Here is a 167,617-nt window from a genome sequence, read left to right as displayed (position 1 = left end):
CGGCGCGCCATGCCCGCCACCAGCCCGAGCCTGGAGGCGTCCGGGTCCACCAGCGCGATCTCGGTCAGCGGCAGCTCGTCGCGCAGCCGCGCGAACCCGTCGATCAGCTCGGGCGTGTACGTGGAGCCGCCCCCGACAACAGCGAGTCTCAAACCTCGGTCCCTTCCATGGGTCACGATCCGGGCAGCGTGGCGCCGAAGACCTCGTCGCGCACGATCTTCAGAGCCAGGTCAAGTCCGCCGGCCAGCACCGGGTTGCCCGCCACCTCCGACAGGCGGACCAGGGGCTGGGGAATCGTCAGCGCGTGCAGCTCCCGCTCGATCAGCGCCCGCAGCGGCTCGCCGCCCGCCAGCACCACGCCGCCCGTCACCACGATCAGGCCGGGGTCAACCACGGACGTGATGGCCGCCAGGCCCACCGCCAGCCGGGCCGCCACCTCGCGCAACCCCGACGCCGCCCGGGCGCTCTGAGAGCCACGGAGAGCGCTCTCCGTGACGGGGGTGACCAATGAGGCCGTCTCCGCCCCGTCCGTGGCCGTAGCGGCCCTCTGAGCGCCGTCCGGGCCTGTGTGCGTCGGATGTCCGGCCCGGAGATCTTCGAGGGCGGCCGTCCCGTCCGCCTCCAGCCGACGGACGGCGTTCGCCACCGCCTCGCGGAAGTCCGCGCCCTCGACGCCGTGGGCGCGCAGCACCCGCAGGACGGCCGCGCCGCCGGTGAGCGCCTGGTAGCCGTGGTCGCCGTACTGCCCCGCCTCGCGGGCCGTCGGCGCGCCCGGCGCGGGCATGTAGCCGACCTCGCCGGCGCCTCCGGTCGCGCCCCGGTGCATGCGGCCGCCGAGCACGATGGCCGACCCGATGCCCTGGTCGGCCCAGAGCAGCACGAAGTCGGGCGTGCCGCGCGCCGCGCCGTGCGCCTGCTCGGCCACGGCCACCAGGTTGACGTTGTTCTCCACCGACACGGGCACGCCCAGCCCGTCGCTCAGCGCCTTCTCCAGGTCGTCGACGTGCCAGCCGGGCATCTCCTCGGCCGTCGCGTACCCCAGGCGGCCCGTGGAGGGGTCCAGTGCCGCCTGCACGCCGATCACCACCCGCCGGGGCGGCTCGGGCGGCCTCGCCCCCGCGAGGGCCGCGCAGAGCCGGTCGACGAGCTCGTCCGGGGTGGCGGGCGCGGGCACCGCGTGCTCGCCGACGACGGTGCCGGTCAGGTCGGCCACGCGCGCCTCGACGCGGGTGAAGGTCACGTCCAGCGCGGCCGCGTACGCCGCCTCGGGGTTGAGCCGGTAGACCTCGGCCGTACGGCCGGGCAGGCCCTCCCTGATGCCGTCGGGCACCACCAGCCCGGCCTCCTGCAGACGGGAGAGCAGCTGGGAGGCCGTAGGCTTCGACAGACCGGTCAGCGTGCCGATCTCGAGGCGGGTGAGTGGGCCGCGTTCGAGAAGCGCGCGCAGGGCGGCGCGATCGTTGATCGCGCGCAGCAGGCTCGGCGTGCCCGGCACGGGACCGCTCACTGTTACCCCTTCCAGTTAGGAAACTTTCCTAACCGGGGTGAACGTAAAGAGCGAAAGGCCATTCGGTCAAGTGTCGAAATCGACCCGTGACCGTACGAGAGGGAGGGAAAAGCGAAGAGTGGCTCAACAGGCGTGCTAATGTCGTCGTTTGTCGTAACAACAAGCAGAATGGCCCGGAGCGTCCCATTAACCACAATAATGGTCTGGCGGCAACTCGTCAAACAGAGCTCGCCAGGGAGCAGGCGTACGTCACCCGCCTCTACGACCGCCTCGACCTGCTGCGCGAGCGTACCCAGCGGCAGCTCAAGGACGTGCTGGCCATGGGAGCCGTCGGCACGATGCAGAACATGTCGGAGCGTGACTCCTTCGCCGAGATGCACGCCACCCGGCTCGCCCGGCTGTGGGCGGTCGAGCGCGGCCTGGTTTTCGGACGGCTCGATCACCACGCCGAAGGCCGCCTCTACATCGGCAAGCTCGGCCTGACCGACGACGAGCAGGAGCGGCTGCTCATCGACTGGCGGGCGCCCGTCGCCCAGCCCTTCTACCGCGCCACCCCGGCCGCGCCGATGGGCGTCACCCGGCGGCGCCACCTGCAGACCAGGGGCCGCGAGGTCATCGGCGTCGACGACGACCTGCTCGACCTCGACGCGCTCACCGAGGACGACCGCGCCACCCTCAACGGCGAGGCCGCGCTGCTGGCCGCGCTCGACGAGCGGCGCACCGGCCGCATGCGCGACATCGTCGCCACCATCCAGGGCGAGCAGGACCGCGTCATCCGCGCCGACCTCAACGGCGTGCTGGTCGTGCAGGGCGGCCCCGGCACCGGCAAGACCGTCGTCGCGCTGCACCGCGCCGCCTACCTCCTCTACACCCACCGCGAGCGGCTCGAGCGCCGCGGCGTGCTCGTCCTCGGCCCCAACCCGACGTTCCTGCGCTACATCGAGCAGGTGCTGCCCTCGCTGGGCGAGACCGACGTGCTGCTGTCCACCGTCGGCGAGCTCTACCCCGGCGTGACCGCCACCGCCCGCGAGCGGCCCGAGGTGGCCGCCGTCAAGGGCGACGCGCGCATGGCCGAGGTGCTGGCCAAGGCCGTGCGCGAACGCCAGCGCGTCCCGCGCCAGCCGATCGAGCTGAACCTCGGCCGCAACACCCTCACCATCGACCGCGGCATGCTGGAGTCGGCCCGCAACAAGGCGATCCGCTCGCGCCGGCCGCACAACCAGGCCCGCGCCGTGTTCGTCAGGTCGCTGCTCAACGCGCTCGCCCGGCAGCTCGCCAGGAAGATCGGCAAGGGCCTCATCGACGACGACGACCTCGCCGACCTGCGCGAGGACCTGCGCACCGAGCCGGTCGTCCGGTCCGCGCTCAACCGCCTGTGGCCCTACCTGACGCCGCAGCGGCTGCTGCTCGGCCTGTACGGCTCGCCGCAGCGGCTCGCCGAGGCCGCCTCGGCGCTGACGCCGAAGGAGCGGGAGCTGCTGCTGCGCGACGCCTCCCGCGCGGGGGAGTGGACCGAGTCCGACGTGCCGCTGCTCGACGAGGCCGCCGACCTGCTCGGCGAGATCGACGAGCAGGTGCTGCGCGCCTCCGCCCTGCAGGCGGAGGAGGAGCTGGCCGCCGCCCGCCGCGCCGAGGAGCACGAGCGCGAGGCCGAGCTCGCCTACGCCCGCGAGGTCCTGGAGCTGACCGGCCTGTCCGACGTCATGGAGGCCGAGCGCCTCGCCGAACGCCAGCGCGGCGGCGGCCCCTACCTGACCACCGCCGAGCGCGCCGCCGCCGACCGCACCTGGGCCTACGGCCACGTCATCGTCGACGAGGCGCAGGAGCTGTCGCCGATGGCCTGGCGCGCCGTCATGCGGCGCGTCCCCAACCGGTCGATGACGATCGTCGGCGACATCGCCCAGACGGGGTCCGCCGCCGGCGCGCGTTCCTGGAAGGACGTGCTCGACCCGTACGTGGCCGGGCGCTGGCGGCAGGAACGCCTGACCGTCAACTACCGCACGCCCGTCGAGCTGATGGAGGTAGCCGCCCGCGTGCTGGCCACCGTCGGCCCGTCGCTGGAGGCGCCCACCTCCGTCCGCGAGGGCGGCACGCCGCCCTGGTCGGCCCCGCTGTCCGCGCTGCCCGACCTGGTCAGGGCGGAGGCGGCCGAAGGCGGCAAGGTCGCCGTGGTGACCCCCGACGCGCTGCTCGGCGAGCTCGGCGACCTGGTGCGCGAGGCGGTCGAGGGCGCCGTGGTCGTCGCCCCCGGAGCCGGCCGGGCCCGCGGCGCGGCGGCGCTCGACGCGCCCGTCGCCGTCATGGGCGTCGCCGACGCCAAGGGGCTGGAGTTCGACGCGGTCATCGTGGCCGAGCCGGGCCTCATCGCGGCCCAGTCGCCGCGCGGCCCGAGCGACCTGTACGTGGCGCTGACCCGCGCCACGCAACGGCTCGGCGTCGTCGCGGAAGGCCCGCTCCCGCAGGCGCTCAGCGGCTTGCCAACCCGTGCGCAGGCAGCCGCGAATGGGCTTTGACCGGCTCCGGCGCGGGCGGCCACCTGCGAAGACTCGATGTTTCTGCTGATCGGGACACGGTTGACATCTGAGGTGGAGTCGGTAGTTTGCTGCGCAGTCCAGCACGGGACTTGGCCGGTTGGCCGTCTCTGACATCGCCGGATCCTGCGTCCGTGACGGAGCGTGACTTCGTCCACACAGCCAGGTGCAGGGCCGTCGGTCCGTCGAGTCGGGGCACCCCAACCGGGCGGGGGGTTGGACCCGGGACGGGCCCGGGAGCCCAGTAGACAACGGAATTCCGCGCTCGCCGCCGACGAGACGGGTCCGGTCCGAAGGGTTTCCGGGCCCTCTTCCCGTTCCCGTGCACCGGGCCGTCTGCGCGCCGGGTGGTCCCGTCGGCCACGGGATCACCCTGCCGCCCCCGCTTTCCGCCGTGCCGTGATGACCTGAGCGCGCCCGTGGGGCGGTAGCGTTTCCGCAAGCAGGCGATCGGCGAGGGAGACGCGCAGTGGTGCAGGAACGAACGGGCCCACCGTCCACGCCCCCCGCCCCCGTGCCCGCCGGCGACGACGCCGACAGCTCGTCCGACACCGTGGACCGCGCCCCCGGTGAGCCGGGCCCGCCCGCGCCGCCCCGCGCCGGACGCGGGCGCTCGCGGCGCGACGCGGCGATGCGCGCCGCGGTCATGTCCGCCGGGAGCCTGCTGCTCTACCTGGCCTTCCCGCCGCTCGGCTGGTGGCCGTGCGCGCCGCTCGGCCTCGCCCTGATCGCCGCCTCCCTGTACGGCGCCGGGCCCCGCCGCGCCGCCTGGCTCGGCTACCTGGGCGGCCTGGTGTTCCTGTTCCCCGCGCTCGCCTGGGTGCGGACGGTCGGCGACGACGTCTGGCTGATGCTCGTCGGCGTCGAGAGCCTGTTCTACGCCGCGCTGGCCGTGGCCGCCGCGCTGGTGCTCCGGCTCAAGTGGTGGCCGCTGTGGTTCGCCGCGCTGTGGGTGGCGATGGAGTGGCTGCGCGGCCTGGTGCCGATCGGCGGCTTCCCGTGGGCGCGGGTGGCCTTCAGCCAGGGCGAGTCCGTGTTCACCCCGTACGCCGCGCTGGGCGGCGCGCCGCTGGTGTCGTTCGCCGCCACCCTGTGCGGCACGCTGCTCGCGTACGCGGTCCTGCGCCGGCCCGCGCCTGGCCCGAAGGCGGCACTGCGGCGGGTCGCGCCGGTGGCGCTCGCGCTGGCCGTGCCGCTGCTCGGCCTGGCCGTGCCCCGCCCCGGCGACGAGGGCCGCACCGTCAACGTCGGCATCGTGCAGGGCAACGTGCCCGGCCGGGGCATGGACATCTTCGGCGACGAGCCCGCGATCGTGATGAAGAACCACGCCGACGGCACCCGGCGCATCGCCCAGGCCGTCCGCGAGGGCAGGCTGCCCAGGCCCGACATCGTGGTCCTGCCGGAGAACTCCACCGACATCGACCCCTTCCGCGACGCCTACGCGTACCGGACCATCGACGAGTCGGTCAAGGACGTCGGCGTGCCCACGCTGATCGGCGCCGTCGTGGCGATCGGCGACGACCGGCGCGCCACCCGCAGCCTGGTGTGGGACCCGGCCACCGGGCCCGGCGCCCACTACGACAAGCAGCGCCTGGTCCCCTTCGGCGAGTACACGCCGTTCAAGGAGCTCGTGCTGGCCCTGTGGGACCGCGCCGCGCTGGTCGGCAGGCAGTCGGTGGCCGGCACCGTGCCCGGCGACCTCAAGCTCGGGCCGGTCACCGTCGGCGCCGTCAACTGCTACGAGGTGGCCTACGACGACACCGTGCGCGGCACCGTGCGCGCCGGCGGCACCCCGCTCGTCGTGCAGACCAACAACGCCACCTACGCGCAGTCCAACCTGCCGGCGCAGCAGCTCGCCATGTCGCAGTTGCGCGCCGTCGAGCACAACAGGGCCGTGGTGACCGCCGCCACCACCGGGATCTCCGCTTTCGTGACACCGGACGGTAAGGTCTCCTGGCAGACTCGCGAGCTCGTGGCCGACCAGACGGTGGTGACCGTGCCGATACGCACCGAACACACCATCGCCACGAGGGTCGGCGCGCTGCCGGAGTGGGCATTGATGGTGATGGGTGCGGCGGCCGTCGGAGTCGCCGTGTGGCGCAGACGGCGGGACGACCGGATGGGGAACGACTGACGATGGAGACTCTCGGGCGGGTGCTGGTCATCGTCCCGACCTACAACGAGCGCGACAACCTGCCGAGGATCGCCGAGCGGCTGCGGGCCGCGGTGCCCGGCGCGCACCTGCTGGTGGCCGACGACAACAGCCCCGACGGCACCGGCAAGATCGCCGACGAGCTCGCCTCCGGCGACGACCACGTGCACGTCCTGCACCGGCCGGCCAAGCAGGGGCTCGGCGCCGCCTACATCGCCGGGTTCCGCTGGGGGCTGGACGAGGGCTTCGACGTGCTGGTCGAGATGGACGCCGACGGCTCACACCAGCCCGAGGAGCTGCACAAGCTGCTGGAGGCGCTGGCCGACGGCGCCGACCTGGCCATCGGCTCCCGCTACGTGCCGGGCGGCCGCGTGATGAACTGGCCGGCCTCCCGCGAGTTCCTGTCCCGGGGCGCCAACGTCTACACACGGCTCATGCTGGGCCTGCCGGTGCGCGACGCCACCGCCGGCTTCCGCGCCTACCGGGCGGCCACCCTGGAGAAGATCGGGCTGGCCGACGTGGAGTCGCAGGGCTACTGCTTCCAGGTCGACCTCACGCTGCGCGCCGCCCGCCACGGGCTGCGGGTGGCAGAGGTGCCGATCACGTTCGTCGAGCGCACGGTCGGCACCAGCAAGATGAGCGGCCGCGTCATGGGCGAGGCGTTCTGGCGCATCGCCCAGTGGGGCGTCACCGGGCTGCCCGCCCGCATGCGCCGCCGGCGCGGCTGAACGGGCATGGCTGGGCGGGCGTGGCTGAGCGGAAGGCGCCACGCGGCGGCGGGCGCGGAACGCATCGGGGCCGCCGCGCGTTGTCCGTGATGTAGACGTGTGCGGAATCGAGGGCGAACGATGCGGCTTGTGCTATTCCTGGCCTTCCTGCTGGTGCCGGTGCTGGAGATCTGGCTGCTCATCCAGGTGGGCTCCGTCATCGGCGGCTGGCAGACGGTCGGCCTGCTGGTCGCGGCGAGCCTGCTGGGCTCGTGGCTGATCCGGCGCGAGGGCCGCAGGGCGTGGCGCAGCCTCCAGGAGGCGCTGCAGTCGGGGCGGATGCCGGAGCGGGAGCTGGCCGACGGCGGGCTCATCCTGGTGGGCGGCACGCTGCTGCTCACGCCGGGCTTCTTCAGCGACGTGGTCGGCCTGCTGTGCATCCTGCCGATGACCCGGCCGCTGATGCGGCGGCTCGGCGCGTACTTCTTCCAGCGGCGGATCAAGAAGATGGCGGCGGCCTCGCCGTACGCGAACCTCTTCACGGCCGCGCCGGGCGCGGTGCCGGACGGCGACCCGTTCGCCGGCCCCGCGCGCAACGGCCAGCACGCGCAGCACGGGCAGCACGGTGGACCGGGCAAGGTCGTGCACGGCGAGGTCATCCGGGAAGACTGAGGCCGGGGACGCAGACAGAGAAAAACCCCCGGGCCGTCAGCCCGGGGGTTTCACCGTGAGAGGTCGTCAGGCGCTCTTGCGACGCTGGGCCCTCAGGACCGCCAGCCGCTCGTTGAGCACCTCTTCCAGGTCTTCGATGGACCGCCGCTCCAGGAGCATGTCCCAGTGTGTCCGCGGGGGCTTCGTCTTCTTCGATTCCGGCTGCTCGCCGTCGACCCGGACCGCGGTGGCGCCGCACATGCGGCACTCCCAGGTCGCGGGGATCTCGGCCTCGGCGGCAAGCGGAACCTCGAAGCGATGGCCCTTCGGGCAGGTGTAGGACACCTCCTGGCGGGGGGCCAGATCCGTGTTACGGTCGTTCTCGTAGCTGGTTGCCCCGAGCCGGGTGCCACGAAGCGCGCGCTCGCCCATGTTTCAATGCCTCCTACAGGGCCCCCATACGTGGGGGGTCTGTCTCCCACGGTGTGTAACGCTTGGTACCGTGATGGGATTCCCACCTGCGGGGTGATCCAATCGCGCATCGGCCCGGCAGTTGGACGCGGCGTCCATGAAGTCCGGCCGGCGGGCACGGGGTCGAGGCTCCTGCCGCGGCTCCCACCAGCGCCGGTGTCCCCCAGCACGGTGAGTCCTGAAAGTGAACTGGCATGGGTTCACTTCGTCAACGCTCCTATGCTGGGCCCGTGAACAGGTTCGGGGACATGCACTGCTCCATCGCCCAGGCCGTCGGCGTCGTCGCCGAGCCGTGGACTCCGCTCATCCTGCGCGACCTCTTCCTCGGCGTGCGGCGGTTCGACGACCTGGCGGAGGACCTGGGCATCTCGCGCAACCTGCTCACCAGACGGCTGGACCACCTCGTGAGCGCGGGCGTGGTGGAGCGGCAGCCCTACCAGGACCGGCCGCCGCGCCACGAGTACGTGCTGACCGAGGCGGGCCGCGACATCGTGCCGGCGCTCATCACGCTCATGTCCTGGGGCGACCGGTGGGCCACGCCGCCCGGAGGGCCGCCCGCGCTGCTCGTGCACTCCTGCGGCCAGCAGTTCACCCCGGTCGTCACCTGCCCGCACTGCGGCGGCGAGGCCAACGCCGAGACCGTGCTGGCCGTGCGGGGCCCCGGCGCCGCCCAGGGCCCCGGCACGATGGTCCTGGCGGCCCCCTAGCCCCCGCTAGATCTTCGAAGGCACCTCGTTGCCCGCGGCGCGGATGGCCCTGGGCAGGTTGACCAGGGCCAGCAGCACGAAGCCGAGCACGAAGAAGACGATCATCGACAGGATGGCGATGCGGTAGCTGTTGGTGAACTGCAGCGCGAGCGTGATCGTGAGCGAGCCGATGAAGGCCGAGCCCTTGTCGCTGATCTGCAGCAGGCTGAAGTACTCGGCCTCCCGGCCCTTCGGGATGACCTGCGAGAACAGCGAGCGCGACAGCGCCTGGCTGCCGCCCAGCACGATCGCGATCGCGAACGCCATCAGGTAGAACTGCAGCGCCTCGCCCTCCCGCACGAACAGCGCGGCGATCACGATGACCGTCCACACCACCAGGCTGGCCAGCACCGTGTTCTTGGTGCCGAACCGCCGGGCCAGCCGGCCGAGCAGCAGCGCGCCGAAGAACGCCACGAACTGCACCATGAGGATGGCGGTGATCTGCACTTCCTGTTCGAGCTTGAGCGCCTCGGAGGCGAAGGCGGCGCTGTTGCCGATGACGGTCTGGATGCCGTCGTTGTAGACCAGGTACGCCACCAGGAACAGCAGCGTCAGCGGGTAGCGGCGCAGTTCCCTGAGCGTGCGGCCGAGCTGGCGGAAGCTGCCGCCCACGGAGGACAGCGCGGTGTGCTCGTGGGCCGGGACGGGCCGGTTGCGCAGCCGCAGCAGCGGCACGATCGTGAACGTCGCCCACCACAGCCCGGCCGACATCATGGCGATGCGCACCGCGTGCCCCTCCTCCAGGCCGAGGCTCGCGTGGTTGAGGAAGAGCACCAGGTTGAGCGCCAGCAGCAGGCCGCCGCCCAGGTAGCCGATGGCCCACCCGCGCGAGGAGACCCGGTCGCGCTCCTCGGCTGTGGAGATCTGCGGCAGGAACGAGTCGTAGACGACGATGGAGGCGCCGTAGGCCAGGTTGGCGACGACGAACAGCACGCCGCCCAGCAGGTAGCGGTCGCCCTCGACGAAGTACAGGCCCATCGCGGCCAGCGCGCCCGCGTAGGCGAAGGCGCCGAGCATCTCCCGCTTGCGGCCGGTGTGGTCGGCGAGCGCGCCCACGATCGGCAGGAAGACGATCTGCAGCAGCACCGCCGCGGTCGTGATCAGCCCGAAGTACGCGGCCGGGCGGATGTCCATGCCGAGCACGTCCACGTAGCCGAGCCCGGGGCTGGCCGCGGCCAGCTCGTCGAAGGTCTCGACGCAGGTGGCGGCGGCGACCTGCGGGAAGTCCTTGGCGCACGCCGCGGTCTTGGCGACCGGGATCAGGTACGGGCCGAGGAAGACCGAGATGACCGTGGTGTAGAAGGCCGAGTTGGCCCAGTCGTAGAAGTACCAGCCGCGCTGCTCGCGCCTGCGGGCGGCGGGGGAGGCACCGGTGGGGTCCGCGGGGGGTGCGGGTACGGACAAGAGTCGCTCCTAGGCGGCCATGCGGCCGGGATGCCACTGTCCGCGCTCTTCCAGCACGGTGCGCAGCCCGGTGATGTTGTCGGTCATGATGCCGTCGACGCCCAGATCGAGCAGGCGCTCCATCCGCGCGGCGTCGTTGATCGTCCACACGTGCACCTGCATGCCGATGGCGTGCGCCGTACGGACCAGGCTGCGCGTGGTGACGGGCAGCCCGCGGAAGCCGATCGGGACCTGCGCGCACGGGATGCCCGCGCGCACCAGCCGGGCCAGCAGCCGGCCGTAGCCGGAGGTGGAGGCGGCGGCGCGCAGCGCGGCGACGCCGCGCGGGCCGAGCGCCGAGCAGACCTCGCGCCCGATCGCGGCCCGGGCCAGCGCCAGCCGCTCGTCGGAGAACGACGTCAGGCAGACGCGGTCGTAGGCGCCGGTGCGGCGGATCGCCTCGGCCAGCGGCGCGATCGCCGCGGCCTCCTTGACGTCGATGTTGAACCGGATCTCCGGCCAGGTGCCGAGCAGGTCCTCCAGCAGCGGGATCTCGTGCTCGCCGCCGATGCGGGCGCGCCGCACGGCGCTGTAGGGCAGCTCGGCGATGCGGCCGCGCCGGTCGGTCACCCGGTCGAGGGTGTGGTCGTGGAAGGCCAGCAGCACCCCGTCGGCGGTCGCGTGCGCGTCGGTCTCCAGATAGGTGTAGCCGAGCCGCACGGCCCGCTCGAAGGCCGCCGCCGAGTTCTCCGCCCCTTCGGCCGCGCCGCCCCGGTGGGCGAACGCCAGGGGCGCCGGGTGGTCGAGGAAAGCGAAGCGACGGCTGAGCACGACCTGAGTATGCCTTCCGCGAATGAACAACGGGGTTACGAATCGGGGAGATTCTGCCATTCCTGGCGTCGCGCCTCGGCGAGCGCGATGGCGGCGGCGACGGCCACGTTGAACGAGCCGACGCGCCCCACCTGCGGGATGTAGCAGACGCCGTCGGCGGCGTCGAGCAGCGCGGGGGAGCAGCCGTGGTCCTCGCTGCCGACCACCAGGCACACGTCGCGGCCGAGGTCGGCCCTGTGCAGGGGGACGGCCTCGGCCGTCAGCTCGATCGCCAGCACGGTGAAGCCGTCGTCCCTGGCCGCCTTGACCGCCTCGGTCGCGGGCATCGCCTCGTGCCAGGTGACCAGCCGGTCGGTGCCGAGCGCGGTCTTGCCGGCCTTGGGGTTGGTCGGCGGGGTGGCGTTGCCGGCCAGCCAGATCTGGTCGACGCCGAACGCGGCCGCGCTGCGGAAGATCGAGCCCACGTTGAACGGGCCGGTGACCGACTCCAGGATCAGCCCCAGGCGGTTGCCGGTGTTGCGGCGCCAGGTGCGGTTGAGCCGCTTGACGTCGGTGGGGCGCAGCTGCCTTCTCATCGTTGCACCTTCAGGATTCGGTAGGCGGCCCGGGAGGCCTCGCGGGAGGCCTGCCAGCCCTGCTCGCCGAGCCAGCGCTGCAGGGAGTCGGAGCCGAGGTGTTTCTGGACGACCAGGTAGGCGGCGCCGCCGGGAGCCAGCCGGGACAGCCACCTGGTGAGCATCTCGTGCAGCGCCGCCTTGCCGATGCGGATGGCGGGGTTGGACCAGATCGCCTGGAACGTCACGTCGTCCGGCATCTCGTCGGCGTGCACGGGCCGTACTTTGTAAAGGCGCGCGGCCTGGGCGTTGCGCTCGGTGAGCTCCAGGCTGCGCCGGTTCACGTCGACGGCCCACACCGTCGCCCCGGGCGCCCGCGAGGCCATCGTCAGCGCGATCGGGCCGTAGCCGCAGCCCAGGTCGAGCAGGTCGCCCTCCTGGGGTGGCGGCGGGACCGTCTCCAGCAGGATGCGCGTGCCGGCGTCGACCCGCTCCGGCGAGAACACGCCCCTGTCGGTCTCCAGCCGCAGGTGCAGGTCGGGCAGCACCAGGTCGACGGAGCCGGGCTTGCTGGCGGTCTCGGGACGCTCGGAGAAGTAGTGGGCCACGTGGGGAAACGTTACGGGATCCGGGTGCCGAACAAGACCGCGGCGCCCGCGACCAGCAGGCCGAGGACGAGCGCGGCGACGATGAACTGCTGGGTGATCTCCTGCTTGACCAGCTTGTAGCCGAGCGAGGTGCCGATCTGCTCGTAGACCTCGCGCAGCTCGCTGCCGGACTCGGCCGTGTAGGCGCGCCCGCCGGTGCCGTCGGAGAGCTGCTGGAGCGTCTGCTTGTTGACGGGCACGTTGACGGGCCTGCCGTCGATGGAGACGGTGCCCTCCTGGGTGCCGTAGGCGATGGTGGAGACCGGGATGTGCGCCTGCGTGGCGGCGTCGGTGGCCTCCTTGACCGAGCGGCCCGAGGTGTTGTCGCCGTCGGACAGCAGCACGATCGCGGCGGGCGGCGGGTCGGTGGCGGCGTCCTGGTCGAAGGAGCGCACCGATTCGAGCGAGTTGAACACCGCCTCGCCGATCGCGGTGCCGGGCCGGGTGGACAGGTTGCCGATCGCGGTCACCACGGCGCCGTGGTCGGTGGTGGGGGAGATCAGCACGTTGGCGGAGCGGGCGAAGGCGACGACGCCGACGTTGAACCGGTCGGGCAGCTCGCGGACGAACGACTGGGCGGCGGACTTGGCGGCGGTGATCCGGTTGGGGTCGACGTCGCCGGCCTCCATGGACAGCGACACGTCCAGGGCGATCATGATGGTGGCCCGGTCGCGCGGCACCCGTACCTCGTCGGCGGGGCGGGCCGCGCCGAGGACGAGCAGCGACATCATGACGAGGAACAGCGCGGGCGGCACGTGCCTGCGCCAGCCGGGGCCGGCGGGGGCGACCAGGTTGAGCAGCGCCAGGTTCGTGAAGCGGACGGTGTAGCGGCGGCGGAAGAACTGCGCGGCCACGTAGCCGGCGGCCAGCAGCAGCACCAGCACCGACAGCCAGAGCCAGGCCGGCGACAGAAAAGTCACGGGGTCACCTTCCGGTGTGCCAGGTGGCGGGTGCGCCGCTGGCGCAGGACGAACTGCGCGACGTCGAACACCCAGTCGCGGTCGGTGCGCAGCACCAGGTGGGCGACGCCGGCGCGGCGCAGGGCGGCGCGGGTGCCCTCCCGTTGCAGCGCCGCGGCCTCGGCGTAGGCGCGGCGTACTTTGGGCGAAAGGTGCACTTCGCGTACGTGCCCGGTCTCGGGGTCGGCGAACGCGACGCGGCCCACGTCGGGGAGTTCGAGCTCGCGCGGGTCGACGATCTCCACAGCCAGCACCTGGTGGCGGGCGGACAGACGGCGGATGGGGCGCTCCCAGGGGCGTTCGGCGTCGGGGTCGAGGGAGGGGCGGGCGTCGAGGAAGTCGGAGACGATCACGCGCATGCCGCGCCGCCGCCGGGTGGCCGCCAGCACGTCGATGCCCTCGGCCAGGTCGGGCGCGTCGGGGACGGCGCGGCCGCGCGGGGCGTCCATGAGCGCGGACAGCAGGCCGTACAGGGCGGGGCGGCCGGTGCGGGCGGGCATGCGGTGGATGAACTCGTCGTGGATGACCAGGGCGCCGAAGCGGTCGCCCATCCGGCTGGACAGGAAGCCGAGCGCGCCGACGGCGGCCACGACCAGGTCGCGCTTGTCGGTGTCGGCGGTGCCGAAGTCCATGCTGGGCGACAGGTCGGCCAGCGCCCACGTCTCCAGCTCGCGGTCGGCGACCAGGTCGCGCACGTGCGGCACGGTCGTGCGGGCGGTGACGGCCCAGTCCATGCGGCGCACGTCGTCCTCGCCCGGCACGTAGACGCGGCTGTCGCCGGCCTCGCTGCCGGTGCCGGGCAGCAGGCCCTGGTGGGCGCCGTGCAGGAGCCCGTCCAGGCGCCGGGTGACGACCAGCTCCAGCTTGCGCAGGGCCTGTTCGGCGGTGCTCACCGGTTCTGGTTCCACACGACGAGGGGCGGCGGGACGGCGTGCAGGATCTGGCGGACGACCTGCTCGGGGTCGACGCCGTCGGCCAGCGCGTCGAAGGTGAGCATCAGCCGGTGCGCCATCACGTCCACGGCCACGTCGCGCACGTCGTCGGGCAGCAGGTAGTCGCGGCCGCGCAGCACGGCCAGGGCGCGGCCGGCGGAGACCAGGCCGAGGGTGGCGCGCGGGCTGACGCCGATCTCGATCGTCTCGGCCAGGTCGGCCAGGCCGTAGTCGGAGGGGGCGCGGGTCGACATGACGAGGCGGACCACGTAGTCGGCGACGAGCTGGTGGACCGAGACGTTCTCGGCGGCCTCCTGGAGCGCCAGCAGCCGCTGCGGGTCGAGGACGCGGTCGGGGGCGGGCGGGGTGACGCTCATCCGGTGCAGGATCTCCAGCTCCTCGTGCGCGGTCGGGTGCGGCACCCGTACGCGGAACAGGAAGCGGTCGCGCTGGACCTCGGGCAGGGGGTAGACGCCCTCGGACTCGATCGGGTTCTGGGTGGCCAGCACGATGAAGGGGCGGGGCAGCGGGTGGGTGACGCCGGCGAGCGTGACCTGGCGTTCGGCCATGACCTCCAGCAGCGCCGACTGCACCTTGGCGGGGGCGCGGTTGATCTCGTCGGCGAGCAGGAAGTTGACGAACACCGGGCCGAGCTCGACGTCGAACTTCTCGTTGGACGGGTGGAAGACGCGGGTGCCGACGATGTCGCTGGGCACCAGGTCGGGGGTGAACTGGATACGGGCGAACGTGCCGCCCACGACGGTGGCCAGGGTGGAGGCGGCGAGGGTCTTGGCGACGCCCGGAACCCCTTCCAGCAGGCAGTGGCCGCGTGCCAGCAGGGCCACGACCAGTCTCTCGACCATGTGCTCCTGGCCGACGATGACCCGCCGGACCTCGTCGAGGGCCTGACGCAGCACCGCCGCGTCCGTTCCGCCTGGCTGCTCTTCGGCGTCGCTCATGACGCTATTCCACCAAAGGCGCCGCAAACGTGCACGACGCCACGTCTGTGCTTTCATGGCAGATGTGGCAAGTCCGCTTCAGTTCGGTGATCCGCCACGGCTCGGGCCGTTCGTGGTGCAGGCCCGCCTGCACGCGGCCCCGGCCGGTTTCGTCTATCTGGGGCAGGGGCCTGACGGGCGCGCGGTCTCCCTGGCCGTGCTGACGCGCGGGGCGGCGTTCGACGCGGCGGCGCGCGAGCGGTTCGTGACCGCCGTGCGCGAGGCCGCGCCCGCCGAGCAGGCGGGCGTGCGCGGCTGGCTCGGGCGCGCCGGCAGGTCGCGGTCCGCGGTGGTCGACGACGCGCCCGCGGTGCTGGGCATGAACACCGGGCGGGCGCCCTGGGTGGCGGTGCCGTACGCGCCGGGCAAGGCGGGGGCCGAGCGGTTCCTGGAGCCGGTCATGGTGGGCGGCACGCTGATCGGGCAGGCGCACGGCCCGGACTTCGTCCCGTACTGGCTGACCGACCGCGCGCCCGCGCTGGCCCCGCCGGTACGCAAGCGGCCGCTGACCGAGACGCGCAAGCGGGTGCTGATGGCGGCGCTGGCGGTGCTCGTGCTGCTTCTGCTGATGACGGTGATCGCGCTGCTCATGCTGGTGCGTTCCGACAACAGCGACCCGATGCCGCGCCAGCTCCCGCCGACGCAGTTCCTGCCGAGCCCGCCGCCGACGCCGGCCACGCCGGAGCCGCAGCGGCCGAGCCCGTCGCCGACGCCGGAGCCGACGCGCAGCGGCGAGACGCCCGGCCGTTCGCCGGGGGAGGGCGATCCGGAGAACCGGCAGCTCTGATCGATTTGAGCCTGACGTCGCGTGAGGCTCTAGCGTCAGCGCCATGAAGTTCATCGTTCACGACACGGTCTCGGCGATGGCCGGGATGCTGAAGGGGCCGCGGGAGAAGCGGCCCGACGCGCTGCGCGAGATGCTGGCGCCGATGTGGGCGGCCTCGCGCGTGCCCGTGCCGGCCGACCTCGTCGACATGCACCACCAGGCCGGCGGGTTCCGGGCGGACGCCGACGATCCGCGCTACCTGGAGGCGCTGGAGAGGCTGGCCCGGCAGGACGTGCTGGGGCAGATCGAGCGGGAGCTGGAGCGGGCCTCCGAGGCGCTGGGACACCTGGAGCAGGAGGAGCGGATCCAGGTGATGTTCGTGCTCGGCGATCCGGACAACGACCATCTGATGAGGGTGGCCGCCGGCTACTACGGGATGGGCGGCATCCCCGGGTGGCTCTACCTGCTGGCGTGGCCCACCGACGAGGTCATCGGGCGGATCGGGCATCTGGCGGTGCACGAGTTCCACCACGCGGTGCGTTTCACCACGGTCGAGTGGCACCCGGTCGAGGTGACGGTCGGCGAGCACGTGATCAGCGAGGGGCTGGCCGAGGCGTTCGTGCGGGAGCTGTCGGGGGCCGAGGCGATGGGGCCGTGGTCGTCGATGGTGACGGGGGAGGAGTACGAGCGCGCGCGGACGAAGATCATGGCCGACTTCGAGCTGGCGGGCATGCAGCACACCTCCGCGTACGTGCTGGGCGACAGCGCCATGCGGCTGTTCGGCCAGGAGCCGCGCGGCATTCCGGATATGGCGGGATATTCGGTGGGGTTGTCGCTGGTGGACGAGATCATCGAGGCCACCGGCATGACCGCCGCCCAGCTCAGCGGCCTGCCTGTCGCCGAGCTCATGCGGCTGCGCGCTCAGCGCGGCGAGACGAAGCCCGACTCGTAGGCGGCGATGACCGCCTGGGTGCGGTCACGGGCGCCCAGCTTGGCGAGCACGTTGCCGACGTGCGTCTTGACCGTCTCCGGGCTGACGGTCAGCTCGGCGGCGATCTCGCCGTTGGACAGGCCCTTGGCCATCAGCCGCAGCACGTCCCCCTCCCGGCCGGTCAGCCTGCCGATCCCGGGCACCTCGGTGACCGGGCGGCGACCGGCCAGCGCGCGGATGGCGGCCGGGAACAGCAGCGTCTCCCCGGCCGCCACCAGCTTGACCGCGCGCACCAGCTCGTCCGGCCTGGTCCGCTTCAGCAGGAACCCGTCCGCGCCCGCCCGCAGCGCGTCGTAGACGTAGTCGTCGTTCTCGAACGTCGTCACCACCAGCACCTTCGGCGGGTCGTCCAGCGCCACCAGCCGCCGCGTGGCCTGGATGCCGTCGACGTCCGGCATCCGCACGTCCATCAGCACCACGTCGGGCCGCTCCCGGCGCACCACCGGCAGCACCGCGGCACCGTCGGCGGCCTCCCCGACCACGCTCAGCTCCGGCTCGGAGTCGAGGATGACGCGCAGCCCCGCGCGGATGAGGTCCTCGTCGTCGGCGATCACGACCCTGATAGTCATGGATGCGACCGTAGCGGCAGCCGCACCCGGACGTGCCAGCCGCCCTCCCGCGGCCCCGCGTCCATCTCGCCGCCGAGCAGCCGCACCCGCTCCCGCATCCCGGTCACCCCCCTGCCGCCGCCTCCGGGCCTGCCCCGGCCCGGCTCGCCGCCGGTCCGGTTGACGACCTCCAGGTGCAGCGCGTGCTCCCGCACGCCGACCGTGACGTCCACGGGCGGGCGGCCGTGCTTGATGGCGTTGGTCAGCGCCTCCTGGACGATCCGGTACGCCTCCCGGGACACCGATCCGGGGACCGCGGCCAGGTCGCCCGCCTCCAGCCGCACCGGCACCCCCGCCCCGGCCACCAGCTCGGGCAGCCGCGCCAACGTGGCCGCGGGCTCCCTGCTCCGGCCGGGGTCGTCGGCGCCCTGGTCGCGGTCGTCGGTGGGCCGGTCGTTCACGGGCCGGTCGCTCGCGGGGTGGTCGTCCTCGCGAAGGAGGCCGAGGACGTGGTCGAGGTCCTCCAGGGCGGAGCGGGCCGACTGCTCGATGGCCGACAGGGCCGTACGCGCCAGGGCGGGGTCGCGGTCGAGGACGCGGCCGGCCGCGGCCGCCTGCAACGTGACCACGCTCAGCGCGTGCCCCACCGAGTCGTGCAGCTCGCGGGCCAGCCGGTTGCGCTGGGCCAGCGTACGGGCGTGCTCCTCGGCGGCGGCCAGCCGTTCGGCGGGGGTCGGGCCGAGCAGCGGGGGCGCCAGGCGGGCCAGCAGCGCCGCCGACCAGTGGACGAGCAGCACGAGCGGCACCAGCAGCGCCACCCCGGCGGCGGCCCAGCCGACCGCCTGCCACCCGCCGTCGACGCGGTAGCCGAGCATGTCCGGGGCGCCGCCGACGAACGGCAGCGCCAGCGAGACCACCGTGAACGGCACGACCGCGAGCGTGAAGCCGCTGGCGAGCCCGCCGACGGCCAGGTGCATCGTGTACCAGGCGGCCGTGCGCCGCCGCTCCTGCCAGGACCGCCGCGCCCCCGGCACCCCCGGCTCGACCCGGACGCCCAGCAGGCCCTCGGCCGCGCTGATCTCCAGCGAGCGCACCGGCAGGAACAGCCCGGTGAGCGCCACGACGGGCAGCACCGCGGCGAAGACGCCGATCTGGGTGGGGAGCAGCACGCTGGCGGTCTGGTCGCCGCGCAGGATGCCGGAGACCAGCACGCCGACCATCATGTACGGCATCAGCAGGGCCCCGCCCAGGATCAGGCACGACCAGCGCCGGGCCAGCGATCGGTTCCATCTCACATCGGCGATTGTATGTCGACCTATATTCGCTCTCGGTGGAATGCGCTTTTAGAGAAATGCGCCGCCAGCGAAAAGATTCCTTAATTCGCGAAGACCGGGTCTAACGTCGTCAATGTAAAACGGCACCACCAGAAAGGGCGAAGCCCATGACGGAGACTCTGCGCGCACAGTGGCCTGACCAGCTCAATCAGCGCCTGCTCAAGGAGCGCATCCTCGTTCTCGGCCAGGAGGTCGACGACGACATTTGCAACCGGCTGTGCGGTGAGCTGCTATTGCTGGCAGCCGAGGATCCGACCCGCGACATTACGCTTTACATCAATTCGCCGGGCGGTTCGGTGAGTGCCGGGATGGCGCTCTACGACATGATGCAGTTCGTGCCGTGCGACGTGGCGACGGTCGCGATGGGGTTCGCCGCGTCCATGGGGCAGCTCCTGCTCTGCGCCGGCGCGCCCGGCAAGCGCTACGCGCTGCCCAACTCACGCGTCGTCATGCACCAGCCGCTCGGCGGCATCGGAGGCTCGGCCGCCGACATCCAGATCCAGGCCGAGAACATGCTCCACACCAAGCGGCGGATGGCCGAGATCATCGCCCACCACACGGGCCAGCCGCTGGAGCGCATCCAGGCCGATTCCGACCGCGACCGCTGGTTCACCGCCCGGGAAGCCCTGGAGTACGGCTTCGTCGACCACATCGCCGAAGGGACCAACTGACATGAGCGGACGCTACGTGCTGCCCTCGTTCACCGAGCGCACCTCCTACGGGGTCAAGGAGCTCAACCCGTACAACAAGCTCTTCGAGGACCGGATCATCTTCATCGGCACGCCGATCGACGACACCTCCGCCAACGACGTGATGGCGCAGCTCCTGACGCTCGAGTCGATCGACCCCGACCGGGACATCAACATGTACATCAACTCGCCGGGCGGGTCGTTCACCGCCATGGCGGCCATCTACGACACCATGCAGTTCGTCCGGCCGGAGATCCAGACGGTCTGCATCGGCGAGGCCGCCTCCGCGGCGGCCGTCCTGCTCGCCGCCGGCGCCCCCGGCAAGCGCGCCGCGCTGCCGCACGCCCGGGTCCTGCTCCACCAGCCCGCCACCGAGGGCGGCCGGGGCCAGGGCAGCGACCTGGAGATCCACGCCCGCGAGATCCTGCGCATGCGTGACCAGCAGGAGGAGATCCTGGCCCGCCACACCGGGCGCGGCCCCCTGGAAATCAGGAAGGACATCGAGCGCGACCGCATCTTCACCGCCGAGCAGGCGCGCACCTACCGGCTCATCGACGACATCTTCGCCTCCCGCAAACGCACCCTCACCCCGGCCCGCTAGCCGGCCTTCCGGGGATCGCCCCCGTCCTGGGCGCGGCCGGGGCGGGGGCCTCTCCGGCCCATCGCGCCCCGCAGGAGGCGGCGCGGCGTTGGGGCAGTGTCCGGTGATTGGCGTGTAACGCCTGCCCTATACCCTTTTGAGGGCCCTTTTTGGGGTTTATCGGGGGAGCGGGGAGTCGGGTGTCGCTGGAACAGGTTCTGCTCCTGCTCGTCGCGGCGGCCGGCGCCGGCTGGGTGGACGCGGTGGTGGGCGGCGGCGGGCTCCTGCAGTTGCCGGCGCTGATGGTGACCGGCATCTCGCCGGTGCAGGCGATGGCCACGAACAAGTTCTCCTCCGTGTTCGGCACCGCCTCGGCCGCCGTCACGTACGCGCTCACCACGAAGTTCGACCGGGAGGTGGCGCTGCCGGGGGCGGCGCTCGCGGTGCTGAGCGCCGGGCTGGGCGCGTCGGCGGCGGCGGCGATCAGCGCGGAGGTGCTGCGGCCGGCGGTGATGGTGATCCTGCTCGGCGTGGCGGCGTTCGTGACGTTGCGGCCGGCGCTCGGCGCCACCGGGCAGCCGCAGTTGCGCACCCGGCGCCGGGTGGTGCTCGCGGTGGGCGTGGCGGGGCTGGGGATCGCGTTCTACGACGGGATCATGGGCCCGGGCACGGGGACGTTCCTGATCATCGCGTTCACCACGATCATCGGGCTGGACTTCGTGTCGGCGTCCGCCTCGGCCAAGATCATCAATACCGGGACGAACCTGGGGGCGCTGCTGGTGTTCGGCTGGCAGGGGCACGTGCTGTGGGGGCTCGGCCTGGGCATGGCGGCGTGCAACATCGCCGGGGCGCAGGTCGGAGCGCGGATGGCCATCCGGCGCGGTGCCGGGTTCGTGCGGATCATCCTGCTGTGCGTGGTGGTCGCGATGGTGGCCAGGCTCGGCTGGCAGCAGTTCGCATAACGGACGCGTCCCTACAATGGCGGCATGCGCGCGAGCCGTCTGTTGTCGCTACTGCTGCTGTTGCAGACGCGCGGCCGCATGACGGCGACCGAACTGTCGGCGGAGCTGGAGGTCTCGGTCCGTACGGTGTACCGCGACGTGGAGGCGCTGTCGGCGGCCGGGGTGCCGGTCTACGCCGACCGCGGCCCGGCGGGCGGCTACCAGCTGCTCGACGGCTACCGCACCCGGCTCAACGGGCTGACCGCGGAGGAGGCGTCGTCGCTGTTCCTGGCAGGGCTGCCGGGGCCCGCGGCCGAGCTGGGGCTGGCCGAGGTGGCGGCGAACGCCGAGCTGAAGCTCCTGGCCGCGCTGCCGCCCGAGCCGCGCTCGCACGCCTCGCGGATGCGCGAGCGGTTCCTGCTGGACGTGCCCGGCTGGTACCGCGGCGCCGACGACGTGCCGCACCTGACCGAGGTGTCGGAGGCGGTGTGGGATCAGCGCCCGCTGCGGATGACCTACCGGCGGTGGGGGCAGCAGGTGGTCGAGCGGCTGGTGCACCCGTACGGGCTGGTGCTCAAGGGCGGCACCTGGTACATGGTCGCGGCGCCGCCCGGCGGCAGCCCGCGCACGTACCGGGTGTCGCGGGTGCTGACGGCCGAGACGGCGCCCGGGCGCTTCGAGCGGCCCGAGGGGTTCGACCTGGCAGAGTTCTGGCAGGCGTACGCGGCCGAGTTCCGGCAGCGCATGTACACCGCCGAGGCGGTGATCAGGCTGGCGCCCGGCATGGAGGACATGCTGGCGTACACGATGGGCGCCGAGGTGGTCACGGCGGCGCTGGAGGCGGGCGGCGAGCCCGACGCCGAAGGGTGGCGCACGCTGACCGTGCCCATCGAGTCGATCAGGCACGCCCGCTGGCTGCTGCTGCGCATGGGCGCGGACGTGGAGGTGCTCGGCCCGCCCGAACTGCGCGTCCTCATGGCGGAGGCGGTCACGGCCCTCGGAAAAATGTACGGATAATCCGGTTTCGTTCTGGCACGATGGCCGCTTATGTATCTACTAGCTTTCATCGGCGCGTGCGTGCTGGTGGCGATGGTGCCCGGGGTGAGCACCGCCGTCATCCTGCGCCAGACGGTCAGATCGGGGCGCGGCTCCGGGCTGTCGGCCACGCTCGGCAACGAGACGGGCATCCTGGCGTGGGGCCTGGCCGCAGCGTTCGGCCTCTCGGCGCTGCTGCTCGCCTCGCAGCTGGCCTACGACGTCATGCGGATCACCGGCGCGGTCGTGCTCGTGGTCATGGGCGCGCAGTCGCTCTGGCAGGCCCGGCGCGGCGCGCCCGAGCCCCGGCCGGCCGACGCGCTCGCGCCGTCCGCCGCCGGTCACCGCAGGTCCTACCTGCTCGGGCTGGGCACCTGCCTGGCCAACCCGAAGGCGGCGGTGTTCGCGATGTCGTTCCTGCCGCAGTTCGTGCCGCAAGGCCGGAACGTCCCGCTCACGCTGGTGACCCTGGCCGTCGTGTGGGTCCTCGTGGACCTGCTCTGGTACACCGCGCTCATCTGGGCCGTCGCGCAGGCCAAGGACATGCTGGGACGCCCGGCGGTGCGGCGATGGCTGGAGCGGATCTCCGGTGTCGTCCTCATCGGACTGGGCATGCGACTGGTCGTGGAGGCCAAATGACGATCTGGTACGAAGAAGCGGGCACCGGCGAGCCGGTCGTGCTCCTCGCGTCGAGCGCCGCCGACGCCGGCATGTGGGACGCCCAGTGGGAGCCGCTGGCCGAGCGGTTCCGCGTGATCAGGCTCGACTACCGCGGCTTCGGCCGCACCCCGTACGCCGCCGACGCGCCCTACAGCGACGCGGGCGACGTGGCCGACGTGCTCGCCACGCTCGGCGTGGAACGCGCCGCGCTCGTCGCCTCCTCCTACGGTTGCCGGGTCGCGCTGCAGCTCGGCGCCATGGCGACCCGGCTCGTGCTCATGAACCCCGGCTCCGACCTGCCCAAGACGCCCGACGTGCTCGCGTTCGGCGAGGAGGAGGACCGGCTGCTGGAGCTCGGCGACGCGCAGGGCGCGGCCGAGCTGAACGCCCGCACCTGGCTCGGCCCCGAGGCCGACGAGGCCACCAGGCAGCGCGTGACCGAGATGCAGCGCCACGCCTTCACGATGCAGCTCGCGGCCGACCCCGAGCCGTCGCAGTTCGAGCCGGACTTCTCGCTCGCCGACGTCAAGGCGCCCGCGCTGATCGTCACCGGCCCGTACGACCTGGAGCACTTCCGCCAGAGCGCCCGCTACCTGGCCACCGAACTGCCGGACGCCCGGCTGCTCGAACTCGACTGGGCCGGCCACCTGCCCGCCCTCGAACGGCCGCAGGAGGTCACCCGGCTCCTGCTGGACTACCTTTAGTGCATGACGAACGATCTGGCGACACTGCTGCGGCAGGCCCAGGACGACGACCCGATCCGGGCACTGGAGGCCACGACCGCGCTGCGCCATGAGATCGAGCGCATCGAAGCGGTCCAGGTCCGGCGCGCCCGCGTGGCGGGCCTGGCGTGGGCCCAGATCGCCCACGCGATCGGCGTCAGCAAGCAGGCCGTGCACAAGAAGTACGGCAAACGCTAGCCGGCCGACCAGCCTCGCCGACGTTCCCCGGCGCAGCCGCGCCCGACCACGCGGCTGCGCCGAGCCCTACTCCCTCTTCTGGCGTCGCACCGCGAACCAGGCGCTGATCATGGCAATGGCCGTGCCGCCGGCTCCGAACATGAAGCCGCGCCCGAACCCGATGCCGATGACGCTGGTGAAGATGCCGACGGCCGTGGCGCACACGGCGATGACGAGCAGGACGACAACGCCTCCTGCCATGATCTGGGCCGCCTTCTTCAGGTCGGGCATGAAAGGATCCTAGGGGGCTCGCCGCAGGGCCGTTCTCGGGTCGGCCGCGGGCGATGACGCTGAACGTTCTGGAGGCACCGGTATGTCCGCGCAGCTCGGCTATTTCACGTTGTCCGTGACGGACCTGGATCGGGCCGCCGCCTTCTACGGGGCGCTGTTCGGGTGGGAGAGCAGGCGGGAGCACGAGGCGTACCTGCATGTCACGAACACGACGGTGCCGATGGGGTTCGTGCCGGGCGGGCCGTCGTCGCAGCCCAACCTCTACTTCCACGTGGCCGACCTCGACGCCGCGATCGAGCGGGTGCGCGAGCTCGGCGGCAGCACCGGCGACGTGATGGACAGCAAGTCGGGCCGGGGCTGCACGTGCACCGACGACCAGGGCACGGTCGTCAGCCTGTGGCAGGCCGCCCCGGGCTTCGGGTGAGCGCGCGGGTTAGCACACGGGTGGTCAGTCGGGCGCCTTGACCGTGGCGATGCCGAGCGTGCTGGTCATCGGCAGCAGCCCGGACCCGAAGACCGGGCCGAGCACCGGCCCGATCAGCTTCGCCAGCCGCATGGCGCCTTCCTCGCCCAGCTCGCGCCACGGCCCGGCGGCCAGCTCGTCGGTCATCCGCTCCACCTGGTCGCGCAGCTCGCGGCCGCGCGCGGTGGCCAGGCCGGCGTCGTCGACGAGCCCGCGCGCGGCCAGCCGGTCGCGGGCCGCGGCCCACTCCTCGGCGCTCCAGCCGCGCCCGGCGAAGTTCTCCACCGGCGCCGCGCCGATCGCCGCGAACGACACCAGCGACTCGCACGGGTCGAGCCCGGCGGCCAGCAGCGCGGCCAGGTGGCCGTCGCCGCGGTGCTCGCGCAGCACGGTGGCGGCGTGCCACAGCGCCAGGTGCGGCTCGTCCGGCCACGGCAGGTCCAGGTTGGCGGCGGCGAGCGGCCGCCCCGCCGCCGTCACGCTCCGGGCGGCGCGACCGGCCAGCTCGGCGGCCTCCGCCAGCTCCGCGCCGTCCAGCGCGTCGCCGAGCAGGGTCCGGTACGTCCGGTCCACCGCCGTCAGCCTGGCCCGCAGCACGTCGGCGGGGGAGGCGGTCTCCCAGGCGGCGGGGACGTGCTCGGCGACCATGCCGGGGCTGAAGCTGTAGCACGCGGAGGCGGCCGAACGGGCGCCCACGGCCCCGAGCGGGGCGAGCCGGTAGGCGAAGTACGCGGGCCAGCGCGACTCGACGTCGTAGCCGAGCGCCGCCGCCTCCTCGAACGCCTCCGGCGAGAAGTACACGATCGCGTGGATGGGCTCAAGCTGGTGCCACATGCTGCGGGCAAGCTTCGACATGCCGAAATCCTCACTGTCTAGTTAAGGTATGACGGTGACGATAGAGGCATGGCGCATCACTGGTCAATCCCAAATAGACAGTTATGTCGGGCGATGGGTGGAGCTGGCGGCCGTCCTGGTGAACACCTTCGTGATCACCCAGGCCCGGGGCCGCCCCGCCGAGCGGCCCGACGACGACGCCGCGCGCCTGGCCGCAGTCGCCGAGGCCGCAGGACCCGGCCACGGGCAGGTCCCCGCCGACGCCGCCGCGCTGGCCGCCGTCGCCGCCGAACTGCACCCGGCGTTCACCGCCGACCCCGGCGCGGTCGCCGGGCTGAACGCGATGCTCGTGCGGCACGGCGCCGTTCCCTGCCTGTACGGGGACCCGCCCATGCTGGGCTTCCACGCCCGCGACGCCGCGCCGGTCGACGCCTGGGCCGCCAGCACGGGCACCGCCCTCGCCATGGTCATCGGCGTCGGCCAGGGCCTGCGGCTGCGCTCGTGCGAGGCGGCCGGCTGCGACCTGGTCTTCTACGACGTCACCCGCAACGCCTCACGCCGGTTCTGCGGCCTGTCATGCCAGAACCGCGCCAAGGCCACCGCCTACCGGGCCCGCCGCCGCGCCTGAGGCCGCCTCGGCGGGAGCGCCCGCCGCCGTACGCCGTCACCCACGCCCCGACATGGCCGGGATCCTGCCGCCGATCGCGGACGGAAGCCTGCCGCGATCCCTCCTAGCGTCGGCGGCGCAACGGAAGGAGAACTCTCATGACCATTCTCGTCTCGGGCGCCACAGGCAACGTCGGCCGCCCGCTGGTCGAGCAGCTGCTGGCCGCCGGGCACCCGGTGCGGGCCCTCACCCGGGACCCGGCGAAGGCCGGGCTGCCGGCGGGCGTGGAGGTGGTGGCCGGGAACCTGGCCGACACCGGCGGTCTCGCCGACGCGTTCGCCGGCGTCACCGCCGTTCACCTGATCAGCTTCGACGCCTCCGACTACCGGCCGCTGGCGAACGGCCCCGAGCTGGTGGACCTGGCGCTCCGCTCGGGCGTGCGCAGGGTGACGGTGCTGAAGGGCGGCGTGGGCAAGAGCCCGCTGGAGGAGGCGATCGAGGCCGGCGGGCTGGAGTGGACGTACCTGGCGCCGGTGGAGTTCATGTCGAACGCGCTGGAGTGGGCCGGGCCGATCGCCGCCGAGGGGGTGGTGCGTGACGGGTTCGCCGAGTCCAGGAGCGCGATGGTGCACGAGGCGGACATCGCGGCCGTGGCCGCCGCCGCGCTGACCGGCGACGGCCACGCGGGCCAGGAGTACTGGCTGACCGGTCCGCAGGCGCTGACGCCGCCGGACAAGGTGCGCGTGATCGGCGAGGTGCTGGGCCGCGAGCTGCGCTTCGTCGAGCTGAGCCGTGACGAGATGGTGGAGCGGTGGCGCGCCGAGGGCTACTCGGACGACGACGTGGACTTCTTCCTCATGGTGCGCACCGACCCGCCCGTGGCCGGCTCCACGGTGCTGCCCACGGTCGAGGAGGTCACGGGCCGCCCGGCCAGGACGTTCGCGCAGTGGGTGGGCGAGCACGCCGCCGCCTTCGCCCCGCAGCGGTAGGCAAACAAGGAGGAGGGGCGCGCACCCGGCCGCGCCCCTCTATACGCCGATATTTCGCCCTTTACAAGTTCTTGTCATGCAATGAAACGAGTGTTACCTCTTGCGGAGGCGCGTGGCACACGCGCCTTCTGGCGTGCAGGAGGACAACGGTGTCAGCAAAACCCTGGTTACGCAGCACTCTTCTGGTCGTCGCCCTGACGGCCTCGGCCCTGCCCCTGGCAGGCGCCGCCCACGGTGAGCCCGGCGGAACCGGTCAGCCCGGCGCGCAGGCCGCCGAGGTCCACGACTTCCAGGGCGAGAGCCACGGCAAGCCCGACCTGGACAACCGGCGGGGCACGGTCCCGCCGCCCGCCGGGGTCGCCCGCAGCGCGGCGGCGGACGGCGTCCGCTGGAACGCGCTCGGCACCCCGGCCGTCGTGACCGGCGCCGAACCGCTGGCCGAAGGGCTCGGCGCGGACCCCGAACAGGCCGCGCGCGCGTACCTGAAGGCCAACGAGGCGCTCTTCGGCCTGTCCGGCGCGTCCGTGGACGCGCTCGAACGCGTCGCGGTCAACCCCATCGGCGAGGGCCACGCCGTGCTGCTGCGGCAGCGGTTCGGCGACCTGCCGGCCGGTGTGGACGGCATGGTGGCCGTGGGCGTCTCCGGCGGGAAGATCCGTCATGTCACCTCGTCGCTGTCGCGCGACACGGCCGCGCCGCCCGCCGCGGCGATCAGCGAGCAGCAGGCGCTGGAGATCGCCGCCCGGGACGGCGGCATCGACCTGGCCAAGGCCACCACCAAGAAGGTCACCAAGGTGGCCGTGCCCGCGGCCGACGGCGTGCACAGCGCCTACCAGGTCGTCCTGATCGGCGGCGACCCGGAGGAGGCCGCCGCGTACACCACGCACGTGGACGCCGTCAGCGGCGCCGTCCTCGTCCGGGAGAACCTGGTCGACCACCACGCCGACCCGGACAACCCGAGCTGGGCGGCGTTCCCGGCGAATCCGCCCGCCGACTACTCCTCCGCCGACACCCGCGACATCTGGTGCCACGCGGCGGGCCCCGGCTGCGACTACGTCGTCGGCGGCGACCCGGCCACCGGCAAGGCGTGGGACGTCGACCACGCCACCGGCACGCCGACCGGCACCAGCAAGGGCAACGCGGCGCACACGTTCGAGAACCGGGCCAGCGGCGACCCGTTCACCGTCGGCACCCGCTCCAACGTGGCCACGCCCGGCCGCGACTACGTCTACCCGTGGCGCAACACCTGGTACGAGGCCAAGTGCGACCCGGCGGTGTTCGACCAGCCGGGAGAGAACGACCTCGAGGCGTCCATCGCCAACCTGCACGCCATGCACAACCGCATGCACGACTGGTCCTACCGGCTCGGCTTCACCGAGACCGCGTGGAACATGCAGGACGACAACGGCGAGCGCGGCGGGCTCGGCGGCGACCCCGAGCTGGGCAACGCCCAGGCCGGGGCCCGGGTGCTGAGCGTGCGCGACAACGCCAACCAGATCACCGGCCCCGACGGGGTCGCGCCGATCACGAACATGTACCTGTGGCAGCCGATCGCCGGCGCCTTCTACGCGCCCTGCGTGGACGGCGACTACGACATGTCGGTCATCGGGCACGAGTACAGCCACGCGATCTCCGGCCGCATGATCGGCGGCCCGAACGCCGGCTGGAGCGGCGCCCAGGCCGGGGCCATGAACGAGAGCACCTCCGACCTGTTCGCCATGGAGTACCTGTTCGAGTACGGGTTCCGTCCGCGCGGCGACACCCCGTACGTCACCGGCGGGTACGTCACCGGCGACGCCACGCGCGGCATCCGCAACTACGACATGTCGAAGTCGCCGCTCAACTACAGCGACGTCGCCTACGACATCGTCGGCCAGCAGGTGCACGCCGACGGCGAGATCTGGACCGCCACCCAGTACGACGTGCGCGCCGCGTTCGTCAAGCGCTACGGCAAGGGCAGCGCCGGGCAGCAGAAGGCGTGCGCCGACGGCCGGACCCCGGTCGAGCGCTGCCCGGGCAACCGGCGCTGGGCGCAGCTGTCGTTCGACGCGCTGCTGCTCATGGCGTCCGGCGCGGTCAGCTACGTCGACCACCGTGACGCGCTGCTGGCCGCCGACACCATCCGGTTCGGCGGCAAGAACCACGACATCATGTGGCGCGCGTTCGCCGAGCACGGCCTGGGCGAGGGCGCGTCCAGCAACGGGCCGAACGACCCCGACCCGGTGCCCAGCTTCGCCGACCCCGAGGGCAAGAACGGCAAGCTGCGGCTCAAGCCGCTCGGCGAGGCGAAGGACGCGGCGTTGCGGCTCTACGTCGGCGACTACGAGGCCCGCGCGGTCCCGGTCGCCGACACCGATCCGGCCACCGAGCTGGGCGACACCGTCACGATGACGCCCGGCGTCTACGACTTCGTGGTCGCCGGTGCCGGGTTCGGGCACCGGCGGCTGAAGTTCGTCGTGGTCGGCGGCGTGACGCTGCCGCTCCCGCTGCCGCTGACCCGCAACCACGCCTCCGCGTCCGCCGGCGCCGCCGCCACCGGCGACGGCGTCAACCACGCCAAGCTGATCGACGAGACCGAGGCGACGAACTGGGCCTCGCTGACCGGCGCCCCGGCGGGCAAAGCGGTCACGGTGGACCTGGCGGGCGACGAGCCCGTCAAGATCCGCCGGGTCCAGGTGAGCGCGATGCTCAGGCCCAACGTCGGCGACCCCGCCGACCCGGGCGGCCAGAACCGGTTCTCCGCGCTGCGCTCCTTCGAGGTGCTCGCCTGCCAGCAGGACTGCGCGGACCCGGCGAACTTCACGAAGATCTACACCAGCCCCGCGGACGCGTTCTGGACCGCGCTGCCGCGGCCCCGGGGCGCCGATCTGCTCATCGAGTCGTTCCGGGTGCCCGCCACGACGGCGACGCACCTGATGCTCCGCACGCTCACCACCCAGTGCACCGGCAACCCGCTCTACGCCGGCGAGCAGGACGCCGATCCCAACTCCGCGACGGACTGCGCCACGGCCAGCCCGCAGCGGGACCAGGTGCGGGCCGCCGAGTTCCAGGCGTACTCGTACTAGAGAACCCAGGGGGTGAGGCCCGCGCGGGCCTCACCCCGTCCGGCTCAGCCCAGTGCGTCAGCCCAGTGCGGACCGGACCGCCTCCTCCGTGCGGGCGATCACCGTGGGGCCGTCCTCGGCCGTGATGATGGGCCGCTGGAGGAGGATCGGGTTCGCCGCCAGCGCCGCGACCCAGCGGTCGCGGCTGCCGGCGTCGCGCGGCCAGTCGTCCAGGCCCAGCTCCGCCGCGCGGGGCTCGCCGGTGCGGGTGATGTCCCACGGTTCGAGGCTCAGCCGGGCCAGCACCTGCCGGATCTCGCCCTCCGTGGGCGGGTCGTCCAGGTAGCGGCGCACGGTGTACGCGGCCCGCTCCGCGTCCAGCACCGACAGCGCGGAACGGCACTTCGAGCAGGCGGGGTTGATCCAGATCTCCATGCCGGAATCATCCCCCGGCCGCGGCCACCGCGGTGAGCAGGACGAGCACCAGCGTGGCGACGGCGAACACGCCGTGCGCGACGACGACGGCCACCGGGATGGCCGCCTCGGGCGCCGCCGTGCCGCGCGCCGGGATCCACCGGGCCAGCAGGACGAAGCCGAGCAGCGCCACTGGGACCAGGATGACGAGCGCCGCCCAGGCCAGCGCCGTCGCGCCGGTCACCAGGTAGGCGATCCAGACGACGAGGCCGGCGGCGGCCAGCAGGAAGTGGCCGGAGACGACGGGGACGGGGAAGCGGCCGGAGGCGCCGCCGCGACGGCGCGAGAGCCAGCGCCCCAGCATGAAGAACCCGCCGAGCGCGGTGACGACCCAGGTGACGAGCGCTGTGGTGCTCATGGTGTCCTACTCCTTCTCACGATTGCTCCTCGTCACGATTGACGGAAGCCTGCGGCCTGCGTGACCTCGTCGGCCACCCGGACGCCGTACCGGTAGGCGAGCCTGCCGCCCAGGGTCCCCGCCGCCGCCAGCCCGGCCAGCCCGGCCGCCGACAGCGCGAGCTGGCCCGCGCCCACCGCGTCACCGGGCAGACGCCACGCCCACGCCGCTCCGAACACGGCGGTGACGGTCAGGGTCAGCCCCATGTGCGCCAGCGCCGTGCGGTAGGCCGCGGTGCCGGGCTCGATGGCCAGGAAGTCGAGGAACCCGAACGCGGCCGCCGCCAGGGCGCCGATCACGCCGATCGCGATCAGCCAGAGCGCTCCCTTCGCCAGGAACCCCGCGTCACCGGTCACGAGCGAGGCCAGGTCGAAGACCAGGCTCGTCACCCATGCGCCGATCGGCACGGTCACCAGCATCGGATGCAGCGGATGCCCGTACGGCCCCGCGAGCGGCGTCGAGGGACGCTTGGCCCGGAACAGCGGACTGGACATGGCCCACCTCCTATTTCACCAACGAGTTTTAGTGAAACTCCGCGCACCCGTCAATAGGCTGGGATTGACGTACAGGAATGGGTGTTATTCTCGGATTGTGAGCCAACCCTCGCTTGACGCCGTCGCGGCGCTCGGCGACGACCTGCGCCGCCGCATGTACGACTTCATCCGCCGCGCCGGGACGCCCGTGACCCGCGACGAGGCCGCCGCCAGCGTCGGCATCTCCCGCAAGCTCGCCGCCTTCCACCTCGACAAGCTCGTCGACGTCGGCCTGCTCACCGCCCGCTACGCGCAGCCGTCCGGCGCCCGCCGCGTCGGCCGCGCCCCCAAGGTCTACGAGCCCGCCGGGCTCGACGTGCGCGTCAGCATCCCGCAGCGCGAGCACGGCCTGCTCGCCGCCATCCTCCTGGAGGCCGTACGGGCCCAGGCCCCCGGCGAGCCGGGCCGCGACGCTGCGCTCCGCGTCGCCGGGCTGCGCGGCCGGGCACTCGGCGAGGCCGAACGCGACCGGCTCAAACCCGGCCGTCTCGGCGCCGAACGGGCGCTCACCTGCGCCGCGCAGACCCTCGAAAGCCACGGCTTCGAGCCCGACCGTGTCACGCCGACGCTCATGCGGCTGCGCAACTGCCCGTTCCACCCGCTGGCCGCCGAGGACCCCGACCTGGTGTGCGCGATCAACCACGCGTTCCTGGCCGCGTTCCTCGACGGGCTCGGCGCCTCCGCCGTCGACGCCGCCCTGCGCCCCCGCGAGGGCGCCTGCTGCGTGGAGCTCGGCGCGGCCCCGCCCGCGGGCTGACGCCCGGGTTGGGTAGGTTGGCCCGTCATGGAGGTACGCCCGAGCCACGCCCCGCCCGCCCTCGTCTCCGCCCTCACGGCGGCCGTCCTCATGGCCGCCGCCGCAGGCTGCGGAGCCGAACCACGCACGGCGCCCCGGGCCGATCCGTCATCGGCCTCCCCGCAGCCGCAGCAGTCGGCCTCGGCATCAGCGTCGGCTTCGGCATCGGCGAGCCCGTCGGGGGATCCGGCCGCGCTCGACCTCCCCGACCCGGACGAGCCCATCCCGGGCGACGCCGCCGAGCTCGCCAAGGCCCTGAAACGGACCAGCGCCGAGCTCGCCGACGCCGTCGACGCCTGGGACGGCGACGGCGAGCCGCCCCGCGACGTCGAACTGCTCGCCCTCCACCAGCAGCGCATCTACCGCCACACCGCCCGCCACCCCAAGCTCGCCGCCCGCGCCTTCGCCCGCCTGCCCGCCCGGCTCGCCGCCGAGGCCAGGGACAACACCGCCGCCATCCGCGAACTGCTCTCCCTCGCCCACCCCGTCAAGGGCACCGGCGTCATCAAGGTCCGCCCCGCCCGGCCCGCGAGCGAGCTGCGCGGCTACTTCAAGAAGGCCGAGCGGCGCTTCGGCGTGGAGTGGGAGGTGCTAGCGGCGGTGATGTTCGCCGAGACGAAGTTCGGCAGGGTCCGCTCCGCCAGCCACGTCGGCGCCCAGGGCCCGATGCAGTTCATGCCCGCGACCTGGAAGGCGTACGGGATGGGCGGCGACATCCAGGACACCCGCGACGCCGTCATGGCGGCGGCCAACTACCTGCGCGCCACCGGCGCGCCCCGCGACTACCAGCGGGCGCTGCACGCCTACAACCCGTCGCAGGCGTACGTGGACGCGATCCTGCTGCACGCCAAGCAGATCAAACGCGACCCGCGCAACTACCTGGTCTACTACAACTGGCAGGTGTACGTGATCACCACCAAGGGCGAACGGCGCATCACCGGCCCCTGACCAGCAGTGCCGCCGGTCAGTGCTCCCGGTCAGTACCCCTGGTCAGTGCCGCCAGTCAGTGCCCGTGGCCGTGGCCCACGAAGGCGCCCGACGGGCGGCCCGGGGGCACGAGCAGGAGCGACACCGCCGCCGCCACCAGCGCGGCCACCGCGACGGCCGTCAGCGCGGTGGCGAACCCCGACACGTCACCGCCCGGAGCGAGCGCCGCGGCAGCCGCCGACGACACCAGCGCGACGCCGATCGACCCGCCCAGCTCGTGGAACGTGTTCACCACCCCGGACGCCACACCGGACTCGGCAGGGGAGACGTTCGCCATCGTCGTGCTCGTCGCCGTCACGAACGCCGGGCCGATCCCGAACGCCGCCACCACGAACCCCGGCAGCAACGTCGTGAACACGTTCCCGTCGGCGGACACCTGCGCCATCAGCCCGGCCCCGGCGGCGGTCAGCGCGAACGCCGCCACGGCGACCGGCCGGCCGCCGATCCGCCCCACCAGCCGGCCCGCCACGTGCGCGCCCGCCGTGATGGCCACCGCCACCGGCAGGAACACCAGCCCCGTCTCCAGCGGGCTGAACCCGCGGACATGCTGCAGGTAGAGCGAGCTGAGGAAGAACAGGCCCAGCATCGACGCCGTGGCCATCAGCATCACGAACATCCCCGACAGCACCGGCCGCCGGGCCAGCGTCTCGGCCCGCATCAGCGGCGCCCGCACCTTCCGCTCCACGACCACGAACGCCGCATACCCGGCCACGGCGGCGAGCAGCACCCATAGCGTCCCCGCCGAGCCCCAGCCCACCTCCCCGGCCCTGGTCAGCCCGTAGATCAGCAGCCCGGTGGCCCCGGTGACCACCAGCCCCCCGACCACGTCCACCCGGCCTCGACCCCCACCGTGCGCCCCATGCGCGGTGTGCCCGCCGTGCGTGCCGTGCCCGTGCCCGTGGGCAGCCCCGGCGTGGGTGCCGGCCGTGCTGTGCGCGGCGTGCGCGGCGTGGTGTGCCGGGGCGGGGGCGCGTACGGGGAGGCGGGAGGGGAGGATCGCGAGGACGGCCAGGCCGATGGGGACGTTCACGTAGAACGCCCAGGTCCAGCCGGGCCCGGCGGTGAGGAGGCCGCCGAGCAGGACGCCGGCGGCGGCGCCGGAGCCGCCGATGGCGGCCCACACGGCGAGGGCGCGGTTGCGCCGGTCGCCGTGGTAGGCGGTGGTGATGATCGACAGGGCGGCGGGGGAGAGCAGGGCGGCCCCGACCCCCTGGAGGGCGCGCCCGGCGATGAGGGCGGGCCCGTTCGGCGCAAGGCCGGCGGCCAGGGAGGCGACGGTGAAGAGCGCCAGCCCGGCGACGAGCAGGCGGCGGGCGCCGAAGGCGTCGGCGAGCCGCCCGCCGAGCACCATGAGCCCGCCGAAGCAGAGCGTGTAGGTGGTGACGACCCAGGTGAGCGCCTCCCGGTCGAGCGCCAGGTCGGCGCCGATGCTCGGCAGGGCGACCTGCACCACGGTGATGTCGACGATCAGCATGAACTGCGCCAGGCAGAGCAGCGCGAGCACGCTCCACCTGACGGGGTTTTGGACATTCATCGCCCGGACTCCTAACCTGAACACGTGTGTACGAGTTGCAGGACACCATACCCCCGTACCCCTTGTCCAGCCGGAGTCGCGTCAGGCGGCGCGGAAGGCCCCCAGCAGGGTCGCGCTCAGCACGGCGGCGGCGTCGGCCCGGTCGAGGCGGCCGGACTCGATCTCCTGGGCGGCCGTGTGCAGCAGGCTGAAGAACGTGCTGACCAGCCACGACACCGGCAGATCGGTGCGGAAGGCGCCCTCGTCGCGGCCCCGGGCGATGAGCCGTTCGACCCGGGCGAGCGGCTGGTCGTGCCACTCGCGGATGCGTTCGGTCGACAGGGCGCGGTCGGCGGCGACGAGCAGCCGCCGGTGCCGGTCGAGCACCTCCCAGGAGGACGCGACGAGCCGCGTGAGCGCCTCGGCCGCCGGGAGGTCGTCGAGCGGCTCGGCCGCCAGCGTGGCCTCGGCCTGGCTCATGGCGTGCGCGAACACGGCGTCAACGAGCGATTCGCGGGAGGGGAAGTGGCCGTAGAGCGTCACCCGTCCCACGCCCGCGGCCTTGGCGATGTCGGCCACGCTGGCCGCCGGGTCGGCGCTCAGCGCGCGGAGCGCGGCGTGCAGGATGGCCGCGATGTTGCGCTCGGCGTCGGCCCGCCGCTGCGGCGCGGGCGCTGTGGTGGTTCGTCGCTGGGTGGTCGCCATGTCATCGAGCTTAGGAGCGTCCCGGCCCCGTAACGGCTGCGGGGAATACCGGCAGGGGGTATGTTGTCATCTACGGGGACGACGGAAAGGAACGGGGCGATGGCCGGATACACGGGCAACAAGGGAGACCACCTGCGGCGGCTGCGCCGGGCCGAGGGCCAGGTGCGCGGGCTGCAGCGGATGGTCGAGGACGACAAGTACTGCATCGACATCCTGACCCAGGTGTCGGCGGCCACCAGCGCGCTGCAGTCCTTCGCGCTCTCGCTGCTGGAGGAGCACCTGGCCCACTGTGTGGCCGAGGCGACGCTCAAGGGCGGCCCCGAGGCCGAGGCCAAGGTGAAGGAGGCCTCCGACGCGATCGCCCGCCTCGTCAGGTCCTGACGCGGCGGCCCGGGGCGGGGAGGAGCTCAGCGGCGGTCGTGCGGCACCACCATCGGGCTGGCCGTGCGCGGGTCGGGCACGATGTCGCACGGCAGCCCGTACACGTCGGCGACCAGCTCGGACGTCAGCACCTCCGCCGGCGGCCCCTGCGTGACCACCCGCCCCTCGCGCATCACGACCAGGTGGGAGGCGAACCGGGCGGCCTGGTTGAGGTCGTGCAGCACGGCCACGATCGTCCGGCCCTCGCCGTGCAGCTCCCGGCACAGCTCCAGCAGCTCATACTGGTGGGCGATGTCGAGGAACGTGGTCGGCTCGTCGAGCAGCAGCAGGTCGGTCTGCTGGGCGAGCACCATGGCCACCCAGGCGCGCTGCCGCTGGCCGCCCGACAGCTCGGTGGCCCGCACGTGGGCGAGGTCGTGCAGCGCGGTGCGCTCCAGCGCGAACTCGATCGCGGCGTCGTCGCCGGGCGACCACTGGCGCAGCAGCGTGTGGTGCGGGTAACGGCCGCGCCGGACCAGGTCGCGCACGGTGATGCCGTCGGGCGCGACCGGGTTCTGCGGCAGCAGTGCGACGTGCCGGGCGGCCTGCCTGCCCCGGTACGACCACAGGTCCCTGCCGTGGAGCAGCACCTGCCCCCGGTCGGGCTTGCGCACCCGGGCCAGCGACTTGAGCAGCGTCGACTTGCCGCAGCCGTTCGGCCCGATGATCACGCTGAGCTCGCCGTCCGGGATGTCCAGGCTGACGTCGCGCACGACGGGGTCGCCGCCGTAGGAGATCGTGACGTCCCGGACGCCCAGCCCCGAAGTGCTCACAGTGTTCCCTTCCGCCATTCACGGGTCAGCAGGTAGCCGAGGTAGAGGCCGCCGACGGCCATCGTGTAGACGCCGACCGGCAGGTTGCCCGGGACGGGCAGCTGCTGGGCGGCCAGGTCGGCGAGCACCAGCAGCAGCGTGCCGACGAGCGCCGACAGCAGCAGGTGGGGGCCGGGGCCGCCGGTCAGGCGGCGGGCGATCTGCGGTGCGGTGAGCGCGATGAACGCGATCGGCCCGGCGACGGCGACGGCGGCGGCCGACAGCACGACCGACAGCGTCACGGCGGCGGTCCTGGTGGGGCCGGGCTCCGCGCCGAGCCCGGCGGCCAGCTCGTCGCCCAGCTCCGTCATGTCCAGGCGGCGGGCCAGCAGCGCCACGAGCGGCGCGCACACCAGCACCACCAGCCAGATCGTGACCGCGTGGTCCCAGGACCGGGCCGACAGGCTGCCGTTGAGGTAGGCCATGAGCACGGTCGCCTTGTCCCGTTCGACGGCGTAGACGACGTACTGGGTGAGGGCCACGGAGATCGCCGAGACGCCGATCCCGGCCACGATGAGGCGGCCCGGGTTCTGGAACCCCGTCCCGGTGGAGACGTACACGACGGCCATGGCGAGCACGGCGCCCGCGAGCGCGCCGAGCGGCACCGGCAGCAGGCCGGGCAGGAACAGCGCGGCGGACGCGGCGCCCGCGCCCGCGCCGGCGGAGACGCCGATCACGTCCGGGCTGCCGAGCGGGTTGCGCGTCACGGTCTGGAACAGCGCGCCCGACAGGCCCAGCGCGGCCCCGGTGCCGATGCCCACGACCAGGCGCGGCCCGCGCAGCCGGCCCAGCACGAACGCCGCCTTGCCCTCGGCCCCGCCGAACAGCGCCTGCGGCAGGTCGGCGACGGGGATGCCGAGCCGTCCCAGTGACAGGGTGGCGACGGCGGCCACGGCGACGAGCGCCACGACCGCGGCGGCGGCGACGGCGCCGGCCCGCCCGACGGGGACGGCGATCACCCGTCCGATCCTGACGACCGTCATGCGTTGCCCTTCATCCTGCGTACGGCCAGCAGCAGCGCGGGGGCGCCGACGAACGCGGTGACGACGCCGACCATCAGCTCCTGCGGGCGCAGCACCAGCCGGCCCGCGACGTCGGCGAGCAGCAGCAGGGCCGGGCCGACGATCGCGGAGAACACGATCTGGGCGCGGAAGCCCACGCCGGCCAGCGCCCGCACGATGTGCGGCACGGCCAGGCCGACGAAGCCGATCGGGCCGACGGCCGCGGTCGCCGCCGCGCACAGCAGCGTCGAGGCCAGCAGCCCGCCGGCCCGCATGGCGGCGGGGCTGGTGCCGAGGGCGGCCGCGGTCTCGTCGCCGAGCGCGAGCGCGTTCAGCCCCGGCGCGATCAGCACCGCGACGAGCAGGCCGAGCCCCGCCAGCGGCAGCACCGACAGCAGCACGTCGAAGTCCCGGCCGCCGAGCGCGCCCACCACCCAGTAGCGGTAGCTGTCGAAGACGCGCGGCAGCCCGAGCGTCACGGCCTGCACGTACGCGGTGAGGACGGCGGTGACGACGGCGCCCGCCAGAACCAGCCGCACCAGCCCGGCCCCCGACCCGGCCGACCCGATGACGTGCACGAGCAGCCCGGCGAGCAGCGCGCCGGGCAGCGCCCACCACACCGCGCCCCACTGCCCCGACACGCCGAGGAACGCGGTGGCGGACACGATGCCCGCCGACGCGCCCGCGGTGATGCCGAGCAGGCTGGGGTCGGCCAGCGGGTTGCGGGTGATGCCCTGCATGAGCGTCCCGGCGACGGCCAGGCAGAGCCCGGCGAGCAGGCCGAGCGCGGTGCGCGGGTAGCGGCTCTCGATCACCGTGGTCGTGTTGGCGTCGGCGGTGCCGTCGAGTACGGCCAGCACGTCGCCGATCGAGGTGGGATGGCTGCCGAACGCGACGCTGGCGAGCACGGCGAACGCCAGCACGGCCAGCGAGGCGAGCAGGAAGAACAGCGGCCGGGCGACGCGGGCGCGGGTGCTCCCCGGGCCCGCGCCGCCCGGCGCGGTGCGTGCTGTGAGCGTCATGTGGGGGTGGTCGTCATGTGGGGGCGGGCGTCCTCAACCGGTACGGGTTACTTGTCCAGCTTGGCGACGGCCTCGTCGATCAGCGGCAGGTAGCGGTCGATCACCCACGGCACGGTCAGCGGGTTGATGATCGACGACGCGGTGACGAACGGGGTGTCGTCGCTGGCCACCACGGCGCCGCGCTTGACCGCCGGGATCGCCGCGTACAGCTTCTGCGCCTCGATCTCCTTGCGGGTCTTCTCGTCGGTGTAGAAGGTGAAGACCAGGTCGCTCTTGGCGAGCTTCTGGGCGTTCTCCAGGCCGATCAGCGCCGAGTCGGTGCCCTCGGTCTCCTTGAAGGTGTCGACCACCGGGTCCACGGTGAGGCCGAGCGAGGAGACCATCTCCACCCGCTGCTCCTCGGGCTTGAACACGCCGAGCGTGCCGGGGCCGGAGGTGTAGATGTAGGAGAAGGTGACGTCCTTGTACTGCGGGCGGGTGGCCGCGGCGTCGGCGAGCTGCTTCTTGACCGAGGCGATCAGCTTGGGGGCCTCGGCGGGCTTGCCCAGCGCCTTGGCGACGATCTCGATCTGCTGGTCCCAGTTGGTGCTCCACGCCAGGTCCGGGTAGGCCACGGTCGGCGCGATGTCCTTGAGGATGTCGTACTGCTCCTGCGTGATGCCGGACCACGGGGCCAGGATGACGTCCGGGTCGAGCTCGACGATCGTGTCGAAGTCGATGTTCTCGCCGCCGGCGAACTGCTTGGGCAGGGTGCCGCCGGCCTTGGTCACGGCCTCGTGGATCCACGGCAGGTAGCCGGTCTTGTCGCTGCCCCACGGGTAGCTCTCGATGCCGACGGGGGTGTGGCCGAGCGCGATCGCGGTCTCCGCCGAGCCCTGGCCGAGGGTGACGACCCGCTGCGGCTGCTCGGTGATCGTCGCCTGGCCGAGCGCGCTGTCGATCGTCACCGGGAAGGCGCCGGCGGTGTCCCCGCCGCCGGCGCTCCCGGTCGGGGCGGGCGCGGCGGACGGCGGCTCGGTGGAGCCGCAGCCGGTGACGACCAGCAGGGCCGCGGACAACAGGAGCGCGGACACGCGCACCCGGGGGAGCCTGAACTGCATGAATGTTCCTTGTTCCGTGGACGCGCGCGGCCACGTCCACATCACGGAGGAAAGGTGGGGCCAGCGCGGGTCACCAACTGACCTTCAACACTTAGGCAAGCCTAACCTACTGTCCGCTTCGTCATCAAACGGGGGTCTTGCGGGTGACGATCTCGTCGATCCGGGCCTGCTGGCTCTCGGCGATCTCCTCGGCGAGCTCGGCCGTCTCCCGGTGCGCCCCCTCGGCCTCCACGGTCTCGGCCATCCGCACGCCGGCCTCCAGATGATCCACGATCACCGGCAGCCACTTGCGGTCGAACGCCTCGCCCGAGGTGCGCGCCAGCTCGGCGACCTGCTCGGGCGGCAGCATGCCGGGCATGGCGTGCGCGGAGCCGTGGTCCTCGGGCACGGCCCGCCCCCACGCGCGCAGCCAGGAGGCCATCAGGTCGATCTCCGCCTGCTCCCCCTCGGCCAGCGACTCGCCGAGCTCGCGCACGTACGTGTCGCGGGTGCGCTCGGCGGCCAGCTTCGCCAGCGCGATCGTCTGCCGGTGATGGGGGATCATCTCCTGGGAGAAGCGCACGTCGGCTTCCGTGTACCCCGCCTGCGGGGCGGGCGCGCCCGCGGCCGGCGAGCAGCCGGCCGCGAGCGCCACGACCGCCGCGACCCGGACGAGAACGGCCTTCAGCATCATGACCTCCAGGGCTTTGCAGGAGGTACGCACGCGGACGCCGCCCGGTTCGGCCCCCTCAGCCGTTCAGCGCGGAGTGGCGGCGGCTGTAGGCGAAGTAGATGACCAGCCCGATCGCGAACCAGACGGCGAAGCGCAGCCAGGTCATCGGGTCCAGGAAGGTGATCAGCCACAGAGAGAAGACGACCCCGATGGCCGGCACCACGGGCATCCCCGGCGTGCGGAACTGGCGGGGCAGGTCCGGCTGCCGGTAGCGCAGCACGATCACCGCCACGCACACCACCACGAACGCCAGCAGGATGCCGATGTTGGTCAGCTCGGCAGCCTCCCGGATCGGCAGGAACCCGGCGATCACCGCCGAGGCGGCGCCCACGATCCAGGTGACCCGCGACGGCACCCGCCGTACCGGGTGCACCTTGGCGAACCACAGCGGCAGCAGCCCGTCGCGGCTCATCGAGAACCAGACCCGCGTCACCCCCAGCATGAAGGTGAACATGACGGTCAGGATGCCGACGATCGCCCCCACCGCGATCACCGTCGCCAGCCCGGACAGCCCGACCGCCGCGAACGCCGAGGAGAAGCCGCTCTCGGGGTCGATGTCGCGGTAGTTCTGCATGCCGGTGAGCACCAGGGTCGCCAGCACGTACAGGATCATGGAGATGACGAGCGAGTAGATGATCGCCTTGGGCATGTGGCGCTGCGCGTCACGCGACTCCTCGGCGGCGGTGCTCATCGCGTCGTAGCCGAACACGGCGAAGAACACCGTGGCCGCGCCGGTGATCGCGCCGCCGATGCCGAACGGGAAGAACGGCGAGTAGTTGGCCGTGTTGATGTGGAAGAACCCGACCGCGATGACCAGCAGCACCACGGCGACCTTGATGACGACCACGATGGTCTCGAACCGGGCGGCGGTGCGGATGCCGAGGTTCAGCATGAAGGCGATGAGCAGGCAGAGCAGCACCGCGAACAGGTCGACGACGTGCCCCTCGCCGGTGCCGGGCGCGCCCAGCATCCAGGCGGGCAGCCCGAACCCCAACTGCTGCACCAAAAACCCGAAATATCCGGATATGCCGATGCCGACGACCGCCACGATCGCCGTGTACTCCAGCAGCAGGTCCCACCCGATCAGCCAGCCCACCAGCTCGCCCAGCACCGCGTAGCCGTAGGTGTAGGCCGACCCGGCCTTCGGGATCATCCCCGCGAACTCCGCGTACGAGAACGCCGCCGCCGCGCTGGCCACCCCCGCGATCAGGAACGACACCAGCACGGCGGGCCCCGCCGTCTGATTGGCGACCGCGCCGGCCAGCGCGAAGATGCCCGCGCCGATGATGCCGCCGATGCCGATCGCGGTGAGCTGCCACAGCCCGAGCGAGCGCGACAGCTCGCCCTCGTGCTCCTCCGCGATCTGCTCCACCGGCTTGCGGCGGAAGATGCCGCGAGAAGAAGCCATGCCAGCCCCCCGACCAGCCAGATGTGTCCTGGATCACTCCATTCCCAGGTAGGGGGGCGCTATGCGGCTACACGTACCCCTTGTCGAGCACCGCCCGCGTGTCGCGGGTGATGCGGGCGGCCAGCTCGGGGGAGAGCGGCGTGCGCGGCGGGCGGCACGGCCCGCCCCTGCGCCCGGCCAGGTCCATCGACAGCTTGATGGACTGCACGAACTCCGTCTTGGAGTCCCAGCGCAGCAGCGGGTGCAGGTCGCGGTAGATCGGCAGCGCCCTGGCCAGGTCCGCCGGGTCGCCGGAGGTGGCCAGCCGGTACAGCTCGACCGTGGCCTTCGGGATCATGTTCGGGTAGCCCGCGATCCAGCCGACCGCCCCGGCGATGCCCACCTCCAGCAGCACGTCGTCGGAGCCGATCAGCACGTCCAGGCCCGGGGCCAGCTCGGCGATCTCGTAGGCGCGGCGCACGTCGCCGGTGAACTCCTTGACCCCGACGATCAGCCCCTCCCGGTACAGCTCGGCCAGCAGCTCCGGGGTCAGGTCGACCTTGGTGTCGATCGGGTTGTTGTACGCGACGACCGGCAGCCCGGCCCTGGCCACCTCCCGGTAGTGGCCGACGACGGCCTCCCGGTCGGCGCGGTAGGCGTTGGGCGGCAGCAGCAGCACCGACGAGGCGCCCGCCTCGGCCGCCTGCTCGGCCCACCGCCTGGCCTCGGCCGCGCCGTAGGCCGCCACGCCGGGCATCACGTGGAAGCCCTCGGGGGCGGCCTCGACGGCGGTGCGCACCACGCGGGCCCGCTCCTCGGGGGTCAGCGTCTGGTACTCGCCCAGCGAGCCGTTCGGGCAGACGCCGTCGCAGCCGCCCTCGGCCAGGAAGCGCACGTGCTCGGCGTATCCGTCGTAGTCGACCGACAGGTCGTCGTGGAAGGGCAGCGCGGTCGCGACGTGCACGCCGTGCCAGACGGGGGTGGTCATGCCTTCTCCTTGTGGTCGCTCATCCAGGTCTCCAGGCCGCCCGCGTCCAGGGGCAGCGCCGAGGAGAGGTTCTCCATGCCGTCGGCCGTGACGAGCAGGTCGTCCTCGATCCGCACGCCGACGCCGCGCAGCTCCGGCGGGACGGTCAGGTCGTGCGCGTGGAAGTACAGGCCGGGCTCGACCGTGAGCACCATGCCGGGCGCCATCGCCGCGCCGTGGTAGGCCTCGGGCCGGGACTTGGCGCAGTCGTGCACGTCCAGGCCCAGGTGGTGGCCGATGCCGCAGACGAGCCAGCGGCGGTGGTGCTGCCCCTGCTCCGACAGGGCCTCGTCGACCGACACCGGCAGCAGCCCCCAGTCGTCCAGCCCGCGCGCGATGACCTCCATGGCGGCGTGGTGGAAGTCGGTGAACCGGCGGCCGGGCGCCACCGCGGCCAGGCCCGCCCGGTGCGCCTTCTCCACCAGGTCGTGCACCCGCCGCTGGGTCTCGGTGAAGCGGCCGGAGGCGGGGAAGGTGCGGGTGACGTCGGCGGTGTAGTGGGCGCGCGTCTCCACGCCCATGTCGAGCAGCAGCAGCTCGTCCGGCAGCACCGGCCCGTCGCAGCGCACCCAGTGCAGCGTGGGGGCGTGCGCGCCGCTGCCGACGATCGTGGCGTAGCCGGGGCCGTTGCCGTGCGTGCGGGCGTAGCGGTCGAAGGTGCCCTGCAGCCAGCGCTCCCCGCCGCCCGCGACCGCCGCCGGGATCTCGCCGACGACGGCGGCGAATCCCTCCACGGTACGGTCCACCGCCTCGCGGAGCCGGTCCACCTCCCACTCGTCCTTGATCATGCGGAGCTCGGCGAGCACCCGCCTGACCTCGTCGGACGGCGGCTGCGGCTCGCCGTCGAGCTCGGCCAGGGGCCGCACCTCGACGCCCAGGGCCGCGGCCCACTCCGCAAGGGACGGCGACGGGCCCACCCACAGCTCGCCGTAGGCGGCGTCGGTGAAGAACTCCGGCTCACCGGGACCCGCCGGGGGCGGCAGGTAGAGCGTGCAGCCGCCGCCGGACACCACGGCCACGGCGTTCTCCACCGCGCACCCGGTCAGCCAGAAGAAGTCGCTGTCCACGCGGAAGTCGTAGAACGTGTCGTTGCTGCGCACCGGCGCCCGCCCGGCGGGCACCGTCACGCTCTGGCCGGGCAGCGCGGCGGCCAGCCGGGCCCGGTGCGCGGCGGCGGCCTCGGCCGCGCCTGCGACCACCGGCGGCGTGCGGCGGGGCGAGTCCCAGCCCTTCGCCATGTGCTCGGTGAACGCCGGGATTTCTGAGAGTCTGGGCAGCTTGCCGTCACCCACCGGTGATTCCTCCTCCTTGTTCGGCGACGAGCTCCGTCAGCCTGACGAACACCCGCTCGTCGCCGATGCCGTCGTGCTCGTACTCGTTGGTGACCCAGGCCCGCGCGTTGCCGACGCGGGAGGCGGTGTCCAGTTGCAGGCCGGAGTCCACGTACATGTCGTCGAAGTAGACGGCGGCGGCCAGCGGCACCTCGTTGGCGGCCAGCCGGTCGAGGTCGTAGAGCGGCGGCCAGTCCGCGCGCCCGGCGAGCAGCTCGACGGCGCCCCGGAACGGGCGCAGGGCGCGGATCTCCTCGAACATCCAGGGGTAGATCATCTCCCCGGTGAACAGCAGCGGCCTGGCCGTCTCCGCGAACTCCGGACGCCGGGCGCGCTCCGCCTCGGCCGCCCACGCGGTCGCGCCGGGGCCGTGCCCGTAGATGCTCTCCTGGAGCGCGGCGAACAGCGGGTTGTCGGCGTAGGACGAGCGGGCCAGCACCTGGTGCAGGAACGTCTCCGGCAGCCCGGCGGCCTCGTCGAGCAGCCAGTGCATGCGCTCGAAGCCGGGCTTCATGCCGAAGTCGAGGCCGAGCGACTGCAGCCGCCGCACGGTGAGCGTGTCGCCGTCGGGCAGCCGCACGTCGCCCTCGGCCAGCCGGTCGGCCAGCCGCGCGGCGGTCTCGGCGTGGTGCGGGTAGCGGCGGTAGAACGCGGCGTTCTTGGCCGCGACCCGGGGATAGGTGCGGCGGTAGACCTCGGCGGCGTCCGGCTCCAGCGCGGGCAGCCCGCCCGCCACGTAGCAGGCGCTCAGCCCCTCGGGGGCGCGCGAGAGGTACGTGAGCGTGAGGAAGCCGCCGTAGCTCTGGCCCAGCGTCGACCAGCGCCGGCCGCCGAAGACGGTCGTGCGCAGGTGCTCGGCGTCGGCCACGATCGAGTCGGCCCGGAAGAGCGCGAGGCGGGCGGCGCCCTCCTCGGCGGTGAGGCCGCTCATCAGCCGGCCGTCGATCCGGGAGCTGCGGCCGGTGCCGCGCTGGTCCAGCAGGATCACCCGGTGGGTCCTCAGCGCGTGGCCGAGCCAGCCGTCGCGGCTGGTCGGGCGCGGGCCCTTGCCGCCCGGCCCGCCCTGGAGGTAGAGCAGGCACGGCAGGTCCTCGCGGTCGCGGACCGGGTCGGCCAGCTCGCGGGCGAACACGGTGATCGTGCCCCGGTCCGGGGCCGACCAGTCGAGCGGCACCGCCACCTCGTGGTCGCGCACCCGCATCCCGGGGATCGTGTAAGTGGCGGTGATCAATCTTCTCCTTCGCGGGGATCGCCGGGGCCAGTAATGTGTGGCATTGCACTGGCACCCTAAATGTCCGGGAAGCCCGTTGCCAAGCGCCGGGACGTATGTGGATAAAGCGTGACACTGCGGGAGGTGCGTTAGCCGGGCGTGATCCGGGGCACCAAGCGGCCATGAGGCTCGTGGTGATCGGCAATCCGGCCGCAGGCGGCGTCGACGGGCGCACCCGCGCGGCCGTGCTCGACACGCTGGGCGAATCCGCCGACGTGCTCGCCCCCGACCTGCCGGAGCCCGGCGGCGTCGGCGCGATCCTGGCCGAGCACGCCGACCGCGTCCCCGTCGTCCTCGGCGGCGACGGCACCGTGCACGCCGTCGTCGCCGCGCTCCTCGAACGCGGCGAGCTCGGCTCCCGGCCCGTCGGGCTGGTGCCGCTCGGCACCGGCAACGACCTGGCCCGCGCCCTGGGCATCCCGCTCGACCCCCGCGAGGCCGCGCGGGCCGTCCTCCGGGGCCGCGAACGGGCCCTCGACCTGCTCGTCGACGACCGGGGCGGCGTCGTCGTCAACGCCGTCCACGTGGGCGTCGGCGCCCGCGCCTCCGAGCAGGCCGCCGCGCTCAAGCCGCTCCTGCACCGCGCCGCGTACGCCGCCGGGGCCCTCCTGGCCGGGCTGCGCACCAAAGGGTGGCGGCTGCGCGTCCGGGTCGACGGCGGGCTGGTCAGCGACGGGCGGCGGCGCGTGCTGATGGTGGGCGTCGGCAACGGCGTCTCCATCGGCGGCGGCACCCCACTCGCCCCGCACGCCCGGCCCGACGACGGCCAGGTGGACGTCGTCGTCTCCTACGCCGTCTCGCCGCTGGCGCGGCTGGCGTTCGGGGCGCTGCTGCGGCGCGGCCGGCACCCCGAGCGCGGCGACGTGCTGACCGTGCGGGGGAGCACGGTGACGGTCGAGGGCGAGCCCGCCCCGGCCAACGCCGACGGCGAGCTCTGCCCACCGGCCCCCCACCGCACCTGGACCCTGCGCCCGGCGGCCTGGCGCGTCATCGTCCCGGCCGCCTGACGGCCACGCCTGGGGTCAGGTGCCGGCGCGGGCCAGCTCCCGGTCGGCCTCCTCCTGTACGGCGTCGAGGTCGTCGGCGATCTCGGCGCCCGCCACCGCGTCCGGCAGGTCGTCCTCCATCCGCCGCAACGGCCGGTACCACAGGCCGAGCGCCCCCCACACGACCAGGAGCGCCCCGGTGACGGCCAGCAGCAGCCCGACGCCCCGGCCCGGCCCGACGCCGACGACGTCGCCGACCACGGTCCCGGCCAGCGCCCCGCCGGGCGCCAGCAGCGGCTCGAACAGCTCCGACAGCGGCGGCGCCGTCAGGAACGCCAGCGGCGTCATCGACACCGCCAGCATCTGGTTGGTGGCCAGCACCCGGCCCTGCAGCTCCAGCCCCACCTTGAGCTGGATGATCGACAGCCAGTGCGTGTTGAGCACGCTCAGGAACAGCCACGACATCAGCCCGCCGAACGCCGCCAGCGCCACCGACGGCCGCAGCCCGATGAGCACGATGCCCAGCCCGAACCCGCTGACGAAGCCCACCATGCCGATGGCCCGCCGCTCGGTGCCGTTCCAGAACACCATCACCAGCGCGCCGAGCACCGCGCCCAGGCCCTGCGCCGCCGTCACCGTCCCGACCGCCGTCACGTCGCCGAACGACAGCAGCACGGGCACGGTGATCGCCAGCGCGAGCATGCCCAGGTAGTTCTCCACGACGAAGAACGCGATCATGATCATCAGCGGCCTGCGCCGGACCAGGAACCGCCACCCGCCGGCCACGGCCTGCGTGAACGTCTCCTCCAGCCGATGGAACATCCGGTCCGGGAACCGCACGAGCAGCAGCGTCGCCAGGCCGATCACGAACGTGACGATGTTGACCGCCACCACCCCGTGCACGCCGATCAGCGTGATCAGCGCCGCCCCGGCCAGCGGGGCCAGCAGCATGCCGAGCCCGGTGCCGAGGTTGGCGACCGCGTTGGCCTGCATGAGGTACGGCTTCGGCACGAGCTGGGCGACGGCCGCCAGGTAGGCGGGCCGGTGGAAGGCGGTCACCAGCGACAGCACGCCGGAGACGATGCCGACCTGCCACACCTCCAGCCGCCCCGCCACCAGCAGCGCCACCAGCGCGGTCGTCGCCACCGCCGACACGGCGTCGCACGTCAGCATCACCAGCCGCCGGTCCACCCGGTCGGCGACGGCGCCGCCCAGCGGCGAGGCCAGCAGCGACGGCAGCGTGGCCAGCATCGTGACGAGCGCGTAGTCCGACACGCGCCCGCTCTCCTGGTAGGCCCACACGCCCAGCGCGAACGAGGTGAGCGCGCTGCCCAGCAGCGACGCCGTCTGCCCGACGGCGACCGTGTAGAAGCGGCGCAGGTCCCTGCGCGCCCGCTCGCCCACCACCTCGACCTCGGCGACCGGCTCGGGCACCCGCCCGGCCTCCCAGTCGGCCAGGTGCGCGTCCATCAGCTCGGCCAGCCGCGTCGCCTGGTGCTTGAGGAAGTAGTGGCCCGCGCGCGGGATCGTGGCCAGCGCCACCCGCTCCGCGAACGCGCCCCACTCGCGGTAACGCTCCTGGTAGAGCTCCGTGGAGCGGTCACGCTCGCCGATCACGCACAGCACCGGCGCGTTCAGCTTGCGGGCGCCGCCCGCGGCCAGCTCGCCGCTGAACCACGCCTGCGCCTCCTCCACGTCGTGCCGCAGCCCGCGCAGCATGATCGTGGTGTCGCCGGTGTCCTCGTCCAGCGCGCCGAGCGTACGCAGGAAGTCGCGTTGCGAGCGGTCCGACGACCAGCGGTTGGCCGGGAACCTGCGGTTCCACCACGCGGACAGCCGCCCCGGCAGCCGGGCGTCGGGGAAGCTGCCGCCGACGAACAGCCCGGCCACCGGCACCCCGGCCTCCTCCAGCCGCAGCGCCAGCTCCGTGGCCGTCGCCGACCCGACGCAGTGCCCGTACAGGGCCACCGGGCCGGTGGTCAGCGGCGCCAGCTCCTCGATCACCCGGCCGACCAGCTCCGGCAGCGTGAGCATGGCCTCGTCGGGCCGCGCCGGGTCGTGGCCGGGCAGCTCGACGGCCAGCACCGCCGTCCCCGGGTGGCGGGCCGCCAGCTCCGTCGCCAGCGGCCCGTACGCGGCGGCCGAACCGCCGCCGTACGGCACGCACAGCACGGTACGGGTCGCCACGGCGGGACCGGCCAGCCGGTGCAGCAGCCCCGGCTCGCCCCCGTCGCCCGAGTCCAGGTGCGCGGCCAGCTCGCGGATCGTCGGCCGGGTGAACAGGTCGATCACCCGCAGCGCCGGGTCGATGTCGCGCACCGCCCGCACCGCCATGAACGAGTCGCCGCCCAGCGCGAAGAAGTCGTCCTCCACGCCCGGGTCCGCCACGCCCAGCACCCGCGCCCACACGGCGGCGATCCGCTCCTCCGTCGGCGTCTCCGGCGCGACCCGCTCACCGGCGGCGGCCGCCTCCGGCATCGGCAGCGCGGCCCGGTTCACCTTGCCGAGCGGGGTGAGCGGCAGCGCGTCCAGCGCCATGATCGCGGGCGGCACCATGTACTCCGGCAGCCGCTCGCGCAGCCCCGCCCGCACCGCGGCCAGGTCCACGTCCGCCGGGGCGATCCAGGCGGCCAGCCGGCGGTTGTGCGCCTCGCCGACCGGCAGCACCGCCGCCTCCAGCACGCCCGGCTGGTCGTGCAGCGCCGCCTTGACCTCGCCCAGCTCCACCCGGAAGCCGCGGATCTTCACCTGGTCGTCCACCCGGCCCAGGAACTCGATCATGCCGTCGGCGTTCAGCCGCACCCGATCGCCCGTCCGGTAGCAGCGCGTCGTCCCCGTCACCGGGTCCGGCACGAACCGCTCGGCCGTCAGGTCCGGCCGGCCCAGGTAGCCGCGGGCCAGGCTCGGCCCGCCGATCCACAGGTCGCCCGGCACCCCGGCGGGCAGCGGCCGGCCCGCCGCGTCGACCACGTGACAGTCGACGTTCGCCAGCGGCCTGCCCAGCGGCACGTTCGCCGACCCGGTCGGCGTCTCGGGCGCGGTGCAGCTCAGCACCGACACCACCGTCTCGGTCGGGCCGCAGTGGATCTGCAGCTCCACGCCCGGCCGGGCCGCCCTGACCCGCTCGGCCAGGTCCCACGAGGTGGCCTCGCCCGCCAGGATGAGCAGGTCCGTCGGCAGCATCGCGGCCAGGTCGCCGTGCGCCGCCAGCAGCTCCAGATGGCTCGGCACCATCTTGATCACCTCGACCGGGTGATCGGCCAGGTAGCCGGCGAACGCCTCCGGGTCCGTCGCCGCGTCCTGGTCCAGCAGGTGCACCGTCGTGCCGCTGAGCAGCGCCCCGAACAGGCACGTCATGACCAGGTCGGAGGCCATCGTGGACACCACGCCCCACGACGCGTACGGGCCGCCCACGCGCTCGGCCACCGCCCGCAGGTAGTGCAGCACCGCCCGGTGCTCGACCGCCGCGCCCTTCGGCCGCCCGGTCGAGCCCGAGGTGAACAGCACGTGCGCCAGGTGCTCCGGCGCCACCTCGACGCCCGGCGGCGTCTCCGGCAGGCCGGCGGCGAGCACGTCCTCCAGCACCAGCGCGCCCGGCAGCCGCCCGGCCAGCGCCCGCTCGGCCAGCACCAGCCGCGCCCCGCACGACACCATGTACGCCAGCCGCTCGTCCGGGTAGGCCGGCTCCAGCGGCATGTACGCGGCGCCCGCCTTGAGCACCCCGAGGATCGCCGGGACCAGCGGCCCGTGCCGCTCGGCCAGGATGCCGACCACGTCGTCGGCGCCGACCCCGGCCGCCACCAGGTGGCGCGCGATCCGGTTCGCCTGCCGCTCCACCTCGCCGTACGTCATCGTGCCCGCCGGGTACGACACCGCGACGGCGTCCGGGGTGCGGGCCGCCCAGTCCTCGAACCACGCGTGCAGCGGCCTGGACAGGTCGAACTCCCGGCGCGGGCCCGCCGCCACCGGCCCGTCCACCGGCTCCAGCGGCACCGCCGCCACCGGGGCGTCCAGGTCCGCGAGCATGCCCTCCAGCAGCGTCACGTACCAGCCCGCCAGCCGGGCCGCCGTGCCCGCGTCGAACAGGTCCGCCCGGTAGGCCAGAGTCCCCCGGTAGCCGCCGTCGCCGGCGTTGGCCAGCGCCAGGTTCAGGTCGTACTTGGCCGTCCGCAGCGGCGGCTCCGACACCTCCACGTCCAGCCCCGGGAAGCGCGGCGGCTCCGGGCGGGAGTCCACCACGTTCAGCACCGCCTGGACGACCGGCGTCGTCGCCAGGTTCCGGTCCGGGTGCAGCTCCTCCACCACGCGCTCGAACTGCGTCTCCCGGTGCGCGAACGCGTCCAGCGCCATGCCGCGCACCCGCGCCAGCAGCTCACGCCCCGTCGGCTCGCCCGACCGGTCGCCCCGCATCACCAGCGTGTTCACGAAGCAGCCCAGCATCCGCTCGGTGTCCGGATGCAGCCTGCCCGCCTCCAGCACGCCCACCGGCACGTCGTCCGTCGCCGACACCCGGCCCAGCAGCTCCTGCCAGGCCGCCAGCAGCACCATGAACGGCGTCGCGCCCGCCTCCCCGGCCGCCGCGCGCACCCGCGCCGCCAGCTCGGGGCCGAGCAGCACCGGCACCTCGCCGCCCGCCCAGTCCGCCACCGTCGGGCGCGGCCGGTCCGTGGGCAGGTCCAGCACCGGCTCCAGGCCCGCCAGCCGCTCCATCCACCAGCTCACGTCCGGCTCGGGCTGCCCGGCGAGCCACTGCGCGTAGTCGCCGTACTGCACCCTCGGCGGCTCCGGCCGCTCGGCCACGCCCAGCGCGGCCGCGTACAGCGCCGCCAGCTCGGCCAGCGCCACGTCCCGCGACCAGGCGTCGAACGCGACGTGGTGCACGGTCAGCAGCAGCACGTGCTCCTCGTCGCCCAGCCGGTACAGCACCGCCCGGGCAGGCGGCTCGGCGTCCAGCGCGAACGGCCGGTACGCCTCCCGCTCCAGCCGCTCCGGCAGCGCCTCCGCCGTCACGTCCTCGGCCGTGACCGGCACCCGGGCGGCGTCCACCACCGTGGTGCGGTCCTGCTCGACCAGCGTGCGCAGCACCTCGTGCCGCTCGGCCAGCTCCCGCACCGCGCCCAGCAGCGCCGCCGGGTCCAGCGGGCCGCGCAGCCGCACGACCGTCGGCACGTTGTACGCGCCCCGGTCGCCCGGCTCGGCGAGCTGCGCCAGGAACCACAGCCGCGCCTGCGCGGGTGACGGCGGCGCCTCCCCGGCGCGCACCGGAATCCCTGGCACCGCCCGCGCCACGGCCCTGCGCGCCGCCGCGAGCCGATCCTCGACCCGCCGCCTCCGCCCCTCGGAGGCGCCACCTCCGGAGGGTCCGCCAACCCCGGAGAGGCCCACACCCCCGGAGGGGTCGCGCGCGTCCGTCGAGGGGCCGGTCAACGGGGTGGTCGCCTGTTCGGTCACGGGGCCACCTCCACGTCCGCGTCCAGCAGCTCCTCGACGCCCGCCGCGAAGTCGCCCAGCACCGGCCGCTCGAACAGCAGCCGCACCGGCACCTCCATGGCCAGCGCCTCCCGGAGGCGTCCGGCGACCAGCATGGCGGCCAGCGAGTGACCGCCGAGGGCGAAGAAGTCGTCGTTCACCCCGGCCGCGGCCACCCCGAGCACCGCCTGCCACACCTCGGCGACGAGCAGCTCGGCCTCGGTGGCGGGCGGGACGACGGTGCGGGCGGCGGCGAGGTCGGGCTTGGGCAGCCCGCCCCGGTCGAGCTTGCCGGAGGAGGTGGTGGGCAGCGCGTCGAGCGTCACCCACTGCCGGGGCACCAGGTAGTCGGGCAGCCGTTCGCGCAGGGCGGCCTCGACGGCGCGGGCGTCGCCGCCGACGAGGTAGCCGACGAGGTGGTCCTCGTGCACGGTGACGACGGCGTCGGCGACGAGCTCGCGCAGCGCCGCCTCGATCTCGCCGAGCTCGATGCGGTGGCCGCGCACCTTCACCTGGTGGTCGCGGCGGCCGAGGAAGGACAGGGTGCCGTCGTCGCGCCATCGGGCCAGGTCGCCGGTGCGGTAGCGCCGTTCGCCGGGGGCGAGCGGGTCGTCGGTGAACGCCTCGGACGGCAGCCCCCGGTAGCCGCGGGCGACTCCGGCGCCGCCGATCCACAGCTCGCCGGGCACGCCGGGCGGCACGAGCCGTCCCGCCTGGTCGAGCACGTACGCCCGCTCGCCGGGCAGCGGCCCGCCGATGGGCACGCTGTCGCCGGTGACCCGGTCGATCCTGGTCATGGTGGAGTAGACGGTGGTCTCGGTGGGCCCGTAGGAGTTCCACAGTTCGCCGACGCGGGCGACGAGCTCCCCGGCGAGGACGGGGTCGAGCACCTCGCCGATGCTCACGACGCGTACGCGGTCGCCGCCGGTCCATCCGGCGGCGACGAGCATGCGCAGCGTGGTCGGGGTCGCGGTGAGGAGCGTCACGCCGCTCTCGCCGATGCGGCGCGCGACGACGTGGCCGTCCACGGCCGACTCCCGGTCGAGCAGTTCGAGCCGGAGCCCGTTGCACAGGCTGACCCACAGGTCGAAGCCGAACACGTCGAAGGAGAACGGCGTCAGCCCGAGCATCACGTCGTCGTCGCGGACGCCGGGCACGGCCCGCATCGCGCGGACGAACGCCGACAGGTTGCCGTGCGTGACCTCGACGCCCTTGGGGCGGCCGGTGGAGCCGGAGGTGTAGAGCACGTACGCGGTCGTCTCCGGCGTGGCGGCGACCTCGGTGAACCCGGCATCGAGCAGGTCGGCATCGGGCAGATCGGCCAGGTCGACGACGACCGCGCCGGTGGACTCGGCCAGGCCGCGCGCCACGGCGACGGTGTCGCCGGCGGCCAGCACCACGCGGGCACCGGAGTCGGCGAGCTGGCGGCGCAGCCGTTCGGCCGGGTGGTCGGGCTCCAGCGGCACGTACGCCGCCCCGGCCCGCGCGACGCCGGCGAGGGCGGCGGGCAGCCACCGGTCGCGCGGCAGGCACACCCCGGCGACGCGCTCGGCCTCGCCGTCGAAGGCGCGGGTGAGTGCCGCGGCGACGCGGGCGGAGGCGTCCGCCAGCTCGGCGTACGTGAGCGAGCCGGTCCCGTCGGCGACCGCCACCCGGGCGGGGTGCAGGCGGGCCTGTTCCAGCAGCTCATGGACGACGGTCGGGTGCTGGGCGGCGGGCAGGGGCGCGCCGGTGCCCCAGTGCAGCAGCGTCGCCCGTTCCTCGGCGGTGACGAGCTCGAACGCCGACAGCGGCTGGTCCGGCCCGGCGACCGCGGCCTCCAGCAGCCGCATCAGCCGGTCGGAGAACGCCTCGGCCTCCTCCCGCTCGAACAGGTCGACGTCGTACTCGATCTGGATCTCGACCCCGTCGGCGGTGGTGTTGACGAACAGCGTGTACGGGGCCTGGGCGCCGCCGCCGCTCAGCTCGCCGAGGAGCTCGACCTGGAGGCCGCCGCCCGTGAGCCGCACCGGGACGGCGGGCGGCTGGTAGGACATGACGACGGGCGTGAGCATGGTGCCGCGCGGCCGTTCGATGCCGGAGACGGCCAGGCGTTCCTCGGGCGCGAGCCCCACGTGGTCGAGCGAGCGGGTGGTGGCGGCGGCCGCCTGCACGACGGCGCGCCGCACGGTCAGCTCGCCGTCGAGGCGCAGCCGTACGGGCAGCACGTCGACGAGCGGGCCGACGAGCCCTTCCAGCTCGGGGTGGGCGCGGTCGGCGACGGCGGCGCCGAGGAGCACGTCGGGCCGGTCGGTCTGGGCGGCGACGAGCAGCCCGAGCACGGTGAAGTAGACGGCGAACGGCGTGGTGCCGGTGGAGGCGGCGAGCTCGCCCACGCGGGCGGCCGTCGCGGGCGGCACCTCGCGCAGCAGGCGCGTGCCGCGGAACCGGCTCGGCCCCGACTGGGCGCGGGCCGACAGGTCGTACGGGGGCGCGGCGCCGGCCAGTTCCTCGGCCCAGAAGGCGCGCAGCCGCCCGATCCGGTCGGGGTCGGCGGCCAGTTCGCGTTCCAGCAGGGCCACGTCGCCCACCTGGACGGGCTGCTCGGCCACGGTGCCGGTCAGCGCGGCCATCAGGGTGGCGTTGGACCAGCCGTCGTAGGCGGTGTGGTCGGTGACGACGATCAGCTCGGCGCTGCGCTCGTCGAGCCAGAGCAGGGCGGCCCGCAGCAGCGGCACGTCGGCGTACAGGTCGAAGCCGTGCACGGCCAGGCGTTCGGCGAGGCCGGGGGAGTAGGGGTGCTCCTCCAGCGGCACCGGCGCGGGCGGCCGCACCTCGGCCATCGGCTCGCCGTTGTCGCCGATGACGGTGACCGAGCGCAGCACCTCGTGCTCGCGGACGAGGGCGTCCAGCGCGGCCCGCACCGGCTCGGCCGACTCCAGCCCGGTCAGGCGCAGCCGGAAGGCGAGCGTGGTGGCGTTGGCCGTCCGGCTCACCTCGCGCAGCAGCCACATGCCGTGCTGGGCGGCGGTGAGCGGGTAGCGGTCGCGGCCGGCGTGGCGGGACAGCCTCGGGCCGGGGGCGCCGTCGCCGATCTGCACGAGCGGGGCCAGCTCGGCGATCGTCGGCCGCCCCAGGAACGTGGTCAGCGCCACCCGGGCGCCCAGCTCGCGCTCGATGACCGCGCAGATCCGGGCCGCCGCCAGCGAGTGGCCGCCGAGGTCGATGAAGTGGTGGTGGATGCCCACCCGGTCGACGCCGAGCACCTCGCCGACGATCGCGGCCAGCCGCCGCTCGACGTCGTCGCGGGGCTCGACGTACGGGCCGAGCTCGGGGGCGAACTCCAGCGCGGGCAGCGCGGCCCGGTCCACCTTGCCGGTGGGGCCGAGCGGGATCCGCTGCATGATCGCGATCCGGGACGGCACCATGTAGTCGGGCAGCCGTTCCCGCATCCACGCGCGCAGCTCCGCCTCGGCGGGCTCCTGGCCGGGGGCGGGCTCGACGTAGGCGACCAGGCGGCGCACGTCTCGCGCGTCGGTCCGGGTGAGCACGACCGCGTGGTTGACGCCGGGGTAGCGGGTCAGCGTGCCCTGCACCTCGCCCAGCTCGACGCGGAAGCCGGCCACCTTGACCTGGTCGTCGTTGCGGCCCGCGTAGTGGCAGACGCCGTTCTCGCGGCGGACCAGGTCGCCGGTGCGGTAGTGCCGTACGCCGTCGTCGTCGGTGACGAACCGCTCGGCGGTGAGCTCGGGCCGGTTCAGGTAGCCGCGGCCGACCAGCGGCCCGGCCACCCACAGCTCGCCGACCTCGCCGTCCGGCAGCGGGCGGCCCTCGGCGTCGCGCACGCTCAGCAGCGAGCCGGCGTAGGCGGTGCCGATGGGCGGCTCGTCCTCGCCGTCGCGGTACACCTCGGAGGACGTGCAGGTCACCGTGCACTCGGTGGGTCCGTATACGTTTACGATCCGGCGAACGCCAGGGTTGGCGTAGATGCGATCGGCCAGCGCCCTGGTGAACGGCTCGCCGCCGGCGATCACCATCCGCACCCCGGCGGGCAGCGGCTCGTTCAGCAGCGCGACCAGCGCCGACGGCGCGCCGTACACGGTCGTCACGTCGTCGCGGGCGGGCAGCGCCGACAGCGCCAGCAGGTTGTCGGCCACGATCACGGTGCCGCCGCAGACCAGCGGCAGGAACATCTGCGTCACCGACGGGTCGAAGCACACCGAGGTGGCGAACAGCATCCCGCCGAGCTCGCCCGCGTAGACGTCCGCCTCGTGGCGCAGCAGCGCCATGGCGTTGCCGTGCTCGATGACCACGCCCTTGGGCCGCCCGGTCGAGCCCGAGGTGTAGATCACGTACGCGGCGTCGGACGGGCCGCCGGCCACCGGCTCGTACGGGAGGTCCCCGGTCAGGGACTCCACGAGCAGCGCCTCGGCCCCCGACGCGCGCAGCACGGCCTCCTGCCGCCGCGCCACCGGCTCGGAGGTGATGAGCTGGGCCATGCCCGCGTCGGCGGCGATGAACTCCAGCCGGTCGGCCGGGTAGGCCGGGTCGAGCGGCACGTAGGCCGCGCCCGCCTTCCACACGCCCAGCAGGGCGGCGATCAGGGACTCGTCCCTGTCGAGGCAGACGCCCACGGAGTCGCCCGGGCCCGCTCCCCGGCCGCGTAACTCCCCGGCTATCCGCTCGGCGCGGGCGTCGAGCTCTTCGTACGTCATGCGAGTCGTGCCCGCCACCACGGCGATGCGATCGGGGGTGCGCCGCACCTGTTCCGCAAAGGCCTCGTGAACGCGGTCGTTGTCGAGGTTGCTGCCAACCACCAAGGTTCTCCCAGTCAGGTCGGATCGTTCGCCGGAAAGAGTCGCATGGCCGACGGCGACGGCGGGAAAATGACAGGCTTCGTTACCATAACGATGATCGTGACGATTTGTGCGCGAAAAGCCCCGGATGGTAACGCCCCTGGCGGCAGCCCGCCCGATGCTTCAGAGTGGGGGACGTGTCCTCGATGGAGCTGCCGCTCTACATGCGGCGCACAGAGCTGGATCCCGCCCCCGAGCTGGGCGCCTTCCGCGACGAGCAGGGGGTGGCCCGCGTCCGGACCCCGTTCGGCGCCGAAGCCTGGCTCGTCACCCGCCACGCCGACGTGCGCGCCGTCCTCGGCGACGCCGAACGGTTCGCCATCGCCCGCCGCGGCATCACCGAGCTGCCCGGCGCGCCCAAACTTACCGCCGAGCAACTGGCCGAGACCCGCGCCGGCAACCTGCTGGCCACCGACCCGCCCGAGCACACGCGGCTGCGCCGCATGCTGACCGGCGAGTTCACGCTGCGCCGGATGCGCCGCCTGGAACCGCGCATCACCCGCATCGTCGAGGACCACCTCGACGCGATGGAGCGCGCCGGCTCGCCCGCCGACCTGGTGCCCGCGTTCGCGCTGCCGATCCCGTCCCTGGTGATCTGCGAGCTGCTCGGCGTCCCGTACGACGACCGCGAGGGCTTCCAGCACCGCACCGGCCGCATGCTCGACATGTCCATCCCCGTCCCCGAGCGCGTCGCCCTGCAGCTGGAGTCGCGCGCCTACATGGCCGAGCTCGTCGCCCGCAACCGGGCCGAGCCGGGCGAGGAACTGCTCGGCATGCTGGTGCGCGAGCACGGCGACGACCTCACCGACCCCGAGCTGATCGGCATCGGCAGCCTGCTCCTGCTGGCCGGGCACGAGACCACCTCCAACATGCTCTCCCTCGGCACGCTCGCCCTGCTGCGCCACCCCGAGCAGCTGGAGCTGCTGCGCAAGGAGCCGGAGCGGATCGACGCCGCCGTGGAGGAGCTGCTGCGCTGGCTCAGCATCGTGCACTCAGGCACGTTCAAGATCACCACCACCGAGGTGGAGCTGGGCGGCCACACGATCGGCCCCGGCGAGATCGTGGCCTGCGCGCTCCCGGCCGCCAACCGCGACCCGGCGCTGCTGCCCGACGCCCACCTGCTCGACATCACCCGGGGCGAGCCCGGCCACGTCGCGTTCGGCCACGGCGTGCACCACTGCCTCGGCGCGCCGCTGGCCCGGATGGAGATGCGCATCGCCTTCCCGGCCCTGCTGCGGCGCTTCCCCGACCTGCGGGTGACCGACCGCGAGCCGCAGTTCCGCTCCTTCCACATCGTGTACGGGCTGACGTCGCTGGAAGTGGCCTGGTAGCCGGGACGCGTCACAGGGACGGCGTCACCAGGACGGCGGGGTTCCCGGACGGCGGGTCAGGACGGACGGCGCGAGCGCGCGGTCGCCAGCCCGGCGAGCCCGGTGGCGGCCAGCCCGATCAGCAGGGCCACGAACGCGCCGCCGAGCCCGTTGCCGGTGCCGATGCCGCCGTCGGAGGTGACCACGACGACCACGGCGACCGCCGTCCCGGCCAGGCCCAGCACCACACCGGCCCGCGCGCCCCGGCCGGTGCGGCGGGCCAGGGCGCGCCCGCCGAGCGCGGCGCCCGCCAGCCCCGCGAGCGCGGCCACGAGGGAGCCGATCCGGCCCGCGCTCAGCGTGTACGCGGTGACGGGGTCGGGCTGGGCGGTCGCGACCAGGTGGGCGGCGTCGAGGAGTGGCATGACTGCTCCTTCGATGAATGGACGTCACCCGATCATGTCGCCGGGCCCGTCCGCCGGTCGTCCGCCCGGCGTCGGCACTTCGCGCTGCCGCCGGCGACGCAGCCGCCTGCCGCGCCTCCGGCAGGAGCCGCGGATCTACCGCGCTCGTGGTAGCCGCCCGCTCGTCCGCGCGCAGGAGTCGCCCGCGCCCCCGTCCGGCTAGGGTGCGCCCATGAGCGCAGCATGGGCCAGGGTCACGGCCTGGGTCAGGGCCAGAACCAGGGCCACGGGCACGGCCGAGATCACGGTCGGGGACTGGGTGATCGCCGTCTGTGTTGCGGCGGCGCTGCTGGTCACGGGCCTGTCCGGACAGCCTGCCGGCACCGGCCCCGCCGTGGCCGGCTACGCGCTGCTGGCGACCGGCGGGCTCGCGCTGGCCGTGCGCCGCCGCGTCCCGGTCGCCGTGCTGGCCGTCACCGGGGCGTGCGCGGCCGGCTACCAGGCGGCCGGGTTCGACGTGCCCGCCGTCGCGTACCTGTTCGCCGTCTACGCCGCCGTGCGGGCGGGGCGCCGCGCCGTCACCGTCGGCGTGAGCGTGCTCGTGCTGGCGGCGATGCCCCTGGCGGCCCTGGCGTCCGGCCTGCACGACACGGGCGAGGCGTTCGCGCAGGCCAGGGGCGCGCTGGAGCTGGCCTGGCTGGTCGCCGCCGGGGCGGCCGGTGAGGCGCTGCGGCAGGCCGAGCGGCGGGCGGAGGAGGCCGAGCGCACCCGCGAGGAGACCGCGCGCCGCCGCGCCGACGAGGAACGGCTGCACATCGCCCGCGAGCTGCACGACTCACTCACCCACCAGATCTCGATCATCAAGGTGCAGGCCGAGGTCGCCGTGCACGTCGCCCGTAAACGCGGCGAGCGGGTGCCCGAGGCGCTGCTGGCGATCCAGGAGGCCGGGCGGGAGGCGAGCCGCGAGCTGCGCGCCACCCTGGAGGCGCTGCGCGACGACGACACGGCCCCGCCACGCGGCCTCGACCACGTCCCCGACCTGGTCGAACGCGCCCGCACCATCGGTCTCGACGCCACGCTGACCATCGAGGGGCGGCGGCAGGACGTGCCCGCCGCGGTGAGCCGCACCGTCTACCGGATCGTGCAGGAGTCGCTCACCAATGTCGCCAGGCACGCCGCCGCCGGCAGCGCGTCCGTCCGCATCGACTGCGGCCCCGACGCCGTCGACGTGCGCGTCGAGGACGACGGCCAGGCCAGGCCCGGCGCCGCCCCGGTGCCCGGCGTCGGGCTGCTCGGGATGCGCGAGCGCGTCACCGCCCTGGGCGGCCGGCTGCGCGCCGAGCCGCGCGGCGAGGGCGGCTTCGCCGTGCAGGCCGTGCTCCCCCTGATCCCCGCGGACCGGGCGTCGTGATCCGCGTCCTGCTGGTCGACGACCAGCCGCTCATCCGCAGCGGGTTCCGCGCGCTGCTCGACCTGGAGGACGACATCGACGTCGTGGCCGAGGCCGGCGACGGCCTGGCGGGCGTGGCGCTGGCCCGCGAGCACCTGCCCGACGTCGCGCTCGTCGACATCCAGATGCCCGTCGCCGACGGCGTCGAGGCGACCCGGCGGATCGCCGCCGACCCGGCGCTGGCCGGGGTGCACGTCGTCATCCTGACCAACTACGGCTTCGACGAGTACGTCTTCGACGCGCTGCGCGCCGGGGCGGCCGGGTTCCTCGTCAAGGACATCGTGCCCGAGGACCTGCTGCACGCCGTCCGCGTCGCGGCCCGCGGCGAGGCGCTGCTCGCGCCGTCGATCACCCGCAAGCTCATCGACCGCTACGTCACCCAGGCGCCGCCCGGCACCGGCACCGGGCTGCAGGAGCTGACCAACCGCGAGCGCGAGGCCGTGGCCCTGGTCGCCCGCGGCCTGTCCAACGACCAGATCGCCCAGCACATGGTGATCAGCCCGATGACCGCCAAGACGCACGTCAACCGGGCCATGACCAAGCTCCGCGCCCGCGACCGCGCCCAGCTCGTCGTCCTCGCCTACGAGTCCGGCCTGGTGACCCCGGGCACGGGATCCACCGGGCAGTTGTAACGTACTGCGCCATGGGGACACGGGAGGGGGAGAGCCCTGATCTCATGACGGGTCAGGGCCCGGCGGGCGCGCCCTGGCAGGCGCCCACCGACGTCGAGCAACGCCTGTACGAGGCCAAGACGCGCGGCGACTGGGCCGCGTACTTCGACGTGCTGGCCGGCGCGCACCTCTACCACGCGATGCCGCGCGCCCGCGCCGACGCGCGGCCCGGCTGGGTCACCTACGCGCCCACGCGCGTGGGCGGCACCAAGTACCTGGTGTTCCTCACCGAGGGGGTGCTGCCCGCGCCCGTGGCCGACCCGGTCTTCTTCCGCGACGACCTGGGCGAGCTCGCCCGCAACTGGCCGCGTGACGACGAGTGGCTGGCGATCGACCCCGGCACCCCCTGCGAGGCGTACTTCCCCGCGACCGCCGCCCACCGGCGGACCTGGCTCCAGCACACCGCCCGGGTGGCCTACCCGCCCCGGGGCGAGCTGCGCACGCTGCGCGCCGGCGGCCCGCTGCACGGCCCGGTCGCCCACGGCCTGGCCTGCGGGGCGCTGCTCTGCGTCGCCAACGCCTCGCTGTGGAACGCGATGGGCTGGCACGGCACCGGCTACGTCCGCGAGCGCAAACGCCTGAAGGAGTGGTGGGGCATCACCAGCCGCGAGGAATGGCTGAGCGCCCAGGAGGACCTGCTCGAAGGCCGGATGAGCAGCTCTTTCTGGCAGCTCGTGCTGCGCGTCCGCAGCGCGCTCGCCCTCGACTACGGCGGCGCGGTCGAGGTGGACCACTGGCGCCAGGTGACCGACCGCTACCTGCGCGAGCACGCCGAGCCGGCGGCCCAGGCGGCCCAGGTGTCCGGGGCGCAACGGCTCATCGGGCGCATCACCCGCTACGAGGCGCGCTTCCGCGCGGACGGCCTGCTCCCCGAGGGCGGGTTCGTCCGCACGGTCGAGGCGTGGGACTACGGGCGCGCCTCGAAGATGGCCCGCTGGGGGCTCGGCGCCCGCTTCTGCGACCTGGCCGAGGCCGAGCGGGCGGTCGTGCGCGCCGGACGGCTCAGCCGGATCACGTACCGGTCCTGGGAGGAGTTCTCCGCCGCCTACATCCTGGGCCGCTGCCTCCACTTCGACGGGGAGGAGTTCGGCGCCTGGTACGCCGACATGCTCCACGCCCACCGCGTCCTGACCACCGACCCGGGCAGCCCCTGGCGCAACATCCCGTTCGCCTAGACGCCGAACGTCCGGCTGTCGACCGTCCACCCGGCGGCCCGGTCGCTCAGCGTCAGGCCGAGGCCGGGCCGGTCGGGCACCAGCATGCGGCCGTCGCGGATCTCCATCCGCTCCTCGAACAGCGGCTCCAGCCACTCGAAGTGCTCCACCCACGGCTCCAGGCCGTACGCGGCGGCCAGGTGCAGGTGGATCTCCATGGCGAAGTGCGGGGCGAGCTGCAGCCGGTGGTGCTCGGCCAGCGCGGCCAGCCGCAGGAACGGGGTGATGCCGCCCACCCGGGGCGCGTCCGGCTGCAGGACGTCCGCGCCGCCCGCCCGGATCAGCTCGGCGTGCTCGGCGACGCTGGTCAGCATCTCGCCGGTGGCGATCGGCGTGTCGAGCGCGGCGGCGAGCGCGGCGTGACCGGCGTGGTCGTGGGCGTCGAGCGGCTCCTCGATCCACACCAGGCCGTACTCCTCCAGCGCGCGGCCCATCCGCGCCGCCGCCGGGCGGTCCCACTGCTGGTTGGCGTCCACCATGAGCGGCACGCCGTCGCCCAGGTGGGCGCGCACCGCCCGGACCCTGGCCAGGTCGGCGCGGGTGTCGGGCTGGCCCACCTTGATCTTGACGCCGCCGATGCCGCGCTCCAGCGCCGCCGAGGCGTTCTCCAGCACCTGCTCGATCGGCGCGTGCAGGAACCCGCCCGAGGTGTTGTAGCAGCGCACCGAGTCGCGGTGCGCGCCCAGCAGCTTGGCCAGCGGCAGGCCCGCCCGCCTGGCCTTCAGGTCCCACAGCGCGATGTCGAACGCGGCGATCGCCTGCACCGCCAGCCCGCCCCGGCCCACCGACGCCCCCGCCCAGGCCAGCTTCTCCCACAGCCGCGCGATGTCGTTGGCGTCCTCGCCCAGCAGCTCGGGAGCCAGCTCGCGGGCGTGCGCGTACTGGCCGGGGCCGCCGGCCCGCTTGGAGTAGCAGAACCCCAGGCCCTCGTGCCCGCCCTCGGTGGTGATCTCCGCGAACAGGAACGCGACCTCGGTCATCGGCCGCTGCCGCCCGGTGAGCACCTTGGCGTCGCTGACCGGGGTGCTCAGCGGCAGAAGGACAGAAGACAGGCGAATGGCGGCGATCTTGTCCAGGGGGTTCGTCATGGGGACATCATGCCCGGGGGGTGATCGGGAAGTTGTGCCGGAACACGTTGCGCGGGTCGTACACCGCCTTGATCCGCCGCAGCCGCTCCAGCGTCTCCGGCGGGAACGCCCTGGCCAGCACCTCCTCACCGGTGCGCGTCTCGAAGCTCAGGTAGACGGCCTGCGCGCCGACGCCCTCCCAGGCGTCGCCCGCGCCCATGACGGCGCTGACCGAGAAGTTCTGCGTGCGGTGCGCGTACGCGGTCGCGCCGGCCGGGGTGTCGTTGACCGCGCCGCCGACCGAGCGCACCTGCAGCATGTGGGCGTCGCCGGTCGCGAACAGCGCCGCCAGCCGCCCCGCGAGCCCGGCGTCCAGGTGGTCGGCCAGCGCCGAGCGGCTGCGCAGGGCCGCCTGGCCGGTGTGCCGGTTGTGGTGCGGCGCGACCAGCGCCGCGTACGGGACGAGCTGCGCCTGCTGCTGCAGCACCGGCCCCGCCCCCAGGAACGGCTCCAGCGCGCCGACCGCCGCGTCGGCGTCGTCGCCCGCCCACACCGCCAGCGTCTGCGCCATCACCGACCCGGCGCCCCCGCCGGGGAAGACCGTCAGGAACGGCGTCAGCTCGCGCGGGCTGTCCTCCACCAGGCGGCCCCACCGCTCCAGGAAGCCCGCCAGGTCCGCCGCGTCGTGCACGAACACGCCGAGGACCACGTCGCCCAGCTCGGCGGCCTCGATGTCGAAGGAGGTGACGACGCCCATGTTGCCGCCCGCGCCGCGCAACGCCCACAGCAGGTCCGGGTGCTCGTCCGGCCCTGCGCGCACGATCCGGCCGTCGGCCAGCACCACCTCGGCGCCCACCACGTGGTCGATCGTCAGCCCGTACGAGCGCGCCAGGAAGCCCTGGCCGCCCGTGGTGGCGAGCCCGCCGACGCCCACGTCGCCGTAGTCGCCCGAGCTGATCGCCAGCCCGTGCGGCGCCAGCGCCCGCGCCACGTCGCCCCAGCGGGCGCCCGCGCCCACCCGCACCAGCCGCCGCCCCCGGTCGAGCACCTCGACGCCGTCCAGCGCGCCCACGTCGACGACGATCCCGCCGTCGTTGGTGGAGCGCCCGCTGATGCCGTGGCCGCCGCTGCGCACCGCGAGCGGCACGTCCTGGCCGATCGCGTACGTGAGCGCCTCGCTCACCTGGCCGGCCGTCGCGGGCCGCAGCACCAGGCCGGGCGAGCCGGCCCACACGTAGGACGAGCGCACGCCCGCGTAGGCGGGGTCGCCCGGCTCCACCGCCGAGCCGGCCAGCGAGGCGGGCACCGCGTCGTAGTCGATCCCGGGCCTGCGCAGCTCGACGGCCCGCCCGCCCCGGCGGGAGCCGCCGCCGCCCGCGCCGCCTCCGCGCTCGGCCGCCACGGCCTCGCGCAGCGCCGGCGCCACCTCCTCGGCGAACGCCCTGATCGCCCGCGGGTCGTCCGAGCCGAGGATGAACGTGCTGACCCCGTCCTCCAGGGCGAGCGGCAGCAGCCGCTCCACCCACGTGCCGGGCGCCTCGTCGCCCATCACGTTGAGCAGGCGGCGGACGGCACGCGGGTCGCGGCCCGCCTCCTCCGCCGCCTCATCGATGATCTTGTTGGCGCCGGCGATCTCCTCCGGCTGGATGTAGCCCAGGCTCGGCAGCCACCCGTCGGCCTTGGCGCCGACCAGCCGGAGCATGCGCGGCTTGTACGCGCCCAGCCAGATCGGCACGTCGTGCGCCGGGGCCGGGCCGCGCTTGGCGCCGTCGAGCGCGTAGTAAGTGCCCTCCAGCCGCAGCAGCCGCCGCTCGCCCGCGTCCCAGATGCCGCGGATCACGTCGATGGCCTCGCTCAGCGCGTCGACCGCCTGGCCGGGCGTCAGGCGGCGGCCGCCCATCGCGCCGATCGCGTCCCAGAACCCGCCCGCGCCCAGCCCCAGCTCGATCCGCCCGCCGGACAGCAGGTCGAGGCTCGCCACCGAGCGGGCCAGCACCGCCGGGGGCCGCAGCGGCAGGTTGAGCACGTTGCCCGACAGGTGCACCCGCTCGGTCCTGGCGGCCGCCCAGCTCAGCAGCGTCCAGGTGTCCAGGAAGGCCGGCTGGTAGGGGTGGTCCTGGAACGTGACCAGGTCGAGCCCGGCCTCCTCGCTCAGCCGGGCCAGGTCGACGGCCGCCTCGGGCCGGTCGTTGCGCGGGGTGATGAACGACCCGAACCGCAGATCGTGGCCGTAGTCGGGCATGTGGTCCTCCAGACCGATTGGTAGACGTGTCAACCATAATCACTTTGGATGACATGTCAACCTTTCGTGGCGTAGGCTGGCGGCATGACCGAGAGCCGGGACGCCGACCCCGCCGCCGCTGAAAGCCTGGCCGCGTGGCGTGCGCACACGGCGGTCCACGCGCAGCTCGCCGCCCACCTCGCCCGCGAGCTGACCCGCGCCACCGGGCTGTCCGAGGCCGACCACCAGGTGCTCGACGTGCTCCTCGACGCGCCCGGCGGCCGGCTGCGGGCCCTGGAGCTGCGCTTCACTCTGCAGTGGGAGAAGAGCCGGCTGTCCCACCAGGTGGCCAGGATGAGCGCGCGCGGCCTGCTGGAGCGCGTCGCCTGCACCGAGGACGCGCGGGGCTGGGACATCACGCTCACCGCCGCCGGCCGCGAGGCCGCCGCCCGCGCCCGGCGGGTCCGGGAGGAGTCCGTGCGCGCCCTGGTCGTCGACACCCTAGGCCCGGGCCGCCTCGCCCAGCTCGCCGAGACCGCCGCCCTCCTCAAGGCCGGCCTCGACCGCGCCGCCGACCGCGACCCCGACTGCCGCGCCGCCCGCGCCGAACTCTACGGCCCGGCCCCCACCGACGCCTGAGCCCTGCCCGGACCGTCCGCCGGCGACCCCACCACCCGGCGACCCCACCACCCCGCGACCCCCCACTTCGGAACCGTTCGCCCCGGGATCGTCCGGTGCGGGACCGAACGGACCCTAACCCTCCGGCGGGGGGTCGTCGTGCCCGGGGGCGTCCGGGGTGGCGTCCGTCGGGGAGGGGTTGACCGGGGAGAGGAGGAGCACGGCGACGTCGTCGGCGCGGTAGCCGACGCCCTCGGCCGGGTCGACGAGCCGGTCCGCCAGCCGCGCCAGCGGCAGGCCGCCGTGCCGGGTCAGCCGCCGCGCCAGCCCGTCGATGGCGTCGCCGAGGTCCACGCCCGGTGCCTCGATGAGGCCGTCGGTGTAGAGGGCCAGCACGCTGCCGGGCGGCAGGTCGAGCTGCGACGTCGGGTACTCGGCCGCCGGGTCGATGCCGAGCAGCAGCCCCGGCGTCGACTCGACGATCTCCGTGGGCCGCCCGGGCCGGCGCAGCAGCGCGGGCAGGTGGCCGGCGCTCGCCACGCACGCGGAGCCGTCGCGCAGGTCGAGGCTGATGTAGAGGCAGCTCGTGAACCGGTTCGGCGACAGGTCGATGAGCAGCCGGTTGGTGTGGCTCAGCACCTCGCCCGCGCTCGCGCCCGAGGTCGCGTGCGCATGGATGGCCGTGCGGACCTGCCCCATGAGCGCGGCGGCGTTCGTGTCGTGTCCCTGGACGTCGCCGATGACGGCGGCGGCCTGGCCGTCGTCGAGGTGGATGAGGTCGTAGAAGTCGCCGCCGATGTCGATGCCCTGGGTCGCGGGCAGGTAGCGGGCCGCCACCTCCAGCCCGGGGATCACCGGGAGGGCGCGTGGCAGCAGGCTGGCCTGGAGGGTCTGGGCCAGGCGGTGCTTGGCGTCGTAGAGCCGGGCCCGTTCCAGCGCCTGCGCCATCAGCCCGGCGAGCGAGGTGAGCGTGGTCCGCTCGTCCTGGGTGAAGCGGTGCGGGCTCCCGTAGGCGAGCACGAGGGTGCCGATCGGCCCGCCGGAGCTGTGCAGCGGCAGCAGCGCCCAGGCGGCCATGCCGTCGTAGCGGCCCGCGTCGGGGTAGACGTCGAGCAGTTCGCGCTCGTTGGCGAAGAACGCGGGTTCGCCGGTGATGAGGGGCAGTTCGGGGGCGTGCGGGGCGCACGGCGCGCGTCTGCGCATCTCGGCGACGCCTTCCGGGCTGTAGCCGCGGGTGGCGGCGACCCGCAGCCGCCCGCCCTCGGCGGTCAGGATGGCCAGCCCCTTGACGTCGAAGACGGGGATGATCTGGTCGGCCACCAGGTCGATCACGTCCTGGACGGTGGCGGCCTGGCTGAGCGACGAGGCGAGTTGCAGCATGTCGTACAAGGCGGCCCCGCTGATCTGCCGGCTGACCACCGGGTCGGGCATCACGTGGGCGGGGTCGCGGGCCATCGTGCTCGGCGTGATGCGGACGCTGAGCCCGGACGGCGTCGGGAAGAGCTGGAACGCCAGCCACTGCCCGTCGGGCCGCTGGGCGGTGAAGAAGGTGATCTGGTGGCCGAGGACGGCCGCCCGGTAGCTGTCCTCGTGCGGCGGGTCGGCCAGCCACGGCAGCACCTCCCACGGCCGCTTGCCGACCATCTCGGCGGCGGTGGTGTCGAGCAGCCCGGAAGCCGGCGCGCTGAGGAACGTCACCCTGCCGTCCACGTCCAGCGCGCAGTAGCCCTCGGGCAGGCCGTTGAGGCATTCCAGCGCGGCCATCGCCGCCTCGGCGCTCACGGCGGGGTCGTCCTGCTGGGAGCGGAACGGGGCCAGGATGCGGGGCCGCGGCCTGGGCCGCACCGGCCGGCCGAGCCGGTCGGCCTGCGCCAGCAGCTCGCCCATGTCCTTGCAGGCGCGTTCCATGACGTCGAGCACGTGCTGGCCCGGCCCGGTGTCGCGGGTGGCGGGCAGGAGCAGCAGCAGCGCGCCGCGCGCCGCCTCGCCGCACAGGATCGGGGCCGTCACGACGGCGAAGTTGTACGGCATCGCCAGCGCGACCCCCGGGAACTGGCGGGCCAGGTCCTCGCGGTCGGCCGTCCACACCGGCCGCCGTTCGCGCAGCGACACGGTCATCGGCATCCGCATCGACATCCGGATGCGGGCCCACGCCTTGGCGACGGCGGCCGGGAAGCCCATCGCCGTGTTCATGCTCAGGACCAGGCCGTCCTGGTCGAGCAGGTAGAGCGCGCCGATGTGCGCGCCGGTCTCGCTGACGGCGCGCACCAGCAGGTCATCGAGTCCCGGCGCGCCCCGCCTGGAACCCGTGATGGAAGCGGACCTGCCTCCCACGCGCTAGCCCGTCCTGCTCCCCGGGCCGAAAGTCGCCATAAATGCAGAATACGCCCATCCGAAATCACCCACGGTAGCGACCCAGGCGCGCACGGTGTTCTACGGCACGTCGAACCTCTGCCTCCGGCGGGCGCCGGCCACCTCGATCCCCGCCGTGCCGAGGACCGCGTCGAGCGGCAGCGACACCGTGTACGGCGCCAGCGCGGGCAGCCCGATGCCCGGCAGCGTGCCCTCGACCTCGATGACCCAGTAGTCCGGCTGGGTGATGTAGACGAGCGGCGCCAGCCGCACCTCCATGTTCGCGTACGGCTTGCTCCCGCTGACGACCAGTACGTACGTGCCGGGAGCGCTGCCCGGGACGACCCTGGCCTCCTCGAAGTCGATCGGCATGCCGTGATCGTAGCCGTCGCCGCGCGACGCGGCAGACAAGCTGACAAAAAGCGTCTAACATGTCAGCACCCGAGACCGTCCAGGAGGACGCATGCTGCCGACCGTCGTCATGAGTTTCTTCGCGGGCCTGTTCGCCGCCAACGCGACCCCGCACTTCGTCAAGGGCATCACCAAGGAGCACTTCCCCTCGGCCTTCGGCTCAGGGCCGCTGCCCAACCTGCTGGCGGGCTGGGCGTCGTACGTCATCGCCGCCCTGCTGGCCTGGGGCGCGGACGTGGGGGAGCGGCCGGTCGCGGCGTTCGCGGCGGCGGCGCTCGGAGCGCTGGCCATCGGCGTGTTCCACGCGACGATCGGCGCCTTCGGCAGGCGGCCCCCGGCCCGGGCCTGACGGGCCGTCATAGAATGTCAGCATGTCAGACGGGGCCGCGGCCAAGCAGGACCACATCGTCGCCGCCGCCCTGGGCGTCTTCGTCCGTCACGGCTACCGGCGCACGTCCATGGACCTGATCGCGCGCGCGGCGCGCATGTCCCGCCCCGCCGTCTACCAGTACTTCGGCGGCAAGGAGGAGCTCTTCCGCGCCGTCGGCGAGAAGCTCGCCGACGGCCTCGTGACCGCCGCGCGGGCCGCGTGGCGCGGCGACGGCTCCGTCGCCGACCGGCTCTACGGGATGCTCGCCGTCAAGCTCGACCTCGTCGCCGGCGGCGTCGAGGCGCGGCTGCGCGCCGAGCTGCTGGCCGAGGCGCGCGAGGTGGCGGGCGACGTGGTGCTCGCCCTGGAGGACGGCTACACCGAGGCGGTCGCGGCGGCGCTGGAAGCGGCCTCCGGCGAGCTCGACCTGCTGGGCCACGCCATCCCGGCGCGCGACGCCGCCGCCGTCCTGGTCGCCTCCCTGACCGGCATCGCCCAGCAGGAGGCGCCCCCGGAGGTCCTGCGCACCCGGCTGCGCCAGCTCGTCGAGCTGACCGTGCGCGGCCTCGCAACGCGAACACCCGCTCCCGCCACGCCGTAGGCGCGGCAGGAGCGGGCGCTCCTGATGTGCTGCCCTGGGCGCGACCTCACGTCCCGCCCAGGGCGCCTGCGTCAGTTCAGGCCGTTCTTCATCGCGGTGATCAGCTCACCGTTGGTGGTGTCGCCGCTGAGCTCCCAGAAGAAGGCGCCGCCGAGGCCCTGGTTCTTCGAGTAGCCCATCTTGCTGCCGATCGTGGCCGGCGTGTCGTAGCTCCACCACTGGTTGCCGCAGTACGCGTACGCGGTGCCCGCGACGGTCCCGGTGGAGGGGCAGCGGGTCTTGAGGATCTTGTAGTCCTCGATGCCCTGCTCGTAGGTGCCCGGCGCGGGGCCGGTCGCCGTGCCGCCCGGCGTGGACTGGGTGACGCCGGTCCAGCCGCGGCCGTAGAAGCCGATGCCGAGCAGCAGCTTGCTCGCCGGGATGTTCTTGCTCCTGAGCTTCTGGATCGCCTGGTCCGAGTGGAACCCGGCGATCGGGATGCCCGAGTAGGAGTTGAGCGGCGAGTGCGGGGCCGTCGGGCCCTGCGCCGCCCAGGCGCCGAAGAAGTCGTACGTCATGACGTTGTACCAGTCGACGTACTGCGCGGCGCCGCCGTAGTCGGCCGCGTCGATCTTGCCGCCGTCGGTGCCGTCGGCGGTGATGGCGGCGGTGACCAGGTTGTTGCTGCCGAAGCGGCTGCGCAGCGCCTGCATCAGGTTCTTGAACGCGGCCGGCCCGCTGGTGTCACAGGTGAGGCCACAGGCGTTCGGGTACTCCCAGTCGATGTCGATGCCGTCGAAGACGTCGGCCCAGCGCGGGTCCTCCACCAGGCGGTAGCAGGACTCGGCGAACGCGGTCGGGTTCTGCGCGGCCTGGGCGAAGCCGCCGGACCAGGTCCAGCCGCCGAAGGAGAACAGCACCTTGAGGTTCGGGTACTTCTTCTTGAGCTTGCGCAGCTGGTTGAAGTTGCCGCGCAGCGCGCCGGCGTCCCACGTGTCGGCGACGCCGTCGACGCTCTCGCCCGCCTGGTAGAAGCGGTCGTAGTCGGCGTAGCTGTCACCGATGGTGCACTGGCCGTTCTGCACGTTGCCGAAGGCGTAGTTGATGTGGGTCAGCTTCGAGGCCGAGCCGCTGGTGTCGATGTTCTTGACGTGGTAGCCGCGCTGGTAGACGCCCCACTGGACGAAGTAGCCGAGCACCTTGTCCCCGCCGGTGCCGCCGCCCTCGCTGGTGCGCGCGCTGACCGAGGAGCTGGCCGCGGAGCGGTTGCCGGCGGCGTCGCGGGCGCGGACGGTGTAGCTGTAGGACGTGTTGGCGCTCAGGCCGGTGTCGGTGAAGGTGGTGCCGGTGACGGTGTCGACCAGGCTGGTGCCGCGGTAGACCTCGTAGCCGGTGACGGCGACGTTGTCGGTGGAGGCGTTCCAGGCGAGCGAGACGCTGCTGGAGGTGACGCCGGTCGAGCGGAGGTTGCCGGGCACGCTGGGCGCCTGGGTGTCGTCGCCCCCGCCCTGGCTGGTGCGCGCGCTGACCGCGGCGGTCGCGGCGGAGCGGTTGCCGGCGGCGTCACGGGCCCGCACCGTGTAGCTGTAGGCGGTGTCGGCCGTCAGCCCGGTGTCGGTGAAGGTGGTGCCGGTGACGGTGCTGACCAGGGTGGTGCCGCGGTAGACCTCGTAGCCGGTGACGGCGACGTTGTCGGTGGAGGCGTTCCAGGCGAGCGAGACGCTGCTGGAGGTGACGCCGGTCGAGCGGAGGTTGCCGGGCACGCTGGGCGCCTCGGTGTCCTCACCCGGGCCGCCGGTCGTGACCTCCCACAGGGCGGGGACGTTCGGCGGCTCCCAGCCGGGCAGGGAGGTGTGGCTCTGACGGCACTTGTAGGAGACGCCGTTGTAGGTGACGACCGTGCCGGCCGTGTACGCCGTGTTCGGCGCCCAGGCGGCGAGCGCGGCGACGGACGCCGACGGCGCCGTCGCGCCGTACGCCCCCGTGGGGGCGGCGACCACCGCGGTGAGCGGCATGAGTAACGCCGCGACGCCGGCCAGGACCTTGCTCTGAACGCTGTGTCTCATGATGCTCCGACATCCGAGTTGGGTGAACTCTGGGGGGTGGGATGGGAGTACGCGCCAACTGTTAGGAAAGTTTCCTTTTAGTTGTACAGGTGACGGTAACCCGTGTTTTACGGAGGCGTCAATAGCGCCGCGTTGACAGAGATGGACAACATGGTTCACTATTTAGACAACCACGTTTCCTATCTGAGGAGCCCGCCATGCCCGTCGTCCGCAGCGCCGAAAGCCGCCGCACCGAGACCCCCAACGCCGTCATGACCACCCTCGCCTCGCCGACCCAGGGCGGCTCGTCCCAGGTGGTGTGGCGGGTCGACATGACCGGAGGGCAGGCGGGACCGGTCCACGCCATCGACGCCGAACAGGTGTGGACCGTGCTCGACGGCGGCGCGACCGTCGAGGTGGACGGCGACACCCTGACCGCCGGCCCCGGCGACACGGTCGTGATCCCCGCCGACGTGCCGCGCCGCATCACCGCCGCCGCGTCCGGCGGGCTGGCCGCCATCGTCGTCGCCCCCGCCGGGATGCGCGCCTACGGCACGACCGCCCCGGTCGACCCGCACTGCGCGCTGCCCGACGCGGGCAAGCTCGTCCCGGCCTGGGTGGTCTGACCGGTCAGCGTCCGGCGGCCTTCACCTCGGCGGCCGACTGCTTGCTGCGCGAGACCCGCACCAGGGCCGCCGACAGCCGGGCCAGCTTCGGGCCGGAGCCCGCCAGGTCGGCGAGCGGGCCCTCGCGGTGCGGCAGGCCGACCGCGCGGGCGCCCTCCAGCACCCGGCCGTCGAGGTGCGGCGCGACCTGAGGCCAGCATCGGCCGGTCGGCCATCCTGATGCCGGCCTCCTCGGCGTAGGTCTGACCGTAGCGGTCGAGCAGCGCCTCCAGCGTCCCCATGACTCACCCCTGGTCCGACTCGTTCTCCGGCGGCCGGGTGTCACCGAGCCCGAACAGGCCGACCAGCGTGCCGTCCGCCCGGGTCACCACCACGTGCTGGACCCCGGCCCGCTCCATCCGCTCGACCAGCGGCTCCAGCGGCTCGCTCGGCCGCACCGTGGTGACGCCCGTGTTCATCGCCTGCTCGGCCGTGCCCCGCGAGCCGCCCGCGGCCAGCTCGTCCGAGCCCACGACGCCCTGCACGACGCCGTCGCCGCCGACCACCACGGCCAGCCCGGCCGGATCGCCGAGCACCCGGTCGCCGAGCTCGTCCAGCGGCTCGTCCAGCCCGGCGACCACCGGGTCGGGGCGCACCTGCCGCACGACCAGCCGGGCCTCGCCCTCGTACGGCAGCGCGGCAGACAGCCAGTCCATCTTGCCCGCCACGTAGTCGCGCACGTCGCCGAAGCCGAGGCGTTCCAGGCGGCGGGCGGCGCGCGGGCTCAGGTCGCACAGCCAGTCGTGGCAGTAGACGACGACCGGCCGCCCCGGGTCCAGTGCGCCGGTCGCCGCCTCGTCGAAGCCCTTGAGCGGCACGTTGACCGCGCCCGGGAGGTGCGCCCAGGCGTACTCGCGGCCGGGCAGCACCTCCACGAGCTGAGCCTGCCGCGCGAGCAGGTCCCGGACGTCCTCACGGTCGGCTGTTGTCACCATGAGGAAGCCGTACCCGCCAGGCGGCGAACATGCTCAGCAGGTCAGATTGCCTCCCGTCGTGGTGCCGAGGATCTGCGTGAAGCGCTGGTAGTTGTTGACGCGGCTCTGGACCTGGGCCGGGTTGCGGCCGCCGCACTCCAGGGCACCGTTGATGCTGCGGATCGTCTCGCCGAAGCCGTGGCCGTTGACCATCGCGTTGTGCGGGGTCATGGTGCCGGGGCCGTTCTGCGTGTTCCAGTACCACAGCGCGGTCTTCCACGCCACGGCCGCGTCGTTCTGCACCAGCCACGGGTTGCGCAGCAGGTCGATGCCGAGCGCGTCACCGGCGGCCTTGTAGTTGAAGTTCCAGCTCAGCTGGATCGGGCCGCGCCCGTAGTAGGCCGCCTGCCCGGCCGGGCAGCCGTAGGGCTGGCTCGAGTCGCAGTAGTGCGGGTAGTTCGCGGTGTTCTGCTCGACGATGTGGACCAGGCCGCCGGTCTCGTGGCTGACGTTGGCGAGGAAGGCCGCCGCCTCCTGCTTGCGCACGGTCTCGCTGCCGGTCTTGGCGAAGCCCGGGTATGCGCTCAGCGCGGCGGTCAGGCCGCTGTAGGTGTAGAACGAGTTCCGGTTCGGGAACATCTGGTTGAACTGCGCCTGGCTGACGACGAATCCGGACGGGTCCGGCGGGTCGGTGGGCGTGGACGTCGGCGTGGGCGTGCTCCCTCCGCAGGTGTACGGCTCCCAGTACCAGGTGGAGACGACCGGGTCGTAGCCCGGGTTGTCGTGCTCGGCGCGGTAGTAGCGGCCGTCGGTGTAGCGCACGATCGAGCCGGCCGCGTAGAAGGTGCCCGCCACCCAGTTCGGGTGGTCGCACGAGCCCGGCGGGGTGGTGCCGCCGCCGTCGCAGGCTCCCTGGTCGGCCCACACCTGGGAGCTGCCGGGGGTCTCGTTCTGCGTCCACCATCGGGCCGACCAGTTGCGGCCGTTGTGGGAGGCGGTCATGCCGCCGGTGTAGACGGCGCCGGAGCTCCACGCGGCGGCGCAGGTCGCGGCGGAGGCGCTGGACAGCGGGAGCACGAAGGCCAGCCCGCCCACGACGGCGGCGGCGCACGCGGACGCGAGGACGCGTTTCACCTGATCACCTTCTCTTGCCGGGGGGTGAAACTTATAGGAAAGTTTCCTAAGAGTTGGCCTGACACTAGCCTTGACATCCACCTGCGGCAAGGCCCAATTCCCGATCGTCTTGTGACCCGCCGGACCCGGTGAAAGACTGGAAGTGACGGAGGGGGGACGTCATGATCGAAGTCAAGAGCATCGACAAGCCGGACGAACGGCGCGACTTCCCGATGGGCCACCTGGAGGTGTGCGAGCTGACCGGCCTGAGCTTCGGCGTGGCCACGTTCGAGCCGGGGTGGCGCTGGTCGGAGTCGGTCAAGCCGATCGCGGGCACCGACCTGTGCGAGGTCCACCACAACGGGTTCGTCGTGCGCGGGCGGCTGCACATCCGGATGCAGGACGGCACGGAGTCCGAAGTGGGCCCCGGTGAGGTGTTCGTCTGCCCGCCGGGGCACGACGCCTGGGTGGTCGGCGACGAGCAGGTCCTGGTCTACGACTTCGCGGGCGGCGCGAGCGACTACGCCAAGGCGAAGAACGGCTGACGGGCGGGACCATGCCGTGCCGGGGACGCCCCGGCACGGCATCTCGGCTCAGGACTTGCGGCCCACCCCCGCGTAGTAGACCGCCTCGCGGTCCGCGTACAGCGTGTCGGGGTCCGGCCGCCACTGCGGCAGCGCGACCACGCCCGGCTCCAGCAGCTCCAGGCCGTCGAAGAAGCTCGTCGCCTCCTCCAGCGTGCGCAGCGTCATCGTGGCGCCGCCGCTCTCGTTCCAGTGCCGCACGCCCTCCTCCAGTTGCTTGCCGACCAGGCCGTGCGAGATGGCCAGATGGCTGCCCGGCGCCATCGGCTCCATCAGCCGCCCGATGATCGACCGCGCCTCGCCGGTGTCCGGCAGGAAGTCCACCACGCCGAGGAGCATCAGCCCGATCGGCTGGTCGAAGTCCAGCAGGTCGCGCGCCGCCTCCAGGATCTTCTCCGGCTCGCGCAGGTCGGCGTCGATGAACGAGGTGTCGCCCTCCGACTCGCCCTGCAGCAGCGCCCGCGCGTGCACCAGCACCACCGGGTCGTTGTCGACGTAGACGACGCGGCAGCCCGGGTCCACCGACTGCGCCACCTGGTGGGTGTTGTTCGCGGTCGGGATGCCGGTGCCGATGTCCAGGAACTGCCGGACCCCGGCCTGGCCCGCCATGTAGCGCACCGCGCGGCCCAGGAACTCCCTGTTGGTCCGGGCGAGCACCGGCAGCTCGGGCACCGCCTGGAGGATCTGCTCGCTGACGATCCGGTCGATCTCGTAGTTGTCCTTGCCGCCCAGCCACAGGTCGTAGATGCGGGCGGGGCTGGGAACCTCGGTGTTGATGCGGCTGAGCGCTTCTTCGGTCATCGGTCGCCTTCCCGGGCGAATGGGGCAGGATGTCCGACGAGCCTACTCGTTGAAGATCCACATGTACGCCCCTTCGTGCGCGAATCCCTTGCTCACCCGCGTTCCCGGTCCTCCAGCGTCGCGTACAGCGCCTCGATGAGCGAGCGGACGCGGAAGTCGCCGCCTTCGAGGAGCTCGGAGCCGCGGTTGGGCACGTAGCCGAACGCGATCCGGCGGTCCGGGTCGGCGAAGCCGAACGAGCCGGTCGCGCCGCCCTGCCCGAACAGGCCCGTCAGGCGCGGCGGCGCGGGCCAGAACGGGCCGCCGGGCACGGCGAAGCCGATCCCCCAGGCGGTGTGCGCGCACAGGGTGCGGTCCATGCCCTCGGCCTGCGGGGTGCGCACCCGGTCGACCAGCCCGGGACCGAGCAGCCGGACGCCGTCGATCTCGCCGATCAGGCCGGCGAAGAAGCGGGCCAGCGAGTGCGCCGAGGCGACGCCGTCCATCGACGGGCTCTCCACCTGGTACGTGCGCGGGTCGTTGGTGGCGTCCCAGCCGATGGCGACGCTGCCGTAGAAGGAGCGGTAGGACAGGCTGCCGGGGTCGGCGAGCGCCGCGACGAACCCGGCGAGCTCCGGCACCTCCATGCCCAGGCGCACGGTGTCGGCGTCGGGCACGACCATCGTCGCCAGGCGCGGCAGCGCGGCGTCGGGCACCCGGACGTAACAGTCGAGGCCCAGCGGACCGGTGATCTCCCTGGCCAGGAACTCGCTCAGCGTCACGCCGGAGACCCGGCGGACGATCTCCCCGGCGAGATGGCCGATGCTCACCCCGTGATAGCCGTGCGCCGTGCCGGGCGGCCACTCGGGGGCCGCGGCGGCGAGCGTGTCGGTGATCGGGGTCCAGTCGCGCAGGTCCTCCCAGGTGATGGGCCGCGCGTGCATGCTGGGCAGGCCGGCGCGGTGCCCGAGCAGGGTGCGCACGGTGATGCCGGCCTTGCCGTTCGCCGCGAACTCCGGCCAGTAGCGGGCCACGGGCGCCTCCAGGTCCACCAGGCCCCGCTCGGCCAGCAGCAGCACCGCGGCCGAGGCGAACACCTTGCAGGTGGAGGCGAGCGGGGCGATGGTGTCGCGCCGCCAGGGCCGGTGCGTGCCCGGGTCGGCCTCGCCGCCCCACAGGTCCACGACCGGCCGCCCGTCCCGGTAGACGGTCAGCCCGGCGCCGACCTCGCCGCGCTCGGCGAAGTTGCGCTCGAACGCCTCCCGCAGCGGCTCGTAGCCCGCCGCCGTCATGCCGTCGGTCCGTGTCATCGTCCACGCCCTTCTCTCTACCTACCGGTCGGTCGGGACGTGACCATACCCTACCGACCGGAAGGTCGGCTAGGCTGGGCGGCACACCTTCGGCTCGATGAGGCGGCGTCAGTGCGTAACGAACCCGGCGACACCAGGCAGCGCATCCTGGAGGCGGCCCGCGACCTGTTCGCCGCCCAGACCTACCGCGCCGCCAGCATGCGCGACGTCGCCGAACGGGTCGGCATCTCCAAGCCCTCGCTCTACCACCACTTCCGCAGCAAGAGCGAGATCCTCGACAGCCTCGTCACGCCGCCGATCGACGAGCTCGAAGCCGCCATCCGGGCCGCCGAGTCCGCCCCCGCCGGGACCGACGTCCGCCGTGACCTGCTCGCCGGGTGCCTCGACGTCATGCTCGCCCACCGCCGGACGATGGCGCTGCTCCTGCGCGACGCCTCCGTCTACGCTGACGAGAGCGCGCAGGTCATCTCGCGCGTGACCGCCTTCACCGGCCGGGCGGTCGACCTGCTCGCCGGGCCCGGCGCAGGGTGGCGCGAGCGCGTACGGGCCGCCCAGGCGTTCGCCGCCGTCGCCGACCCCGTCAGCCAGCTCCCCGACGTGCCCGTGGCGGAGCTCCGCGCCGAGCTGCTGCGCGGCGCGGGCGCGATCCTCGGCCTGGAGCCGTCCGCCTGACGGCGGTCCCCGATGCTCCGGGTCAGCGCGCCGCCCAGTGGACGGTCCAGGCGCCCCCCGTCGCGAACTCGGCTAGCGTGCGCACCGGCTCGCCGGTCAGATCCACCGCCCGCACCGCCGAGGAGGCCGCGGAGTAGACGGCCAGGTGGTCCGTCCCGTACCAGAACCAGAGCACCCCGCCCGCCTGCAGCGGCAGCGTCGTCAGACGGCGGCCGGTGGCGGCGTCGAGCACGCACGCCCTGTCCTCCGTCCCCGGGCAGAGCGTGGCGAGCCTGCCGTCGGCGGAGAACACCGGGACCGTGCCCGCCGGCTGCCGCACCCGGCCCAGCGTGCGCAGCACGGCGCCCGCGGGGGAGTGGACGGTGATCTCGCCGGTCCCCGACGCGCGGGCCAGGGTGTCGCCGGAGGCCCACACGTAGTCCTCCTTGCCCGGCGCCGGGGCGCTGACCACGGACGCGGTGCGGCGGGCCGGGTCGACGACGGCGAACCCCGTGGTGCGGTCGTCCAGCCGGGGGTCCCACACGGTGACCAGCAGCCGGGAGCCGTCCGGCGACCACGACGGGCGGCGCAGCGCCAGCGGCGGCTCGACCACGTCCACCCAGAACGCGCCCGTCAGGTCGCGCGCGGTGAACCGCACCGCCCCCGCGTTCTCGACGGCCAGGTCCGGAGACTCGTGCACGTACGCCACCCGATCCCCGCCGGGGGAGACCATCGGCGCCATCCGCTCCGTGACCGGCAGGAACGTGTCCTCGCCCGGCAGCCGCACACCGGCGGCGAACGCCAGGCCCTCGCTCAGGTCCGTGGACCCGCGCAGGAACGACGTCAGCCGTAACGGGTCCGCCGGGTGCTCGTGCAGCGTCGCGCCCAGCTCCGGCACCACGACCGTACGGGTGCCCGCAGCCGGCGGATCCTGCCGGGCGGCGACGTACAGCAGCGTGAGCGCGACCGCCACCAGCGCCGCGACCGAGGTCACCGCCCCCGCCACCCACCCCCGCGCCTTCCCGCCGGCCTTCCCGCCCGCCTTGATCGGTGCGGCGAGCCGCGCGGTGCCCTCCGGAGCCGGACCCCCGGCCCGGGCGGCGGCGCTGCCCGCCGCCAGCGGGTCCGACACGGCCGACGGCGTGCGCCCCAGCAGGCGCAGCAGCACCTCCCGGGCCGCCGGACGCCGCGCCGGATCCTTGGCCAGGCACGCCGCCACCAGCTCACGCAGATCACCGTCCAGCCCGCCGAGATCCGGCTCGGCCCGCATGATCCGGTGGACGAGCGCGGGCAGCGGCCCCGCCCCGAACGGCGGCGCCCCCGACGCCGCGAACACCATGGTCGCCCCCCACGCGAACACGTCCGCCGCCGCGCCCGCCGCCCCCGGCCTGAACTGCTCCGGAGCCATGTACGGCGGCGTCCCCGCCACCTCGTCACCCGCCCCCGCGTCCCCCACCGGCCGGGCGATGCCGAAATCGATCACCCTCGGCCCCTCCGGGCTCAGCAGCACGTTGCCCGGCTTGAGATCCCGGTGCACCACTCCCGCCCGGTGGATCGCCGCCAGCGCCGTCGCGGTCCCCACCGCCAGCCGGTGCAGCTCGCGCCCCCGCAACGGGCCGCGCGCCGCCACTGCCTGCTGCAACGTCGGCCCCTCGATGAACTCGCTCACCACGTACGGCTCGGCCCCCGCCGCGCCGACCTCCAGGACCTGCGCCGTGCAGAACGCCGCCATCCTGGGCAGCACCTCAGCCTCCCGGCGCAGCAGCGCGGCGGCCTCCTCGTCGGCGGCCCGCAGCACCTTGACCGCCACCGGCCGCCCGCCCGGCGCCTGCGCCAGGTAGACCACGCCCTGCCCGCCCGCGCCCAGCCGCCCGCGCACCACGTACGCGCCGATCCGCGCCGGATCGCCGGGCTGCACCGCGGCGGCCACCGGTCAGCCCCGCGTGTAGCGCACGTCCACCAGCGGCTCACCCGGCGTGCGCAGCTCGGCCAGCACCCGCACCACCTCACCGGCGAAGTCCGTCACCACCACCTCGCTGCGGTCGCCGTCGCCGGGCACGACCTGGATCAGGTGCTCCTCGTCGTACCAGCCCACCATGCCCGCCCCCTTCCGCGTCGGCACCGTGGCCACCCGGGCGCCGCCCGCCGCCGTCCACACGCAGGCGGCGAACCGCTTCGCGCACCCGCTCGTGACGAACCGGCCGCCGCTCGGCGAGAACATGTCCGCCGCCCCCACGACATGCCCCACCCAGTGCATCATCCGCGTCACCCGGCCCGACTCCGCGTCCCGCACGCGCACGCCCTGCCCCCACTCCGCCGTCAGGTAGCGGCTGATCACCGACCTCCCGTCGGGCATCCACCGGTACTCGGCGTAGAAGCTCAGCGGGTTCACCTTCCCGCCTGTCGCCAGCGCCGCCTGCCGCACCTCCGCCCCGTCACCCGTCGGCACGAACCTGGCCGACCGCGCCGCCACGTCGATGATCACGTACCCGGCGCTGAACGGCTGGTTCTCCTCCCCGACCTTCTCGAACCGCTGTACCGACAGCAGCAGCCGGTCACCCCGCCGCGACCAGCTCAGGCCGACGGACTGGTACGGCGGGCGCAGCACCGGCACGCTGAACCGCTCACCGGTCAGATGGTCGGCGAACCACACCGCCAGATGATCCCCGGCGGCCGCGTACAGCGTGTTGAAGCTCGCCGTGTAACGCCCGTCGGGCGACGCCTCCGCCACCACGGTGTGCGGCCCGGCGTCGCCGAACCGGCCCGTCCGCGGGTCCCGCGTGTAGCGGCGGCTCTCGCCCACCCGCACCGACGTCAGCCGCACCCGGTCGCCGGGATGCTCGTACGCCACCCCGAGCCCGCCCGGCAGCGGCACCTCGGCCCCCTCCGCAGGAGGCCCGTCCGCCGGGGCCACCGCTCTCGGCGTCCACGTCCCTCCGGGCCGCGCCTGCTGCGCCACCCGCGCCGCCCCCGCTCCCGGCTCGCCCACGGCCAGCGTCACTCCGGCCGACACACCCCCGGCCACCAGCGCGATCACCACCCCCGCCGCGGCCACGACCCCCCGCCGCCGCTTCCTCCCCGCCCCGGCAGCCTCCACCGCGCTCGCGCCGGCCGACTGCGGGACGGGCCCAGGGACGGGACCAGGGACGGGCCTCGGGACGACCAGGACCGTCTCCTCGATCAGACGCAACAGCGCCTGCTCCGCCGTCGGCCTCACCTCCGGGTCGACGGCCAGGCAGTCGGCCAGCAGCTCACGCAACGGCCCTTGCGGGAGCGCGGCCAGGCTCGCCGCCCCCTCCGCCATCCGGGCGAGCCGCCCGCCGAAACCGTCCCCGCCGAACGGATCCCGCCCGGCGGCGGCGTACGCCACCGTCGCGGCCCACGCCCACACGTCCGTCGCGGGCCCGAGCTCCCCGCCGCGCGTCCGCTCAGGGGCGAACAGGTCACCCGGCTCCAGATCGATCGGCGACGTGTCGTGCCCCCCGCTCAGCACGTCGTGGACCTCCGGCACCGCGCACAGCAGCCGCGGCCCGTCCGGCCCGAGCAGCACCCGGCTCGGCCGGATCCCCACGGGAGCCAGCCCGGCCCGGTGTGCCGCCGCCACGGCCGTCACCGTCCCGATCGCCAGCCGCCGCAACGCCGCCCCCTCAACCGCCCCACTGCCTGCATCACTGTCCGCATCACCTGGCCCGTCGGCGGGGGTGTCCGGCCGGGTACGGGCCGCTCCGCCTCCGCTCTCACCGGGACCGCCGGCGGCGGCGGCCGGGGTGAGGCGGGCCAGGAGGGAGCCGCCCTCGACGTACTCGGTGACCACGTGGTCAGGGCCCGCGTCCAGGACGGCCACGGCGCCGACGGGGGCGGCCTCGCGCAGACGGGCGAGCCGGGCGAGGTCGGGGCGGCGCTCGGCCGGCCTGCCGTAGTGGCGGACGACCACCGTGCGCCCCGAGGGGGAGGTCGCCAGGTGGTGCGAGACGCCGCAGCAGCCCGTGTGGAGGGTGCCGGCGAGGCGGTAGCCGCCCACGGCGCGGGCGTTCACCGGGCCGCCCGGGCCAGGCGCAGGCCGGGGGTGTCGTCGGCCGCCTCCAGGGTGGCCAGCAGCCGCCGGGTGCCCTCACGGAAGTCCAGCGCCACGAACTCGTGCGGCGTCCGGCCCGGGTCCAGGATCATCAGGTGGTCGTCGTCGTACCAGCCCCACATCTCCGCGCCCTTGATCGTGTTCACGTAGGTGGCGACGCGGACGCCGGTGGCGGCGTCCCACGCGCAATGGGATCCGCCGCTGGGGCAGTCGGTCAGCATGAGCCGGCCCGACGGCGAGAACAGGGCGCGGCCGACGCTCGGCCCGGTCCACGGCATCGTGCGCGCCTCCCGGCCGTTCAGGTCGCGGAAGCGCAGGCCGGTGTGGCCGCCGCTGTCGTGCGAGGCGACGACGCCGTCGCCGCCGGGGGTCCAGGCGTACGGTCCCGTGTCGCCTTCCGTGGGGACGGTTCGGGCCTGCCGGGTGGCGGTGTCCAGGACGGCGAATCCGGCCGTCCTCCGCTTCGGGCCGCTCACCGTGAGGAGCAGCCGGGACGAGGCCCGGTCCCACACAGGGGAGGCGGCCCGCTCGGGCACCCGTACGGTGAAGCGCTCGCCGGAGCGGCGGTCGGCGACCGTCACGTCACGGCCCGCCTGGAACGCCACCCGGGTGCCGTCGGGCGAGGCGGCCACGTCGTCCGCCGCCACCCCGGCCTCGATGAACCCGTCCCACTGGGCCGCGCGCAGCCAGGTGCCGCGCTCGTTCCGGTACGCGACGACGCGCTGGGGATCGCCGGGATGCTCGTACAGGGAGAGTGCGATCCCGGCCGCCCGCATCGTGGCCTGCGGGGACGGGAGCGCGCGCGGGCCCGCGGCGGTCACCGACAGGTCGGGCAGCGACAGCGTCGGCGACGGGACGGGCCGGGAGGCCGCGCCCACCCGGTCGGCGATCAGATGGCCCGCCCCGGCGGAGACCACCGCCACGGCCAGCGCCCCCGCCGCCAGCCCCGGCCACCCCCGCCACGCCACCCCGCCCGAGGCTGCGGCGCCGCCTCCCGGGGTACGCCCTGCCGCTCCGGCCTGGGACGGTGCGGCCATCCCAGGGGTGTGGCCTTCCGACGCCGGGCGAGGGACAGCCGGGCGGGCCCCCGCCGGACTCGCCGGGCCGTCCGCCTCCGGGCTCGCCCGGAACTCGTCCGTGGGGGAGTGGGGCGCGGTGTCGGGGATGAGCGTGCGGGTGGAGTGGCCGATGAGGCGGAGCAGGAGGTCGCCCGAGTCGGGCCGCGCCGCCGGGTCCTCGGCCAGGGCGGCGGCGACGGCGGGGCGCAGGTGCTCTTCGAGGGCGGCCAGGCCGGGCTCGTGGCGGAGGCCGCGATCGGCCGAACCGGTGGCGGCGTACAGGATGGTGGCGGCCCAGGCGAACACGTCGTCCGCCGGGCCCATGACCTGCTCGGGAGCGCCGGTGGGGGCCGGGGGGAAGGCCAGGCCGTAGCCGGTGACGCGGACGCCGTCGGGCCCGAGGACGACGGTGCCGGGGCGCAAATCGCCGTGGGTGACGCCGCCCTGGTGCAGCCCCACGAGGGCGGAGGCCGTCGCGATGGCGAGCCGGTGCAGCGTGGTGCCCGTCATCGGGCCGTCGGCGGCGACGGCGTCGGCGAGCGACCGCCCGGGGACGTGCTCGGTCACCGCGTACGCCCGGCCGCCGGCGACCCCGGCGGCCAGGACGCGGGCCAGCGACGGCGCGTCGAGCTCCGTCAGGGCGGTCACGCGGTCCGCCGCGCCGGGCCCGCCGGGCAGCCAGGCGACTTCGACGTGCCGGCCGCCGGCGTCGCGGGCCAGGAACACGGGCCCGCGGTCGTCGTGCCGTAATCGTCCCAGCAGGACGAACCCGCCGAGGTCCGCGGGATCGGATCGCTGTAATGGGGAAATTTCCGTCATTGCCTCAGCAATTCATCGACAGCCGACCGCCTGATTATGGATCAGGCGCTTCCGGTCGTGGAAGACCGGCGCCCGGCCGTCTTACCCTGCCAGGGCCCGGAGGAGGACGTCCCCACGCCGGGCCCGGGACGGGCCGCCACGGCGGTGGTGGGTCAGGAAACGAGCTCCCCGGCCTGGACGACGTGCCGGATGCGGCCGGGGTCGGCCAGGACGCCGAGGTCGGCGAGCGGGTCGCCGTCGAGGACCAGCAGGTCGGCGTGCGCGCCCACGGCCAGGGTGCCGATCTCGCCGGCCATGCCGAGCAGCTCGGCCGCGTTCACCGTGGCGGCGCGGAGCACGTCCAGCGGCTTCTGCACCTCGCCGCGCAGGCGGAACTCCTGGTTCTGGTGCCGGTGCATGCCGCCGAGCAGGTCGCTGCCGTACACCAGCCGCACACCGCCCCTGGCGGCGCGCTCCAGCGCCGCCAGGCCCGCGCCGAGCACCGCGTCGACCTTGCGCCAGCTCGGCTCCGGCAGCCCGTGGGCCACGCCCTCCTCCTTCAGCGCCCAGTACGTGACCAGCGTCGGCACCAGGAACGCGTCACGCTCCAGGAACAGCTCCACGCTCCGGTCGTCCAGCAGGTTGCCGTGCTCGATCGAGCGGATCCCCGCCTCCAGCGCCCGGTTGACCGCGCGTGCGGTGTACGCGTGCGCGGCCACGTAGCGGTTGGCCGCCTCGGTCTCCTCCACGATGGCGCGCAGCTCCTCCATCGAGTACTGGGTGGAGTCGATGCGGTCGGTGGGGGAGGCGACGCCACCGGAGGCCATCACCTTGATGTGGTGGGCGCCCTTGCGCAGCTCGTCGCGGGCGGCGGCGCGCACGGCGTCGACCCCGTCGGCGACCCGGCCGAGCCCGGCGCAGCACGGGTGGTCGTCGTGCACCCGGGTGCCCCGGCCGCGCGAGTCGCCGTGGCCGCCGGTCTGGCTGAGCGCCCGGCCGCAGAACAGCAGCCTCGGCCCCCGGATCAGCCCTTCGGCCTGCGCGTCGGCGAGCCCGTAGTCGGCGCCGGAGGCGTCGCGGACGGTGGTGAAACCGCGCGCCAGCATGCCGCCCATGATGCGGGCGCTGTGCGCGGCCACGTACGAGGGCGACCAGGAGGTCAGCCCGCCCAGGTCGGCGGTGGCGGCGGTGACGTGCACGTGCGCGTCGATCAGGCCGGGGACGACGACCGCGCCGGCCAGGTCGACCACGCGCGTGCCGTCGGGGGCGGTCAGGCCGCGGCCGGTCTCGGCGACGCGCCCGTCCGCGCAGCGCAGGTCGGTCTCGGTGAAGTCGCCGGTGTCGGGGTCGAGCAGCAGGGCGTCGCGCAGCAGCAGGCTCATCGGGCGCCTCGCAGCGCGGGCACGGCCAGCGGCGCGAGCGCCTGGGCGGCGGCCACGGACGTCTCGTCGTAGCTGCCCTCGGCGTCGAGGATGTTGAGCGCGCCGAGCACGGTGCCGCCGTCCACGACGGGCACGTTGACGATGGCGCCGCAGCCGAGGCTCTCGATCAGCTCGTGGTCGGCGAAGATCTCGCGTACGGCGGCCCGGTCGCGGCCCAGGTAGGGCAGCCGCTGCTCGATGCAGCGGCTCAGCCACTCCTGCGCGACCTCCACCGTCTTCTCGCCGCCCACCGGGTACTGCTCGGGGTGGCTGCTGTGCACGCGGCGCAGCGCGCGCCGCTCGGGGATCCAGGCGAGCACGGTGAACAACCGCGCGCCCACCTGCTCGCGTACCTTCTCCTGCAGTTCCGGCAGCCCGGTCACGACGTCATCTCCTTAGCTGCGCCGGCGGGCTCGCCCCGCTCGGTCAGGTCTTCCAGGGAACGCCCGGCGGTCGCCAGGCCGAACACCATCACGCAGATCACGCCGGCCGCGAGCACGGCGGTGGTCATGCCGAACACGCCGCCGAAGCCGAGGCTCGCGTACGACACGCCGATGATGGTGGGAGCGAGGATGCTGCCGACGCGGCCGAACGCGCTCGACAGGCCGGTTCCGGTGGCCCGGATCCAGGTGGGGAACACCTCGGGGGTGTAGGAGTAGACGCCGGCGTAGGTGCCGTTCAGGAAGAACGACAGCACGGCGCCCGCGACCGTGATCGACACGGGCGTGTCCATCTGCGACAGCCAGAAGGCGCTGACGGCCGATCCGGCGAGGTAGATCGCGATGGTGTTCTTGCGGTCGAGCCGCTCCGACAGCCAGGCGGCGGAGAAGTAGCCGGGGATCTGCGCCAGGTAGATGATCAGCGAGAACTCGAAGCTCTTCGTCACCGTGATGCCCCGCTCCACCAGCAGGGTGGGGATCCAGGAGAAGAAGCCGTAGTACGAGAACGTGATCACGAACCAGATCAGCCAGATGACGCCGGTGCGCCTGGCCATCGCCCGGCTCCACAGGAACCGCAGGGCGTTGACCAGCGTGACCTTCGGCGTCTCCTGGACGGGCAGCGCGGTCGCGGTCTCGGGCACCGGCGGCAGGGGCCGGCCGGTGGCGAGCTCGACGCGCCGTTCGATGTCGGCGACCACGGCCTCGGCCTCGGCGGTCCTGCCGTGCTGCAGCAGGAAGCGCGGCGACTCCGGCAGCGAGCGCCGCCACCACAGCAGCATCAGGATGGGCACCGCGGTGATGATCTGCGCGATCCGCCAGCCGTCGTCGAACGTGGGCACCACGAACCGGCCGATGAGCGCGGCCCCGACGAACCCGAAGGAGAAGAACCCGGCCAGCGCGCCGATGAACCAGCCGCGCCGCTTGGCGGGCACGAACTCCGACAGGAACGGCGCGATGATCGCGCTCTCCGCGCCGGCCCCGGCCCCGGCCAGCACCCGCGCGCCGAGGAACACCTCGTAGTTCGGCGCGAACGCGGCCACGACGGAGAACACCGCGTAGAAGGCGAGCGCGTACATCATGACCTTCTTGCGGCCGATGCGGTCGCCGAGCAGGCCCGCCGCGATCGCGCCGAACAGGAAGCCGAACGGCGAGGCGGAGCCGATGATGCCGAGCTGGCCGTTGCTGAGGTTCCACGCCTCCTGGGCGCTCGGCAGCAGGAACGCGACGACGGCTGAGTCCATGCCGTCGAAGGTGTAGCCGAGGCCGCCTATCAGGAGCAGGAGGTAGTGCGGACGGCTCAGGGGGAGCCGGTCCAGCCGGGCCAGCAAGGTCATGGCACAGCCTTCCTAGGGCACGGGGCCCTGCCAGGGAGGGGGAGTTATTGCAACGTATAGTGCAAATCGGGCAAGATGCAATGGTCCTTGCAATATTTGGAAAATGTACGATGTCTCCCGGCGAGGGAGGGGCGCGTGACGGACAGCTTCGAGGAGTGGCTGCGCGACCGCGTGCCGGAACGCGGGCTGCGCCCCAAGGCCGCGGCGGTGCTGGACATCCTCATCACGCAGCCACGCCGGGCGTCGTTCGGTTCGGCGGCCGAGCTCGCCGCGCTCGCGGGCGTCAACGTGGCCACCGTCACCCGCATCGCGCAGGCGCTCGGCTTCGCCGGGTGGCCCGCCCTCCAGCAGGAGCTGCGCGCCCGCTACCTCTCGTCGCTCAGCGCGCCGCAGGTCGCCGCCGAGCACAGCGGCGAGGGCTCGCCCAGCGCCCGCTCGCTCCGGCGCGACCTCGACAGCCTCGCCCTGCTCAACCGCCGCCTGGACGAGGGCGTGATCCGGACCGTCGCCGAGGCCGTCGCCGCCGCCCGCCGCACGGTGATCGTCGCCGACGGCAGCTACGCGGCGGTCGGCATGGCGCTCGCCCACAACGCCCGCATCGCGGGCTACCCCGTCGCGGCCGTCACGGCGGGCGACTCCGAGCTGTCCAACACGGTCGCGGCGATCGGGCCCGGCGACGTGCTGATCGCCATCAGCTTCTGGCGGCTGTACGAGAGCACGGTCCTGGCCGCGCACGAGGCCCGCGCGCGTGGCGCCCGGGTGTTCGCGCTCACCGACGCGGCCAGCCCCGCCCTGGCGGACGCGGCCGAGGAGGTCGTGATGGTCCCGGCGGAAGGGGTCGCGTTCTTCCCGTCGCTGACCGCCGGGCTGGCCGTCGCCCAGGCACTGGTCGCCCAGCTCGCCGCCGTCGACCCGGCGCGCACGGCCGCCGCCATCGAGACGGCCGAGCGGATGTGGACCAAGTTCGGCCTGCTCCACCGGCGCCCCGCGGGCGGCGAGCCCACCGGCCCGTAGAGACGGCCCTGGTGACAGGCCGGAGCGGATGCTTGATCGGGTCCGGCCCCGCCCATAGCCTCGTCGTGCCGGACCTACGACGAGGGGGCCTCGTAGTGACCATCCCGCTGGCGGTGGCCGTGGCAGTGACCGAGCTCGCCGCGACCGCGCTCGTGCCCGCCGCCGCCGGACGGCTGCCCGGCTGCCCGCTGGTGTTCGGGCACGGCGGCTACCCGAAGAACCCCGGAGCCAGCGCCAAGGACCTGATCCGCCAGCCGAACCACCCCACCGGCATCGAGCACATGCGCGCCGAGGGCGCCGACGGCCTGGAGGCCGACGTCCAGCTCACCCGCGACGGGACCCAGGCGGTGATGTGGCACAACACCACCACCAACGGCCTGACCGGGCCCAACCGCGAGATCACCGACCTGTGGTGGGCCGACGACGACGGCGGCCTGCGGTCCCGCCGCGTCTCGCGCGGCCCCTACGCGGGCGAGCGCGTCCACACGCTCGGCTCCTGGCTCGACCACGCCGCGGCCGCCGGGCTGATCGCGCTGCTGGAGATCAAACGCCAGGCCAGACCCGTCCTGCGACGCTCCGAGGAAGCCTGGCAGGAGCTGTCCGGCCCGATCCTCGAACGGCAGGACACCCAGCGCATCCTCCTCTACTCGGCCGACCCGTGGATCCAGCGCGAGCTCGCCACGCGGCACCCCGGCCTGCTGCGGGGCGAGGCCGTCCGCTGGACCGACGGCGTCCCCTGGGACGAGCCGCCGCCCGGCTGGCGCGCCCAGGTGCCCCGCTGGACGAAGATCCTCAAGCGCGGCCCGGCCGGCGTGCTGACCGACTACCCGGCCGACTACCGCCGCTGGCTGGCCGGAAAGTGCACGTGACGGGCCCGTACGAGCCGGACTGGGCGGCGGTGCGGCGGCGGGTCGCGGACGCGCCGTGGGCCGCCCGCGTGCTCGGCGCCCTGGAGGCCGACTTCGGGTACTGGTCGGGCCTGCCGCTGCCCGGCCCGGACCGGCCGTCCGCCTGGACCCACCACTACTTCTGCGACGCCGACGGCGCGCCCCTGCGCCACGACCCCGCCACGCCCGACCGGCACGCGTGCACCGGCTGCGGCAAGGTCTATTCGGGCGAGCCGTGGGACGGCGCCTGGCGCGCCATCACCCACAACGCCGCCGCCGCGCAGGCCCAGCGCGCCGCCCTGCTGCTGCGCCTGACCGGCTCGCGCCCCGCCCGCGACGAGCTCGAACGCGTCGTCGGCGGCTACGCCCGCCGCTACCGCGACTACGCGCCCCACGGCCAGGCCGCCGGGACCGGCCGCGTCCAGCCGCAGGGGCTCGACGAGGCCGTGTGGGCGATCGGGCTGCTGCGCGCCGTGCGCTGGGCGGGCGACGCCCTCACCCCCGCCACCTCGGCCGCCCTCGACGGCCTGGCCCGCGACGTCGCCGCCCTGCTGCGCCCGCAGGCGGGCGCCGTGCACAACATCCCGTGCTGGCTGCTCGCCGCGCTGGCCGAGTGCGCCGTCCGGCTCGGCGACACCGCGCTGCTCGCCTGGTGCCGCGACTCCGAGTTCGGCGTGGAGGCGCAGGTCAGGCGCGGGTTCCACGACGAGGGCCTGTGGTACGAGGTCAACCCGCACTACCACTACTACGCGCTCGCCGCCCTGCTGTCCTACCGCGAGGCGGCGGGCCCGGCCGGGCTGTCGGCGACGGCCGCGCAACGCCTGGCCCGGGCGGTCACCGCGCCGCCGATGCTCGCCTACGACGACGGGCGGCTGCCCGCGTACGGGGACGGCTGGGCCGAGTGCTTCACCGCCGACTTCGCCCCGCACGCCGAGGCCGCCTGGTCGCTCCTGCCCGAACGGCCGCCCAGCCCGGCCCCCTACTACGCGCACCCGCGCCCCGCCCCGGTCCGCCTCTGGTACGGCGCCCAGCTCCCCGACGGGGTCGCGCCGCCGCTGACCGGCCGTTCGTCGGTCGCCGCCCTCGTCTTCGGCCCCGGCGACCTCCCGCCGCCGCCCCCGGACCCGCCGCGCTCGTTCGTGTGGCCGGGGGCCGGGATCGGGCTGCCGAGGTCCGGCCGGGTGCGCGCCGCCCTCCGGTACGGGCCCGACGCCGGCTGGCACGACCACCGCGACAAGCTCGGCGTGGACGTGGCCACCGCGACCGGCTGGTCCAGCCTCGACCTCGGCACCAGCGGCTACGGCTCCGGCTTCACCGCGTGGCTGCGCTCGCCGGTCGCCCACAACACCGTCACCGTCGGCGGACGGCCCCAGCCGCCGCACACCGGCCGCCTCGTCGCCTCGTCGCCCGGCCACCTGGCGGCCGAGTCCGCGTTCGACGGCCACACGCTGCGCCGCGCCCTGACGGTGACCGGCGACGGCTGGACCGACGAGTTCACGGTGACGCCCGCCGCGCCGGACGCGATCGAGTGGACCTTCCACGGCGACGGCCCGTTCACGGCGGACGGCGAGCCCGCCCTCCTCACCGGCGACCTCGGCCACGCCTGGCTGCGCGACGTGCGCCGGCTGCGGGCGCATGCCGGGGTGCTGCGCGGCGCCTGGGACGCCGACGGCGCGCCGTCCCTGGAGCTGACCGTCCCGGACGGGTTCGAGGCGTACGCGGCGCTCGCCGACGGCAACCCGAACGGCCGCCCGCTCGGCATCGTCCTGCTGCGCGGGCACGCGGCACAGGCGCGCGTCCACGCCCGCTTCACGCTCCCGCCGCCCGCGCCCTGAGCACAACCGTTCAAGACCCCGCCCGCCCGCTGCGGCTACAACGAGGGGATGGACATCGGCTTCATCGGCCTGGGCCTCATGGGCGGGCCCATGGCGGTCAACCTGGCCCGCGCGGGCGGCCTCGTCGTCTGGAACCGCACCCCCGCCCGCGCCGAGCCGGTCCGCGCGGCCGGCGCCGACGTGGCGGCGAGCGCCGCCGAGGTGTTCGGCCGCGCCGGCACGATTCTCCTCATGCTCGCCGACGAGGCCGCCGTCGACGACGTGCTGCGCCGGGGCACGCCGGAGTTCGCCGCCCGCGTCGCCGGGCGCACCGTGGTGCACATGGGCACGACCTCGCCCGCCTACTCCGCCGGGCTGGACGCCGACGTGCGCGCCGCCGGAGGCCGGTACGTGGAGGCGCCCGTCTCCGGCTCGCGCGGCCCCGCTGAGGAGGGACGCCTCGTCGCCATGCTCGCCGGGGACCCCGGCGCCGTCGCCGACGTGCGCCCGCTGCTGCGGCCGATGTGCCACAAGAGCGTCGTCTGCGGCCCGGCGCCGTCGGCGCTGCTGATGAAGCTGGCGGTCAACCTGTTCCTCATCACGATGGTCACCGGGCTCGCCGAGGCGACGCACTTCGCCGCCGGGCACGGGCTGGACCTGCGCCGCTTCCAGGAGGTGCTGGCCACCGGCCCGATGGCCAGCGCCGTGTCGCGCGGCAAGGCCGCCAAGCTCGTCGAGGGCGAGCTGTCCCCGCAGGCGGCGGTCGCCGACGTGCTCAAGAACAACCGGCTCATCGCCGAGGCCGCCCGCGCCGCCGGGCTCGCCTCACCGCTCCTCGACGCCTGCCACGAGCTGTTCGCCGAGACGCTCGCGCTCGGGCACGGCGGCCTCGACATGGCCGCCGTCATCCGGGCGATCGAGGCCAGGACCGGCTGAACCGCAGGCGGCCTGCCAGCGCGCGGGCGTGAGGCCGTACGCGCCCTTGAACCTGCGCGTCAGATGGCTCTGGTCGGCGAACCCGGCCGCCTGCGCGGCGACGGCCGGCGGGAGCCCGGCGCGCAACGCCCGCCGCGCCACGTCGAGCTGCCGCATCGTGCGGAACCGGGTCGGGCTGGTGCCGAACACGGCCCGGAACTGCCGGGCGATCGTCCACCGGTCCAGCCCCGACACCCGCTCGAACACCGCCACCGGATGCCGCACCGCCGGGTCGGCCGCGATCAGGTCACGCACCCGGGCCAGCGCCTCCACCGCCGCGGCCGCGCGCCCGGCGCCCCGCCCGGCCTGGCGCGCTCCCGCGTGCGCCGCCAGCGAGCGGGCGATCGCCAGCGCGACCTCCACCCGTTCGAGCTCGCCGAGCGGCTCGTCCAGCCGCCGCAGGCACGCGGCCAGCGCGGGCGGCATCCGCCGCACCACCGGGTCCGGCACGAACGGCAGCGGCCCGCCGCCCAGCGCCTCGCCCACCAGCGCCGGATCCACGTAGAAGATCCGGTAGCCGAACCCCTCCTCGGTGCCCGGCGCGCCGTCGTGCACCTCGTCCGGGTGCAGGATGTGCCACTCGCCCGGCAGGCAGTGCCGCGCCTCGCCCCGGTAGCGGAACGTCTGCACGCCCCGCAGCGTGATCCCGATCGCGTAGCGGTCGTGCCGGTGCGGCGCGAACGCCTCGCCGACCAGCGACGCCGCCATCCGCTCGATCCCCTCGGCGCCGGCCCCGAAGCGCAGCCTCGCGCCGGGCCCCTCCCCGTTCACCAGGCGAAGTCCTCCAGCTCCAGCACCGCGCGGTCCATGTCCTCGGCCCGCCCCTGCCGCAGCAGCTTGGCATACAGCGGGTCGCCGCCGACCGCGCCCGCGCGGATGTCGCGGGCCCGCGCGCTCATCCGCGCCTGGATCTCCCGGACGATCACCGCCGGGTCGCCGTGCCAGCCGTACGCGTCCAGGAACGTCCGCAGCCGCTCGGCCCGCCTGTCGAACGCCCGGAACCCCTCCAGCTCCGCCACCCGGCGCGCGTGCAGCGGCACCCAGCTCAGCGCCGTCCACGCCAGGTCGGACTCGGCGCCCACCGGCCCGGCGAAGTCCCAGTCGAAGAAGCCCGACAGCCGCCCCTCGTGCCAGGCGGCGTTGAACGGGCTGGCGTCGTTGTGCCCGATGATCTGCCCCGGCGACCACTGCCCGCCCACCCGCCAGCGGGCGTCGGGCGGCGGCGTGAAGTCGGCCACGGCCGCGTGGTAGTCCCGCAGCCAGCGGGCCACCTGGCGCAGCGCCTCCTCCGTCCGCGTCCACTCCGGCCACACCAGCCGGTTGCCGAGCGTCTCGCCCTCCAGGAACGTGAGCACCTCCCGGCCCTGCTCGTCGTAGCCCAGTGCCCGCGGCGCCCCGGCGAAGCCCTTGCGCTCCAGGTGGCGCAGCAGCTCGTGCACGGCGGGCGTCCACGCCCGCGCCGCCCGCCTGACGGTCGCGCCGATCCGGATCGCGCCCCCGTCGTTGCCTCCTTCGAGCCGGATCCGCCGGATCTCATGGCGGCCTGCGGATCCGCTCATCGATCGCCTCCTCCGGGGTCCCGCCTCCCAGATTCTCAATAAGTGCGGGCATCTCCAAGAGGCCCAAAGACCCGTCGTACGCCTGCCGCGATCCAGATCGTGGCCAGGGCCGCGTACACGGTCAGCAGTGCGATCGGCCACACCCCCGACACCAGCGACGCCACCACCGCCAGGCCCAGCAGGGCTGCCCACCCGTACAGGACGGCACGGCCGCGCGGCGAGCCGGTGTGCGCGGCCTCCTGCACGGCGGTGACCAGCGCCATGACGGCGGCCCCCGCCGTGCCGAGGACGTCGCTGCCGAGCACGACGCCCGCCACCAGCGTCGCCGCGCCCGCCACGAGCAGGCCGCAGCAGGCCAGCGCCACCCGCGACTCGCCGCCGTCGAACAGCAGCCCGGTCGCCTTCGCGCGGGCCAGCCGCAGCACGGTGACCGCCTCCGTCACCCACGCCGCCCAGTGCAGCAGCGCGATGACCACGAACACCGCGATGACCGGAGGCAGCGCCGGCAGCAGGAACACCAGCCACCAGCCGCCCAGGAACCTGCGCCGCACCCGCGACAGCCACCGGTGGAGCGGGTTGCGCTCCTTCAGCGCCGTCACCAGCAGGTCCCTGGCCTGCCCGTAGCCCGGGTCGAGCCGCAGCACCTCGCGGAACGCGCCGGCGGCCACGCGCGCGTCACCGGACGCCAGCGCCGCCCGCCCATACACCAGGTGCGCCGTGGTGCTCTCCGGCGCGAGCCCGACGGCCCGCCCCGCCGTCTCCGTGGCCGCCCGTGTCTGCCCGAGCGCCGTCTGCGCCAGCGACAGCAGGCTCATCAGGTCCGCCGACTCCGGGTCGAGCGCCAGCCCGCGTTCCGCCGCGCCCGCCACCAGCGGCCACTCGCCCTTCAGCACGTGCGCGCGGGCCAGCAGCTCCCAGATCGGCGGCCACTCCGGCGACAGCGCGAGCGCGGCCCGCCCGGCGGCGATCGCCTGGTCGGGCTGCCGCGCCCGGTTGTGCACCTGGCCCGCGACGTAGTGCGGGAACCACGAGTCGGGCGCCAGCCGCACCGCCTCGTGCGCCTCCGCCACCGCCTCGCCCGGCCGGCGCTGCTCGGCCAGCGCCAGCGCCAGCAGCGCGTGCCCGACCGCGTGCTCCGGCTCCTCGGCCAGCAGGCCGCGCAGCTCCCGCTCGGCGTCGGCGGGCCGGCGCATCTCCAGCAGCGCCCGCGCCCGCTGCACCGGGCCGGCGGCCTTCACCATCGGGCTTTCTTCACCATCGGGCCTTCACCATCGCGCCTTCACGAGCTGGCCTTCACCACTTGGCCTTGATCCACGGCATCAGCTCGTCCCACGCCCCCGAGTCGTTGGCGTGCAGCACGTAGTTGCGCGCCGTCGCCATCCACTCCCGCACCGACGTGGGCCGCACGCTCTTCGCCGCCGCCAGCAGGTCGGGCGTCGCCAGCGGGATCGCCCGGCCCGCGCTGATCGACTGCTGCAGCTTCGCCTCCACGGCCCGGTCGACCACGCCCTTCAGATCGGCGCCGACGAAGTGCTCGGTCACCCGCGCCACCGCGTCGTAGTCCATCTCCGCGATCGGCTTGTCCCGGCACAGGATGCGCAGGATCGCCGCCCGCGCGGAGGCGTCCGGCGGCGGCACGAACACGAGCTGGTCGAACCGGCCAGGGCGGCGGAACGCCACGTCGATGTACCAGGGCGCGTTCGTCGCCGCCAGCACCAGGACGCCCTCGTTGGCGTCCTGGTCCACGCCGTCGAGCTCGGCCAGGAACTGGTTGACGATCTGCCGGTTGTGCGCCTGCCGCATGTCGGAGCGGCGCGCCGCCAAGGCGTCCACCTCGTCGAAGAACAGCACGCACGGCCGGTTGCGCCGCGCCAGGTCGAACGTGGCCCGCAGGTTGCGCTCGCTGGAGCCGATGTACATGTCGAGGATGTCGGCCAGGCCGACGTTCACGAACGACGCGCCGAGCTCGCCCGCCGCCGCCCTGGCCAGGTGCGTCTTGCCCGCGCCCGGCGGCCCGTACAGCAGCACGCCGCCGCCCGCCCGCTTGCCGAACGCGGCGAACAGCTCCGGCTGCTGGATCGGCAGCAGCAGCTTGACCTTCAGCGCCTCCTTCACGGCCTCCATGCCCGCCACGTCCGCGAACGTGAACCGGGACCGCTCCACCTCGGCGCTCGCCTCCGCCGCCGGCGTGGCGGGCGACGGCGCATCGTAAGCCCCGCCCCCGTACGCCGGCCCCGACGGCGCACCGCCGTACGGTGCCGGCCCTCCCAGGGCCTGGGGCGGGGCGGCGAGGCGGGCGGCGAGGGCGGGATCGGCGAGCGACGGGTCGCGGGTCACCGCGTCGTGGTAGCGGTGCGCCGCCGCCGCGACGTCACCCTCGCCCAGCAGCGCCCGCGCGGCGAGCACACCGAGCCGGGGCGGGCAGCCGGGCTCGCCCAGGAACGGCTCCAGCGCCGCCAGCGCCTCGCCGAAGGAGCTCTGCCGGACGAACGCCTCCGCCAGCCCCGCCGAGACGTCCGCGTCCTTGGGCGCGAGCACGAGTGCGGCCCGGAACTCGGCCTCCGCCTCGGCCAGGTAGCCCTTGGCCAGGAGCTGGTCGGCGAGGTGCCGCCGCAGGGGGAGATTGTCCGGAGACAGGCGCGCCGCCTCGCGGAGCGCCTGGAGGCCGGCATCGTCGAGCACGTGCCCGTCCTTCCGTCGGGGGAGTGGAATCAGGCAAGGCTATCGAAATCACCGGCCATGACCCCCAGCCCCCGACATATCCAGATACGCCCGGAAACGTCACCCATCCACGGCGGCGACGAGCCGGTCGACCACCTCAGGCGACAGCCCGATGCCGAACGTCCGGAACTTGGCCAGCGGAATCCCCCTGGCCAGCCCCATGAGCGCCGGGCTGAACCGGTCGAGCGCGGACCCGCCGAACGCCTCCTTCAGCACCCGGCTCCCCACGGGATGGTCCAGCCACTCGCCGAGCGTCGACATCGCGGTCAGCGGCGGCGCCCAGCCGTCGCCCGGCGTGCTCAGCTCCAGCCGCTGCCGGATGTCGCGCGAGGAGGCGCCCACCTCGACGGTGAACGCGCCCGGGTCGATCCGCCAGCCGCCCCGCGACGCCGACCACCACGCCAGGTCGCGGCCGGTCAGCGTGAACGAGACCCGCTCGCTCGCGCCCGGCTCCAGGCCGATCTTGGCGAAGCCGCGCAGCTCGTGCCGGGGCCGGGTGGGGCGCTCCTCGTCGAAGGCCACGTAAAGCTGGACGACCTCGTGCGCGAACCGGCTGCCGGTGTTGGTGACGGTCACCTCGACCTGCCACTCGTTCGCGCCGGTCTCGCGGGCCTCCAGGCCGGAGTAGGCGAACGTCGTGTAGGACAGGCCGTGGCCGAACGGGTAGGCGACGTCCACGTCCAGCGTGTCGTAGTGGCGGTAGCCGACGTAGCGGCCCTCGCCGTAGACCACGTGCCCGTCGCCGCCGGGGAAGTGCAGGTGGGAGGGCACGTCGGCGAGCCGGTGCGGGATCGTCTCGGTGAGGCGGCCGGACGGGCTGTGCGTGCCGAGCAGCAGGTCGGCCAGGGCGGAGCCGCCCGCCTGGCCGAGCAGCCAGCCCTCCAGGATCGCCGAGACCGCGGCCTGCCAGCCGGACACCGACACGACGCCGCCGTTGGACAGCACGACGACCACGTCCACGCCCGTCCCGGCCACCCGGCGCAGCAGCGCCGTCTGGTCGCCGGGCAGGTCGATGCCGGTGCGGTCGAAGCCCTCGGACTCGGCCGAGTCGGGCAGCCCGAGGAACAGCACGGCCACGTCGGCCCCGGCCGCCGCCTCCACCGCCTCCCGCTCCAGCTCGGGGTCGGCCTGCCCGTCGAGCCGGTAGCCGGCCGCGAACACCGCGCCGTCCAGCGCCGCCGCCAGCGACTCCCAGGCCGAGTCGAGCCGGGTCGGCACCACGTGCGAGCTGCCGTGCCCCTGGTAGCGCGGGGTGCGGGCGAGCTCGCCGAGCACGGCCACCTTGCGGCCGGGGGCGATGGGCAGCACGTCGCCGTCGTTCTTCAGCAGCACGGCGGACGCGCGGGCCGCCTGCCGGGCGACCTCGTGGTGCGCGTCGGCGTCCCAGCCGGTCGTGGCCGGGGCGGCGGGCACCCGCGAGGCGAGCCGCAGCAGCCGCCCGACGGCCCGGTCCAGCACCTCCTCGGGCAGCCTGCCGTCGCGGACCGCGTCGGCGATCTCCGCGTCGGTGCCGGTCGGCGGCATCTCCAGGTCGAGCCCCGCCTCCAGCGCCGCCACCCGGTCGGCCACCGCGCCCCAGTCGGACACGACGAGCCCGTCGAACCCCCACTCCTCCCGCAGCACCTCGGTCAGCAGCCACCGGTTCTGGCTCGCGTACACGCCGTTGATCTTGTTGTAGGCGCACATCACCATGTAAGGGGCGGCCTCGCGGACGATGTGCTCGAAGGCGGGCAGGTAGATCTCGCGCAGCGTCCGCTCGTCCACGTCGGCGCTGATCCGCATCCGGTCGGTCTCCTGGTTGTTGACCGCGTAGTGCTTGACGCACGCGCCGACGCCCAGCGACTGGATGCCGTCGACCAGGGCCGCGCCCATCACCCCGGACAGGCGCGGGTCCTCGGAGAAATACTCGAAGTTGCGCCCGCACAGCGGCGAGCGCTTGATGTTCACGCCGGGCCCCAGCACCACGTCCACGCCCTGCGCGCGGGCCTCACGCGCGATCGTCGCGCCGACCAGCCGCGCCAGCTCCGGGTCCCAGGACGAGCCGAGCCCCACCGCGGGCGGGAAGCAGGTGGCGGGCACGCTCCTGGTCAGGCCGAGCGCGTCGCCGGAGCTCTCGTCCTGCCGCCGCAGGCCGTGCGGCCCGTCCGACAGGGTCAGGGCGCGTACGACGTCGCGGACGGCGGTGGTGTGCCAGGTGTCGCTCCCGGAGGTGAGCGAGGCCTTCTCGGCGAGTGTCAGATCCTTCAACTGATGTCCAATCCCAGCTCGGTGAGGAAGGCGGCGACCGAGGCGCGCATGTCGACCCGGTCGGGGTCGAGCAGCCACTGCGTCTGCAGGCCGTCGACCACGGCGAGGAGTTGCCCGGCGACGACGTCCGGGTCGTGGGGCAGCGGCGGCGTGGCCTGCGCGAACAGCTCGGCGAGCACCCAGGCGGCGCCCTTGCGCAGCCGGCGGTAGCGCTCGACGAAGTAGGCGTGGGCCGGATGCCCGGGGTCGGTGGCCTCGGCCGACAGCTTCACGAACAGCCCGACGAGTCCCGGCGTCCGCATGCTGGCCGCGAGCTGGTCGACGTGCCGCCTGATGATCTCCACCGGGTCCAGGCCGGGGCCGGTGGCCGCCACGAGCTCGGCGGTGAGCACCTCGCGGCGCTTGAGCACCTCGATGAGCAGCGCGTCCTTGCCCGGGAAGTGGTGCAGCAGCCCGGCGTGCGTGAGCCCGGCGTGCGCGGCGATGTCGCGCAGGGACACGGCGTGGAAGCCGGAGCGGGAGAACAGCTCCATGGCGGAGTCCAGGATGCGCGCCTGGGTGCGCTCGCCCTTGGTCACCCGGCGTGTGGTGGGTTCGGTCACCGACCGGCCTTTCTGCTGTCCAGGGCACCCGGGTGCCCGGAAAACCGAACTTACCACGTGGTAGGAAACAAATCGGATGCCCGTCCCGTACCGATCTCTGTAGGGTCGGCGACGACCGCCGAGACCAGTGAGGGGGACCGCCATGCGCCGCAGCGCCGTTCCCCTGTCGCGGCATCTGTCACGGTACGAGGTGATCCTGGTGTCCCCGTCCGCCCGGCGCCCGCTGCGCGGCCGGCGCCGGACGTCCCCGGCGGCCCCCTGACACGAGGGGCCACCGGGCGAATCGCGCTGTCCTGTCCAGAGAGATCCCGAAAGGGCCACGGACCGTGCGTGACACCAACCAGCTCGGCCTCGTCCGCAACCTGGGCATCCTCGCCCACGTCGACGCCGGCAAGACCACCATCACCGAACGCGTCCTGTACGTCACCGGCGCCACCCACAGGCGCGGCGAGGTGCACGACGGCACCACCGTCACCGACTACGACGCCCAGGAACGCGAACGCGGCATCACCATCTTCGCCGCCGCCGTGACCTGCGCCTGGGACGGCCACCGCGTCAACCTCATCGACACCCCCGGCCACGTCGACTTCGCCGACGAGGTCGAGCGCTCGCTGCGGGTGCTCGACGGCGCGATCGCCGTGTTCGACGGCGTCGCGGGCGTCGAACCGCAGAGCGAGGCCGTCTGGCGGCGCGCCGACCACCACGGCGTGCCGCGCATCGCCTTCGTCAACAAGCTCGACCGGGCCGGCGCCGACCTCGACGCCGCCGTCGCCTCGATCCGCGACCGCCTGCGCGTCACGCCGCTGGCCGTCCAGCTGCCCATCGGGCGAGAGGACGGCTTCACCGGCGTCGTGGACCTGCTGCGCATGCGGGCGCTGGTCTGGGACGGCGCGTACGAGGAGCGTCCCGTCCCCGCGGAGCTGCTGGAGGAGGCGCGGCGGCGGCGCGGGCTGCTGGAGGAGGCCGTGGCCGAGCTGCACCCGGCCGTGCTGGAGGAGTTCTGCGCGGGGACGCCGGTCGGCGAGGCGACGCTGCGGGCGGCGCTGCGCGACCTGACGCTGGCGCGCCGGGCCGTCGTCGTGCTGTGCGGCTCCGCCTACCGGGACCGGGGGATCGAGCCGCTGCTCGACGCCGCCGTGGCCTACCTGCCGTCGCCGCTGGACGTCCCGGCCGTGCCCGGCCGGGCCGCCGGCCCGGCGCAGCCGCTGGCCGCGCTGGTGTTCAAGGTCCACTCGACCGGCGGCGGACGGCTGACTTACCTGCGCCTGTACGCCGGGACGCTGCGGAAGGGGGACGCCGTGCTGGACGCGGGCGCCGGGCGCACCGAGCGCGCCGGGCGGGTCCTGCGTGTGCGGGCCGACCGGCACACCGAGGTCGACCGGGCCGTGGCCGGCGACATCGTGGCCGTCACCGGGCTGAAGGCGGCCCGGCCCGGCGCCACGCTGTGCGCGCCGGACGCGCCGCTCGTCCTCGAACCGCCCGCCGCCGCCGAGCCCGTCGTCTCGATGGCGGTCGAGGCCAGGCGGAGCGTGGACGCGGGCCGGCTGGCCGCCGCGCTCGCCCGCCTGGCCGAGGAGGACCCGTCGCTGTCGGTGCGGGCCGACCCGGAGACGGGCCAGACCGTGCTGTCCGGCATGGGGGAGCTGCACCTGGAGGTGGCCGTGGAGAAGATCCGCCGCGAGCGGGGGCTGGACGTCGCCGCCGGGCGGCCGCGCGTCGCCCACCGCGAGACGGTGGCGCGCGGCGTGACCGGCGTGCTGTACCGGCACGTCAAGCAGGACGGCGGCGCCGGGCAGTTCGCGCACGTCCAGCTCGACGTGGAGCCGCTCGACGCGGCGGCCGGCTTCGCGTTCCGCTCCGCCGTCACCGGCGGGCGGGTGCCGCGCGAGTACGTCCGCGCGGTCGAGGCCGGATGCCGCGACGCCCTCGCCGCCGGGCCGCTCGGCGGGCACCCGGTCACCGGCCTGCGGGTCACGCTCACCGACGGGGCGACGCACGTGAAGGACTCCTCCGAGGCGGCCTTCCGCACTGCCGGGGCGCTGGCGCTCAGGCAGGCGCTGCGCGCCTGCGCGATGGTGCTGCTGGAGCCGGTGGCCGAGGTCACGGTCACCGTCCCGGACGACGCGGTCGGCGGTGTGCTCGGCGACCTGGCCGCCCGGCGCGGCCGCGTCACCGGCTCGGCCGCGCGGGGCGGCACGGCGGTCGTCACCGCCACGGTGCCGCTGGCCGAGCTGTTCGGGTACGCCACCCGGCTGCGCAGCCGCACCCAGGGCCGGGGCGCCTTCACCAGCCGCCCGGCCGGGTACGCCCCGGTCTGACGCCGGGTATGCCCCGCTCTGCCGGCCGGACAGAGGGCCGTCCGGCCGGCGACCCCCCTGCGCGGTTACATCGAACATTGATATAAATGCCGGGTGGCACCCTCACCGGAGGCCCTCGATCTCGGCGCGCTCGTCACCGCGATCGAGGACTTCAACACCCACTTCATCCGCCTGCCGTCGGTCCGCAGGCTCAGCTTCTCGACCCTGTCCGTGCTGCACACGCTCGCGCGCCGGGGCCCGATGCGGCTCACCGACCTGACGGCGACCGAGCAGCTCAAACAGCCCGCGCTCACGAGCCTGGTGGCCAAGCTCGAACGCGACGGGCTGGTGTCACGCCGCCCCGACCCGCGCGACGGGCGCGCCGTCCTGCTGACCCTCACCGAGGAGGGCGCGCAGATCGTCCGCTCCCGGCACGCCGAACGGGTGACGCGCGTCGCCCGCCTCGTCGAGCACCTGGACGACGACGAGCGCGCGGCGCTCGCCGGTTACGCGGCCGTCCTGACCCGGCTGACCGAGATCGCCGCCCGCCTCGATGACCAGAAGCTCGATGACTAGACGCTCGATGACCAGGAGAACGCCTCCCTTGACGAACCGCCCCTTCCCCCTCCGCCCCGAGCCGCTGCACGTGCCCGACGAGGTGCTCGACGACCTGCGCCGCAGGCTCGCCATGACCAGGTTGCCGCTGGACGCGGGCAACGACGACGGCTTCTACGGCGTGCGCGGCGACCACCTGCGCGAGCTGGTCGCCTACTGGGCGGACGGCTACGACTGGCGGGCGGCCGAGCGGGAGATCAACGCCTACGAGCACTACCGGGTGGACGTCGGCGACGTGCCCGTGCACTTCATGCGCAGGCCCGGCGTCGGCCCCGACCCGGTGCCGCTCATCCTCAGCCACGGCTGGCCCTGGACGTTCTGGCACTGGTCGAAGGTCGTCGACGAGCTCGCCGACCCCGCCTCCCACGGCGGCGACCCGGCGGAGGCGTTCGACGTGATCGTGCCCTCGCTGCCCGGGTTCGGCTTCTCGACCCCGCTGACGCACCGGCCGGACATGAACTTCTGGAAGATCGCCGACGTGTGGCACGAGCTGATGACCGGCGTCCTGGGGCACGACAGGTACGCCGCCGCCGGGTGCGACGTCGGCGCGCTGGTCACCGGCCAGCTCGGCCACAAGTACGCCGCCGAGCTGTACGGCATCCACATCGGCTCGGCCCAGAAGCTCACGATGTTCAACGGCGACCGCGCCTGGGACCTGAGCGGCGGCCTGCCCATCCCGGAGGGCCTGCCCGCCGAGGCGCACGACCGGTTCGTGGCCCTGGACCGGCGGTTCGCGGCGCATCTGGCGGCGCACGTGCTGGCCCCGTCCACGCTCGCGCACGGGCTGACCGACTCCCCGGCCGGCATGCTCGCCTGGATGCTCGAACGCTGGACGAAGTGGTCCGACAACGGCGGCGACGTGGAGAACGTGTTCTCCAAGGACGACCTGCTCACCCATGCGACGATCTTCTGGGCGGGCGACGCGGTCGCCAGCTCGATCCGCACGTACGCCAACAACAACCGCTACCCGTGGACCCCGTCGCACGACCGGTGGCCCGTTGTCGAGGCGCCCACGGGCATCACGTTCGTCAGTTACGAGAACCCGCCGGGCGTGACGACGGCAGAGCAGCGGATCCGGAGCTTCCTCGACGGTGACCGGGCCGCCTGGTACAACCATGCTGGCATCACCTGCCACGAGCGCGGCGGGCACTTCATCCCGTGGGAGCTCCCCCGGGAGTGGGTGGCGGACCTGCGCCGCACCTTCCGGGGCCGCCGCTGAGCGGATCTTTCGCCGGTGACGTCCCTGGGGATGAATGCCGTCATGACCACACAAAGGCTAGGAATCGACGAGGTCCTCACCACCACCAGAAGCGTAAGGAAGCGCCTGGACCTGGACCGGCCGGTGCCGATGGAGCTGGTGCGGGAGTGCCTGGAGATCGCGCTGCAGGCGCCGACCGGCGGGAACCGGCAGGGGTGGGAGTGGGTGGTGGTGACCGACCCGGCCACCAGGGCCAGGATCGGCGACTACTACGGCCGGTCCGTCCGGGCCTACCACGCGTCGGGCTCGTCGGCCGGGAACCTGTTCCAGGACGACCCGGCGCGGGCCGAGGTGCAGCGGCGGGTGTCGTCGAGCTCGGCGTACCTGGGTGAGCACATGGGCGAGGTGCCGGTGCTCGTGATGCCGTGCATCCGGGTGCCCGACGGGAAGCTGCCGGAGGGCAGCCAGGCCGGGCTGTGGGGCTCGCTGCTGCCGGCCGCGTGGAGCTACATGCTCGCCGCCCGCGCCCGCGGGCTCGGCACCGCGTGGACGACCCTGCACCTGGCGTACGAGCGCGAGGTCGCCGAGCTGCTGGGCCTCCCCGGCGACGTCCGGCAGGGGGCGCTCATCCCCACCGCCTACTACACCGGCGACACCTTCAAGCCCGCCCGCCGCCAGCCTCTGGACGAGGTCCTGCACCTGAACCACTGGAGCGGCTGACCCTCCGGGCCCCGCCCATGCGCCCCCGCGCCCGCGGCCGGGCGGGGCCACCCCCTTGACCGGATGCCCGTTCTCATAAATGATTATTCCTACTTAATAAGTAGGGTACATCGGAAAGGTGGGAACGTGCGGGCGCTCATCCTGCTCGGGCTCGTCGGATTCGCGGCGCAGCTCGTAGACGGCAGCCTCGGCATGGCGTACGGGGTCACCTCGACCACGTTGCTCCTGGCCGTAGGCACCAACGCGGCGGCCGCCTCGGCCACGGTGCATCTGGCCGAGATCGGCACCACACTCGCCTCGGGCCTGTCCCACTGGCGCTTCGGCAACATCGACTGGAAGGTCGTCGCCAGGATCGGCATCCCGGGCGCGCTCGGCGCATTCGCCGGCGCGACGTTCCTGTCCAGCCTCTCGACCGAGGTCGCGGCCCCGGTCATGTCGCTCATCCTGCTGTCCCTGGGCGTCTACATCCTCATCCGCTTCACCGCGTTCGGGCTGCCGCGCGGCAACCTGGGCAAGCCGCTGCGCCGGCGGTTCCTGGCGCCGCTGGGCGTCGTGGCCGGGTTCGTCGACGCCACCGGCGGCGGCGGGTGGGGCCCGGTCGGCACGCCGGCCATCCTGGCCAGCGGGCGGATGGAGCCGCGCAAGGTCATCGGCTCGATCGACGCCAGCGAGTTCCTGGTCGCCATCGCCGCCTCCGTCGGCTTCATCGTCGGCCTCGGCTCGGAGAACATCGACTTCGCCTGGGTCGGGGTCCTGCTGCTCGGCGGCGTGATCGCCGCCCCGATCGCCGCCTGGCTGGTGCGGCACGTGCCGCCCCGCGTCCTCGGCTCGGCGGTGGGCGGCGTCATCGTGCTCACCAACGTGCGCAGCCTGCTGCGCAGCGACTGGATCGACGCGCCGGGCGGCGTCCAGTCCGTCGTCTACATCGCCATCGCCATCGTCTGGGCCGCCGCCGTCGCCTACTCGGTGCGCGCCTACCGCCGCGACAAGGCTCTCGAAGCCGCCGCCCCCGCTCCCCGCGAGGACGAGCAGGAGGCCGCCCCCGCCTGACACCGGCGCCCCCGGGTCTACCCGCCGGGGGCCGGGGCGGTGGAGGCCCGGACGATCAGCTCGGTGGCCAGCTCGACGTGGTGCGACTCGACCGTGCCGCCCGCCGCCAGCCGCAGCGCGGTACGCAGGGCGACGGCGCCCATCTCACGCAGCGGCTGGCGCACGGTCGTCAGCGGCGGCGAGGCCATCTGGGCGATCTGCGTGTCGTCGAACCCGACGATGCTGAGGTCCTCGGGGATGCGCAGCCCGCGTGCACGGGCCGCCTCCATGAGGCCGAGCGCGGTCTCGTCGCAGCCCGCGAAGACGGCCGTCGGCGGCTGCGCCAGGCCGAGCAGCGCGGCCCCGCCCGTCAGCCCGTCGTCGTAGCGGAACGCGCCGTACCGGACGTGGCCGGGCGGGACGGGCGCCCCGGCGGCCTCCATCGCGGCCCGGTAACCGTGCAGCCGGGCCTGGTTGCAGGCGGCGGCCGGCGGCCCGCCGAGGTAGGCGACGCGCCGGTGGCCCAGGGTGAGCAGGTGCTGGGTCGCCGCCAGCCCGCCCGCGAAGTTCGTCGACCCGACGCTGGTCACGCGGGCGCGCGGCAGGTTCAGCGGGTCGATCACGACGAGCGGCAGCCGCGCCCTGGCCAGCGCGTCGAGCTCGGCGGCCGAGATCTCGCCGGTGACCGCGACCAGCGCGCGCCGCCCGCCCGCGACCAGGTCGCGGGCCCAGGCGGCGGTGCGGTCGGCGACCTTGGCTATGCTCACGACGACCGACGCGCAGCTCTCCGCCCCGGCCAGCACCGCGCCCTGGATGATCTCGCTGGAGTACGCGTTCAGGTCGGCGTCGAACTGCACCTCGATCACGTACCCGGCCTCGGCCCGGCGCGGCGGCGGCGCGACGTAGTCGTGCCGCCGCAGCAGCTCCTGCACCAGCGACCGGGTCTCCGGCGCGACGTCGCTGCGGCCGTTGAGCACCTTGGACACGGTGGCCACCGACACCCCCGCCGAGGCGGCGACGGTGGCCAGCGTGGCGCGCCTAGGACGCGCCGGCATCGGGCCCGTCCAGCGGGACGACCTCCACGGGCGTGTCGAGCCGGCGGCCGGGCCCGGTCTCGCGCAGCGGCCCGGTCAGCCGGACCCGGCCGCGCAGCGGCAGGTCGGCGGACGAGGTGCCGACGAGCACGTCGAGGTCGCCGGGCTCGACGACGCGGCGCAGGTCGCGGCCGGTGAAGGCGGTGCGGTCGGCGTGCACGCGGAAGCGCACCTCGGCGCTGCCGCCGGGCTCCAGCCGGACCCGGGCGAAGCCGGTGAGCTGCCGCACCGGCCTGGTCACCTGGGCGAGCACGTCACGCAGGTAGAGCTGGACGACCTCCTCGCCGGCCCGCCCGCCGGTGTTGCGCACCGTGGCCGAGACGGTGAACTCGCCGTCGGTCGGCACCTCGGCGTCGCTGACGCGCAGCTCGCCCACCTCGAACGTGGTGTAGGAGGTCCCGTACCCGAAGGGGAACAGCGGCGTCGGGTCGAGGTTGCTGATGCCCGCGCTGTCGACGCCGAGCGGCGGCTGCAGGTAGGTGCCGGGCTGCCCGCCGGGCCTGCGCGGGATCTGCACCGGCAGCCTGCCGACGGGCTGGATCCGGCCGGACAGCACGCCGGCGATCGCCGCGCCGCCCTCCTCGCCGGGCATGAACGCCTGCACCAGCGCCGCCGCGTGGGCGTGCACCTCGCCGAGCGCGTACGGGCGGCCGGAGACGACGACCACGACCACCGGCGTGCCGGTGGCGGCCAGGGCCGTCACCAGGTCCTCCTGCGGGCCGGGCAGCCGCAGGTCCTCCGCGTCGCAGCCCTCGCCCGAGGTGCCGAGCCCGAACATGCCGGCCAGGTCGCCCACGACGGCCACGCACAGGTCGGCCCCGGCGGCGGCCGAGACGGCGGCGGCGAAGCCGGACCGGTCGCCGTCGCGCACGTCGCAGCCCCGCTCGTGGACGATCTCGGCGTCCGGCAGCTCGGCGCGCAGCGCCTCCAGCACGGTCGGCGCCTCGATGCCGAGCCCGAGGCCGGGGTGGCGGGGCAGCACGTGGTTGGGGAAGGCGTAGCAGCCCATGAACGTGCGCGCGTCGTCGGCGCACGGGCCGACGACGGCGACCCGGCGCGCTCCCGGCGCCAGGGGCAGCGCCGTGCCCGCGTCGAGCAGCACGATCGAGCGTTCGGCCAGCTCGCGGGCCAGCGCCCGGTTGGCGGGGGAGTCGAGGTCGGCGGCGGCCCCGGCGACCGACCGCTCCGGCGTCCAGTCCTCGTCGAGCAGCCCCAGCTCGGCCTTCTGGGTGAGCAGGCGGCGGGCCGCCCGGTCGATCACCTCCTCGGGAAGCTCGCCGCTGCGCACCCGGTCGGCCAGGTGCTGCCCGAACCCGAGCGTGTCGGGCAGCTCGACGTCGACGCCCGCGCTCAGCGCCAGCATGCCGGCCTCGGCGGCGTCGGCGGCGACGCCGTGCATGGTGGCCAGGAACGGGATCGACCAGTAGTCCGACACGACGGTCCCGGTGAACCCCCATTCGCGGCGCAGCACCTCGTCGAGCAGCCACGGGTCGACGGCGGCCGGGACGCCGTCCACGTCGGAGTAGGAGTTCATCACCGACCCGGCGCCGCCGTGCGTGACGGCCGTCTCGAACGGCGGCAGGATCACGTCCATCAGCTCGCGCCGGCCCATCGGCACCGGCCCGTGGTTGCGCGCGGCCCGCGAGGCGGAGTAGCCGGCGAAGTGCTTGAGCGTGGCGATGATCCCGGCGCCCTGCAGTCCGCGCACGTACGCGGTGCCGAGGGTCGCGACCAGGTACGGGTCCTCGCCCATGGTCTCCTCGACCCGGCCCCACCGGTAGTCGCGGACCACGTCCAGCACCGGCGCGAGGCCCTGGTGGGCGCCCACGGCCCGCATGTCGCGCCCGATGGCCGCGGCCATCCGCTCCACCAGCTCGGGGTCGAACGTCGCCGCCCAGGCGATGGCCGCCGGGTAGACGGTCGCGCCGTAGGTGGTGAAACCCGTCAGGCACTCCTCGTGCACGATCGCCGGGACGCCCAGCCGGGAGCCGTCCACGACGGCCCGCTGGAGCCGCACCACCTCGGCGGCGCCCTGCTCGGGCGTCACCGGCGCGCTGCCGAACACCCGCGTCAGATGGCCGAGCCCGTGGACCGGGCCCGGCGGGGCCGACTTGGTGGCCGCGAACACGTCCTGCATCGGCGCCACGTTGGCCGTGCCCGACTCGCCCCCGTCGGGCTGCATGTCGTTGCCGGGCCACCAGCTGCCGAGCTGCGCCACCTTCTCCTCAAGCGTCATCTCCGCGAGAAGGGCGTCGACCCGGTCGGCCACGGGAAGGGCGGGGTCCCGCCAGGGGCGGGTAACCTGGCCCGGCGTGGGCGTCCGATCAAGTGCCGTCATCTGCTGCTCCTTAAAGCCGCCGAAAGTTTCGAAATATTGTCGACAATGCCGGGCGACCCGCGCGGAGATCTTGCCTGACCCCGTTTGAACAGCTAGGCGCCCGTGTGAGAGTACAACATGGACACGTCTGGATACAGGGGGTTGACAGGCATATGGGCCGATTCTAGATTGCCTCCCGCGCGGTCATTTTCGAAATGTTTCGACAGGGAGAGATCAGCGTGGAGCCCAGGACAACGTCTCGCCGTACCTTCCTCAGCCTCTCCATGGGTCTGCCCCTGGGAGCGGCGCTCGCCGCCTGCGGCACCTCCGGGCCCACCCGGGCCGGCGGCACGCCGACAGGCGGCGGAGGCGGGGGCGGCGGAGCAACCTACTGGTACCTCTCCGGCCAGCCCCAGGAAGGCATCCGGGCCGGCGCGGTGGAGCGCTTCAACAAGGCCAACCCCGGCGGGCAGATCACCGGGACGACCTTCCAGAACGACGCCTACAAGGCCAAGATCAAGACGGCGATCGGCGCGGGCCAGGCGCCCACGCTCATCTGGGGCTGGGGCGGCGGCACGCTGCGCAGCTACGTCCAGGCCGGGCAGGTCGAGGACCTGACGCCGTGGTTCGGCGAGAACGCCGCCGTCAAGGACCGGCTGTTCCCCTCCTCCTTCGGCGCGGCCACCATCGACGGCAAGATCTACGCGATGCCGTGCGAGACCGTCCAGCCGATCGTCCTGTTCTACAACAAGAAGCTGTTCGACAAGATCGGCGCAGAGCCGCCCCAGAGCTGGGGCGACATCATGGCCCTGGTGCCGAAGTTCAACGCGGCCGGCATCGCGCCGTTCTCGCTCGGCGGGCAGTCACGCTGGACGAACATGATGTGGCTGGAGTTCCTCTTCGACCGCATCGCCGGCCCCGAGGTCTTCCAGGCCGTCTTCGACGGGCAGAAGGACGCCTGGTCCAACCCGGCCGCCATCGACGCGCTCACCAAGATGCAGGACCTGATCAAGGCCGACGGCTTCATCAAGGGCTTCTCCTCGATCACCGCCGACTCCAACGCCGACCAGGCCCTCCTCTACACCGGCAAGGCCGCCATGATGCTGCACGGCTCGTGGACGTACGGCATGATGGCCGCCGACGGCGGCGACTTCGTCTCCGGCGGCAACCTCGGCTTCATGAACTTCCCACCCGTCGAAGGCGGCAAGGGCGACCCCTCCAACACCGTCGGCAACCCCGGCCAGTACCTGTCGATCTCCTCCAAGGCGACCGCCGAGCAGAAGGAGATCGCCAAGAAGTTCTTCGCCACCGGCGTGCTCGACGGCGAGGAGGTGAAGGGCTGGGTCGGCACCGGCGCGGTGCCGATCGTCCAGGGCGCCGACAGCAACTTCGCCGGCTCCAAGGACGCCGAATGGCTCAACTTCGTCTACGGCGTCGCCAGCAAGGCCGGCACCTTCCAGCAGTCGTGGGACCAGGCCCTCAGCCCGACGGCGGCCGAGACGCTGCTGGACAACATCGCCAAGCTCTTCCAGCTCTCGGTGACGCCGGAGGAGTTCGCCACCAACCTGAACGCGGTCATCGGCAAGTGAGCGCACCCCCGCGGCACGGCTCGCTCGCGTGGCTGGCCGTGCCCGCGTTACTGCTTTTCGGCGCCTTCGGCGTGGTCCCGCTCGTGGGCGTGCTCGTGCTCAGCTTCACCTCGTGGGACGGGCTCGGCGACATCCACTTCACCGGCCTGGAGAGCTGGGCCGCGGTGCTCGCCGACCCGGGGCTGCCGCACGCCCTGTGGGTGACGTTCCTGGTCATGGCCGTCTCCTGGCTGGTGCAGACCCCGGCCAGCATCCTGCTCGGCGTGTTCCTGGCCGGTCACCAGCGCTACCGCGCGGTGCTGTCGGTCGTGTACTTCGTGCCGCTGCTGCTCAGCTCGGCCGCCATCGCGATCACGTACAAGGCGCTGCTCGACCCGAACTTCGGGCTCGGCGCCGGGCTCGGGCTGGAGATCCTCGCCCAGGACTGGCTCGGCGAGCCCGCACTCGCCTTCGGCGTCGTCATCTTCGTGGTGTCCTGGCAGTTCATCCCGTTCCACTCGCTGATCTACCAGGGCGGCGCGCGGCAGATCCCGCGCTCGATGTACGAGGCCGCCGAGCTCGACGGGGCCGGCCGGATCCGCAAGTTCTTCAGCATCACCCTGCCGCAGCTCAAGTACACGATCGTGACCTCCTCGACGCTCATGGTCGTCGGGTCGCTGACGTTCTTCGACCTGATCTTCGTGCTGACGGCGGGCGGGCCCGGCGACGCCACCCGGGTGCTCGCCCTCGACATGTACAAGCGCGGTTTCCAGGCCAACCTCATGGGCCCGGCCAGCGTGATCGCCGTCATCCTCGTCCTGGTCGGCCTCGCCCTGGCCCTGCTGCTGCGCCGGCTCGGCGGCGGGACCGGCAGCGACAGCAGGCTGGAGGGAGCCTGACATGGCCACCAGAACCCCCGGGCGCGAGCGTCCCAACTGGGCCGCCGGCGCCGTGAGCCTGGCGTGGCTGGCGATCGTCGTCATCCCCATCTACTGGATCGTCATCACCAGCTTCAAGACGCAGAGCACCTACTACGCGACCAACCCGCTGGCGCCGCCGACGGAGCCGAACCTCGACGCCTACCGGCTGGTCATCGAGTCGGACTTCGTCCTGTACTTCGCCAACAGCCTCATCGTCACCGCCGGCGCGGTCATCCCCGCGGTCACGGTCTCGTTCATGGCCGCGTACGCGATCGTGCGCGGCGGCAACGGCAGGTTCCTGCGCTCGGTCAACTGGCTGTTCCTCATGGGGCTGGCCATCCCGCTGCAGGCGACCGTCATCCCGATCTACCTGATCATCATCCGGCTGAGCCTGTACGACTCGCTGCTGGCGCTGATCCTGCCGTCGATCGCGTTCGCGATCCCGCTGTCGGTGCTGATTTTGGCCAACTTCATCCGCGACGTGCCCAAGGAGCTGTTCGAGTCGATGCGGCTCGACGGCGCCAGCGAGTGGGGCACGCTGTGGCGGCTGGCCTTCCCGCTGACGCGGCCGGCCGTGGTCACGGTGACCGTCTACAACGCGCTGACGATCTGGAATGGGTTCCTGCTGCCGCTGATCCTCACCCAGAGCCCGGACAAGCGCGTGCTGCCGCTGGCGCTGTGGAGCTTCCAGGGCCAATACAGCATCAACGTCCCCGCGGTGCTCGCCTCCGTCGTGCTGACCACGCTGCCCATCCTGGTCCTGTACGTGGTCGGCCGCCGCCAGCTCCTCAGCGGGCTGACGGCGGGCTTCGGCAAGTAGGCGCCGCCGCCGGGTAGGTGTCCGGCATGGGGGAGCCGGACATCGCGGTCGTCGGGGCGTGGGCGACGACGGGCGCTGACCGCGCTCACCGGCCGACGGGCAGCTCGTCCAGGACGGCGGCGGCCAGGGCGCGGGCGGGCTCCTCCCAGGCGCGGGCCAGCTCGTGGAAGGCGCGTTCGGCCCGGATGGCGGGCCAGTCGGCCGGCAGGTGCTCGGCTGGCAGGTGCGGGTCCTGGCGGACGAGCCGCAGCCAGTCGGTGTGGAGCAGGAGCTGCCGGGCCAGGTCGTCGGGCAGCCCGAGCCGCGCGCCGCCGTCGTGCCAGCGGTCGAGGAAGGCGCGGTAGCGCTCGGCGATGCGCGGCGTGTCGAAGGCCCGGACCAGGTCGGCCGACTCGGTCGGCTTGAGCGCCCGCGCGGCCAGCACGGTCACGTGCTCGTGCAGCCCCAGCTCCGTCACCGTCTCGGTCACGTCCTTGACGCCGGGAGCGATCCAGAGCCCGCTCTGCAGGAGCCCGAACCCGGCCCACACGAGCCGTGAGCGCAGGTCGTGGCGGGCGCCGCGCAGGCTGTCGGGCAGCGAGAACCCGACCAGGGTCCAGGTGCCGTCCCAGTCGCGGTTGACGGCGCCGGTCTCCCAGACGCGGCGGCGGCCGTCCTCCAGCACGCCGGTGGCCTTGGGCGTGAGCCCGAAATAGGTCTTGCGGCCCTGCCGGTGGCGGGCCAGCAGCCCCCGGTTGACCATGCGCGTCAGCGTGGAGCGTACCGCCTCCTCGGTCACGCCGAGGCGCGCGAACACGTCGATGACGCTGCCGGAGTAGACGGCGACGCGGCGGCCGAGCACGTAGACGCCGAGGAAGCTGAACATCAGCGACTGGGGGCGCGGTGAGGAGGAGTGCGCGGCGCCGTCCCCGTCGTCGGAAGTCACGAGTAGAGGGTAGACGGGTCTCATTTGTTGGGCAAAGCTATGACGCAGATCGGGAGTTTGCCCCGCGTTCAATGGTGTTCCGTCACCCCCCTGCGAAGGAACCAACGCCATGACCGAATCGCCGGCCTCCGCGCAACCCGTCCAGCTCCGCCGCGCCGTCGCCTCCAGCTACCTGGGCAGCGTCATCGAGTACTACGACTTCCTGCTGTACGCCACCGCCTCCGCCCTGGTGTTCGGCAAGGTCTTCTTCTCCGGGCTGCCCCCGCTCGCGGCCACCGTCGCCAGCCTCGGCACGTTCGCCACCGGCTACCTGGCGCGCCCGCTCGGCGGCGTGATCTTCGGCCACTTCGGCGACCGGCTGGGCCGCAAGCGCATGCTCATCCTCACGATGGTCCTCATGGGCGTGGCGAGCTTCCTCATCGGCCTGCTGCCCACCTACGAGCAGATCGGCAGCCTCGCCCCCATCACGCTCGTCCTGCTCCGCGTCGTCCAGGGCGTCGCGGTCGGCGGCGAGTGGGGCGGCGCGGTGCTGATGTCCGCCGAGCACGCCACCGGGCGGCGCGGCCTGTGGGCGAGCTTCACCAACGCCGGAGCGCCCTCCGGCATGCTGCTGTCCACCGCCGTGCTCAGCGGCAGCGCCGCCGTCCTGGGCGAGCGGGAGTTCCTCAGCTGGGGCTGGCGCGTCCCGTTCCTGATCAGCATCGCGCTGCTGGGCGTCGGCCTGTTCGTCCGCGCCCGCGTCGAGGAGACCCCGGTGTTCACGGCCGCCCGGCGGCAGGACGCCTCCGCGCCGCTGCTGGACGTGCTGCGCCACCACCCCAGGACGCTCCTGCTCGGCGTCGGCGTCGGCCTGTCCGCGTTCGTCCTGCAGGGCACGCTCACCACGTTCCTGCTGGCCTACGGGGTGGAGGCCGGCTTCGCCCGGCAGGAGGTGCTCAACGGGCTGACGCTCTCCTCGGGGCTGGCGATCCTCGGCATCCTCGGCTGGTCGGCGCTGTCGGACCGGGTGGGCCGCCGGCCCGTCGTCCTGGCCGGCGCCGTCCTCGCCGCCGTCTACAGCTTCCTGCTCTTCCCGGTGGCCGACACGGGCAGCGTGGCCCTGCTCACGCTCCTGCTCGTGCTCGGCCAGTCGGTCATCCACCCGATGATGTACGGGCCGCTCGCCGCCCTGTACGCCGAGCTGTTCTCCACCCGCAGCCGCTACACCGGAGCCTCGCTCGGCTACCAGCTCGCCGGGCTCGGCGCGGGACTCGCCCCCGTGGTCTTCGCGCAGATCCGGGCGGCGAACGACGGCGGCGGCACGATGGTCATCTCCGCCGTCATCGCCGCCTTCTGCCTGCTCACGATCGGGTGCGCGCTGGCGCTGCGCGAGACCAGCCGCACCGACCTGGCGGGCGGGCCCATCAGCGAGGGCGTCAGGTAGCCGTACGCGACCGGCCGGCCCCGTGGAGGGCGCGCAGCGCGGGTTTCACGATCTTCCCCGAGGCCGTGCGCGGGATGCTGCCGGCCCAGACGACCGACCGGGGGATCTTGTACCTGGCGAGCCGCCCATCCAGGTAGTCCAGCAGGTCCCCGGCGTCGGCGCCCGGCTCGCGGACGACGATCGCCAGGCCCGTCTCGCCCCACGTCGGGTCGGGGACGCCGATCACGGCGCAGTCGGCGACGCCCGGATGGGTCGCGATCACCGCCTCGACCTCGGCCGGGTAGACGTTCTCGCCGCCGGAGACGTACATGTCCTTGATCCGGTCGACGATGTAGGCGTAGCCGTCCGCGTCGGCGCGGGCGACGTCGCCGGTGCGCAGCCACCCGTCCGGGGCGGCGGGCGGGCCGCCCCAGTAGCCGGTCATCACGTTCGGGCCCCGGACCAGGACCTCGCCGGGCTCGCCCGGCGCGGCGTCGCGGCCGTCGGGCAGCGCGATCCGCACGTCGGTGAAGAAGTGCGGCACGCCTGCCGAGCCCGCCCTGGCCACCGCCTGGTCCGGCGGCAGATACAGCACGCCGGGGGAGGCCTCGGTCATCCCGTACCCCTGGCTGAAGGCCAGCCCGCGCGCCAGGTACGTCTCGATCGTGCGGAGCGGGACGGGCGCGCCGCCGCAGTTGAGCGTGCGCAGGCTCGACAGGTCCGCCCCGGCCCAGCCGGGGTGCGCGGCCAGCGCGTCGTACATCGTGGGCACCCCGAACAGGTACGTGACCCGCTCGGCCGCGATCGTCTCCAGCACCCGGCCGGGGTCGAACGCGTCCATGAGCACCACCCGGCCGCCCTTGAGCAGCGTCGGCAGGCACGTCATGTTCAGCCCCGCGGTGTGGAACAGCGGCGCGACCACCAGCGTCACCTCGTCGGCGGCCAGGTCGACGTCCACGAGCACGTTGAGGCTGTTCCAGGTGACGTTGGCGTGGGAGAGCACCGCGCCCTTGGGCCGGCCCGTCGTGCCGGACGTGTACATGATCATGCACGGGTCCTCGCCGGAGACGGCCTCGACGGCCGCCTCGGGTTCCGCCTCGGCCAGCAGCTCCTCGTAGTCGCCGAGCGGGATCCGGCACGGCACGTCCAGCTCCGCCGCCGGCGGCGCGTGCACGAGCGCCGCCACGCCGCAGTCGGACAGCACGTAGGCCAGCTCGGGGGCGGCGAGCCGGACGTTGAGCGGCACGAACACCGCCCCCAGCGTCCCGGTGGCGAACAGCGTCTCCAGGAACGCCGGATGGTTCGCCCCCAGGTACGCCACCCGGTCCCCGCGCCCCACGCCCCGCCCGCGCAGCACGCGGGCCAGCCGCAGCACCCGCTCGTGCAGCTCCCGGTACGTGACGCGCCGCCCGCCGTGGACGACGGCCACCCGGTCCGGCGTCCGGCGGGCCCGGCGCTCCGGCCAGGAGCCGACGCCGCCGTCACGCATCGCTCTTGCCCAGGCCGAGCAGCCGGGCCGCGTTGTCCTTGAGGATCAGCGGCCGTACCTCCGGCTTGATGTCCAGCTCGGCGAAGTCGGCCAGCCACCGGTCGGGGGTGATCACCGGATAGTCGGAGCCGAACAGCACCTTGTCCTTCAGCAGCGTGTTGGCGTAACGGACGAGCTGCGGCGGGAAGTACTTCGGCGACCAGCCGGACAGGTCGATGTGCACCGACGGCTTGTGCGTGGCCACCGCCAGCGCCTCGTCCTGCCAGGGGAACGACGGGTGCGCCAGGATGATCGTCAGGTCCGGGAAGTCGGCGGCGACGTCGTCGACGAGCATCGGGTCGGAGTGCTTCAGCCGGATGCCGCCGCCGCCCGGTACGCCCGCGCCGATGCCGGTCTGCCCGGTGTGGAACAGCGCGGGCACGCCCAGCTCCTGCAGCGCCTCGTACAGGGGGTAGGCCATCCGGTCGTTCGGGGCGAAGCCCTGCAGGCTGGGGTGGAACTTGAAGCCGCGCACGCCGTGCCCGGCCACCAGGCGGCGGGCCAGCCGGACGCCCGCCCGGCCCCGCCACGGGTCGACGCTGGCGAACGGGATCAGCACGTCGGGATGCTCGGCGCAGGCGGCGGCGACCTCCTCGGCCGGGATCGGCGGGTGCCCGGTCGCGTGCTCAGCGTCCACGGTGAACACCACGGCGGCCATCTTGCGCTCGCGGTAGTAGGCCGCGATCTCGGGGATGGCGGGCTCGCGGGCGCCGCGCACCTTGAAGTAGGCGGCGGAGGCGGCCGACAGCTCCGGGCTGAGCGACGGGTGCCCGGAGGCGGAGATCTCGGCGTGGGTGTGGACGTCGATGGCGGTGAGTTCGTCCAGGTCGAGCGCCGTCATCGGGACTCCTTCCGCGAATCGGGGCTGCCGGGGCCGGCCCTGCGGCCGACGTTAGACAGATTCGCGTCGCCGGTCAACAATGTGCGCCAGGTTCGATCTGTCCGTGAAACTGGCCACGCTTGACCGGGGGATTACGCCGGGCGGGGTAGCAATACGGCGAGGTCAGAGCCGCGCGGAGGCTGACGGCGATGACCGGGCGGCCGTTCGCCTATCGGGGGGTTGGCGAACGGAACGCCGGACGAGAAGGTGGGGCCGGGCGGCGCTGTCCGCCCGGCCCCCTTGGCGTCCCGGTCAGCCCGCCTCGCCGTGCGCCTCGGCCTTCTGCCGCAGGTAGCGCTGCTCGGGCAGGCTCGTGGTGAGCCGGGCGGCCAGCCGGTAGTTCTCCCGCGCGGCGTCGTGCTCGCCGGCCAGGTCCTGCAGATGCGCCCGGACGGCGTGCAGCCGGTGGTGGCGGGCCATCCGGGGATCGTCGTCGAGGCTCTCCAACAGGTCCAGCCCGGCGCGCGGGCCGCGCGTCATCGCCACCGCGATCGCGTGGTTGAGCGTCACCATCGGGTTCGGCGCGATCCGGCCGAGGATCCCGTACAGGATGCGGATCTGCTCCCAGTCGGTGTCCTCCGGACGCGGCGCCTGCACGTGCAGCGCCGCGATCGCCGCCTGGAGCTGGTACGGGCCCAGGGGCGAGGCCGACATCGCGGCGGTCACCAGCGCCGTGCCCTCCTCGGCCAGGGCCGCGTCCCACAGACCGCGGTCCTGCTCGGCCAGCGGCACCAGGCCGCCGTCCGGGCCGGTGCGGGCCGGCCGCCGGGCCTCGGTCAGCAGCATCAGCGCCAGCAGCCCGGCCACCTCGCCGTCGTCCGGCAGCGACCGGTGCACCAGCCGCGTGAGCCGGATCGCCTCCGCCGTCAGCTCGCCCCGGTGCAGGTCGGGGCCGGAGCTGGCGGTGTAGCCCTCGTTGAAGATCAGGTAGAGCGTGTGCAGCACCGCGTCCAGCCGGTCGGCCCGCTCGCCCGGCGGCGGCAGCTCGAACGACGCGCCCGCCGCCTTGATCCGCTGCTTGGCGCGGCTGATCCGCGGCGCCATCGTCGCCTCCGGCACCAGGAACGCCCGCGCGATCTCGGCCGTGGTGAGGCCGCTGACGGCCCGCAGCGTGAGCGCCACCTGCGACGCCGGCGTCAGCGCCGGATGGCAGCACAGGAACAGCAGCGTGAGCGTGTCGTCCCGGTCACCCGGCCCCTCCTCGCCCGGCGCCGGGGCCAGGTCGGCGTCCGGCGCCTCCCGCACGGCCGCGGCCACCTCCCGGCGCCGGCGCGCCTGCTCGCTGCGTACGTGATCGACCAGGCGGCGGGAGGCGACCGTGATCAGCCAGGCGCGCGGGCTGTCCGGCACCCCCTCGGCGGGCCACTGGGACGCCGCCGCGAGCAGCGCCTCCTGGACCGCGTCCTCGCACTCCTCGAACCCGCCGTAGCGGCGCATGAGCACGCCGAGGACCTGCGGCGCCAGCTCGCGCAGCAGGTCCCCGAGCCGTTCTGTGGCGCTCGCGTCCACGTTCACATCTCCAGTCCGGCCGGGTCCATCAGCGGGCGCACCTCCACGCCGCCCGGCAGCAGCGCGGCCAGCTCCAGCGCGCGCTCCCGGCTCTCACAGTCGACAACGTACTGGCCGGTGACGTGTTCCCCGGCGCCCGCGTACGGGCCCTCGGTCACCGCCGGCACGCCGTCCACCACCCGCACCACGGCGCTGAGGGATGGGTCGGCGAGCGCGTGCCCGCCGACCAGCTCGCCCGCCTGCCGGGCCGCGGTCACGAACGCCTCGTGGCCCGCCGCGTCCGCGTAGAGGCTCAGTAAGAACTTCATCGCGCTCAGCCCGAGAAGACGACCGGCCGCACCTCGATGCCGAGCCCCGGCACGCCGGCGTCGGGGATGAGCGCGGCCAGCTCCAGCGCCCGCTCCCGGCTCTCGCACTCGACGAGGTAGTAGCCGCCGAGGTACTCCTTGGCCTCCAGGTACGGGCCGTCCGTCACGGCCGGAACGCCGTCGCGCACCCGGACGACGGCGCTCTGCGCCGGCTCGGCCAGCGCGGTGGTGCCCAGCAGCTCGCCCGACCGCTTCACGGTGTCCATGAAGGCGCCGTGGCCGTTCATCACCTCGTCGCGTTCCTCCTCGGTCAGCGAGTCCCAGATCAGCGGGTTCACATGCATGATCAGCAGAAATTTCATGACATCTCCTTCGGCGGTCGGGGCGCCCGGTGGCGCCCTCCGGCTGATGGTCGGAGCCGTCCGCGCCGTCTTGACATACCCCGCGCACACGTTTTCCCCGGCCTCCCGAAGGCGGGTCCCGCCCCGGTCCGCTGAGGCGCGGGCCGGGGCGGGCCGGGGTCAGACGCGCAGGCCGGTCTCGACCGGAAGGCCGGCTTCGACCCAGTCCTGGATCCCCTCACGGTACTTGCGCACGGCCGTGTAGCCGAGCGCGGCCAGCCGCCGGGCGACCGCCTCGCTGTTGGGGCAGGCCGGGTTGGAGCAGTAGGTCACGATCGCCGCGTCCTTGTCGGGCAGCAGCTCGGCGGCCCGTGCGGCCACCTCGCTCTCCACCAGGGGGATCGCGCCCGGCAGGTGCTGCTGGGCGTAGTACTCGCCGCCGAGCGCGTCCACGACGACGACGGTCCCGGCGTCGATGGCGGCCTTGAGCTCGTCACGGGTGATGAGTGCGGTCATTGCGACCTCCGAATAACTGGACTACAGTCCGTTTCTGTGGATGATTCGGAAGTTAGCGGACCGCAGTCCGCTTCGTCAAGCGAGCCGCTGGAGATCCTCCGGAACAGGCCGCCCAAGGAACGGGCCGACGCCGCGCGCAACCGCGAGAAAGTGCTGGCCGCCGCCGCGAAACTGTTCCGCGAGCAGGGTGTGGAGAACGTCTCCATGGACGCCGTGGCCGCCGAGGCCGGAGTGGGCAAGGGCACGGTCTTCCGCCGCTTCGGCGACCGGTCCGGCCTGGCCGTGGCGCTGCTCGACGAACGCGAACGCGAACTGCAGCAGCGCGTCATCTCCGGCCCGCCGCCGCTCGGCCCCGGCGCGCCCGCCGCCGACCGGCTCGCCGCCTTCGCCGACGCCTACCTCGACTACCTCGCCGGCCACCTCGACCTGGTGCGCATGTCGGAGACCGCGGGCCCCGGCGCCCGCTACCGGATCGGCGCCTACCGGTTCTGGCACCGGCACGTGGCCATCCTGCTCGGCCAGGCGCGCCCCGGCTGCGACGCCGACGCCCTGGCCCATGCCCTGCTGGCCCCGCTCGGCGCCGAAACGGTCACCGCCGTCCGCGCCGAGGTGGGCGACGACCGGGTCCGGCAGGCGGTCCGCGCCGTCGTGCTCGCCGTGGCCTCAGCGCCCGACTGACCCGCCGTCCCCGGCCTTCCGTACGACGGCGCCGTCCACGATGACCTCGGCCACGCGGCGGACGGCCTCCCTGGTGACGGCCTCCGGCGGCCCCGTGACCAGCGTGAACAGCGCGCCCCCGTAGAGCGCGAGCATCGCGGGGATGCGCTCGCGCGGGATCGTCACGCCCACCTTGTCGTGATGCCCGGCGGTGAACCGCAGCGCCGATCCTTGGAGGCGCGCGAGCGCCGCCGCCAGCGCCGGGCGGCGGGCCGCCTCGAGCTGCAACTCGAAGATCGCCAGGTAGCGGGTGCGCAGCGTGGTCGCCGCCGTCAGCAGCGACTCGGCCAGCAACTCGACCATGCCGGCGGCCTGGCCGGTGCCGGTGGCCCGGTCGGTGTCGGCGGCCTGGTCAGTGTCGGTGGCCCGGTCGGTGTCGGCGTGGTGCAGCTCGGCCACCCGTTCGGCGGCGGCCACCAGCAGCGCCTCCCGGCTGCGGAAGTAGTTGGACGCCGTGCCCGGCGGCAGCCCCGCCTCCTTCTCCACCGCCCGATGGGTCAGCCCGTGCGCGCCCGCCGACGCCAGCAGCGCGATGGCGGCGTCGGCGATGGCCCGGCGCCGGGCCGGATTGGTGGGCGGCACACCCCCATGCTACCAATGACCGTACTAGTACGATCGTAGTGAATGAGGAGGGCGCATGAGGATCGCCGTCGTCGGAGCGGGGCTCGGGGGAGTGGCGGCCGCCGTCGGCCTGCACCGCGCGGGCCACGAGGTGACGCTCTTCGAGCGCGCCGCCGAGCTGAGGGAGGCCGGCACCGGGATCGTCGTCATGCCGAACGGCCTCCGCGCCCTGGACAGCCTGGACCTGGCCGCGGACGTGCGCCGGCACGGCCTGCACGCCGCGAGCGGCGGCCTGCGGGACTGGCGCGGCCGGCCGCTGCTGGTCACCGACGCGGTCCAGGGCCAGCGGAAGGTGGGCAGCCTCGCCATCCTCGACCGCGCCGAGCTGCACCGCGCCATCCGCGCCCCGCTGCCCGCCGACCTGGTGCGCACCGGCGTCCCGGTCGACCGCGTGGAGGCGCGGGACACCGGCGTGACCGTCATCGCCGACGGCGCCCCCGTCGCCACGGCCGACGCCGTGGTCGCGGCCGACGGCATCGGCAGCAGGCTGCGCGCCCAGCTCTTCCCCGGACACCCGGGGGTGCGCCGGACCGGCCGGATGGACCTGCGCGGGATGCTGCCCCGCCCGCCCGGCCTCGACCCGAGCCTGCTCGCCGGCCAGTTCGTCGACCGGCGCAGCGGGGCGATGTTCGGCCTGTTCCCCGTCGGCCCCGACCGGCTGTACTGGTTCACCGACTCCGCCCTCGACGGCCCGCCGCCCGGAGCGGACGAAGCACGGCGGCGGATGCTGTCCCTGATGGCCGACTGGCACCCGCTCGTCACGTCCCTCATCGAGGCCACCCCGCCCGGCGACGTCTACGTCGACCCGATCGCCCGCCTCGCCGAACCGCTCCCCTCCTACGCCGCCGACCGGATCGCGCTCCTCGGCGACGCCGCCCACGCCATGCCGCCCGACCTCGGCCAGGGCGCCAGCCAGGCGTTCGAGGACGCCGCCGCGCTCACCCGCTGCCTGACCGGCGCCGGACCCGGCGACGTCGCCGCGCGGCTGCTGCGCTACGACGCCGAGCGGCGGCCCCGCGCCGACCGCGTCATGCGCGCCGCCTCCCGGCAGTCGCGCCTGACCAGCCAGACCGGCGCCCCCGCCTGGCTGCGCGACGCCTTGCTGCGCGCCATCCCGTCCTGGCTCGCCACCCGGCAACTGGCCGCCCTCTGGCACGCCTAGAGCCGCCGGGACGAGGGGAATCGACAGGCTCCCACCGGGCAGGGGAACCGGAGATCCGGCTCGGCGCGGAGGTGGCCGACATGCACGTCCTGCTCAAAAGCTGGCTCGCCGGCGCCGCCGGCACCAGCGCGCTCAACACCTGCTCCTACCTGGACATGGCGATCCGCGCCCGTCCGGCCAGCGGGACGCCCCGCCGGGCGATAGCGGACCTGGCCGCACGCGCGCACGTCGACCTCGGCGACGACGAACGGGCCGGCCATCGCAAGGACGCCCTGGGTGCGCTCCTCGGCTACGGCACCGGCGCGATGGCGGCGCTCTGCTACGGCCTGCTCACCTCGGGCAGGCGGCCGGCCTGGCCCGTCGGCGTGCCCATGCTCGCCGGGCTGGCGATGATCGGCTCGACCGGGCCGCTCACCGCGCTCGGGATCACCGACCCGCGCACCTGGTCGGCCGCGGACTGGATCTCGGACGTGGTCCCTCACCTGGCGTACGGGGTGGCGGCCTATCTGGCCTACGCGTCACTCGGCTGACACGGCCACGAGCCGCCACCCCTGCCGCTCCGATCAGGCGCTCTCGCGGGCGTCGTTGCGGAGGCTGAGGAAGATCAGCACGATCCCGATGTACGTGCACAGCCGCACCGCGTCGGGGATGCCGTTCCAGGTGCCGTTCATCCACATGCCGAACCATTCGCCGCCGATGGCCTGGAAGCCGAAGAACCACAGCAGCAGGCCGACCGTGCAGCCGACGACGCCCCAGCGCTTGGCCCGGTGGAAGGCGGCGTCGTCGCGGCCGACGGCCCTGATCTGCTGCCAGGCGGAGATCAGGCAGGTCACCATGATGACCGCCTCGGTGAGGATGACGCCGATGTAGGCGGCGTGGTGCGCCCACGTCCACGGGATGGCGCGGTAGTTGATCTGGCTGACCGCGGCGAGCTCGGGCTTCTGCGCGTCCATGGCCAGCACGTGCCGGACGAACTCGAAGTTCGTGCCGTAGTCGGTGAGGTTGCCGAACACGACGAGCAGCGCGAAGCCGCCGACGGTGAAGGTGAGCAGCGCCTTCGCGATGCGAAGGGCGGCGATGGTGTCGAAGCGGGCCAAGGTTCTTTCCTTTGACATCTCTGATCGAATGAGCACACGGGCCCAGGGGAGGTGTCCTGAAAAGGGGGGAAAGATCCACGGGGCCCGAGCGCCCGGCGTGGAGGAACTCGCCGGGCCGCTCCACTGGCTCCGTCACTGGCGGTGACGTCGCGGGCCCCTCAGCCTGAGGTGGAGCAACGTGACTCATGGTAGCCGAAGTCGCACCATGCCGATCCTGCCGTTCCGATGCCTCCGGCGTTTTTTGTTTGCCCTGGTGAAACGGGGCTGGCAAACAATTCCCCAGCCCGAAGACTGCGATGCGGAAACCACGAACGTTCCCTTACACACGAGGAGAATGATGCGAGTCAGCAAGGCTCTTCTGGCAGGCGCCTTCGGCGCGGCACTGCTTCTGTCGCAGTCCCCGGCGGCGCAGGCCCAGGCCGTCGCTTCGGCGGCGGACGGCGGATGCCGCCCCGCCTACACCGGCAACGGCTTCGTCAGCGTCTATCCGTGCATTTCGAAGAGCGGAACCACCGTCATCGCGGACGCGTACGCGGACGAGATGCCATCGGCCTGCGCCTACTACAAGGTCTCCATCGTCAGCGGCGCGTACGACACGGTATGGACGACCGGTCCGGAGGAGGCGTGCAGCCGGGCCCACTCGGGCAGGGTCCGCCTCTACAACGCCCGGGGGACGTTCAGGTCGAAGATCACGACCTACGACCGCAACGACAGATCGATCGGCTCGCTCGAGAGCCCGAACATCACCGTTCCCTGACGCGTCCCGGAGGGACGGCAGAGGGTGACGCCGTCGCCCCGGTGACCGGTGGGCACGTCCGCTGGTACGGCAGCCGCGGAAAGTAGGTCCGCCAGTCCGCCTCCGGCAGCCCGCCTCCGGCGCGACGGCACACGGCAGCCGCCGAGGCGTCCGGGCCGACGTCGTAGCGCCGCACGGGCACGTGCTGTCCGGCGGCGTACAGGGAGTCGCCGCCGGCGCTGAAGGAGAGGGCCAGGATGCCGTCGCCGGGGGTGGGCAGGGGCGCTCCGATCGGCAGCCGGGAAGCGACATCCCACAGTCGCAGGGTGCCGTCCGCCGTCCCGACGGCCAGCACGGACTCGTCACGGGAGAACGCCAGCGCGGTGACATCCCGGCTCGGATCAGAGCCGCTCGCCGCGGACGCGTTCAGCACGCCGATGCGGCGCCGCACGGCACCGTCCCACAGGACGGTCTTGCCCGAGGCGTCCCCCGTGGCGAGGTACCTGCCGCCGGGGCTGAAAGCGTGCGCCTCGATGAGGCCGGGCCCGGCCGAGGGCGGATTCTTCGCGCCCGACCGCAAGTCCACGACATCACCCGCTGACGTGACGACGAGCGGCCGGACGGGGTGCACGGCGATCCGGTCCGCGGTGACGTCGGGCAACGCCCTCGTGATGGTGCGCCGGCGCAGGTCCCAGACCATCGTGGCTCCTCCCTGGTGAGGCTGGGCGTCCAGGAGCGACCTGTCGCCGGGCCCGAAGGCGATCGCCCCGGTCGGCGGCTTGTTCTCCGTGCTCAGCACCAGCGTGTCCGTCGTGCGCCGGCCGGCCACGTCCCACAGGGACACGCGGGTCGGCACCGTGGCGGGATACGACTCCGAACTGCCGAAGGCCAGCGTCCTGCCGTCGGAGGCGAAGGCGAGCAGGATCGAGCAGCCCGGCATGGCGTGCTCCTTCGGAGGGCACGCAACCTCCGGGAGGTCGGCGGGCGGCCCGCCGGACAGCGTCCGGTGGAGCCGGAACAGCACGCTTCCCCGCTCCCGCGCCTCGTAGGCGAGCGCCAGCCGGGTCCCGTCCGGGCTGAACACCGCCTGATCGGCCTCGTCCTTGTGCCACTGCGGGGTGAGGGCGGCGCCCAGATCGAGCGTGCGTACGGCAGCCGGCCACGCCCAGCTGGAGCCCGCAAGGAAGCGGATGCGGTTCGCCTGCGTGTCGATGCGCAGGTCGGCGACCTGCTCGCCCATGAGCGAGTGGCGGAAGACCGGTCTGCCCGGCCAGGAGACTCGCCACAGCAGGAGGTCGGTCCCGTCGGAAGCGGCCAGGAAGGCCCCGTCCGCGCTGAACCCGATCTCCTGGACGTTCCGATGGGCGATGGAGGCCACCTCGGCGCCCGACGCGAGGTCCCACAGGCGGACCCGCTCATCGGTGACGACCGCCAGGCGCCGGCTGTCGGGCGTGAACCGCACGAACTGGTACTGGCACTGACGCCGGCCAAGAACCGGCGCCCAGGCGGTGTCCGTCTTCCTGCCCGTGCGCACGTCCCACACCTGCAACCGCCGCCCCGGAACACACAGCGCCAGGTACCGATCGTCCGGGCTGAGCGTCGCGTCCGGGAAGTCCGGTGCGGTGACCGTCCGCCTCTCGGCGTGGCTGCGCGCCATGGCGGGCGCGGCATCCCACGTCGACTCCAACGCCGCCGAGGGCTCTCTGGGGACGCTCACCCGCAGGAGCTCACGCCTCCGGGCGAGGTCCCACGCCAGGATCCGGTAGCGGGATCCCTCGGCGTTGTACCCGATGACGCTGCGCCCGCTCGTCCCCATCTCGAACCCGTCCTTCGCCGGGCCCAGCTCCCTGTCGTCACGGCGTCCGGTGGCCAGATCCCACGACGCCACGGCTCCGTCCGGCGTGAGGATGGGCAGCGTCCATGCGTCGCCCGTCCTCGCCCCTGCCCGCAGGTGCTCGGCGCCGAGCCCCGGCAGGAGAGCCGTCCGGCGGCGAGTGTCCACGTCCCAGGCGGAGACCTGGGCGGCGCCCACGCTGACCAGGGTGCGGCCGTCGATGCTGAGGTGACGCATGGTCCCGGGGGCGCCGTCGGGATCGGTGAAGACGTCCTGGTGGCGTTGCGTGGCCGCCGCGTGCAGGGCGGACCGGGTCTCGGGCAGGTCGGCGACCCGCCAGGCGGCCAGGCTGAGGCGCATCGCCCTGACCGGGTCCGTCTCGCGCAGGCTTTCCGCGATGCCGGCGGCGCGCCGGGCTTCGGCCTCGCGCTGGCGGGTCTGGCCCGTCGTGTTCTGCTGCCAGGCCAGCAGGGCCGCCACCAGCGTCAGCACGAGCAGTCCGGAGATCGCCGCGGTCCGTCGGGTGCCCGAGCGGCGCTCCCGCTCCCCGGCCGCCAGCCCGGCGGCCAGGAACTCGCGCTCCAGCGGAGTGAGCTCCTCCGAAAGCTGCTCCGGCCGCCTGCCGAGGAACCTGCCCGGGCCGCTGCCCCGGCTCTTCCCGGAGACGGTGAAGTGCTCGCGGGCAGCCGCCAGAGGCGCGCCGCGATACAGGCCGCCCGGATCGCGGTCGTGATCCCGCCAGGCCGTGGCCGCCTCGGTCAGGCGGCGCTGCAGCCGGATCCGCTCCCGATCCGCCTCGATCCAGCCGCGCAGCCGTGGCCAGGCGGTGAGCAGCGCCTCGTGGGCGAGGTCCACCTGCGCGTCGCCGAGCGTGAGCAGGCGGGCCGCGGCCAGCCGGTCCAGGAGCAGCCGGGTGTCGCCGTCGGCGGGCAGCTCGCTCCGGCCGATGGGGCGGCGGGTGTCGGGCGTGCCACGGCCGGGCTCGACCAGGCGCATCAGCAGATGCCGCAGCCGCTCCCGCTGCGGCGGGCTGAGATCGGCGTAGCAGGCTTCGCAGGTGCGGGCGATGGCGGCGTGGATGCCGCCGGACGCCTCGTACGCGGCCGTGGTCAGGGCCTTGCCACTGCTGCGGCGCCACGTTTCCAGCAGCGCGTGGGACATCAGCGGCAGCCCGCCGGGCTCGCCGTCGACCTCGGCGATGATGCGGGCGGTCAGCTCGCGTTCGACGATCAGGCCGGCGGCGGACGCGGGCCTGACGATCGCCTCACGTAACTCGGCCGTGCTCATCGGCCCGACCAGCAGCGTCGATCCCTGTACGGCCTCGGCCAGGGAGCGGTGCCCGGCGCAGTGGCCGAAGAAGTCGGCCCGCACGGCGATCACCACCCGGGCGCCGTTCTCACGCCGCGCCTCGGCCAGGAGCGCATCGACGAAGGCGTCCCGCCGCTCCGCGTCGGCGCACAGGGTGAAGAGCTCCTCGAACTGATCGACGATGATGACCTCGTCGGCCTGCCCGGGGCGGACGCGCTGCGGATCCGCTCCCGGCGCCAGCACGCGAACCGTGGGGGGCGGCCGATCCTCCCGCTCGCGCAACCGGGGGAGCAGGCCCGCGCGCAGCAGCGAGGACTTCCCGCTGCCCGAGGGACCGACCAGGAGGACCAGGCGGTGCGCGCCGACCAGCGCGGCCAGCCGGCCGGCCGTCGCGTCACGGCCGAAGAACCGGCCGTGGTCGGCTTCCTCGAAGCGGGCCAGCCCGAGATAGGGGGCCCGAGCGTCGTCCCGGCCGGCCGCGGCGAGCTCGCGCGCCTCCTCACCGGCCTCCTCCCAGCGTCGCCTCCAGTGCTCGGCGTCGCCGTCGCACGCCCGGACGTAGGCCAGCGCCACGTCGAGCGACGGCAGCCTTTCACCTGCGGCGGCCTGCGCCAGCGTGGTGACGGAGTAGTGGGCGCGGGCGGCCATCATGCGGTACGTGGGCGTACCGGCCTTGTGGCGGAGCTCGCGCAACTCGTGGGCGAAACGGGCGATCGGCCCGTCCGCCGGATTCAGCGGCTGCTCACGACGTCCCAACTCTTCTCCTCCAAGCGGTGAACACGTCCGGTGTCCGGGAATTTTTCGCACCGGCGAAAAGGGGATGCGGAACAATCCGCCGGGGCTCTCGCGCGAGGAGAAAAGATGCGAGCCGGCAGGCGCTGCTTTCGGCGGTTGCCGGGCGCCCTGCACCGACAACGGCGAATGAGATTTCCCTCCCGGAACATACAGGTCGAAGCTCCTGGTCTACAACCGGAGCGGCGGACAATAGCGCCTTTGACCTGCGTGTTCCTGCTCAGGCCGGAACTGGGTGACGATCTCCGGGCCGGTGGGATGTACTGACTCCGCGCCCAATCGGCTATTCAGGCCACGAGCGAGGAGAAATTCATGCTGAAGAAATTCATTCCGGCAGCCGTGGCTGCCATTTCCCTGGCAGGTCTGACATTCACGCCGCCCGCGGGCGCGGAAAGTCTTTCCAGTTCCAGGGAGTACGGCTGCGACAGCGGGGACTTCTGCATGTATACGACCGAGGTCATCTCCGCACAGACGAAAATTGGCGACCATGGCGCGGACTGGCCGACGAGGGGGGAGTCCAGTGAGGGCAAGAGCCCGTATTACAACGTCCGGTCCTTCTTCAACAACGGCACGGCGCAAACCGAGGACCACGTCCTGGTCACGTACATCCGGGGTGACACCGGATCCAGGCACACGACGTGCGTTCACCGCGCCGAGGACGGGGATCTCGGGTCGGGACATGAGTGGCCCGACGGGCGCGTCTACGTGACCGTCATCAAGATCGACTGGGTCAACCGCTGGACGTCGCCGTGCAACGGGTAGCCCGAGGACGGTCCTAGGCGTTCACCGGGCCGGGGACGCGATCACTGCTGCCGGTGGATCAGGTCGCCGCCCAGCCGGGTGAGCTGGTGGATGACCATGTTCGCGTGCCGGGTGCTGGTGATCAGCCCGGCCCGCTGCAGCACCTGCGCGTGCGCGCTGGCCGACGACAGGGAGGCGCCGGTCCGGCGGGCGAGTTCGCTGGTGGTGCAGCCGGTGGTGGCGGCGATGCAGCGCAGGATGCGGGCCCGGGTCGCGCCGAGCAGGTCGGGCAGCGGGTCGGGGCCGGGGCCGGGTTCTGGTGTTCCGTGCGGGGTCGGGAACACCAGGACCGGCGGCAGGCTGGGGTCGGCCATCGCGACCGGGGTGAACCGCCCGAAGTAGGAGGGAATGAGGGTCAGGCCGCGGCCTCGCAGGTGGATCTCGTACCGGCCGGTGGCGTAGTCGGTCTCGAGCACCGGGGGCCGCCACCGGATCGACGGTCCGAGGCCGGCGAGCATCGTGTCCACGCCCTGGTCGGTGAGCAGGCGGGCCAGCCTGGCGCGTTCGCGGCCGAGGGTGTGCTCCATCGCGGTTCGGCGGGAGCCGAAGGCGACCTGGCAGTACCGCTCGCTCAGCCGTGCCAGGTCGCGGATCGCGCGCCGGCTGCCGCGGGCGAGGTCGTCCAGCGTCGCGGGGACGGGCGCGTGCGGGCGCAACTGGTCGAGCTCATGCCGCACGCGCGCCGACGGCGTGTCGGCCAGGACGTCCAGGCCCTGCTGGAACCCGTTCGTCGACTCGTAGGGGGTCAGGAAGTCGGGGAAGTACGCCTTGATCGGCGCCAGGGGCACCAGCTTCTCCCGTACCGGTGTGAGCAGCCCGGCCTCGGCCAGGTCGGCGCGGACCTGCCGCCGCCAGCCGGACATCGCGCCGGTGCCGCCTGGCCGCTGCAGTGTGTGCAGGCTCAGCACCATTTCCCACATGATGTCCAGTCGGCTGGCGATGCGCACGCGAGCCAGGTCCTCACCGGTGAAGACGATCCGCAGGGTCCCCTTGATCATGATCGCATGTTCGGCCGCCAAGGTCACAGACAGATCAAAAGCCGATCGACGACGGCCGCCGCCCTCTCGAACGTCACGTCGATGCCCTGGTCGGCGCGGATCGGCTCGTTGCGGAGGGCGGCGCCGGCCTGGTCGTCGCCGGCGCCGGTCAGTGGGTGATCGCCCGCCGGTGGCCGGGCGGCCGGGGCTCCGGTCAGGCAGGCCGTGCCCACGGAGGCCGAAGGCGACATGGTACTTTACGCCCGTAGAGGTCCGGCGGGGGAGTGGGCGGAGATGACGGCGGAGGGCTCGACGCGACGGCAGCAGATCGCGGACGCGGCGATCGAGACGCTGGCGGAGGCGGGTTCGCGCGGGCTCACCCATCGGGCCGTCGACCGGGCGGCGGGGCTGCCGGAGGGCTCCAGCTCCTTCTACTTCCGCACCCGGCTGGCGTTGCTCCAGGCGGCTCTCGACCGGCTCCTCGAACTTGAGATGGCGGAGCTCTCCTCGCTTCCCGAGCTGCGTGGCGACAGCCCGACGGAACGGGCGGTCGAGCTGGCGATGTTCGCCATCGGGCACTGGACGACCGCCGGCCGCGTCCGGACGCTGGCCCGTCACGAGCTCTCCCTGGAGGCGACCCGCCGCCCCGAGCTGCGCGCGTCCCTGCAGAAGGCGTCCGACGTCGCTCACCGGCCGATCGTCGACGTGCTCGCGACGGCCGGCATCCCCGGGCTGGAGAAGCGTATCCACCTGATCGTCGCCTGCATCGACGGGCTCATCCTGGAACACCTGACCGGCCCCGACGGGCTCGACCTCGACCCGGTCGAGTTGCGGGCCGTGCTCCATCCCCTGATGAGCGGGCTCTCGCCCTGACCCTCGCGCGCGGCGCTCACGTGAGGATCCGGCTCTCCGGTACGTGATCGACGGCGCGGGTCCTGGCGTAGCGCGGCCGCCAGAGGGCGTGGTACAGCAGCCGGTCGGTCGGGGGAAGATGGCGCAGCACGGAACCGCGCACGGCGGCGGGGGCGCCGTCGAGAAGCCAGGGGTAGAAGGAGGCGGCTTCCCGCAGACCGGCCAGCCGGCGGCGTTCCCAGTAGAGCGCGACCCGCTCGGCCCGGGTGAACAGCTCGGCGGTCGCCTCGGCGAGGCGGGTCTCGTGCCGGTGGTGGCGCGTCAGGGCGATCATCAGATTCGACAGCGCGCGCCAGGCCCGGTCCGGGGAGGCGGGGCGTCTCGCGGTGGCGTCGACCGCGTCGACCAGCGTGGCGAGCCTCCGGCGCTCCTCGGCGATGACACCGAGCAGGGCCAGGTCGGCCCGGCCCGCCTTCGCCCGTAGCACCGGCCACTGGTGGTTCCGGTCGGCGCGCTGGTGGATGAGCAGGAAGTACGCGAAGCGGGCCCATCGGTTCCGGGTCCGCGCCTCGGTGCCGCCCTGTCGTGCCACGGCCGCGGCCAGGAGGGCGAGGTCGCGCTCGAACGCCTCGTGGAGCGCGGCGCGCATGCGGGCTTCGTCGGACGTGGTGACGGTGGGCATGGCCTCCCTCTCGTGCGTGCCGGACAGGCGAGCGCGGACTCCTGCGTCATCCCGCCTCCCCGCATCTACTTCTGTAGAGCATCGTTGCTACTCTACATTCGTAGATGGCCTTCACCGGCACCCGAAAGAGGACCCTCCCGATGAGAACCCGACCCCCGTCCGGGGCATCGCGACAGAAGCGGCGGATCGATGATTGACAGAACGGCGGGCTTCGCCAGGCGCAACCTGCGCAAGGTCTTCCCCGACCACTGGTCGTTCCTGCTGGGGGAGATCGCGCTCTACAGCTTCGTCATCCTGCTGCTCACCGGAGCGTTCCTGACGTTCTGGTACAAGCCCAGCATGGGACACGTCGTCTACGACGGGTCGTACGCGCCGCTCAAGGGCATCCTGATGTCCGAGGCCTACGCCTCGACGCTGGAGATCAGCTTCGAGGTGCGCGGCGGCCTGCTCATCCGCCAGACCCACCACTGGGCGGCGCTGCTGTTCGTCGCCGGGATGCTGGTGCACATGCTCCGCGTGTTCTTCACCGGCGCCTACCGCAAGCCGCGCGAGCTGAACTGGATCATCGGCGTGCTGCTGCTGGCGCTCGGCATGGCCGAGGGCGTCACCGGCTACATCCTGCCCGACGACCTGCTGTCCGGCGCGGGCCTGCGCATCACGCAGGGGGTGGCGATCTCCCTGCCGGTGGTCGGGACGTACGTCCAGTTCTTCGTGTTCGGCGGCGAGTATCCCGGCGAGGACGTCATCTCCCGGTTCTTCACGCTGCACGTCCTGCTCATCCCCGGCCTCCTGGTCGCGCTCGTCTGCACCCACATGGTCCTCATGTGGGTGCAGAAGCACACCCAGATGCCCGGCAGGAACCGCACCGAACGCAACGTCGTCGGCTCCCCGTTCTACCCGGCCTTCATGGCCAAGGCGGGCGCGTACTTCTTCTTCACGCTCGCGGTCCTACTGGGTCTCGCCACCTTCGCGCAGATCAACCCGATCTGGCTGGCCGGTCCGTTCAACCCGGCCGACATCTCCGCGGGCTCGCAGCCCGACTGGTACATGGGCGTCCTGGAGGGGGCGTTGCGCGTCATGCCGGCCTGGGAGATCAACGCCCTGGGGCACACGCTGCCGTTGAGCGTGATCATCCCAGGACTGGTGCCCCTGGGCGTCATCGTGACGGGCCTGGCCCTCTACCCGTTCGTCGAGCGGTGGGTCACCGGCGACACCCTGGAGCACCACCTCGCCGACCGCCCGCGTAACAACCCGGTCCGCACCTCGATCGGCATGGCGGCCATCGCCTTCTACGGCGTGCTGTGGCTGATGGGGGCGAACGACGAGATCTCGGCCAACTTCCACATCTCGCTCTTCGCGCTGACGTGGGCGGGCCGGGCCGGGGTCATCGTCCTGCCGGTCCTCGCGTACGTGATCACGTACCGGCTGTGCCTGGGCCTGCAGCGCGGCGACGCCGGACTTCTCGCGCACGGCGTCGAGTCGGGGGTGGTCAGGCGGCTGCCGCACGGCGAGTTCGTCGAGGCCCACGTGCCGCCGGCCGAGGACGTCGCGGCCCACATCAGGGGCAAGGCGGCGATCCCGGTGATCCGCGGCGCCGACGGGGCCGGGCGCGACGGTGTGCCGGCCCAGGAGCGGCGTGGTCCGCTGGGCCGGCTGCGCGCCCGCCTGAGCCGGGCGTACGGCGGCGAGAAGATCCCCCTGGAGAGCGGACCCCGCGCGGATCACGGCGCACCCCACGCCCGCGACGGCGAGCACGAGGCCGTGACGCGCTGAGAACGGCTCGGGCGGTCAGCGGGAGACGCTGGTGGCGCTGCGGCGCGGCCCGGCGTAACGCCAGAAGAAGTTGAGCAGCACGCTGGCCCGGTTGCGCCCGCCCAGCAGGTAGGACACGTGGATGAAGATCCACACCAGCCAGGCCGGGAACCCGCGCACGGTCAGCCCGTTGGGCAGTTGCAGCACCGCCTCGCCCTTGCCCACGGTGGCCATGATGCCCGGGTCCCGGTAGGAGAACCGCTGCGGCGGCCGGCCCTGGATGGCCGCGGCGATCTGCCGGCCCGCGTGGTCGCCCATCTGGATCGCCGGCTGGGCGAGCTGCGGCTGCGGCTCGGGCTGACCCGACAGGTCGCCCGCCACGAAGATCTCCGGGTGGCCGGGCACGTTCAGTGCGTCGGTGAGCGTGATCCGGCCGCCCTTGCCCTGCTCCAGGCCCCAGCTCCCGACCTGCTCGGGGGCCGTCACGCCGAGCGCCCACACGGTCAGGTCGCTCGGCAGCCGCGTGCCGTCGCTCAGCAGCACCGCGTCCTCCTCGACCGCCGCGACCGTGGAGCCCAGGCGCAGCTTGACGCCCCGCCTGCGCAGCGCCGCCGCCGTCGCGTCCCGCAGCCTCGGCTTGTACGGGGCCAGCACGTACTCGAAGCGCTCCACCAGCGTCACGCTCGTCCGGTCGGGGCCGATCTCCGGATGCGTCAGCGGCAGCGTGCGCCGGCGCAGCTCGGCCAGCGTGCCCGCCATCTCCACCCCGGTCGCGCCCGCGCCCACCACCACGACGTGCGTGCTCTTGCGGCGGCCGAGCGCCGTGTCCTCCAGGTACTGTCCCAGCCGGTCGCGCAGCGCCGCCGCGTCGTGCAGCGAGTAGATCGGCAGCGCGTTCGCCTCGGCGCCCTCGATGCCGAGCCAGTTGGTGGTCACGCCGGTGGCCAGCACAAGATAGTCGTAGTCCAGCCCCGTCCCGTCCTCGAACTCCACCCGCCGCTCGTCCGCCAGCACCCTGGTGAGCGTCGCCCGGCGGGTGCGCACGTTCGGCCACTTGGCGGCGAACGTGCGGATCGGGTACGACACGTCCGACAGGCCCATCCCGGCGGTGGCGACCTGGTAGAGCAGGGGCTGGAAGGTCGAGTACGGGTTGCGGTCGACCAGCGTCACCAGGGCGCCGGCGCGGGCCAGCCTTTTCGTGGCCGCGAGCCCCGCGAACCCCGCACCCACGACCACGACCCGCGCTCTCTTCACCATGATCCGGTCCTTCCCTGAAACGCCGATCCGGAAAATCGTCCAATACCCTTTGTTTCCCGGTATGTGCGTCTTTTGGTGGACCAGGGTCGGCAACCACGCGGGTCACGTACCTCCCAGACTCCACACGTACAGGACCCCGCCCCCCGCGCCCGCGACCACGGGACGGCCGGCGACCTCCGCCAGGGCCAGCGCGCGGACCTCCGGGCCGGTGGTGAGGAGCTCGCCGATGACCTCGCCCGTGTCGAGGTTCCAGACGCGCACGTACGTGCCGCCGCCAGGACTGTGCGCGACCACCGCGACCGGCACCCCGTCCAGTAGGCCCGCGACCAGGGCGGCGGTCCCGCGCGCGCCGAACGACCACTTCCCCGACCGCTTCCCGCTCGCCAGGTCGTGGACCCGCAGGGTGGCGTCCAGGTGCGTGGAGACGAGCAGCGTGCGGCCCTCCCGCTCGACGCAGGCCAGCCGTTCGACGCCGCCGATGTCCCCGGTGCGGAAGTCGTGCGCCACCCCGCCGCCGGACAGCCCGCGGACGCGGACCCGGTTGCGGCCGTCGGCGGTGACGAGCACGTCGCGGCCGTCCAGCCTGCCGAACGCCAGCGCGCCGATGCCCTGGAAGTGCTCGCCCATCGGCTTGCCGAGCTGCTCGCCCCCGGCGACGTCCCACAGGCGGGCGACGCTGTAGAGGTCCCTGACGAGGTCGTACTTCTGGGAGATCGCCACCGCCTTGCCGCCCGCGAGCGTGACGCCGATGATCGGGTCGCCGGCGCCGTGGCGGGCGTCCGGGCCCCACACGCGCATCCGGCCGTCGGCGTGCCCGGACACCACCCGGTCGCCGTCCTCGCACGCGACGCACGTCACGGCCGCGCCGCCGTCGCCCAGCCTGGCCATCCGGGCGGCGGTGGCGGTCGTGCTCAGGTCCCAGGTCAGGACCGTCCCGTTGCCGGTGCCGCACGCGACCCGCGCGCCCGAGGCGGCGAGCGTCACCGGCGTGCCGCTCCCGCGCGGCAGGGTGACGGGCTCCACGACGAACGACCCGAACGGCACGGGCTGCGGCGCCGCCGTGGCGGGCGCGGTGGCCGCGCCCGGGGTGCCTTCGGTCGCGGTGGGCGTCGCCCCGGCGGTCGCCGTGCCGGTCGTGCCCGTGGTGCCGGTCGTCCCGGTCGTGCCGGGGCTCGCCGTACGGGCGGTCCCGGTCGCCGTGGGGTCCGCCGGTCCGTTCGCCTCGAAGACGCCGCTTCCCGGCCGGAGGATCGCGAACGCCGACACCGCCGCGGCCGCCGTCGCCGCGACGCCCCCGATGAGGACCCGCCGGCTCACCGCCCCGCCCCGCCCCGCCACCGTCTCGGGCTCGCCGGAGGACGACGCGGTATGAGCTCCGGGCCCCGGCGGCAAGGCCCGCTCCGGACCACCCGCCCCCGGCGCCCCGAACGGCGGCACGGGCGCCCCGGGCCCGTACGGCCCCTGCGCACGCGGCGCCCCGGGCGCCGCGCCGTACGCCCCCTCCGGCTTCCGGTCCGCCCGCCCGGCATGGCCGCCCCCGCCGCCCCCGCCTTGCGCCGGCCCCTGCCCGGCGTCCTGGGGCGCGCTGTACGAGCCCTGCCCTGACGGCCGCGCCTGCCCGGTGCCGGGGCCGGGACGTACGGACCAGGCGGGGTCGGGGTGTGCTGGCCGGCGGGGTGGTCCGGGCGGGGGATGAGGCGCTGGGCGGCGCCGGGGCGCGCCGGACTGGGTGAGGGCGGCGAGCAGGTCGGCGGGGGCCGGGCGGGCGGCGGGCGACTTGGCGAGGCAGGCGCGGATCGGCTCGGCGAGGTGCGGCGGGACGCCGGTCAGGTCGGGTTCGTCGGTGAGGATCGCGTTCAGGATGACCGGCACCGTGCCGCCCGCGAAGGGCGGCCGCCCGGTGGCCGCGAACACCATGGTGCCCGCCCAGCTGAACACGTCGGACGCCGGCCCGACCCGCTCCCCGGTGAACTGCTCCGGCGACATGTACGTGGGCGTGCCGACGGGCCCGGACGCGTGCGTGGTGGCGTCGAGCGCCTTGGCGATGCCGAAGTCGATGACGGTGGGCCCCTCCGGCCCCATCAGCACGTTGCCCGGCTTGAAGTCGCGGTGCACGATCCCGGCCCGGTGGATGGCGGCCAGCGCGGTGAGCGTGGCGATGGCGAGCCGGTCCAGCCCGCCGCCGGTGCGCGGCCCGGAGGAGCGCACGAGCGCCTGGAGGGTGTCTCCGGCGACGTACTCGCTGACGATGTAGGGCCGCTCGTCCAGCGTGCCGACGTCCAGCACGGCCGCCGTGCAGAACGCAGCCACGCGGCGCGCCGCCTCGACCTCGCGCAGGAAGCCCCGGGTGACGTCGTCGTCGTGGCCCAGATGGCTGTGCAGCAGCTTGATCGCGACCGGGCGGCCGTCGTCGGCGGTGCCGTGGTAGACGACGCCCTGGCCGCCGGAGCCGAGCACCCCGGTGAGGCGGTAGCCGCCGATCCGCTCGGGGTCGCCCGGGCGGAGCGGCCGGATGTCCGACATCCCACTCCTTTCCGGACCTTTCATGAACGACCACACGATAGGCCCGGCCGTACCCGGGGCGGAAGGCGGCAGCCGCGGTCAGGCGAGCGTCCAGGCGGCGGCCTGCTCGCGCTGCCGCCAGTAGGCGGCGAAACGCCCGCCCCGGGCCAGCAGCTCGGCCGGGGCGCCCGCCTCGGCCACCCGCCCGTCCTCCAGGAAGACCACCTGGTCGGCGCGGGCGATCGTGCTGAGCCGGTGGGCGACGACGACGGTGGCCCGCCGTCCCGCCGTCGACTCCAGCGCGGCGACGACGGCCCGCTCGTTGGCGGCGTCCAGGGCGGCCGTGGCCTCGTCGAGCAGGAGCAGCGGCGCGTCCTTGAGCAGGGCGCGGGCGATGCTCACCCGCTGGCGTTCGCCGCCGGACAGCGCCGCGCCGCGTTCGCCCACGCGGGTGTCCCAGCCGTCGGGCAGCCGTTCGATCACCTCGTCGAGCCGGGCCGCCGACGCCGCCTCGCGCACCCGCTCGTCCGGCGCGTCCGGGTCGCCGAGCCGGACGTTGTCGTAGAGGCTCGCGTCGAAGAGGTAGACGTCCTGGAAGACGATGCCGAGCCCGCCCATCAGCGCGGCCGGGTCGTAGCGGCGCACGTCGTGCCCAGCGACCAGCACGCTGCCCTCGCGGGCCTCGTGGAAGCGGGCGACGAGCGCCAGCAGCGTCGACTTGCCCGCGCCCGACGGGCCGACGATCGCCGTGGTGGTGCCGCGCTCCACCGTGAACGAGACCCCGGCCAGCACGTCCCGCCCCGGCTCGTGGCCGAAGCGTACGTCGCGCAGCTCCAGGGCGGGCGCGCCCGGGTCGGGCACGACCGGGGCGGGGGCGTCCGCGCCGAGCACCGGCGCGTCGAGCACACTGCGGACCCGCGTCAGGGTGCCGCGCAGCGCCTCCATCGCCGGGGAGAGCTCCGCCAGCGTGGCGAACGGCTCGGCGAAACGCACCGCGACGATGACGAGCGCGACCACCTGCGCGCCGCCGAGCTCGCCGGTCACGCCCAGCACGACCGCCGTCGCCACCAGGCCGAGCAGGGCCGCCTGGGTGGCCAGCCCGAACAGCACCTGCCCCGGCAGGCTGAAGCCGATCAGCCGCAGCGCCGCCGACCGCTGCCGGTCCAGCGCCCGGCCCACCGCCGTGCCGCGCACGCCGGTCCGCCCGGCGGCGCGCAGCGCGGGCTGGGCCTGCGCCAGCTCGATGACGCGCTGCCCCGCCTCGGCGGAGGCCGCCGTGTAGGCGTCGTCGGCCGCGCGCAGGCACCGGCCGCTCGCCCACATGGCGCCCAGCAGCACCGGCGCCGCCGCCAGCGCCACCAGGCCGAGCGGCCAGGCGACCAGCAGCAGCCCGGCCCCGATCAGCGGCGGCGTGATGAGCGCCCCGGCGACCGGCGTCAGCAGGTGCGCCACCCCCTGGCACAGCTCGCGCCCCGACGAGGTCAGCGCCCGCTGCGCCTCGGCCCGCCGCCCGGCGGTGAACCAGCCGAGCGGGATGCGCTGGAGCCGGTCCACGACCCGCGCCTCCATGCCGGACAGCAGCTCGAAGCCGATCGCGAACCCGGCGGCGGCGACCGCGCGGTCGGCGGCCCAGCCCGCCGCCACCAGCGCCGCCAGCAGCGCGATCCAGCCCGCGGCGGCGCCGGGCCCGGCGGAGAACAGCGCGCCGAGCAGCGGCACCAGCGTGAGCACCGCCCCCGCCCGCACCGCCGCGCTCACCACGAGCAGGACCAGGTAGCGGACGACCGCGGCCCGGTCGCCGGCCAGCCGGAGCACGTCGAAGATCATCATGTCAGGGTCTCCAGGGGAGCGGCGGCGGCCTGCCACAGGTCGCGGTAGAGGCCGGGGGCGGCCAGCAGCGTCTCGTGCGTGCCACGCTGGACGACCCGGCCGCCGTCCAGCACCACGATCGCGTCCGCGCCCGTGATCGTGTGCAGCCGGTGCGCGATGACCACGACGGTACGGCCCGCGACCAGCTCGCTGATCGCCCGCTGCACCAGGTGCTCGGACTCCGGGTCGGCGAACGCCGTCGCCTCGTCCAGCACGAGCACCGGCGCGTCGGCCAGCAGGGCGCGCGCGATCGTCAGCCGCTGCGCCTCGCCGCCCGACAGCCGCGCCCGCTCGCCGAGCACCGTGTCGTAGCCGTCCGGCAGCCGGGCGATCCGGTCGTGCACGTGCGCCGCCCTGGCCACCCGTTCCACCTCCTCCCGGGAGGCGTCCGGCCTGGCCAGCGCGATGTTGTCGTGGACGCTCGCCCGGAGCAGGGACACGTCCTGGAAGACGAACCCGACCGTACGGTGCAGCTCGGCCTGCGACAGCTCGCGCAGGTCGACGCCGTCGACGGTGATCCGGCCGGCGCCCACGTCGTGGAAGCGCGCCAGCAGCGCGGCGAGCGTCGACTTGCCCGCGCCGCTCGGCCCCACGAGCGCCGTCACCGTCCCCGGCGCGAACTCCAGGTCGACACCCGACAGCACCGGCCGCCGCGCGTCGTAGCCGAACCCCACCCCCTCGAACCGGACCGTACGGCCCGCCGCCCCGGGAAGCGGCCGGGGCAGCCGCGGCTCGGGCAGCTCCGGCTCCACCAGCAGCAGGCCGATGCGCCGCGCCGCCGCCAGCGCGTCACGTACCGAACCCAGGCCGAACGCGGCAGCCAGCAACTGGCTGCCGAACGTCGCGCCGAGCAGCAGGAACGGGAGCAGGTCCGCGGTGGCGAGCAGGCCCCCCGCCGCCATCGGCGCGCCCGCCACGACGATCAGCAGCAGGCTCGTCAGCGGGCGCGTCACCAGGTCGACCGCCGTCCGGCGGCGGACCAGCGGCCGCTGCCACCGCTCCAGGAACCGCGCCCGCTCGCCCAGCAGCGCCCGGAAGCCGCCCGCCGGGCCCGCGTCGTACGCCCTGACCACGGTCAGGCCGTCCACGTACGAGACCGCCTCCGCGCCGACCCGCCGCTCCCACACGGTGAACCCGGCCAGCTCGGCGGCCGACGCCTGCACCATGCGCGCCGACATGACGAGGTAGGCCAGCAGCGGCGCCAGCAGCACCGCCGCCAGCGCCGGCGAGACCGTGAACAGGTAGACCAGCACCGCCAGCGGGGCCACCAGCGCCGCCACCACGTCCAGCACAGCGTGCGTCACCAGGTAGTGCACGCTCTCCGCGTCGTCCTGGACCGCCTGCTTGACCCGGCCGGAGGAGCGCTCGGTGAACCAGCCCAGCGGCAGCCGCGCCAGCTTGCCCACCACGTCCGCGCGCACCCGGTGACCGAACCGCGCGTCGAGCACGTGCATCGCCGCCACCAGCAGGCCCGCCAGCGCCGCGCCGCCGCCCATCAGCGCCAGCGCCCCCACCCCCAGCCCGGCCAGTCCCTCCGCCTGCGGGCCGGCAGTGAGCAGGCGGCGGCACAGCTCGACCAGCAGCAGGTAGGGCGCGAGCTGCACCAGGCTCACCACGGCCTGGAACGCCCCGGCCAGCAGGAGCCGCCCCCGCAACGGCGCCAGCAGCCGCGCCCCCGCCCGCGACCGCCACCCCGCCGAGGCCGCAGCGCCCACCCCCGAGCCCGCGCGCCCAGCGGGCGCGCCCGCCGATGCGCCCGCCGCCGTCGGCGTCGCGGGGTGGTTTCGCGTGGTGCCGGTGGTGGGGGTTTCCTCACCGGGGGTGTGGTCGCGGCCGGTGCCCATCGCCTGGCCGCGGATCCAGTACGCGCGGGCCTTGACGTCGCCCCGGGGGAAGCCGAGGTCCTTGAGCCGGGCGCGGACGTGCTTGGTGGCGGCCGATTCGGCGGTGACCCAGGCGTACCAGTTGGACCAGTCGCGCTCCTCGATGGCGTCGGCGAGCGCGGCGGGGTCGCCGGTGGCGGGCTGCCAGGTGACCGTGGCGCGGGGGTGCGGCGTGACGGGGATGAGCGTGTCGTGCTCGTGGTGGCGTTCGAGGTGGACGCGTACCTCGGCGGTGTCGGGCAGGGCGGCGAGGATGGCGTTGATGCCGGGCAGCGAGGCGGCGTCGCCGACGAGCAGGTAGCCGTCGGGCGCGGGGTCGGGCGGGGCGAAGTGCCCCGAGGCCCAGCGGGTGACCTGGACGGTGTCGCCGGTTCCGGCCTGGGCGGCCCAGGCGCTGGCGGGTCCGGCGGGCTCGTGGATGAGGAACTCGATGCTGACCCGCCGCGTCTCCGGGTCGGGGTCGAGCAGCGTGTAGCCGCGCTGGTGCTCGCGCCCGGGCCGGCGGGGGTCGGGCACCCAGAGCCGTACCCAGCTCGCGGGCTCGATCGGCTGCCCGTCGAACAGCGTCGGCGCGTCGAAGGTGATGCGACGGTAGTGCGGGGTGACGTCGTCGACGGCGGCGACGGTGAGCGTGTGCTCCACGGCGCCGAAGGTCTTCATCATGGCCCCGGCGTAACCCCTGCTCGCCACTCGCTCTCCCAGGTAAGGCTTACCTTAGTTACGGGGCATAACATAGAAGAGCGAGCGGCACGGGCGCAACCGGCGTTTCAGCGCAGCAGGTCCAGCGCCTTGGCCAGGCCCGGGTCGCGGCCGGTGGCCAGGGCGAGGGCGGTCATCGGGGCGTGGTGGTCGGCCGGCGTGCCGATCGTGTCGATCGTCTCCCGGTTCGGACCGAGATGCCGGACTTTGGGCAGCCCCAGCACGGTGCCGTCGTCCAGCAGGTAGCCGGCGGCGGGCCCGGAGACGGCGCCGGCGGTGCGGGTCCCCACGATCGTCCCCAGCCGCAGCCCCTTCACCGCGGCGCTGAAGTCGTCGCAGGCCGACGCGCACCCCCGGTCGGCGAGCACGACCAGCCGGGCGCCGAGCAGCGGGACGCTGTCGTCCGTGCGGTTGGCCGCGCACTCCCCCTTCAGCGGGCAGAAGTAGCTGGTGACCTTGCCGTGCGCGAACGCGCCGAGCAGCCGCGTCACCTCCCGGGGCGACCCGCCGCCGTTGCCGCGCAGGTCGAGCACGACCGCCTCCGGCTTGTCCCGCAGCTCGGCCAGCACCTGGTCCGCGGCGCCGGGGAAGAACCCGGGCAGCTTCACGTACACGGCGCCGCCCGGCAGCTTCCTCGACGTGACCTCGTCGCGCGGCGGGTCGAGGGGGCCTTCGACGAGCCGTACGGTGCGGACCTGCCCGGACGTGGGCCTTTTGAGCGTCAGCCGGACGGACGGGCCCGGCAGGACGTCGAAGACGGTCGTGTTGGGCCGGTCGCCGACGAACACCGGGATGCCGTTGACCTTGAGCACGATGTCGCCCGGCCGGATGCCGGCCCGGTCGGCGGGGCTGTCGTCCAGGACGCGGGTGATGAACAGCGGCGGCCGGGCCGCGGGGTCGAACCTCGGCCCCTGCGCCGCCGACAGGCCCGCGATGCCGGTGCCGACCGGCCCGTCCCCCGGCCCGCCGTCCGGCGGCGGCGACGGGCGGGCCGTGCGGGCGTGGTTGTCCTGCAGCGAGTCCACCATGCCGGTGATCGCGGCCCGCAGCGCGGCGGGGTCGCCGTCGCCGAGGACCTTCGCGAACGCCGCCCAGTCGCCGTCGCGGTCGCCGGTCAGCGCGGGCAGGTGCAGCCCGGGCCGGTCGGCGCCGCGCCGCATCAGGTCCTGCGTGTAGGCGGAGAACGCGCTCTTCAGCAGCTCGCGCGGGTCCATCGCGGGGCCGCTGTAGTAGTGGTCGAGCACGCAGTGGTACGCCATCCGCAGGGTGTTCACGGTGGTGGGAGGCGGCGGCTGCGGCGGCGGCGCGGTCGCGGGGGCGCACCGGCCGCCGGGCTCCGAGGGACTGGACGGGCTGGGGACGGGTGCCGGGGACAGGGCGCAGGCCGCGGCGAGCGCGGCGGCGCAGAGTGTTCTGATCATGGCCGCCAGCGTGGCGGCCGCCCCGTTGCGCGGCTGTGAACGCGATCGTTAACGCCGCTGTTACGCCCGCCGCGATACGAACGGCGGCATGCGGGTTCTGGTGGCAGAGGACGAGCGGGATCTGGCCGATCTGGTGGCGGTGGGGCTGCGCCGTCACGCGATGGCCGTGGACGTGGTGTACGACGGCATGGCCGCCTCGCAGCGGCTGGCGGTCAGCGACTATGACGTGCTCGTGCTCGACCGGGACCTGCCGGGGACGCACGGCGACCTGGTCTGCCGTGAGCTGGTGGCGCGCGGCTGCCGGACCCGGATCCTCATGATGACGGCGGCCGGGTCGGTGCCGGACCGGATCGAGGGGCTGGGCATGGGCGCCGACGACTACCTGCCCAAGCCGTTCGACTTCGCCGAGCTGGTGGCGCGGGTGCGGGCGCTCGGCCGGCGCAGCGTGCCCGGGGTGCCGCCGGTGCTGACCAAGCATGGCATCGTGGTCGACACGCACCGCCTCCAGGCCGCCCGCGACGGCCGCCACCTGCACCTGTCGCTCAAGGAGTTCGCCGTCCTGGAGACGCTGATGCGGGCCGACGGCGCCGTGGTGAGCGCCGAGCGGTTGCTGGAGGAGGCGTGGGACGAGAACGTCGACCCGTTCACCACCGTGGTCCGGGTCGTGGTCAGCCGGCTGCGGGCCAAGCTCGGCGACCCGCCGTGCATCCAGACGGTGCCCGGCGCGGGCTACCTGCTGTGACGACGATCCGGGTCCGGCTGACGCTCGTCTACTCGGGGCTGTTCCTGCTGACGTCGGTGGTGCTGCTCGTCACCGTCAACCTGCTGCTGAGCCACGCGCTGTCCACCCGGGTCGGGCGGCTGCCCGTCCCGCCCCCCGCCGCCGAGGTCCCGCCCGGCGGCAGAGGCGGAGACGGGGTGCGGCCGCCGCTGCCCGAGCTGGTGGACGACGTGGTCGGCTACCAGTGGGAGGTGACGTGGCTGGCGGTCGGCGTCCTGACGCTGGTGTCGCTGCTCGCGGGCTGGCTGGTGGCCGGCAGGCTGCTGCGGCCCCTGCACCGGATCACCGCCACCGCCCGGCGGCTGTCGCTGTCGACGCTGCACGAGCGCATCGCCCTGACCGGGCCGCAGGACGAGCTCAAGGAGCTGGCCGACACCTTCGACGCCATGCTCGACCGGCTCGAACGCTCGGTGGACGCGCAGCGGCGCTTCATCGCCAACGCCTCGCACGAGCTGCGCACCCCGCTGGCCGTGCAGCGGGCCGCCATCGAGATCGGGCTGCCCCCGGACCTGGGGGAGATCCGCGACAAGCTGCTGACGCACAACCGCCGCAGCGAACGGCTCATCGACGCCCTGCTGCTGCTCGCCCAGGCCGAGCACGGCCTGCGCGAACGCGCCCCCGTCGCCCTGGACGAGGTGACCCGGCTGGTGCTGGCCGAGCAGGCGGGCGGCCCGGTGAGCGTCACGGCGCGGATCGAGCCGTGCGTCGTGGACGGTGACGCCGTCCTGCTCAACCGGCTCGTCACCAACCTCGTCGACAACGCCGTCCGCTACAACCGGCCCGGCGGGACCGTCGAGGTGACGCTCGCCGGCCGCCGCCTGACCGTCGGCAACACCGGCCCCGAGGTGCCGGCCGACCGGCTCGGCGACCTCTTCCTGCCGTTCCGCCGCCTGGACACGACCCGCGAGCAGGGCGCCGGGCTCGGCCTGTCGATCGTCGCCTCCATCGCCGCCGCCCACGGCGGCGACGTCCGCGCCCGCCCCAACCCGGGCGGCGGCCTGACGGTGACCGTCACCTTCCCACCCACCTGACCCGGTGTGCCTGCCCCCGACCCGGCCCGCCTGACCCCGGCCACCTGACCCGGCATGGCGCGGCACGGTATACAGGGCGGATGACGTTCGAGGTGCGCCAGTTCGAGCTGGCCCTGATGCACCGCATGCGCGACCTCAACCCGGCGCGGGTGGAGGAGGCGCTGGCCGCGATGGGCGCGACCCGGGCCGAGCTGCGCGACGCGCACGCCCGCTGGACCCGGATGGCGTACGCGCCCGGGGCGCCGAAGGGCGTCGCCGCGCTGCGCCGCGCCCTCGGCCCGCCGGCGCACCGGGGCGTCCGGCAGGCGGGCAGCCTGACGTGCGAGGTGTTCCGGTGGGCGCTGCCGTCGTGGCCAGGCATGGAGTTCGAGGCGCTGGCGGGCCCCGGCGGCGAGGTGTGGAACCAGTGGTTCGTCCGGCCGAGCCCCCGCGCAGCGCCCGCCTTCGGCGAGCTCGTCCCGTGGGCGTGCGTCGTGGCGGACCTCGCCGCCTTCCCCGGCGCGACGCAGGGCGAGGGCGGGGCGCCGCACCACTGGACGGCCGGCTTCACCCACGAGGGCGCGGGCTACCGGGCGCTGTTCGTGTACGGGCTGCTCCAGCGGCTCGACCGCGCCTGATCGGCAAAAATCGGCATGTGTACGCTTGTACGTATGATGCCTGATGCGGATGGCCGGACGATGCGCGAGCGGATGCTGGCCGGTGACCTGTACCTCGCCGACGACCCCGAGCTGGCCGAGCATCTCATGCGCGCCGCGGAGCTGACGGAGGCGTTCAACGCCACGCCGGCCCGGGACTCCGGCGAACGACGCCGCCTGCTCACCGAGCTGCTCGGCTCGGTCGGCGAGGGCACGGAGATCCGGCCGCCGCTGCACGTCGACTACGGCGGCCACATCCGCATCGGCGCCCGCTGCTTCGCCAACTTCGGCCTCGTCGCCCTGGACGTGGCGCCGATCACCATCGGCGACGACGTCCAGATCGGGTCGTACGTCCAGCTCCTGACCCCCACCCACCCGGTCGACCCGGAGCTGCGCCGAGCCAGGTGGGAGGCGGCCGCGCCCATCACCATCGGCGACAACGTGTGGCTGGGCAGCGGCGCGATCGTCCTGGCCGGGGTCACGATCGGGGACAACACCGTCGTCGGCGCCGGGGCCGTGGTCACCCGCGACCTGCCCGCCAACGTCGTCGCCGTCGGCAACCCCGCCCGCGTGATCCGCGCCACCGGACCCGCCGCCGGCTCCGATCCCGCCGCCGGACCTGCCGCCGGACCCGGTCCCGGTCCCGGCGCCGGATGACCGGCGCCACGCCGTCGCCCGGCCGGCGGCGTCCGCGCCGGCACGATCCCGGGCGGCGCGACCGGCTGATCGACGCCGCGCTCACCGTCATCGCCGAACGCGGCGTCGCCCGCACCACCCACCGCGAGATCGCCCGCGCCGCCGACGTGCCGCTCGGCTCGATGACCTACCACTTCGCCTCCCTGGAGGAGGTCCTGGCCGAGGCGTTCACCCGGCACGCCGACGCGGTCGCCCGCGTCTTCGACGAACGCCTGGCGGCCGCCGCCGACCGCGACGCCGCCGCCGAGGCCGTCATCGCCCTGGTGTCGGACGACCTGCTCGGCTCCCGGCGGGACTTCGTCCTGAGCGTCGAGCTGTACGTGGCCGCCGCCCGCGACCCCGCCCTGCGCGCCGTCACCCAGGCGTGGATGGCACGCAGCCGCCGCGCGCTGGAACGCCACTTCGACCCCACCACCGCGCGGGAGCTGGACGCGCTCATCGAGGGCCTGGTGCTGCACAGCGCCCTGTCGACCGACCCGATGACGCCGGAGCAGATCCGGCACGCCGTCCACCGCTTCCTGCGCTGACCGCGCACTCCCGCCCGTACCACCTGATCGGAATCTGCATGCCCGCCGCGCCCCCCACTGTCCAGGCCCGCCGCGCCCGCGCCGCCGTCGCGGCCCTGTTCCTCACCAACGGCGCCGTCTTCTTCAATCTCGTCCCCCGCTACCCGGAGCTCAAGGCCGACCTCGGCGTGAGCAACGCCGTGTTCGGCACCGCCGTGGCCGGGGCCCCGCTGGGCGCGCTCGTGGCGGGGCTGCTCGCCGGGGCGGCCATCCGCCGTCTCGGCTCGGCGCGGGTGGCGGCCTCGGGGATCGCCCTGACCGCCCTCGTGACGCTGCTGGTCTGCTTCGCGCCGAACTGGGTGGCCTTCGCCGGTGTGCTGTTCGCCGTCGGCGCCCTGGACGCCGTCGTGGACGTCGCGCAGAACGCCCACGGCCTGCGCGTCCAGCGGCTCTACGGGCGTTCCATCGTCAACTCGCTGCACGGACTGTGGAGTGTCGGCGCGGTGCTGGGCGGCCTGATGGGCGCGGCCGCCGCCGGGCTGCGCCTGCCCCTGCCGGTCCATCTGACGATCTCGGCGGTGCTGTTCAGCGTCGTCGCGCTCGTCGCGTACCGGTTCCTGCTCCCCGGCGCGGAGGACGCCGAGCGGCCCGCCGGAAGGCGAAACCCTGGCGGGCGCGGGTGGCGGGAGGCGTTTCCCGGGGCGGCCGTGCGGATGCTGGCCGTCCTCGGCCTGCTGGCCGCCTGCGGCGCGCTCGCCGAGGACGCCGGCGCGTCCTGGGGCGCCCTCTTCCTCAGCGGCGACCTGGGCGCCGACGCCGCCACCGCCGGGCTGGCCGTCGTCGCCCTCCAGACGGCCATGACCGCCGGCCGCCTGACCGGGGACCGCGTCGTGGACCGGTTCGGCCGCCGCGCCGTCGTCCGCGCCGGGGCGGTCCTGGCCGCCGCCGGGATGGGGGCCGCGCTCGCCGTGCCGTCGGTCCCGGCGGCGCTGGCCGGGTTCGCGCTGGCCGGGCTCGGCTTCGCCACCGTCGTCCCGGCCGCCATGCAGGCCGCGGACGAGCTGCCAGGACTGCCCGCCGGCACCGGGCTGACCGTCGTGAGCTGGCTGCTGCGCGGCGGGTTCCTGCTGTCGCCGCCCCTCGTCGGGGTGGTCGCCGACCTCGTCAGCCTGCGCGCCGGGCTGCTCACCGTCGTCGCGGCCGGCGCGCTCACCGCCGTCCTCGCCCGCGCCCTGCCGCGCCGGGAACCCGGGGGGTGAGCGGGATCACCGGGAGCGGCCGTCACACCCTGGACCGCCCGCCCGTCCGGACCATGAACGACTCGACGACAGAGACCGAGGATGACATGGTCCGCCCTGACGACACACCCCCGACCCGGGCCCGGCGGCCCGGACGCAGGCGCCGCTGGCCGCGCGTGCTGGCGGCGGCGCTCGCGCTGCTGGTGGCCGTGACGCTGTTCGGCGCGTACGGCTGGCAGCCGGCCGAGGACGGCCGCGCCTTCCGCTCGCCCTTCCTGGCCCAGGCCGGGTCCCGCTACGCCGACACCCCGATCGCCGCCTTCCACTACGTGAAGGCCGGGTCCGGCAGCCCGGTGATCCTGCTGTCGCCCGGCGGCACCTCGGTCATCGGCTGGAAGGACCAGCTGCCGGCGCTGGCCCGCGACCACACCGTGTACGTGGTCGACCTGCCCGGCCAGGGCTACACCCGGCTCAAGGACCCCGGCTTCGCCTACGACCTGGACGCGATGACCGCCGCCGTCGGGTCGTTCATGGACGCCGTCGGCGTGCGGCGGGCCGCCCTGGCGGGCAACTCCTGGAGCGGCGGCTGGGCCCTGGCCTTCGCCCAGCGCCACCCCGCCCGCGTCAGCAGGCTCGCCCTGCTCGACGCCACCGGCCTGGACCTGCCCGGCACCTGGATGTGGGAGTCGCTGAAGCTCCCCGTCGTGGGCGAGCTGGCCGTCAAGCTGTCCTCCGGCCGGTCAGCGGTGGAGAGCCTGGCCGAGGGCATGATGGTCAACAAGGAACGCGTCACCGCACAGCTGGTCGACGAGTGGTGGGCGCCGATGACCTTCCACGAGAACCTCCGCGCCACGTACCTGCTGGAACGCCGCCTCGACTGGGGGCCGACCGAGCGCGCCCTGCCCGCCACGAGGACGCCGGTCCTGGTGCTGTGGGGCGAGCAGGACACCGTGCAGCCGGTCGAGCGGGCCCGCCGCTTCGCCGAGCTGCTGCCCGACGCGCGGCTGGAGATCCTCAAGGGGTGCGGTCACGCGCCGCAGCTCGACTGCCCGGAGCCGGTCAACCGGCACCTGCACGCCTTCTTCGCCGCCTCCGGGTGACGAGGGCGGCCGGTCAGCGGCAGGTCAGCGGCCGGTGGAGCCGTCGATCCGCTCGCGCAGGATGTCGGCGTGGCCGGCGTGCCGCCCGGTCTCCTCGATCATGTGCACCAGCACCCAGCGCATCGACGGCGTCCCGCCCCGGCCCGGAGGCCGCGGGGCGGGCAGGTCCAGGTCGGGGCAGGCGTCGATGACCCGGTTCGCCTGCTCGACGGCCCTGCGGTAGCGGGCGAGCACGCCGTCCACCGTGTCCTCGGCCGTGGGCCGCATGGTCGCGGCCCAGTCGCCGGCGTCCTCGCCGAGGAAGTAGAAGCGTTCGACGTACGCCAGATGCCTGACGAGGCCGAGCAGGCTCGTGCCCGACGGCACCCCGGCGGTCCTGACCTGCGGCTCCGGGACGCCGTCGACCTTGGCGGCGACGGCGTCGCGCAGGTGGTCGAGGAAGCCCCGCAGCGTCGCCTTCTCACCGGTGGGCCGTGCCGGGGAGAGCCCCGCGTCCTCGCCGCCCGGCCGCTGGGTCCGGGTGGAATCCATGTGGGTCGCCCCCTTCGTCGGTGATGGACGGCCAGCATCGCCGCCGCCCTTCCCGGCTTGCAAGAAAAGTTGCGGATCCGCATCATCGGGGCATGGAACGCCCTGAAGAAGACGTCCTCGCCGGAGTCGGGCCGAGGCTGCGCGCCCTGCGCAAGGCGCGCGGCGCCACGCTGGCCGCGCTCGCCGGTGAGACCGGCCTCACCGCGAGCACCCTGTCCCGCCTGGAGAACGGCAGGCTCCGCCCCACGCTGGAGCAACTGCTGCCGCTGGCGCGGGCGCACGGCGTCCCGCTCGACGACCTCGTCGCCGCGCCGCCCACCGGCGACCCGCGCATCCACCTGCGGCCGGTGCGGCGGCACGGGCTGGTGCTGGTGCCGCTCACCAGGCGGGCCGGCGGCGTCCAGGCGTACAAGGTCGTCTACCCGCCCGCCGGGCGGGAGTCCACGACGAAGCTGCAGGCCCACGAGGGTTACGAGTGGTTCTACGTCCTCGACGGGGAGGTCAGGTTCGTGCTCGGCGAGCGGGAGTTCCGGCTCGGCGCCGGCGAGGCCGCCGAGTACGACACCCGCGTCCCCCACTGGATCGGCAGCGCGGGCAGCCGGCCGGCGGAGGTGCTCACGCTGTTCGGCGCCCAGGGGGAGCGCGCCCACCTGGCTCCGGCCAACTCCTGACCCGGCGTCACAGGCCGGCCAGCCAGCCGGTCAGGATGCGGTTCACCTCCTCGGGACGCTCCTGCTGCACCCAGTGCCCGCAGTCGTCCAGCAGGTGGGAGGCGACCAGGCCGGGCAGCGTCACGGGGAACGCCTCGACGGCGGCCGACAGCCACGTGGTGGTGGCGTCCAGCGCGCCCCCGACGAACAGCGACGGCTGCGCGATCGGCGCGCCCGCGTGAGCGGCCAGGTCCTCCCAGTCGCGGTCCATGTTGCGGTAGCGGTTGAGCCCTCCGGTCAGCCCTGTCCGCTCGAACTCGGCCGCGTACACGTCGAGGTCGGCCTCGCTCAGCCAGCCCGGCAGCGGCCCGGACGGGAACCGGTCGCGCATCCGGCCGCCCCGGCTCACGAAGTGCGGGTCCGGCGCGCCCGGCGGCGGCATGGTCCCGGCCGACAGGGCGGCGTAGACGCCGGCGAGCCAGCCGCGCACGTCCGGCTCGATCTCCGCCTCGGCCCGGCCGGGCTCCTGGAAGTAGGCGACGTAGAACTCCTCGTCACCGCCCATCCGCGCGAACGCCTCACTGGGCCTCGGCCCGCCCGGCGGCGTGTAGGGCACGCTCAGCATCGCGACGGCGGTGAACACGTCCGGCCTGAGCAGCGCGGCGTGCGCGGCGATCCCCGCACCCCAGTCGTGGCCGACGATCGCCGCCGTGTCCTCGCCCAGCCCGCGCACCGCCGCGACCGCGTCCTCCACCAGGTCGACCATCCGGTACGCGGCCACGTCCGCCGGCTTGGACGAGCGGCCGTAACCGCGCACGTCCACCGCGGCCGCCCGGTAACCGGCGGCCGCCAGCGCGGGCAACTGGTGCCGCCAGGAGTACCACGACTCCGGGAACCCGTGGACCAGCAGCACGAGCGGCCCCGCCCCCTCCTCCACCAGGTGGATCCGGCCCGCGGGCGAGGGAACGAGACGGTGGGCGTATTTCGGCATGTCATCCTCCAAGTGGTTCCCGCCGATCATCGGCGAAGCGGCGCGGTCACCGTGAATCCTGTTGCCGAACCGGCAAAAACACCCGTAGCCGCGCCCAGAGGAGGTTCCCCTGCCCGCGTGCGGGCACGGCGCCGGCGTCTCCGGCAGGGAACTGCGCCCGCTGTTCGCCGAGCTCGGCGAACGGCTGCCCTCCTGGACGGTGTGGATGTTGCGGACCGGGCCGGTGCCGTTCACGTATCCGATGTCCCGGCCCCTGCCTCTCGGCCGCGTCGCCGACGCCCTGACCGCCCGCGACGACGTGACCTGGTCCGACCTCTGAGGCGGGCCGTTTCGGCGGGCTGCTCTCGGGTGGCCGTTTCGGGGGGCTGGGTCCCGGGAAGCGACAGCGCATGGAAGCCTGGGCGGCCGTGCTCGGCCTGTTGCTGCTGCTCGCCGCCGGGATCGGCGGCGTGTACGGGGTTGCCGCGCTCCTGCGCCAGCCGCCCGCGCTGGACACCGGGCCGTTCCTGTCGGGCGGGCGGCCCGCCGAGCACGCCCTGTCCCGCTTCCACGTCCGCTGGTACGCCGTGACGCTCGTCTTCCTGGCCTTCGACATGGAAATGATCTTCATGTACCCGTGGGCCCTCGTCGTCGCCGAGATGGGCGCCATGGCCGTGGTGGAGATGTTCGCCTTTCTGGGCTTGCTCATGACCGGCGTCCTGTACGCCTGGCGCGAGGGCGCGTTCCGGTGGGCATGAGCGGGTGGGCGGCGGGAAGGGCGTTCCGGTGGGCATGAGCGAGTGGCTGGTGCGCCGGGCGGCCGTGCGTCCCCTCGTCGTCGCCGTGCCGTACGGCACCCGCGCGCGGCTCCTCGCCGAGGCCGCGCTGGCCGAACGCCACTGGTTGGCGGCCGGCTCGCCCGCCGCCGCGAACCTGCTGGTGGTGTGCGGACCGCCGTCGGGCCGCCTGGCGGACGCCGTCGAGACCGTCTGGGCCGCCATGCCCGGCCCCCGAGCCCGCGCCGACCTCCCCGCCGCCCCCACCCCCGCCCAGGTCGCCACCCTCCTGACCACCCCCCTCCACCACCCCACCTCCCAGACCCACCCCACCCCACCCGATACCGGGCACGGCGAGGGGCACGACCCCTCACCGGATGGGGACGGCGGGGCCCACGGAGCAGGTCACGGCAACGGGCATGGTGGCGGCCACGGTGGGGCTCACGGCGGGCATGGTGGGGGGCATGAGCATCACATGGGGAGTCCCGGTGGGCTGGCGATGGCGGAGAGGGGGCCGGATCGGGACGGGCTGACGCTCGACCGGCTGCACGTGCCGCTGGGGCCGGTGCTGCCCGACTGGCCGGCCGGGCTGGTCATCGAGACGACGATGCAGGGTGACGTGATCCAGGAGGCGGAGGCGCGCTTCGACGGCCCCGCCGACGGGGAGCGGTTCTGGGACGCGCCCTGGCTCGCCGCGGCGGCGGGCCTGCCGGTGACCCGGGGCGAGGCCGAAGCTCACCGGGCCGCCGCCCACCTGGACAGCCTCGGCCGCCTCCTGGCCGTCGCGGGCTGGCCTGCCGCCGCCGCCGAGGCCCGCCTCCTCCGCGACCACCTGGTCACCCGCGCCCTCCACCTCCCTCCCACCAGCCCGCCCCAAGCCCCGGGCCACCCCCTCACCGTTGAGGGAAACCCGCCCCACGCCGACCAGGTGGCGGGCGGGGAGGGGCGGCCACTCCGCCCCGGCCGCCTGCTGGGCGGGGAGGGGCGGTCGCTTCGCGTCGGCTACCTGGCGGCGGGGGAGGGGTTCCCGGGCCGTCGGGAGGGCGTGGGGGGAGGGCCGGGTGGGGAGGGGTGGGTGGTGGGGAGGTTCGCGCGGTTCGCGCGGCGGGTGCGGAGGTCGTGGGTGCTGCGGTGGATGCTGCGCGGGGTGGGGCGGGCCGACGGGGCGGCGCTGGGGCTCCGGGGGCCGGCGGCGTGTGACGGGGATGTGCTGGCGCGGATGGAGGCCTGGCTGGCGGCGGTCGAGGGGGCGCTGGGCCTGCTGGGCGATCGGTCGCCGCTGGCCGATGACGTGGGGCCGAGGGGGCCGGTGGGGGAGGGCGGCAGGCTGCTGGAGGTGCTGCCGCCGCTGCTGGCCGGGTGTGAGCTGGCGCAGGCGCGGCTGGTCGTGGCGGGGTTCGATCCTGACGGCGGGCGGCCGTGACCGTGGGGCCGCTGATCGGCTACGCGGTCACGCTGGCGGTGCTGGCGGTGGCCGCGGCGGCGTTCGACGCGGCTCTCGCCGCGCGGCCGGCGGCGTGGGGGAGCGCGGCGACGGCGCCGTTGCGGGAGGTGGCGCGGCTGCTCACCCAGCAGCGGCGGCGCACGGTGCTGCCGGATCTGGTGCTGCTCAGGGCGGGGGTGTGGAGCCTGCCGGCTGCGGCGGTGCTGGCGGGGGTGGTGCTGCCGCTGGGGGAGCGGCCGTTGGTGGAGTCGGCTGTCGGGGTCGTGTGGTTCAACGCCATGGAGGTGTGCGTCTGGGGCGCGGTGTGGCTGACGGGCTGGGCGCCGAACTCGGTGTTCCCGCTGGTCGGCGGCTACCGGTTCGTGGCGCAGGGCCTGGCGTACGAGCTGCCGCACATGTTCGCGCTGATCACGGCGGCGCTGGGGGCGGGGTCGCTGAGCGTGACGGAGGTCGCGGCCGCCCAGCGGGAGGTGTGGTTCGTGGTGTGGATGCCGGTGGCGTTCGTGATCTACCTGGTGTCGGCGCTGGCGATGGCGTTCTGGGGGCCGTTCGGGCAGCCGGTGGGCGGTGAGGTGGCGGGCGGGGTGCGGGTGGAGCTGGCGGGGCCGGATCGCCTGGTCTTCCAGGCCGGGCGGTACGCGCTCCTGGTGGTGGCGTCGGCGGCGGCCGTGCCGCTGTTCCTGGGCGGCGGCGCGGGGCCGCTGCTGCCGTCGTGGGCCTGGACGCTGGTCAAGACGGTGGCGGTGCTGGGCGTGCTGGTGTGGGCGGGCCGCCGGGTGCCGGCGGTGCGGATGGACCGGTTCACGCAGGCGTCGTGGCTGGTGCTGATCCCGGCGGCGCTGCTGCAGATGCTGGTCGTCGGGCTGGTGGTGATCTGATGGCGGTGGTGGCGTTCTGGGCGCTGGCGGTGCTGTCGGTGGCGGGCGCGGTGGCGGTGTTCACGGTGGACTCGATGGCGCGGGCGACGTTCGCGCTGCTGGTGTCGCTGGCCGCCGTGGGCGTGCTGTTCCTGCTGATCGATCTCGCCTACCTGGGGGTGCTGATCGTCCTGATGATGGTGATGGAAATGATGATCATGGCGGTGTTCATGATCATGTTCATGATGAACCCGGCCGGGCTGATGCCGATGACGATGGTGCACGGCAGGCGGTTCGCGCTGGCGGTCTCGGGGGCGGTGTTCGCCGGGCTGGCGGCGCTCGCGCTGCTCACCCCGTGGCCGGCCCGCCGGGGGACGCCGCCGCCCGACCCGGCGCACGCCCTCGGCATGTCGATCATGGGTCCGCAGATGCTGGTCATGATGGTCATCGGGGTGGCCATCCTGGCGACGATGATCGCCACCGTCGTGCTGGCGACCGACCGCGGCCGTTACGACCGCCGCTAGGGGGGCTCGATGGGGCTGGAGGCGTTCCTGCTGCTCGCCGCCGCGCTGTTCGCGGTGGGCGTGTACGGGGTGCTGTCGCAGCAGTCGATCGTGATGCTGATGATGGGCCTGGAGCTGATGATCAACGGCGTGATCGTGGCCGGTGGCGCCTTCTGGTACCACCTGGCGCCGGGCACCGCGGACGGGCAGGTGCTGGTCCTGGTGGCGGTGACCGTGATGGCGCTGGAGATGGCCGCGGGGTTCGCCGTCGTCACCGCCCTCTACCGGGCCCGGCAGGTCGACACCACCGACGAGGCGGGGGACCTGAAGGGATGAGCGCTCTCGCCTGGCTCCTGCCCGCGACCCCGGGCGTCGCGGGCGCGCTGCTCGCGCTGGCCGGGCGGCGCGCGGACCGGGTGGTGGCGGCGGGGGCCGTCGCGGTGACGGCGGTGACGCTGGCCCTCGCGGCGCTCGCCGCGGCGGTGCGGCCGATGTGGGGGACGACGCTGGTCGCGGTGGCGGCCCCGCCGGGCGGCACGCCGGCCGGGATCGCGGTGGACGGGCTGTCGGCGGTGATGGCGGTGACGGTGGCGGCGATCGCGCTGGCCGTGCTGGTGTTCGCCGCAGGTGACCTGCCGTCCGGTGCGGCGCGGGGCCGCTTCTTCGGGCTGATGCTGCTGTTCACCGGGGCGATGCTGCTCACCGTCACGGCCGCCGACCTGATGCTGCTGCTGACGGGCTGGGAGATCATGGGCGCGGCCTCGTACGCGCTGATCGGGTTCTGGTGGCGTGAGCACGGGCGGGTGCGGTCGGCGGGGCTGGCCTTCGTCACCACCCGCGCCGGGGATCTCGGGCTGTACGTGGCGGCGGGGTGCGCGTTCGCCGCGACCGGGACGCTGGAGCTCGCCGGGATCGCGCAGGCCGGGCAGCCGTGGCGGGACCTGGCCGCGGCCGGGATCGTGCTGGCCGCGCTGGGCAAGTCGGCGCAGCTCCCGTTCTCGTACTGGCTGTCGGGGGCGATGGCGGGGCCGAGCGCGGTGTCGGCGCTGCTGCACTCGGCGACCATGGTGGCGGCGGGGGCGTACCTGCTGCTGCGGGTGCAGCCGCTGCTCGCGGCCACCGGGTGGGCGGCGGTGGCCGTCGCGTGGGCGGGGGCGGTGACGGCGCTGCTGCTGGGCGCGGTGGCGCTGGCTCAGCGCGACCTCAAGCAGTTGCTGGCCGCCTCGACGTGCGCGCAGGTGGGGTTCATGGTGCTGGCGGCCGGGGCGGGGGCGGTGGCCGGGGGGACGGCGCACCTGGTCGCGCACGCGGCCGTGAAGAGCCTGCTGTTCCTGTGCGCGGGGGTGTGGCTGACGGCGCTCGGCACCGAGGCCCTGGCCGGGCTGCGGGGTGCCGGGCGGTGGCGCCGATCGGTGGGCGTGGCGTTCGCCGTGGGGGCGCTGGCGCTGGCCGGGGTGCCGCCGCTGTCGCTCTGGGTGACCAAGGACGCGGTGCTCGCCGGGGTGCCGTCGCCGGGCCTGTACGCGGTCGCGCTGGCGGCGGCGCTGCTGGCCGCCGCGTACGCGGCCAGGGCGCTGGCTGCGGTGTGGCGGCCGGGGACGTTCCCCACGGCGGCGGGGGAGCGGCGGGTGCCCCGCGCGGTGACCGGGCCGCTGCTCGCGCTCGCGCCACTGGCGGCCGGGCTGTCGGTGCTCGGGCTGCCCGCCGTGTACGCGGGCTGGCGGCAGCTCGTCGGCGCAGGCGGCGAGCCGGGGCCCGAGGTCGCGGGGCTGGTGGTGACGGGCCTGGCGGCGAGCGCCGTGACCGCCGCCGGATGGGCGATCGGCGTACGGGCGCGTCAGGGAACCGCGTGGCGCAGACGGGCCGCGGAGCTGGGACAGGGCAGGCTGGCGGTGGGGCTGCGGGGGTGGCTCGGATTGCGGCAGGGGGCGATCGGCGGGGTGTGGGAGCCGGTGAAGGCGCTGGCGGGGGCGCTGGCGCGGTTCGACGACCGGGTGCTCGCGCGTACCGGGGAGTGGCTGGCGGACGGGGTGACGGCGGCGGCCGGGGTGGCGGGACGGCGGGCCGAGGGGCTGCTCGACGGGGTCGTGCGCGGCGCCGCCGGGGCGCTCGGCGGGGCGGCGTGGCTCGGGCGGGGCCGGGTGGAGCGCCCGCTGGAGCATCTGGTGCGCGCGGTCGCGGCGGGCGCCGGGGCTTTGGGCCGGGCCGCGCGGCGCCCGCAGGCCGGGCAGGCGCACCTCTACCTGGCCCAGGCGGCGGCCGCGTTCCTGCTGCTCGCCGTCGTGCTGATGCTGGTGCGGTGACCGTGCTCACCGTGGTGATCTTCCTGCCGCTGGCCGCCGCGCTCGGCCTGCTGGCCGTGCCGCGCGTGCGCGGGCGGGCCGCGACCTGGGTGTGGATCGCGGTGTCGGCCGCCGACCTGGCGCTCGTGGCGGTCATGTGGGCCGGGTACCGGGGCGGGATCGGGTACGAGACGCGGCTGCGCTGGATCCCGACGCTGGACGCCGGCTACCACGTCGGCGTGGACGGGCTGTCGCTGCCGCTGATCGCGCTGACCGCGCTGCTGTTCCTCGTGTGCGGCGTCCACTCGCTGGGCGAACGGCGGCGCGAGCGGGCGCACGCGGCGCTGTTCCTGTTCCTGCAGTCGGTCTCGCTCGGCCTGTTCGCCGCGCTGGACCTGCTGCTGTTCTTCGTCTTCTTCGACCTGTCGATCGTCGGCATGTACTTCGTGATCGCCGGATGGGGGCACGGCGACCGGGCCAGGTCGGCGCTGACGTTCTTCCTCTACACCTTCCTCGGCTCGCTGGCGCTGCTGCTCGGCTTCGTCGGCCTGTTCCTCGGCGGCGGCACGTTCGACCTGGTCGAGCTGGCCCGCAATCCGCCCTACGCCGCGTCGCCCGGCGTCGCCTCGCTGGTGCTGCTGGCCGTCGGCGTGGGGCTGGCGGTCAAGACGCCGGTCTTCCCGGTGCACACCTGGCTGCCGCCCGCCCACACCGACGCGCCCGCCGCCGGGTCGGCGATCCTGGCGGGCATCCTGCTTAAGATGGGCACCTACGGCCTGGCCCGCGTCGCCATGCCCGCGCTGCCCGACGCCTGGCGCGCCCACGCGTGGCTGATCATGGCGATCGGGCTGGTCAGCGTGCTGTACGGGGCGCTGGTCGCGCTCGCCCAGCCGAGCCTCAAGCGGCTCGTGGCCTACACCTCGGTCAACCACATGGGCTACGTCGTGCTCGCCCTCAGCGCCGCCGGGCTGGCGCCGGGCGGCGGGCGGGCCGGGGAGCTGGCCGTGTCCGGGGCGGTCACCCAGATGGTCAGCCACGGCCTCATCACTGGGGCGCTGTTCCTGCTCACCGGCGTCCTGTGGGACCGGGCCGGCACGTACGACATGGACCGGTTCGGCGGCGTCGCGGGACGCGCCCCGGCGTTCGCCGCGCTGCTGGCCGTGGCCGCGTTCGCGTCGCTGGGGCTGCCCGGGTTCTCCGGGTTCATCGCCGAGTTCCAGATCTTCGTCGGCGTGATCGGCGCCGGGGCCGTCGTCCTGGGCGCCGCCGCCGTGCTCGGCATCCTCATCACCGCCGCGCTGTTCCTGCGCGCCCTGCAACGGGTGCTGCTCGGCGGGCCGGGCGAGCTCACCGGCCGCGTCACCGACCTGCGGCCCGCCGAGACCGCCGCCGTGGCGCCGCTGCTGGCGCTGTCGGTGCTCATCGGCGTCGCGCCCCGGTGGCTGCTGGACGTCATCGAGCCCGCCGCCGCCGCGCTCTCCTCGCTGGCCGGCCGGTGAACGACGACCCGGCCGCGCTGCTGCCCGAGCTGCTCCTGCTGGCCGGGGCGGTCGCCGGGCTGCTCACCGGCATGTTCGTGCCGCGCGGGCGGCAGCGCGCGGTCGCGTGGATCTGCGCCGCCGCGCTCGCCGCCGCCCTGGCCGTGACCGTCACCGCCACCGGGGGCGCCGCGTTCGGCTCGTACGCGCCCGACGCGCTCACCCAGGCGGCCCGCGCCGTCGTGGCGGGCGGCACGCTCCTGGTGATCGCGCTGGTGGCCGCCGAGGCGCGCGGGCACCGCCGCGAGGCCGAGGCGTACGTGCTCGTCATGCTCGCCGCCCTCGGCTCGGTGCTGCTGGCCGGGACCGGTGACCTGCTCGTCCTCGTCCCGGCGTACCTGCTGGCGAGCATCCCGGCCTACGCGCTCGCCGGGTTCGGCAAGGACGCGCCGGGCACCGAGGCGGCGCTCAAGTACTACCTGATGGGTGCGTTCCTGGGCGTGCTGATGCTGGCCGGCGTCACCCTCCTGTACGGCCTGGCGGGCGCCACCGGCTACCGGGCGGCCGGGGCGGCGCTCGCGCTCGCGCCCGGCGCGGCGGCGGCCTGCGCCGTGGTGCTCCTGCTGGCGGGGCTGCTGTTCAAGGCGGGCGGGGTGCCCGCGCACTTCTGGGTGCCGGACGTGGCCGAGGGCGCCCCCGTCGCCGTCGCCGCGTTCGTCACCACCGTGCCCAAGATCGGCGCGCTGGCGGCGCTGCTGCGCGTCGCGGATGAGCTCGGGCCCGGCGGCTGGGACGTCCTCGTCGCGATCGTCGCCGCCGCCACGATGACGCTCGGCAACCTGGCCGCCCTCCACCAGGACGATGTGCGCCGCCTGCTCGCCTACTCCACGATCAGCCAGGCCGGGTACGTGCTCGTGCCGGTCGCGGTCGCCCAGCACACCGCGCTCGCCCGCCCCGCCGTGCTGTTCTACCTGGCCGCCTACGCGGTCACGAACGTGGGCGCGTTCGCCGTGGTGGCCGCCACCGGGCGTGGCACGCTCGACGGCTACCGGGGGCTGGGGCGGGCCGCGCCGGGGCTCGGGCTGGCGCTCGTGGTGTGCCTGCTCGGGTTCGCGGGCATCCCGCCCGCCGCCGTGTTCGTCGGCAAGGTGCTCGTGTTCGCCGCCGCGTGGGACGGCGGTTACGCCTGGCTGGCCGTGCTCGTCCTGGTCAACACCGTGGCGAGCCTGTACTACTACCTGCGCTGGGTCGCCGTGGTGTTCCGCGGCGACCCGCCGGCCGCGCCGCCCCCGGGCCTGGCGCGCGCGGTCGCCTGCGTGGCGGCCGTCGCCTCGCTCGCCCTCGGGGTGGGCGGCGGCGTCCTGCTCGGCCGGGCCGCCTGAGCCGTCACGCCTTCCCGGCGGTGGCGGCCCAGTCGAGCAGCGCCTGGGCGGTGTCGAAGCGGCGGCCGGAGTCGCTCTCGCCGAGGATCACCCCGACCAGCAGCCGGCCGTCCCGCTCGGCGGCGAACGCCAGCGTGTAACCCGCGGCGCGCGTGTAGCCGGTCTTCACGCCGACCGCGCCCGGCTGGGCGAGCAGCCGGTTGGTGTTGCGCCACGAGTAGGAGCCGTGCTCACTCGTCGCCCCGACCGAGTGGTAGCGCGTCGAGGTGATCGACTTCAGCGTCTCGTTCCGCAGCACCGCCTCGGCCAGCCGTGCCTGGTCGGCCGCCGTGGAGTGGCCGCCGCCGTTCGTCGGCATGCCGTCGGCGTTGACGTACAGGGTGTCGGCCATGCCCAGCTCGCGGGCGGCCGCGTTCATCTTCCCGACGAACCCCTCGACACCCGGCCCGTACGTGCGCGCCAGCACGTGGGCGGCGTCCGCGCCGGACGGCAGCAGCAGGGCGTGGAGCACGTCCCGCACCGGCAGCCGGTCACCGGCGCGCAGCCCGGCGACGGCCGCGCCGCCCCGGGCCGCGTAGCGCACGTCCTCGGCCGTCACCTCGACGACGTCGGCCGGGTCGGCCTCCTGGAGCACGACGTGGGCGGTCATCATCTTGGTCAGGCTGGCCACGGGAAGGCGCTCGCCGGCGTCCTTGCTGTAGCGGACCTCGCCGGTGGAGGTGTCGACGACCAGTGCGGCCCGCCCGAGCACGGCGGGCGCGTCAGCGGGCGCGTACGATGCCGGGCCGGCGAAAGAGGCCGTGGTGGCGGGGGTGGCTGTGGTGGCCGCGTGGGCGGTGGTCGTGCCGGTCGTCAGGACGCCGGCGGCGAGGGCGGCGCCGGCCAGGGCGCGGCCCCAGCGGCGCGGCCGGGCGCTGGAGAAGAGGGAGGTGGGCATGAGGGGCTGTGCTCCTTGCTTCCATGCCGCCTACCGGGTTAGCTGACGGGTTCGGGCCTGGAAGTGCCCTACGGGCGCGGCCGGGGGAGCCGGCGCGCCGATTCACCCCAAGAGAGAGTGGGTCCCCGGTTCCGCGTGAGGCGGATTCGGCGGCCGCGGGCCCCGCGAACGGGCCCACGGTCCGGGCATTGCGCGCATAAGGTACGAAACTTGACAAACTATGGCAAATCGCCCGTCAAATAGTGTTGCACCACCGGCCCCACGCTGCGCGCCAGTTCCTCGGCCGGCATCGCGACCACGGGCGGCAGCCGTACGACATAACGGGTGAAGGCCAGCCCGAGCAGCTGCGTGCTCACCAGTCCGGCCCGCCGCGCCGCCTCCTCCGGCCCGCAGCCGAGCGCCCGGCCGACGAACGAGGCGACCTGGGAGGTGAACACGTCGCGCATGCTCTGCGCCGCCAGCGCGTTCGTGGACGACGAGCGCAGCAGCAGCATGATCGCCTCGTCCGACAGGTCGCCCTCCCAGCGGGACAGGAAGTGGCGCGCCATCGCCTCGCCGAGGCGCTCGCGCGGCGGCGCGGGCAGCTCCTCCAGGTTGAGCCGCAGGTTCACCGCGGCGCGGAAGAGGCCCTCCTTGTTGACGTAGTAGCGCATCACCATGGACGGGTCGACGCCGGCCAGCGAGGCCACCTTCCGGATGGTGGTGCCCGCGAACCCCTGCTCGGCGAAGAGCTTGCGGGCCGCGCCGAGGATCGCCGTGCGCGTGGCCTCGGACCTTTCCGTGAACGCCATGCCAACAAGTGTAGACCAACGCTTGTGGTCAAAAAGGTGCTGGCCGGGCCGGGCAGATCTTGGTAAGAAGAGCGGGTGGACCTCATCCCCGTGGAGTTCGAGGCGTTCGACCGCCGCATCGCCGACGTCACCGGTGACCGCAACCTGGAGCGCCTCCACCGGGGCACCCGCTGGGCCGAAGGGCCCGTCTACGTCCCCGCGGGCCGCTACCTGGTCTGGAGCGACATCCCCAACGACCGGATGCTGCGCTGGGACGAGCTGACCGGCACGGTGGGCCCGTTCCGCCGGCCGGCCGGCTACGTCAACGGCAACACCCTCGACCGCGAGGGCCGGCTGATCTCCTGCGAGCACGGCGCCCGCCGGGTGACCCGCACCGAGCACGACGGCTCCGTCACCGTGCTCGCCGACCGGTGGCGCGGCAAGCGGCTCAACAGCCCCAACGACGCCGTCGTGCGCTCCGACGGGTCCGTCTGGTTCACCGACCCGCCCTACGGCATCCTCGGCGACTACGAGGGCCACCGGGCCGAGCCGGAGATCGACGGCTGCCACGTCTACCGGATCGACCCCGCCGGCGGCGAGGTGAGCATGGTGGCCGGCGACTTCGCCCGCCCCAACGGCCTGGCGTTCTCCCCCGACGAGCGGCTGCTCTACGTCGCCGACACCGAGCGCCGCCACGTCCGCGTCTTCGAGGTCACCCGCGACGGCACGCTCACCGGCGGCAAGGTGTTCGCCGAGCAGCAGGGCGACGCCGACGGCAGCTACGACGGCATGCGGCTCGACGACACCGGCCGCCTGTGGGCCGCCGTCGGCCGGTCGATCCACGCCTACCACCCCGACGGGACGCTCCTCGGCAGGCTGCACCTGCCGGAGAGCGCCTCCAACCTCGTCTTCGGCGGCCTCAAGCGCAACCGCGTCTTCATCACCGCGACGACGTCCCTCTACTCGATGATGCTGAGCCTGAGGGGCGCCGCCCCGGTATGGGCTACCTGAACGCCCAGGTGAACAGGTGCAGCTCGCCGTCCTCCGGGTCGGAGAAGGCGAAGCTGCGCACCTTCTTGCCCGGGTCCAGCGCGATCGGCTGCGAGGCGTACACGTGCGCCGGCACCGGCTGCAACGCCCACGAGCCCCAGAACAGCCGGTGCGGCGTGCGCGCCACGACCTCGTTGCCGAACTGCGGCTGCCCGCCGCCGAAGTCGAGGATCCAGTCGCTGAAGCCGAGCCTGCCGGTGCTGGTCGTGCCGTCGGCGTAGGTGACGGTGACCTGCGACTCGGGCCAGCCGTTCACGCCCGTGCCCAGGAAGGCGACGCTCGTGGCGCCGTCGGGCGCGGCCACCTCCAGCGCCTTGCCGCCGGTGCGCACGTTGTCCCACTCGCCGCGCCCGCGGTCGGGCCAGGTGAACGAGTAGTCCCGCCACCTCACCGTGCCGCCCGGCGTGAGCCCCGCCTCGGCCAGCGCCTGCGCCGACAGGCTGAAGCCCGGCCCGTCGATGTTGGCCTCGCCGGGAGCGGTCATGTCGCCGATGCCGACGTTGTTGTGATGCCACTCGGGGGTGCCGCGCGCCGCCACGTTGAGCCGCACCGACGCCCGCCGCTCGCCCACGACGACCGGCACGCTGACGAAGCCGCGCGGCACGTCGCCGGACACCGACACCTCCAGCGCCTGACGCTCCTGCCCGCCCGCGCCCACGGTGAGCGTGCCGCGTGACGGCGACACGGTGACGCCGTCCGGCGGCCTGGCCTCCCAGGTCAGCGTGGCGGCCGGGCCCGTCGAGCGCACCGCCAGCTCCGTCGCGAACGTGCCGCCCGGCTCGACCGGGCCGCTGCCCCGGCTGAAGCCCGCCAGGTACGGCAGCGTCCCGTCGCCGAACGACGGCGGCGCGTCCGCCGGGTCCGCGCCGAAGCTCCGGTCCGGGGACCAGCCGACGGCGAAGTCCAGCCGCCCGCCGCCGGTCGCGAACGACTCCGGCAGCCACGCCCGGTCCGTCTCCGCGCCGTTCACCCGCAGGGACCGCACGTACGAGCCCTGCCCCCAGGAGTTGACGACGATGTCGCCGCCCGGCCGGTCGATCGTGATCCGGTCGAACAGCGGCGTGCTCACCAGCAGCTCGGCCCGGCCCGGGATCGCCGGGAACAGTCCCATGGCCGACCACACGTACCAGGAGCCCATCGCGCCCAGGTCGTCGTTGCCGACCAGCCCGTCCGGGCCCGGCCCGAACAGCTCCCGCTGAACCCGGCGCACCAGCTCCTGCGTCTTGTACGGCTGCCCGGCCCACGCGTACAGCCACGGCGACGGCAGCGACACCTCGTTGCCCAGGTAGGCGCGCGCCACGGCGGGTCCGGCGTTCAGCTCGCCGAAGTACTCGTCCAGCCGGGGCACCACCTTGCCGGCGCCGCCCATCGCCGCGAACAGCCCGGCCGGGTTGTGCGGCACCAGCCAGTGGTACTGCGCCCCGTTGCCCTCCATGTACACGTCGGGCGCGGCCGGGTCGAACGGCCAGGTGAACGAGCCGTCGCCCATGCGCGGCTGGATCCACCCGCTGCCCGGGTTGTAGATGTGCTGCCACGCCTGCGAGCGGCGCATGAACTCCGCCGCCGTGTCCCGCTCGCCCAGCCGGGCGGCGAGCTGCGCGATCCCGAAGTCGGCCACGCCGTACTCCAGCGTCGCCGACGGGTCGTACGGCACGTGGCCGTCGCGCATGAACGCCGCGTTGCCGGGCCGCTCGTCGTAGGCGAGCAGCGGATGGCCGATGTCGCGCGGCCCGGTCCGCCTGGCCGCCTCGGCCATCGCCTTCAGCGCCGCCTCCGCGTCGAAGCCGCGCGCGCCGAAGGCGTACATCGTGGACACGATCGAGTGGAACGGGTCGCCGACCATGACGCCGGTGATCGCCGTCTGGTGCGACCAGCGGTCCCACACGTTGCCGACGGCCTGCGCGTTGTCGTACATCGACTGCGCGATGTCCCCGGCCACGTCCGGCGCGAGCAGCGCGAGGAGCTGCACCTCGCTGCGGTAGATGTCCCAGCCGGAGAACGTCGCGTAGTGGTGCTCGCCGGGCCGCACCTGGTGCGGCTTCTGGTCGAACCCGGTGTAGGCGCCGTCCACGTCCTCCGACACGTGCGGCTGGAGCAGCGCGTGGTAGAGGTTGCTGTAGAAGGTGCGCCGCTGCGCGTCGGTGCCGCCGGCGATCCGCACCTTGCCGAGCCGCTCGTCCCACACGCCGCGCGCCTCGCGGGCGACCTGGTCCAGGCTCTTGGCGGCGATCTCGGCGCGGAGGTTGCGCTCGGCGCCGTCGACGCTCACGTACGACAGGCCGACCCGCATCTGCACCGGCCGCGCCGGGTCGAACTGCAGGTACGCGCCCGAGCCCGGCCCGTTGACGGCCACGTCGTCCGACGTCACCACGTCGCCCCGCACCCGGGCGGGACCGGCGTTGGCGACGGCGGTGCCGCCGGGGCGCACCTCGTCGTCCTTCCACGTCCCGTACGCGGTGACCGGCTGGTCGAACGTGGCGTGGAAGTAGATCTTGTAGCGGGTGGGCGGGCCGCAGAAGCCGCCGGTCTGCACCCAGCCCTCGACGGTGTTGCCGCTGATGCGGGTCTCGCCGTCGTCGACGCCGTTGACCGAGCCGCTGGTGTTGAGCAGCACGGTGCCGGGCTTGCCGGCCGGGAAGGTGAAGCGGGCGACGCCCGCGCGCATCGAGACCGACAGCTCGGTCTTGACGCCGCTGTCGAGCGTGCTGGAGTAGAAGCCGGGCCAGGCCCGCTCGTTGGCGTGCGAGAACGTCTGCACGTAGTCCTCGCCGTGCGTGGCGGGCGAGCGGCCGACCGCCCCGGAGAACGGGGTCACCGGGAAGTCCTGCGCGCCCGTGCAGCCGGGGCCGGAGATGTGCGTCATCGAGAAGCCGCGCAGGCGGTTGTCCTCCCAGCGGTAGCCGCCGCCGGCGTCCTCCACCGTGTCGGGGCTCCACTGCATCATGCCGAACGGCAGGACGGCGCCGGGGAAGGTCATGCCCCCGCCGCCGCCGTGGTCGAAGTCGGGCGCCGCCTCCTTCGTCCCGTGGAAGACGTTGACCAGGGAAACCGGATCGCGCTCCACCGTCACGTCCTGGGGAGCGCCATAGGGAAAGGTCGTCGCCGCGACCAGCGCGGTGACGACGGGTAAGGACCAGAGAGCCACGACAGTCCTCCAGATAAGGGGATCGCCGTATCGAACCCCGGGGCGAACGGGCCGGTCAACGGCCGGAAACCACGGCCACAACAGGTCACGGGCGCCGCCGTGGACAGGGGTTGGCAGGCGGCTCCCGCGTTGCGAGATTCGCCGTGACCCCGTCCCCGAACCGTCCCCCGTGACGAGCATGTGAGGGATGTCAGCGATGACCGTCGTGTCCACGATCGAGACCTCCGAAGCCCCCGTCGCCGGACCCGCCCCCGACCCGCGCGCCCCCGCCGTCCGGCTGGCGGGCCTGCTCGACCCCGGCTCCATGACCGCGCCGCACGACGAGGACGCCACCGGCGTGACCGCCGTGCGCGGCCTGGTCGAGGGCGCGCCGGTCGTCGCCTACTGCACCGACGCCCGGCTGATGGGCGGCGCGCTCGGCGCGGCCGGCGCCGCCCGGATCGTCGAGGCCGTCGAGGACGGCGTGCGGTCCGGCTGCCCGGTGATCGGGCTGTGGCACTCCGGCGGCGCCCGGCTCGCCGACGGCGTGGAGTCCATGGACGGAGTGGGCCGCATGTTCGCCGCCATGACCAGGGCGTCCGGCGTCGTCCCGCAGATCTCCGTCATCCTCGGCCCGGCCGCCGGCGCCGCCGCGTACGGGCCCGCGCTCACCGACGTGGTCGTCATGGCCGACGCCGGGCGGGTGTTCGTGACCGGCCCGGAGATCGTCCGCAGCGTCACCGGCGAGCGCATCGACATGGCCGGGCTCGGCGGGCCCGAGGCGCACGGCAGGAAGTCCGGCGTCGCGCACGTTCTGGCCGCCGACGAGGCCGACGCCTGCGCCAGGGCCCGCCGCCTCACCGGCCTGCTCGGCCGCCCCGGCACGTGCGCCGCCGCCGGCGCCGGGCCGGTGGCCGACCCGCGCGCCCTGCTGCCGGCCTCGCCGCGCCGCGCCTACGACGTGCGGCCCCTGGTGCGGGCCGTGCTCGACGACGGGCTGATGGAGGAGCTGCAGCCGCGCTGGGCCGCCAACGTCCTCGTCGCGCTCGGGCGGCTCGGCGGCGCCACCGTCGGCGTGCTGGCCAACAACCCGATCCACAAGGGCGGCTGCCTCGACTCGCTCTCCGCCGAGAAGGCCGCCCGCTTCGTCCGCATGTGCGACTCGTTCGGCATCCCGCTCGTCGTGCTCGTCGACGTCCCCGGCTACCTGCCCGGCGTCGGCCAGGAGTGGGGCGGGGTCGTCCGGCGCGGGGCCAAGCTGCTGCACGCCTTCGCCGAGTCGGTCGTGCCCCGCGTGACGCTCATCACCCGCAAGGCGTACGGCGGCGCCTACATCGCGATGAACTCCCGCTCGCTCGGCGCCACCACCACGTTCGCCTGGCCCGGCGCCGAGGTCGCGGTCATGGGCGCCGAGTCGGCGATCGGCGTCCTGCACCGCAAGGCCCTGGCCGCCGCCCCCGAGGAGGAGCGCGAGGAGCTGCGCGCCCGCCTCGCCGAGGAGCACCGCCGCACCGCCGGCGGCGTCGGCCGGGCCGTGGACCTCGGCGTCGTCGACGAGGTCATCGCCCCCGAGACCACCCGCGCCCGGCTCGCCGACGCGATCGCCCGCGCCCCCCGCGCCCGGGGCCGCCACACGAACATCCCCCTGTGAGTCAGAGCTGCTGGGCCGACAGGGTCTCCGGCAGGTCGGCGCGGCGGGTCACGCTCAGCTTGCGGTAGACGCGCGTCAGGTGCTGCTCCACCGTGCTCACCGTGATGAACAGCTTGGCGGAGATCTCCCGGTTGGAGTAGCCGTCGGCCGCCAGCGACGCCACCCGCCGCTCGGCGTCGCTCAGCACCGGCCGCGCGCCGGCCTCGCCCGCCTCCCACGCCCCGTCTGGCAGCGCCCGGCTCAGCGCGCCGGCCTGGCACTCGTGCGCCAGCACGCGGGCCCGGCGGCCCATCACCGCCGCCCGCCGGAACTCGCCGACCGCGTGGTACGCCTCGGCCAGCCCCGTCATCGACCTGGCCAGCTCGTACGTGTCGCCGCCGTCGCGCAGCAGCTCCGCCGACTGACGCAGCAGCATCACGCGGTGGCGCTTCTCGGCGGTCGCGGCCAGCACCCGCAGCGCCATCCCCTGCACCCGCCGCGACCCGGCGGCCCGCGCCAGCTGCTCCTCCACGAGCAGCCGCGCCTCGTCCGTCTCGCCGAGGGCGATCAGCGCCTGCGCCGCGTCCAGCCGCCAGGCGATGAACTCGGCGCTGTCGAGCTGCCACTCGCCCATCAGCTCGCCGCACAGCCGCAGGTCGCGCAGCGCCTGCCGCGCCTGCCCGGCAGCCAGGTGGAAGCGGCCCTTGCCGTACAGGTAGTGCAGCCCGAACCGGGTCTCCAGCATCGCCTCCGGCACCGGCCTGGTGACCGGCGGCAGGCACTCCTCGTACCGGCCCATCGCCGCGCCCGCCAGCAGCAGGCTGCCCAGTGGCCCGCCGACGGCGACGCCCCAGCTGTCCGGCGGGATGAGCTCCAGCGCCAGCCGCGCGTCCGCCGCCGCCGCGGCCGGGTCGCCGCGGCGCAGGCCGATCTCGGCGCGGATCGCCGACAGCCGCGCCTGCCGGCCCGGCGCGCGGCGCGAGGCCGCCTCCGCGACGAACGAGTCGCACCAGGGCGCGGCCAGGTCGGCGCGGCCCGTGTACGTCAGCGCCAGCAGCGCGCTCTCCACCGTGTCCAGCGTCATCTCGTCCAGCCGGGAGCCGCGCAGGATGCGCTCGGCCGTCGTCGCCGTCTCCGGCAGCGGCCCCTGCGTCAGCGCCCGCACCAGCGCGCCCACCGCCTCGGTGCGGCGGTCCGCGCTCAGCGAGTACGCGGCGCCGCCCGCCTGCTCGTCGCTCAGCTCCGGCAGGTCGGCCAGGAACGGCGGGCAGCTGCTGCGGAACCAGGCGTGCGCCGCAGCCACCTCCGCCACCGCCTCCCGGTCCAGCTCGTCCAGCTCGTCCAGCTTCCGCAGGTGGCCGAGCACGCTCCTGGCGTCGGCCGCGTGACCGTGCCACAGCAGCGCCTTGGCCAGGGTCACCGCGTCGCCGCCGCTCAGGTGCCCCCGGCGCAGCGCCTCGGTCAGCTCGCCGAGCTGCCCGGCGGGGGTGCCGGGGTCGATCCGCCAGCGGGCGCGCACCAGCGTGGTCGCGATGCCCGCCCGCCGCCGCTCGTCCGGGCAGGACCGCAGCGCCAGCTTCAGGTACTCGATCGCGGACTCCACGCCGTCGTCGCGCAGCGCCTGCGCCGCCGCCTCCTCCAGGATCGGCAGCGCCCACAGCCGGCTCGCGTCACCGGCGCGCAGCAGGTGACCGGCCACCACGGGGGCGGGCGCGCCGTCGTGGTAGGTCAGCTCGGCCGCCCGCAGGTGCAGGCCGACGCGCTCGCCGTCGTCCAGCCCGGCCAGCACGGCGGACCTGGCCGCCTCGTCGCGGAACCGGCCGCCGTCCAGCAGCCCCGCCCGGGTCAGGGCCAGGACCTCCTTGGCGGTGGCCGCCTCGTTCGCGCCGAGCAGCCGGGCGACCGGCCCCGCCTCGCCGAGCACGGCCAGCGCCCGCGCCACCCCCGGCGCGGCCTCACCCGCCCGGTGCAGGCAGGCGAGCACGGCCTCGGCGTAACGCTCGCCCCGGCCGTCGCCGATCCGGTGGTCCTCCAGCAGCGCGTCCACCAGCAGCCGGTTGCCGCCCGTCAGCTCGTGCCAGCGGGCCGCCTGCCCCGCTCCGGCC

General features: G+C 74.2%; 148 protein-coding genes, 1 pseudogene and 1 riboswitch (1 of these 150 running past the window's edge). Of the genes and pseudogenes, 70 read left to right on the top strand and 79 right to left on the bottom strand.

Annotated features, from left to right (window positions below; translation table 11 throughout):
- Positions 1-176 (bottom strand): annotated as a pseudogene (locus AB0G11_RS23920) (hypothetical protein); the annotation flags it as partial.
- Positions 173-1,507: an ROK family transcriptional regulator gene (locus tag AB0G11_RS23915; protein WP_357588270.1), complete on the bottom strand. Its 1,335-nt coding sequence runs from the start codon at positions 1,505-1,507 to the stop codon at positions 173-175. The pseudogene AB0G11_RS23920 and the gene AB0G11_RS23915, both read right to left, overlap by 4 nt.
- Positions 1,508-1,593: 86 nt before the next feature.
- On the opposite strand from AB0G11_RS23915, the gene AB0G11_RS23910 reads away from it, so the two are divergent.
- The 4 genes from AB0G11_RS23910 to AB0G11_RS23895 all read left to right on the top strand — a co-directional run bounded on the left by AB0G11_RS23910 (position 1,594) and on the right by AB0G11_RS23895 (position 7,569).
- Positions 1,594-4,020: an ATP-binding domain-containing protein gene (locus AB0G11_RS23910; protein ID WP_308126149.1), complete on the top strand. Its 2,427-nt coding sequence runs from the start codon at positions 1,594-1,596 to the stop codon at positions 4,018-4,020.
- Positions 4,021-4,507: 487 nt separating this feature from the next.
- The gene (gene lnt, locus AB0G11_RS23905) at positions 4,508-6,172 is read left to right on the top strand and encodes an apolipoprotein N-acyltransferase (RefSeq protein WP_357588268.1); all 1,665 of its coding nucleotides are present in this window, start codon (positions 4,508-4,510) and stop codon (positions 6,170-6,172) included.
- Between the two features lie 2 nt (positions 6,173-6,174).
- Positions 6,175-6,918, top strand: a complete 744-nt coding sequence (locus AB0G11_RS23900) for a polyprenol monophosphomannose synthase (RefSeq protein WP_049576627.1) — start codon at positions 6,175-6,177, stop codon at positions 6,916-6,918.
- Positions 6,919-7,038: 120 nt separating this feature from the next.
- Positions 7,039-7,569, top strand: coding sequence for an FxsA family protein (locus AB0G11_RS23895; protein ID WP_219517124.1), 531 nt, complete (start codon positions 7,039-7,041; stop codon positions 7,567-7,569).
- Between the two features lie 66 nt (positions 7,570-7,635).
- Here AB0G11_RS23895 and AB0G11_RS23890 read toward each other — a convergent pair whose 3' ends face one another.
- Positions 7,636-7,980 (bottom strand): RNA polymerase-binding protein RbpA, encoded by a 345-nt coding sequence (locus AB0G11_RS23890; protein WP_043625492.1) that lies wholly within the window; start codon positions 7,978-7,980, stop codon positions 7,636-7,638.
- A 269-nt stretch (positions 7,981-8,249) separates the two neighbouring features.
- Here AB0G11_RS23890 and AB0G11_RS23885 point away from each other — a divergent pair, with 269 nt between their 5' ends.
- On the top strand, positions 8,250-8,726 hold the full coding sequence (locus tag AB0G11_RS23885) for a helix-turn-helix domain-containing protein (protein ID WP_308126151.1): 477 nt from the start codon (positions 8,250-8,252) through the stop codon (positions 8,724-8,726).
- A 6-nt stretch (positions 8,727-8,732) separates the two neighbouring features.
- Here AB0G11_RS23885 and AB0G11_RS23880 read toward each other — a convergent pair whose 3' ends face one another.
- Genes AB0G11_RS23880 through AB0G11_RS23850 form a run of 7 tightly spaced genes read right to left on the bottom strand, consistent with a single transcriptional unit; the run spans position 8,733 to position 15,030 of the window.
- Positions 8,733-10,169, bottom strand: a complete 1,437-nt coding sequence (locus tag AB0G11_RS23880; RefSeq protein ID WP_357588267.1) for an MFS transporter — start codon at positions 10,167-10,169, stop codon at positions 8,733-8,735.
- Positions 10,170-10,178: 9 nt separating this feature from the next.
- Positions 10,179-10,979, bottom strand: a complete 801-nt coding sequence (locus AB0G11_RS23875; RefSeq protein WP_308126152.1) for a glycerophosphodiester phosphodiesterase family protein — start codon at positions 10,977-10,979, stop codon at positions 10,179-10,181.
- 35 nt (positions 10,980-11,014) lie between these two features.
- Positions 11,015-11,554, bottom strand: a complete 540-nt coding sequence (locus AB0G11_RS23870; RefSeq protein WP_219517129.1) for a TrmH family RNA methyltransferase — start codon at positions 11,552-11,554, stop codon at positions 11,015-11,017.
- Positions 11,551-12,141 (bottom strand): methyltransferase, encoded by a 591-nt coding sequence (locus tag AB0G11_RS23865; RefSeq protein ID WP_357588265.1) that lies wholly within the window; start codon positions 12,139-12,141, stop codon positions 11,551-11,553. The genes AB0G11_RS23870 and AB0G11_RS23865 overlap by 4 nt, the downstream gene beginning before the upstream one ends.
- 11 nt (positions 12,142-12,152) lie before the next feature.
- Positions 12,153-13,100, bottom strand: coding sequence for a VWA domain-containing protein (locus AB0G11_RS23860; protein WP_219517133.1), 948 nt, complete (start codon positions 13,098-13,100; stop codon positions 12,153-12,155).
- Positions 13,097-14,032, bottom strand: a complete 936-nt coding sequence (locus AB0G11_RS23855) for a DUF58 domain-containing protein (protein WP_308126153.1) — start codon at positions 14,030-14,032, stop codon at positions 13,097-13,099. Before AB0G11_RS23855 ends, AB0G11_RS23860 begins: the two co-directional genes overlap by 4 nt.
- On the bottom strand, positions 14,029-15,030 hold the full coding sequence (locus AB0G11_RS23850) for an AAA family ATPase (RefSeq protein ID WP_219517136.1): 1,002 nt from the start codon (positions 15,028-15,030) through the stop codon (positions 14,029-14,031). Before AB0G11_RS23850 ends, AB0G11_RS23855 begins: the two co-directional genes overlap by 4 nt.
- A gap of 55 nt (positions 15,031-15,085) precedes the next feature.
- On the opposite strand from AB0G11_RS23850, the gene AB0G11_RS23845 reads away from it, so the two are divergent.
- Both AB0G11_RS23845 and AB0G11_RS23840 read left to right on the top strand, forming a co-directional pair.
- On the top strand, positions 15,086-15,856 hold the full coding sequence (locus AB0G11_RS23845; RefSeq protein WP_357588263.1) for a hypothetical protein: 771 nt from the start codon (positions 15,086-15,088) through the stop codon (positions 15,854-15,856).
- 43 nt (positions 15,857-15,899) lie between these two features.
- Entirely contained in the window at positions 15,900-16,787 is an 888-nt protein-coding gene (locus AB0G11_RS23840; protein WP_219517138.1) for a DUF2268 domain-containing putative Zn-dependent protease, read from the top strand.
- On the opposite strand, the gene AB0G11_RS23835 is transcribed toward AB0G11_RS23840, so the two are convergent.
- Positions 16,757-17,395, bottom strand: a complete 639-nt coding sequence (locus AB0G11_RS23835; protein ID WP_219517140.1) for a response regulator transcription factor — start codon at positions 17,393-17,395, stop codon at positions 16,757-16,759. The two genes, AB0G11_RS23840 and AB0G11_RS23835, sit on opposite strands and share 31 nt — an antisense overlap.
- On the bottom strand, positions 17,392-18,669 hold the full coding sequence (locus tag AB0G11_RS23830) for a histidine kinase (RefSeq protein WP_357588261.1): 1,278 nt from the start codon (positions 18,667-18,669) through the stop codon (positions 17,392-17,394). The genes AB0G11_RS23835 and AB0G11_RS23830 overlap by 4 nt, the downstream gene beginning before the upstream one ends.
- Before the next feature lie 146 nt (positions 18,670-18,815).
- Here AB0G11_RS23830 and AB0G11_RS23825 point away from each other — a divergent pair, with 146 nt between their 5' ends.
- The 7 genes from AB0G11_RS23825 (at position 18,816) to AB0G11_RS23795 (ending at position 23,533) form a co-directional block, all read left to right on the top strand.
- On the top strand, positions 18,816-19,379 hold the full coding sequence (locus AB0G11_RS23825) for an ATP-dependent Clp protease proteolytic subunit (RefSeq protein WP_219517142.1): 564 nt from the start codon (positions 18,816-18,818) through the stop codon (positions 19,377-19,379).
- 1 nt (position 19,380) lies between these two features.
- Positions 19,381-19,998 (top strand): ATP-dependent Clp protease proteolytic subunit, encoded by a 618-nt coding sequence (locus tag AB0G11_RS23820; RefSeq protein WP_219517144.1) that lies wholly within the window; start codon positions 19,381-19,383, stop codon positions 19,996-19,998.
- Positions 19,999-20,177: 179 nt separating this feature from the next.
- Positions 20,178-20,939 carry a TSUP family transporter gene (locus AB0G11_RS23815; protein ID WP_357588259.1) on the top strand — a complete coding sequence of 254 codons (762 nt, stop codon included), beginning with the start codon at positions 20,178-20,180 and terminating at the stop codon, positions 20,937-20,939.
- A 24-nt stretch (positions 20,940-20,963) separates the two neighbouring features.
- On the top strand, positions 20,964-21,935 hold the full coding sequence (locus AB0G11_RS23810; protein WP_219517147.1) for a YafY family protein: 972 nt from the start codon (positions 20,964-20,966) through the stop codon (positions 21,933-21,935).
- Between the two features lie 30 nt (positions 21,936-21,965).
- Positions 21,966-22,592, top strand: coding sequence for a LysE family translocator (locus AB0G11_RS23805; RefSeq protein ID WP_357588257.1), 627 nt, complete (start codon positions 21,966-21,968; stop codon positions 22,590-22,592).
- Positions 22,589-23,317 (top strand): alpha/beta hydrolase, encoded by a 729-nt coding sequence (locus AB0G11_RS23800; protein WP_357588255.1) that lies wholly within the window; start codon positions 22,589-22,591, stop codon positions 23,315-23,317. The genes AB0G11_RS23805 and AB0G11_RS23800 overlap by 4 nt, the downstream gene beginning before the upstream one ends.
- 3 nt (positions 23,318-23,320) lie before the next feature.
- Complete coding sequence (locus AB0G11_RS23795; protein ID WP_219517150.1) at positions 23,321-23,533, top strand: hypothetical protein; 213 nt, start codon at positions 23,321-23,323, stop codon at positions 23,531-23,533.
- 66 nt (positions 23,534-23,599) lie between these two features.
- On the opposite strand, the gene AB0G11_RS23790 is transcribed toward AB0G11_RS23795, so the two are convergent.
- Positions 23,600-23,803 (bottom strand): hypothetical protein, encoded by a 204-nt coding sequence (locus AB0G11_RS23790; protein WP_219517152.1) that lies wholly within the window; start codon positions 23,801-23,803, stop codon positions 23,600-23,602.
- Positions 23,804-23,885: 82 nt separating this feature from the next.
- Here AB0G11_RS23790 and AB0G11_RS23785 point away from each other — a divergent pair, with 82 nt between their 5' ends.
- Complete coding sequence (locus AB0G11_RS23785) at positions 23,886-24,227, top strand: VOC family protein (protein WP_357588253.1); 342 nt, start codon at positions 23,886-23,888, stop codon at positions 24,225-24,227.
- Positions 24,228-24,251: 24 nt separating this feature from the next.
- On the opposite strand, the gene AB0G11_RS23780 is transcribed toward AB0G11_RS23785, so the two are convergent.
- The gene (locus AB0G11_RS23780) at positions 24,252-25,121 is read right to left on the bottom strand and encodes a hypothetical protein (protein WP_357588251.1); all 870 of its coding nucleotides are present in this window, start codon (positions 25,119-25,121) and stop codon (positions 24,252-24,254) included.
- A gap of 34 nt (positions 25,122-25,155) precedes the next feature.
- Here AB0G11_RS23780 and AB0G11_RS23775 point away from each other — a divergent pair, with 34 nt between their 5' ends.
- The 3 genes from AB0G11_RS23775 (at position 25,156) to AB0G11_RS23765 (ending at position 29,761) form a co-directional block, all read left to right on the top strand.
- Positions 25,156-25,728 (top strand): CGNR zinc finger domain-containing protein, encoded by a 573-nt coding sequence (locus tag AB0G11_RS23775; RefSeq protein ID WP_357588249.1) that lies wholly within the window; start codon positions 25,156-25,158, stop codon positions 25,726-25,728.
- 137 nt (positions 25,729-25,865) lie between these two features.
- Entirely contained in the window at positions 25,866-26,696 is an 831-nt protein-coding gene (locus AB0G11_RS23770) for an NAD(P)H-binding protein (RefSeq protein WP_219511534.1), read from the top strand.
- A gap of 149 nt (positions 26,697-26,845) precedes the next feature.
- Positions 26,846-29,761: a M36 family metallopeptidase gene (locus tag AB0G11_RS23765; RefSeq protein WP_357588247.1), complete on the top strand. Its 2,916-nt coding sequence runs from the start codon at positions 26,846-26,848 to the stop codon at positions 29,759-29,761.
- Between the two features lie 57 nt (positions 29,762-29,818).
- Here the strand turns inward: AB0G11_RS23765 and AB0G11_RS23760 are convergent, their stop codons facing one another.
- Genes AB0G11_RS23760 through AB0G11_RS23750 form a run of 3 tightly spaced genes read right to left on the bottom strand, consistent with a single transcriptional unit; the run spans position 29,819 to position 31,105 of the window.
- Positions 29,819-30,175 carry an ArsC/Spx/MgsR family protein gene (locus AB0G11_RS23760; RefSeq protein ID WP_357588245.1) on the bottom strand — a complete coding sequence of 119 codons (357 nt, stop codon included), beginning with the start codon at positions 30,173-30,175 and terminating at the stop codon, positions 29,819-29,821.
- 7 nt (positions 30,176-30,182) lie between these two features.
- Positions 30,183-30,572 (bottom strand): hypothetical protein, encoded by a 390-nt coding sequence (locus AB0G11_RS23755; protein WP_357588243.1) that lies wholly within the window; start codon positions 30,570-30,572, stop codon positions 30,183-30,185.
- A gap of 32 nt (positions 30,573-30,604) precedes the next feature.
- The gene (locus tag AB0G11_RS23750; RefSeq protein ID WP_357588241.1) at positions 30,605-31,105 is read right to left on the bottom strand and encodes a DUF2231 domain-containing protein; all 501 of its coding nucleotides are present in this window, start codon (positions 31,103-31,105) and stop codon (positions 30,605-30,607) included.
- A 97-nt stretch (positions 31,106-31,202) separates the two neighbouring features.
- Here AB0G11_RS23750 and AB0G11_RS23745 point away from each other — a divergent pair, with 97 nt between their 5' ends.
- Positions 31,203-31,901: a helix-turn-helix domain-containing protein gene (locus tag AB0G11_RS23745; RefSeq protein ID WP_219511539.1), complete on the top strand. Its 699-nt coding sequence runs from the start codon at positions 31,203-31,205 to the stop codon at positions 31,899-31,901.
- A 27-nt stretch (positions 31,902-31,928) separates the two neighbouring features.
- On the top strand, positions 31,929-32,888 hold the full coding sequence (locus AB0G11_RS23740) for a lytic transglycosylase domain-containing protein (RefSeq protein ID WP_357588239.1): 960 nt from the start codon (positions 31,929-31,931) through the stop codon (positions 32,886-32,888).
- A gap of 55 nt (positions 32,889-32,943) precedes the next feature.
- On the opposite strand, the gene AB0G11_RS23735 is transcribed toward AB0G11_RS23740, so the two are convergent.
- Both AB0G11_RS23735 and AB0G11_RS23730 read right to left on the bottom strand, forming a co-directional pair.
- Positions 32,944-34,461 (bottom strand): MFS transporter, encoded by a 1,518-nt coding sequence (locus AB0G11_RS23735; protein WP_357588237.1) that lies wholly within the window; start codon positions 34,459-34,461, stop codon positions 32,944-32,946.
- A gap of 81 nt (positions 34,462-34,542) precedes the next feature.
- Positions 34,543-35,145, bottom strand: coding sequence for a TetR family transcriptional regulator (locus tag AB0G11_RS23730; RefSeq protein WP_219511543.1), 603 nt, complete (start codon positions 35,143-35,145; stop codon positions 34,543-34,545).
- A gap of 99 nt (positions 35,146-35,244) precedes the next feature.
- On the opposite strand from AB0G11_RS23730, the gene AB0G11_RS23725 reads away from it, so the two are divergent.
- Positions 35,245-35,526 (top strand): metal-sensitive transcriptional regulator, encoded by a 282-nt coding sequence (locus tag AB0G11_RS23725; protein WP_219511544.1) that lies wholly within the window; start codon positions 35,245-35,247, stop codon positions 35,524-35,526.
- A 26-nt stretch (positions 35,527-35,552) separates the two neighbouring features.
- Here the strand turns inward: AB0G11_RS23725 and AB0G11_RS23720 are convergent, their stop codons facing one another.
- The 9 genes from AB0G11_RS23720 to AB0G11_RS23680 all read right to left on the bottom strand — a co-directional run bounded on the left by AB0G11_RS23720 (position 35,553) and on the right by AB0G11_RS23680 (position 45,188).
- Positions 35,553-36,356, bottom strand: a complete 804-nt coding sequence (locus AB0G11_RS23720) for an ABC transporter ATP-binding protein (RefSeq protein ID WP_219511546.1) — start codon at positions 36,354-36,356, stop codon at positions 35,553-35,555.
- Complete coding sequence (locus AB0G11_RS23715) at positions 36,335-37,360, bottom strand: iron chelate uptake ABC transporter family permease subunit (protein ID WP_357588235.1); 1,026 nt, start codon at positions 37,358-37,360, stop codon at positions 36,335-36,337. The genes AB0G11_RS23720 and AB0G11_RS23715 overlap by 22 nt, the downstream gene beginning before the upstream one ends.
- Positions 37,357-38,400, bottom strand: coding sequence for an iron ABC transporter permease (locus AB0G11_RS23710; protein WP_219511550.1), 1,044 nt, complete (start codon positions 38,398-38,400; stop codon positions 37,357-37,359). Before AB0G11_RS23710 ends, AB0G11_RS23715 begins: the two co-directional genes overlap by 4 nt.
- A 47-nt stretch (positions 38,401-38,447) precedes the next feature.
- The gene (locus AB0G11_RS23705) at positions 38,448-39,500 is read right to left on the bottom strand and encodes an iron-siderophore ABC transporter substrate-binding protein (RefSeq protein WP_357588233.1); all 1,053 of its coding nucleotides are present in this window, start codon (positions 39,498-39,500) and stop codon (positions 38,448-38,450) included.
- Positions 39,501-39,624: 124 nt separating this feature from the next.
- Entirely contained in the window at positions 39,625-40,170 is a 546-nt protein-coding gene (locus tag AB0G11_RS23700; RefSeq protein WP_357588231.1) for a DUF305 domain-containing protein, read from the bottom strand.
- A 58-nt stretch (positions 40,171-40,228) separates the two neighbouring features.
- On the bottom strand, positions 40,229-41,620 hold the full coding sequence (locus AB0G11_RS23695; RefSeq protein ID WP_219511553.1) for an amino acid permease: 1,392 nt from the start codon (positions 41,618-41,620) through the stop codon (positions 40,229-40,231).
- A gap of 67 nt (positions 41,621-41,687) precedes the next feature.
- Positions 41,688-42,587 carry a dihydrodipicolinate synthase family protein gene (locus tag AB0G11_RS23690; RefSeq protein WP_357588230.1) on the bottom strand — a complete coding sequence of 300 codons (900 nt, stop codon included), beginning with the start codon at positions 42,585-42,587 and terminating at the stop codon, positions 41,688-41,690.
- The gene (locus AB0G11_RS23685) at positions 42,584-43,918 is read right to left on the bottom strand and encodes an aminopeptidase P family protein (RefSeq protein ID WP_308126073.1); all 1,335 of its coding nucleotides are present in this window, start codon (positions 43,916-43,918) and stop codon (positions 42,584-42,586) included. The genes AB0G11_RS23690 and AB0G11_RS23685 overlap by 4 nt, the downstream gene beginning before the upstream one ends.
- Positions 43,911-45,188, bottom strand: coding sequence for an alpha/beta fold hydrolase (locus tag AB0G11_RS23680; protein WP_246646340.1), 1,278 nt, complete (start codon positions 45,186-45,188; stop codon positions 43,911-43,913). Before AB0G11_RS23680 ends, AB0G11_RS23685 begins: the two co-directional genes overlap by 8 nt.
- Before the next feature lie 161 nt (positions 45,189-45,349).
- Here AB0G11_RS23680 and AB0G11_RS23675 point away from each other — a divergent pair, with 161 nt between their 5' ends.
- Complete coding sequence (locus AB0G11_RS23675) at positions 45,350-46,234, top strand: diacylglycerol kinase family protein (RefSeq protein WP_357588228.1); 885 nt, start codon at positions 45,350-45,352, stop codon at positions 46,232-46,234.
- Positions 46,235-46,249: 15 nt separating this feature from the next.
- Here the strand turns inward: AB0G11_RS23675 and AB0G11_RS23670 are convergent, their stop codons facing one another.
- Together AB0G11_RS23670 and AB0G11_RS23665 are read right to left on the bottom strand one after the other, a co-directional pair.
- On the bottom strand, positions 46,250-51,664 hold the full coding sequence (locus AB0G11_RS23670) for an amino acid adenylation domain-containing protein (protein WP_357588226.1): 5,415 nt from the start codon (positions 51,662-51,664) through the stop codon (positions 46,250-46,252).
- Positions 51,661-56,478: an amino acid adenylation domain-containing protein gene (locus AB0G11_RS23665; protein ID WP_357588224.1), complete on the bottom strand. Its 4,818-nt coding sequence runs from the start codon at positions 56,476-56,478 to the stop codon at positions 51,661-51,663. The genes AB0G11_RS23670 and AB0G11_RS23665 overlap by 4 nt, the downstream gene beginning before the upstream one ends.
- Positions 56,479-56,663: 185 nt before the next feature.
- On the opposite strand from AB0G11_RS23665, the gene AB0G11_RS23660 reads away from it, so the two are divergent.
- The gene (locus AB0G11_RS23660) at positions 56,664-57,848 is read left to right on the top strand and encodes a cytochrome P450 (protein WP_357588272.1); all 1,185 of its coding nucleotides are present in this window, start codon (positions 56,664-56,666) and stop codon (positions 57,846-57,848) included.
- A gap of 56 nt (positions 57,849-57,904) precedes the next feature.
- Here AB0G11_RS23660 and AB0G11_RS23655 read toward each other — a convergent pair whose 3' ends face one another.
- Positions 57,905-58,252: a DUF6223 family protein gene (locus tag AB0G11_RS23655; protein WP_357588222.1), complete on the bottom strand. Its 348-nt coding sequence runs from the start codon at positions 58,250-58,252 to the stop codon at positions 57,905-57,907.
- A gap of 211 nt (positions 58,253-58,463) precedes the next feature.
- Between AB0G11_RS23655 and AB0G11_RS23650 the strand changes: the two genes are divergently transcribed.
- From AB0G11_RS23650 to AB0G11_RS23640, 3 genes are read left to right on the top strand one after another with little or no spacing between them, the layout of a single operon-like run.
- Positions 58,464-59,642, top strand: a complete 1,179-nt coding sequence (locus tag AB0G11_RS23650) for a histidine kinase (protein ID WP_357588220.1) — start codon at positions 58,464-58,466, stop codon at positions 59,640-59,642.
- Entirely contained in the window at positions 59,639-60,313 is a 675-nt protein-coding gene (locus AB0G11_RS23645; RefSeq protein ID WP_219511560.1) for a response regulator transcription factor, read from the top strand. The genes AB0G11_RS23650 and AB0G11_RS23645 overlap by 4 nt, the downstream gene beginning before the upstream one ends.
- A 44-nt stretch (positions 60,314-60,357) precedes the next feature.
- Complete coding sequence (locus tag AB0G11_RS23640) at positions 60,358-61,527, top strand: DUF1266 domain-containing protein (protein WP_357588218.1); 1,170 nt, start codon at positions 60,358-60,360, stop codon at positions 61,525-61,527.
- On the opposite strand, the gene AB0G11_RS23635 is transcribed toward AB0G11_RS23640, so the two are convergent.
- Together AB0G11_RS23635 and AB0G11_RS23630 are read right to left on the bottom strand one after the other, a co-directional pair.
- Positions 61,524-62,654: a mandelate racemase/muconate lactonizing enzyme family protein gene (locus tag AB0G11_RS23635; RefSeq protein ID WP_357588216.1), complete on the bottom strand. Its 1,131-nt coding sequence runs from the start codon at positions 62,652-62,654 to the stop codon at positions 61,524-61,526. The two genes, AB0G11_RS23640 and AB0G11_RS23635, sit on opposite strands and share 4 nt — an antisense overlap.
- A 7-nt stretch (positions 62,655-62,661) precedes the next feature.
- Entirely contained in the window at positions 62,662-64,875 is a 2,214-nt protein-coding gene (locus AB0G11_RS23630) for an LLM class flavin-dependent oxidoreductase (protein WP_357588214.1), read from the bottom strand.
- 84 nt (positions 64,876-64,959) lie between these two features.
- On the opposite strand from AB0G11_RS23630, the gene AB0G11_RS23625 reads away from it, so the two are divergent.
- A complete protein-coding gene (locus tag AB0G11_RS23625) occupies positions 64,960-65,493 on the top strand; it encodes a helix-turn-helix domain-containing protein (protein ID WP_219518648.1) in 534 nt (177 codons plus the stop codon).
- Positions 65,494-65,607: 114 nt separating this feature from the next.
- On the opposite strand, the gene AB0G11_RS23620 is transcribed toward AB0G11_RS23625, so the two are convergent.
- Both AB0G11_RS23620 and AB0G11_RS23615 read right to left on the bottom strand, forming a co-directional pair.
- On the bottom strand, positions 65,608-67,740 hold the full coding sequence (locus AB0G11_RS23620) for a SpoIIE family protein phosphatase (protein ID WP_357588212.1): 2,133 nt from the start codon (positions 67,738-67,740) through the stop codon (positions 65,608-65,610).
- Positions 67,741-67,905: 165 nt separating this feature from the next.
- Positions 67,906-68,196, bottom strand: a complete 291-nt coding sequence (locus tag AB0G11_RS23615) for a hypothetical protein (protein ID WP_219518650.1) — start codon at positions 68,194-68,196, stop codon at positions 67,906-67,908.
- 91 nt (positions 68,197-68,287) lie between these two features.
- On the opposite strand from AB0G11_RS23615, the gene AB0G11_RS23610 reads away from it, so the two are divergent.
- Complete coding sequence (locus AB0G11_RS23610) at positions 68,288-68,584, top strand: hypothetical protein (RefSeq protein ID WP_357588210.1); 297 nt, start codon at positions 68,288-68,290, stop codon at positions 68,582-68,584.
- A gap of 22 nt (positions 68,585-68,606) precedes the next feature.
- Entirely contained in the window at positions 68,607-69,206 is a 600-nt protein-coding gene (locus AB0G11_RS23605; protein WP_219518656.1) for a TetR/AcrR family transcriptional regulator, read from the top strand.
- A gap of 71 nt (positions 69,207-69,277) precedes the next feature.
- Here the strand turns inward: AB0G11_RS23605 and AB0G11_RS23600 are convergent, their stop codons facing one another.
- Positions 69,278-71,251, bottom strand: coding sequence for a glycosyl hydrolase family 18 protein (locus AB0G11_RS23600; RefSeq protein ID WP_357588209.1), 1,974 nt, complete (start codon positions 71,249-71,251; stop codon positions 69,278-69,280).
- Between the two features lie 197 nt (positions 71,252-71,448).
- On the opposite strand from AB0G11_RS23600, the gene AB0G11_RS23595 reads away from it, so the two are divergent.
- Positions 71,449-71,856, top strand: coding sequence for a cupin domain-containing protein (locus AB0G11_RS23595; RefSeq protein WP_357588207.1), 408 nt, complete (start codon positions 71,449-71,451; stop codon positions 71,854-71,856).
- Positions 71,857-71,860: 4 nt separating this feature from the next.
- Here AB0G11_RS23595 and AB0G11_RS23590 read toward each other — a convergent pair whose 3' ends face one another.
- The 3 genes from AB0G11_RS23590 to AB0G11_RS23580 all read right to left on the bottom strand — a co-directional run bounded on the left by AB0G11_RS23590 (position 71,861) and on the right by AB0G11_RS23580 (position 73,943).
- Positions 71,861-72,019 carry a hypothetical protein gene (locus AB0G11_RS23590; RefSeq protein ID WP_357588205.1) on the bottom strand — a complete coding sequence of 53 codons (159 nt, stop codon included), beginning with the start codon at positions 72,017-72,019 and terminating at the stop codon, positions 71,861-71,863.
- Between the two features lie 121 nt (positions 72,020-72,140).
- Entirely contained in the window at positions 72,141-72,830 is a 690-nt protein-coding gene (locus AB0G11_RS23585) for a rhodanese-like domain-containing protein (RefSeq protein WP_357588203.1), read from the bottom strand.
- A 33-nt stretch (positions 72,831-72,863) separates the two neighbouring features.
- Positions 72,864-73,943, bottom strand: a complete 1,080-nt coding sequence (locus tag AB0G11_RS23580) for a glycoside hydrolase family 19 protein (RefSeq protein ID WP_357588201.1) — start codon at positions 73,941-73,943, stop codon at positions 72,864-72,866.
- A 161-nt stretch (positions 73,944-74,104) separates the two neighbouring features.
- On the opposite strand from AB0G11_RS23580, the gene AB0G11_RS23575 reads away from it, so the two are divergent.
- Positions 74,105-74,467 (top strand): cupin domain-containing protein, encoded by a 363-nt coding sequence (locus tag AB0G11_RS23575; protein WP_219518676.1) that lies wholly within the window; start codon positions 74,105-74,107, stop codon positions 74,465-74,467.
- Positions 74,468-74,515: 48 nt separating this feature from the next.
- Here AB0G11_RS23575 and AB0G11_RS23570 read toward each other — a convergent pair whose 3' ends face one another.
- Together AB0G11_RS23570 and AB0G11_RS23565 are read right to left on the bottom strand one after the other, a co-directional pair.
- Positions 74,516-75,307 carry an SAM-dependent methyltransferase gene (locus tag AB0G11_RS23570; protein WP_219518678.1) on the bottom strand — a complete coding sequence of 264 codons (792 nt, stop codon included), beginning with the start codon at positions 75,305-75,307 and terminating at the stop codon, positions 74,516-74,518.
- 92 nt (positions 75,308-75,399) lie between these two features.
- The gene (locus AB0G11_RS23565; protein ID WP_357588199.1) at positions 75,400-76,596 is read right to left on the bottom strand and encodes a serine hydrolase domain-containing protein; all 1,197 of its coding nucleotides are present in this window, start codon (positions 76,594-76,596) and stop codon (positions 75,400-75,402) included.
- 111 nt (positions 76,597-76,707) lie between these two features.
- Here AB0G11_RS23565 and AB0G11_RS23560 point away from each other — a divergent pair, with 111 nt between their 5' ends.
- A complete protein-coding gene (locus AB0G11_RS23560; RefSeq protein ID WP_219518682.1) occupies positions 76,708-77,268 on the top strand; it encodes a TetR/AcrR family transcriptional regulator in 561 nt (186 codons plus the stop codon).
- Between the two features lie 22 nt (positions 77,269-77,290).
- On the opposite strand, the gene AB0G11_RS23555 is transcribed toward AB0G11_RS23560, so the two are convergent.
- From AB0G11_RS23555 to AB0G11_RS23530, 6 genes are all read right to left on the bottom strand, one after another.
- Positions 77,291-79,177 (bottom strand): serine/threonine-protein kinase, encoded by a 1,887-nt coding sequence (locus AB0G11_RS23555; protein WP_357588197.1) that lies wholly within the window; start codon positions 79,175-79,177, stop codon positions 77,291-77,293.
- A 3-nt stretch (positions 79,178-79,180) separates the two neighbouring features.
- On the bottom strand, positions 79,181-81,283 hold the full coding sequence (locus AB0G11_RS23550) for a hypothetical protein (protein ID WP_357588196.1): 2,103 nt from the start codon (positions 81,281-81,283) through the stop codon (positions 79,181-79,183).
- On the bottom strand, positions 81,280-83,199 hold the full coding sequence (locus AB0G11_RS23545; protein ID WP_357588194.1) for a hypothetical protein: 1,920 nt from the start codon (positions 83,197-83,199) through the stop codon (positions 81,280-81,282). The genes AB0G11_RS23550 and AB0G11_RS23545 overlap by 4 nt, the downstream gene beginning before the upstream one ends.
- Before the next feature lie 152 nt (positions 83,200-83,351).
- Positions 83,352-84,560, bottom strand: a complete 1,209-nt coding sequence (locus AB0G11_RS23540; RefSeq protein WP_357588192.1) for an amidohydrolase family protein — start codon at positions 84,558-84,560, stop codon at positions 83,352-83,354.
- Positions 84,557-84,982: a GAF domain-containing protein gene (locus AB0G11_RS23535; RefSeq protein WP_357588190.1), complete on the bottom strand. Its 426-nt coding sequence runs from the start codon at positions 84,980-84,982 to the stop codon at positions 84,557-84,559. Before AB0G11_RS23535 ends, AB0G11_RS23540 begins: the two co-directional genes overlap by 4 nt.
- The gene (locus tag AB0G11_RS23530) at positions 84,979-86,373 is read right to left on the bottom strand and encodes an MFS transporter (protein WP_357588188.1); all 1,395 of its coding nucleotides are present in this window, start codon (positions 86,371-86,373) and stop codon (positions 84,979-84,981) included. Before AB0G11_RS23530 ends, AB0G11_RS23535 begins: the two co-directional genes overlap by 4 nt.
- Positions 86,374-86,508: 135 nt before the next feature.
- Here AB0G11_RS23530 and AB0G11_RS23525 point away from each other — a divergent pair, with 135 nt between their 5' ends.
- The 4 genes from AB0G11_RS23525 to AB0G11_RS23510 all read left to right on the top strand — a co-directional run bounded on the left by AB0G11_RS23525 (position 86,509) and on the right by AB0G11_RS23510 (position 91,024).
- Entirely contained in the window at positions 86,509-87,387 is an 879-nt protein-coding gene (locus tag AB0G11_RS23525; protein WP_308125906.1) for a MurR/RpiR family transcriptional regulator, read from the top strand.
- Between the two features lie 95 nt (positions 87,388-87,482).
- The gene (locus AB0G11_RS23520; RefSeq protein ID WP_357588186.1) at positions 87,483-88,256 is read left to right on the top strand and encodes a glycerophosphodiester phosphodiesterase family protein; all 774 of its coding nucleotides are present in this window, start codon (positions 87,483-87,485) and stop codon (positions 88,254-88,256) included.
- On the top strand, positions 88,253-90,109 hold the full coding sequence (locus tag AB0G11_RS23515) for a heparinase II/III family protein (protein ID WP_357588184.1): 1,857 nt from the start codon (positions 88,253-88,255) through the stop codon (positions 90,107-90,109). The genes AB0G11_RS23520 and AB0G11_RS23515 overlap by 4 nt, the downstream gene beginning before the upstream one ends.
- A gap of 48 nt (positions 90,110-90,157) precedes the next feature.
- Positions 90,158-91,024, top strand: a complete 867-nt coding sequence (locus AB0G11_RS23510; protein WP_357588182.1) for an NAD(P)-dependent oxidoreductase — start codon at positions 90,158-90,160, stop codon at positions 91,022-91,024.
- On the opposite strand, the gene AB0G11_RS23505 is transcribed toward AB0G11_RS23510, so the two are convergent.
- The 6 genes from AB0G11_RS23505 to AB0G11_RS23480 form a co-directional block, all read right to left on the bottom strand.
- A complete protein-coding gene (locus AB0G11_RS23505) occupies positions 90,914-91,834 on the bottom strand; it encodes an AraC family transcriptional regulator (RefSeq protein ID WP_357588180.1) in 921 nt (306 codons plus the stop codon). The two genes, AB0G11_RS23510 and AB0G11_RS23505, sit on opposite strands and share 111 nt — an antisense overlap.
- The gene (locus AB0G11_RS23500) at positions 91,831-92,622 is read right to left on the bottom strand and encodes a phosphotransferase (RefSeq protein ID WP_357588178.1); all 792 of its coding nucleotides are present in this window, start codon (positions 92,620-92,622) and stop codon (positions 91,831-91,833) included. Before AB0G11_RS23500 ends, AB0G11_RS23505 begins: the two co-directional genes overlap by 4 nt.
- Before the next feature lie 35 nt (positions 92,623-92,657).
- On the bottom strand, positions 92,658-93,863 hold the full coding sequence (locus AB0G11_RS23495; protein WP_357588176.1) for a tetratricopeptide repeat protein: 1,206 nt from the start codon (positions 93,861-93,863) through the stop codon (positions 92,658-92,660).
- A gap of 52 nt (positions 93,864-93,915) precedes the next feature.
- Entirely contained in the window at positions 93,916-95,304 is a 1,389-nt protein-coding gene (locus tag AB0G11_RS23490; protein WP_357588174.1) for an ATP-binding protein, read from the bottom strand.
- A gap of 99 nt (positions 95,305-95,403) precedes the next feature.
- Complete coding sequence (locus tag AB0G11_RS23485) at positions 95,404-97,590, bottom strand: glycoside hydrolase family 3 C-terminal domain-containing protein (protein WP_357588172.1); 2,187 nt, start codon at positions 97,588-97,590, stop codon at positions 95,404-95,406.
- Positions 97,587-98,192, bottom strand: a complete 606-nt coding sequence (locus AB0G11_RS23480) for a TetR/AcrR family transcriptional regulator (protein WP_308125909.1) — start codon at positions 98,190-98,192, stop codon at positions 97,587-97,589. Before AB0G11_RS23480 ends, AB0G11_RS23485 begins: the two co-directional genes overlap by 4 nt.
- A gap of 326 nt (positions 98,193-98,518) precedes the next feature.
- Here AB0G11_RS23480 and fusA point away from each other — a divergent pair, with 326 nt between their 5' ends.
- From fusA to AB0G11_RS23455, 5 genes are all read left to right on the top strand, one after another.
- Positions 98,519-100,510 carry an elongation factor G gene (gene fusA, locus AB0G11_RS23475; RefSeq protein WP_357588170.1) on the top strand — a complete coding sequence of 664 codons (1,992 nt, stop codon included), beginning with the start codon at positions 98,519-98,521 and terminating at the stop codon, positions 100,508-100,510.
- Positions 100,511-100,603: 93 nt separating this feature from the next.
- Positions 100,604-101,065 (top strand): MarR family transcriptional regulator, encoded by a 462-nt coding sequence (locus AB0G11_RS23470; protein WP_219508432.1) that lies wholly within the window; start codon positions 100,604-100,606, stop codon positions 101,063-101,065.
- 28 nt (positions 101,066-101,093) lie between these two features.
- Positions 101,094-102,323, top strand: coding sequence for an epoxide hydrolase (locus tag AB0G11_RS23465; protein ID WP_246645683.1), 1,230 nt, complete (start codon positions 101,094-101,096; stop codon positions 102,321-102,323).
- A gap of 42 nt (positions 102,324-102,365) precedes the next feature.
- Complete coding sequence (locus AB0G11_RS23460; protein ID WP_357588168.1) at positions 102,366-103,022, top strand: nitroreductase family protein; 657 nt, start codon at positions 102,366-102,368, stop codon at positions 103,020-103,022.
- 126 nt (positions 103,023-103,148) lie between these two features.
- A complete protein-coding gene (locus tag AB0G11_RS23455) occupies positions 103,149-104,072 on the top strand; it encodes a sulfite exporter TauE/SafE family protein (RefSeq protein WP_219508434.1) in 924 nt (307 codons plus the stop codon).
- A gap of 17 nt (positions 104,073-104,089) precedes the next feature.
- Here the strand turns inward: AB0G11_RS23455 and AB0G11_RS23450 are convergent, their stop codons facing one another.
- Both AB0G11_RS23450 and AB0G11_RS23445 read right to left on the bottom strand, forming a co-directional pair.
- The gene (locus AB0G11_RS23450) at positions 104,090-105,106 is read right to left on the bottom strand and encodes a substrate-binding domain-containing protein (RefSeq protein ID WP_219508435.1); all 1,017 of its coding nucleotides are present in this window, start codon (positions 105,104-105,106) and stop codon (positions 104,090-104,092) included.
- Positions 105,090-107,483, bottom strand: coding sequence for a glycoside hydrolase family 3 N-terminal domain-containing protein (locus AB0G11_RS23445; RefSeq protein WP_357588166.1), 2,394 nt, complete (start codon positions 107,481-107,483; stop codon positions 105,090-105,092). The genes AB0G11_RS23450 and AB0G11_RS23445 overlap by 17 nt, the downstream gene beginning before the upstream one ends.
- 263 nt (positions 107,484-107,746) lie before the next feature.
- On the opposite strand from AB0G11_RS23445, the gene AB0G11_RS23440 reads away from it, so the two are divergent.
- From AB0G11_RS23440 to AB0G11_RS23430, 3 genes are read left to right on the top strand one after another with little or no spacing between them, the layout of a single operon-like run.
- On the top strand, positions 107,747-109,051 hold the full coding sequence (locus tag AB0G11_RS23440) for an extracellular solute-binding protein (RefSeq protein ID WP_357588164.1): 1,305 nt from the start codon (positions 107,747-107,749) through the stop codon (positions 109,049-109,051).
- Entirely contained in the window at positions 109,048-109,929 is an 882-nt protein-coding gene (locus AB0G11_RS23435) for a sugar ABC transporter permease (protein WP_308125910.1), read from the top strand. The genes AB0G11_RS23440 and AB0G11_RS23435 overlap by 4 nt, the downstream gene beginning before the upstream one ends.
- Before the next feature lies 1 nt (position 109,930).
- A complete protein-coding gene (locus AB0G11_RS23430; protein WP_357588162.1) occupies positions 109,931-110,770 on the top strand; it encodes a carbohydrate ABC transporter permease in 840 nt (279 codons plus the stop codon).
- Positions 110,771-110,855: 85 nt separating this feature from the next.
- On the opposite strand, the gene AB0G11_RS23425 is transcribed toward AB0G11_RS23430, so the two are convergent.
- Positions 110,856-111,695 (bottom strand): PaaX family transcriptional regulator C-terminal domain-containing protein, encoded by an 840-nt coding sequence (locus AB0G11_RS23425; RefSeq protein ID WP_357588160.1) that lies wholly within the window; start codon positions 111,693-111,695, stop codon positions 110,856-110,858.
- Positions 111,696-111,804: 109 nt separating this feature from the next.
- On the opposite strand from AB0G11_RS23425, the gene AB0G11_RS23420 reads away from it, so the two are divergent.
- A complete protein-coding gene (locus AB0G11_RS23420) occupies positions 111,805-113,118 on the top strand; it encodes an MFS transporter (RefSeq protein ID WP_357588158.1) in 1,314 nt (437 codons plus the stop codon).
- Here AB0G11_RS23420 and AB0G11_RS23415 read toward each other — a convergent pair.
- The 6 genes from AB0G11_RS23415 to AB0G11_RS23390 all read right to left on the bottom strand — a co-directional run bounded on the left by AB0G11_RS23415 (position 113,111) and on the right by AB0G11_RS23390 (position 118,179).
- Complete coding sequence (locus AB0G11_RS23415; RefSeq protein ID WP_357588157.1) at positions 113,111-114,586, bottom strand: long-chain fatty acid--CoA ligase; 1,476 nt, start codon at positions 114,584-114,586, stop codon at positions 113,111-113,113. The two genes, AB0G11_RS23420 and AB0G11_RS23415, sit on opposite strands and share 8 nt — an antisense overlap.
- Positions 114,579-115,466, bottom strand: coding sequence for an amidohydrolase family protein (locus AB0G11_RS23410; protein ID WP_219508441.1), 888 nt, complete (start codon positions 115,464-115,466; stop codon positions 114,579-114,581). The genes AB0G11_RS23415 and AB0G11_RS23410 overlap by 8 nt, the downstream gene beginning before the upstream one ends.
- Before the next feature lie 291 nt (positions 115,467-115,757).
- Positions 115,758-117,014: a sigma-70 family RNA polymerase sigma factor gene (locus tag AB0G11_RS23405; protein ID WP_357588155.1), complete on the bottom strand. Its 1,257-nt coding sequence runs from the start codon at positions 117,012-117,014 to the stop codon at positions 115,758-115,760.
- Positions 117,015-117,016: 2 nt separating this feature from the next.
- On the bottom strand, positions 117,017-117,322 hold the full coding sequence (locus AB0G11_RS23400; RefSeq protein ID WP_219508443.1) for a YciI family protein: 306 nt from the start codon (positions 117,320-117,322) through the stop codon (positions 117,017-117,019).
- 5 nt (positions 117,323-117,327) lie between these two features.
- Positions 117,328-117,684, bottom strand: a complete 357-nt coding sequence (locus tag AB0G11_RS23395; RefSeq protein ID WP_357588153.1) for a YciI family protein — start codon at positions 117,682-117,684, stop codon at positions 117,328-117,330.
- 159 nt (positions 117,685-117,843) lie between these two features.
- On the bottom strand, positions 117,844-118,179 hold the full coding sequence (locus AB0G11_RS23390; RefSeq protein ID WP_357588151.1) for a rhodanese-like domain-containing protein: 336 nt from the start codon (positions 118,177-118,179) through the stop codon (positions 117,844-117,846).
- Between the two features lie 36 nt (positions 118,180-118,215).
- Between AB0G11_RS23390 and AB0G11_RS23385 the strand changes: the two genes are divergently transcribed.
- Positions 118,216-118,857 carry a helix-turn-helix domain-containing protein gene (locus AB0G11_RS23385; RefSeq protein ID WP_357588149.1) on the top strand — a complete coding sequence of 214 codons (642 nt, stop codon included), beginning with the start codon at positions 118,216-118,218 and terminating at the stop codon, positions 118,855-118,857.
- Here the strand turns inward: AB0G11_RS23385 and AB0G11_RS23380 are convergent.
- Positions 118,843-119,478, bottom strand: a complete 636-nt coding sequence (locus AB0G11_RS23380) for a TetR family transcriptional regulator (protein ID WP_357588147.1) — start codon at positions 119,476-119,478, stop codon at positions 118,843-118,845. The two genes, AB0G11_RS23385 and AB0G11_RS23380, sit on opposite strands and share 15 nt — an antisense overlap.
- A 55-nt stretch (positions 119,479-119,533) precedes the next feature.
- On the opposite strand from AB0G11_RS23380, the gene AB0G11_RS23375 reads away from it, so the two are divergent.
- A complete protein-coding gene (locus tag AB0G11_RS23375; RefSeq protein WP_357588145.1) occupies positions 119,534-120,679 on the top strand; it encodes an FAD-dependent monooxygenase in 1,146 nt (381 codons plus the stop codon).
- Between the two features lie 80 nt (positions 120,680-120,759).
- The gene (locus AB0G11_RS23370) at positions 120,760-121,209 is read left to right on the top strand and encodes a hypothetical protein (RefSeq protein ID WP_357588143.1); all 450 of its coding nucleotides are present in this window, start codon (positions 120,760-120,762) and stop codon (positions 121,207-121,209) included.
- A gap of 33 nt (positions 121,210-121,242) precedes the next feature.
- Here AB0G11_RS23370 and AB0G11_RS23365 read toward each other — a convergent pair whose 3' ends face one another.
- On the bottom strand, positions 121,243-121,776 hold the full coding sequence (locus AB0G11_RS23365; RefSeq protein ID WP_246645691.1) for a DUF2165 domain-containing protein: 534 nt from the start codon (positions 121,774-121,776) through the stop codon (positions 121,243-121,245).
- A gap of 205 nt (positions 121,777-121,981) precedes the next feature.
- Between AB0G11_RS23365 and AB0G11_RS23360 the strand changes: the two genes are divergently transcribed.
- Positions 121,982-122,533, top strand: a complete 552-nt coding sequence (locus tag AB0G11_RS23360) for a hypothetical protein (protein WP_357588141.1) — start codon at positions 121,982-121,984, stop codon at positions 122,531-122,533.
- On the opposite strand, the gene AB0G11_RS23355 is transcribed toward AB0G11_RS23360, so the two are convergent.
- Positions 122,520-126,410, bottom strand: a complete 3,891-nt coding sequence (locus tag AB0G11_RS23355; RefSeq protein ID WP_357588139.1) for a hypothetical protein — start codon at positions 126,408-126,410, stop codon at positions 122,520-122,522. The genes AB0G11_RS23360 and AB0G11_RS23355 overlap by 14 nt on opposite strands.
- A gap of 348 nt (positions 126,411-126,758) precedes the next feature.
- Here AB0G11_RS23355 and AB0G11_RS23350 point away from each other — a divergent pair, with 348 nt between their 5' ends.
- On the top strand, positions 126,759-127,208 hold the full coding sequence (locus tag AB0G11_RS23350) for a hypothetical protein (protein WP_357588137.1): 450 nt from the start codon (positions 126,759-126,761) through the stop codon (positions 127,206-127,208).
- A gap of 41 nt (positions 127,209-127,249) precedes the next feature.
- On the opposite strand, the gene AB0G11_RS23345 is transcribed toward AB0G11_RS23350, so the two are convergent.
- The gene (locus AB0G11_RS23345) at positions 127,250-128,245 is read right to left on the bottom strand and encodes a helix-turn-helix domain-containing protein (protein ID WP_357588135.1); all 996 of its coding nucleotides are present in this window, start codon (positions 128,243-128,245) and stop codon (positions 127,250-127,252) included.
- A gap of 23 nt (positions 128,246-128,268) precedes the next feature.
- Positions 128,269-128,475 carry a hypothetical protein gene (locus AB0G11_RS23340; protein ID WP_357588133.1) on the bottom strand — a complete coding sequence of 69 codons (207 nt, stop codon included), beginning with the start codon at positions 128,473-128,475 and terminating at the stop codon, positions 128,269-128,271.
- 43 nt (positions 128,476-128,518) lie between these two features.
- Between AB0G11_RS23340 and AB0G11_RS23335 the strand changes: the two genes are divergently transcribed.
- Complete coding sequence (locus AB0G11_RS23335; RefSeq protein ID WP_357588132.1) at positions 128,519-129,097, top strand: hypothetical protein; 579 nt, start codon at positions 128,519-128,521, stop codon at positions 129,095-129,097.
- A 16-nt stretch (positions 129,098-129,113) separates the two neighbouring features.
- Here the strand turns inward: AB0G11_RS23335 and AB0G11_RS23330 are convergent, their stop codons facing one another.
- On the bottom strand, positions 129,114-129,758 hold the full coding sequence (locus AB0G11_RS23330) for a hypothetical protein (protein WP_357588130.1): 645 nt from the start codon (positions 129,756-129,758) through the stop codon (positions 129,114-129,116).
- A 189-nt stretch (positions 129,759-129,947) separates the two neighbouring features.
- Between AB0G11_RS23330 and AB0G11_RS23325 the strand changes: the two genes are divergently transcribed.
- Complete coding sequence (locus AB0G11_RS23325; RefSeq protein ID WP_357588128.1) at positions 129,948-131,531, top strand: cytochrome bc complex cytochrome b subunit; 1,584 nt, start codon at positions 129,948-129,950, stop codon at positions 131,529-131,531.
- Positions 131,532-131,546: 15 nt separating this feature from the next.
- Here the strand turns inward: AB0G11_RS23325 and AB0G11_RS23320 are convergent, their stop codons facing one another.
- The 5 genes from AB0G11_RS23320 to AB0G11_RS23300 form a co-directional block, all read right to left on the bottom strand.
- Positions 131,547-132,767 carry an NAD(P)/FAD-dependent oxidoreductase gene (locus AB0G11_RS23320; protein ID WP_219508456.1) on the bottom strand — a complete coding sequence of 407 codons (1,221 nt, stop codon included), beginning with the start codon at positions 132,765-132,767 and terminating at the stop codon, positions 131,547-131,549.
- 102 nt (positions 132,768-132,869) lie between these two features.
- Positions 132,870-135,290, bottom strand: coding sequence for a serine/threonine-protein kinase (locus AB0G11_RS23315; protein WP_357588126.1), 2,421 nt, complete (start codon positions 135,288-135,290; stop codon positions 132,870-132,872).
- Between the two features lie 78 nt (positions 135,291-135,368).
- Positions 135,369-137,099: an ABC transporter ATP-binding protein gene (locus AB0G11_RS23310; RefSeq protein WP_357588124.1), complete on the bottom strand. Its 1,731-nt coding sequence runs from the start codon at positions 137,097-137,099 to the stop codon at positions 135,369-135,371.
- Positions 137,096-139,684 (bottom strand): ATP-binding cassette domain-containing protein, encoded by a 2,589-nt coding sequence (locus AB0G11_RS23305; RefSeq protein WP_357588122.1) that lies wholly within the window; start codon positions 139,682-139,684, stop codon positions 137,096-137,098. Before AB0G11_RS23305 ends, AB0G11_RS23310 begins: the two co-directional genes overlap by 4 nt.
- A gap of 104 nt (positions 139,685-139,788) precedes the next feature.
- Positions 139,789-141,141, bottom strand: a complete 1,353-nt coding sequence (locus AB0G11_RS23300; RefSeq protein WP_357588120.1) for a S41 family peptidase — start codon at positions 141,139-141,141, stop codon at positions 139,789-139,791.
- Positions 141,142-141,229: 88 nt separating this feature from the next.
- On the opposite strand from AB0G11_RS23300, the gene AB0G11_RS23295 reads away from it, so the two are divergent.
- The 7 genes from AB0G11_RS23295 (at position 141,230) to AB0G11_RS23265 (ending at position 147,128) form a co-directional block, all read left to right on the top strand.
- Positions 141,230-141,883, top strand: a complete 654-nt coding sequence (locus AB0G11_RS23295) for a response regulator transcription factor (protein ID WP_219508461.1) — start codon at positions 141,230-141,232, stop codon at positions 141,881-141,883.
- Entirely contained in the window at positions 141,880-142,953 is a 1,074-nt protein-coding gene (locus AB0G11_RS23290) for an ATP-binding protein (protein ID WP_219508462.1), read from the top strand. Before AB0G11_RS23295 ends, AB0G11_RS23290 begins: the two co-directional genes overlap by 4 nt.
- An 80-nt stretch (positions 142,954-143,033) precedes the next feature.
- On the top strand, positions 143,034-143,570 hold the full coding sequence (locus tag AB0G11_RS23285; protein WP_357588118.1) for a hypothetical protein: 537 nt from the start codon (positions 143,034-143,036) through the stop codon (positions 143,568-143,570).
- A 33-nt stretch (positions 143,571-143,603) separates the two neighbouring features.
- Positions 143,604-144,245, top strand: coding sequence for a sugar O-acetyltransferase (locus AB0G11_RS23280; protein ID WP_357588116.1), 642 nt, complete (start codon positions 143,604-143,606; stop codon positions 144,243-144,245).
- On the top strand, positions 144,242-144,811 hold the full coding sequence (locus AB0G11_RS23275; RefSeq protein WP_219508464.1) for a TetR family transcriptional regulator: 570 nt from the start codon (positions 144,242-144,244) through the stop codon (positions 144,809-144,811). Before AB0G11_RS23280 ends, AB0G11_RS23275 begins: the two co-directional genes overlap by 4 nt.
- 38 nt (positions 144,812-144,849) lie before the next feature.
- Entirely contained in the window at positions 144,850-146,049 is a 1,200-nt protein-coding gene (locus tag AB0G11_RS23270) for an MFS transporter (RefSeq protein WP_219508465.1), read from the top strand.
- 86 nt (positions 146,050-146,135) lie between these two features.
- The gene (locus AB0G11_RS23265) at positions 146,136-147,128 is read left to right on the top strand and encodes an alpha/beta hydrolase (protein WP_357588114.1); all 993 of its coding nucleotides are present in this window, start codon (positions 146,136-146,138) and stop codon (positions 147,126-147,128) included.
- A 24-nt stretch (positions 147,129-147,152) separates the two neighbouring features.
- On the opposite strand, the gene AB0G11_RS23260 is transcribed toward AB0G11_RS23265, so the two are convergent.
- Positions 147,153-147,659: a DinB family protein gene (locus tag AB0G11_RS23260; RefSeq protein ID WP_357588112.1), complete on the bottom strand. Its 507-nt coding sequence runs from the start codon at positions 147,657-147,659 to the stop codon at positions 147,153-147,155.
- A 92-nt stretch (positions 147,660-147,751) separates the two neighbouring features.
- Between AB0G11_RS23260 and AB0G11_RS23255 the strand changes: the two genes are divergently transcribed.
- A complete protein-coding gene (locus AB0G11_RS23255) occupies positions 147,752-148,330 on the top strand; it encodes an XRE family transcriptional regulator (protein ID WP_219508468.1) in 579 nt (192 codons plus the stop codon).
- A 7-nt stretch (positions 148,331-148,337) separates the two neighbouring features.
- Here the strand turns inward: AB0G11_RS23255 and AB0G11_RS23250 are convergent, their stop codons facing one another.
- On the bottom strand, positions 148,338-149,300 hold the full coding sequence (locus AB0G11_RS23250; protein WP_219508469.1) for an alpha/beta hydrolase: 963 nt from the start codon (positions 149,298-149,300) through the stop codon (positions 148,338-148,340).
- A gap of 389 nt (positions 149,301-149,689) precedes the next feature.
- On the opposite strand from AB0G11_RS23250, the gene AB0G11_RS23245 reads away from it, so the two are divergent.
- The 8 genes from AB0G11_RS23245 to AB0G11_RS23210 are packed head-to-tail and all read left to right on the top strand — an operon-like array spanning position 149,690 to position 158,001.
- Positions 149,690-150,037, top strand: a complete 348-nt coding sequence (locus AB0G11_RS23245) for an NADH-quinone oxidoreductase subunit A (RefSeq protein ID WP_357588110.1) — start codon at positions 149,690-149,692, stop codon at positions 150,035-150,037.
- A gap of 34 nt (positions 150,038-150,071) precedes the next feature.
- Positions 150,072-151,478 carry a hypothetical protein gene (locus AB0G11_RS23240; RefSeq protein WP_357588108.1) on the top strand — a complete coding sequence of 469 codons (1,407 nt, stop codon included), beginning with the start codon at positions 150,072-150,074 and terminating at the stop codon, positions 151,476-151,478.
- Positions 151,475-152,377: a complex I subunit 1 family protein gene (locus AB0G11_RS23235; RefSeq protein ID WP_357588106.1), complete on the top strand. Its 903-nt coding sequence runs from the start codon at positions 151,475-151,477 to the stop codon at positions 152,375-152,377. Before AB0G11_RS23240 ends, AB0G11_RS23235 begins: the two co-directional genes overlap by 4 nt.
- Entirely contained in the window at positions 152,377-152,880 is a 504-nt protein-coding gene (locus tag AB0G11_RS23230; RefSeq protein WP_219517880.1) for an NADH-quinone oxidoreductase subunit J, read from the top strand. The genes AB0G11_RS23235 and AB0G11_RS23230 overlap by 1 nt, the downstream gene beginning before the upstream one ends.
- A 9-nt stretch (positions 152,881-152,889) precedes the next feature.
- Positions 152,890-153,195 (top strand): NADH-quinone oxidoreductase subunit NuoK, encoded by a 306-nt coding sequence (gene nuoK, locus AB0G11_RS23225; RefSeq protein WP_219517881.1) that lies wholly within the window; start codon positions 152,890-152,892, stop codon positions 153,193-153,195.
- Positions 153,192-155,162, top strand: coding sequence for a proton-conducting transporter membrane subunit (locus tag AB0G11_RS23220; RefSeq protein WP_357588104.1), 1,971 nt, complete (start codon positions 153,192-153,194; stop codon positions 155,160-155,162). The genes nuoK and AB0G11_RS23220 overlap by 4 nt, the downstream gene beginning before the upstream one ends.
- Positions 155,159-156,640: an NADH-quinone oxidoreductase subunit M gene (locus AB0G11_RS23215; RefSeq protein WP_357588103.1), complete on the top strand. Its 1,482-nt coding sequence runs from the start codon at positions 155,159-155,161 to the stop codon at positions 156,638-156,640. Before AB0G11_RS23220 ends, AB0G11_RS23215 begins: the two co-directional genes overlap by 4 nt.
- The gene (locus tag AB0G11_RS23210; RefSeq protein WP_357588101.1) at positions 156,637-158,001 is read left to right on the top strand and encodes an NADH-quinone oxidoreductase subunit N; all 1,365 of its coding nucleotides are present in this window, start codon (positions 156,637-156,639) and stop codon (positions 157,999-158,001) included. The genes AB0G11_RS23215 and AB0G11_RS23210 overlap by 4 nt, the downstream gene beginning before the upstream one ends.
- Before the next feature lie 4 nt (positions 158,002-158,005).
- On the opposite strand, the gene AB0G11_RS23205 is transcribed toward AB0G11_RS23210, so the two are convergent.
- Positions 158,006-158,938, bottom strand: coding sequence for a serine hydrolase (locus AB0G11_RS23205; RefSeq protein ID WP_357588099.1), 933 nt, complete (start codon positions 158,936-158,938; stop codon positions 158,006-158,008).
- Positions 158,939-158,950: 12 nt separating this feature from the next.
- Positions 158,951-159,100, bottom strand: a riboswitch (cyclic di-AMP (ydaO/yuaA leader).
- Positions 159,101-159,156: 56 nt separating this feature from the next.
- The gene (locus AB0G11_RS23200) at positions 159,157-159,729 is read right to left on the bottom strand and encodes a TetR family transcriptional regulator (protein ID WP_357588097.1); all 573 of its coding nucleotides are present in this window, start codon (positions 159,727-159,729) and stop codon (positions 159,157-159,159) included.
- A 75-nt stretch (positions 159,730-159,804) separates the two neighbouring features.
- Between AB0G11_RS23200 and AB0G11_RS23195 the strand changes: the two genes are divergently transcribed.
- Positions 159,805-160,719 carry an SMP-30/gluconolactonase/LRE family protein gene (locus tag AB0G11_RS23195; RefSeq protein ID WP_357588095.1) on the top strand — a complete coding sequence of 305 codons (915 nt, stop codon included), beginning with the start codon at positions 159,805-159,807 and terminating at the stop codon, positions 160,717-160,719.
- Here AB0G11_RS23195 and AB0G11_RS23190 read toward each other — a convergent pair.
- Positions 160,712-163,903: a GH92 family glycosyl hydrolase gene (locus tag AB0G11_RS23190; RefSeq protein ID WP_308126196.1), complete on the bottom strand. Its 3,192-nt coding sequence runs from the start codon at positions 163,901-163,903 to the stop codon at positions 160,712-160,714. The genes AB0G11_RS23195 and AB0G11_RS23190 overlap by 8 nt on opposite strands.
- A gap of 196 nt (positions 163,904-164,099) precedes the next feature.
- Between AB0G11_RS23190 and AB0G11_RS23185 the strand changes: the two genes are divergently transcribed.
- On the top strand, positions 164,100-165,533 hold the full coding sequence (locus AB0G11_RS23185) for a carboxyl transferase domain-containing protein (protein ID WP_219517888.1): 1,434 nt from the start codon (positions 164,100-164,102) through the stop codon (positions 165,531-165,533).
- A gap of 1 nt (position 165,534) precedes the next feature.
- Here the strand turns inward: AB0G11_RS23185 and AB0G11_RS23180 are convergent, their stop codons facing one another.
- Positions 165,535-167,617 carry the 3' portion of an AAA family ATPase gene (locus AB0G11_RS23180; RefSeq protein WP_357588094.1) on the bottom strand. The gene runs 611 nt beyond the window's last position, so only the last 2,083 of its 2,694 coding nucleotides appear in the window; its start codon lies beyond the right edge, outside the window; the stop codon is at positions 165,535-165,537.

Source organism: Nonomuraea sp. NPDC023979 (assembly GCF_040639085.1).
GTDB lineage: Bacteria > Actinomycetota > Actinomycetes > Streptosporangiales > Streptosporangiaceae > Nonomuraea > Nonomuraea ceibae.
The sequence above is the reverse complement of the archived record's forward strand: the minus strand, read 5'-3'. Positions and strand labels throughout refer to the sequence as shown.

What these genes read in the sequence shown, in the direction of transcription:
- AB0G11_RS23900 (WP_049576627.1), top strand. Translation starts at nt 6,175, where the DNA reads ATGGAGACTCTCGGGCGGGTGCTGGTCATCGTCCCGACCTACAACGAG.
- AB0G11_RS23895 (WP_219517124.1), top strand. Translation starts at nt 7,039, where the DNA reads ATGCGGCTTGTGCTATTCCTGGCCTTCCTGCTGGTGCCGGTGCTGGAG.
- AB0G11_RS23890 (WP_043625492.1), bottom strand. Translation starts at nt 7,980, where the DNA reads ATGGGCGAGCGCGCGCTTCGTGGCACCCGGCTCGGGGCAACCAGCTAC.
- AB0G11_RS23870 (WP_219517129.1), bottom strand. Translation starts at nt 11,554, where the DNA reads ATGAGAAGGCAGCTGCGCCCCACCGACGTCAAGCGGCTCAACCGCACC.
- AB0G11_RS23850 (WP_219517136.1), bottom strand. Translation starts at nt 15,030, where the DNA reads ATGAGCGACGCCGAAGAGCAGCCAGGCGGAACGGACGCGGCGGTGCTG.
- AB0G11_RS23845 (WP_357588263.1), top strand. Translation starts at nt 15,086, where the DNA reads ATGGCAGATGTGGCAAGTCCGCTTCAGTTCGGTGATCCGCCACGGCTC.
- AB0G11_RS23840 (WP_219517138.1), top strand. Translation starts at nt 15,900, where the DNA reads ATGAAGTTCATCGTTCACGACACGGTCTCGGCGATGGCCGGGATGCTG.
- AB0G11_RS23835 (WP_219517140.1), bottom strand. Translation starts at nt 17,395, where the DNA reads ATGACTATCAGGGTCGTGATCGCCGACGACGAGGACCTCATCCGCGCG.
- AB0G11_RS23825 (WP_219517142.1), top strand. Translation starts at nt 18,816, where the DNA reads ATGACGGAGACTCTGCGCGCACAGTGGCCTGACCAGCTCAATCAGCGC.
- AB0G11_RS23820 (WP_219517144.1), top strand. Translation starts at nt 19,381, where the DNA reads ATGAGCGGACGCTACGTGCTGCCCTCGTTCACCGAGCGCACCTCCTAC.
- AB0G11_RS23810 (WP_219517147.1), top strand. Translation starts at nt 20,964, where the DNA reads ATGCGCGCGAGCCGTCTGTTGTCGCTACTGCTGCTGTTGCAGACGCGC.
- AB0G11_RS23805 (WP_357588257.1), top strand. Translation starts at nt 21,966, where the DNA reads ATGTATCTACTAGCTTTCATCGGCGCGTGCGTGCTGGTGGCGATGGTG.
- AB0G11_RS23800 (WP_357588255.1), top strand. Translation starts at nt 22,589, where the DNA reads ATGACGATCTGGTACGAAGAAGCGGGCACCGGCGAGCCGGTCGTGCTC.
- AB0G11_RS23795 (WP_219517150.1), top strand. Translation starts at nt 23,321, where the DNA reads ATGACGAACGATCTGGCGACACTGCTGCGGCAGGCCCAGGACGACGAC.
- AB0G11_RS23790 (WP_219517152.1), bottom strand. Translation starts at nt 23,803, where the DNA reads ATGCCCGACCTGAAGAAGGCGGCCCAGATCATGGCAGGAGGCGTTGTC.
- AB0G11_RS23785 (WP_357588253.1), top strand. Translation starts at nt 23,886, where the DNA reads ATGTCCGCGCAGCTCGGCTATTTCACGTTGTCCGTGACGGACCTGGAT.
- AB0G11_RS23780 (WP_357588251.1), bottom strand. Translation starts at nt 25,121, where the DNA reads ATGTCGAAGCTTGCCCGCAGCATGTGGCACCAGCTTGAGCCCATCCAC.
- AB0G11_RS23770 (WP_219511534.1), top strand. Translation starts at nt 25,866, where the DNA reads ATGACCATTCTCGTCTCGGGCGCCACAGGCAACGTCGGCCGCCCGCTG.
- AB0G11_RS23760 (WP_357588245.1), bottom strand. Translation starts at nt 30,175, where the DNA reads ATGGAGATCTGGATCAACCCCGCCTGCTCGAAGTGCCGTTCCGCGCTG.
- AB0G11_RS23755 (WP_357588243.1), bottom strand. Translation starts at nt 30,572, where the DNA reads ATGAGCACCACAGCGCTCGTCACCTGGGTCGTCACCGCGCTCGGCGGG.
- AB0G11_RS23750 (WP_357588241.1), bottom strand. Translation starts at nt 31,105, where the DNA reads ATGTCCAGTCCGCTGTTCCGGGCCAAGCGTCCCTCGACGCCGCTCGCG.
- AB0G11_RS23740 (WP_357588239.1), top strand. Translation starts at nt 31,929, where the DNA reads ATGGAGGTACGCCCGAGCCACGCCCCGCCCGCCCTCGTCTCCGCCCTC.
- AB0G11_RS23735 (WP_357588237.1), bottom strand. Translation starts at nt 34,461, where the DNA reads ATGAATGTCCAAAACCCCGTCAGGTGGAGCGTGCTCGCGCTGCTCTGC.
- AB0G11_RS23730 (WP_219511543.1), bottom strand. Translation starts at nt 35,145, where the DNA reads ATGGCGACCACCCAGCGACGAACCACCACAGCGCCCGCGCCGCAGCGG.
- AB0G11_RS23725 (WP_219511544.1), top strand. Translation starts at nt 35,245, where the DNA reads ATGGCCGGATACACGGGCAACAAGGGAGACCACCTGCGGCGGCTGCGC.
- AB0G11_RS23720 (WP_219511546.1), bottom strand. Translation starts at nt 36,356, where the DNA reads ATGGCGGAAGGGAACACTGTGAGCACTTCGGGGCTGGGCGTCCGGGAC.
- AB0G11_RS23715 (WP_357588235.1), bottom strand. Translation starts at nt 37,360, where the DNA reads ATGACGGTCGTCAGGATCGGACGGGTGATCGCCGTCCCCGTCGGGCGG.
- AB0G11_RS23710 (WP_219511550.1), bottom strand. Translation starts at nt 38,400, where the DNA reads ATGACGCTCACAGCACGCACCGCGCCGGGCGGCGCGGGCCCGGGGAGC.
- AB0G11_RS23705 (WP_357588233.1), bottom strand. Translation starts at nt 39,500, where the DNA reads ATGCAGTTCAGGCTCCCCCGGGTGCGCGTGTCCGCGCTCCTGTTGTCC.
- AB0G11_RS23700 (WP_357588231.1), bottom strand. Translation starts at nt 40,170, where the DNA reads ATGCTGAAGGCCGTTCTCGTCCGGGTCGCGGCGGTCGTGGCGCTCGCG.
- AB0G11_RS23695 (WP_219511553.1), bottom strand. Translation starts at nt 41,620, where the DNA reads ATGGCTTCTTCTCGCGGCATCTTCCGCCGCAAGCCGGTGGAGCAGATC.
- AB0G11_RS23690 (WP_357588230.1), bottom strand. Translation starts at nt 42,587, where the DNA reads ATGACCACCCCCGTCTGGCACGGCGTGCACGTCGCGACCGCGCTGCCC.
- AB0G11_RS23675 (WP_357588228.1), top strand. Translation starts at nt 45,350, where the DNA reads ATGAGGCTCGTGGTGATCGGCAATCCGGCCGCAGGCGGCGTCGACGGG.
- AB0G11_RS23660 (WP_357588272.1), top strand. Translation starts at nt 56,664, where the DNA reads ATGGAGCTGCCGCTCTACATGCGGCGCACAGAGCTGGATCCCGCCCCC.
- AB0G11_RS23655 (WP_357588222.1), bottom strand. Translation starts at nt 58,252, where the DNA reads ATGCCACTCCTCGACGCCGCCCACCTGGTCGCGACCGCCCAGCCCGAC.
- AB0G11_RS23650 (WP_357588220.1), top strand. Translation starts at nt 58,464, where the DNA reads ATGAGCGCAGCATGGGCCAGGGTCACGGCCTGGGTCAGGGCCAGAACC.
- AB0G11_RS23640 (WP_357588218.1), top strand. Translation starts at nt 60,358, where the DNA reads ATGACGGGTCAGGGCCCGGCGGGCGCGCCCTGGCAGGCGCCCACCGAC.
- AB0G11_RS23635 (WP_357588216.1), bottom strand. Translation starts at nt 62,654, where the DNA reads ATGACGAACCCCCTGGACAAGATCGCCGCCATTCGCCTGTCTTCTGTC.
- AB0G11_RS23630 (WP_357588214.1), bottom strand. Translation starts at nt 64,875, where the DNA reads ATGCCCGACTACGGCCACGATCTGCGGTTCGGGTCGTTCATCACCCCG.
- AB0G11_RS23625 (WP_219518648.1), top strand. Translation starts at nt 64,960, where the DNA reads ATGACCGAGAGCCGGGACGCCGACCCCGCCGCCGCTGAAAGCCTGGCC.
- AB0G11_RS23615 (WP_219518650.1), bottom strand. Translation starts at nt 68,196, where the DNA reads ATGCCGATCGACTTCGAGGAGGCCAGGGTCGTCCCGGGCAGCGCTCCC.
- AB0G11_RS23610 (WP_357588210.1), top strand. Translation starts at nt 68,288, where the DNA reads ATGCTGCCGACCGTCGTCATGAGTTTCTTCGCGGGCCTGTTCGCCGCC.
- AB0G11_RS23605 (WP_219518656.1), top strand. Translation starts at nt 68,607, where the DNA reads ATGTCAGACGGGGCCGCGGCCAAGCAGGACCACATCGTCGCCGCCGCC.
- AB0G11_RS23600 (WP_357588209.1), bottom strand. Translation starts at nt 71,251, where the DNA reads ATGAGACACAGCGTTCAGAGCAAGGTCCTGGCCGGCGTCGCGGCGTTA.
- AB0G11_RS23595 (WP_357588207.1), top strand. Translation starts at nt 71,449, where the DNA reads ATGCCCGTCGTCCGCAGCGCCGAAAGCCGCCGCACCGAGACCCCCAAC.
- AB0G11_RS23585 (WP_357588203.1), bottom strand. Translation starts at nt 72,830, where the DNA reads ATGGTGACAACAGCCGACCGTGAGGACGTCCGGGACCTGCTCGCGCGG.
- AB0G11_RS23575 (WP_219518676.1), top strand. Translation starts at nt 74,105, where the DNA reads ATGATCGAAGTCAAGAGCATCGACAAGCCGGACGAACGGCGCGACTTC.
- AB0G11_RS23570 (WP_219518678.1), bottom strand. Translation starts at nt 75,307, where the DNA reads ATGACCGAAGAAGCGCTCAGCCGCATCAACACCGAGGTTCCCAGCCCC.
- AB0G11_RS23565 (WP_357588199.1), bottom strand. Translation starts at nt 76,596, where the DNA reads ATGACACGGACCGACGGCATGACGGCGGCGGGCTACGAGCCGCTGCGG.
- AB0G11_RS23545 (WP_357588194.1), bottom strand. Translation starts at nt 83,199, where the DNA reads ATGACGGAAATTTCCCCATTACAGCGATCCGATCCCGCGGACCTCGGC.
- AB0G11_RS23540 (WP_357588192.1), bottom strand. Translation starts at nt 84,560, where the DNA reads ATGAGCCTGCTGCTGCGCGACGCCCTGCTGCTCGACCCCGACACCGGC.
- AB0G11_RS23530 (WP_357588188.1), bottom strand. Translation starts at nt 86,373, where the DNA reads ATGACCTTGCTGGCCCGGCTGGACCGGCTCCCCCTGAGCCGTCCGCAC.
- AB0G11_RS23510 (WP_357588182.1), top strand. Translation starts at nt 90,158, where the DNA reads ATGGACATCGGCTTCATCGGCCTGGGCCTCATGGGCGGGCCCATGGCG.
- AB0G11_RS23500 (WP_357588178.1), bottom strand. Translation starts at nt 92,622, where the DNA reads ATGAGCGGATCCGCAGGCCGCCATGAGATCCGGCGGATCCGGCTCGAA.
- AB0G11_RS23495 (WP_357588176.1), bottom strand. Translation starts at nt 93,863, where the DNA reads ATGGTGAAGGCCGCCGGCCCGGTGCAGCGGGCGCGGGCGCTGCTGGAG.
- AB0G11_RS23460 (WP_357588168.1), top strand. Translation starts at nt 102,366, where the DNA reads ATGACCACACAAAGGCTAGGAATCGACGAGGTCCTCACCACCACCAGA.
- AB0G11_RS23450 (WP_219508435.1), bottom strand. Translation starts at nt 105,106, where the DNA reads ATGCCGGCGCGTCCTAGGCGCGCCACGCTGGCCACCGTCGCCGCCTCG.
- AB0G11_RS23445 (WP_357588166.1), bottom strand. Translation starts at nt 107,483, where the DNA reads ATGACGGCACTTGATCGGACGCCCACGCCGGGCCAGGTTACCCGCCCC.
- AB0G11_RS23440 (WP_357588164.1), top strand. Translation starts at nt 107,747, where the DNA reads ATGGGTCTGCCCCTGGGAGCGGCGCTCGCCGCCTGCGGCACCTCCGGG.
- AB0G11_RS23430 (WP_357588162.1), top strand. Translation starts at nt 109,931, where the DNA reads ATGGCCACCAGAACCCCCGGGCGCGAGCGTCCCAACTGGGCCGCCGGC.
- AB0G11_RS23420 (WP_357588158.1), top strand. Translation starts at nt 111,805, where the DNA reads ATGACCGAATCGCCGGCCTCCGCGCAACCCGTCCAGCTCCGCCGCGCC.
- AB0G11_RS23415 (WP_357588157.1), bottom strand. Translation starts at nt 114,586, where the DNA reads ATGCGTGACGGCGGCGTCGGCTCCTGGCCGGAGCGCCGGGCCCGCCGG.
- AB0G11_RS23410 (WP_219508441.1), bottom strand. Translation starts at nt 115,466, where the DNA reads ATGACGGCGCTCGACCTGGACGAACTCACCGCCATCGACGTCCACACC.
- AB0G11_RS23400 (WP_219508443.1), bottom strand. Translation starts at nt 117,322, where the DNA reads ATGAAGTTCTTACTGAGCCTCTACGCGGACGCGGCGGGCCACGAGGCG.
- AB0G11_RS23395 (WP_357588153.1), bottom strand. Translation starts at nt 117,684, where the DNA reads ATGAAATTTCTGCTGATCATGCATGTGAACCCGCTGATCTGGGACTCG.
- AB0G11_RS23390 (WP_357588151.1), bottom strand. Translation starts at nt 118,179, where the DNA reads ATGACCGCACTCATCACCCGTGACGAGCTCAAGGCCGCCATCGACGCC.
- AB0G11_RS23375 (WP_357588145.1), top strand. Translation starts at nt 119,534, where the DNA reads ATGAGGATCGCCGTCGTCGGAGCGGGGCTCGGGGGAGTGGCGGCCGCC.
- AB0G11_RS23370 (WP_357588143.1), top strand. Translation starts at nt 120,760, where the DNA reads ATGCACGTCCTGCTCAAAAGCTGGCTCGCCGGCGCCGCCGGCACCAGC.
- AB0G11_RS23360 (WP_357588141.1), top strand. Translation starts at nt 121,982, where the DNA reads ATGCCGATCCTGCCGTTCCGATGCCTCCGGCGTTTTTTGTTTGCCCTG.
- AB0G11_RS23350 (WP_357588137.1), top strand. Translation starts at nt 126,759, where the DNA reads ATGCTGAAGAAATTCATTCCGGCAGCCGTGGCTGCCATTTCCCTGGCA.
- AB0G11_RS23345 (WP_357588135.1), bottom strand. Translation starts at nt 128,245, where the DNA reads ATGATCAAGGGGACCCTGCGGATCGTCTTCACCGGTGAGGACCTGGCT.
- AB0G11_RS23340 (WP_357588133.1), bottom strand. Translation starts at nt 128,475, where the DNA reads ATGTCGCCTTCGGCCTCCGTGGGCACGGCCTGCCTGACCGGAGCCCCG.
- AB0G11_RS23335 (WP_357588132.1), top strand. Translation starts at nt 128,519, where the DNA reads ATGACGGCGGAGGGCTCGACGCGACGGCAGCAGATCGCGGACGCGGCG.
- AB0G11_RS23330 (WP_357588130.1), bottom strand. Translation starts at nt 129,758, where the DNA reads ATGCCCACCGTCACCACGTCCGACGAAGCCCGCATGCGCGCCGCGCTC.
- AB0G11_RS23325 (WP_357588128.1), top strand. Translation starts at nt 129,948, where the DNA reads ATGATTGACAGAACGGCGGGCTTCGCCAGGCGCAACCTGCGCAAGGTC.
- AB0G11_RS23320 (WP_219508456.1), bottom strand. Translation starts at nt 132,767, where the DNA reads ATGGTGAAGAGAGCGCGGGTCGTGGTCGTGGGTGCGGGGTTCGCGGGG.
- AB0G11_RS23315 (WP_357588126.1), bottom strand. Translation starts at nt 135,290, where the DNA reads ATGTCGGACATCCGGCCGCTCCGCCCGGGCGACCCCGAGCGGATCGGC.
- AB0G11_RS23310 (WP_357588124.1), bottom strand. Translation starts at nt 137,099, where the DNA reads ATGATGATCTTCGACGTGCTCCGGCTGGCCGGCGACCGGGCCGCGGTC.
- AB0G11_RS23305 (WP_357588122.1), bottom strand. Translation starts at nt 139,684, where the DNA reads ATGATGAAGACCTTCGGCGCCGTGGAGCACACGCTCACCGTCGCCGCC.
- AB0G11_RS23300 (WP_357588120.1), bottom strand. Translation starts at nt 141,141, where the DNA reads ATGATCAGAACACTCTGCGCCGCCGCGCTCGCCGCGGCCTGCGCCCTG.
- AB0G11_RS23295 (WP_219508461.1), top strand. Translation starts at nt 141,230, where the DNA reads ATGCGGGTTCTGGTGGCAGAGGACGAGCGGGATCTGGCCGATCTGGTG.
- AB0G11_RS23285 (WP_357588118.1), top strand. Translation starts at nt 143,034, where the DNA reads ATGACGTTCGAGGTGCGCCAGTTCGAGCTGGCCCTGATGCACCGCATG.
- AB0G11_RS23280 (WP_357588116.1), top strand. Translation starts at nt 143,604, where the DNA reads ATGATGCCTGATGCGGATGGCCGGACGATGCGCGAGCGGATGCTGGCC.
- AB0G11_RS23275 (WP_219508464.1), top strand. Translation starts at nt 144,242, where the DNA reads ATGACCGGCGCCACGCCGTCGCCCGGCCGGCGGCGTCCGCGCCGGCAC.
- AB0G11_RS23270 (WP_219508465.1), top strand. Translation starts at nt 144,850, where the DNA reads ATGCCCGCCGCGCCCCCCACTGTCCAGGCCCGCCGCGCCCGCGCCGCC.
- AB0G11_RS23265 (WP_357588114.1), top strand. Translation starts at nt 146,136, where the DNA reads ATGGTCCGCCCTGACGACACACCCCCGACCCGGGCCCGGCGGCCCGGA.
- AB0G11_RS23260 (WP_357588112.1), bottom strand. Translation starts at nt 147,659, where the DNA reads ATGGATTCCACCCGGACCCAGCGGCCGGGCGGCGAGGACGCGGGGCTC.
- AB0G11_RS23255 (WP_219508468.1), top strand. Translation starts at nt 147,752, where the DNA reads ATGGAACGCCCTGAAGAAGACGTCCTCGCCGGAGTCGGGCCGAGGCTG.
- AB0G11_RS23250 (WP_219508469.1), bottom strand. Translation starts at nt 149,300, where the DNA reads ATGCCGAAATACGCCCACCGTCTCGTTCCCTCGCCCGCGGGCCGGATC.
- AB0G11_RS23245 (WP_357588110.1), top strand. Translation starts at nt 149,690, where the DNA reads ATGGAAGCCTGGGCGGCCGTGCTCGGCCTGTTGCTGCTGCTCGCCGCC.
- AB0G11_RS23240 (WP_357588108.1), top strand. Translation starts at nt 150,072, where the DNA reads ATGAGCGAGTGGCTGGTGCGCCGGGCGGCCGTGCGTCCCCTCGTCGTC.
- AB0G11_RS23230 (WP_219517880.1), top strand. Translation starts at nt 152,377, where the DNA reads ATGGCGGTGGTGGCGTTCTGGGCGCTGGCGGTGCTGTCGGTGGCGGGC.
- nuoK (WP_219517881.1), top strand. Translation starts at nt 152,890, where the DNA reads ATGGGGCTGGAGGCGTTCCTGCTGCTCGCCGCCGCGCTGTTCGCGGTG.
- AB0G11_RS23220 (WP_357588104.1), top strand. Translation starts at nt 153,192, where the DNA reads ATGAGCGCTCTCGCCTGGCTCCTGCCCGCGACCCCGGGCGTCGCGGGC.
- AB0G11_RS23205 (WP_357588099.1), bottom strand. Translation starts at nt 158,938, where the DNA reads ATGCCCACCTCCCTCTTCTCCAGCGCCCGGCCGCGCCGCTGGGGCCGC.
- AB0G11_RS23200 (WP_357588097.1), bottom strand. Translation starts at nt 159,729, where the DNA reads ATGGCGTTCACGGAAAGGTCCGAGGCCACGCGCACGGCGATCCTCGGC.
- AB0G11_RS23185 (WP_219517888.1), top strand. Translation starts at nt 164,100, where the DNA reads ATGACCGTCGTGTCCACGATCGAGACCTCCGAAGCCCCCGTCGCCGGA.